The 230686-nt window shown below is 33.3% G+C and carries 201 protein-coding genes, 2 tRNA genes and 1 riboswitch (1 of these 204 cut by a window edge); of the genes, 137 read left to right on the top strand and 66 right to left on the bottom strand.

All coding sequences use genetic code 11. The features are described from left to right. The 9 genes from HNP99_RS03710 to HNP99_RS03670 all read left to right on the top strand — a co-directional run. A protein-coding gene (locus HNP99_RS03710; RefSeq protein ID WP_173851424.1) for a sugar phosphate nucleotidyltransferase crosses the window boundary here: on the top strand, window positions 1–8 show its end. Its footprint begins 1009 nt before the window's first position; 8 of the gene's 1017 nt are visible here — the last part of the coding sequence; its start codon lies off the left edge, out of view; it ends in the stop codon at window positions 6–8. Between the two features lie 65 nt (window positions 9–73). After that, on the top strand, window positions 74–1420 hold the full coding sequence (locus HNP99_RS03705) for a tetratricopeptide repeat protein (RefSeq protein ID WP_173851422.1): 1347 nt from the start codon (window positions 74–76) through the stop codon (window positions 1418–1420). Window positions 1421–1423: 3 nt separating this feature from the next. Then, on the top strand, window positions 1424–2194 hold the full coding sequence (gene lolB1, locus HNP99_RS03700) for a lipoprotein insertase outer membrane protein LolB1 (protein WP_173851420.1): 771 nt from the start codon (window positions 1424–1426) through the stop codon (window positions 2192–2194). Between the two features lie 59 nt (window positions 2195–2253). After that, entirely contained in the window at window positions 2254–3507 is a 1254-nt protein-coding gene (locus HNP99_RS03695; RefSeq protein ID WP_254596817.1) for a murein hydrolase activator EnvC family protein, read from the top strand. 243 nt (window positions 3508–3750) lie between these two features. Continuing rightward, window positions 3751–4206 carry a hypothetical protein gene (locus HNP99_RS03690; RefSeq protein ID WP_173851416.1) on the top strand — a complete coding sequence of 152 codons (456 nt, stop codon included), beginning with the start codon at window positions 3751–3753 and terminating at the stop codon, window positions 4204–4206. A 384-nt stretch (window positions 4207–4590) separates the two neighbouring features. Beyond that, complete coding sequence (locus HNP99_RS03685) at window positions 4591–6648, top strand: ATP-binding protein (protein WP_173851414.1); 2058 nt, start codon at window positions 4591–4593, stop codon at window positions 6646–6648. 159 nt (window positions 6649–6807) lie between these two features. Beyond that, window positions 6808–7218 (top strand): DUF2452 domain-containing protein, encoded by a 411-nt coding sequence (locus HNP99_RS03680; RefSeq protein ID WP_173851412.1) that lies wholly within the window; start codon window positions 6808–6810, stop codon window positions 7216–7218. Window positions 7219–7488: 270 nt separating this feature from the next. After that, window positions 7489–7875, top strand: coding sequence for a (deoxy)nucleoside triphosphate pyrophosphohydrolase (locus HNP99_RS03675; RefSeq protein WP_173851410.1), 387 nt, complete (start codon window positions 7489–7491; stop codon window positions 7873–7875). Next, window positions 7872–11012 (top strand): DUF3427 domain-containing protein, encoded by a 3141-nt coding sequence (locus HNP99_RS03670; protein WP_173851408.1) that lies wholly within the window; start codon window positions 7872–7874, stop codon window positions 11010–11012. The genes HNP99_RS03675 and HNP99_RS03670 overlap by 4 nt, the downstream gene beginning before the upstream one ends. 316 nt (window positions 11013–11328) lie before the next feature. On the opposite strand, the gene HNP99_RS03665 is transcribed toward HNP99_RS03670, so the two are convergent. From HNP99_RS03665 to rseP, 3 genes are all read right to left on the bottom strand, one after another. Then, window positions 11329–11402: transfer RNA gene (locus HNP99_RS03665), tRNA-Asn, on the bottom strand. 399 nt (window positions 11403–11801) lie between these two features. Then, window positions 11802–11875 (bottom strand) — tRNA-Asn (locus HNP99_RS03660). Window positions 11876–12109: 234 nt separating this feature from the next. Next, a complete protein-coding gene (gene rseP, locus HNP99_RS03655) occupies window positions 12110–13453 on the bottom strand; it encodes an RIP metalloprotease RseP (protein ID WP_173851406.1) in 1344 nt (447 codons plus the stop codon). 264 nt (window positions 13454–13717) lie between these two features. On the opposite strand from rseP, the gene HNP99_RS03650 reads away from it, so the two are divergent. From HNP99_RS03650 to hflX, 8 genes are all read left to right on the top strand, one after another. Then, on the top strand, window positions 13718–14785 hold the full coding sequence (locus HNP99_RS03650; protein WP_173851404.1) for an NADH:flavin oxidoreductase/NADH oxidase: 1068 nt from the start codon (window positions 13718–13720) through the stop codon (window positions 14783–14785). Window positions 14786–15476: 691 nt separating this feature from the next. Further along, window positions 15477–16520, top strand: a complete 1044-nt coding sequence (locus tag HNP99_RS03645) for a Gfo/Idh/MocA family oxidoreductase (protein ID WP_173851402.1) — start codon at window positions 15477–15479, stop codon at window positions 16518–16520. 401 nt (window positions 16521–16921) lie between these two features. Next, entirely contained in the window at window positions 16922–18136 is a 1215-nt protein-coding gene (locus HNP99_RS03640) for an MFS transporter (protein ID WP_173851400.1), read from the top strand. 546 nt (window positions 18137–18682) lie between these two features. Then, window positions 18683–21520, top strand: coding sequence for a carboxypeptidase-like regulatory domain-containing protein (locus HNP99_RS03635; protein WP_173851398.1), 2838 nt, complete (start codon window positions 18683–18685; stop codon window positions 21518–21520). 15 nt (window positions 21521–21535) lie between these two features. After that, window positions 21536–22888, top strand: coding sequence for a DUF5689 domain-containing protein (locus HNP99_RS03630; RefSeq protein ID WP_173851396.1), 1353 nt, complete (start codon window positions 21536–21538; stop codon window positions 22886–22888). Between the two features lie 61 nt (window positions 22889–22949). Continuing rightward, window positions 22950–23399, top strand: coding sequence for an FKBP-type peptidyl-prolyl cis-trans isomerase (locus HNP99_RS03625; protein ID WP_173851394.1), 450 nt, complete (start codon window positions 22950–22952; stop codon window positions 23397–23399). 155 nt (window positions 23400–23554) lie between these two features. Beyond that, on the top strand, window positions 23555–24406 hold the full coding sequence (locus HNP99_RS03620) for a hypothetical protein (protein ID WP_254596816.1): 852 nt from the start codon (window positions 23555–23557) through the stop codon (window positions 24404–24406). Window positions 24407–24530: 124 nt separating this feature from the next. After that, entirely contained in the window at window positions 24531–25781 is a 1251-nt protein-coding gene (gene hflX / locus HNP99_RS03615; protein ID WP_173851390.1) for a GTPase HflX, read from the top strand. A 258-nt stretch (window positions 25782–26039) separates the two neighbouring features. Here hflX and HNP99_RS03610 read toward each other — a convergent pair whose 3' ends face one another. After that, on the bottom strand, window positions 26040–26366 hold the full coding sequence (locus tag HNP99_RS03610; RefSeq protein WP_173851388.1) for a winged helix-turn-helix transcriptional regulator: 327 nt from the start codon (window positions 26364–26366) through the stop codon (window positions 26040–26042). Between the two features lie 139 nt (window positions 26367–26505). On the opposite strand from HNP99_RS03610, the gene HNP99_RS17760 reads away from it, so the two are divergent. Next, window positions 26506–26640 carry a hypothetical protein gene (locus tag HNP99_RS17760; protein ID WP_256434521.1) on the top strand — a complete coding sequence of 45 codons (135 nt, stop codon included), beginning with the start codon at window positions 26506–26508 and terminating at the stop codon, window positions 26638–26640. After that, a complete protein-coding gene (locus HNP99_RS03605; protein ID WP_254596815.1) occupies window positions 26637–27500 on the top strand; it encodes a YhdH/YhfP family quinone oxidoreductase in 864 nt (287 codons plus the stop codon). Before HNP99_RS17760 ends, HNP99_RS03605 begins: the two co-directional genes overlap by 4 nt. An 88-nt stretch (window positions 27501–27588) precedes the next feature. Here HNP99_RS03605 and HNP99_RS03600 read toward each other — a convergent pair whose 3' ends face one another. The 6 genes from HNP99_RS03600 to HNP99_RS03575 form a co-directional block, all read right to left on the bottom strand. Beyond that, a complete protein-coding gene (locus HNP99_RS03600) occupies window positions 27589–28437 on the bottom strand; it encodes a DUF3078 domain-containing protein (protein WP_173851386.1) in 849 nt (282 codons plus the stop codon). A gap of 436 nt (window positions 28438–28873) precedes the next feature. After that, the gene (locus HNP99_RS03595) at window positions 28874–29383 is read right to left on the bottom strand and encodes a DUF2480 family protein (protein ID WP_173851384.1); all 510 of its coding nucleotides are present in this window, start codon (window positions 29381–29383) and stop codon (window positions 28874–28876) included. 83 nt (window positions 29384–29466) lie between these two features. Further along, window positions 29467–29790, bottom strand: coding sequence for an SUF system Fe-S cluster assembly protein (locus HNP99_RS03590; protein ID WP_173851382.1), 324 nt, complete (start codon window positions 29788–29790; stop codon window positions 29467–29469). 60 nt (window positions 29791–29850) lie between these two features. After that, the gene (locus tag HNP99_RS03585; protein ID WP_173851380.1) at window positions 29851–30270 is read right to left on the bottom strand and encodes a SufE family protein; all 420 of its coding nucleotides are present in this window, start codon (window positions 30268–30270) and stop codon (window positions 29851–29853) included. Continuing rightward, window positions 30260–30703: a hypothetical protein gene (locus HNP99_RS03580; RefSeq protein ID WP_173851378.1), complete on the bottom strand. Its 444-nt coding sequence runs from the start codon at window positions 30701–30703 to the stop codon at window positions 30260–30262. The genes HNP99_RS03585 and HNP99_RS03580 overlap by 11 nt, the downstream gene beginning before the upstream one ends. 10 nt (window positions 30704–30713) lie before the next feature. Then, the gene (locus HNP99_RS03575) at window positions 30714–31928 is read right to left on the bottom strand and encodes an aminotransferase class V-fold PLP-dependent enzyme (RefSeq protein ID WP_173851376.1); all 1215 of its coding nucleotides are present in this window, start codon (window positions 31926–31928) and stop codon (window positions 30714–30716) included. A 179-nt stretch (window positions 31929–32107) separates the two neighbouring features. Here HNP99_RS03575 and HNP99_RS03570 point away from each other — a divergent pair, with 179 nt between their 5' ends. After that, window positions 32108–33454 (top strand): serine hydrolase domain-containing protein, encoded by a 1347-nt coding sequence (locus HNP99_RS03570; protein ID WP_173851374.1) that lies wholly within the window; start codon window positions 32108–32110, stop codon window positions 33452–33454. Between the two features lie 3 nt (window positions 33455–33457). Beyond that, entirely contained in the window at window positions 33458–34132 is a 675-nt protein-coding gene (locus HNP99_RS03565) for a hypothetical protein (RefSeq protein WP_173851372.1), read from the top strand. A 156-nt stretch (window positions 34133–34288) separates the two neighbouring features. Here the strand turns inward: HNP99_RS03565 and sufD are convergent, their stop codons facing one another. The 5 genes from sufD to HNP99_RS03540 form a co-directional block, all read right to left on the bottom strand. Further along, window positions 34289–35605 (bottom strand): Fe-S cluster assembly protein SufD, encoded by a 1317-nt coding sequence (gene sufD / locus HNP99_RS03560; protein ID WP_173851370.1) that lies wholly within the window; start codon window positions 35603–35605, stop codon window positions 34289–34291. A gap of 80 nt (window positions 35606–35685) precedes the next feature. Continuing rightward, a complete protein-coding gene (gene sufC, locus HNP99_RS03555; protein WP_173851368.1) occupies window positions 35686–36438 on the bottom strand; it encodes a Fe-S cluster assembly ATPase SufC in 753 nt (250 codons plus the stop codon). Between the two features lie 46 nt (window positions 36439–36484). Further along, window positions 36485–36832, bottom strand: coding sequence for a four helix bundle protein (locus tag HNP99_RS03550; protein ID WP_173851366.1), 348 nt, complete (start codon window positions 36830–36832; stop codon window positions 36485–36487). A 35-nt stretch (window positions 36833–36867) separates the two neighbouring features. Beyond that, entirely contained in the window at window positions 36868–38316 is a 1449-nt protein-coding gene (sufB, locus tag HNP99_RS03545) for a Fe-S cluster assembly protein SufB (protein ID WP_173851364.1), read from the bottom strand. A gap of 134 nt (window positions 38317–38450) precedes the next feature. Further along, window positions 38451–38780: a HesB/IscA family protein gene (locus HNP99_RS03540; RefSeq protein WP_173851362.1), complete on the bottom strand. Its 330-nt coding sequence runs from the start codon at window positions 38778–38780 to the stop codon at window positions 38451–38453. A gap of 185 nt (window positions 38781–38965) precedes the next feature. Between HNP99_RS03540 and HNP99_RS03535 the strand changes: the two genes are divergently transcribed. The 7 genes from HNP99_RS03535 to HNP99_RS03505 all read left to right on the top strand — a co-directional run bounded on the left by HNP99_RS03535 (window position 38966) and on the right by HNP99_RS03505 (window position 47436). Beyond that, entirely contained in the window at window positions 38966–39925 is a 960-nt protein-coding gene (locus HNP99_RS03535; RefSeq protein ID WP_173851360.1) for a YjgN family protein, read from the top strand. 3 nt (window positions 39926–39928) lie between these two features. Further along, window positions 39929–40999, top strand: a complete 1071-nt coding sequence (locus HNP99_RS03530) for a M48 family metallopeptidase (RefSeq protein WP_173851358.1) — start codon at window positions 39929–39931, stop codon at window positions 40997–40999. Between the two features lie 149 nt (window positions 41000–41148). Next, on the top strand, window positions 41149–42009 hold the full coding sequence (locus HNP99_RS03525) for an MBL fold metallo-hydrolase (RefSeq protein ID WP_173851356.1): 861 nt from the start codon (window positions 41149–41151) through the stop codon (window positions 42007–42009). 73 nt (window positions 42010–42082) lie between these two features. Next, the gene (locus HNP99_RS03520) at window positions 42083–43708 is read left to right on the top strand and encodes a S8 family peptidase (protein WP_173851354.1); all 1626 of its coding nucleotides are present in this window, start codon (window positions 42083–42085) and stop codon (window positions 43706–43708) included. A 65-nt stretch (window positions 43709–43773) separates the two neighbouring features. Beyond that, window positions 43774–45645, top strand: a complete 1872-nt coding sequence (locus HNP99_RS03515; RefSeq protein WP_173851352.1) for a M1 family metallopeptidase — start codon at window positions 43774–43776, stop codon at window positions 45643–45645. 28 nt (window positions 45646–45673) lie between these two features. Then, window positions 45674–46075: a hypothetical protein gene (locus HNP99_RS03510; protein WP_173851350.1), complete on the top strand. Its 402-nt coding sequence runs from the start codon at window positions 45674–45676 to the stop codon at window positions 46073–46075. A 116-nt stretch (window positions 46076–46191) separates the two neighbouring features. Then, window positions 46192–47436, top strand: coding sequence for a protoporphyrinogen/coproporphyrinogen oxidase (locus HNP99_RS03505; RefSeq protein ID WP_173851348.1), 1245 nt, complete (start codon window positions 46192–46194; stop codon window positions 47434–47436). 121 nt (window positions 47437–47557) lie between these two features. Here HNP99_RS03505 and HNP99_RS03500 read toward each other — a convergent pair whose 3' ends face one another. The 5 genes from HNP99_RS03500 to HNP99_RS03480 form a co-directional block, all read right to left on the bottom strand. Continuing rightward, window positions 47558–48073 (bottom strand): cupin domain-containing protein, encoded by a 516-nt coding sequence (locus HNP99_RS03500; protein WP_254596814.1) that lies wholly within the window; start codon window positions 48071–48073, stop codon window positions 47558–47560. A gap of 12 nt (window positions 48074–48085) precedes the next feature. Further along, the gene (locus HNP99_RS03495) at window positions 48086–49213 is read right to left on the bottom strand and encodes a glycerate kinase (RefSeq protein ID WP_173851346.1); all 1128 of its coding nucleotides are present in this window, start codon (window positions 49211–49213) and stop codon (window positions 48086–48088) included. A gap of 130 nt (window positions 49214–49343) precedes the next feature. Further along, window positions 49344–50966, bottom strand: coding sequence for a sodium:solute symporter family transporter (locus tag HNP99_RS03490; protein WP_173851344.1), 1623 nt, complete (start codon window positions 50964–50966; stop codon window positions 49344–49346). 16 nt (window positions 50967–50982) lie between these two features. After that, window positions 50983–52293, bottom strand: a complete 1311-nt coding sequence (locus HNP99_RS03485) for an amylo-alpha-1,6-glucosidase (RefSeq protein ID WP_173851343.1) — start codon at window positions 52291–52293, stop codon at window positions 50983–50985. A 63-nt stretch (window positions 52294–52356) separates the two neighbouring features. Continuing rightward, a complete protein-coding gene (locus tag HNP99_RS03480) occupies window positions 52357–54948 on the bottom strand; it encodes a TonB-dependent receptor (protein ID WP_173851341.1) in 2592 nt (863 codons plus the stop codon). Between the two features lie 160 nt (window positions 54949–55108). On the opposite strand from HNP99_RS03480, the gene HNP99_RS03475 reads away from it, so the two are divergent. Continuing rightward, window positions 55109–56149, top strand: a complete 1041-nt coding sequence (locus HNP99_RS03475) for a LacI family DNA-binding transcriptional regulator (RefSeq protein ID WP_173851339.1) — start codon at window positions 55109–55111, stop codon at window positions 56147–56149. Between the two features lie 481 nt (window positions 56150–56630). Further along, window positions 56631–56987, top strand: a complete 357-nt coding sequence (locus tag HNP99_RS03470; protein WP_173851337.1) for a hypothetical protein — start codon at window positions 56631–56633, stop codon at window positions 56985–56987. A gap of 106 nt (window positions 56988–57093) precedes the next feature. Here the strand turns inward: HNP99_RS03470 and HNP99_RS03465 are convergent, their stop codons facing one another. Continuing rightward, window positions 57094–58041 carry an L-threonine 3-dehydrogenase gene (locus tag HNP99_RS03465; RefSeq protein WP_173851335.1) on the bottom strand — a complete coding sequence of 316 codons (948 nt, stop codon included), beginning with the start codon at window positions 58039–58041 and terminating at the stop codon, window positions 57094–57096. 225 nt (window positions 58042–58266) lie between these two features. On the opposite strand from HNP99_RS03465, the gene HNP99_RS03460 reads away from it, so the two are divergent. Together HNP99_RS03460 and mfd are read left to right on the top strand one after the other, a co-directional pair. Continuing rightward, window positions 58267–58869, top strand: a complete 603-nt coding sequence (locus HNP99_RS03460) for a hypothetical protein (protein WP_173851333.1) — start codon at window positions 58267–58269, stop codon at window positions 58867–58869. After that, the gene (gene mfd, locus HNP99_RS03455; RefSeq protein ID WP_173851331.1) at window positions 58862–62236 is read left to right on the top strand and encodes a transcription-repair coupling factor; all 3375 of its coding nucleotides are present in this window, start codon (window positions 58862–58864) and stop codon (window positions 62234–62236) included. The genes HNP99_RS03460 and mfd overlap by 8 nt, the downstream gene beginning before the upstream one ends. Window positions 62237–62321: 85 nt before the next feature. Here the strand turns inward: mfd and HNP99_RS03450 are convergent, their stop codons facing one another. From HNP99_RS03450 to HNP99_RS03435, 4 genes are all read right to left on the bottom strand, one after another. Next, window positions 62322–63647 carry a beta propeller repeat protein gene (locus tag HNP99_RS03450; RefSeq protein ID WP_173851329.1) on the bottom strand — a complete coding sequence of 442 codons (1326 nt, stop codon included), beginning with the start codon at window positions 63645–63647 and terminating at the stop codon, window positions 62322–62324. Window positions 63648–63869: 222 nt separating this feature from the next. Next, window positions 63870–64526, bottom strand: coding sequence for an aspartate kinase (locus tag HNP99_RS03445; RefSeq protein WP_173851327.1), 657 nt, complete (start codon window positions 64524–64526; stop codon window positions 63870–63872). 118 nt (window positions 64527–64644) lie between these two features. Next, the gene (locus HNP99_RS03440; protein WP_173851325.1) at window positions 64645–65034 is read right to left on the bottom strand and encodes a YraN family protein; all 390 of its coding nucleotides are present in this window, start codon (window positions 65032–65034) and stop codon (window positions 64645–64647) included. A gap of 18 nt (window positions 65035–65052) precedes the next feature. Next, window positions 65053–66054 carry a S66 peptidase family protein gene (locus HNP99_RS03435; RefSeq protein WP_173851323.1) on the bottom strand — a complete coding sequence of 334 codons (1002 nt, stop codon included), beginning with the start codon at window positions 66052–66054 and terminating at the stop codon, window positions 65053–65055. Between the two features lie 171 nt (window positions 66055–66225). On the opposite strand from HNP99_RS03435, the gene HNP99_RS03430 reads away from it, so the two are divergent. From HNP99_RS03430 to amaB, 3 genes are all read left to right on the top strand, one after another. After that, the gene (locus tag HNP99_RS03430) at window positions 66226–67305 is read left to right on the top strand and encodes an endonuclease/exonuclease/phosphatase family protein (RefSeq protein WP_173851321.1); all 1080 of its coding nucleotides are present in this window, start codon (window positions 66226–66228) and stop codon (window positions 67303–67305) included. 89 nt (window positions 67306–67394) lie between these two features. Then, on the top strand, window positions 67395–67934 hold the full coding sequence (locus HNP99_RS03425) for a 3-hydroxyanthranilate 3,4-dioxygenase (RefSeq protein ID WP_173851319.1): 540 nt from the start codon (window positions 67395–67397) through the stop codon (window positions 67932–67934). A gap of 255 nt (window positions 67935–68189) precedes the next feature. Continuing rightward, entirely contained in the window at window positions 68190–69743 is a 1554-nt protein-coding gene (amaB, locus tag HNP99_RS03420) for an L-piperidine-6-carboxylate dehydrogenase (RefSeq protein ID WP_173851317.1), read from the top strand. A gap of 74 nt (window positions 69744–69817) precedes the next feature. On the opposite strand, the gene HNP99_RS03415 is transcribed toward amaB, so the two are convergent. From HNP99_RS03415 to HNP99_RS03395, 5 genes are all read right to left on the bottom strand, one after another. Beyond that, window positions 69818–70345: a DUF6646 family protein gene (locus HNP99_RS03415; protein WP_173851314.1), complete on the bottom strand. Its 528-nt coding sequence runs from the start codon at window positions 70343–70345 to the stop codon at window positions 69818–69820. Between the two features lie 48 nt (window positions 70346–70393). Beyond that, on the bottom strand, window positions 70394–71119 hold the full coding sequence (locus tag HNP99_RS03410) for a metallophosphoesterase family protein (protein WP_173851312.1): 726 nt from the start codon (window positions 71117–71119) through the stop codon (window positions 70394–70396). 393 nt (window positions 71120–71512) lie between these two features. Beyond that, window positions 71513–72661 carry an ATP-binding protein gene (locus HNP99_RS03405; protein ID WP_173851310.1) on the bottom strand — a complete coding sequence of 383 codons (1149 nt, stop codon included), beginning with the start codon at window positions 72659–72661 and terminating at the stop codon, window positions 71513–71515. A 199-nt stretch (window positions 72662–72860) separates the two neighbouring features. Further along, on the bottom strand, window positions 72861–73613 hold the full coding sequence (locus HNP99_RS03400; RefSeq protein ID WP_173851307.1) for an SDR family oxidoreductase: 753 nt from the start codon (window positions 73611–73613) through the stop codon (window positions 72861–72863). Window positions 73614–73667: 54 nt separating this feature from the next. Next, window positions 73668–74540, bottom strand: a complete 873-nt coding sequence (locus tag HNP99_RS03395; RefSeq protein WP_173851305.1) for an aldo/keto reductase — start codon at window positions 74538–74540, stop codon at window positions 73668–73670. 212 nt (window positions 74541–74752) lie between these two features. Here HNP99_RS03395 and HNP99_RS03390 point away from each other — a divergent pair, with 212 nt between their 5' ends. The 8 genes from HNP99_RS03390 to HNP99_RS03355 all read left to right on the top strand — a co-directional run bounded on the left by HNP99_RS03390 (window position 74753) and on the right by HNP99_RS03355 (window position 83983). Continuing rightward, window positions 74753–75757, top strand: a complete 1005-nt coding sequence (locus HNP99_RS03390) for an AAA family ATPase (protein WP_173851303.1) — start codon at window positions 74753–74755, stop codon at window positions 75755–75757. Between the two features lie 84 nt (window positions 75758–75841). Then, a complete protein-coding gene (locus HNP99_RS03385) occupies window positions 75842–76705 on the top strand; it encodes a DUF58 domain-containing protein (protein WP_173851300.1) in 864 nt (287 codons plus the stop codon). Window positions 76706–76763: 58 nt separating this feature from the next. Next, entirely contained in the window at window positions 76764–78398 is a 1635-nt protein-coding gene (locus HNP99_RS03380; protein ID WP_173851298.1) for a hypothetical protein, read from the top strand. Further along, window positions 78398–79399 carry a vWA domain-containing protein gene (locus HNP99_RS03375; RefSeq protein WP_173851296.1) on the top strand — a complete coding sequence of 334 codons (1002 nt, stop codon included), beginning with the start codon at window positions 78398–78400 and terminating at the stop codon, window positions 79397–79399. The genes HNP99_RS03380 and HNP99_RS03375 overlap by 1 nt, the downstream gene beginning before the upstream one ends. A 74-nt stretch (window positions 79400–79473) precedes the next feature. Beyond that, window positions 79474–80505, top strand: coding sequence for a vWA domain-containing protein (locus tag HNP99_RS03370; protein ID WP_173851813.1), 1032 nt, complete (start codon window positions 79474–79476; stop codon window positions 80503–80505). Window positions 80506–80557: 52 nt separating this feature from the next. Then, window positions 80558–81334, top strand: coding sequence for a tetratricopeptide repeat protein (locus tag HNP99_RS03365; RefSeq protein ID WP_173851294.1), 777 nt, complete (start codon window positions 80558–80560; stop codon window positions 81332–81334). 92 nt (window positions 81335–81426) lie between these two features. Beyond that, window positions 81427–83172 carry a BatD family protein gene (locus tag HNP99_RS03360; protein ID WP_173851292.1) on the top strand — a complete coding sequence of 582 codons (1746 nt, stop codon included), beginning with the start codon at window positions 81427–81429 and terminating at the stop codon, window positions 83170–83172. 67 nt (window positions 83173–83239) lie between these two features. Next, the gene (locus HNP99_RS03355; RefSeq protein ID WP_173851290.1) at window positions 83240–83983 is read left to right on the top strand and encodes a tetratricopeptide repeat protein; all 744 of its coding nucleotides are present in this window, start codon (window positions 83240–83242) and stop codon (window positions 83981–83983) included. Between the two features lie 9 nt (window positions 83984–83992). Here HNP99_RS03355 and HNP99_RS03350 read toward each other — a convergent pair whose 3' ends face one another. Further along, window positions 83993–84556, bottom strand: a complete 564-nt coding sequence (locus HNP99_RS03350; RefSeq protein WP_173851288.1) for a CvpA family protein — start codon at window positions 84554–84556, stop codon at window positions 83993–83995. A 148-nt stretch (window positions 84557–84704) separates the two neighbouring features. Here HNP99_RS03350 and HNP99_RS03345 point away from each other — a divergent pair, with 148 nt between their 5' ends. From HNP99_RS03345 to HNP99_RS03335, 3 genes are all read left to right on the top strand, one after another. Continuing rightward, complete coding sequence (locus tag HNP99_RS03345) at window positions 84705–85061, top strand: hypothetical protein (protein ID WP_173851286.1); 357 nt, start codon at window positions 84705–84707, stop codon at window positions 85059–85061. A gap of 91 nt (window positions 85062–85152) precedes the next feature. Then, the gene (gene pheS, locus HNP99_RS03340) at window positions 85153–86172 is read left to right on the top strand and encodes a phenylalanine--tRNA ligase subunit alpha (RefSeq protein ID WP_173851284.1); all 1020 of its coding nucleotides are present in this window, start codon (window positions 85153–85155) and stop codon (window positions 86170–86172) included. An 86-nt stretch (window positions 86173–86258) separates the two neighbouring features. Then, window positions 86259–86666, top strand: a complete 408-nt coding sequence (locus HNP99_RS03335; RefSeq protein ID WP_173851282.1) for a hypothetical protein — start codon at window positions 86259–86261, stop codon at window positions 86664–86666. Between the two features lie 73 nt (window positions 86667–86739). Here the strand turns inward: HNP99_RS03335 and HNP99_RS03330 are convergent, their stop codons facing one another. The 4 genes from HNP99_RS03330 to HNP99_RS03315 form a co-directional block, all read right to left on the bottom strand. Next, a complete protein-coding gene (locus HNP99_RS03330; protein WP_254596813.1) occupies window positions 86740–87483 on the bottom strand; it encodes a DUF6503 family protein in 744 nt (247 codons plus the stop codon). Window positions 87484–87516: 33 nt separating this feature from the next. Next, the gene (locus HNP99_RS03325; protein WP_173851280.1) at window positions 87517–88512 is read right to left on the bottom strand and encodes an NAD(P)H-dependent glycerol-3-phosphate dehydrogenase; all 996 of its coding nucleotides are present in this window, start codon (window positions 88510–88512) and stop codon (window positions 87517–87519) included. Window positions 88513–88798: 286 nt separating this feature from the next. Continuing rightward, on the bottom strand, window positions 88799–89956 hold the full coding sequence (locus tag HNP99_RS03320; RefSeq protein WP_173851278.1) for an iron-containing alcohol dehydrogenase: 1158 nt from the start codon (window positions 89954–89956) through the stop codon (window positions 88799–88801). Between the two features lie 92 nt (window positions 89957–90048). Then, on the bottom strand, window positions 90049–90819 hold the full coding sequence (locus HNP99_RS03315; RefSeq protein WP_173851276.1) for a type 1 glutamine amidotransferase domain-containing protein: 771 nt from the start codon (window positions 90817–90819) through the stop codon (window positions 90049–90051). A gap of 87 nt (window positions 90820–90906) precedes the next feature. On the opposite strand from HNP99_RS03315, the gene HNP99_RS03310 reads away from it, so the two are divergent. Then, window positions 90907–91803 (top strand): LysR family transcriptional regulator, encoded by an 897-nt coding sequence (locus HNP99_RS03310; RefSeq protein ID WP_173851274.1) that lies wholly within the window; start codon window positions 90907–90909, stop codon window positions 91801–91803. Here the strand turns inward: HNP99_RS03310 and nadD are convergent, their stop codons facing one another. The 6 genes from nadD to HNP99_RS03280 all read right to left on the bottom strand — a co-directional run bounded on the left by nadD (window position 91804) and on the right by HNP99_RS03280 (window position 96113). Continuing rightward, the gene (gene nadD / locus HNP99_RS03305) at window positions 91804–92385 is read right to left on the bottom strand and encodes a nicotinate (nicotinamide) nucleotide adenylyltransferase (RefSeq protein ID WP_173851271.1); all 582 of its coding nucleotides are present in this window, start codon (window positions 92383–92385) and stop codon (window positions 91804–91806) included. An 84-nt stretch (window positions 92386–92469) separates the two neighbouring features. Beyond that, window positions 92470–93042: a guanylate kinase gene (gene gmk / locus HNP99_RS03300; RefSeq protein ID WP_173851269.1), complete on the bottom strand. Its 573-nt coding sequence runs from the start codon at window positions 93040–93042 to the stop codon at window positions 92470–92472. A gap of 1 nt (window position 93043) precedes the next feature. After that, a complete protein-coding gene (locus HNP99_RS03295; protein ID WP_173851267.1) occupies window positions 93044–93904 on the bottom strand; it encodes a hypothetical protein in 861 nt (286 codons plus the stop codon). A gap of 22 nt (window positions 93905–93926) precedes the next feature. After that, window positions 93927–94787 (bottom strand): YicC/YloC family endoribonuclease, encoded by an 861-nt coding sequence (locus HNP99_RS03290; protein ID WP_173851265.1) that lies wholly within the window; start codon window positions 94785–94787, stop codon window positions 93927–93929. Between the two features lie 77 nt (window positions 94788–94864). Continuing rightward, on the bottom strand, window positions 94865–95761 hold the full coding sequence (locus HNP99_RS03285; protein ID WP_173851263.1) for a DMT family transporter: 897 nt from the start codon (window positions 95759–95761) through the stop codon (window positions 94865–94867). Next, window positions 95754–96113, bottom strand: a complete 360-nt coding sequence (locus HNP99_RS03280; RefSeq protein WP_173851261.1) for an arsenate reductase family protein — start codon at window positions 96111–96113, stop codon at window positions 95754–95756. The genes HNP99_RS03285 and HNP99_RS03280 overlap by 8 nt, the downstream gene beginning before the upstream one ends. 72 nt (window positions 96114–96185) lie before the next feature. Here HNP99_RS03280 and HNP99_RS03275 point away from each other — a divergent pair, with 72 nt between their 5' ends. Beyond that, window positions 96186–96641: a DinB family protein gene (locus tag HNP99_RS03275; protein ID WP_173851259.1), complete on the top strand. Its 456-nt coding sequence runs from the start codon at window positions 96186–96188 to the stop codon at window positions 96639–96641. 154 nt (window positions 96642–96795) lie between these two features. Here HNP99_RS03275 and HNP99_RS03270 read toward each other — a convergent pair whose 3' ends face one another. After that, on the bottom strand, window positions 96796–97539 hold the full coding sequence (locus tag HNP99_RS03270; RefSeq protein ID WP_173851257.1) for a DUF3298 and DUF4163 domain-containing protein: 744 nt from the start codon (window positions 97537–97539) through the stop codon (window positions 96796–96798). A 191-nt stretch (window positions 97540–97730) separates the two neighbouring features. Here HNP99_RS03270 and HNP99_RS03265 point away from each other — a divergent pair, with 191 nt between their 5' ends. Then, window positions 97731–98873 (top strand): cystathionine gamma-synthase, encoded by a 1143-nt coding sequence (locus tag HNP99_RS03265; RefSeq protein WP_173851255.1) that lies wholly within the window; start codon window positions 97731–97733, stop codon window positions 98871–98873. Window positions 98874–98926: 53 nt separating this feature from the next. Here the strand turns inward: HNP99_RS03265 and HNP99_RS03260 are convergent, their stop codons facing one another. Continuing rightward, window positions 98927–99727, bottom strand: coding sequence for a THC0290_0291 family protein (locus HNP99_RS03260; RefSeq protein ID WP_173851253.1), 801 nt, complete (start codon window positions 99725–99727; stop codon window positions 98927–98929). A gap of 275 nt (window positions 99728–100002) precedes the next feature. Between HNP99_RS03260 and gdhA the strand changes: the two genes are divergently transcribed. The 14 genes from gdhA (at window position 100003) to HNP99_RS03190 (ending at window position 119820) form a co-directional block, all read left to right on the top strand. Then, entirely contained in the window at window positions 100003–101346 is a 1344-nt protein-coding gene (gene gdhA, locus HNP99_RS03255) for an NADP-specific glutamate dehydrogenase (protein ID WP_173851250.1), read from the top strand. 130 nt (window positions 101347–101476) lie between these two features. Next, window positions 101477–103765 carry a type IX secretion system anionic LPS delivery protein PorZ gene (gene porZ, locus HNP99_RS03250; RefSeq protein ID WP_173851249.1) on the top strand — a complete coding sequence of 763 codons (2289 nt, stop codon included), beginning with the start codon at window positions 101477–101479 and terminating at the stop codon, window positions 103763–103765. Between the two features lie 46 nt (window positions 103766–103811). Next, window positions 103812–104525: a DNA repair protein RecO gene (gene recO, locus HNP99_RS03245; RefSeq protein ID WP_173851246.1), complete on the top strand. Its 714-nt coding sequence runs from the start codon at window positions 103812–103814 to the stop codon at window positions 104523–104525. A 138-nt stretch (window positions 104526–104663) separates the two neighbouring features. Next, window positions 104664–106556 (top strand): outer membrane protein assembly factor BamB family protein, encoded by a 1893-nt coding sequence (locus HNP99_RS03240; RefSeq protein WP_173851244.1) that lies wholly within the window; start codon window positions 104664–104666, stop codon window positions 106554–106556. A 56-nt stretch (window positions 106557–106612) separates the two neighbouring features. Next, complete coding sequence (locus tag HNP99_RS03235) at window positions 106613–108508, top strand: hypothetical protein (RefSeq protein WP_173851242.1); 1896 nt, start codon at window positions 106613–106615, stop codon at window positions 108506–108508. 182 nt (window positions 108509–108690) lie between these two features. Continuing rightward, window positions 108691–110013, top strand: coding sequence for a TolC family protein (locus HNP99_RS03230; RefSeq protein ID WP_173851240.1), 1323 nt, complete (start codon window positions 108691–108693; stop codon window positions 110011–110013). A gap of 4 nt (window positions 110014–110017) precedes the next feature. After that, the gene (locus HNP99_RS03225) at window positions 110018–111226 is read left to right on the top strand and encodes an efflux RND transporter periplasmic adaptor subunit (RefSeq protein ID WP_173851238.1); all 1209 of its coding nucleotides are present in this window, start codon (window positions 110018–110020) and stop codon (window positions 111224–111226) included. A gap of 5 nt (window positions 111227–111231) precedes the next feature. Continuing rightward, the gene (locus HNP99_RS03220) at window positions 111232–111978 is read left to right on the top strand and encodes an ABC transporter ATP-binding protein (RefSeq protein ID WP_217424382.1); all 747 of its coding nucleotides are present in this window, start codon (window positions 111232–111234) and stop codon (window positions 111976–111978) included. Between the two features lies 1 nt (window position 111979). Next, window positions 111980–113200: an ABC transporter permease gene (locus tag HNP99_RS03215; RefSeq protein WP_173851236.1), complete on the top strand. Its 1221-nt coding sequence runs from the start codon at window positions 111980–111982 to the stop codon at window positions 113198–113200. 11 nt (window positions 113201–113211) lie between these two features. Next, the gene (locus HNP99_RS03210) at window positions 113212–114246 is read left to right on the top strand and encodes a sensor histidine kinase (protein WP_254596812.1); all 1035 of its coding nucleotides are present in this window, start codon (window positions 113212–113214) and stop codon (window positions 114244–114246) included. Window positions 114247–114304: 58 nt separating this feature from the next. Continuing rightward, on the top strand, window positions 114305–115030 hold the full coding sequence (locus HNP99_RS03205; RefSeq protein WP_173851233.1) for a LytR/AlgR family response regulator transcription factor: 726 nt from the start codon (window positions 114305–114307) through the stop codon (window positions 115028–115030). A 282-nt stretch (window positions 115031–115312) separates the two neighbouring features. After that, the gene (gene ileS, locus HNP99_RS03200) at window positions 115313–118714 is read left to right on the top strand and encodes an isoleucine--tRNA ligase (RefSeq protein WP_173851231.1); all 3402 of its coding nucleotides are present in this window, start codon (window positions 115313–115315) and stop codon (window positions 118712–118714) included. Window positions 118715–118721: 7 nt separating this feature from the next. Continuing rightward, window positions 118722–119102, top strand: coding sequence for a TraR/DksA family transcriptional regulator (locus HNP99_RS03195; protein WP_173851229.1), 381 nt, complete (start codon window positions 118722–118724; stop codon window positions 119100–119102). A 121-nt stretch (window positions 119103–119223) separates the two neighbouring features. Next, entirely contained in the window at window positions 119224–119820 is a 597-nt protein-coding gene (locus HNP99_RS03190) for a lipoprotein signal peptidase (protein ID WP_173851227.1), read from the top strand. 182 nt (window positions 119821–120002) lie between these two features. Here the strand turns inward: HNP99_RS03190 and HNP99_RS03185 are convergent, their stop codons facing one another. The 3 genes from HNP99_RS03185 to HNP99_RS03175 form a co-directional block, all read right to left on the bottom strand. After that, on the bottom strand, window positions 120003–121145 hold the full coding sequence (locus HNP99_RS03185) for a PKD domain-containing protein (RefSeq protein ID WP_173851225.1): 1143 nt from the start codon (window positions 121143–121145) through the stop codon (window positions 120003–120005). 106 nt (window positions 121146–121251) lie between these two features. Further along, window positions 121252–121455, bottom strand: a riboswitch (cobalamin riboswitch). 34 nt (window positions 121456–121489) lie between these two features. Beyond that, window positions 121490–122059, bottom strand: a complete 570-nt coding sequence (locus HNP99_RS03180; protein WP_173851223.1) for a 5-formyltetrahydrofolate cyclo-ligase — start codon at window positions 122057–122059, stop codon at window positions 121490–121492. Further along, the gene (locus HNP99_RS03175) at window positions 122046–123023 is read right to left on the bottom strand and encodes a succinylglutamate desuccinylase/aspartoacylase family protein (RefSeq protein WP_173851221.1); all 978 of its coding nucleotides are present in this window, start codon (window positions 123021–123023) and stop codon (window positions 122046–122048) included. The genes HNP99_RS03180 and HNP99_RS03175 overlap by 14 nt, the downstream gene beginning before the upstream one ends. 137 nt (window positions 123024–123160) lie before the next feature. Here HNP99_RS03175 and uvrC point away from each other — a divergent pair, with 137 nt between their 5' ends. The 11 genes from uvrC (at window position 123161) to HNP99_RS03120 (ending at window position 139136) form a co-directional block, all read left to right on the top strand. Beyond that, complete coding sequence (uvrC, locus tag HNP99_RS03170; protein WP_173851219.1) at window positions 123161–124957, top strand: excinuclease ABC subunit UvrC; 1797 nt, start codon at window positions 123161–123163, stop codon at window positions 124955–124957. A gap of 56 nt (window positions 124958–125013) precedes the next feature. Then, on the top strand, window positions 125014–127215 hold the full coding sequence (locus tag HNP99_RS03165) for a patatin-like phospholipase family protein (protein WP_173851217.1): 2202 nt from the start codon (window positions 125014–125016) through the stop codon (window positions 127213–127215). A gap of 181 nt (window positions 127216–127396) precedes the next feature. Continuing rightward, complete coding sequence (locus tag HNP99_RS03160) at window positions 127397–128554, top strand: homogentisate 1,2-dioxygenase (RefSeq protein WP_173851215.1); 1158 nt, start codon at window positions 127397–127399, stop codon at window positions 128552–128554. Between the two features lie 251 nt (window positions 128555–128805). Further along, on the top strand, window positions 128806–129966 hold the full coding sequence (hppD, locus tag HNP99_RS03155) for a 4-hydroxyphenylpyruvate dioxygenase (protein WP_173851212.1): 1161 nt from the start codon (window positions 128806–128808) through the stop codon (window positions 129964–129966). Window positions 129967–130256: 290 nt separating this feature from the next. Then, complete coding sequence (locus tag HNP99_RS03150) at window positions 130257–131027, top strand: DUF3108 domain-containing protein (RefSeq protein ID WP_173851210.1); 771 nt, start codon at window positions 130257–130259, stop codon at window positions 131025–131027. Then, the gene (locus tag HNP99_RS03145; protein ID WP_173851208.1) at window positions 131027–131962 is read left to right on the top strand and encodes a tryptophan 2,3-dioxygenase family protein; all 936 of its coding nucleotides are present in this window, start codon (window positions 131027–131029) and stop codon (window positions 131960–131962) included. The genes HNP99_RS03150 and HNP99_RS03145 overlap by 1 nt, the downstream gene beginning before the upstream one ends. Before the next feature lie 27 nt (window positions 131963–131989). Continuing rightward, a complete protein-coding gene (locus HNP99_RS03140; protein WP_173851206.1) occupies window positions 131990–133222 on the top strand; it encodes a peptidoglycan DD-metalloendopeptidase family protein in 1233 nt (410 codons plus the stop codon). Between the two features lie 201 nt (window positions 133223–133423). Continuing rightward, window positions 133424–135067, top strand: coding sequence for a glucose-6-phosphate isomerase (gene pgi, locus HNP99_RS03135; RefSeq protein WP_173851204.1), 1644 nt, complete (start codon window positions 133424–133426; stop codon window positions 135065–135067). A 287-nt stretch (window positions 135068–135354) separates the two neighbouring features. Further along, the gene (locus HNP99_RS03130) at window positions 135355–138033 is read left to right on the top strand and encodes a TonB-dependent receptor (protein ID WP_371810425.1); all 2679 of its coding nucleotides are present in this window, start codon (window positions 135355–135357) and stop codon (window positions 138031–138033) included. 98 nt (window positions 138034–138131) lie between these two features. Beyond that, window positions 138132–138560, top strand: coding sequence for a hypothetical protein (locus HNP99_RS03125; protein WP_173851200.1), 429 nt, complete (start codon window positions 138132–138134; stop codon window positions 138558–138560). 75 nt (window positions 138561–138635) lie between these two features. Continuing rightward, entirely contained in the window at window positions 138636–139136 is a 501-nt protein-coding gene (locus HNP99_RS03120) for a septal ring lytic transglycosylase RlpA family protein (protein WP_173851198.1), read from the top strand. A gap of 2 nt (window positions 139137–139138) precedes the next feature. Here HNP99_RS03120 and HNP99_RS03115 read toward each other — a convergent pair whose 3' ends face one another. After that, a complete protein-coding gene (locus HNP99_RS03115; protein WP_173851195.1) occupies window positions 139139–139606 on the bottom strand; it encodes a CYTH domain-containing protein in 468 nt (155 codons plus the stop codon). 197 nt (window positions 139607–139803) lie between these two features. Between HNP99_RS03115 and dinB the strand changes: the two genes are divergently transcribed. Both dinB and HNP99_RS03105 read left to right on the top strand, forming a co-directional pair. After that, window positions 139804–140886 carry a DNA polymerase IV gene (gene dinB, locus HNP99_RS03110; protein WP_173851193.1) on the top strand — a complete coding sequence of 361 codons (1083 nt, stop codon included), beginning with the start codon at window positions 139804–139806 and terminating at the stop codon, window positions 140884–140886. A 92-nt stretch (window positions 140887–140978) separates the two neighbouring features. Beyond that, complete coding sequence (locus tag HNP99_RS03105) at window positions 140979–141494, top strand: PAS domain-containing protein (RefSeq protein ID WP_173851191.1); 516 nt, start codon at window positions 140979–140981, stop codon at window positions 141492–141494. A 51-nt stretch (window positions 141495–141545) separates the two neighbouring features. On the opposite strand, the gene HNP99_RS03100 is transcribed toward HNP99_RS03105, so the two are convergent. The 6 genes from HNP99_RS03100 to HNP99_RS03075 all read right to left on the bottom strand — a co-directional run bounded on the left by HNP99_RS03100 (window position 141546) and on the right by HNP99_RS03075 (window position 146885). Beyond that, window positions 141546–142319, bottom strand: a complete 774-nt coding sequence (locus HNP99_RS03100; protein ID WP_173851189.1) for a Bax inhibitor-1/YccA family protein — start codon at window positions 142317–142319, stop codon at window positions 141546–141548. 108 nt (window positions 142320–142427) lie between these two features. Then, complete coding sequence (gene pyk / locus HNP99_RS03095) at window positions 142428–143858, bottom strand: pyruvate kinase (RefSeq protein ID WP_173851187.1); 1431 nt, start codon at window positions 143856–143858, stop codon at window positions 142428–142430. A 5-nt stretch (window positions 143859–143863) separates the two neighbouring features. Continuing rightward, window positions 143864–144352, bottom strand: a complete 489-nt coding sequence (locus tag HNP99_RS03090; protein ID WP_173851185.1) for an IPExxxVDY family protein — start codon at window positions 144350–144352, stop codon at window positions 143864–143866. Window positions 144353–144467: 115 nt separating this feature from the next. Next, the gene (rnc, locus tag HNP99_RS03085) at window positions 144468–145208 is read right to left on the bottom strand and encodes a ribonuclease III (protein WP_173851183.1); all 741 of its coding nucleotides are present in this window, start codon (window positions 145206–145208) and stop codon (window positions 144468–144470) included. A gap of 9 nt (window positions 145209–145217) precedes the next feature. Beyond that, a complete protein-coding gene (fabF, locus tag HNP99_RS03080) occupies window positions 145218–146471 on the bottom strand; it encodes a beta-ketoacyl-ACP synthase II (protein ID WP_173851181.1) in 1254 nt (417 codons plus the stop codon). A 177-nt stretch (window positions 146472–146648) separates the two neighbouring features. After that, window positions 146649–146885, bottom strand: coding sequence for an acyl carrier protein (locus tag HNP99_RS03075; RefSeq protein WP_007137004.1), 237 nt, complete (start codon window positions 146883–146885; stop codon window positions 146649–146651). 176 nt (window positions 146886–147061) lie between these two features. On the opposite strand from HNP99_RS03075, the gene purN reads away from it, so the two are divergent. The 4 genes from purN to HNP99_RS03055 all read left to right on the top strand — a co-directional run bounded on the left by purN (window position 147062) and on the right by HNP99_RS03055 (window position 151190). Then, complete coding sequence (purN, locus tag HNP99_RS03070; RefSeq protein ID WP_173851179.1) at window positions 147062–147625, top strand: phosphoribosylglycinamide formyltransferase; 564 nt, start codon at window positions 147062–147064, stop codon at window positions 147623–147625. A 43-nt stretch (window positions 147626–147668) separates the two neighbouring features. Then, entirely contained in the window at window positions 147669–148154 is a 486-nt protein-coding gene (gene rnhA, locus HNP99_RS03065) for a ribonuclease HI (protein ID WP_173851177.1), read from the top strand. A gap of 76 nt (window positions 148155–148230) precedes the next feature. Then, on the top strand, window positions 148231–149154 hold the full coding sequence (locus HNP99_RS03060) for a PfkB family carbohydrate kinase (protein ID WP_173851175.1): 924 nt from the start codon (window positions 148231–148233) through the stop codon (window positions 149152–149154). Between the two features lie 137 nt (window positions 149155–149291). Beyond that, a complete protein-coding gene (locus HNP99_RS03055) occupies window positions 149292–151190 on the top strand; it encodes an amidophosphoribosyltransferase (RefSeq protein ID WP_173851173.1) in 1899 nt (632 codons plus the stop codon). Window positions 151191–151535: 345 nt separating this feature from the next. Here HNP99_RS03055 and HNP99_RS03050 read toward each other — a convergent pair whose 3' ends face one another. Further along, a complete protein-coding gene (locus tag HNP99_RS03050) occupies window positions 151536–152144 on the bottom strand; it encodes a superoxide dismutase (RefSeq protein WP_173851171.1) in 609 nt (202 codons plus the stop codon). 208 nt (window positions 152145–152352) lie between these two features. Further along, the gene (locus tag HNP99_RS03045; protein ID WP_173851169.1) at window positions 152353–153048 is read right to left on the bottom strand and encodes a ComF family protein; all 696 of its coding nucleotides are present in this window, start codon (window positions 153046–153048) and stop codon (window positions 152353–152355) included. 83 nt (window positions 153049–153131) lie between these two features. Between HNP99_RS03045 and HNP99_RS03040 the strand changes: the two genes are divergently transcribed. The 5 genes from HNP99_RS03040 (at window position 153132) to HNP99_RS03020 (ending at window position 159014) form a co-directional block, all read left to right on the top strand. Beyond that, window positions 153132–154673: a glycine--tRNA ligase gene (locus tag HNP99_RS03040; RefSeq protein ID WP_173851167.1), complete on the top strand. Its 1542-nt coding sequence runs from the start codon at window positions 153132–153134 to the stop codon at window positions 154671–154673. A gap of 257 nt (window positions 154674–154930) precedes the next feature. Beyond that, window positions 154931–155737, top strand: a complete 807-nt coding sequence (locus tag HNP99_RS03035) for a LytR/AlgR family response regulator transcription factor (RefSeq protein WP_173851165.1) — start codon at window positions 154931–154933, stop codon at window positions 155735–155737. A 176-nt stretch (window positions 155738–155913) separates the two neighbouring features. Beyond that, complete coding sequence (locus HNP99_RS03030) at window positions 155914–156180, top strand: 3-oxoacyl-ACP reductase (protein WP_173851163.1); 267 nt, start codon at window positions 155914–155916, stop codon at window positions 156178–156180. Window positions 156181–156268: 88 nt separating this feature from the next. Then, entirely contained in the window at window positions 156269–158332 is a 2064-nt protein-coding gene (locus HNP99_RS03025; RefSeq protein WP_173851162.1) for a tetratricopeptide repeat-containing sensor histidine kinase, read from the top strand. Continuing rightward, entirely contained in the window at window positions 158322–159014 is a 693-nt protein-coding gene (locus HNP99_RS03020) for a response regulator (protein WP_173851160.1), read from the top strand. The genes HNP99_RS03025 and HNP99_RS03020 overlap by 11 nt, the downstream gene beginning before the upstream one ends. Window positions 159015–159071: 57 nt before the next feature. Here the strand turns inward: HNP99_RS03020 and thiL are convergent, their stop codons facing one another. Continuing rightward, complete coding sequence (thiL, locus tag HNP99_RS03015) at window positions 159072–160118, bottom strand: thiamine-phosphate kinase (RefSeq protein WP_173838029.1); 1047 nt, start codon at window positions 160116–160118, stop codon at window positions 159072–159074. 163 nt (window positions 160119–160281) lie between these two features. Between thiL and HNP99_RS03010 the strand changes: the two genes are divergently transcribed. The 3 genes from HNP99_RS03010 (at window position 160282) to HNP99_RS03000 (ending at window position 165844) form a co-directional block, all read left to right on the top strand. Continuing rightward, window positions 160282–161166 carry an ABC transporter ATP-binding protein gene (locus HNP99_RS03010; RefSeq protein ID WP_173838028.1) on the top strand — a complete coding sequence of 295 codons (885 nt, stop codon included), beginning with the start codon at window positions 160282–160284 and terminating at the stop codon, window positions 161164–161166. Next, the gene (locus HNP99_RS03005) at window positions 161160–164810 is read left to right on the top strand and encodes an ABC transporter permease/M1 family aminopeptidase (RefSeq protein ID WP_173851158.1); all 3651 of its coding nucleotides are present in this window, start codon (window positions 161160–161162) and stop codon (window positions 164808–164810) included. Before HNP99_RS03010 ends, HNP99_RS03005 begins: the two co-directional genes overlap by 7 nt. Window positions 164811–164914: 104 nt before the next feature. Further along, complete coding sequence (locus tag HNP99_RS03000; protein WP_173851156.1) at window positions 164915–165844, top strand: 1-phosphofructokinase family hexose kinase; 930 nt, start codon at window positions 164915–164917, stop codon at window positions 165842–165844. A 299-nt stretch (window positions 165845–166143) separates the two neighbouring features. On the opposite strand, the gene lepA is transcribed toward HNP99_RS03000, so the two are convergent. Further along, on the bottom strand, window positions 166144–167940 hold the full coding sequence (gene lepA, locus HNP99_RS02995) for a translation elongation factor 4 (protein ID WP_173851154.1): 1797 nt from the start codon (window positions 167938–167940) through the stop codon (window positions 166144–166146). A gap of 305 nt (window positions 167941–168245) precedes the next feature. Here lepA and HNP99_RS02990 point away from each other — a divergent pair, with 305 nt between their 5' ends. Next, complete coding sequence (locus HNP99_RS02990; protein WP_173851151.1) at window positions 168246–168854, top strand: hypothetical protein; 609 nt, start codon at window positions 168246–168248, stop codon at window positions 168852–168854. A 50-nt stretch (window positions 168855–168904) separates the two neighbouring features. Here HNP99_RS02990 and HNP99_RS02985 read toward each other — a convergent pair whose 3' ends face one another. Together HNP99_RS02985 and HNP99_RS02980 are read right to left on the bottom strand one after the other, a co-directional pair. Then, window positions 168905–170146 (bottom strand): NAD(P)/FAD-dependent oxidoreductase, encoded by a 1242-nt coding sequence (locus tag HNP99_RS02985; RefSeq protein ID WP_173851149.1) that lies wholly within the window; start codon window positions 170144–170146, stop codon window positions 168905–168907. 98 nt (window positions 170147–170244) lie between these two features. Then, window positions 170245–171306, bottom strand: coding sequence for a class I SAM-dependent methyltransferase (locus HNP99_RS02980; protein ID WP_173851147.1), 1062 nt, complete (start codon window positions 171304–171306; stop codon window positions 170245–170247). A 207-nt stretch (window positions 171307–171513) separates the two neighbouring features. Between HNP99_RS02980 and flxA the strand changes: the two genes are divergently transcribed. The 33 genes from flxA (at window position 171514) to dusB (ending at window position 204294) form a co-directional block, all read left to right on the top strand. Next, window positions 171514–173034 carry a flexirubin biosynthesis tyrosine ammonia-lyase FlxA gene (gene flxA, locus HNP99_RS02975; RefSeq protein WP_173851145.1) on the top strand — a complete coding sequence of 507 codons (1521 nt, stop codon included), beginning with the start codon at window positions 171514–171516 and terminating at the stop codon, window positions 173032–173034. Between the two features lie 36 nt (window positions 173035–173070). Then, a complete protein-coding gene (locus HNP99_RS02970) occupies window positions 173071–174183 on the top strand; it encodes a WG repeat-containing protein (protein ID WP_173851143.1) in 1113 nt (370 codons plus the stop codon). Window positions 174184–174269: 86 nt separating this feature from the next. Continuing rightward, on the top strand, window positions 174270–175001 hold the full coding sequence (gene flxB / locus HNP99_RS02965; RefSeq protein WP_173851141.1) for a flexirubin biosynthesis SDR family reductase FlxB: 732 nt from the start codon (window positions 174270–174272) through the stop codon (window positions 174999–175001). Between the two features lie 18 nt (window positions 175002–175019). Next, window positions 175020–176255 carry a beta-ketoacyl-[acyl-carrier-protein] synthase family protein gene (locus HNP99_RS02960; RefSeq protein ID WP_173851139.1) on the top strand — a complete coding sequence of 412 codons (1236 nt, stop codon included), beginning with the start codon at window positions 175020–175022 and terminating at the stop codon, window positions 176253–176255. Next, complete coding sequence (locus tag HNP99_RS02955; RefSeq protein WP_173851137.1) at window positions 176248–176499, top strand: acyl carrier protein; 252 nt, start codon at window positions 176248–176250, stop codon at window positions 176497–176499. The genes HNP99_RS02960 and HNP99_RS02955 overlap by 8 nt, the downstream gene beginning before the upstream one ends. 6 nt (window positions 176500–176505) lie before the next feature. Further along, window positions 176506–177393, top strand: a complete 888-nt coding sequence (locus HNP99_RS02950) for an LpxL/LpxP family acyltransferase (RefSeq protein WP_173851135.1) — start codon at window positions 176506–176508, stop codon at window positions 177391–177393. Window positions 177394–177462: 69 nt separating this feature from the next. Then, window positions 177463–179118, top strand: coding sequence for a phytoene desaturase family protein (locus HNP99_RS02945; RefSeq protein ID WP_173851133.1), 1656 nt, complete (start codon window positions 177463–177465; stop codon window positions 179116–179118). Between the two features lie 51 nt (window positions 179119–179169). Beyond that, complete coding sequence (locus HNP99_RS02940) at window positions 179170–180078, top strand: NADPH-dependent FMN reductase family protein (RefSeq protein ID WP_173851131.1); 909 nt, start codon at window positions 179170–179172, stop codon at window positions 180076–180078. A 12-nt stretch (window positions 180079–180090) separates the two neighbouring features. After that, on the top strand, window positions 180091–181224 hold the full coding sequence (gene darB, locus HNP99_RS02935) for a dialkylresorcinol biosynthesis protein DarB (protein WP_173851129.1): 1134 nt from the start codon (window positions 180091–180093) through the stop codon (window positions 181222–181224). Between the two features lie 9 nt (window positions 181225–181233). Continuing rightward, entirely contained in the window at window positions 181234–181668 is a 435-nt protein-coding gene (locus HNP99_RS02930; RefSeq protein WP_173851127.1) for a hotdog family protein, read from the top strand. An 11-nt stretch (window positions 181669–181679) separates the two neighbouring features. After that, window positions 181680–182153, top strand: coding sequence for a hotdog family protein (locus tag HNP99_RS02925; protein ID WP_254596811.1), 474 nt, complete (start codon window positions 181680–181682; stop codon window positions 182151–182153). Window positions 182154–182157: 4 nt separating this feature from the next. Then, window positions 182158–182562: a flexirubin biosynthesis protein DarG gene (gene DarG / locus HNP99_RS02920; RefSeq protein WP_173851125.1), complete on the top strand. Its 405-nt coding sequence runs from the start codon at window positions 182158–182160 to the stop codon at window positions 182560–182562. Next, window positions 182562–183560, top strand: a complete 999-nt coding sequence (gene darH / locus HNP99_RS02915; RefSeq protein WP_173851123.1) for a BtrH-related acyltransferase DarH — start codon at window positions 182562–182564, stop codon at window positions 183558–183560. Before DarG ends, darH begins: the two co-directional genes overlap by 1 nt. A 63-nt stretch (window positions 183561–183623) precedes the next feature. Then, the gene (locus HNP99_RS02910) at window positions 183624–184322 is read left to right on the top strand and encodes an ABC transporter ATP-binding protein (RefSeq protein WP_173851121.1); all 699 of its coding nucleotides are present in this window, start codon (window positions 183624–183626) and stop codon (window positions 184320–184322) included. Then, window positions 184312–185595 carry an ABC transporter permease gene (locus HNP99_RS02905; RefSeq protein ID WP_173851119.1) on the top strand — a complete coding sequence of 428 codons (1284 nt, stop codon included), beginning with the start codon at window positions 184312–184314 and terminating at the stop codon, window positions 185593–185595. Before HNP99_RS02910 ends, HNP99_RS02905 begins: the two co-directional genes overlap by 11 nt. Continuing rightward, the gene (locus HNP99_RS02900) at window positions 185570–186019 is read left to right on the top strand and encodes an acyl-CoA thioesterase (protein ID WP_173851117.1); all 450 of its coding nucleotides are present in this window, start codon (window positions 185570–185572) and stop codon (window positions 186017–186019) included. Before HNP99_RS02905 ends, HNP99_RS02900 begins: the two co-directional genes overlap by 26 nt. 4 nt (window positions 186020–186023) lie before the next feature. Beyond that, a complete protein-coding gene (locus HNP99_RS02895) occupies window positions 186024–187163 on the top strand; it encodes a beta-ketoacyl synthase N-terminal-like domain-containing protein (RefSeq protein ID WP_173851115.1) in 1140 nt (379 codons plus the stop codon). Continuing rightward, the gene (locus tag HNP99_RS02890) at window positions 187163–187777 is read left to right on the top strand and encodes a 3-oxoacyl-ACP synthase (RefSeq protein ID WP_173851113.1); all 615 of its coding nucleotides are present in this window, start codon (window positions 187163–187165) and stop codon (window positions 187775–187777) included. The genes HNP99_RS02895 and HNP99_RS02890 overlap by 1 nt, the downstream gene beginning before the upstream one ends. Window positions 187778–187782: 5 nt before the next feature. Then, the gene (locus HNP99_RS02885) at window positions 187783–188040 is read left to right on the top strand and encodes a phosphopantetheine-binding protein (protein ID WP_173851111.1); all 258 of its coding nucleotides are present in this window, start codon (window positions 187783–187785) and stop codon (window positions 188038–188040) included. A 68-nt stretch (window positions 188041–188108) separates the two neighbouring features. After that, the gene (locus HNP99_RS02880; RefSeq protein ID WP_173851109.1) at window positions 188109–189311 is read left to right on the top strand and encodes a beta-ketoacyl-[acyl-carrier-protein] synthase family protein; all 1203 of its coding nucleotides are present in this window, start codon (window positions 188109–188111) and stop codon (window positions 189309–189311) included. Beyond that, entirely contained in the window at window positions 189308–190372 is a 1065-nt protein-coding gene (locus HNP99_RS02875; protein ID WP_173851107.1) for a beta-ketoacyl synthase chain length factor, read from the top strand. Before HNP99_RS02880 ends, HNP99_RS02875 begins: the two co-directional genes overlap by 4 nt. Before the next feature lie 182 nt (window positions 190373–190554). Next, window positions 190555–191142: a polysaccharide deacetylase family protein gene (locus HNP99_RS02870; protein WP_254596810.1), complete on the top strand. Its 588-nt coding sequence runs from the start codon at window positions 190555–190557 to the stop codon at window positions 191140–191142. Further along, window positions 191132–191767, top strand: a complete 636-nt coding sequence (gene lolA2, locus HNP99_RS02865) for a flexirubin biosynthesis/transport protein LolA2 (protein ID WP_173851102.1) — start codon at window positions 191132–191134, stop codon at window positions 191765–191767. The genes HNP99_RS02870 and lolA2 overlap by 11 nt, the downstream gene beginning before the upstream one ends. After that, complete coding sequence (gene lolB2, locus HNP99_RS02860; protein ID WP_173851100.1) at window positions 191733–192371, top strand: flexirubin biosynthesis protein LolB2; 639 nt, start codon at window positions 191733–191735, stop codon at window positions 192369–192371. The genes lolA2 and lolB2 overlap by 35 nt, the downstream gene beginning before the upstream one ends. Before the next feature lie 9 nt (window positions 192372–192380). Further along, on the top strand, window positions 192381–192980 hold the full coding sequence (locus tag HNP99_RS02855) for a porin family protein (RefSeq protein WP_173851098.1): 600 nt from the start codon (window positions 192381–192383) through the stop codon (window positions 192978–192980). 8 nt (window positions 192981–192988) lie between these two features. Continuing rightward, the gene (locus HNP99_RS02850; RefSeq protein ID WP_173851096.1) at window positions 192989–193360 is read left to right on the top strand and encodes a 3-hydroxyacyl-ACP dehydratase; all 372 of its coding nucleotides are present in this window, start codon (window positions 192989–192991) and stop codon (window positions 193358–193360) included. A 1-nt stretch (window position 193361) separates the two neighbouring features. Continuing rightward, a complete protein-coding gene (locus HNP99_RS02845) occupies window positions 193362–193850 on the top strand; it encodes a hypothetical protein (protein ID WP_173851094.1) in 489 nt (162 codons plus the stop codon). An 11-nt stretch (window positions 193851–193861) separates the two neighbouring features. Then, entirely contained in the window at window positions 193862–195043 is a 1182-nt protein-coding gene (locus tag HNP99_RS02840) for a DUF2062 domain-containing protein (RefSeq protein ID WP_254596809.1), read from the top strand. A 3-nt stretch (window positions 195044–195046) separates the two neighbouring features. Next, a complete protein-coding gene (locus HNP99_RS02835) occupies window positions 195047–198724 on the top strand; it encodes an MMPL family transporter (protein WP_173851092.1) in 3678 nt (1225 codons plus the stop codon). A gap of 6 nt (window positions 198725–198730) precedes the next feature. Further along, a complete protein-coding gene (locus HNP99_RS02830; RefSeq protein ID WP_173851090.1) occupies window positions 198731–200248 on the top strand; it encodes a phytoene desaturase family protein in 1518 nt (505 codons plus the stop codon). Window positions 200249–200257: 9 nt separating this feature from the next. After that, the gene (locus HNP99_RS02825; protein ID WP_173851088.1) at window positions 200258–201928 is read left to right on the top strand and encodes a C45 family autoproteolytic acyltransferase/hydolase; all 1671 of its coding nucleotides are present in this window, start codon (window positions 200258–200260) and stop codon (window positions 201926–201928) included. Then, window positions 201925–203223 (top strand): flexirubin biosynthesis putative acyl-CoA ligase FlxY, encoded by a 1299-nt coding sequence (gene flxY / locus HNP99_RS02820; RefSeq protein ID WP_173851086.1) that lies wholly within the window; start codon window positions 201925–201927, stop codon window positions 203221–203223. The genes HNP99_RS02825 and flxY overlap by 4 nt, the downstream gene beginning before the upstream one ends. 78 nt (window positions 203224–203301) lie before the next feature. After that, complete coding sequence (gene dusB, locus HNP99_RS02815) at window positions 203302–204294, top strand: tRNA dihydrouridine synthase DusB (protein WP_173838023.1); 993 nt, start codon at window positions 203302–203304, stop codon at window positions 204292–204294. A 98-nt stretch (window positions 204295–204392) separates the two neighbouring features. Here dusB and HNP99_RS02810 read toward each other — a convergent pair whose 3' ends face one another. Both HNP99_RS02810 and rbfA read right to left on the bottom strand, forming a co-directional pair. Beyond that, the gene (locus HNP99_RS02810; RefSeq protein WP_173851084.1) at window positions 204393–205592 is read right to left on the bottom strand and encodes an ABC transporter permease; all 1200 of its coding nucleotides are present in this window, start codon (window positions 205590–205592) and stop codon (window positions 204393–204395) included. 1 nt (window position 205593) lies between these two features. After that, the gene (gene rbfA / locus HNP99_RS02805) at window positions 205594–205986 is read right to left on the bottom strand and encodes a 30S ribosome-binding factor RbfA (RefSeq protein ID WP_173838021.1); all 393 of its coding nucleotides are present in this window, start codon (window positions 205984–205986) and stop codon (window positions 205594–205596) included. Window positions 205987–206271: 285 nt separating this feature from the next. Between rbfA and HNP99_RS02800 the strand changes: the two genes are divergently transcribed. The 6 genes from HNP99_RS02800 to HNP99_RS02775 all read left to right on the top strand — a co-directional run bounded on the left by HNP99_RS02800 (window position 206272) and on the right by HNP99_RS02775 (window position 216923). Continuing rightward, complete coding sequence (locus HNP99_RS02800; protein ID WP_173851082.1) at window positions 206272–206787, top strand: hypothetical protein; 516 nt, start codon at window positions 206272–206274, stop codon at window positions 206785–206787. 177 nt (window positions 206788–206964) lie between these two features. Next, window positions 206965–210126 carry a UvrD-helicase domain-containing protein gene (locus HNP99_RS02795; protein WP_173851801.1) on the top strand — a complete coding sequence of 1054 codons (3162 nt, stop codon included), beginning with the start codon at window positions 206965–206967 and terminating at the stop codon, window positions 210124–210126. A 132-nt stretch (window positions 210127–210258) separates the two neighbouring features. Next, the gene (kbl, locus tag HNP99_RS02790; protein WP_173851080.1) at window positions 210259–211452 is read left to right on the top strand and encodes a glycine C-acetyltransferase; all 1194 of its coding nucleotides are present in this window, start codon (window positions 210259–210261) and stop codon (window positions 211450–211452) included. 134 nt (window positions 211453–211586) lie between these two features. Then, window positions 211587–213020: an OmpA family protein gene (locus HNP99_RS02785; protein WP_173851078.1), complete on the top strand. Its 1434-nt coding sequence runs from the start codon at window positions 211587–211589 to the stop codon at window positions 213018–213020. A gap of 63 nt (window positions 213021–213083) precedes the next feature. Continuing rightward, window positions 213084–215849, top strand: coding sequence for a PD-(D/E)XK nuclease family protein (locus HNP99_RS02780; protein WP_173851076.1), 2766 nt, complete (start codon window positions 213084–213086; stop codon window positions 215847–215849). 402 nt (window positions 215850–216251) lie between these two features. Further along, the gene (locus tag HNP99_RS02775; protein WP_173851074.1) at window positions 216252–216923 is read left to right on the top strand and encodes an ATP-binding cassette domain-containing protein; all 672 of its coding nucleotides are present in this window, start codon (window positions 216252–216254) and stop codon (window positions 216921–216923) included. Here HNP99_RS02775 and HNP99_RS02770 read toward each other — a convergent pair. Both HNP99_RS02770 and HNP99_RS02765 read right to left on the bottom strand, forming a co-directional pair. Next, entirely contained in the window at window positions 216920–217702 is a 783-nt protein-coding gene (locus tag HNP99_RS02770; RefSeq protein ID WP_173851072.1) for an alpha/beta fold hydrolase, read from the bottom strand. The genes HNP99_RS02775 and HNP99_RS02770 overlap by 4 nt on opposite strands. Window positions 217703–217966: 264 nt before the next feature. Further along, the gene (locus HNP99_RS02765) at window positions 217967–218767 is read right to left on the bottom strand and encodes a TIGR00266 family protein (RefSeq protein WP_173851070.1); all 801 of its coding nucleotides are present in this window, start codon (window positions 218765–218767) and stop codon (window positions 217967–217969) included. Window positions 218768–219100: 333 nt separating this feature from the next. Between HNP99_RS02765 and HNP99_RS02760 the strand changes: the two genes are divergently transcribed. Both HNP99_RS02760 and HNP99_RS02755 read left to right on the top strand, forming a co-directional pair. Next, complete coding sequence (locus HNP99_RS02760; protein WP_173851068.1) at window positions 219101–219457, top strand: hypothetical protein; 357 nt, start codon at window positions 219101–219103, stop codon at window positions 219455–219457. An 87-nt stretch (window positions 219458–219544) separates the two neighbouring features. Further along, window positions 219545–220072, top strand: coding sequence for a ferritin (locus tag HNP99_RS02755; protein WP_173851066.1), 528 nt, complete (start codon window positions 219545–219547; stop codon window positions 220070–220072). Window positions 220073–220140: 68 nt separating this feature from the next. On the opposite strand, the gene HNP99_RS02750 is transcribed toward HNP99_RS02755, so the two are convergent. The 3 genes from HNP99_RS02750 to aceB all read right to left on the bottom strand — a co-directional run bounded on the left by HNP99_RS02750 (window position 220141) and on the right by aceB (window position 223505). Further along, entirely contained in the window at window positions 220141–220389 is a 249-nt protein-coding gene (locus tag HNP99_RS02750) for a (2Fe-2S) ferredoxin domain-containing protein (RefSeq protein ID WP_173851064.1), read from the bottom strand. Between the two features lie 17 nt (window positions 220390–220406). Then, a complete protein-coding gene (locus HNP99_RS02745) occupies window positions 220407–221699 on the bottom strand; it encodes an aminopeptidase P family protein (protein WP_173851062.1) in 1293 nt (430 codons plus the stop codon). Window positions 221700–221903: 204 nt separating this feature from the next. Continuing rightward, window positions 221904–223505, bottom strand: coding sequence for a malate synthase A (gene aceB, locus HNP99_RS02740; protein WP_173851060.1), 1602 nt, complete (start codon window positions 223503–223505; stop codon window positions 221904–221906). 118 nt (window positions 223506–223623) lie between these two features. Here aceB and HNP99_RS02735 point away from each other — a divergent pair, with 118 nt between their 5' ends. The 7 genes from HNP99_RS02735 (at window position 223624) to HNP99_RS02705 (ending at window position 230625) form a co-directional block, all read left to right on the top strand. Continuing rightward, window positions 223624–225105 (top strand): helix-turn-helix domain-containing protein, encoded by a 1482-nt coding sequence (locus tag HNP99_RS02735; protein WP_173851058.1) that lies wholly within the window; start codon window positions 223624–223626, stop codon window positions 225103–225105. 528 nt (window positions 225106–225633) lie between these two features. After that, window positions 225634–226299: a succinate dehydrogenase cytochrome b subunit gene (locus HNP99_RS02730; RefSeq protein WP_173851056.1), complete on the top strand. Its 666-nt coding sequence runs from the start codon at window positions 225634–225636 to the stop codon at window positions 226297–226299. Between the two features lie 12 nt (window positions 226300–226311). Continuing rightward, window positions 226312–228312, top strand: coding sequence for a fumarate reductase/succinate dehydrogenase flavoprotein subunit (locus HNP99_RS02725; protein ID WP_173851054.1), 2001 nt, complete (start codon window positions 226312–226314; stop codon window positions 228310–228312). Between the two features lie 41 nt (window positions 228313–228353). Next, complete coding sequence (locus tag HNP99_RS02720; protein ID WP_173851052.1) at window positions 228354–228716, top strand: four helix bundle protein; 363 nt, start codon at window positions 228354–228356, stop codon at window positions 228714–228716. Between the two features lie 44 nt (window positions 228717–228760). Beyond that, the gene (locus HNP99_RS02715; RefSeq protein ID WP_173851050.1) at window positions 228761–229507 is read left to right on the top strand and encodes a succinate dehydrogenase/fumarate reductase iron-sulfur subunit; all 747 of its coding nucleotides are present in this window, start codon (window positions 228761–228763) and stop codon (window positions 229505–229507) included. A 394-nt stretch (window positions 229508–229901) separates the two neighbouring features. Then, on the top strand, window positions 229902–230162 hold the full coding sequence (locus HNP99_RS02710; RefSeq protein WP_173851048.1) for a DUF3781 domain-containing protein: 261 nt from the start codon (window positions 229902–229904) through the stop codon (window positions 230160–230162). Window positions 230163–230214: 52 nt separating this feature from the next. Then, window positions 230215–230625, top strand: a complete 411-nt coding sequence (locus HNP99_RS02705; RefSeq protein ID WP_173851046.1) for a hypothetical protein — start codon at window positions 230215–230217, stop codon at window positions 230623–230625. The last annotated feature ends 61 nt before the right edge of the window (window positions 230626–230686 follow it).

The following is a 230686-nucleotide window of genomic DNA, read 5'->3' as shown; positions in this document are numbered from 1 at the left end:
TAGAATAAACAATACCTACACTACAATGCGTAAATTTGCACGCATTGTAGTGTAGGTGTTTTATAAAATAAATATGAAAAATAGAACACTCTTATTGCTGTTTCTTGTTTTGCTAAGCAATTCTAATTTGCTATTGGCACAAATACAACCAGAAGATATCAAACAAGATGTAGATAAATTTCAAGATTATTTTTATGAATCATTAAAACAAAAAGGAATCGAAAATTATGATAAAGCAATCGTTTCCCTAGAGCAATGTTTAAAAATAGAACCCCAGAATGCGACTGTTTTTTTTGAATTAGGAAAAAATTATTTGGCGCTTAAAGAATATAAAAATGCCTATAGCTCGTTTGAACAAGCCACAAAAATTGATGCGACTAACAAATGGTTTTGGGTAGGAATGTATGATGTTGATTATGCTACTAAAAATTATGCTAATGCCATTTTTACGATTAACAAATTAATCACTTTTGATCCAAAATTTAAAGAAGACCTTACGTCACTTTACATGAATACGGCTCAGTTTGATAAGGCATTAGATTTAATCAATGAACTTAATGAAACTACAGGAGCTACGGATAGAAGGGATTTGTATAAAATTCAAATTTTATCGCAGCCCAAATATCAAGGTGCTGAGATTAGTAATCTTGAAGCGCTAATTGCAAAGAACCCAAAAGAAGAAGGGAACTATATTTCGTTAATCTACCTTTATTCGAAGAATAATAATCTGGAAAAAGTTACCCAAACAGTTAATAAACTTGAAAGTGAGATTCCAAGTTCAGAGTGGGCGCATGTTAGCTTATTCAAGAATTATTTAGAAAATAATGAAGGTCAAAAAGCGGTTCAATCCATGAATATTGTTTTGGCGAGTACGCAAATAGATTCTAAAATTAAGCACCGTGTTTTAAATGAGTTCTTACTTTATGTAAATAAAAATCCGCAGTATAGTGCTGATTTAGACAAAGCAATTAATTATTTTGATACAGATCCGGATGTTAATGTGGCTCTGGAAATTGGAAAATTTTACCACAATAAAAAACAATGGGATAAAGCGATAGCTCTTTATGAAAAAGCCATTAAAAAAAGTAAAACAGTAGATCTCGAAACAAATTTACTTTTGCTTCAAGCATATACTGAGGTTAAAAAATTTGATGTAGTGGCTAAGCTTGCTGATGAAATGATATCCGTTTTTCCTGCTCAACCACAGTTTTATTACTTTGAGGGATTGGCGTACAACCAGCTAACACAATTTAAAAAAGCTAAGGACGTTCTAGAATCAGGACAAGATTACTTAGTAGAAGATGTGCCTTTAGAAATAAATTTTAATATTCAGTTAGGCGAAGCTTACAACGGATTGGGCGATATGAAAAAGAAAGAATTTTATTTTTCTAAAGCCAACCAATTATTAAAAAATAATTAAATTATGAAAAAAATAGCCGCTTTAATAGTCCTCGTTTTAATGGTTGCATGTAAGGCAAAGTCAGTTGTTACTGATGCCACTGAACCGGCAACATTCCTAAAAGCAAAAACAATAATTGACAAACATTATAGTAATAAAATAGAGTATACTACTTTATACATTAAATCGAGCGTGCGCTATGCTGATGAAAAACAAACGCAAAATGTAACTGCTGAAATCAGAATTAAAAAAGACGAGCAAATTTTAGTTAGCATTCGTTTTTTAGGAATCACTATGGCCAAAGCTTCTATAACACCTACATCTGTTAGTTATTACGAGAAAATTAAAGGCACTTATTTTGAAGGTGACTTTAGTTCATTAAGTAAATGGTTAGGAACAGATCTTGATTATGGCAAAGTACAAAACATGCTAACTGGCGAAGCATTAGACGATTTGTCTAAAGGGAAATACATTGAATCACTAGTGGAACAATTATACCGTTTAGATGATGCCGAAAAAGGTAATACGAAGAAAACTTTTTATATTGACGCAACTGATTTTAAAGTAAAAAAACAAGAGATCACGCAAACAAAAGAATCTAGAATGATTCAAATTGCTTATGCCGATAATAAGATTTTTAACGAATATGCAATGCCTACAAATGTGGTGATTAACAGTTATCAAAAGGAAGGAAAGGCTGAAATTAGTCTGGATTACAATACTATTTCCTTTAATGAAGAACTTTCTTTTCCATATAGCGTTCCAAATGGTTATAATAGAGTTATAATTAAGTAAATTTGCCAAAATATTTTTTTAAGATGCCAAAATTTTTCCTTAGCCTAATTTGTATATGCATGACTTCGGTTTTGTGGAGTCAATCTACCCAACAAGAAAAGTTGGAACAAAGAAAGGCACAAATTCAAAAAGAGATTCGTGATAACGAAGCGTTATTAAAGTCGGTTAAGTCGAAGGAAAAGTCGGCGATGAATGTTTTTATGATTCAAAAAAATAAAATCCGACTTAAAGAAAACTTAATCAGTACTACCGAAAAGCAAACTAAATTGTTAGCTAACGATATGTATTTGAATCAATTGAAAATAAACAAACTAAATAAAGAACTTGTTGTTTTAAAACAGGATTATGCAAAGATGATTGTGAAATCTTATAAAAGCAGGTCAGAGCAAAGTCGTGCTATGTTTATTTTATCGTCAGAAACTTTTTTACAAGCCTATAAAAGAGCACAATATTTAAAACAATACACTAATTTTAGAAAGGCGCAAGGTGAAGAAATAAATTCAAAATCTACGGATTTAGTGGTTACCAATAAAAAGCTAAACGGCCAGAAAGTAGTTAAACAAAAACTACTAGCTGAGAATGTAAAAGAGCGTGTTGTATTAGAAAAAGAAAAGGTAGAACAAGAAAAATTGGTTAACGAAATCAAGAAAGATAAAAATAGAATCGTTTCTGATATTCGAAAAAAACAAAGAGAATCTAAAACAATAGACAAGCAAATTGATCGCTTAATTAGAGAAGCCATTGCTGAAGCCAATAGAAAAGCAGCATTAGAGAAAGCAAAAGCAAAAGCACTTGCCGAGAAATCAAATGCAACACCTAAAGAAGTTGCTGCTACAGTAGCCAAAGAACCCGTATCATCATCTAGAATTGAATTAACGCCAGAGTCCAAACTCATTGCTGATAATTTTAGAGCTAACCGTGGTCACTTGCCTTGGCCTGTTGAAAAAGGTTTTATATCATTAGGTTATGGAGATCAAGCACATCCTATTTACAATACGCTTGTAATTCACAATAGTGGTGTCGAAATCACAACAAATGATGGCGCAAGTGCACTTGCAGTTTTTGGAGGTGAGGTAGCTAGTGTTATGGTTCTTTCACCGGTGAACAAAGCGGTGATGATACAACATGGAGATTACTTTACAATTTATCAAAATTTGAGCTCCGTATCCGTAAGTAAAGGTGATAAAGTGAGCATAAAGCAAACAATAGGACGTGTTAGAACGAATGGAGACACGGGTAAAACAGTAATTAAATTTCTATTACTTCAAAATACTACATATACAGATCCTAAAGGATGGTTGTCTCCTAAGTAATCTTTTATAATATGTAAAAGCCTCGTTTTATAGCTTTAAAACGAGGCTTTTTTTTGCTGTAGCAAATGGAATTAGTCGTATTTAACACATAAAATTACTACAATATAGTACAAGCTGTTTTTGTCACAACTTACGCCGTCCTAATGCAATAACAGATTATAAATTTACTCTTATTGGCTATTAAGTAATAGGCAGAGATTTTGATAAATCGAAAGAGAATTCAATAACCTAATCAAGCAACAAATGAAAATTAAAGGATGTTTAACATTTATCTTCGGAATATTTGCTATTATTTTGCTGATTTTTGGTTGGTTTTATTATGGAATGATTACAAGTAGAGAACGGAGTACTGAAGATGATGAAAATTGTAAAAATATGAAATTTGTTACTGATAATCCTTTGATCAGAATTGACGACTTTTATGAAAAACATAATGCCGAATTACGAATAATTCTTGTCGATAAAAATGATACGATAGAAAATAGGATAATCAAAAATGAAGGATATGATAACATAATGTTCAATATACCATTTGATAAATTTAAAATAACAAATCAAATTCTTATTTACTCAAAAAATTCAATTCTTTTGGTTTACAAAATGGAATATTATAATGATGGTAAATGGGGAGCAATGGGTTATAATGGAAATGGTGATTGTGAATTTAGTTATAGTACAAAGTTGTTAAAGAAAAATTAATTTAAAAAAAAACCATCTCCCAACATCCGTTATAACTAATGACAAAATCTGTTATAAAATCACGTTCCGCAATAACTTTAGCAGTAGCCGAAAAATATCGGTCACGAACTTTGCCACTGGTTATAGCGTCATGACGTTATATAAAAGTATTGGTAAACGTTACCTAAAGCTGTTTTTTACTTTATAAGTGGCAGCACTAATATGCTCCATTTTATAGTCCAAATACTTTTTTTATCGTTAAAGTGAAGGTTTTATGTTGTAAAACTATTAAATATTGTTTTTTTTAATATATTAATTAGGATAACTATTTAATATTTAAGGTTATATTCGCATTATAATTATTTTATTGTTGGAATGCTATTTCCTACGTAGTAAAAAAAGTGAATGAAAAGAACATTATGGATTATTCTGCTTCTCGTGATACCCCACTTTGCGATTGGTCAGTATATAAAAGCTAAAACCTACAGCGAAGTTACTATTGATGAAGAATTTATAAAGGATACCTTAACGATAGATGCCTATTTGACTAAAGCGGTTCAATATTCTTTTTCTAAAGATAAATACGCGCAATTGTTTTTTAAAAAAGCAATTGAAAAAGCTACTATCTTAGCATCTCAGGAACAAATTGCAAAAGTTTTTTTAGTAAAAGGAATCTATTACTGGAAGAATTATGAATATTTTGAAGCAATAAAAACCTTTAATAAAGCGCTTATTTTTTATGAAAATTCTAAAGACAGTAAGAACTTAAGCAAACTAAATTATTACCTAGCCGAATCGTATTATTATGTTTACTCAGAAGACATTGCTTTTAAATACTTTTTAAGAGCATTAAATTCCTATAGAAAGGACAATAACGATATTGGGGTAGCCTTTTGTTACAACGGTATTGGAACAATCTATGGTAACAAAAATGATAAAGTTGCCTTGGGCTATTTGAATAAAGCCCTGGCGATATTTTTAAAATATAAAAATTATAAAGGGATCTCCTCTTCATACATTAATATAGCAAATGTAACCGCAGACAATAATGAAATTGAAAAAGGAATCGAACTCTACAATAAATCGATTGCTAGTTTAAAATACAAACAAGATGAATACAATCTAGCAATTAATTACAATAACCTAGGCGATTGCTACATTCATTTAAAAGACTACAATAGAGCCCTTTTATTTTTCGAAAAATCCTTAGCTATTTCTGAAAAAATGGATGTAAAAATCCTGCATGCATTAATCTACCTCAATATAGCTGAAGCCAAATTCAAACAAGGGTTTTATAATGAAGCAATTACATTTTCTAATAAAAGCATCAACTATGCTAAAATTCATGGAGACATGGAGATTCAGGCACTAAATGTGCTCGCGCTCTCAAATATTTATGAAAAAACGGGTAAGCATGCTAAAGCCTTGCAATTAAAAAATGAGTATATCGTAATCAATGAGCGCTCTTTTAGGAATATAGATCAAAAAAAAATTCAGTTATTTCAGAGTTTAAACGAACTAGAGAACTCACAGTTTGAAATAAATAAGCTAAAGCTAAAAAACGAAAGCGTGTACTCAAAATTGCAAACTAGGAGGAACATAACCTACCTTTTAATATTTATTACGCTAGTACTAATTTCCTTAATTATATTCTTGTTTTACCAACAAAAAGAAAAGAATAAAATATACGCTTTACTTAAAACAAAGTCGGATCAAATTAATACTTTAAAGGATGATGTTCAAGTACAAAATGATTATTTGAGCGACCTAAATAATACTAAAAATAAACTCTTTAAGATTATTGCACATGATTTAAAAAACCCGTTGAGTTCTATTGAAGCCTTTACTGATATGATGCTTCAAAATGATGATGAATATGATGAGGAAGAGCACGTTATTTTTTTGAATGTTATAAAAGAATCTGCTACTAAAGCATCCGAAATTCTAAATGATGTATTGGTCTGGGCAATTGACCAGGAAAAACCACTAAAAAACAAAAAGCTTTCACTCTATAAATTAATCAATGAGGAATTAAAATTATTGGAAATCCAAGCATTACAAAAAGAGATTTCAATAGAGAATCAAGTTGCCAGTGATTTGAATGTTGTTACTGATAAAAACAAGGTAGCAACAATCATTAGGAATTTAATTTCTAATGCCATTAAATTTTCGTTCGCTAAAGGAGGCATTACGATTCAAGCAGAGGTAGTGGGGAAATTTGTAAAAATTACAGTAAATGATAACGGAATAGGAATTGCTACTGCCGACTTACATAATCTTTTTATAGTTGATTATAAAAAGTCAAAACTAGGAACCAGTCATGAAGAAGGAACCGGATTAGGTTTGGTCCTTTGTAAAGATTTTGTTGAAAAACTAGGTGGTAGAATCACGGTGAGTAGTAAACCAGACCACGGAAGTTCTTTTAGTTTTACCATACCAATCACAAATACAATTCCTGATTAATACCAATTAATGTCGTTTTATAAGATTGCTTTAAGCGCTTTTGCTGTGTGTTTTTTAGTGCCGATTTATGAAATTATTAGTTTGATTTATTTTTTTTGTTTAACTTTGTTTTAATTTAGTTAAACAATAATTCATTTCAATTATTTAAGATACCGTTCCATGCAAGATAAAAAGCCAGATAATGTCGTTTACAGTACTAATGAAGGATACCATGCTAATGTTTTACCCTATGCTACAAATGTAGGCGCACCTGCAATACGCATTGACGACGTGGTATCCTGGAAGAGTAGAGGAATCGAAAATGTAAATAAGGAGCTGGGAAATAAATTCAACGAACTCAAACTACAGTACCAAAAGTTAATGGAAGAATACGAGTGGAACGAATTAGTGTATAGCGCTAAGTTCTCATTTGAGCCCGTAATAGGCGAAATCTACCATTTGTACCGTGATGCTTCAGGCGTTAACTTTCTTTCGCTAATTAGCCCGCTAGAATGGAATAGAGAACACATTGGTACCTTTAAGTTGAACAGCGATAAAAAGTGGGTGGTGCTTGATGGGAATAGGGTGTAGGGTTGTTTTTAAATAAATAGTCATTCATGAAGAAAAAGACAATCAATACTATATGTTTTGATTGTCTTTTTTTTTTCAACAAAGATTTGTATTGATTAATTGGTTATAACTTCCTTTTAAAAGGCATTAGTGTTATCAAATTATATAAATTGAATAACAGCATCATTTTATATCATGAGCAATAGATTACTTTTACAAAACAACTTATCAGTTAAGTTGATTTACCAAAAATGTTGATTTTTGTAGTTCTAGCTTAAAATTATATAAATTATGCTTAAAGTTACCTGTGCTATTATAACTGTGAAAGATAAAATTCTGGTTACTCAAAGAAGTGAAAAGATGAAGTTGCCATTGAAATGGGAATTTCCTGGCGGAAAGATTGAAGGAAACGAAAGTGAAATTGATTGTATAAAAAGAGAAATTAGAGAAGAAATTAATATTGAAATTAAAATTATTCAAAAACTTCCAAATAGTAATTACGATTATGGGAATTTTCAAATAAATCTTATTCCGTTTTTAGCCAATTATGTTTCTGGTAAAATTGTATTATTAGAACATAAGGCATATAAATTAATAGATAAATCAGAACTGTTGAATTTAGATTGGGCAGAAGCAGATATACCGATTGTAGAAGAATTTTTAAAACTTGAATTATGAATCAAGGAATATATGAAGAGTTAGTTACCAAGCTAATAAATAGTAAGATAAACGATTTAGATAAAGATAGTTTTCAAGTTAAAAAGACTTCAATTGATAAAGCAGAGGCAGCTCAAATATTATCGCAACATATAGGTAAAACAATTAAACATGCATTTACTTTAATTAAAGGCGAAGATATATTAGAAACACAAATAGAAATTGCAAACAAGATAATTTTATTTCTAAAAGAGGAATTAAATAAAGAGGAGTTTGCTGATGATTTAATAGAAACAGAAGGTAAAATTCTAAAAGCTGTTTTTACTAAAGTTGATGCTCATTTTACTGATTTAGATTTACATTTAAAAGAAATTACTCCATACACCAGATTAATTCACAGTGAGCTTTTTACTGGAGGAAATTCGGGTACAACTCTTGAAAGTGAGTTAAGAAAGGAGATTTTATCATCAGATAGAATTGATTTGTTAGTTTCTTTTATAAAATGGAAAGGAATTAGAATTCTAGAACGCGAGTTAAGGGAGTTTACTGGTCGTGGCGGAAAATTAAGAGTAATTACAACGACTTACATTGGAGCGACCGACGCTAAAGCTGTTGAGTTTTTAGCTTCTTTAGAAAATACAGAAGTAAAAGTTTCATATAATACGGGCAATGAGAGATTGCATGCAAAAGCTTATTTGTTTCAAAGAAATTCAGAATTTCATACAGCCTATATCGGTTCATCTAATTTTTCTCGTTCCGCATTAACGGATGGTTTAGAATGGAATTTAAAAGTTACAACTAAAGAAGTTGGTCATATTATAGATAAATTTAAAAAAACATTTGAAGCGTATTGGCAAAATATTGACTTTGAATTATATGATAGGAGTATTCACTCAGAGAAATTAGTAGATGCGCTTAAACAAGGTAAATTTTCAAAAGAATATGCGTTTACAACTTCTTTTTTTGATATAAAACCTTTCCCATATCAAAACGAAATACTTGAGATATTAGAAGTTGAAAGAACGATTCATAATAGAAATAGGAATCTTTTAGTTGCGGCTACGGGAACTGGAAAAACCGTAATCTCCGCATTTGATTATAAAAATTTTAGACAAAGTAATAAATCGTCAAAGCTACTTTTTGTTGCTCACAGAAAAGAAATTTTGCAACAAGCAAAAGCTACATTTCAAGGAGTTTTAAAAGATAATAATTTTGGGGATTTATGGGTTGATGGAATTGAACCAAATACTAATGAATACGTTTTTGCATCAGTTCAGACTTTAAATAATAGGCTAAAAAATATAAATCTAACACCTGAATACTATGATTTTATAATTGTTGATGAAGTGCATCATATTTCGGCATCTACTTATAGACCAATTATAGATTATTTTAAACCGAAAGTACTTTTAGGATTGACCGCCACACCTGAGAGAATGGACGGTGAAAATATTTTGGAAGATTTCTGTAATCGTATTGCAGCTGAAATTAGACTACCAGAAGCATTAAATAAAAAACTATTAAGTCCATTTCAGTATTTTGGAATAACGGATAGTATTGATTTAACTAACGTGAAATGGGAGAAAGGAAGATATGTAGCTAGTGAATTGACTAATTTGTACACTAAAAACGATATCCGTGTTGGAGAGATAATTAGTAACCTTGATAAATACACAAATGATATAAATGATGTTCGTGCAATTGGTTTTTGCGTTACAATTGAACATGCAATTTTTATGACTGAAAAATTCAATTTAGCAGGTCTAAGAGCAGAAAGTCTATCATCTAGAAACTCCGGTGATCGAGATAGCATTAGGAGTCGATTTAAGAATAAAGAGTTCAACTACTTATTTGTTGTTGATATTTTTAATGAAGGAGTAGATATTCCTGAAATTGATACGGTTTTATTTCTGAGACCAACTGAAAGTTTAACGGTTTTTCTTCAACAATTGGGTCGAGGTTTACGCCTGTCGGAAGGAAAAGATTGTTTAACAGTCTTAGATTTTGTTGGTAATTCAAGACCTGAATATGATTTTGAAAGTAAATTTAGAGCACTGATAGGGAAAACAACTACTTCAGTTCAAAAAGAAATTGAAGATGATTTTCCTCATTTGCCTTTAGGCTGTTCAATAGTTTTAGAGAAAAAGACGAAAGAAACTATTCTTGAGAACATAAAAAAGGCGACATCTTTAAATGTAAATCAGCTAATAACCAAAATTGTAAATTTCCAACATCAAACTAATTTACCTTTAACATTAAATAATTTCATAACGTTAAACCATATTTCAATTGAAGCTATTTACAAAAAAGATAGTTGGTCAAGATTGTGTCAAAGAGCTGGAGTAATTGAAGATTTTGAAAACATAAATGAAAAGCAAATATATTCAGCAATTAGTAATAAATGGTTATCTACCAATTCTACGAGTTATTTCAATTTCATTTTAAAGATTGCAAAACAAGATTTTAATATCAGTATTAATGATTTCAATGAAAATCAAAAAACCATGTTGTTGATGTTGCATTATGATGTATGGCAAAGAGCTGGAGGTTTTGATTCTTTAGAAAAAAGTATAAATCAAATAGGGAAAAATCAAATTCTGGTTAACGAAATAATTGAAGTTCTAGAGATATTAATTGATAAAGTTGGGTTTAAAGAAGTAGAGATTCAGTTACCATACAATCAGCCTTTGAAGTTACACGCTAGGTATACTAGGGATCAAATTTTAGTGGCGTTCGGATTAAGTACATTCGATAAAAAATCTTCAAATAGAGAAGGAGCAGCTGAGAATAAAAAATTAAATACAGAAATACTCTTTATTAATTTAATTAAATCTGAAGAGAATTTCTCGCCTACGACTATGTATGATGATTATGCAATCAGTGAAACTTTATTTCATTGGCAATCTCACAATGCTTATGGGCCGGAGACAACCAAAGGGATGTCCTATATAAATCATATAGATATAAATAAAAAAATTTTACTGTTTGTTAGAGAGAAGGCAAATGATGAAAACGGAAACACGATGGGTTATGTATTCATTGGTGAAGGAATCTTTAAAGAGACAGAAGGTTCTAAACCTATGAGTATTAAATGGGAATTGAGCGAACCAATGCCAAATTACCTGTGGAAAGAATCTGCTAAAATGTCTGTTGGTTAATACTTTTGCGATTAGTTAAGTGGGTGATTTTATTGAGTAGATGATTCCCCTAGCCCTGACTGCAACAAAACTCCTAAAGCAAGGGCTATTAATAAGAATGGAATGAAAGGCAGCAAGTAGCTCCTGGAAATAAAAGAAGAGTAAAGTTGCTGTATGTTTTTATATGAAAGTATGTAAAACAAAAAAGACTTTACATTGCTGTAAAGTCTTTTTAAAAGCTCCTCCCGATAGCTATCGGGGCTTGTTATATTATCAATATTATTTATCAATTAAAAACAAAAAAGACTTTACATTGCTGTAAAGTCTTTTTAAAAAGCTCCCTCTCTTGGGCTCGAACCAAGGACCCTCTGATTAACAGTCAGATGCTCTAACCAACTGAGCTAAGAAGGAAACTGTATGTGTTATTGTAGATGAAATTAGATTTCAATCTAAATCTCTAACTGATTTTGTTATCAGTAATTGAGAGGTGCAAAGATACTATTAAATTTGATATTTGCAAGCGCTGCTATGATGAGTATGCTAAGATTTGCGCGGTAAAAGCAGTGTTTAATAGCTTTTTTAGACTTAAAGTAATGGTTATGAAATAGATATTGCAGCAATAAAAAATTTAACTAACAATAATTTTTTTTGAATTTAATGCAAAAAAAGCTTGACATTGCTGTCAGGTTTTTAAAAAGCTCCCTCTCTTGTCCCGCCAGCGATTGGGGCAAGAAAGGATCCTATTTTATATATTATTATTTATCAATTAAAAACAAAAAAGCCTGACATTGCTGTCAGGCTTTTAAAAAGCTCCCTCTCTTGGGCTCGAACCAAGGACCCTCTGATTAACAGTCAGATGCTCTAACCAACTGAGCTAAGAAGGAAACTGTATATTTTACTGTTTCTTATAATGTTTTTCATCATTTCTGATGTTCTAACCTTCCGATAGCTATCGGAAGAGCTAAGAAGGAAACTGTATATTTTACTGTTTCTTTTATAAAGAACGTTTTAACCTTTTTTAATGCTTTATTTTGAAATGTTTTTCAGTTGTAAAGCGGTGCAAAGATAGGTCTAAATTTGATATCTGCAAGTAAAAAATACTATTTTTTTATTTTTTTTTATCGGCCTACAATGGCTTTGTAAATGTCGTTTCCGTTAGCAAATAATAACAATGTTATAAGTAAAACAAAACCAACCATTTGTGCATTCTCTAGGAATTTATCTGATGGTTTTTTACCTGAAATTATTTCATATAATAAAAACATTACATGTCCTCCATCAAGTGCAGGGATAGGTAATAAGTTCATTACCCCAAGCATGATTGATAAAATTGCCGTAATTCTCCAAAAAGTTTCCCAGCTCCAAGTTTCAGGAAAAATATCAAAAATAGCCTTGAAACCACCTACTTGTTTATAGGCACCTGTACTTGGGCTAAAAATCATTTTTAATTGTTTTCCGTAACCTATTAATTGGTCCTTACCTCTTGTGATCCCAAATGGTATTGCTTCTAAGAAACTATATTCAGTGGTACTTACTTTATAATATCCTAGTTTCTCTAGTGATTCTATGCTAAGGCCACCACGATTTACCCCTACAGTTCCTTCTTTCGAAACTTGTAATGTAATATTTTCAGTTTTTTGATTACGTAATACTGTTGCAGGAATTGTTTTTCCTTTATTACTTTCTAAAATTACTTTAGCTTGATCAAAATATCTTGTATTTTGCCCATTCAAAGAGGTAATTAAATCCTTTGGTTTTAAATTTGTATTAGGAGATTTATCATCAATAGCACCTATTACAAAAGGAGTACGAGTAGCAATCAAAGAACTTTTTTCATATTTAGACAACTGATCTACTAAATCAATTGGCATGTTAATTTCTTGTTTGATTCCGTTTCTTTCAATCAATACTTTTTTAGCCATGATAATTTTCATGGTAATATCATTGTCAAATTTCAAGATTGGTTTTCCATCAGCAGCAAGAATTTTGTCTCCTGTTTTGAAACCCGCTTTAATCATTGCAGGATTTTCAATAAGCATACCGTCTTTAAAATCAGCACTAGCTACATAAGTATCACCATAAGCAAATGCCATCCCAATATATATAATGAACGCTAATACAAAGTTAACCGTTACACCACCTAACATAATAATTAAACGTTGGTAAGCTGGCTTAGATCTAAATTCCCATGGTTGTGGAGGCAAAGCCATTTGCTCCTTGTCCATGCTCTCATCAATCATTCCTGAGATTTTTACATAACCACCCAGAGGCAACCACCCGATACCATATTCCGTTTCACCAATTTTCTTTTTTATAAGGGAATATTTAACGTCAAAAAATAAATAGAATTTTTCGACTCTGGTTTTAAATAACTTAGCAGGAATAAAATGTCCTAATTCGTGAAGTATAATAAGTAATGATAAGCTCAATAAAAATTGAGAAAGCTTGATAAATAGATCCATTTTTAAATTTTAATTCTTTTTATAACTCACAAAAGTAAGGTTTTCTATTTGTTTATTTTGCAATAATTGTTCCATAAGACTTTAAATGTTTGTTAATTAATAGAAAACCAGTTTCAAGTTTCGGCTAGGTCTACTAACTTTACTTTTTGAGCGGTTTTAAAAACAGTAATTTAAATTTTCTTGTTTTGAAAGAGAATCTTGATTCCCATTTTTTATAACACTACAAAATTGCACGATTAAAACTTTATAAAAACACACATTATTATGGCATCACAATTATTCACACCCATCAAAATAAAAGACATTACTTTCAAAAACCGAATTGCTATTGCGCCAATGTGCCAATATTCGGCTACAGACGGTTTTGCAACTAACTGGCACTTGGTTCACTTAGGAAGTCGCGCCATAGGAGGTGCCGCATTAATTATACAAGAAGCAACAACCGTTGCTCCCGAAGGCCGAATCTCTCCAGGTGATTTAGGAATATGGAGCGATGCACATATAGAAAAATTTAGCGAAATTAACGCATTTATCGAAAGTCAAAATTCGGTTCCTGGAATTCAATTAGCACACGCAGGTCGTAAAGCGAGTGTGTCTACACCTTGGGAAGGCAATAAAAAGTTAGACGCCACTCAAGGTGGATGGGAAACCGTTGCGCCATCTACAATTGGTTACCACGATAACGAGCCAGCTCCTGTTGCTTTAGACAAAAAACGGATTGAAAAAGTTGTAACCGACTTTAAACTTGCCACCAAAAGAGCAGTTGAAGCGGGGTATAAAGTAATGGAAGTGCACGCCGCACACGGATATTTATTACACCAGTTTTTGTCGCCTTTATCAAATGTGAGAACAGATGAATATGGAGGGAATTTTGAAAACCGAATCCGTCTTACGCTTGAGGTTGTTGCTGCAGTACAATCAGAATGGCCTGAAAACCTACCTTTGTTTGTGAGAATATCAGCGACTGACTGGGCCGAAGGAGGCTGGAATGCCGAAGAGTCTGTAAAACTTTCTAGAATCTTAAAAGAAAAAGGTGTGGATCTAATGGATGTTTCTTCAGGAGCTTTGGTTTCATACCAAAAAATTCCTGTAGCGCCCAACTACCAAGTACCTTTTGCAGAACAAATTAAAAAAGAAGCGGGAATCCTAACAGGAGCAGTAGGTCTAATCACCGAAGCCCACCAAGCCGAAGAAATCGTATCCTCAGGAAAAGCAGATTTGGTATTATTTGCCAGAGAATCATTAAGAGATCCTAATCTAGCATTGACTTTCGCTCACGATTTAGATGCCGAAATCACATGGCCTAAACAATATGAAAGAGCTAAGAAATAAGGCGTTTTATGGTCAGGTTGAGCGGACTCGAAACCATTTTTAAGTAGGACATTAATAGAGTATCTCGATTCAGCTCGATTTGACAAACATAAAGTGCTTTGCTTTTTTAAATTTAGAGTTGTTTCAAATGATGTTGTCAAGTTGAGCGGAGTCGAAACCATTTTTGATTAGGACATTAATAGAGTATCTCGACTCCGCTTGATATGACAAACTTAAAGAGTACTTTACTTTTAAATTAATAGTTGGCTCAAATTATGTTGTCAGGTTGAGCGGAGTCGAAACTATTTTTGATTAGGATATTAATAAGGTATCTCGACTCCGCTCGATATGACAAACGTAGAGTACTTTGCTTTTTAAATTAAGAGTTGGCTCAAATGATGTAGTCAAGTTGAGCGGAATCGAAACCATTTTTGATTAGGATATTAATAAGGTATCTCGACTCCGCTCGATTTGACAAACGTAGAGTGCTTTGCTTTTAAATTAAGAGTTGGCTCAAATGATGTTGTCAGGTTGAGCGGAGTCGAAACCATTTTTGATTAGGAAATTACTAGAGTATCTCGACTCCGCTCGATATGACAAACGTAGAGAGTACTTTGCTTTTTAAATTAAGAATTGGTTAAAATGATGTTGTCAGGTTGAGCGGAGTTGAAACCATTTTATGTTCAATGTCAATTACAATCTAATACAAAACATGAAAAAAATAAAAACAGCCCTACTATCTTACGGAATGTCTGGAAAAGTATTCCATGCACCATTCCTCAAACTTCACGAAGGATTTGATCTGGTAGGCTCTTGGGAGCGCAGTAAAAAATTAATTCAAAATGATCATCCAGAAGTAACAAGTTTTCCAACCATAGAATCAATTCTAGAAAATGATACTATAGAACTCATAGTCGTAAATACACCCGTAGCAACACATTATCAATATGCCAAAAAAGCATTGCAAGCAGGAAAACACATTATAGTCGAGAAAGCATTTACTACAACCGTAGCAGAGGCCGAAGAATTATCGGCTTTAGCCAAAGAAAAAAAACTAAAACTCGCTGTCTTCCAAAACAGAAGATGGGATAGTGATTTTAAAACAGTTCAGAAAATAGTAAATGACGGCTTACTTGGGGAATTGGTAGAAGCCGAATTCCATTTTGACCGTTACAATCCTAATTTAAGTTTAAAGCAACACAAAGAAACGGTAAATGAAGGTGCTGGAATCTTGAAAGATTTAGGGCCGCATTTAATTGATCAAGCACTTTATTTATTTGGTTTTCCTCAACGTGTTTTTGCGGATATAAGACTGACTCGAAAGCATACACAAGTTGATGATTACATAGATGTTTTGCTGTATTATAAAGAATTTAGAGTCCGCTTAAAGGCAGGTTTTTTTGTCCGCGAAGCAAATCCAGCCTACGTTCTTCACGGAAAAAAAGGCTCTTTCTTAAAACCGCGAGGCGATGTACAAGAAGACGATTTAAAATCAGGTAAAAAACCCAACTTAGATTATTGGGGAACTGAATCACAAACTAATCAAGGAGTATTACACACTGAGGTGGATGGAAAAGTAATTCGTGAAAAAGTTCCAACACTACAAGGAAACTATTACGACTTTTTTGATGGGGTTTACAATGCGATCAGGAATGACGCTCCAGAGCCAGTAACTGCTCAAGAAGGAACCCAAGTCATGCAAATTATTGAAGCAGCAATCAAGAGCAGTGCACAACAACAAATTATCACGCTATAAAATTAGTTTATTTCACTGTCAGGTTGAGCGGAGTCGAAACCTTTTTCAAGGCTAGCACATTTCAGATCTAACATTCATCGCCACAAATTAAAGAATTTAGAAGGATTAATCTGTGAGAGTTTTTAAATCTGTGGTCAAAAAACATTTTGCGCTTTACGGTCAGGTTGAGCGTAGTCGAACCCCTTTTTTTTAAACCCAACGCTAATAAAATAATCTCGACTCCGCTCAATTTGACAAAACAGACACCAAATTTTAAGAATCTAAAGTCAAAAGCCTACTTTTTAAAATTAAATTTATAAACAATAACGATGTAATTAATTGTAGCACTGCTATTAACAAAACATAACGCAATCCTTTTTTGTATTTTTGCCAATTGAATTAGTAAAAAAAAGAAAAACGATTTGATAGATTTAAATTTTATATACCGCTTCAAAACCGAAGGAAAGCTTAAAAAATCATACAAGAAAGCTAAAACCTCTTACTTAAGGAGAATTCGCTGGGCAGTTTCTGCATTTTATTTTGGGATGGGTTTGTGTTTTGCCACTTGGGCCAGTAGAATTCCTGACATCAAAGTAGCCTTGCATTTAAGTGACGCTGACTTAGGAACCATTCTTTTTGCGCTTCCCGTTGGTCAGTTAATAATGATGCCTTTTTCAGGAAAATTAGTAACTCGTTTTGGGAGCCACCGCATAGGAGTATTTTCACTTTTAATGTATGCTTTTAGCCTTACTAATATTGGACTCGCTACAAACGCATGGCAACTTGGTTTTGGGTTATTTCTATTTGGATTATTTGGAAACATGAACAACATCGCCATCAACACCCAAGGCGTTTACACCGAAAAATTATACAAAAAAACAATCATGGCTTCCTTTCACGGTATGTGGAGTTTTGCGGGATTCACCGGAGCATTAATCGGTTTAGGAATGCTCGCGTTCAATTTTTCGCCATACCACCATTTTCTAATTGTGGGATTTGTTGTAATGACGCTAATTGCTTTCAATTATAAATTTTTAATCAAAGCAAAAGAAAGACCTAAAACAGTCGAAAGCAATAAATTATTTATAAAACCTGATAGCGCCTTAATTTGGCTTGGGGTGATTGGTTTTGGTTGCATGGCCAGTGAAGGAATCATGTTTGACTGGAGCGGACTCTACTTTAAGGATGTCGTAAAAGCACCAGGTTCTTTAATCATTTTAGGATATACTTCCTTTATGGTTATGATGGCCAGCGGTCGTTTTTTAGGAGATGGATTGATTCAGCGTTTTGGAAGAAAAAAAGTCATTCAAACCAGCGGTATCATGATTTCTACAGGGCTCTTTACCGCCGTTATTTTTCCGTATTTAGTGCCTTCAATGCTCGGTTTTATGCTAGTAGGTCTTGGTGTTTCAACAATTGTCCCTACCTTATATAGTCTGGCAGGTAAAAACACCACCGTTCCTCCTGGAGAAGCTTTGACTATAGTTTCAAGTGTGAGTTTCCTAGGATTCTTGATGGGACCCCCCGTAATTGGGTACATTGCTGAAGCCTTTGGTTTGCGATTTTCATTTGCTTTTATAGGCCTTTTCGGAATCCTGATTGCATTAATGGTTTCTCGAATAAAAGCCATCCAGTAGTTTTTTTAGGAATACAACGTCATTTTTTCATAATAAAATCAGTCCCGCTGTACACAGTATCTTTATTGCCAAACCCTGGCAATAAAGGATACCTGTTTCCATCGGGATTATTGATGTCGTTTAGTGCATACAATTAAATTCTCTCGACAGCAACCGCAGTGCACCCACGCTCTTTTTTATTAAACCAAAATTACAGTGCTTACTTTAAAATTTTAAAGTAAATCAGCGGCTATTAATTATCTTTTTTTATTATTTTAGAATAAAATTCTTATCAAAATATTGAATTACATAATATTTTACTTATATTACGCACTGAAAATCAATAATTTAGTCTTTTCTAGTCCGTTTATAAATACCACTTTCCATAAGCGCACAACGGTTTTGCAATCCCCAAATTTGCTGTAAATCCGTTCTCATTTAAAAACATTATCTGTTTTTATCAAGTCACAGCTTTGCCCTATTCCTACTACTTTATTTATAGGCTATTTGCCGTGCAACTCCTAAATTTTTAGGATAAAACCGCGTAATTTTAAATTAGAATCCTTTATGAAAGAAAACTTGATCAGACTATTTTTTATTTTTCAAATGGGGTTTTTATGGGCGCAAAACCCAACTGGAGTTTCCGGAAAAGTATTGGATGCTAAAACACAACAACCGTTGCAGTATGTGGTTGTAACTATTCAAAACACTAACGAAATGCAATTAACTACTGTAACTGGAACGTTTAATTTTGAAACCATTCCAGTAGGCGAACATTTATTGCTTTTTCATAATCAAGGTTATAAAGACGCCTTGTTTCCAGTGTCAATTATTGAGAATCAAATGGTAAACTTAGGCAGTGTTATTTTAGAAGATGATGATATTACCCATTTACAAACAACTGTAATTAGACTTTTTGATACCGATTTAAGTGAAGACAATAGTGGGTCTGAAAGTATATCAGGAATGTTGCAATCTTCCAAAGATGTTTTTCAGCAAGCTGCCGCTTTTAATTGGGGACAAGCGCGTTTTAAAATGCGCGGACTCAATACAGAACAAGCTATAATTATGCTCAATGGTATACCAATGAATAAACTCTATGACGGCCGACCGCAATGGAGCAATTGGGGTGGACTAAATGACGCCACCCGTAATCAAGAATTCACAATAGGAACAGCGCCTTCAGATTATAGTTTTGGTGGGGTATTAGGAACGCAACACATGAATACCCGTGCTTCAACTTATAGGGCAGGTACTAGAATTACTTTATCAGCAACCAATACAAATTATAACTGGCGCGCTATGGCAACACATGCTTCCGGAATGAATAGTAGCGGTTGGGCGTATGTAATTTCTGCTGGAAAAAGATTTACTAATGAAGGACATTTTGAAGGAACAACTTATGACGCTAGTTCTTTACTAATAGGTGTCGAAAAGAAAATAAATGAACAGCATTCAATAAACTTCACAGGAATGTATACGCCTAATAAAAGAGGTAAGAATTCACCTAATTCTGCTGAGGTTATTGGCTTGACTAGCGAAAAATACAATGCCTATTGGGGATATCAAAACGGTAAAAGACGAAATTCAAGAGTCAAGACAATCAAAGAGCCTATTTTTATGTTAAATCATTATTTTAAAATTAATGATCATTCTAATGTTAATACCAGTGTCATGTACCAATTTGGACAAATAGGCAATAGTAAAATAGATTATCAAAATGCAAATAGTCCTGACCCTACCTATTTTAGAAAACTACCTAGTTATTTTAGCGCTTTGTACGCTAAAGACAACGGTGAATATTCAGGAGATTTTACTCCAGATTTTGAAAATGCTGAGAAAAGTAAAACCGCTTTTTTAGCTAATCCGCAAATTGATTGGGAGGCGTTATACCGTGCAAATCAAACAGCTGTTTTAGATAATAATGGAACAATTACAGCCTACGAACCAGCTAGAAGTCATTATGTTTTGTACGAAGACCGTACTGATGATAAGTTATTTGTTGCTAATTCAGTTTTTAATACTCAGGTAAATGAAAATCTATCCATACAAGTGGGAGCGACTTTTAGAAAATTAAAATCGCACAACTATCAAAAATTGTTAGACTTATTAGGCGGAACTTATTTTGAAGATATCGATGGTTTTTACAAAGGGAAACAAGCACAAGCCGACTTAAATAATCCCAACAGACAAGTTAAAGTAGGGGATGAGTATGGATACAACTACAATTTTGACGCAACAACATTAGATGCTTTTACGCAGTTTAAATTTTCTTACGATAAAATCGATTTTTACTTAGCACAAACTTTCTCAAGCACCAATTATCAAAGGGAGGGTTTGTATAAAAACGGAATCTATGAAAGCATTTCTTTTGGCAAAAGCCAAAAGATAAATTTCGAAAATTTTGGTTTCAAAGGTGGACTGACTTATAAATTTTCGGGTAAGCAACTGTTAAATTTTAATGCCGCACATCTTACTAAAGCGCCAACTTTAAGAAATACTTTTCCTAATTCACGATTAAATAATTCCACCCTTGACGGACTCAATAGTGAGACTGTAAACAGTTTAGATTTAAACTATATATTTAGAGCACCTAAGTTTAAAGCGCGTTTTTCAGCTTATTATATCGCGATGAAAGATGCTACAAAAACCTCTTTTTTTTATGCTGAAGGAATTTTTGACAATGGAGCGGGAAATACCAATACAAATGCTTTTGTTAGCCAGACACTTACTGATATTGATACAAAAAATATAGGTGTAGAGTTGAGTTTTGAACACCAACTCACTACAACAATCAAGGTGACTTTAGCAGCAGCGTATGGAAAAAATAGTTATGATAATAATCCTAATTTAACGGTAAGCAATGATGCTTTGGCAACGGTAGAAAACACAAAGCCTTCATTTGATTTTGGCAAGGCATTATTAAAAAATTACAGACAGCCAGGAATGCCACAACAAGCTTATAGTTTTGGACTAGAATATCGAGACCCAAAATATTGGTGGGTTGCCACAAATGTTAACTTCTTGACGGATGCTTACATCGATTTTTCATCCATTACTAGAACCAATAGTTTTAATATAAATCCAGCAAGCGGATTCCCCTTTCCCGAAGCCACAGCTGCAAGAGCCGGTGAGTTATTAAAACAAGAACGTTTTCCAGATTTATTCTTGCTAAACATAATAGGAGGAAAATCGTGGAGAATAAAAAGAAAATATATTGGTTTATTTATTAGTATCAATAATGTTTTAGATCTAAAATATAAAACAGGAGGTTATGAGCAAGCTAGAAATGGAAACTTTAGGCAATTAGACCAAGATGTTGCTAGCGGTACCCCTTCTTTTGGAAGTAAATATTACTATGGATATGGAAGAACATTTTTTCTAAACCTATCTTTTAATTTATAAATAAAAACACTTATTATGAAGTTACAATGGAGTAATTATTTTTGTTTAATGGTATTGTGTACTGTTTTTTTTAGTTGTGTAAATGATGAGGTTGGGATCCCCAATCTAGAATGTGATCAAGCCAGCTTAACGCCAAATAAAACCGTGGTTGAAATACATGATGTGACAAATCACATTGTAAGTCAGTATAAATATGATGATATTATTGAGGCATATGTTGTGTCTAGCGATGAATACGGGAATTTCTTTAAAGCGATTTCTTTTCAAACTTTGGCAACAGCCACAACAAAAGCAATAGGTTTTAGCGTTCCGGTAGATGTAAGTAATACTTATGTTGATTACCGTTTGGGTAATAAAGTATATATCAAACTTAAGGATCAATTTACAGATATAAAGTATGGTAGCCTTAGAATAGGAACTATTTATGTAAGTAGTTTTAATATAGGTGGCGTTGGGCGTTTGTCACAAAATGATTATCAAAATGTATTGCTTGCCTCATGTACAAATTTAACAGATGATCAATTAGTCACGCCAATGACAATTGCTGAAGCTCAGGATGATAAAAAGTTAAATACTTTAGTAGAGTTTGATGCCGTACAGTTTAAAGAAGATGCTATTGGGCGCACTTATTATGAAGAGGCAAATGATATTGGAGGTGCTACAAACTGGAGTTTACTGGATGATGAAGGCAATCAAATTATTTTTAGAACGAGTAGTTATGCACGATTTTCAGCAAACTTAGTTCCTGGTGGTAGTGGGAAAGTTCGTGGTGTTTTGACAAAATTTGGAGATTATTTTCAGTTAGTAGCTCGGTCAGAGAACGATGTGAAAATGGAAGGAGAAAGAGCGGTTCCTTTTTTTATCGAAAACTTCCAATCGGTTACCGATAAAGCAAATTTAAGTTTACCTGGGTGGGCAAATATAGTAGAAGAGGGGAAACTTTTTTGGAGGTCAGGCGTACTCGCCGGAAATGGATATGCTGAATTTGCTATCAGCGGAACCAAAGTTAACTCGAATATTGCTTGGTTAATTTCTCCTAAAATTGATATGGATTTGCAAGAAAATGAAATACTAACTTTTAGAACTGCGCAAGAAGAACTGGATGTAGATTCACCATTAAATGCACTAGAAGTTTACATCGCCACAAATTTTGACGGACTCAATGTTGATAAAGCAAATTGGGTTAAACTAGACGTTAAAATGCCTAGCCAAGCCACACCCGACAGTCAGTTTATAGGATCTGGAAAAATTGACTTATCCAGTTACCAAGGAAAAATAAATATTGCTTTTAAATACATAGGTTCAGGAAAAAACTTAGCTTTAGATGGAACATTTCAATTAGATGATGTTCAAATTTTTAGCAAGTAATGTTTTAGCAATATGAAAATCAGTTTGATTATATTTGCGCTATTCTAAAAATTGAAATACTATGAAATATGCTTTATTTGCTGTTATTCTAACACTTTTTATCTCTTGTGAAAAAGATAAAGATGTGGATTATGTAGCTAAAAACGAACAAGAAATTACAGATTATATTGCTAAAAACAATTTGAATGCTAAAAAAACTGCCAGTGGTTTGTATTATGTAATCAATGAGGCAGGAACAGGTGCACAACCTACAGCAACGTCTAATGTAACGGTTGCTTATAAAGGGGCATTTACTGACGGATCTGTTTTTGATGAAAGTAAACCAGAAGGAATAAGTTTTGGTTTAAATCAAGTGATAAAAGGCTGGACAGAAGGAATTCCTTATTTTAGAGAAGGTGGAAGTGGTATTCTTTTAATACCATCACACTTAGGGTATGGGGGTAGTGATTCTGGTCCCATTCCAGGAGGATCGGTACTTATATTTGATGTAAAACTGATTTCAGTAAATTAATAAAAAGGGACTTCGTTTAATGCGATAGTCCCTTTTTACTTTTAGAACTAACAATGCAATAACTTATATTTAATAGCGAAAGGAGTAGGGTTCTTATTTGATTTTTGTATTTTGCAGTCCCAAATCTTTATGAATACCACATGAAAACCTACTTTATGGCCCTGCTAATAGCGGCCCAGCTTTGCTTTGTGCAAACTCAAGCACAAGAAAATGCCGTTGCATTAAAACGAATCAATATTGTTAAAACAAATTTCCGAAATTTAAAAGATGGCGAAATTGTAAACAAAACAATTGTATTCAAAGACGGAAAAATTCTTTCGATTAAAACCTCAGATGTTATTCAGGGCTTTTTTTATAATACAAACGGCTTACTTGATATGACCGTAAAAGAACGCGAAGGAAGTAATTGGAAAGAAGTTACTAATTACACTTATGATAACACAAATCGACTAACAAAATTTAGTAAAAAATACGATGAAAACGGCGAGAATGTTACTAAAACAGTAACTTTTAAGTACGAAGGAGCAAGAATTAAAGCCGATACTAAAAAGAGTAATACCCATCAAAATTTTGTTGAAGACAATGAATATATTGTTGAAAACGGAATCGTTGTTAGACGAACTTCTAGAGATTATAACCAGCAAATTATCAGTAAAAAAGAATATGGTTATTACAAAGAGAATTTATCGAGAGACAAAGGACTTGTAGGTGACAAAACAATTATTTACTATAGTTATGATGATAAAAATTCGGTTAAGTCTTTAATGGCTAAAAATACCTTTGGTGAGAATTATAAAGTAATCGTTCCGTTGATTTCTTTTTATGAAGAGGAATTTGAATTGCAATCAATATCTGACCATAATGAATTGAATTCTAAAGCAACATCAACAAACTATGTAGGTAAATCCGCAACATTTAAATATAACGCTAACAATTATCCTATTTCACAAGCGCTTATTGAAGAAAACGGAATAGTAAAAACTAAAACCACTTATTTATACGAGTAACGCTACTTTATATACATCGTTTTTGTTAAAAAAAACCTTAATATTTCTTTATAATAGTTTAAAAAGCACTAGTAGTTACCCATTGTAGCGTACAAATGATTAAATTTGTAACTTATACAAAGATATGTTAGAAAAAGAAGTATTAAATTTCGAAAAAACAGCCATTGTTGGTATTGTAACTCAAAATCAAAGTGAAGAGAAACTTAAAGAGTATCTTGACGAGCTAGAGTTTTTAACATTTACAGCTGGCGGAGAAGTGGTGAAGCGTTTTTCACAAAAAATGGAACGCCCTAACCCTAAAACTTTTATGGGTACTGGAAAAATAGAAGAAATTCATGCGTATGTAAAGGAAAACGGAATCTCAACATTGATTTTTGATGATGAACTTACCCCTTCGCAACAAAAGAATATCTCAAAAATAATAGTAGAATGTAAAATTCTAGATAGAACACACCTTATCCTGGACATTTTTGCACAACGTGCCGAGACTTCCTATGCAAGAACGCAGGTCGAGCTAGCACAATGTATTTATATGTTACCTAGATTATCCGGACTTTGGACACACCTTGAGCGTCAAAAAGGAGGAATTGGAATGCGTGGACCCGGAGAAACAGAGATTGAAACCGATAGACGTATTGTACGTGATAGAATTGCTTTATTGAAAGATAAAATCAAGGCAATTGACAAGCAAATGGGTACACAACGCGGTAATCGTGGTTCTATGGTACGTGTTGCTTTGGTTGGTTATACCAATGTTGGTAAGTCAACTTTGATGAATGCCGTGGGAAAAAGCGATGTGTTTGTAGAGAACAAATTGTTTGCAACATTAGATACAACAGTTCGAAAAGTGGTGATCAAAAACCTACCTTTCTTATTGTCAGACACCGTAGGATTTATTCGTAAACTGCCTACGATGCTAGTTGATTCTTTCAAAAGTACGCTAGATGAGGTGCGCGAAGCAGATTTGTTATTGCACGTAGTTGATATTTCGCACCCAGAATTCGAAGATCATATTGCATCGGTAAATCAAACCTTATTAGATATCAAAGCCAATGATAAGCCAGTAATTATGGTTTTCAATAAAATTGATGCTTACAAACATTTGACTATTGACGACGATGATTTAATGACCGAAAAAACGCCAAGACACTACACTCTTGAAGAATGGAAGTCTACTTGGATGGGTCGTGTAGGTGAAGAGAATGCGTTGTTCATCTCGGCCACCAATAAAGAGAATTTTGAAGAATTCAGAGAACGCGTTTACGAAGCCGTAAGACACATTCACATCACGCGCTTCCCGTACAACAAGTTTTTATATCCTGATTACAAAGATGCCATCGAAAAAGAAGTAGATGATGACAATGAAGAAGAATAGCGATAAGTAATTATTATTAAAGCACATTGTCAGTTCTAGAGGAGTCGAGAACCACACATAATACAATCTAATCCCTTTTGAATTTCAAGAGGGATTTTTTTTGGGCATGCCCCAACTTCCACTGCGTTACAGCTGGGTCGGGCTGTACGTTGCAATCTTTTATTCCGCTACGCTGCATAAAAGGATTTCCACTGCCATCCCTCATGCGAGTGGAAAACCAACACTTTTTTAAATACGAGGATATAAAAACATAAATAATTAATGTGCTGGATTTTCAATAAGCTTCTCAAAAAGCAATCCACCTTTGTACATGCCTTTTAAAACAGGGTGAATGTCTTTTCCTAATTGTGTCAAACTGTATTCAACTCGAAGAGGAACTTCTGGAAAAACAGTGCGAATGATTAAACTATCACTTTCCAACTCCTTAAGTTGTTTGGACATCATGCGCTCATTTATATCGGGCATCAGTTTTACCAGTTCGCCATACCTTTTATCTCCTTGAAATAGATATAAAATTATTGTGCCTTTTCTTTTTCCTTTAATTGAATTTATGAAAGTATCTATAGGACAATAACTTTTTTTCATTTTTTTTGGGTTTAAAAAGGCTGTAGAAACGCAAATCAGAACAAAATGTTCGTAGGTGCATACTTTGTATGCTGTTGTTTGCGACTGTTTTTTAATCGAACTTTGTTATAAAAGTAATACAATCATTTAAAAAACAACTATGAATTCAATAGCAACATATAAAGCATTTAGAGTAGAAGAGCAAGAAGAAAAGTTTGTTTCAATAATAAAAGAAATGCCTTTTGAGCCTCTTGGCCAAGACGAATTATTGTCAAAGTACACTATAACTCCTTGAATTACAAAGACGCTTTGTCGGCAAGCGGAAATAAAGGAGTCACAAGAAATTATCCGCATATGCCAGGAATTGATGTAGTGGGTGTAATTGTGACTTCAAATTCTGCCAAGTTCAAAGTAGATGAAAAGGTAATTGTAACGAGTTATGACCTTGGAATGAATACCAATGGAGGTTTTGCCGAATATATAAAAGTACCAGCAGATTGGGCTGTCCAATTGCCCGAAAACTTATCAATGAAAGAGGCTATGATTATTGGTACAGCTGGATTAACGGCTGGAATGTCTGTTTACAGACTGAGTGAAATGGTTAAACCTGCTGATGGAACTATTGTCGTTTCGGGTGCAAGTGGTGGTGTAGGTTCATTAAGCATTGCGATTTTGAAAAAGCTAGGATATCAAGTTGCTGCAATAACCGGCAAGGAATCAGAAACTGATTATTTAAAAAGGCTGGGCGCAGATTCGATTATTGCACGAAAAGATTTTGAAGAATTAGACAAGAAACCACTTTTAAAACCTTCTTTTGCTGGAGCAATAGACACAGTAGGAGGAGTTATACTTGAAAACATTATAAAATCGGTTCTTCCAATGGGAGTGATTACCTGCTGCGGAAATGTCGCTTCTCCAAAACTAGATCTTACTGTTTTCCCTTTTATTCTAAGAGGGATTGCACTTATAGGCATCGATTCTCAAAATTACCCAATGTCATATAGAGAGCAGGTGTGGAATAAATTAGCAAAGGAATGGAAAACGGATGCTTTCGCAGCAACTTGTAATGAAGTTACATTGAATGAATTAAATGAAAAAATAAAATTAATGCTCGAAGGTAAATTAAAAGGTAGGACAGTAGTAAAAATACAGTAGTAAATTCTACCAAGGTTAGTCCGAGGCAAATAAAAAAATCCCTTTTGAATACTTTTCAAAAGGGATTTTTGATATAATATAGTTTGACTTAGAAACCGTAGTTTACACCAATTCCAAAAAGTTCTTTTACTTGAACACCTTTTATGGAGTTATCATCATAAATAGCCTGTAGAGCAACATTTGCCGAAAGGTATTTGTTGATTTTCATCACGACATTCATTTGGTAATCAACATCAACATTTTGAGGATTGTCTAAATAATTAGAATATAAGTTTAATCTGTTTTCAACAGAAACATTACTCATAACAACAAACTTATAATAAGCTGATATGCTTGCTCCAAATTCAAATCGAGAATTATCACCTTGTAAAACTCCAAATGAAGGTCCGAATTCAGTAAAATGGCTGTGAACAAAAATTGCTTTTGCAGCAGCTGGAGCAAAGTTAACACTTAAATTATCACTTTTTTTCCATAACATACCTGGACCTACTTGGAAGTAAGCAGGTGAGAAAAAGTGTGAAATACGCACATTGTCTTTGTCTAAACCAGTATCCAGTTGACTCTTGAAATTGAAATAAGCGGAGTAATACCAGTTTCCTGACGCTTTTTTACCCCAAAGTGAATTCAACTCAATTCGGTCATCTGTTTTTGCTGTTTGATCATCTCCTTTTATTTTACTTAAACCATAAGCAAGTATGAATTTGTTATCCCAAACAACATCATCTTTTTTATAGTTAAAATCATAGTTTATTCCGAAATTCCCAGCCACATTAGATGTACCACCACCAAGCCATTGTTTATTGTATGATGATTGATTGAATAATAAGGAGATGTTTCCTTTTTTAGTCCAAAGTTTTGTAGAATCTTTTACAACTTCCTGCGCATTTACAGTTGTTAATGCAAAAATAAATAGGAATGTAAGTAGTAATTTTTTCATAAATATTGTTTTAAAAAGACAAAGGTAATTAAAATAATGAGAATACGTAATAGTATAATCTTCTGAATTTAAGTTGTTTGTGTTTTTTTTGTATCTTATTTCTATTTCTTTATTTTGTTAAATTTATAGAAAAAATATGTTATTTTTATACCTCTTTTGCTTTTTTGTATAATACTGATAATTAGTAGTGTATCTTGTTAAATAACGGTTTTTATTGATTTAGTTTTACACTTTTGATACAATTAAAAATAGCTATAAAAAGTTTATTTTTTAGAGTTAGAAACTGGCAATTATTTTTTTAGATGAACTGCGAATATTCTCGACTAGATGCATTAAAATATTTTATTCACGTTGTTAATAAACTAAATAACGCAAATTTGGCGAAAAAAGTATTGCTCTCTCTTCGCCAAATTTGCGTTATAAATTGGTAACTATTTTATTTTTTAGCCGTTTTATATAAAGGCACTGCTGAACATGCTTCGCCATACATAATGCTTCTTGCAAATGGTTGCAAGTTTTGTGCAGCTAAAACATAAGCACGCATAGGAACGGGTTTTTTAGAACAACCTTTAATAATAACGGGTTTGTCTTGGTAAACAGTATAATCTATCTTGGCAAGAATTTCCTCGTATAAGGCAGCGTCTAAATCTTCAAGGATACCGTTTACAATTTTTTTTGCAAAGGGCGCTACTTGAATCGTTACGAGTATTGAAGCCCAAGCTGGAACAATAGCATCTGTACTGCAATTAATTGCTACATAATGGTCTTTGTATTGTGTCCAATCATGATTTTTAAGGTGTTCTCTAAAATCTTTTTCTTTCAATAAGAACCCCTCTAATAACCATTGCGAAATATCAATTTGTGTTCGTATACCTTTTGGATAATAATCCTCAAGATCAAAAACCTCAAGAACACTACTCGCTACTTTATTTATTATTTCTTCCATCTGTTTTTGTTTAAGGTTTAAGGTTTAAGGTTGCTAGTTTGATTTTGTCACAATCAATTTGAAACCTTAAACTTGAAACTCTTTTACAACATTCCTAGTTCTAGTTTTGCTTCTTCACTCATTAAATCTTTACTCCATGGTGGGTCAAATGTAATTTCTACTTCAGCATCTTTTACGTGTTCAATAGATCTTACTTTGTCTTCAACTTCTTTTGGCAAACTCTCAGCAACTGGGCAGTTAGGAGAAGTAAGTGTCATTAATATTTTTACTTCGTAATCAGTATTTACCATTACGTCATAGATTAATCCTAATTCATATATATCAACTGGAATTTCAGGATCGTAAATTGTTTTTAATTTTTTTACAATTGCTTCTCCTAATTCATTTGTATCTATCTCTTGTTCCATTTTTATTCTTTTATTTATTATTTCTGTTGTTGAGCCATAAAGGTTCACTTAAACTATTTGTTATTTTTTAGCATTAAATGCTAAAGCATACATTTTAATGTTTTTTATCATGGAAACTAATCCATTTGCGCGAGTTGGAGATAAATGTTCCTTAAGTCCTATTTCATCAATAAAATTCATATCGGCTGCAATGATGTCTTCAGCTTTTTGATTTGAAAATACCCGAATCAAAATCGCGATGATTCCTTTAGTTAATATTGCATCGCTATCAGCTGTAAAAACAACCATGCCGTCGTTTTGCTCACCTTGTAGCCACACTTTAGACTGACACCCTTTGATTAAATTTTCTTCTGATTTGAACTCTTCTTTTATTAATGGCAAGTTTTTTCCAAGGTCAATGATGTATTCATAACGTTGCATCCAATCATCAAACATGGAAAATTCATCTACTATTTCTTCTTGTATGTCTTTAATCTTCATTGTCTTGTTTTACAAATGAGTTTATTTTATTTACTAACGTCTTTATTTCATAAGGAGGAAAACCATGATCAAAGCTAGGGGCTTCATAAGCAGTTCCTTTATAGGTAATTGTCAATTTGGCTATAGCCGCACCATCATAAAAACGCTTTTCTGTTGGTGATTTTAAATCTTTAATTTCATCCAAATTCACTTCTTGAAAGATGGCGATTAGTTCTTTCCAATCTGCATCAGTTATTTTTGTTGGAACTATTTTATCATTTCCACTACGCTCTTTAGAAACAGAAACCATTTGTTTCTCAATAGTTACTTTTTGATAATATCCTCTTGTATTAGCAACATACTCGATTACAGCAGTATTGATATCTTGATTTTTATTGTTATCGCAACCTTTTCCAAGGAATAATGTCAAGAATAGTAAAGAAAATAGTTTCATATTGATAGTTTTAAGATAGCATCATTTGTGCTTTTTTCAAGGCTGCAACCATAGCATCAATTTCCTCTGTTGTGTTATAAAAAGAAAAGGAAGCACGGATTGTTCCTGGAATATTAAAATAATTCATAATTGGTTGCGCACAGTGGTGACCTGTTCTAACCGCTATTCCTAATTTGTCAATTATCGTACCAATGTCATATGGATGAATTCCTTCAATATTAAACGAAATCACTGATGTTTTTTCGGCTGCGGTTCCTATAATTCGTAAACCTTCAATTTCTAGCAAACGCTTAGTACCGTATTCTAATAATTTAAGTTCTTGATCTTGAATATTTTCAAAACCTACACTGTTCATGTAATCTATTGCCGTTCCTAATACAATACCGCCTGCAATATTAGGCGTTCCCGCTTCAAATTTATGAGGTAGTTCAGCATAAGTAGTTTTTTCGAAAGTGACTTCTTTAATCATTTCGCCACCACCTTGATAAGGAGGTAATTTGTTTAACCAAGCTTCTTTTCCGTATAAAATACCTGTTCCCGTAGGACCACACATTTTATGTCCTGAAAAAACATAGAAATCACAATCTAGTGCTTGCACATCAGGTTTAATATGAGGCACCGCTTGTGCGCCATCAATTAAAATAGCAGCACCCACTTCATGTGCTTTGTCAATCATATATTTTATAGGATTAACCGTCCCTAAAGCATTCGAAATGTGATTAACAGTGACGATTTTAGTTTTATCTGACAATAATTTGTCATATTCTGCTATTATCAATTCGCCTTTCTCATTCATCGGAATCACTTTTAAGACCGCTCCAGTTTTCTCACATAACATTTGCCAAGGCACTATGTTACTGTGATGTTCTAATGCTGATACTAAAACTTCGTCACCAGTTTTTAAGATAGAAGCAAATCCATTTGCGATTAAATTAATACCAAAAGTGGTTCCTGAAGTAAAAAGTACTTCGTGCGAAAATTGGGCATTGATATGATTTTGCACTTTACCCCGCGAGATTTCATAAGCATCAGTAGCTAACTGACTCAAAGTATGTACTCCGCGATGGATGTTAGCATTTATTTCTTGATAATATTTTGATATAGCATCAATAACCACTTGTGGCTTTTGAGAGGTTGCTCCGTTATCGAAATATACTAATGGTTTTCCGTTTACTTTTTCAGAAAGAATAGGGAAATCGGCTCTTATTTTTTGAATGTCTAGCATAATTATTTAGAAAAATTCTACATACAAAAGTACTAAATATAAACCACTATGAAATTACGATATCCAAGTTTTTAATAGATTCTTAACTATGGTTTAGTATCAAAACAGTTATAAAGTTAAATGCAACTTTATTTATGTACCTTAAATGTTTTTAATAAATTGCATTAAAATAACTCCTTATGAAAAAATTCTTAAAGCTTGTTGGTATTGCCTTACTTATAGGTGTTTTTTATATCGGCTTCACGACCTATCCTAAACTGGATTTAATCTCGGGCTTTTCAGCCAAAAGTATAGCGTCTGGACATTTTATTGATGGCCGTTCACAGGAAATGATCGAAAAAGGAGACAACGATATCAAGCTGATTGATTTAGCTAAAAACAAAATAAATGAAGCTGGTAAGTTTGCAACGGCATCTGTTTATGGGTTGAAAGAACGTAAAGCCATTTATCGTGAGGGTTTAGGAGCTACGTTGATTGACGAGGGTTTTGATAGTAGTACCCCTTATGAAATTCCTAAACGAAATAAATCTAGAAATAATTTGGCATTTCCTTATGGGGATAAGGAGCAAAAAGACACGGTTTTTTCGAATGTGGATTATGCTAAATTAAATTCGGCTGTGACCAATGCTTTTGACACCGAAGGAAATGTCGCTAAGCGCACAAGATCCTTACTAGTTATTTATAAAGACAAAATTATCGCTGAGAAATACGATACAGGTTTTAATAAGGAAAGTAAAATTCTAGGTTGGTCAATGACTAAAAGTATTACCGCGACTGTATTTGGGATTCTACAGCATCAAGGAAAATATACTATTAATGCACCAGCTCCTATCCCAGAATGGAAAAATGACGATCGTAAGATTATCACAACGAGTGATTTGCTACACATGAATTCAGGCTTGGCATGGGAGGAAGATTATACAGCTATTAGCGATGCGACAAAAATGTTGTTTCTATCACGCAATATGGGTCGCATTCAGTTAGAAAAGAAAGTTGCCTACAAACCTAATACCCATTGGAACTATTCCTCAGGAACGACTAATTTACTGTCTTATATTTTGAGAAATCAATTTAAGACGCATCAAGAATATTTAGATTTTTGGTATTCGGCGTTGATTGATAAAATTGGAATGAAATCGATGGTTGTAGAAACGGACATGGCAGGAAATTTCATTGGCTCGTCTTATGCATGGGCAACCACGCGCGACTGGGGGAAATTTGGTTTACTGTATTTACACGAAGGAAACTGGAATGGCGACCAATTATTCGATAAAAGCTGGGCCAAATATGTAGCGACACCTACCAATGGATCCAAAGGTGATTATGGGGCACATTTCTGGCTAAATGCTGGAGGAAGATATCCTGATGCACCTAAGGATTTATACTCTGCCAATGGTTTTCAAGGACAAAAGGTATTTATCATTCCGTCACAGGATTTGGTGATTGTACGAATGGGTTTAACCGAAGATGCTAAGTTTGACGTCAACGGTATGCTGAAAGGGATTTTGGGGAGTTTTAAGAAGTAAATTATGATAAACGAAAATTATCCATTGATGGAGGCTTTGAAGAAGTATAAAGCAAATTTTAATGTATTGCTGTTTATTTGTTTACCAACTAACACTAATTTTGGTAATTTAAATCTAATTTGGATGCAAATTGTTGTTAGAATCGAAAATTGCAATAGTGAAATTATAAATATTTATGATGATTTTTATAATTCGAAAAAGGAATTAGTGTTAAGCGGAACAGTCGATTTAAGTCTTGATATAGGTTATAAAGAAATAATGAAAATTGAACAGCTTTTTTATTGGTTAAGAAAGACGTCGGATGAATTAATATCTTTGATTTTCATATTGAGTTATTTTAAAGAAAATACTAGATATCCGCTGAAGATTAAAGTGAGTTCAATTGGCGAGTTTCTTAATAAGGAAAAATGTTTTGATGGGGAATTTGATAAGTTTAAAAGTATTTTACTAACATTGAATGAAATTTCTAATGGATATAAACATTCCTTCATTAATGCTCAGCTTAATTCTTATCGTGGTTCTGCATATCCAGTTGCTTTTGCATATTTAATGAAGTACAATGATTCAAAAAATTCTCCAGAATTTAGTTCGATTGATTTGAAAGTATTTTTAAAGGAGTATGATGATTTTTTAAAATTTACTAAAAAGTATATTGAGCTAATGTGTGTGAATGAATAATATTTTTTAGCCCAGATAGCAGTGAAAATCCTTTTGGGAAGGCGTTTTTTAGCCTTGCCAAAAGATTGTAACGGATAGCTGGAAATAGCTCCAAAAAAAATTAACCCTTTCTAAGTTAAAACTCGGAAAGGGTTAATTATTTTAGGTCTTTGATTATTACAAATCAAATCCAATTTTCACACCTAATTTACTTGCAATAAGTTTCGTGATGCGTTGTTTCAATTCTGGTATTTTAATGCTTTCGATTACTTTGTTTGTAAAGGCATACATCAACAATGCTTTAGCTTCTTTTTGAGGGATTCCGCGTTGTTGCATGTAGAACATTGCTGTTTCATCAAGTTGGCCAATTGTACAACCGTGCGAACATTTTACGTCATCAGCAAAAATTTCTAATTGCGGTTTGGCATTAATCGTTGCTTTGTCGCTTAATAGAATGTTATTGCTTTTTTGGAAGGCATTTGTTTTTTGCGCTTCTCTCTCAACATATATTTTTCCGTTAAAAACACCCGTTGATTTATCAGAGAAAATCCCTTTGTAATCTTGGTGACTTTCGCAGTTAGGCGTAGCATGTTGCACTAGTGTGTAATGGTCTACGTGTTGCTTTTCGCCAATAATTGTGATTCCGTTCAAGTAGCTTACAATATGCTCTCCAAAGTGGTAGAAGTTCAAATTGTTTCTAGTTAGGTTTCCACCAAAACTAAATGTATTTACCGCTACACTGCTGTCTTGTTGTTGCGACACATACGTATTGTCAACTAAATTAGCAGTATCGTTATCGTTTTGAATTTTGTAAAAATCTACGATTGCGTGTTTTTCGGCAAAGATTTCAGTTACTGAGTTTGTCAATACTGGATTTTCGCTTAAACTTTGGTGACGCTCAATAATTTGTACTTGCGCATTTTCATGTACAATAATCAAATTACGTGGTTGTACCATTAAAGCAGCTTCGTTTCCTGTAGAGAAATACATGATTTCGATAGGCTTGTCTGCAACTTTACTTTTTGGGATATTGATATAAGCACCTTCGTTTGCAAAAGCAGTATTTAAAGAGGTTAAACTCTCGTCTTTGTTTGCAATTTTATTGAAGTAAGTATCGATAACCGATTTGTATTTTGGCTTTGTAAGGGCAGATGCCATCAAACAAACGTCAATAGCTTCGTGCGTAGTTTCAGATAGGTGGGAACTAAATACACCATCAATAAATACCACTTTGTACGTATCAACTTCATGTAGAAAATACTTCTTAACATCCGAGTATTGGATGTTACTTTCTGTTTTAGGAAATACGGTAAAGTCATTTTTTAAAATGGCATTTAACGATGTGTATTTCCACGCTTCTTCTTTTTTGGTTGGGAAACCTTTATTTTCAAAGTTTTTTAAGGCTGCTGTACGAACATCATGAAGTTCAGAGTGAACATCGATGCGCTCTTCAAAAGCCATAAAAGACGAGATTAATTTTTCTTTCAATTCCATTGTTTTTTCTTGTTTAAAGTTTAAGGTTTAAGGTTTAAAGTTGTTAGTAGGAACTTTAAACTTTAGACTTTAAACAAATTTTATGCTTCTTGTTCTTGTTTAATCCAGTCGTATCCTTTTTCTTCTAGCTCGTGTGCTAATTCAGGTCCACCTGATTTTACAATTTTACCATCGTATAATACGTGTACAAAATCTGGAATGATATAATCTAGTAAACGTTGGTAATGCGTGATTACTAACACTGCATTTTTATCGCTTTTCAATTTGTTTACACCGTTTGCAACAATACGTAAAGCATCAATATCTAGTCCTGAATCTGTTTCATCAAGGATTGCGATTTTTGGCTCTAGCATTGCCATTTGGAAAATTTCGTTACGTTTTTTCTCTCCACCAGAGAATCCTTCGTTAAGAGAACGAGACAAAAACTTGCGGTCGATTTCTAATAATTCAGATTTTTCACGAATCAATTTCAACATTTCGTTTGCAGGCATTTCGTCTTGCCCTTTCGCCTTACGAGTTTCGTTGATTGCTGTTCTCATGAAGTTAGTAACTGATACTCCAGGGATTTCAACAGGATATTGAAAAGAAAGGAAAACGCCTTTATGTGCTCTTTCTTCAGGAGCTAATTCAGAAAGGTCTTCACCATCTAAGAATATCTCACCATCAGTAACATCATAATTTTCGTTTCCAGCCACTATAGCTGATAAAGTACTTTTTCCTGCACCGTTAGGTCCCATAATCGCGTGCACTTCTCCCGCTTTTATTTCAAGATTAATTCCTTTTAATATTTCTTTGTCGCCTATTGAAGCGTGTAAATTTTTAATTGATAACATAATTAATTTGGAAATTAGATAATTTGGAAATTTGGAAAATCCAAGTTTATTTTTGTTTAGATGTAATTATTATTTTGTTTACTACTCGTGAAATTGCATTCACTTGGTCTAGTAATTGATCTACATTTGGATAGTCTTTTGAATATTTACATAACTCTAACCAGTAGATTGTCTCTTCTATTTCTTTAGCCGAAATTTTAAATTTGTGTATAAAATCTGCTTTACTTTCTGCATTTTGAGCCTCTCGAATATTTGCACCAATGGAAGTTCTGGATTTTAGTAATTGATTTGCAATTACAAATTTTCTGTTTTCCTGTAAAGTATCACAATAGCTTATAATTTCTAATGCAAACTTAAATGTCAGGGTAACAATTATATTTTCCTTATTCTCCATCTTCAAATTTTCAAATTAACTCATTTGCAAATTTTCTAACCTACAGAACCCTCTAAAGATATTTCCAATAGTTTTTGTGCTTCAACAGCAAACTCCATTGGTAATTTATTTAAAACTTCTTTACTAAAACCGTTTACGATAAGAGCAATTGCTTTTTCAGTTGGAATTCCACGTTGGTTGCAATAGAAAACTTGGTCTTCACCAATTTTACTAGTTGTAGCTTCGTGTTCAATCTTAGCTGAAGGGTTTTTGCTTTCGATATAAGGAAAAGTATGAGCACCACAGTTATTACCCATTAACAACGAATCACATTGTGAAAAGTTACGAGCATTTTCTGCATTTGGCGAGATACGTACCAGACCTCTATAGCTATTTTGTGATCTACCTGCCGAGATTCCTTTTGAAATAATAGTCGATTTAGTATTTTTACCTAAATGGATCATTTTAGTTCCAGTATCTGCTTGTTGGAAATTATTAGTAACCGCGATCGAATAAAATTCACCTACTGAGTTGTCTCCTTTTAAGATAACCGAAGGATATTTCCACGTAACTGCAGATCCTGTTTCAACTTGTGTCCAAGAAATTTTTGCGTTGTTTTCACAAATTCCTCTCTTAGTTACAAAATTGAAAACACCACCTTTTCCTTCTTTATTACCTGGGTACCAGTTTTGTACTGTCGAATATTTAATTTCGGCATCTTCAAGTGCGATTAATTCCACAACTGCAGCGTGCAATTGATTTTCATCACGGCTTGGTGCAGTACATCCTTCAAGGTAACTTACATAACTTCCTGTATCTGCAACAAGTAACGTTCTTTCAAACTGTCCTGTTCCTGCTTGATTGATACGGAAATAAGTAGATAATTCCATTGGGCAACGTACGCCTTTAGGGATATAACAGAAAGAGCCATCAGAGAAAACAGCTGAATTTAATGCAGCATAAAAGTTGTCTTTTTGAGGGACAACAGTTCCTAGGTATTTACGAACTAATTCTGGGTGCTCTTTAATAGCTTCAGAAATACTCATGAATATGATTCCTTTTTCTCCTAATGTTTTCTTGAATGTTGTAGCTACCGAAACCGAGTCAACTACGATATCCATGGCTACATTATTCATCATTTTTTGCTCGTCAACAGAGATTCCTAACTTTTTATACATTTCTAAAAGCTCAGGATCTACATCGTCTAATGTTTTATTAGGATCCACTGCTTTTGGTGCTGAATAGTAAGATATCGCTTGAAAATCAGGCTTTTCATAGTGAACATTTGCCCATTCTGGTTCAATCATCGTTTCCCATGCGCGAAATGCTTCAATACGCCAGTCAGTCATCCATTGTGGCTCGCCTTTTTTGTGTGAAATAGCACGAACTATATCTTCATTTAAACCAATAGGAAACGTTTCCGATTCTAGCTCAGTGTAAAATCCGTATTCGTATTCTTTGTTTTCGAGTTCGATTTTTAAATCGTCTTCAGTGTATTTGCTCATTCTTATTTATAGATTTAAAGGTCTAGCAACTCATAAAATGAAAGACTAACCTTTATTATAATAATCTTGTATAATTGTAATCTTCTTATAAAAAGCACTCAAATCTTGCGACATGAGTGCATTTGATTATCTGGTTATAAAGAGAAACTCTCTCCACATCCGCAAGTTCTCGTTGCGTTAGGGTTGTTAAAAACAAATCCTTTTCCGTTAATTCCGCCAGAAAATTCTAAAATTGTTCCGGCTAAATATAGGAAAGACTTTTTCTCAACAGCGATTGTTATGTCGTTGTCTATGAAAATCTTATCTTCTTCGTTTTTGGTTTTGTCAAATTTCAAATCATAAGACAAACCAGAACATCCACCACTTTTCACACCTACTCTTACATAGTCTGTAGCAGCGTCAAAACCGTCCTCTGTCATCAAATCGACGATTTTCTTTTTGGCAGTATCAGAAACCTTTATCATTGTTATATTGATTTTGTCTAAATTAACCACAAAGATACTATATAAAAACCTTTTTCCATAATTGATAACATTTTTATAACTAATAGCAAAATAGAAAATACTTATTATAACCGTTTCGATTAAATAACATATATTTAACGATTTTTAACTTACAAATAATTAACTAACATTAACTTTAACCATTTATGGAAGATTTTTTACCTAAAAAAATGACTTACAATTTAGATTTTAAAGGAAAAGGAGGCGACTTTTTCGGAATTGTAATTATCAACTGGCTTTTAACGATTGTTACTCTTGGTATTTACTACCCTTGGGCGAAAGCCAAAACACTGCAATTTATTTTTGGACAAACTACGCTAAACGAAGATTCTTTTGCTTTTCACGGAACTGGAAAAGAAATGTTCAAAGGATTTATTAAGGCAATTGGATTATTTTTCTGTTTGGCTTTAATTATGGGAGTTTTATTTTATCTACAAATGCCAATACTAGGGGGAGTATTTTTCTATTTAGGAATTATCGCTATTTTGCCTGTAGCTATTCATGGCTCTTATCGTTATAGGATGTCTAGAACTTCCTGGAGAGGGATCCGTTTTGGATATAGAGGCGATAGAAAAGAATTTACGTTGCTTTTCTTTAAATGGATTTTCTTCACTATAATCACATTTGGAATTTATGGTTCTTGGCTAAAAATAAATCTTCGTAACTACGTATTGAGTAATGTTCGTTTTGGAGATGCTGAGTTAAATTATGATGGAGATGGAAGAGATTATTTTTTCCTTAATTTTAAAGGTTATTTTTTAAGCGTAATCACACTTGGAATTTATATGTTTTGGTGGCAAAAAGATGTTTTTAATTATTATATCGACAATCTATCTCTTTATAAGGACGATAAGAAAATTACCTTTACGTCTACTGCAACAGGTGGTGATTTTGTAGGATTGGTTGTGATTAATTTATTAATAATCATTTTTACTCTAGGATTTGGGTATGCATGGGTAGTTACACGTACAATCAAATTTATCTTTGATCATATCAAGTTAGAGGGAAATATTGACTTAGATACTTTGCAACAAACTGAAGCTAATTTTAAAGATGCTACAGGTGATGATATTAGTGATTTCTTAGATATTGATTTTATAGTATAAGTTATGAATCATCAAGCCGAAGCAATTTTATACGATGGAAAATCATCTGTCCCTCAAAATATCACCATTTTTTTGAACAAACACAAACACAGTTTTACATTTGAAACTGCTACAGTTTATAAAAACGAATGGTTTATTAAAGAGGTGGTTTTTGAAACTCTTGATACTGGTTTGCAAATGCAGCATCAAGGTGATGATGCTATAGAAATTATAAAAATTGCGGATGCTGCTTTTATCAATCATATTAAGCTTTTTAGAAAAGAAAATGGTCACGAGAACTGGTACGAGCATTTAATCAATTTGGGTATTAAAATGCACATGGTTTTAGCGCTTTTAATTTTTGTACTAATTGGTCTAACTTATGTATATGTTATTCCGTGGTTTGGAGAGAAGTCAGTAGCTATAATTCCTGAGAGTTATGATGACAAATTAGGTAGTAGTTTTGTAGAGCAGAGTTTGCTTTTTTCAGAGGTAGATTCGGCTAAGACAAAATCCCTTAATGCTTTCGCAAAAGAGTTGCAGCTTAACAATACAAAACCACTGAATTTTATCTATGTCAATGAAGATGTAGTTAACGCATTTGCTCTGCCCAATGGTACTATTGTTGTCTACTCAGGTATAGTAGATAAAATGAAAGATTATGATGAGCTTGTTGCGCTTTTGGGTCATGAATCAGCACATGTCAATAACAGGCATGCCATGAAAATGTTGTGTCGCAACTTATCTGGATATATTTTTATATCGGCTATTTTAGGAGATGCAAATGGAGTGATGGCAATCATTGGTGACAATGTTAATAGCTTACAGTCGCTTTCTTTTTCTCGAAAATTTGAAGAAGAAGCAGATGTGGAAGGTTTGAAAATTGTAATTAATAATCATGTGAACCCAAAAGGGATGTCCACACTTTTTAGCCGATTAAAATCTAAAGAAGGTTTATCTATTCCCGCCTTTTTAAGCTCACACCCTGTTACTGATGAGCGTATTCAATACATAGAGAAATTAAACAGAAACAAAGATTATAAAATACAAGAAAATGAAAAACTAACTACATTATTTCAAGAATTAAAGAAATAATAGGTTGCTTTTTTTAGTTTTAGCCACAGTTAGTCGTTATAAAAAACGGGTAGATGTGGCTTTTTTAGTTTTAGATAAAAGTTAAAATGAGTGAGCATTTCACTAGAATCGGTTATATTTGATTATTAATGTCTCTAAAAAAACAAACAATGAAATTATATCCTATCGAAACCGGAAATTTTAAATTAGACGGAGGAGCAATGTTTGGCGTGGTGCCAAAAACGATTTGGAATCGTACCAATCCTGCTGATGCTAATAACTTAATTGATATTGCTGCTCGTTGCTTACTAATCGAAGATGGAAACAGACTAATCTTGATTGACACCGGAATGGGAGACAAGCAATCTGAAAAATTCTTTGGATATTATTCTCTTTGGGGTTCGCATTCTATGGATAAATCATTAGCAAAACATGGCTTTAGTCGTGATGATGTGACCGATGTTTTTATGACACACCTGCATTTTGACCACTGCGGTGGAAGTGCAAAATGGAATAAAGATAAAACAGGATACGAAGTAGCTTTTAAAAATGCTAAATTTTGGTCGAATGAAAGTCACTGGGAATGGGCGACAAAACCTAATCCTAGAGAGAAGGCTTCTTTTTTATCAGAGAATATTTTACCCATGCAAGAGAGCGGACAATTGAATTTTATAAAGAGACCTGATGGTGATTTTCTTGATAAGTCAGAATTAGATTTTGGAATCTTTTTTGTCGATGGTCACACCGAAAAACAAATGATTCCACACATTCAATACAAGGACAAAACAATCGTTTTTTGTGCTGATTTATTGGCTACAGCCGGACATATTCCTATTCCTTATGTAATGGGATACGATACAAGACCACTGTTGACAATGCCTGAGAAAACAAAATTTTTAGATACTGCGGCGACTAATAATTACTATTTATTTTTAGAACATGATGCTCATAACGAAATCATAACTGTGCAGCACACCGAAAAAGGGGTGCGATTAAAGGATGTGTACACTTGCGAACAAATCTTAACTTAGTGTTAATCCTTCCGTTTTTTGTAACAAAATCCATTATTTTAGACCAATATATTAAACTCATTAAATTTTACACATGAATACTATTAAACCTATTTGTATTTCTGCCTTTGCCGTTTTGGTTTTGGCAGGATGCGGAGCTCAAAAACAAGTTTCAAGTTTTACCTCTTTAATACCTATAACTGCGCCTCTAAATGTAAAAAAAGTAGCTGCAATTAAAGAAGCGGATTTACAACGCTGGAGTCATTTAGACATTATAAACGACACTATTCCAGGAATGAGTGTAGATAGAGCTTACGCAGAATTATTAAAAGATAAAAAAGGAGTTCCTGTTATTGTGGGAATTGTAGATTCAGGTGTAGACATCGAGCATGAAGATTTAAAAGATGTGTTGTGGACTAATACTAAAGAAATCGCTGGAAACGGAATCGATGATGACAAAAACGGTTACGTTGATGATATTCATGGTTGGAATTTCCTTGGAGACATCACAAAAGAAAACTTAGAATACGAGCGAATTATTAAAAATAAAGACCTTGTTGATGAAGTAACTTATCAAGCTGCAAAAAAACTGAATGATGATAAAATTGCTGAAGCTAAAGTGGGTAAAGCAAGGTATGACGAAATGCTTGCATCAATAACTAAGGCTGATGAAATAATAGTTAAAGAATTAGGAAAGCCTGTTTATACTGCTGAAGAGTTAAAAGCAATAGAATCTAAAGATGCTGCTGTAATGGAAAGCAAAGTGACTATGTTAAGAGCTTTTTCATTTGGGCTTCCTGTTGCTGATTTAAAAAAAGCAGTTGAAGGAGAACTTACTGGAATGACAGCGTTACTCAGTGGAGATAATTTAAAACAAGATTATAGAAAAGTTTTAGGGGACAATCCAGATGATATGACGGATGTAAAATATGGTAACAATAATGTAATGGGTCCAGATAAAGAAGAAATTCTTCATGGTACTCACGTTGCAGGTATCGTTGCTCAAGTTAGAGGTAACAACCTTGGAGGTGACGGAATCGCAAATAATGTTCAAATTTTAACTGTTCGTGCCGTTCCTGATGGTGATGAATACGATAAAGACATTGCGTTAGGTATTCGTTATGCTGTAGATAACGGAGCTAAAGTAATTAATGGAAGTTTTGGAAAAAGCTTTTCTCCTCACAAACAATGGGTATACGACGCAATTAAATACGCTGAGAAAAAAGATGTATTGATTGTTCATGCCGCTGGTAATGACGGGAAAGATATTGATAGTTATGATAATTTCCCTAACGATTCTGATGACAAGAAAACAGAATTTGCTGATAACATGATTACTATTGGAGCATTAAACTTTGAGTATGGTGATAAAGTAGTAGCTCGTTTCTCAAACTTTGGAAAAACAAATGTAGATGTATTTGCTCCTGGAGTAAAAATATATGCAACAACACCTAACAACACCTACAAGTATTTACAAGGTACATCAATGGCTTCGCCTAACGTGGCTGGAGTTGCAGCGATTATTCGTTCGTATTACCCTAAGCTTACAGCTTCACAAGTTAAACATATTTTAATGGACTCGGGTGTTGCAATTGCTACTGATGTTGTCGTGGGTGGAAACCCAAAAGACAGCCGTTCATTTACAACATTATCACAATCAGGTAAAATTGTAAATGCTTACAACGCTATTTTAATGGCAGACAAGATGTCTAAAAAATAATAATCAAGAGTATTAATCAAATGGAAGGGCAGCAACTGTCCTTCCATTTTTTATTTTATATAAAGATGAAAAAGTTTCTTTTAATTTCCATCCTTACTTTTAGTATTGGAGCAGTATCAGCCCAAAGTTCAACATATTGGCAGCAGCATGTTGATTATAAAATGGAGGTAACAATGGATGTGAAAAACAACCAATACAAAGGGAAGCAAGAATTAATTTACACTAATAATTCTTCGGATACGTTAACCAAAGTGTATTATCATTTGTTCAACAATGCTTTTCAACCGGGCAGCGAAATGGATGCTAGATTACACAGCATCAAAGATCCTGACGGAAGAATGGTGACTAAAACTAAGGTAGACGGTCAAGATGTAAAAGTGAGCCGTATTGAAAGTTTGAAGTCTGATGAAATAGGGTATTTAAAAATCACTAATTTCAAACAAGATGGTACTGATGCTGTTGCAAAAACTGTAGGAACTATTCTTGAAGTTACTTTAGCTAGCCCAATGTTACCCAACACAAAATCAACTTTTACTTTAGATTTTGACGGACAAGTTCCAGTACAAATTCGTCGTTCTGGACGAAATAATTCTGAAGGTGTTGCATTATCAATGGCACAATGGTATCCAAAGTTAGCCGAATTTGATTTTGAAGGTTGGCATACTGATCCTTACATCGCAAGAGAATTTCATGGTGTTTGGGGAGATTTTGATGTAACCATCAATATTGATGCAGCCTACACTTTGGGTGGATCAGGGTATTTACAAAATCAAAACGAAGTAGGGCACGGATATGAAGATGCTGGCGTTGTCATAAAATCGCCAAAAAAAGGAAAAACATTAAGTTGGCATTTTGTAGCTCCGATGGTTCATGATTTTACTTGGGCTGCTGATAAAGACTATATTCACGATGTTGTACAAGGACCTAATGATGTGGCATTACACTTTTTGTACAAAAACAATCCTAAAACAGCCGAAAATTGGAAAAAACTAGAGCCAATGATGGTGAAAGTAATGGATTTTTATAATAAAAACATTGGAAATTATCCATACAAACAATACTCTTTTATTCAAGGTGGTGATGGCGGAATGGAATATGCAATGTGCACATTAATGTTAGGTAACGGAACACTTGAAGGAATTTACGGCACAGCAACACATGAGCTGGGACACGCGTGGTTCCAACATGTTTTAGCTTCAAACGAATCAAAACATCCTTGGATGGATGAAGGTTTTACAACTTACATTGGAGATTTAGCGACAAACGAATTATCTGATAAAAAAGTAGTGAATCCTTTTGAAGGGAATTATAGAGCATACTATTATTTAGTTAATTCGGGTAAGGAACAACCACAAAGTACGCATGGTGATCGTTATGATGAAAACAGGCCGTACAGTATTTCATCTTACGTAAAAGGAAGCATCTTTCTATCGCAATTGCGTTATGTTATTGGCGATGATAAATTAGCGGAAACCATCAAAAGATACTACCACGATTTTAAATTTAAACACCCTACGCCTAATGATATCAAGAGAAGTGCAGAACGCGTTTCGGGAGCAAATTTAGATTGGTATTTAATGGATTGGACTGAGACGACAAACACGATTGATTATGCCATCAAAGCAGTTACCGAAAATGGAGATCAAACCACAGTAAGTCTAGAAAGAATAGGTAGAATGCCAATGCCTATTGATTTGTTAGTAGAGTACACTGACGGAACTTCTGAAAGTTTTTATGTGCCCTTACGCATGATGAATTATGAAAAAGCAAATCCTAATCCATCCGTAAAAAGAACCGTATTAAATGACTGGACTTGGGCTGCCTCTAACTATGATTTTACAATTGCTAAGACAAAAGTTACAATCAAGAAAATCACCATCGACCCTAGCGGATTAATGGCTGATGTGAAGCAAGAGAATAATGTTTACAAACAATAAGGAATTACACAATATTTAATTCGGGTTTATGAATATTAATTATAATGAAGTTGATAAAACGATTGAGATTAAAGATGGGTTAAAAAGTCATCTTTTTCTAATGAAATTATTGATGATTGTTACGTTAACTAATTCGGTTCTAAATTTGTACGATCTAAATACTGAAAATTTTGGTTTTGTTACCATTTTGTTGTTGGTTTTAGGAATTGTCTCAATTATTTTCCTATATCAATTTATTGTTAAGAGATCAGGTTCAGAGAAAATACCTATCGATCAAATTAAAGGATTGAATGAACGGGTTTTTTCAGGTAGAAAAAAATATTTTATCACACTGAAAAACGGAAAAACACGTGATTTATTAGCAGTAAAATCAGAATCAGACCGGAAACAATTGGATAAAATGTTCAAGAAAAACGGGATTCTAGTTTAAAAGTAATAAGGTCGTAAACAATATGTTTGCGACCTTTTTTTATGATACAAAATCAAGGCATTGCAATCTACAAGAGGAAACACTAAATTTGTAATAAACGATTTTAGAAAAACATTATGAAACCAACTATAACTATTATTGGAGCAGGAATATCAGGACTTTCTGCAGCATTACATTTACATCGTCAAGGTTTTGCTATAAAAATTATAGAAGCCAGCGACAGAGTAGGTGGAAGAATCAAGACGGATGTAATTGCTGGTTTTAGATTAGATCGTGGTTTTCAAGTGTTGCTGACTGCTTATCCAGAAGCAAAAAAACTGCTTGATTATGATGCCTTGCGACTTAAAACTTTTTTACCAGGAGCAACCGTATTGTATGACGGGGGACAATTTGAAATTGCCGATCCATTTAGAAGACCGGCTGCTTTGTTAGCAACTGCTTTTGCTCCCGTAGGTTCGCTCAAAGACAAGTTCAATACTTTTATTTTAAAGAATAAATTAATTGGGAAATCAATCGAAGGAATCTTTTTGCAGGAGCAAAAGTCAAGTTTAGCACAATTGAAAGACTATGGTTTTAGCACCAAGATGATTAATCGATTTTTCAAACCTTTTTTCTCAGGTATTTTTCTCGAAAATAATTTGTCAACCTCAAATAGGATGTTTGATTTTGTGATGAAAATGTTTTCCGAAGGTGATGCCGCAGTTCCTGAATTAGGTATGGAAGAAATTCCAAAACAATTAGCTAGTCAATTGCCCGAAGGTTGTTTTGTATTTAATACGAAAGTGATTGATATAAAAGAGAATACTATTTACACAAGCTCAGGTGCTGAAATACAATCAGACATTATTATTATTGCTACCGAAGCTACTGAGTTGATTTCAAAATTTAAAAGCAGTGTAGAAACCAAACACCATTCGGTTACCAATGTCTATTTTCAGGCAAACAAGGCACCTTCGGACAAAGCAGTTGTTATTTTGAATGCTTCAGAAAAGGAAAAAATAGTTGCTAATTTAACCGTTATGACCAATGTAAGTAAAGCGTATGCTCCCGCTGGAAAAGTCTTGATTTCGGTTTCTTGCAATGGTATTCTGGACTATACTGATCAAGAGTTGGTACAAAAAATTAAAAGCGAATTGCAACCGTGGTTCGGAAACCAAGTGGAAGATTGGTCACATCTCAAAACTTATAAAGTAAATTATGCCTTGCCTAATCTAACTGTTCTCAAAGATGATTTGACAATTGACGATATGAAAATCAACGATAATTTATACTGTTGTGGAGATCATTTATTGAATGGTTCGATAAATGCAGCTATGAAATCAGGACGTTTGGTGGCTAATTTGATCATTGGGGAATACTAAATAAAATAAAATGTTTTGGAGTGAGATTCTGAATTAGACTTTGCATTGAAATAATCAACCAATAAAACTCGCTATATTGATAATATCAAGGAAGTAATTATTCGACTAACCAACACCTGAATTACCTCCCAAAATCATCTTGCAGTCTAATAATATCCTCTTCATCTGAGGGGTTATTTGGGTCAGTATGTTGCCATATCTCTGCTACAACTCCCCAAGAATCTAGTCCAATTAATCGATGTCTTTCTCCTTTATCCATTTGTATAAATGCACCTGAACTAAGCTCTTTAATCTCGCCTTCTTCATCAGTCAAGCTTGTTTTTACTCCTGCTTTTCCTCCAATGATTTTCCAAATTTCAGATCTTCTAAAATGATATTGCCAAGACAATCTTTTATTTGGCGCTACTACTAATATTTTTGGACTCAGTTTATTGGTGATTTGTATTTCTGACATTTCAAGATTCGGAAAAAATAATTTTGCAAAAGCACTCGCTTGATCTTCTTCTATTACAAAAAATCCTCCCCAAGGCCTTGTCATGTCTTGTTGAACAATCGTGAAATTTTCTGATTTTATAATGGCAGCAACCTTTTCAAAGATTGCGTTTTTATCCATAGTACCGTCTAAGTTGAAATTCATTTTAGTTGTATTTTAAATTTTAGTATGCTCTTTTATTAGTCGATATCCTAATGCAGTTAAGTGTGTCGCGGCATTTTGCATGGCATCCTCCGTGGTCACTCCCGTTTCCATAATAGAATGAATACTGCTAGGATGTAGATTTTCTTGGATAAGTTTTTCATCTTTTACAATTCCTGATATAATTGAAAAGGGAATTTTATTTTTAATTGCTCGTTCGCTAATTCCTTTGATTACTTTGCCTTCAATTGTTTGTTTGTCAACAGAACCTTCTCCCGTAATAATTAAGTCGATCGTGTCTTTTAATAGCGCATCAAAACCGGTTTGTTCCATTACAAAATCAATTCCGGATTTTATTTTGGCATCCAAAAAACAAACTGCTCCTGCGCCTAAACCACCAGCAGCTCCTGCACCTTCAATTGTTGCAACTGATTTGTTGAGGTGTTTTAGAACTTGATCGCTAAAATGTTGAAGTCCCCTATCTAATAATTGAATCTCTTCTTCTGATGCACCTTTTTGACTCCCGTAAACATAAGCAGCACCATTTTTTCCGAACAATGGGTTTTTGACATCACATACTACGGTGCAGTTGATTTCTTTTGGATCAAATAATAAATGACTGTTCGCAATTGTATCAATATGCAATAGCTCCTTGCCAATTGGATTTATGAGTTCTTTTTTTGAATTATAAAGCTGATAACCCAAAGCGGCTGCCATCCCTATTCCTGCGTCATTTGTTGCGCTTCCGCCAATGAATAATACGATGTTTTTATATCCTTTTTGAATGGCATCAAGGATGAGTTGTCCTGTGCCATAAGTAGAAGTGTAGTAGCAGTTTTTTTCATTTTCTTCTAATAGCTGTAGTCCGGAAGCATTTGCCATTTCAATATAAGCAGTCTTTGCAGATACTTTATAAGTAGCTTGAATTTTCTTAAACAAAGGATTCATTACCAATACGGAAATGGTTTCTAGTTTGAAATAATTCTGCAATATATCTAAGGTTCCTTCACCACCGTCAGCAAGCGGATGTTTTAAGGTTTCAATTAACGGATTCGCTTTTTTAATCCCGTCTTCAATGGCGTTACAAACTTCCATGGCAGACAAAGAACCTTTGAATTTATCTGGTGCGATTAAAACTCTCATTTTGTAATTTTTTAATTCGTGTATGTAGCAGCAACTGAGATTAAAAAAAGCAGCACAATTCGTTTCCTCCTCATGCCGCCACATTAACCAACTTAATGCTTTATATTGATTGAATTACTTTAATCTCAATCTATTTTATCGATGACAAAATATCAGGTAGTGCAAATGATAAAGCAAGAATTGCAATGAAGAATGCAACTAATATTAAAATATCTTTAGTGAATATGTCTTCTTTACGTACAGTAAATATAATATTTGTATCCGCGTTTTTTTCTGTTTTGTAGATGGCACTTGTTACCAAAGCCAAAAAGAAAGTGATAACAAAACCAGTCAGGTTAAACCAAATCCAGAAAATATCATCAAAAAAGTATTTGATTGTAACGTTGATCAAAACACCTCCAACGATTCCCACATTCATTCCAATGTAATTGACTCTTTTTACTAAAATAGCAATAATAAAAGTAGCCAAAATAGGTCCGTAAAATTGTGACGAAATCATATTAATCAATTCGATCACTGTACCTCCATTATTCCCAAAAAGATAGGCAGAAGCAATACAAACAAAGCCCCAAAACACAATAGCTATTTTAGAGAATTTCATGTATTTAACTTGACTAAGTTTTTTCTTACCTCTGTTAAAAAGATCTTCTACCGTTACCGCTCCTAGAGAATGAATCGTAGCACTCACTGAGGACATGGCAGCTGATAAAATCCCAACAATCAAAATCCCAATCAAACCATGTGGTAAATATTTCATGATAAACACCGGCAACATTAAATCTGGTTTGATTCCGTTTTTTAAGAACTCCTCTGGGTAATGCTTTTGCGTAACCGCAGCAATTTCGCTCATGAAATCAGGTGTTAAATGTACTAATGCCCCAATGATTAATCCCATGATACAATAAGTCAACACCACTGGAAAACGCAATAATCCATTAGTCAGTAATATTTTCTTTGACGAATTTTCATCCTTTGCAGATATTAATCGTTGTGCCTGAGTTTGGTCTGTTCCATAATAAGACATGTATAAAAACAAACCTCCTAGAACCATTGGCAAAAGCCCATAAGTTCCTCCATCAAATCCTAGATTAGGAATGTCAATAACTTGCAATCTTTCACTATCAAAACCTGTGAAATTTGGGTTTGCTTTTAATAAATCCCACCCAAAATAAATACAAATAAGCAATCCGCCAAAAAGGATTACCATTTGAATGGCATCACCCCAAACGACTGCTTTCATACCACCCATATAAGAATAGACGATTGTAATAATAGTAATTAAAATAATGGTATAATGAAAACTAATATTCAATACCGATTGCAAAATAATGGCAATGGTATACACTCCTACACCTGTTGATAAAGACCTACTTATTTGAAAAACGACACTTAGGATAATACGAGTAGAGGTAGAGAATCGTCTTTCGACAAATTCATAAATACTCACAATATTAGCACGGTAAAGTGGTGGAAGAATGATCAATATGATACCAATCATGGCCAATGGCACAGCCAACTCAAAGGTCAACCATTTCATTCCGCCTCCTTGCGCTAAACCAACAAACGCTGGAGCAGAAATAAAACTAATTGCTGAAAGCTGTGTTGCCATTGCTGATAAACTCAACGGAAACCATCCCATGCTTTTTCCTCCAAGGAAATAATCCTTGGCATCTTTGTTTTCTTTGAATAAAAACCCTAATCCTAAAAAAGCAATTAAGTAAACAATAATAACAGTGTAGTCTAGCCAGTTCATAATGATTGTTTTTTAATTAATTATTCAACATGTCCAAAAACAAGGCAGCGCTCCAAGAGAAATTTCCGCCTCCGTATCCTTTTGCTCCTTCTACATATTCTGATTTTCTAGCATCAAAATATTCATAGAAGCCTACTTTTGTTAGTATTTCGATACTATCCGCTTTTACTCTAGCGGCAATTTCATCATAGCCGTAATCCTTTAAACCATTATATAAAATCCAGTTTAAGTTAATCCAAACAGGTCCTCTCCAATATTTTTTTGGATTGAAACGCTCACTTGTTGGGTCGAATGAAGCACATAAGTACATATCGTCACCACCAAATTTAGTCATCATCGTATTAATTATTGTCGCCGCTTGTTCCTTACTTGGAATTCCCGCAAACAAAGGCGAAAATGACGACGAACTCACAAAACGGATCGGTTTTTCGTTTCTTAAATCATAATGAATATAAGCACCTAATTCATCATCGTATAGTTTCTCATTAAAAGCACGAATACTTTTTTCTTGCCATTTTTTAAGTTGTGCAACTTTATCCTCGTTACCGCCTATTAATTGGTACAAGTTAATCAATGAATCATTTGATTTAATCAACATCGAATTAAACAAAGGATCTTGAACTAAAAACGGAGATAGCTCAGCTATTTTTGCATCATCATAATTATGTTCTTTTGCAATTTCGATAATGTGCAAATAATGATCGTATTCTCTTTTTGAAGGTCTTTGTGATGCATCAACATGAGTAGTATCTCTACGTTCAAAAGTATATTCTGGTGGGTTCATAGTCAGCCAAATGTCATCCCATATAGGAGAGTTATCTGTTCCTGATTCCCAGTTGTGGTAGATGTACACTAAACCTTCGTTTTGAGGATCTCTTTTGGTATAAAAATAATGATGATTGTCGTAAACTTTATCAATATTTTCTTTGATGAAGCTCAATACATCTGCTTTGTCTGTCCCAATTTCATACATTTTTTCTAATGTAAAACCTAAAACGGGTGGCTGTGTCATTCCTGTCGAAGGGTATGCGTCATTGGACTCAGGATGTAATTTTGATAAATGAAAATCACGTCCTGGAAAATAACTATCTGTTTCAACATGAAAAACAATATGCGGAATAAATCCGTTTCCCCATTGTGCATTCAAGAGTGTTTGCATTTCCTTTTTGGCTTTTTCCATATCATAATGCGCAAAACCAATGGCTATAAAACCAGAATCCCATTTCCACTGGAAAGGATATAACCCTTTGCAAGGAATTGAATATCCTTTTTCTTGAAAATTATCGGTTAAAATGTTTTTGGCCTCTTTAATTAAATCCTTATCCATGCTATTATATATTTTGAAAAAGAGATCTTGATTATTTTTATCAAGATCTCTTAAGGTTTTTATTTAAAAATTAAATGTAAAGTTTACTAATGCTGTTCTAGGAATAATAGGTCTTCCTACAAAGAATTGCTCGTCTGTTTGGTTATCACCTAATCTTGGAGAGCCTTCAGTAATTCCAGCAGAATTAAATAAGTTGAACGATTGAGCTCCTATTCTAAGTGTTTCATTATCCTTGCCAATGCTGAACGTATAACCAACACTTAAATCAACAATTCCGAAACCATCAAGTTTAACCGTATTTGCGTCATTTGTAAATTTATCTCCAGCATAGTTGAAGTCAAAATTTGCATCAAAGTTTGATTTGTCATAAGACAATCCTAGTTTTGTCATTACATTAGGTTGTCTAGCTAATTTGTTCCCTACAAAAGTTGGGTTGTTTTCAGACTTAGTTAATTCATGCTTTTGGTATGTAAACGTTCCGTTGAATGCAAAACCGTCTATAAATTTCCAATTCCAAGTAGTTTCAATACCATATGATCTTGTATCTTGCAAGTCCACTTTTTCAATAAATCCTCCAGCGCCATCATTTAAAAATGCAATATTTCTTCTATCTGATAGATTAAGAGAGAAAAGCGCTGCAGTTCCAGAAAAATTTCCTTTACCATATTTGACTCCTGCTTCACCTTGAATGATATTCTCTGGAGAATAAGTTGAATGACCTCCAGCAGCATTTATTTTTACTGAACGCAGTTCTGGGAAGAAATAGCCTTTAGAAAAGTTACCATACACGCTTGTGCTAGTATTTATTTTGTATAAAGCTGCCAATGAAATTGCGTAGGCATCTGTAGAAACATTTGCAGTTTCATAAGCTCCAGTTCCCCATTTTATAGTAGCAATTTTAGAGTTGCCTGCGAAAGTGCTCATTGCAAAATCAGCTGTTTTTTCATTTGCAATGGTACCCGAAGCAGTTTCATGTCTGATACCAATATCAAAATTCCATTTGTCTAATTTGATTTGATCTGTTAAGAAGAAAGCCAATTTATTACTTGTAACATTCTTGTTAGAATATCCAGCTCCTCTATTAGTTACGCCATCTACAGTATAACCAGAAAGGTTAACTAAACCTGGGCGATTGCTATACTCACTTAAATAAGCTGTCGTTATATTCATATCTCCTGCAGATGCTCTTGACATAAATGCTCCTGCAGTTAAAGTATGTACTCCCATTTTATTGATCAATTTAATTTCAGAAACTAATTCATCTAATGGACGTACTCTGTCTAATATTCTGTTTTCGAATAAAAGGGCATCTGCTGGCAATGACGCTCCGTTTAAAGTTGTAAAATCACCAGTCGTTAATCCTCTAGCATTTAAATATTCTTGCTGTGTTTCAACTACTTTAGGTCCAGTTAATCCGCTACCATCAAGAAATAAGTTAAATTGGTGTTTATAATTAGATTTTCTAATTTTAGCATCAATAGAGAAATTATCTGAAAAGTCATGAACAAAATTGGTCATAAAATACCCTCCTTTTGTGGCAACACCATCTTTTATATTAGTTTTGAAAATGCCATCAGGAGTTGCGTAAGAGATATTTGAAGCTGCAGCAGTTTGTAAAGTCAAGATTTCATTACCATCATTACCAATAGGTCTTTCTCTACTTCCTCCTTGTAACGGGTAAGGCAAAAAGAACTGTACTTTATCATCTATTACTTGTCCGGAAAATGTAATTGTACTTTTTTCAGTTACTTTTTTTATGTTTCCACGAATTTGATACCCTTCTGTTGGTAAGCCAGTTTTAATAGGTCCTTCATCATAACGATAAAATCCTGTTAACGCATAGAATAAGTTAGAATCTTTTCCTCCTAATTGACCACTTGTTAAGAAATCTGCTTTATATCTAGAGTTAGTTCCAACTTCTGTTTTTAAAATGTTCTTTGGTGTTACTGAACCTGTTTCGCTTGTATAGTTAATAATACCTGCTACAGAGCCTGCACCATAAAGTACTGATGAACCACCTCGAATAAATTCTAGACTTTTCATTCCAATATCTGTTCTAAAATAAACATCATGAGCAGATGAATTCAGTCCAAAAGTTGATAATACAGGCATTCCATCAATTTGGATTGGGTTAAACTGAAATTGTCCTCCAGAAGGTAAACCTCTAACAAATACATTAGAACCTACCTCACCACCTCCGTTTTCTGTAGTAATACCAGGTACACTTCTTAAGATGTTTGCTTGACTACTCGTATTTAATTTTGTTAAATCTTTAGCACTAAAAGAAGTAACTGAGACTGGTGTTTCTTTTTGTGAACGTTTAACTGAAGTTCCTGTTAAAACTACTTCGTCTAATGTTTCGATGCTTTCTTTTAAAATAAAATCTACTGTCACATCTCCATTAAAATTAACCGTTTTAGTTTGGCCAAAATACCCAATGTAGGCTATTTTTATTTTTTGCTCACCTGTTAATTTAGAAGGGAATGAATAATTTCCTTCCATATCTGTCGTTGTTCCTTCTAAAGCGCCCACGACCAATACATTGGCCATAGGGATAGGATTGTTTTTTTCATCCTTTACCGTTCCTTTAACGGTTGTTTGAGAGTAGGAAACTGTTCCTATTATCAACAAGAATATTTTTAGATATTTCTTCATTTTGGTTAGAATTAAATTAATTTTGGTTTGATATTTAGGCTAAGTTATATCACATTCAATGTTTTAGATACTGAAAATTCATTAAAAACTAATGCAAACGTTTGCGGAAACGTTTGCGATTAAATTAAAATTAGTACTTTTACTATTATATCCGTAAAAAATGCGCAAAAAAAATATTGTTACTCTAAAAAAAATGGCTTTTGAATTAGGATTATCTATTTCAACGGTTTCTCGTGCACTAAATGACCATGTTGATATCAGCAATGAGACAAAAGAGAAGGTAAAAGCGCACGCAATCAAAGTTAAGTATGCTCCCAACTTGTTTGCGAAAGGTTTTCGATCCCATAAATCAAATATAATTGGTGTTATTATTCCTAACATCGAGCATCAATTCACGGCAACACTCTTAAAAGGAATTATTTATAATGCTGACTTAAATGGGTACAAGGTTATTATATGTGAATCCTTTAATAATGAACAAAAACAAGCGGAACTGCTAGAAACGATGGTGCAATTTGGCGTTGACGGAGTTCTATTGTCCTTAGTAAAAAAAAATACTGATGTTGATGATATTTTGCAGATGATGCAGCATATTCCGTTAATATTATTTGATAGAGTATCGGCAAAAGTACCTTGTACGCAAATTGTTATTGATGACGAAGAAGCCGCCTTTAAAGCGGTGGACCATTTAATTAATATTGGTAAAAAAAGAATTGCCATTATTAAGGAAACCGAAAGTTCTATTCTGTCCGAAAAGCGATTTGCAGGATATCTGAAGGCTTTAAAAAAGCATCAAATAGAACTAGATGAAAGTTTAATTATGAGTTGCGACAGTGTCACTATCGAAGAAGGTAAAAAACTTGCGAAAGTGTTAGTAGGGTTACAGCACAAGCCCGACGGAATATTTGCTATCACTGATGAAGCGGGAATAGGTGCGATGCAAGTATTAAAGAAAAACAAAATAAAAATCCCAGAGGACATTGCAGTTGTGGGATTTAGTAATTCGGTTTATTCCACAATAATAAGTCCTAAGCTGACAACGATCGATCAACCTGGAAATAGGATTGGAGAAGTAGCTATCAAATATTTAATAGATGAAATAAATAGCGATACCGTTATCAACTACAAAACAATTGAAATAAAAACAAACCTTATCGTTCGTGGATCTACTTTTAAATCTCCTAAACGAAAATTAAAATAAAAAAGTAGTAAGGTAATGTGGTTAAAAGTCGCATTTTTTAAAAAAGGAATCCCTACAAATAAAACAAAGCTATAAGATTGTTTTATTTGTATCTTTTGTTGTATTTTTAAATAAAAAATGTCCACTAAATATAAAGCAAAAATAACAGATCATGCTTATTTTATAACTAAAGGATTAATATCGTTCTGCTAGAAATTATGCAGCTTTAGACAATGACTTCGACGTTGTAGTACTGGATTTGTTTTAGATTTTTGATGAACTGTGTGGACACGGAATGTAATTCCGCGCTATCGTTTGTGTGACATATCCGCGCTATCGGGTTAGCTAATGATAGTTTTTATAATGGACCATCAAACTGCAAATAATCAAGAAAAGAATATTTTTTATTTTAATAGTATGTATTTCATTTTCCATATTTGGGCAATCTAGAAATAGCGATTTTTTCAACTTTTATAAAGGCGGAAGTAAGTATAAGAAACCCGTGAAATATGTACTTTTTGATAGTTCTACGGGAGATGTTAAAAAGGAAGTTGATAATAAAACTTATTTTTATATGGGAGGAGAAACATTTATTTTTGATTCTAGAATCGATAAATTAGATTCCTGTATTACTGATCAAACAAAATTCACAATAAGTAAATCAAAGGACTTACAAGAAAAAGCATATCAGTTTTATAAGGAAAAAAAGCAAATAGAGGAAAGGAAAATGAAGTTAAAAAATCCAATACTGTATCCGGTAACTGATTTTAGTGCATACTTTAAAATTTATGTATTAGAAAAAACTAATAAAAATACGCTGCTAAAGCATGAAGTTTATTGGATATATTCTACTTTTTAAGAGAGAAAAATAGTACTATGTTTTGTCATAGTTAATTAAAAAACAATTTTTTAGGAATCCCTAAAAATAAATGCCGCAAAACCTAAATTTTGCGGCATTTTGTATTTTAAATACTTTTACTCAAATTCTCTAGCATATCTTTAGTCATCGATTCGAGATCAAATTGATGTTTCCATCCCCAGTCTGCTCGAGCGTTACTGTCATCGATGCTTGCAGGCCAGCTGTCAGCAATTTTTTGACGAAAGTCTGGCTCATAAGTAATTGTAAAGTCAGGTATGTGTTTTTTAATTTCTGCAGCGATTTCTGTCGGTGTAAAACTCATTGCAGCCAGATTGTATGACGAGTGAATTTTGATTTCTTCAATTGGTGCTTCCATAATTTTTATCGTTGCAGCAATAGCATCATCCATGTACATCATAGGCATTTTAGTCTCTGATGATAAGAAACACTCATACGTTTTATCGGCCAAAGCCTTGTGATAAATATCTACCGCATAATCTGTAGTCCCACCACCAGGAGGAGATGACCAGCTAATTAAGCCAGGATAACGGATGCTTCTTACATCCACGCCAAAGATATTATGGTAGTATTCGCACCATCTTTCTCCTGCTTGTTTGCTAATTCCGTAAACGGTAGACGGTTCCATGATGGTATATTGTTGGGTATTTTCTTTAGGTGTAGTAGGGCCAAAAACAGCAATACTTGACGGCCAGAATATTTTTTTTATTTTTCCGGCTTTCGCCAAATTTAAAACGTGAAACAGCGAATTCATATTCAAATCCCATGCAAAAGCAGGATTCTTCTCAGCAGTTGCCGAAAGTAGCGCCGCCATTAAGTAGACATCAGTAATTTGATGAACTTCTACTAAATGTTCGATTTGATTAAAATCTAAAGCATTTATTACTTCAAACGGACCTGAATTAACCACGTCAATATTTAATTTACGAATGTCAGATGCAATCACATTTTCGGTTCCGTGTATTTCCCTGAGCGAGCGAGTTAATTCGGTTCCTATTTGTCCGCATGCCCCAATAATTAATATTTTTGTACTCATAATAAATAGAATTTAAAAAGCAAAGGTAACGTTTTCGTAAATAATTCATAAGAGTGATTAACGGTTTATTAATAGTTAATTCAAAGCCTTAAAAGGAGTGTTTAATAATTATTATTTTGGCATTTATGCTAATAAAAATGTACCAAATACAAATGAATGGTAATTTGAATTTTCAAATCTTTATTTATAAATTACTTTGTAACTTTGTAGTTCAATGTGATCTCTATGAAATTTAAAATAATATATACTTTTTTACTGCTCGTTTTATTTGCTTCCTGCAAAGATGATAGCCAAAAAAGGCTTGCTGAGAATGAAAAAGAATTAAAAAAGAAAGAACTGCTGTTCTCAAATATCAATAAAGGATGGGTTTTTTACGATACACCTATCAATAAAACTGCTGAGGAAAGTGTAGGAGATTGGACAGAATTACGTAGTTTACTAAATGAACTAAGTCTAAAGCCTAAGAAAACTATTGGCGCTTTTCAGCAAAAAGCTGCGGCACTATCTAAAAAAGCAATTGCCCTAAATGTCAATATACCCGAGCAATTCAACCAGCCACAAATTAAGAGTCGCATTGCAACTTTGATTACAAAAATTAGGTTATTGGATTTATACATTCATTTAGATAATATTGCTGATGATAAAGTAGTCAAAGTAATCCCTGAAATAAACAATGAGTTGGCTTCTTTGCAGAGACAAATGGATAAAATTGTGGTAAAAAGCAAAATTCCAGTTGAAGAAGGCGAATCAGAATTAAAGAAAATGATGGATGTGTCACGCGCAATTCCTAATGATCCAATAGATCCAAATTTACCTAGAGTTGAGTAAAAAAGTTTTATATAATACCTACGATAAATCGCCAAAAACGTTGCAAATTGCAGCGCAGTTAAATGAAAATACTGGCGTAAAAATGCACCTTAGCGGTTTGTTAGGGTCCGCAACTTCATATGTAATACACGCTTTATTTACTAAAGCCGAAAATCCTTTTCTAATTGTTTTAAACAATAAGGAGGAAGCCGCTTATTATTTGAACGATTTAGAGCAAATGATAGGCGATAAAGATGTATTGTTTTATCCCGGTTCTTACCGCCGTCCGTACCAAATTGAAGATACGGACAATGCCAATGTTTTATTGCGTGCTGAGGTGCTTAATCGCATTAATTCTCGTAAAAAACCTGCAGTAATTGTTACTTATCCTGAAGCACTTTTTGAAAAAGTAGTTACCCGCAAAGATTTAGAGAAAAATACGCTTAAGGTCGCTACAGGCGATAAGATTTCGATTGATTTTATCAATGAAGTGTTATTCGAATATGAATTTAAAAGAGTCGATTTTATCACTGAACCTGGAGAGTTTTCTGTTCGTGGAGGAATTGTGGATGTGTTTTCATTTTCGAATGATAATCCGTACCGAATAGAGTTTTTTGGTAACGAAGTAGATAGTATTCGAAGTTTTGATGTAGCGACACAGTTGTCGATCCAAATTCAGAAAAAAATCACGATTATTCCTAATGTAGAAAATAAAGTTTTTCAAGAAAATAGAGAAAGTTTCTTGGATTATATCTCTGAGAAAACAGTTCTTTTTATCCAAAACACTGAGGATTTATTAGGACAATTAGACAAACATTTTGCTAAAGCCGAAGAAGCTTTTGAAAAATTATCTAAAGAGATCAAACACGCATCCCCAGAACAGCTTTTTCTTAACCAGCCTGCTTTTATAAAGCGAGCCGTAGATTTTTCGGTGGTTGAATTTGGCTCGAAAGCGATTTTTAGAACTACAAAAAAATTCGAATATCATATTCAGCCGCAACCGTCTTTCAATAAACAATTTGACTTGTTATTGAATAATTTGAATGAAAATCACTTTAATGGTTTTAATAATTATTTGTTCTGTTCGAATGAAGCTCAGGCCAAAAGATTTCATGATATTTTTGAAACTTTAGACGAAGCTAATTCTGAAAATATACGAAAACAATATCATACCGTTGTAATGCCTTTGTATCAAGGATTTATTGATTCAGAAAGTCAAATTACTTGTTACACGGATCACCAAATTTTTGAGCGTTACCATAAATTCAATATTAAAAACGGGTATTCTAAGAAACAGAATATCACTTTAAAGGAATTAACAACTTTGTCAGTGGGGGATTATGTGACGCATATTGACCACGGAATTGGTCGTTTTGGAGGTTTACAGAAAATAGATGTTGAAGGTAAAACTCAAGAAACTATTAAACTTGTTTATGCTGATAATGATATTGTGTATGTGAGTATTCACTCGCTACATAAAATTTCTAAATACACTGGTAAAGACGGCACACCACCCAAGATTTATAAATTAGGCTCAGCTGCTTGGAAAACTTTAAAACAAAAAACCAAAGCTAGAGTTAAGAATGTGGCATTCAATTTAATTCAGCTTTACGCCAAAAGACGATTGGATAAAGGCTTTCAATTTGCGCCAGATAGTTATTTACAAAACGAGTTGGAAAGTTCGTTTATCTACGAAGATACCCCTGATCAAACCAAGTCTACCGCTGAGGTAAAAGCGGATATGGAAAGTGATCGTCCAATGGATCGATTGGTTTGTGGAGATGTAGGTTTTGGAAAAACTGAGGTGGCTATTCGTGCTGCTTTTAAAGCGGTAGATAACAGTAAACAAGTGGCCATTTTAGTACCAACTACAATTTTAGCATACCAACATTATAGAACTTTTACAGAACGTTTAAAAGACATGCCAGTTTCTATTGGGTATTTAAACCGTTTTAGAACTGCCAAACAAAAAGCAGAAACACTTAAATTATTAGCCGAAGGAAAATTAGATATCGTTATTGGGACGCATCAATTGGTAAACAAAAATGTCGTTTTTAAAGATTTAGGTTTGCTAATTGTAGATGAGGAACAAAAATTTGGTGTCAACGTAAAAGACAAATTAAAAACAATAGCTGCTAATGTGGATACGTTGACGTTAACAGCAACACCTATACCAAGAACGTTGCAGTTTTCCTTAATGGCAGCGCGCGATTTGTCAGTAATTACAACTCCGCCACCCAACCGTTATCCTATTGAGACCAATGTGGTAGGTTTTAGTGAAGAGATGATTCGGGATGCTATTTCGTATGAAATTCAGCGTAACGGACAAGTTTTCTTTATCAATAACAGAATAGAAAACATCAAGGAAGTAGCAGGAATGATTCAGCGATTGGTGCCAAATGCAAGAGTGGGAATTGGCCACGGCCAAATGGAAGGTAAAAAGTTAGAAGAATTGATGTTGGCTTTCATGAACGGAGAATTTGATGTTCTGGTAGCGACAACAATCATCGAAAGTGGGCTAGATGTTCCTAATGCGAATACCATTTTTATCAATAACGCCAATAATTTTGGATTGTCTGATTTGCATCAAATGCGTGGACGTGTAGGGCGTAGCAATAAAAAAGCATTTTGTTATTTCATTTGTCCACCGTACTCTGCAATGACTGATGATGCTAGAAAACGTATTCAAGCGTTAGAACAATTTAGCGAACTAGGAAGCGGTTTTAATATTGCCATGAAGGATTTAGAGATTCGTGGTGCAGGAGATTTATTAGGTGGTGAACAGTCTGGTTTTATTAACGAGATTGGATTTGATACCTATCAAAAAATTCTAAATGAAGCCATTGAAGAATTAAAAGAAAATGAGTTCAAGGATTTATATCCTACAGAGAATGATATTGAGACCAAGGAATATGTAAAAGACCTTCAAATTGATACTGACTTTGAGCTATTATTTTCAGATGAGTACATTAATAATATTAGTGAGCGATTGAACTTGTATAATGAGTTAGGATCGATTAAAAACGAAGAAGATTTAAAAGCGTTCCAAGTAAAATTGATTGATAGATTTGGAGCTATGCCGCCACGAGCGATTGCTTTAATGAATAGCATTCGAATAAAATGGATTGCTAGCCGTGTTGGGATTGAAAAGTTAGTGATGAAACAAGGTAAGATGATTTGCTATTTTGTATCTGATCAACAATCAGCTTATTATCAATCAAAACGTTTTAGAGCAGTGTTAGAGTTTGTGCAAAAACACACTGATATTTGTAAAATGAAAGAAAAACAAACTCCAAATGGTCTTCGTTTGCTATTGACTTTTGAGAATGTAAAATCAACTCGAAGAGCGCTAGAGTTGATGGAAATGTTAAGAGGAAATCAAGATTAATATAGTTTCAATATATAATTAAAAAAAGGGGTACAGTTTTTAGACTACACCCCTTTTTTTAATTACTTACATTAACAAGAAAAAATTATTCTAATTTTAAATATAACAATCCTTTTTTTCCGGAAATTATTATTTTATTTTTTGAAAATGATATGTCATTAATTACTGCGCCTAGTGGAAGTTCTAATTCTAAATTCCAAGTCACACCCGCATCTGCAGTAACAAATAATTTGTTTTCCGATTGTATGTACCATGTAGTGGTAGATCTTAAAAAAATAGCTTCAGCATTATTTTTAATAACTTTCCAGGTCTTTAATTGGTCATTTGATTCAACGAGTTTTTTGTCTATTACATTGATGGAATAAATTTTGTTTATATCAAAAAATTTAAAATTAGAGGAGATATTGATTTCTCTATTGGAAATAGTATCCTTTACAGCCCAGTCACTATATCCAGTTTCCGATTCCATTACCACATTTTTTACCACATTGGTTCCATATGTTTTTGTGTCATATATGAGCCCTAATTGATAGTATTTATTATCAGAAACAGATTTACTGAAGCTTGTAGCACTATACCTAACGTTAGTAGAATTAAGATTGGTCCTTGTGGCCCATGTTGGCGGATTATTTTTTATCACTGTTTGCCCATTGTTGGCTGTGTAAATTTGGCTTCCTATCAAAGTGTATACAATTGAACTGTTAGCATCTAGATTGGCAATTCTTAGGCCGTTAATTTCAGGACTAAATGCACGTTCAATAACTATGTCATTTTGATTTTCAAAACCATTATTGGTATAAAAAGCAGCAATGGAGTTCGTCCGAACACCGATTTTTTCGTTAAACATTTTGAAAGCACCGTAACTTCCTGCGTTAGAAATTAGTGTCTCTTTATACCCAGAATTCGATGGAAGTATTTTTTTACATTGACCGTTAAATGTATTTGCTGCAGGATTATCATCTACAAAGGAGAAAAAGGTTTTACTGTCGTCAAATAAAGACGAATTAATAACATCGCGATCGCCAAAAATTTCTAGTTTATTCCACCCCTTTGACAAGGTGTAGAAATTAATTATCTGGCTACTTACCTGATTTATTTGAATTTTTAAGGTATTGTTACCAGTTTTTTGATTTTCAGGAAGTATTATTTGAATGAATGTATTTAAAAGTTGCTTTGGCGCTACTTCAATATCATTAATAAAAATTTTAGTAGGAAAGTCTTTATTTGCAAAATTTGTTCCTCCAATCTCTAGAGTTTCTCCAGCGTACAAAAAGTCTGAGGTTAATGAGGTTATTGTAATAGGGGATAATTTTATTTGAGGCTCTTGATCGTCCTTTATTGGATCTTCGGTTGAACAGGAAATAAATAATCCAACTACTACCAATAAACTCAGAAATACTGTTTTTTTCATAAGATAAAAATGTTGTTAATTTTTGGCAAAGTAACAATATTTTATAATAACAATGAAGGAATGAGTGAATTAACCATTTTAAATGGTTGTTTTAATTTGAGCAAATAAGTAATCAAATATAATCCAAACTTTATTCACCTATTGCAGTAAGAATTATTTACTTAATAACAGTTATAAATTTGATTTCTTATTTTCTTTCTATGGAAAAAAACAATAAATATCTTAATTCTTCAAATCTTTAATTACTTTAAAAGCCACATCTACTTGTTGTTCACTAACTAAAATAGTAAATTCATTTGATGTAGAAATCACCTCATTAATGATAATCCCTTCCCAAGCTAAACGCTGAAAAATAAAATAGTAAATTCCTGGAACAGCAATATTTTCTTTTGGTAGTTTTACGGTAATCGAAGCAAGGTTCTCAAGTCTTTGTATTAATTTTTCGCTTACAAAATGTTTGTCTACTAATTCTTCAACACTATTACTAATTACAATATTGATTTCGTTCACTCCTCTTGATGACGTATAAAAAACATCAGGAAGTGCATTAATATCTGAAATTAAGTCGGCTTGTTTATTTAAAACAGTTTCTGATACTGCAAATGTATAGTCTGTCAATGCAGAACGAACCGTGATTTCACCAATGTTTTTGATAACCTTATTTATTTTATGATTTAGTCGAAAATCAAGTTCTTCGGTTAATCGTTTTAACGACATTACAATTGCACCTTGTTTGACCTCTTTACCAAATTCACTTTCTAATTCAGACATGATATTCCTAGAAAGCGAAGTCAAATTAATAATTCCTAATGATAAAGCGTTTAGTAAAAAGGGCTTTGTTTTAATATAATTTTCTACAATTGAAGAAACAGTTTTCATAATCGATAAGGTGTTTTAAATTTAGTTGCTGTAGTTAACTTAGTTCAAGTTGTGTTAAAAACTGCTGCAAATATAAATAAAAAACATTTTGTTACAAATATAACATTAATAAAAAACACTAAAAGTGATAAAAAGCATCTATAAGGTGCTCAATTACAAAAGATTTGTCTTCTTTTTGTGCTGACTGTGATTTTTTAGGCTCGTTATTTATGGCTATAATGTCAAAGCGAACTTCGATATCAAGATTTTTTTTGTTGACATAAGCATCGACGGCTTTTACTAGAAGTTGTATTTTTTTTGGACTTACAAAATCCTGCGGAAGTCCAAACGCGATTGAAGAACGCGTTTTGACTTCTACTATGGCAAGTATATTTTCTTTTTTGGCAATAATGTCAATTTCAGCTTTTTGAAAAGTCCAATTTGTATCTAGAATTTCATAGCCTTCTTTTTGTAAAAAAGCGACAGCCATTTCTTCTCCTAATTTCCCTAGATCATTGTGTGCTGCCATTGTAATTGTGTTATTTAATTACTCAAAATTCACGGTGCTGGTTTTGTCAGTAACTTCCATCGTAACGGTGCTTCCTAATATAAGTGCTCGATTGTCTCTAATATGTCCAGCAGGAAAGTTATAAATTACTGGTATGTTATATCTTTTAGTAACGTCTTCAATAATAGCGACAGCATCTTTTCCCCAAGGGATATCATTATCTTTCATTTTGGTCATAGAACCTACAATAATTCCTTTAACGCTTTCTAAACAACCATTTCGTTTTAGATTCATCATCATTCGATCAATATGGTAGAGATATTCGTCTAAATCTTCCATAAATAAGATCTTGTCTTTACAGTCAATTGCTGATGGTGAACCTAATAGGCTATATAAAATAGATAAATTACCGCCTACGATTTCTCCTGTAGCTGTACCCATTCTATTCATTTTGTCTGACGGAATGCTGTAGCTTAATTTTTCTCCAAATAAAGACAATCGCAAACTTTCAATAGCATCCGGAGTTGCTCTAGGTACTGTGATAGGCATAACGGCGTGAATAGATTTGTAGCCCATAGTGTTTAAATGATTGTGCAATACAGTAATATCACTAAAACCAACCACCCATTTAGGATGCTGTTTGAACTTAGTGAAATCTAATAGATCAACCATTCTTACTGTACCATAGCCACCTTTAACACACCATATTGCCTTAATATTAGGATTGTCTAATTGGTTTTGGAAATCGGCTGCTCTTTGTTCATCAGTACCTGCTAATTGGTTGTTGTCTAAACCTATTGTTGTCCCTATAACTACTTCTAGACCCCAACTATGTGCTAAATCAATAGCAGGTTGTAAATTATTATCAAGGCTTTTTCTGGCAGTTGCAAGTAGTGCTATAGTATCTCCTTTTTGTAAAGTAGGTGGTGTTATCATGTAATTTTGAGCTTGGCTGGTGAAAGATTGTAAAATAAAAAATAAAAATAGGAATTTAAAGAATTCAAAATTACTATTTAACGACCAAATTTTTTTGCTATGCATTTTTTTGTTTTTCTTGAAAATGATTTAATAATGTCGCTTTTAAGTACACATTCAAACAAAGATAGGAATTACGAAACAAATAGAAAGCCAAAGTAAAAAGCAAGTTTTTTAATTAAAGTAGGTTAAATCTAACTAGTATTTGTAAATTGTAAGCCCTTCTAAATGTTGTATATGAGATTTTTACGTTTTTTCATGTTGTTTTCATTGCTTTTTTTTGTTTCTAAATTGTTAGGTCAGCAAAAAAGTTATTCCATTCATACCGTAGCCTTTTATAACCTCGAAAACCTTTTTGATACCATTAATAATCCCGCTATAAATGATGATGAGTGGACTCCTGCAGGTAGTAGACACTGGAATTCTAGCAAATACCATAAAAAACTTAAAAATTTAAGTAGGGTAATGCTTGAAATAGGTTCTTTAGATAATAAAAATGCGCCTACACTTATAGGATGCTGCGAAATTGAAAATCGTGGCGTTCTCGAGGATTTGCTTAAAGAACCAAATTTAATTGATGTTGACTATGGTGTTATCCATTTTGACTCTCCTGATAAACGCGGAATAGACGTAGCGCTTTTGTATCAAAAAAAATATTTCCGACCTACGAGTTACGCTAATATTCCACTTTATGTATATAAAAAAGATCCAGCTACGATAAAAGATAAAGCAGCAGCGGATAGTACATATTCGAATCGGGTGTTTACTCGTGATCAACTTTTAATTACTGGATTTCTAGAGGGCGAAGAAATTAACATAATTGTCAATCATTGGCCTTCGCGCTCTGGTGGTGAAAAAAAATCGAGTCCGTTTAGAGAGGCAGCAGGTGCTTTAAATCGTAAAATAATCGATTCATTGCAAAGAATAAATCCGTTTGCAAAGGTAATTACTATGGGGGATTTAAATGACGGACCTACAAATAAGAGTGTAAAGAAAGCAGTAGGTGCTAAAGGTAAAAAGAGTGCGGTAAACCAAGCCGGAATCTACAACCCTTTCGAAACTATGGCAAAAAGAGGGCTTGGAACAATTGCATATCGTGATTCTTGGGATATTTTTGACCAAATCATGATTTCGAAAGCATTTATAGATAATGATTTTTCTAATTATCAATATTGGAAGGCAGGAATTTATAACAAGCCATTCTTGATTCAAAATTCAGGAAGATACAAAGGTTATCCAAAAAGAAATTCTAATAGCGAAGTAGGGTTTAGCGACCACTTTCCAGTTTATATTTATCTCATTAAAGAAATACATTAAATGTAAAACGTAAAGACTTTGAGGATTTCTTAACGCTTGTAGCGCCTAGTTTTTGCTATCTTAGCAATCAATAACTCAATACTGAAAATATGGCAATAGCAAAACCCTTCAATCTTACAAAATGGATTGATGAAAATAGGCACTTATTAAAACCGCCAGTAGGAAATAAAAATTTATACCATGACTCTGGAGATTATATCGTTATGATTGTCGCAGGTCCAAACGCTCGTAAAGACTATCACTACAACGAAACCGAAGAGTTGTTTTATCAACTAGAAGGTTCTATAAAAGTCATTATTCAAGAAGATGGTGAGCGCAAAGTAATGGAACTAAATGCTGGTGATATGTACTTGCATCCAGCAAATATTCCGCATTCTCCAGTACGTTCAGAGGGTTCCATAGGTTTGGTAATTGAGCGCAAACGCGTAGGTAAAGGATTTACTGATGGCTTGCTATGGCATTGCGACAATTGCAATCACAAACTCTATGAAGTTAAATTTGAACTGCACGATATAGAAAAGGATTTCTTGCCTCATTTTGAGCATTTTTACAATTCTGAAGAATTAAGAACGTGCGATAATTGTGGTGCCGTTATGGAAGCTGATCCCCGATTCATAGATAAGAAATAATTGCTTCAATTGTCTATACTCATCATCTATTATTATTTTACCGTTTAAAGAAAGTTATAAATGACATGCTATTTCTAGGGCATCAGAGCAAGGTTGAAAACCAATATAGAGCTCATTTGCTATAAATATCAGCTGTTTTAGCTCTAATATAATTTCTCATTTAGGGTTCATAATTTTAAAGTAGTTTTTTGTTTAGTACACCTTTAAACAATATCTTTACATAAAAATATAACAATTTAAACCAAAAAAGTTACAATGATAACAATAGCAAATCAATTTGGAATGAAAGAAGCTTTAACTCAATTGGGTATAAAGGAAATAAATGAAGGAACTTCAACAGGATTAAATAATTTTTCAAATGGAGCAATCTTAGAAAGTTTTTCGCCTGTAGATGGTCAATTGATAGCGAAAGTTAAAACCTCTACCGCTGCAGATTATGAAAAAGTAATGGAGTCAGCAACTGTGGCTTTCAAAACTTTCAGATTAATGCCAGCGCCACAACGTGGAGAAATTGTACGTCAGTTTGGAGAGAAATTGCGTGAAAAGAAAGAAGCATTAGGTAAACTAGTTTCTTATGAAATGGGTAAGTCATTACAAGAAGGTTATGGTGAAGTACAGGAAATGATTGATATCTGTGATTTTGCAGTAGGTCTTTCTCGTCAATTACACGGTTTAACAATGCACTCTGAGCGTCCGCAACATAGAATGTATGAGCAGTACCACCCTCTTGGAGTTGTTGGAATTATCTCAGCGTTTAATTTTCCAGTAGCAGTTTGGGCTTGGAACACTGCATTAGCATGGATTGCTGGTGATGTTTGCGTTTGGAAACCATCAGAGAAAACACCACTATGTGGAATTGCTTGTCAAAACATAATTGCTGAGGTAATAAAAGAAAATAACCTTCCAGAAGGAATTTCTTGTTTAATAAACGGAGATTACAAGGTAGGAGAGATGATGACTAATGACAAACGCGTACCTTTAATTTCAGCAACGGGTTCTACTCGAATGGGGAAAATCGTTGCGCAAACAGTAGCAGGTCGTTTGGGAAGATCATTATTGGAGTTAGGAGGGAACAATGCAATCATCGTTACACCAGATGCTGATATTAAAATGACGGTTATTGGTGCTGTTTTTGGTGCGGTAGGAACTGCTGGTCAAAGATGTACTTCTACGCGTCGCTTAATTATTCATGAAAGTATTTATGATACGGTAAAAGATGCTGTTGTGGCTGCTTACAAGCAATTGAGCATTGGGAATCCATTAGACGAAAACAATCACGTAGGGCCGCTGATCGATACGCATGCTGTAGAAATGTACAATAGAGCGTTAACTAAAGTAGTAGAGCAAGGTGGTAAAATTCTTGTTGAAGGTGGTGTTCTTTCTGGAGAAGGCTATGAAAGTGGGTGTTATGTGAAACCTGCAATTGCAGAAGCTGATAATTCATTTGAAATCGTACAACATGAAACGTTTGCTCCAGTATTGTATTTATTAAAATATTCTGGAACAGTAGAAAATGCACTTGATGTTCAAAACGGAGTAGCGCAAGGATTGTCATCTGCGATTATGACAAACAACTTGAGAGAAGCAGAGCATTTCTTATCTGTAGCTGGATCTGATTGCGGAATTGCAAATGTAAACATCGGAACTTCAGGTGCTGAAATTGGTGGTGCTTTTGGAGGAGAAAAAGAAACCGGTGGAGGTAGAGAATCAGGTTCTGATGCTTGGAAGGTATACATGCGTCGTCAAACCAATACAATCAATTACGGAACCTCATTGCCATTAGCGCAAGGAATAAAGTTTGATTTGTAATCAAAATATAAGATAACAAAAAAGGCAATTTGAATTTTCAAATTGCCTTTTTTTATTTATAAAAACGACTTCTTTTAAAGATTGAAAGAAGCACCAATATTAACAGTAAATTGATTGTTTAAGTTGCGTCCAATATCTGTACTGTTTACGTCATATTTAGCAATTGGAACTCCGGCTTCTCCAAATAACCCAAAACCATCAGTAAAGAAATAACGGAAACCTAAATGTGCTCCAAAATTTTTCAAACCTAAGTCTAAACCAGGGTAAACATCCATTTTAGGATCTAATTGCAATACACTTCCTAGGTTAGCATTAAAACGTGCTTTAATATCTATACGATTTCCAAATGATGGAGTAGAAGAGTAAGCAGTTCCACTAATTGGATCTACATATTTAGCATCATCAACAGATAATAAATAATTTGTAGTAAGTCCTAATGACATGTTTTCTCCAATACCATAATCATAAGATAAAAAAACACCTGTTCCGCCATTTTGAATATTGAAACCAACTTGACCTTTGATATCTCCTTTTCCGTCAAACGCTTGTGCGTTAATAAATCCTGCGCTACATAACAATAGTAACGTGATTAGCTTTTTCATAATTGTTTCTTTTTAGTAAGAATAAGGGCAAAAATAATCTTTTAAATTTTAATTTCTCCCTTTTTCGTCAAAATACAAATTGTTTAAAGGTTCACTTTGCCAAAACTCCTTTGTGTCAATATCTAAAATAGTAAGCGGTCCCTTGAAAGCAGCTCCGGTATCAATATTCCATACGCAAGCTTTTTGGACTGGTTCTGTTGCACCAATTCGTGTGACGGGAGTATGACCAATGTAGACTTCGTCGTATAAAGTAAAACGTTTTGGATATAATAAATCATTAGGTTTGATGCTGGTGTCTAAAGCAAGCGCAGTTTCCCATAAAGTTCTATCCCAATAAAATGATTTAGGATAAAATTCATATTTCACACCATTCATATTGGTAAATCCGGCATGAACAAAAAGGCGGTTTTTTTCATCTAAATAGTAATCCTCTAATGACAATAAAAAAGCTACATGCAATTGTTTTGTAATAGTGTCTACTTTTTCATAGGCAGTTACTGTAGCTTCACCACCATGTTTGTACCACATGAGGTTGTCTTTGTTGTCTTTCAACCAATGCAGTAATAATTCGTCGTGGTTGCCGCGAATAAAAATGCAATTATTAGTCGTTTTTAACTGAATCAAATAATCAAGGACTTGTGGAGATTGGCTCCAGCCATCTACATAATCTCCCAAAAAAATTAAAGTATCGTCTTTTGTAACTTTGGCTCTTTCCATAATTTGGTGAAGTGCACGTAAGCCTCCGTGTATATCACCTATAACTAATGTTCTCATTTTGTGTGTGGTCAATCGGGATTATAAAAACAGTAAGATTGTTGTTTTTCCAATCTATAAAATTAAGGAAAAGAGTTGGGACGGGCTGATTTTTTAGTAATTTTTTTATTTAAAACGCATTTAATATAAAATGAGGTTTATCATTTTACTTCAATAATGTAAATTTTCTCAATTGTTACTGAGTTTAAATAATGGCTTACGTATAAGTCTATTTAGAATAAAGCAGTTTTTTCTCACTCTGAAATATCACTATTTTTAGTGATTGTTTATTACATTAATTTTAATTATTTTTACAGAAATATATAAATTTTAAGAAAATGAATACACTCATCGCCTTATCTCTTTTGATTATCAGAATGATATGTAGTTTTTTAAATGATATTGTTTCTTTTTTCAATCTTCATTTTTAGTATTATATTTCATTTTTCTCAAAACTCGTAGTGCCTCTTTAAATAGAGCATACACGGCTGTGTGCGGTTTTAAAAGCTGTTTGGCATTAATTAATTTATCTTTAGCTTCTTCAAATCCGTTGAGGTAACAAATCATAAATGTTGAGGGTAGGTTTTCTAAATCTCGATACTCTCTTTCCGTCAGTTCCATTCCTTTTTCTAACTTTTTCAGTAATGCTATATTCGCATTGTAAATATGAAAAAGCATTTTTTTATTGAATTTAGGCGGTTCAAATAACATTTCACTCTCTATTTTATAATACCCATTCTCATAAAAATAAATTGTTTGTTTTTCTAAAGGGTAGTAACTTGTTTTGTCATTAAGTCCAAGTGGTACAAATTCTGTAATAGTAAACGAGTTTTCGTCAAAGTCTATGGTGACCACATCTTGAGCCGAATAGAATAATTTTACTTGTTCATTGATTAACTCAATATCAACTCTGGATAGATACGTTTTGTGATGCACTCTCTTAGGAATTCCGGCCCAGCAAATAATAAACAATTCTTTAAAAACATGGTATTTTGGTGCCATGTCTTTATGCCGGAAATTGATAAAATCAAAAACACCGTCAAGTGTATATTTGATATTATTTCGCGCATTATTCTCAATATCTGTTACAGTGGTTGTATTTTGATTATTCCTCTCTACTTTTTCAGTAGTTGGTGTTGTATTGCTCCCAATTCGAATAAAGACACTATTGACTGGAATAGTATGAATCCCTTTTTTGAAAAATGAAGTGTTCTTTTTGGGTTTTATAGTTACCAATCCCACCACTTTATGTTTTGGTAAATTAGGAAAAGGAACATTTTCGTACTGAATCTTTGGTGGGTTTTCAAGATAGGCATTCACGAGGTTTTGAATACGGCTATCATCAAAAAAATCATCTCCCACAATTTCGTTGTCTTGATCCTCAACACCTACAACTATATACGAGTTATTAGCAGGATTCGAATTAGATAAGGCACAAATATGTTTTAAGAATTTGGCCTTACCTTCCCGAGTATGTAAGTTCAATTGACGCTTTTTATCATAAAAACTGTTCTCATCATTGTGAGCAAGTAAATTCTTGATTAAAAGGCGTTTGTTAATCATTTAGAGATATTTATTACTATTTTTAAATATAAAAATAGTCAAAACAGGATATTAAAAGCCATAAAATTTATAATTTTTTACCACATCTTAAAATAATTCTCAGCGGTAAATATTTGGGAATCGGTGTAATTCGTGTTGGCTTTTATTTTGCAAAAGCAGTATATTTTACACCTCTTACCTATCCCTTTATTAATATAAACTATTCCCTTTTTACAATTGTTGATGAGGCTTGGGCAGTGCTCATAACCACCAAGTCAGCAATATTAACATGATAGGGTCTTGAAACTACAAAGTGAATTATATCAGCGATATCTTCAGGTTGTAACGGAGAGAAACCTTTGTAGACTTTTTCGGCTTTCTCAGTGTCCCCTTTAAAACGCACTTCACTAAATTCTGTTTCGACCATTCCGGGATGAATTGCTCCTACTCTAATAGAAAACGGGTTCAAATCCATGCGCATACCTTGGCTTAATGCATCAACGGCATGTTTTGTAGCGCAATACACATTTCCGTTTGGATATACTTCTTTGGCAGCAGTAGAACCAATGTTAATAATATGGCCTGATTTACGTTCTTTCATTTGCGGAATGATCGCTTTTGATACATATAACAAACCTTTTACATTAATATCGATCATGGCATCCCAATCATCAGTGTCTCCATCTTGAATAGGATCTAAACCATGCGCATTTCCAGCATTATTAATCAAGATATCAATGGTAGAAAAAGCTTCGGGTAATGAATCTATAGCTTCATAAACGGCTTTTTTATCACGTACGTCAAACTGCAAGCTGTGTACTTCGGTAATTGCAGATAATTCTTTATGCAACGCCTCTAAGCGCTCTTTTCTTCGTCCGCAAAGGATAATTTTATAGTTGTTTTGGGCTAGAATTTTAGCAGTAGCTTTTCCTATTCCGCTAGTTGCTCCAGTTATAAAAGCTGTTTTTGTCATTTTATTTATTTTTTATTTCGAAAAAGATATTTTTTTGAATCGAAAGACAATTTGTTAAGGAACTTCATTTCCCATGCTTTCGCTCCAAATAGCAAACCAGTCTTCTTTATCTAATTTTAAGGCTACTGCTTTGTGTAAAGATTGTATACGCGCTACATTTACAGTTCCAGCAATAGGAATCACTTTTGCGGGGTGTTGTAAAACCCAAGATAATAAAAGCGTGTCTGAGCCTAAATGGTATTTTGAAACTAGTGTTGCTAATAATTTTTTTAAACGACGTGTTTGCGGAATATCTTCTCTAAATACTGATCCTAATGGATTCCACGACATGGGACGTATGTTGTTTATTTGCATATAATCAAGACTTCCATCAACCATAGGCTCATAATTAGTAGCAGAAAACTGCACTTGATTATAACTTACAGTTGTTTTTTGTCGAATTAAATCTGTTTGAGAAGTAGTGAAATTAGAAAGTCCAAAATCCTTTATTTTACCCTCAGATTTTAATTGTTCTACGGCTTCAGCTATTTCTTCAGCTTGCATTAACGGACTTGGCCTATGCAGTAAAAAAACATCCAAATAATCTGTTTTTAAATTGCTTAAAGACTGCTCTACAGATTTGATTATGTGTGCTTTAGAATAGTCGTAATGTTTGACCTTGTTATTCCTGTTTTCGGCAATCATTTGGATGCCACATTTTGAGATAAGTTGGATTTTTTCTCTCGATATTTTGCTCGAATGAAACGCTTTTCCAAAGTCGGCCTCAGTGGTATAAGACCCATAAATATCGGCGTGATCAAAAGTGGTTATTTTGTTTTCAAAACAAATATGGATCATGTTTTCCATCTCCTTTTGGTTGAGGTTTTTATCCCACACACCCCAATTCATTGTCCCAGCAATAATGGGAGATAATGTTGATTTAGTCATGTTTTTTATTTTTTATTTGGGTTGGATTTTTTACATTTCCAAACTATATTTTTCAAAGTTCTTAAAAATATAAAAATAGTATCATAATTGAAGCTTAAAATTAGGTTATTGTTAGAAGTTTTAACCATTCTTTAACATCTTTCCTCTAAAAAAAAATTCAATTTGCACTACCAAATGTGAGGCATTAAAATTAAGGCATTAAAAATAATAATATGGAAGAGAATACATCGACTTTAGACATTAGAGCAATCAATGAAAAAATAGAAAGAGAAAGTGCATTTATAGATTTACTTTCCATGGAAATGAACAAAGTGATTGTAGGACAAAAGCACATGGTAGAACGTTTGCTTATTGGACTATTAGGTCAAGGGCATATTTTATTAGAAGGAGTTCCAGGATTAGCCAAAACGTTAGCGATCAATACGCTTTCTCAAGCAATTCATGGATCTTTTAGCCGTATCCAGTTCACACCGGATTTATTACCTGCAGATGTTGTAGGTACTATGATTTACAATATTAAGGCAAATGAGTTCTCTATTAAAAAAGGGCCCATTTTTGCTAATTTTGTTCTTGCTGATGAAATTAACCGTGCGCCAGCTAAAGTGCAATCAGCATTATTAGAGGCCATGCAAGAAAAGCAAGTAACCATTGGAGATACTACTTTTAAGTTAGAAAGACCTTTCTTAGTATTAGCTACTCAAAATCCAATTGAGCAAGAAGGAACGTACCAGTTACCTGAAGCTCAAGTCGATCGTTTTATGCTAAAAACAGTTATTGATTATCCAAAAATGGATGAAGAGCGTTTAGTAATTCGTCAAAACTTAAAAGGAAGTTATGAAAAAGTAAATCAAGTAGTTTCTGTGGAGCAAATTTTACGTGCGCAAGAAGCAGTTCGTGAAGTTTACATGGATGAAAAAATAGAGAAATACATACTAGATATTATTTTTGCAACACGTTACCCAGAGAAATACAAATTAGCAGAGTTAAAACCATTAATTAGTTTTGGGTCTTCACCTCGTGGAAGTATCAATCTAGCTACGGCTGCAAAATGCTATGCATTTATCAAGCGTCGTGGGTATGTTATTCCTGAGGATGTACGTGCTGTTGTTCACGATGTATTGCGTCACAGAATAGGAATTACTTATGAAGCTGAAGCAGAAAATATTACTTCAGTAGACATTATTAATAAAATTGTAAACGAAGTAGAGGTACCTTAAAATTTGTTTAAGGTTTAAGGTTTCAAGTTGCTGTTGCAAAATGTGAAACCTTAAACTTTTTTAAACTTTAAACAAATTAAATAAATGGACACAAAAGATCTTTTAAAAAAAGTACGCAAAATAGAAATAAAAACCCGAAGATTGAGTGATCACATCTTCTCGGGTGAATACCACACCTCTTTCAAAGGACGCGGTATGACCTTTAGCGAAGTGCGCCAATATCAATATGGCGATGATATTCGTAATATTGATTGGAATGTTACCGCACGATACAATGAGGCTCACGTAAAAGTTTTTGAAGAAGAGCGCGAGTTAACTATGATGTTAATGGTGGATATTTCTGGTTCTGAAAGTTTTGGTTCTAAAAACCAATTTAAAAAAGATATTGTAACTGAGATTGCAGCAACAATGGCTTTTTCGGCTACGCAGAATAACGATAAAATAGGATTGATATTATTCTCTAACCAAATTGAATTGTACATTCCACCAAAAAAAGGCCGCTCTCATGTTTTGCGAATCATTAGAGAATTAATCGAATTTGAACCAAAAAGCCGTAAAACAGATTTGGCGCAAGCCTTAAAGTTTTTATCAAGCACTCAAAAAAAGAAAGCCATTGTATTTATGATTTCTGATTTTATGTGTGAAGGGTACGAGCAAACGTTGAAGATAGCCGCAAAAAAACACGACATTACTGGAATACGCGTATATGATATTAGAGAACAAAGTATGCCAAATATTGGTATGGTTCCTATGCTAGATGCTGAAACAGGTGAAGTAGCAGTTATCGATACCGGCTCAAAAACCGTTAGGTTCAATTATGAAAAACATTACAACGACAAACTAGTGTATTTTAAAGAAACCTTTAGTAAATCAGGTTCTGGAGTTGTAAATACAAGAGTCGACGAAAGTTATGTAACGAAGTTATTAGGTTATTTTAAATCAAGATAAAGGCCTTTCCCCCAAATCCTCATGTGTGAGGAATTGAAAAACAAATGTTTCAAATAACATGAAAAGATATATATACCTACTTTTAATTTTGCTTTCATCTACTGTTTTTGCCCAACAAAAACGCGTAGTGACTGCGATAGATACCACTAGAAATAAAATTGGAGCTGAATTTAAGCTTACAGTTAAAACCGATGTGGATACGTTATCCAAAGTTGTTTTTCCAAAATTAAAAAACATTGGTGCGCTTGAAGTTATTAAATCATATCCTATTGATACGGTTAGAAATAATGATCGTTATGAGTTAATCAAGAAATACGGACTTACTCAATTTGATTCAGGTAGGTATGCTATTCCTAGCATCAAAATTTTAATTAACAACAAACCGTATTATACAGATTCTCTTAAAGTTGAGGTTGCAAATGTGCAAGTGGATACGTTGAAGCAAAAAATGTATGACATTAAGGAAATTACTGCAGCTGAAGCTCCGTTGGGAAATTGGTGGAAATACTTATTAGTCATTGCGCTGCTTATAGGAGTTGGTGCCTTAGTATATTGGTTTGTTAAAAAACAACAAAAGAAAAAAATTGAGGAAGAGGTGTTTAAAACGCCTATTGAAAAAGCGACTAGCCTGTTAAATAATTTAGAGCAAAAAGAACTTTGGCAAAAAGGAGAAGTAAAATCATACTACAGTGAATTAACGGATATTGCTAGAAATTATATTGAAGAGGCAATTGAAATTCCTGCTATGGAAAGCACAACAGCCGAATTGATTCACGGACTTAGAGCAGCATCTGTTAAGAAGAAAATGACGCTTACTCCAGAAACAATAGAGAATCTAGAGCGTGTTTTAAAACAAGCAGATTTAGTAAAATTCGCAAAATCAAAACCTTTAGATTTTGAAATTACCGAAGATAAAAATAAAATACAGCGTGTTATATTAACACTTGATAATGCAATTCCAGTTGTTATTGAAATTGAAGAAGATGCTATATTGAATGAAGCACAAAAGCAAAAGCAAATTGAAATTCAACTAAAGAAAAAAAGGAATAGACGCCTTGGTATTGCTATTGCTTCGGTATTGTTTATAGTATTTGCTACAGCTATTTATTTTATTGCAACCAGAGGTTTTGATTATGTAAAAGACAATGTTTTAGGTAATCCAACAAAAGAATTATTAGAAGGCGAGTGGGTAAAAAGTGAATACGGTAACCCTGGTGTGATTATTGAAACGCCAAAAGTGCTTAAAAGAGTTGATTTAAAGAAGTCGTTGCCTAAAAACGGATTGGCATTAATTAAAGAAATGAACTCATTTGCTTATGGTAATGTTTTAGATAATTTCTATATAATGGTTTCTACTTACAAATACAAGCAAGACTCAACATCAGTAGACTTAAAAAAATCGATGGAAGTTACTTTGCAAGCTCTTGAGTCACAGGGAGCTCTAAATATGGTTGTAAAACAAGAAGATTTTGAAACTCCAGAAGGGGTAAGTGGTCTAAAAGGATACGGAACATTTTCAAGAATAAACGAAGCAACAAATAGTAGCGAGAAATTGTATTATGAATTATTATTGTTTGGTCAAGATGGCGGATTACAACAAATTATGATTTTTCATGAAGAAGGTGATGCTTATGCAAATCAAATTTCGGATCGAGTATTGAGCGCTGTCGAATTAAAAAAAGTAACTAAATAATGGGTAAAATAACTTTTTTAAATCCTGAATTTTTCTGGTTGTTTCTTCTAATTCCGTTAGCAATTTTTTGGCTAATTTATACTAGAAATGAACAAACAGCGACTTTAAAAATAAGTTCAATTCAAGGATTCAAAGCAACTGGTTCTTTCTGGGTAAAAATGCGTCCGTATTTGAGCGCTTTTCGTTTATTGGCGTTAAGCTCTTTAATAGTGGCATTAGCAAGACCTAGAACTGTTGATGTGAGTAATAAAACAAAAACTACAAAAGGAATTGATATTGTTATGGCAGTCGATGTTTCAGGGAGTATGTTAGCCAAAGATTTAAAGCCTAATAGAATGGAAGCTTTAAAAAGAGTAGCGGCAGATTTTGTTGAGGAACGTCCTAATGACCGTATTGGTTTAGTGGTTTATGCCTCGGAGGCGTATACTAAAACGCCAGTAACGAGTGATAAAGCGGTAGTACTTGAAACAATTAAAAGCATAAAATACGATAATGTTCTTCAAGATGGAACGGGTATAGGAATGGGATTGGCTACAGCAGTAAACCGATTAAAAGACAGTAAAGCGAAGAGTAAAGTAATTATCCTTTTGACTGATGGTGTGAATAATGCAGGTTTTATTGAGCCAGAAACGGCGGCAGACATTGCTAGGCAATATAAAATTAAAGTGTACACAATAGGAATAGGAACAAATGGTATGGCAGAGTTTCCTTATGCTATAGGTCCTAATGGTGATTTTTTATTCCAAAGAATGAAAGTGGAAATCGATGAGCGTTTGCTAAAAAGTATCGCCAAGAAAACCGATGGAAAATATTTTAGAGCCACAAGCAATAGTAAGTTAGCTGAAATATATGGCGAAATCAATAAATTAGAAACAACTGAAATTGAGGAATTGAAATTTTATGACTATGATGAAAAATTCAGGCCCTTCGTGATTTTGGCAGGTTTGTTATTATTAATCGAAATAGGTTTAAGAAATACAGTGTACAAAAGTTTTATATAATGTTTTAAAAATGAAGCTCACAAAGGGAAGGTAGTTGTAAAAACTAAAACTGACTTTTGGAATTTAAAGAAAATATGGAATTAGACGAAACAAAATATTTATACTTACTTTTTATACTGCCAATTGTGGTAGTGTTATTCTTTTTCAACATGTATTGGAAAAGAAAAAAGCAACGTGAGTTTGGTGATTTAGATTTAATAAAAAAATTAAGTCCTGAAAGTTCTGTATTCAAGCCAGTCTTGAAGTTAGTTGTTATTGTATTGGCATTAATTGGATTAATTTTTGGTTTGGTAAACCCAAAAATTGGCACAAAAATGGAAACGGTAAAACGCGAAGGAATTGATATTGTTTTTGCAATGGACGTTTCTAAAAGTATGCTTGCCGAAGATATTGCGCCAAGTAGGTTAGAGAAAAGTAAGCAAATTGTTTCGCAAATTATCAATCAATTAGGTAACGATCGTATTGGTATTGTAGCTTACGCCGGTAGTGCTTTTCCAGTTTTACCTATTACTAGTGATTATAGTGTTGCTAAGATGTTTTTACAAAGCATGAGTCCTGATATGGTTTCTTCACAAGGAACTTCGCTGGATGAAGCAATTAAGTTATCAGCAACTTATTTTGATGATAAAAGCAAAACGAGCAAGTTGCTTATTTTGATTTCTGATGGGGAAGACCACTCAGAAGGAGCTCAAGCTGCCGCAGAAGAAGCGAACAAACAAGGAATGCGCATTATTACAATAGGTCTAGGTACCGAAAAAGGAGGTACAATTCCTTTAAAAGTGAATGGTAAAATACAAGGATACCAGCGAGATAATAACGATGAGGTGGTCGTTACTAAATTGAATCGCGCAAGTCTTGAGGCTATTGCCAAAGCAACAAAGGGCGGTTATATAGATGGTAAAAACACTAAAGACGTATTAGAATATATAAAAAACACATTAAATACAATTCAGAAAACCGAGTTTGAAGCAACACAAATGGCTGACTTTCAATCGCAATTTCAGTGGTTTTTAGGGTTTGCTTTTGTACTACTATTTGCAGATCTGTTTTTCTTAGAAAGAAAAACGGCATGGGTTAAAAAGATGAACCTATTTAATGACAAGTAGCCCATTAAGATGGTAATTGAATTCTTTTTTTTGATGAACAGAATAAATGAAAATGAAAAATAATATAAAATATACAACCGTTTTTGCATTGTTCCTTTTTTGGGGATGTAATGCTTTATATGCACAAGAAAAAAACTATGTTTTACCGGAAGCAAATGAAGAGTATACCGCTAAAAACTTTGTAGATGCCGAAGCTAATTATAGAATTTCTAATTCAAAGTTTACCAATAAAACGGCATCTGCCTATAATTTAGGAAATGCAATCTACAGACAAAATCAAGCTTCAGAAGCTAAGTTTGCTTATGCAAATGCTTTAACTACAGCAAAAACAGCAACTCAAAAACACAAAGCATTTCATAATATTGGGAATGTTTTCATGAAGGAAAAAAATTATACTGAGGCTGTAGAAGCATATAAAAATGCTTTAAGAAACGACCCTACAGATGATGAAACAAGGTATAATTATGCTTTGGCTAAAAAAATGCTAAAAGAAAATCCTCCTAAAGACGATAAAAAGGACGACAAGAAAGATAAAGACAAGAAAGACAAAGACAAGGATAAGAAAAACGATAAAAAGGACGACAAGAAAGATAAGGATAAAAAAGACGGCGATAAAGACAAAGATAAAAAGGACGACCAAGGCGATAAGGATAAAAAAGATGGTAAGAATGATGATAAAGGAGAGCCAAAACCTGAACCAGGAGGAATGTCACAGCAACGTTTAAAAAACTTGTTGAACGCAGTTAATAATGAAGAAAAGAAAGTTCAGGATAAAGTGAATGCTAGTAAAGTAAAAGGCAAAGCAACAAAGACAGAGAAAGATTGGTAAGATTTAATTGGCTATTTGTGGATTTGTTTTTATCGAAAGAAACAAAGACCTACTCAGAATCAGATTCGCGAATAAATGAATAAACATTAATAATGAAGAAGTTTTTATTTTTAATACTATTAAGCTTTCAAGGACTTTTAGCCCAAGTACAATTTGAGGCAAAAGTGAGTAAAACAACATTAGGTCTTAATGAAAGACTTCGTATTGATTTCTCTATGAATATTGATGGAGATAACTTTAATGAACCTTCTTTTGAGGGGTTTAGAGTTATTGCGGGTCCTAGTCAACAAGTAAGTCAGTCGTGGGTTAATGGTAGAAGTTCCTTCGAGAAAATTTACTCTTATTATTTACTCCCTACTCAAAAAGGGAATTTGACAATTAAACCAGCAACGATTGAGTATAACGGTCAGGTTTACAAAACCAATTCGGTTAAAATTACGGTAACAAATGCTGTAGAACAACCTAAAGATCCTAATGATACTAGTGTTTCAGCAGACGATAATTTGTATTTAATTGCAGAGATATCTAAAACCAATCCGTATGTAAATGAACCTATTACGGTGGTTTATAAATTGTATTTTGCTAACATTGGAATCTCTAATTTTAGAGAATTAAATAAACCAAAATACAATGATTTTTGGAGTCAGAATATTGAAATAAAACAATTAGCAGCGGTTGATGCCATTTTTAAAGGGCAAAATTACCGTTATGTTGTACTTAAAAAAGTAGTGTTATATCCTCAAAAATCGGGAAAATTAGCCATTGAACCTTTGTCTCTTGATGTAGATGTACAATTGCCTACTAATAGACGAGATGTTTTTGGAAGGATGTTGCTTGCAGATGGGAATAAAAAAGTTTCGGCTGGTGCTAAAACAATAAATGTGCGTGCGCTGCCTGAAAAAGGAAAACCAGATGATTTTACTGGTGCAGTGGGTACGTTTGATTTTAAAGTAACGCCGTCTAAAACTAGTTTGAAAAATGGTGAAAGCCTTGATTTATTAGTAAGCGTTACTGGAAAAGGGAATATGAAATTATTCAGTCTACCTAAACCAGTTGTTCCTAATGCACTTGAAATGTACGATCCAGTACATGACGAGAATGTCAATACATCACTAGCTGGAATGTCAGGAAAAATGTCTGACAGTTATACTATTGTACCGCAATACAAAGGAAATTATCCTGTAAAACCTATTCGTTTCTCTTATTTTGATTTGGGATCAGGAACATATAAAACAGTTGTATCTCCTGAGATTATGATTAATGTTTTAAACGGTCCAACTGATACACGTGCAGCAGATAGCTTAAGTGCTAACGCAGGCAAAAATGATGTCAGTATTGAACAGTTTAAATACATTAAATTAAAAACCGAATTAAAACCAACTAACAGTGACGATTTCTTTGGTTCTAAATTGTACTTACTACTACTCTTATTATCCTTTTTATTAATACCAATAATTGTATTAGCAAAAAACAAGAAAGACACTCTTGATGGTGATGTTGTTGGCAATAGAATACGCAGAAACAATAAATTAGCTAAGAAGTATTTGTCTCAAGCTAAAAAACAAATCAACAATAAAGAACCATTTTATGTTGCTCTTGAAAAAGCAATGCATAATTTCTTGAAAGCCAAGTTGCATATTGAGACATCAGAGATGAGTAAAGACAATATCAAGGCTATATTGTTAGCTAAAAATGCAAATTCCGAAACAGTTAATGATTTTATTGCGCTTACTGAAAATTGTGAAATCGCACGATATGCTCCGGCATCAAGTGCAACCATTCAAAAAGATTATGACAAGGCAGTAGCGATAATTTCTGAATTAGAGAAAGAGCTATAAGCACAGTGAATTACAAGATTGATAAGCAAGATGTATTTTTTGCGTAAGCAGTTTATAAATAAAGACAATGAAAAATATTTTATATCTATTCTTATTTTTTACCCAAGTTTTCTTTGCTCAAAATAGCTTTGAAAGTGCAAACGAATTGTATAAAAACGGTAAATATGAAGAGGCAGTTACTGCTTATAATGCTATTTTAGGTACTAAATTACAATCGGCTGAGTTGTATTATAATTTAGGAAACTGCTATTATAAACTAAATAAAGTAGCTCCTGCGATTTATAATTATGAGAAAGCATTGGTTCTAAAACCAAACGATACACAAACTTTAAATAATTTACGCTTTGCGCAAAAAAGAACCGTTGATGAAATCAAAGTAATTCCTAAAGTAGGATTTGCTAAGTTACTTAGGGATTTTACCGCAACTTATAACTACAATACTTGGGGTTATATTTCGGTGGGGTTAGCAGTGTTGTTTTTATTGGGTTTTATTGGGTATTATTTTTCACAACAAAGCACCATAAAAAGAGTGTTTTTCTTTACTATGTTTATTGTTATTATTTTGCTTATTATTAGTATTTTGGCTGCTATTTTTGAGATGGATCAGTTTAAAAATGATCGACCGGCAATAGTTTTTGCTGAAATGGTTGATGTTAAAAAAGAACCTCAAAATGCTAGTAAAACCGTTGTTGTCTTACATGAAGGAGCTAAGTTATATGTAGAAGAAACAGTGAACAACTGGAAAAGAGTTGAACTCACAGATGGAACCGTAGGTTGGATAGAAAAAAGCGCAATTAGAGAAGTGAAATAACTTTAAGCCTTACTTTTCTTGTTTTACTTCATTGTTTTTGGGAACTGATTCGTTTTCTGCTTCGGTTGTGTGTTTGTCTTTAAAATCAATGTACCATTTTTCTAAAGAAGGATAAACAAAGCGCGACGTTTTTTGGATAGGGTTATAAAACATAGAATTATTTAAAGTTTCGGCTTTGATGAGCATGTTATTAATATTTACTTTTTCGAATAAATTAAATAATACGCTTAAAAGCAATACCGTTTTTAAAACGCTAAATACAGCACCTGCAAGTTTGTTTATCCAACCCAAGAAGGCGAAATCCATGATCCCTGTGAATAGCTTTGCTAAAAGGTGAATGCATACCACTACGGCTATGAAAGTTAGTCCAAAAGCAATGATCTCGATGTATTTAGGTGACCATGAAACATGCTTTACTAACATTTCCTTGATCATGTATGAAAATTTTATAGCTAAATAAATTCCAACAATCAAAGACAATAACGAGGCCAGTTCTATAAAAAGTCCGTTTTTAAGCCCTTTATATAAAGCAAAAATCAGTAAAGCGCCCAAAACAATATCTAAAAAACCCATAGTTGTGCATTAGTAAGATGAACAACAAATATAAAATAAATCAAACATCCATTGTCAATTTTCAAGTCGTTATCTTTGCAAAAATTAAATAGCTGTTTTTTTTGAATTAGGATACTTAAAAAAGGGAGCGGTTACAATCAATATTATAATGTCAAGAGATATACAACTTAAAGAGCGCTGGGAACAGCTTGTCGATATACTTTCTAATCAATTTTCGCAAGGAGAAGACTTAGACTTAGATGCTATTATTTATTTAATAGGAGTTCAAGAACTAGGAAAAGTACACCAAGAATATAAAAAAGATGAAAAATTAAACCTGATGCATATTGCTATTTGCAGGTTATTAGAGCCTTATGGTTTCTATGAATTTGAATTTTTTGATGAAGATGGTTGGCCTCATTACAAAGTAAAAGAGGAATTGCCACCATTAAGAGCCGGTGAACAATCGGTGTTAATGAAGGAAGCAATCGTGAATTATTTTATAGAAAGAGAAGTGATCCAATAATGTGTCGCAATTTTAGCGCGTAAACTTTTCACTTTACACTTTAAACCTGAAACAAATTTTGTAAATTTGCCCTCTCAATTACTGGACGAAAATGATAGATAAGATAAAAGAATATATTGGCGAAGCACAAGCTTTTTCAACACAAGACAAAGCAGAATTAGAAACATTTAGAATTAAATTTTTAGGAAGTAAAGGACTTCTTAAAGATTTTTTTGCTGAGTTTAAAAACGTACCAAACGATCAAAAAAAAGAATTTGGTCAAGTAATCAATTTACTTAAATCATCTGCCGAAGAAAAAGTGAAAGCTATTCAAGAAGCATTAGAGAGTAAAGAAGAAACTAAAGGTATTTATGGTGATTTAACTCGCTCTGCTGAGCCGGTAATCATTGGGTCTCGTCATCCTATTTCTATTGTAAAAAACCAAATTATAGATATCTTTTCAAACATTGGTTTCAATGTTTCTGAAGGTCCAGAAATCGAAGATGACTGGCATAATTTTACGGCATTAAATTTGCCAGAGTACCACCCAGCAAGAGACATGCAGGACACGTTTTTTATTCAAACAAATCCTGATATTTTATTGCGTACCCACACATCATCTGTTCAAGTGCGTTACATGGAAGAGAACAAGCCACCTATTCGTACTATTTCTCCAGGACGTGTTTTTCGTAACGAAGCAATTTCTTCACGTTCACATTGTATTTTTCACCAGGTTGAAGGACTGTATATTGACAAAGATGTATCGTTTGCTGATTTAAAACAAACACTTTTATATTTTACAAAAGAGATGTTTGGGAAGTCTAAAATTCGTTTAAGACCTTCTTATTTCCCCTTTACTGAGCCTAGTGCTGAGATTGATATTTACTGGGGTTTAAAGACAGAAACGGATTATAGGATTACTAAAGGAACTGGTTGGTTAGAGATTGGTGGATGTGGAATGGTAGATCCAAATGTTTTGAAAAACTGCGGTATCAATCCAGAAGAATTCAATGGTTTTGCCTTTGGGATGGGAGTGGAGCGTATTGCAATGTTGCTTTATCAAATAGGTGATATTCGTATGTTTTATGAAAATGACGTACGTTTCTTAGAGCAATTTAAAGCTTCAATTTAGTCCAAGGTTGAAATGTTAAAAGTTGAAACAGCTATTTTAGTAATGATTGACTTTGAGATTTTAAAACTTAGACTTAAGACTAATTTATGAAAAAAGATATTATAATTCCTGAAGTAGAAAATGTTTTCCTAGCGGCCGTTCAAGAATGGAGCGACGATTTTATGGAAAAGGTTTGGTATGCTTATTTAGTTAATGATAGTGATTTCCTTATCGAAAGCGTTATGGTTGTGTCTAAAGCTTTTGGGACAATTGACGACGAAATGAAAAAAACATCGCTATTGCGCCACGCTTTTGTTGAGGTTCCAGCTGTTTCAGTGGTTAAAATCGAAATGATTGAGAAAAGTGTATTGGTACTCAATAATGAATTTTCAGTGTCTTATTTCATAGGGAATAAGATGTATGATAAGAAGTTTATTTTTAATGCAAATGCTATGAATGAGCAAGAACTTGAAGAAGTGCCTATTCTATTTGTAGATGGTCTCATTGTAAGATAACAGTAAAAATACAAGCACAAAAAAAGCAGCAATCTTAAATAAGGTTGCTGCTTTTTTGTTGTTAAGCGCTATGTTAGCTTTTTGATAATATATCAGTGGCTAGGTATTTGTCGTCTTGATTTAAATACCAAGCTCTTGCTTTTGGGATTTTAATTCCGGATAATTCCTCTTCGCCACTTAATAAAATATATTCTCCATCATTCTTTGTTTGATCATGGTAAAACTGATATACTTTTAGAGCATAGGTCTTTGGGTCAAAATAAAAGTACCAAGCGTCTTTTCCTACACCTTCCTCATACTTTACCGCTAATACTAAGTACTCTTGGCCCATGAAGACCTTTCGTTCAACTACGGGGTTTATAATTGTCCCAGCGTCTTTTAGTTTCATTGGTAAACCATATAAATAGGTATAATAGTTTTGCATGAATCGCGCTCTAGTTTCTGTTAAGTTAAAAGTTTTTACATCTTCTTCAGTAAAGTCACTTTTGCCATCTAGGCTAAAATTCACAACTTCATTATCAATAATGTATGTTACTACTTTGTCATTTTTTGTGACGCTAAGTTTGAAATATTGTTTTGGTAAATCAATACTTACTTTGCTTAGACGTTCAGAATCATCTGGCATTTTCATGGCTATAGAAAGCGTGCCCTTAAAATCATTGTAATGATGATTAGGGTCGTGATAATTGATCGCTTTGTCTAATAATTGTTCTCCAGTTATTTCTTGTGCGGATGCTTTAAAGAAAACTAAAAAACAAAGTACAAACAAGCTTTTAATTAAAGCTGAAAAATGTAAATTAGTGTTGTAATTCGCCATGTTTTAAAGTGTTTTTAAGAAATAGAGATAAGCTTAATCTAATTTATCAGTTAATTTACTAAAAACGGCTTTAGCATCTTTATGTTCATATAGTATTTCATATACAGCATCAATAATAGGTGTTTTGGCTCCATAACCTTGATTTAGTTTATAAGCACTTTTAGTAGCGTAATATCCTTCAGAAACCATGCTCATTTCCATCATGGCACTTTTTACGGTATATCCCTTACCAATCATGTTACCAAAAGTTCTATTTCTAGAAAACATAGAATATCCAGTAACGAGTAAGTCTCCTAAATAAGCCGAATCATTAATATTTCGTTTCATTTTATGGACTTTCTTGATGAATTTTTTCATCTCTCTAATTGCGTTACTCATTAGTACCGCTTGAAAGTTATCACCGTAACCTAAACCATGTGCAATACCAGCGGCTATTGCATAAATATTTTTAAGCATAGCGGCATATTCAGTACCAATAATATCATCAGTGATTTTAGTTTTGATGAAATCTCCTGCAAGATTATCAGCTACGATTTTAGCTTTCTCAGCATCACCACAAGCAATCGTTAAATACGATAAGCGTTCCAGTGCCACCTCTTCGGCATGACAAGGGCCAGTAACAACACCTATGTTGTAATAAGGGATGTCGTATGTAAAATGAAAATGTTCTCCCACAATCATACTCGTTTCAGGAACAATTCCTTTTATGGCAGAGAAAATTACTTTGTCTTTTAGAGAGACGTTCATTTTTTCTAATTCGGCACCTACAAACGCTGATGGAATAGCAAATATGATGTAATCAGCATTAGTAATTGCTTCATTAATATCGCTAGTAAGTTTTAGTTTGTTTGTATCAAATTCTACAGCACTTAAATAATTAGGATTGTGCTTGTATTTTTTTATGTGTTCAATTGCAGTTTCATTACGCATGTACCAGTAAACCTCTGGTAGATTTACACATAACATTTTTGTAATTGCAGTTGCCCAGCTACCTCCGCCAATAACTGCAAATTTTAAATTTTTGGCCATTTTTTTATTAAATTTAGTCAAAAGTACTTAAAAAATGGGTGAATTTTAGAATAAAAAAAGCCTGAAAATCTGTGATGATTCTAAAGTTCTATTCTTGGAATTAAAAATAAATCGTATTTTTTAATAATTATATAAAATAATTTTACTTTTTTAACGTTATTGTGTAATATTAATCTATTTTTTAGTAAATATGAGAATTGAGTTAGTTAGTAGGTGTTATTAAAAAGGCGTCCTCAATAAATTAAGAACGCCTTTTAATCTCACCGTATTATCGTGGTATTTTATACTAGTAACTCATTTCGACAATAGCTTTCACTTTGTCTAAAGTAATGTTTTGTTTTTCTCCAAGACCTTTCCAACCTCTTTCATCAAAACGTTTTACAATGAAGTCTGCAGTTTTATCATAATCTTTGGTATAATCAGAAAGTTTAGTGTCCATTCCCATTTTGTGGAAAAATGCTACTGTTTTATTAATGGCTTCTTTTGCAATTTCGTCTTCTGTTCCTTCTAGATTGAAGATACGTTTTCCGTATTGTGCTAGTTTTGCTTTTTTAGTTTCGAACATTACAGTATATAAACTTGGAGCAATTACAGCAAGAGTTCTTGCGTGATCAATTCCGTACATTGCTGTTAATTCATGGCCTATCATGTGTGTTGCCCAGTCACTTGGAACTCCTTTTTGGATTAATCCATTAAGTGCCATAGTACAAGACCACATAAAGTTTGATGCCAATTCATAGTTTGCTGGATCTTCAACAACTTTAGGACCTACCTCGATAAGTGTATGCAAAATTCCTTCGGCAATTCTATCTTGTAAATGTCCTTCATGAGGGTACGTTAGGTATTGTTCCATAACGTGCGTGTAAGCATCAACAACACCGTTTTGTAATTGTCTCTTAGGTAAAGATTGAATTACTGTAGGATCTGTTATTGAGAATTTTGGAAACAATGCCGAACCACCAAAAGCTAATTTCTCTTTAGTCGATTCGATGGTTACTACTGCTCCGGAGTTCATTTCGCTTCCCGTTGCAGGCAAAGTTAATACTGTTCCAAACGGAATAGCATTTTCTTTAATTAAGATACGCTTTTGCAAAATCTCAATTGGATCCCCTTTATAGTTTACTGCACCTGAAATGAATTTTACACCATCAATTACAGATCCACCACCTACTGCAAGAATAAAATCTATTTTTTGTTCTTTAACAATAGCAACCGCTTTCATCAAAGTTTCAAAATGTGGATTTGCCTCAATTCCTGAAAACTCTACTATTTCGTGTCCTTTAAGATTGTTGATTACTTGCTCGTGTATTCCGTTTTTAAAGATACTTCCACCACCGTAAGCTAATAATATTTTAGCTCCTTTTGGTACAAGTTCTCCTAATTTTTCTATTTGTCCTTTTCCAAAAACTAAATTGGTAGGATTATATAATTCGAAGTTTAACATAATGTTCTATTTTTTATAATTTTAAAAGGCTCTCATTACCTTCGATTTCTATTATAGAATCGTTGTAATTAAGAGCCTTTAAAAAGTGTTAATTATTTTTTAGCATTCAATTGCGCTAACAATTTTTCTGCTACTAATTTAGATGAAGCTGGATTTTGTCCAGTAATCAATAAACCATCTTCTACTGCGTATGGATTCCAGTCTGCTCCTTTAGAATAAGTTGCACCATTAGCTTGTAAAGCATCTTCTAATAAAAACGGAACAACATCAGTTAATCCAACTGCAGCTTCTTCCGTATTTGAAAATCCAGTTACTTTTTTACCTTTCACTAAAAATTCTCCGTTTACTTTTACATTTTTCAACACTGCTGGTGAGTGACATACAAAAGCTACTGGTTTATTATTAGTATAAAACGAAGTAATTAATTTACTAGAATCTTCACTTGATGCTAAATCCCATAATGGTCCGTGACCTCCTGGATAAAATACGGCATCATAATCAGATTCTTTTACATCCGTTAATTTGTGAGTTTTACTCAATTTAGCTTGTAATGCTGTGTCTTTATCAAAACGTTTTGTGTCTTCTGTTGCAAATGATGCATCAGCACTTTTTGGATCAATTGGAGGTTGTCCTCCTAGTGGAGTTGCAATATCAATTACAACACCTTTATCTGCTAACTCATAATAGGGTGCTGCAAATTCTTCAACCCAAAATCCTGTTTTTTCTCCTGTGTTCCCTAAATCTGAATGGCTAGTTAGAACGAATAATACTTTTTTCATCTTAGTTTTTTTTGTTTTTTGTGCAGTTGCTGTAAAACAACCTACTGTTAATACTATTAATGCAAATAATGCGACTTTTTTCATTTTGTTATTTTGTTTGTACAAATTTACGACTATTATGCTATCAGTAAAAATAATTTAAATTATGTTTGTGATAAATATATTTATATCATGGTTAATCTAGAATGGTACAGAACGTTTAAATCGGTGTATAAAAATGGTAATTTTTCGCTAGCCGCCAAAGAGTTGTTTATAAGCCAACCCGCAGTAAGTCAACAAATAGCCATGTTGGAGGCGCACGTAGGCTATAAATTATTTAATCGAAAATCAAAAGGAGTGGATCCTACTGAGTACGCTAAATTACTCAATAACTTGATTATAGAAGCACTTGACCGATTAGAAAATGTAGAAAATGGCTTTAGAGCCAAAGCGTTTAATGCGAATAGGTTAATCACTGTTGGTATATCAAAACATTTCTTTAACAGCCTTGGTAATTCATTGATTGGAAAGTTTGATTACATTGACTTTAGTTTTCATGAAGATCAAGACCTCTTTGAACTAGTGGATACTAAAAAAGTTGATTTTGCCATAACCACACAGCAATACGACACTTTTGATACGGTACTATCTAAAGTAGGTCAAATAAAACAAGTCATCGTAGGTTCTGCCGCAATTGATGCTTCTGAAGTAAAGGCAAAAATTAAAAAAGAAGATTTCGTAGCAGTCGAATATTGGTTAAACGAACAAAAGTGGTACAGTCATGATGCTCGAATTCCGCATGTAAAAGTGTTTTGGTTACATGTTTTTGATAAAAAACGACCTACAATAATCCCGAATTATATTATCCCATCAGAGTTTGAGATGTTGTCGGCAATGGAAAAAAACAATGGTATAGCAGTAAGTTGGGATTGTAATGTAAAGTCTTTTATAGCAGACAAAAAATTACAGTTAGTATGGAATAGCAACAAGATGCCTTGTACTGATGTGTTTTTACTATCAGGAAAAAACGATCAATTTAATACTGCTTTCCAAGTAATTGAAGCAGAGTTAAAGCATATTTTGCAGTAACTATTTCCTGTAAAAATTATTGTGATCGATGTATTCCCAAACTTTATTAGGTAAAAGCGGTTGGATATTTTTACCTTCCTTTATATTGTTTCGAATGAAAGTAGAAGATATTTCAACGATAGGTGCATCGATTATGTGAATTCTAGGATGATCTTTAAGTTCTAAATTTTCAGCTTCAGATGATATTCTTGGATAAACATAGATGTCATGATTTTGCAAAATCACCTCATAGTTTTTCCATTTGTGCAAGGATTTCAAATTATCTTCCCCCATAATCAAAGAAAAGTCATGTGAAGGAAATTTTTCTTCTAGATGAACCAAAGTATTCACCGTGTAATTAGGTTGTGAAAGCTTAAACTCAATATCTGAAGGTTTGATTTTAGCATAATTTTCGGTAGCTAGATGAACCATGTGCAATCTATGAAAATCGTCCAGTAAAGTACTTTTCTTTTTATGCGGATTGTGTGGTGTAACTACCATCCAAACTTGATCCAAATCAGAATGTTCTGCCATGTGATTGGCAATGATTAAATGGCCAACATGAATGGGGTTAAAAGTCCCGAAATATAGTCCTATTTTCATCTTTCTAATTTAAAGATTGAAAAATTCAAGAATTGAAAAATTGTAGTAAAACTATAATTGTTCAATTCTTCAATCTTTTAATTATTATTTGCTTACAAAATCCTTCACTAATTCAACAGCCTCTTCTAAAGCGACCTCCAAATCGTAATTCTTAATAACTACATCAAATTGTGGTGCTGTTGCTAGTTCTACAGAAGCTTTTGCAATACGCATGTTGATTTTGTCTTCACTTTCCGTAGAGCGTTTTTTAAGTCTGATTTTAAGTTCATCTATGCTTGGTGGTTTTACAAAAACAGCAAGTGTTTCTTCAGGGAATTTTGATTTTATTCTTAATCCTCCAGCGACATCAATATCAAAAATTACATTTTTGCCTGTAGCCCAAATGCGTTCAATTTCTGTTTTTAAAGTTCCGTAAAAGTTATCGCGATATACTTCTTCCCACTCAACAAAATCTTCATTTTTAATATGGGTTTTAAAATCATCAAGCGACATAAAATGGTAATCTGTACCATTTACCTCTTCGCCACGAGCTTCGCGTGTTGCAGCCGAGATCGAAAACTCTAAATTTAAATGTTCTTGTTCTAATAAATGTCTAACAATGGTAGTTTTTCCAGATCCTGATGGTGCCGAAAAAACAATTAATTTCCCTTTTTTCATTTTATTTTTCTTTAATAAAAGAAATTGACTTGGTGTCAACTATGATTTGTTTTACAATATTTTTATCTCCACTAGAACTAGTGGTTTTAAACCTTAATTTACTTTTTTCGGCAGACGCTAATTTCTGCGAATATATGGAGCCACGACAATCGTTTAAAATTAATTCGTCCTTGTAATTTAAATTATTCTGAGCATCAAAACTTAAAATAATATAGCCAGAATCTGTTGCTGCTCCACACATTCCTTGGATATTTGGATTGCCACCAATTTTGTATTTTAAAAGCACTTTTGTCTCCAGTTTGGTTTTAGTACTATTGACAATTTCTAAATGATCATAAGCTATAGAAAAACTAGCTAAATCGATAGTTGTTTTGTTATCTAATTTCAAGAAAGCTAAATCTTTTACAATCGGATTATCTGTAAAATCGAATACTTTAAGCTTCAATTCTTTGGTTTTACTAAACCATTTAGTACTTTCAGGTTCGTGATAAATAGCAAGCTTTTCGTCAAAATCGGTAATCGATTTTATATAATCAATTTTAGTCCAAACGTTTTTTTCTGGGACATTAAAAGTCACTATTTGGTCTTCTAGAGTTTTGTTTTTTAAAGAGTAAAGAGTAAGTCCTTCTAAGAAATTATAAATACCAACAATTGGTATGTTTTTTTTATATTGGTTGTAATAATACCAACCTTTTACAGAGTACACTCCTTGATGATCATCAGAAAAAGAGGAAAGTTTTAAATAAATGGTAATATCATATTTGCCATCAATGGAACCGTGAAAAATTTTACTTTTGGTTCTAAATTGTTCCAAGTTGATTTTATACTCTTGAGAAAAAGCATTGAAAGTAATTAATAACAAAAAAAATATTTTTTTCCACATTTTAAAGTACATTCAAAACCTGTTCCTTAATTTTCTCCAATTCGTCTTTCATTTGAACGACTAATTTTTGCATCTGAGCATGGTTTGATTTGGATCCCATTGTGTTTATCTCACGACCCATTTCTTGGGTAATAAAACCTAGTTTTCTACCATTAGCTTCCGTTCCGTTGATGGTCTCAAGAAAATAGTCCAAGTGATTGGTCAAGCGTACTTTTTCTTCGGTAATATCTAATTTTTCTAGGTAGTAAATCAATTCTTGCTCAAAACGGTTTGCATCTACATTTACTTTTAATTCATCAATTGCAGTTTGTAAACGGTCTTTTATTGCTTGTACGCGTTCAGGATCCAGTGCTAGAGCTTCGGTCATGTACTGGCGAATGTTACCTATGCGCAACTGAAATTCTTTTTCAAGTGAGGCTCCTTCGTCTTTTCTAAAAGTCAAGATATTTTGAACCGCTTCTTCAATAACCGTTTGGATTTCGATCCAGTCATTTTCGTCAATTTCATCGCGCTCAATTTTTAATGCATCTGGCATTCTAATGGCCATTTTCATTAATTCAGTTTCATCAGCAGCGGCATAAATTTCTTTAAGCTGGCCCATGTATGCTTTTACTATTGGTGCATTAACCTTTGTGGTAGTTTGTTCAGCGGTGCTTTCGATAAAAATAGAAAAATCTACTTTTCCTCTTTCTAGTCTAGAGGCTAATTGCGTTCTTAAACCCAATTCCATTTCGCGGTATAAAGAGGGCATTCTTACGTTTAAGTCTAAACCTTTGCTGTTTAGCGATTTTACTTCAACAGTAATTTTTTTATTGGGTAAGTGTAAAGACGCTTTACCAAAACCGGTCATTGATTGTATCATATAGTTGTATAAAGAGGTCAAAGATAATGAAAAGGTGCTAAACCTACAAAACGAGGGTTTTTAAGCAAATATTGATTTTATGAAGTGGGTTTAAGAGCTGGTTTTTGTGTAACCATATAAACACCAATAAATATTAATAGCGCCGAGGCTATTTTAGTAAAAGACAATTCGTCTTTGCCTAAGCTGATCGCAAAAACAGTAGCGAAAAAAGGTTGTAAATAAATAAAAACAGCTACCGTGGTAGGTTTTAATTCTTTCATAGTGAGTAGGTTGAGTAAATAGGTTAGGAAAGTCGATATTACAACGACAAAACCTATTTTCCAACTAATATCTAGCGGAAGCGCAGTCCAATTTAAAGCTTCAATTTGGCTCCAGCCAAAAGGTAAAACCATTAATAAGCCAAATAAATAGATCCATTTTACAAAAGTAAAAGCATTGTATTTATCCATTAATTTTTTTACAATGATTAAATAAAAACCATAGGATATAGCGTTAACAAGCACCAGTAAGTTACCTAAAGTGGCATTTGAGCTGCTGCCAATTGCTTTGCCATATAATATGAGTGAGCCAGTTCCTAGAAGTCCTAATAGTATTCCAGTCACCATTCTTTTACGCATGCGCTCTTTCATGATTATCGCTGACAAAATCAACACAATCATAGGTGTTGTCACCATTATCACAGCTGCTGATATGGGCGAGGTAAGACTCAATCCTTTAAAAAAGGTAAGCATGTTGAACGCTACGCCAAAAAATGCTGCCGCAACAATACGGGGAAAATCACTAGAATCTATTTTTTCTTTTGGCATAAACAACCACGCCATCCAGAACAGCAATGTGGAGCCACCTACGCGCAATAAAATAAAGCCATAAGCATCAACGTAAGCAGGCATGACATCTTTAGCAATGGTAAATGTAAGTCCGTAAATTATTGAAACAAGCGTAGCGCCAAAAAGTGCAATTGTCCTTTTAGACATTATTTAATGCTTTCATTACCTGAAGCATGTTTTGTTGCGTCCCACCCACATATACGTTGCTGTCAATAACAAAAACAGGACGGTTTAAAAACGTATAATGTTCTAAGATGTATTTCTTATAATCGTCCTCAGTCAACGATTGATCCTTTAGATTCATGGATTTATAGAGCTGTGCTTTTTTACTAAATAAGGCTTCGTAGCTTCCTGATGATTGGTACATTTCGTCCAATTCTTCTTCAGTAAGAGGTGTTTGTTTGATGTCTCTAAAAACAAGATTATTGTCTTTAGGCAATGTTTTTATAATTTTTCGGCAGGTATCACAAGAGGCGATATAATATATTTTATTCGACATAGTTTTTAAATCTTTGTGCAAAGAAAATAATTTGAAACTGAAAATGATTATTTTTAGCAAAAAAAACATAAAATGAATACAACACTTGCTATTACAAGAACAAATAGAAACATCCTCAAGCAAATTTTAGCCAAATATACGCTACAACAACTCAACGAAATTCCGGCGGGTTACAGCAATAATTTGATTTGGAATATCGCCCACGTGGTAGTAACCCAGCAACTATTGGTTTACAAACTTTCGGGCTTGCCAATGTTAGTTTCAGATGAAATGGTAGAGAAGTATAAAAAAGGCAGTAAACCAGAGCATAATGCAACCCAAGAAGAAGTCGATTTAGTTCTAGGATTGTTGTTAAGTACAATCGATCAAACCGAAATTGATATTGCACATAACAGTTTTACCAATTTTGTCGAGTACCCAACATCAACAGGTTTTGTCTTAAAAAATGTGCAAGATGCTATGGCTTTCAATGATTTTCATGAAGGAATTCACCTTGGGATTATCATGACTATTCGCAAGTTTATTTAAGCCGTTTTTAGGAGCTAATCCTGCTATTCGTTACAACCACATTCATAAAACCTCCATTTTTTAAAGCCTAGAAGGAGCTTCCGCTGGTCGCTCTTCTAGACTAAAAAAATGGAGGTTTTATTTCATGAGGGTTTTCACTGCTATCAGGGCTAGGTTAGTGGATTATTAGGAAATTTTTTAATTCTTCGTAAGGAATTAATAATTCTTTTGGCCCATCGGCATAAGCGGCAATTTCATAACGGTTGTAATATAATAGCAATCCTTTATCAGTATAAAAAATGTTTATTGGTAACTGAAATTGATCTCCTTCAAACATAAACTTAGTTGCATTAATACTATGGTTTTCGGGAATTTTATATTTACTTCTAAATTTCTTTTCGGCGAAAGCCTTAAAAGCATTTGAGTCTTTAAATAATTGGTTGTTCGTAATTGCTTTACCCGTTTTTGGGTCAAATAATAAAGAGCGTAATCCTTGATAACCATGGGCGCCACCGGTATACGCATAATGGTTGATTTCAATATTCAAAACACTATCTGTTTGGTATTTTATACTTCCTTCAATTTTTGCCTCCCAGCCAAATTCATCTTTTGGGAATTCGGTTTTTAATTTTTCATATGAACCTATAAAATCACTTACTAAACTATCATAATCCTTTGAAGTATAAGGTTTTTCGCCAAAATAGATGATCTCTTTTAGTACAGAAAAAACTTTTTTATTAATGCTATCACTAACAACGGCATCACCTTTAGCAATAGGGATGCTAATATTAATCTCGGGACAGCTATCTTCACACATTAATCTTGATTTTTTAGTATAGGATTGGTTTTCAAAGGTCAATTTCTTTTGACAACCTGCCAGTAGTAAAAATAAACTCAGTAAATATAAGGTACGTTTCATTTGGTAATAGGTGTTAATTATATACAAAGGTATAGGGTTCTGGTTCATTAAGAGTAAATTAAAAGGTAAATTTGTAAAGCTATTAATCTCACTCTTTTAAAGCAATATAGTTGATTTTAAGCAAGTATTATCGAAAAATAGACTTAAAAATCAGGAATTTATAGCAAATTAAAAAATAAAATCATTCCAGCATGAAATTCAATACTAAAACAATTCACGGCGGACAGCATAACGATCCTTCAACCGGAGCGGTGATGCCGCCAGTTTTTCAAACGTCTACATTTGCACAAACAAGCCCAGGTAAACCTGTAGGCGATTATGGCTATAGTAGGTCTGCAAATCCCACACGGTCTGCTTTGGAAGAAGCTTTAGCAAGTATAGAAAACGGTGCGAAAGGATTGGCTTTTTCTTCAGGATTAGCCGCCACAGACTGTTTAATGCGCTCTTTTAAAGCGGGTGATGAAATCATCACTATGGATGATTTGTATGGCGGAACCTATAGAATGTTTACGCAAATATATAAGGACTCAGGAATTAAGTTTCATTATGTGGATATGAATAATCTAGATAATGTTACCGCGGTAATTAATGAAAACACTAAAATGATTTGGGTAGAAACGCCTACTAATCCCTTAATGAAATTAGCTGATATTGCTGCAATTGCAAAAATCACTACCGCAAACAATATTATGCTTGCGGTAGATAATACTTTTGGCACACCTTATTTACAAAACCCAATAGATTTAGGTGCTGATGTAGTAATGCATTCAGCAACAAAATACCTCGCGGGACATTCGGATGTGGTGGCTGGAGCTTTAATAGCTAAAACGGCGGAGCTAGGAAAACAGTTGCACTTTCAGCAATTTGCTACGGGGGCAACCTTAGGGCCTATGGATAGCTTTTTGGTGTTAAGAGGAATAAAAACATTGCATTTAAGAATGCAAAGACATTGTGAAAACGGAGAAAAAGTAGCCAGTTTTTTAAACAACCATCCAAAGGTAAAAACAGTGTATTACCCAGGATTAGTAACGCACCCTTTTCATGAAATTGCTAAAAAGCAGATGAGTGGTTTTGGTGGCATGGTTTCTTTTGATTTTGTATCAGGAATAAAACAAGATTCTATTACGTTTCTTGAAAAATTAAAATTATTTACTTTGGCTGAATCATTAGGAGGAGTAGAGTCATTAGCAAATCATCCCGCTTTAATGACCCATGCCTCTATTCCTGAAGAGAAACGTTTAGAAGTGGGGATTACAAATCACTTGGTTCGATTAAGTGTAGGGATTGAGGATATTGAGGATTTACTTGAGGATTTAAAACAAGCATTAGCATAATCATAAAGCATAAAAAAGTCCCAATTCAATTGGGACTTTTTATTTTAAAATATTTAATTGTCTAGATAATAGATGTAACCTACGTTAAGCCATACTAACCAGTCATTTGTTTTGTTTTCGGTGTATATTTTTCTATTTGGATTAAGACCGTCAATCCAATCTGTATCAAAATATTGAAATCTTAAATCAATCATTAAATCGGCCATGGGGGTTAGTTTGTATCGTGTTCCAAGGCTGGACACTAATGATAGTGTGGTTCCTTTTTCGGTAGAGAAACCATAATTGCGTCCTGCAGATGGTGTTAAGTATTTAGGGTAAGTTGCTGCTACAGTTCCTAATCTTCCAAGGGTTGAGCCTGCTTCAGTTTTATAGCCACTTACTTGACCTCCAAAACTGATGAAAGGCCCAAAACTACCAGTCTCTCTCTCAAAAGCGTGAATGTTTTTAAAATTGTATTCTAATTGCATTCCGAAATTTATAAGTTGGGTAGTACCAAACATTCCTTTTAGTTGTTGTACGGGAAGAGAATTTGGATCACCCTCAACATATTTACCTTTGTGTTCTAAATTAGATTTACTATAAGATATTTCTGTCCTTACTTTAAAATGTTCTTTAAAGTAAGTGTCTTCACTAAATGTTCTTTGTATGTAGGAGAAGTTTAAAAAGTGTACAATCCCGATTCCAAAACCTGAATTTGAGAAGTTATTTCCAATATTATCCCTTTGACCATAATCAGATCGCAACTCAACTGGACCAGCAATAACGCCAATCTCATGGGCAATACCCTGCTGTGCATTTGAGTTATTTGAGAGACCAAATAATAAAAATAGGATAAAAGGAATCTGTTTGAACATATTTGGAGGTTTTCAAGATGGGACAAATATATAAAAAACATCAATTAAGATTAGAAATAAAAATAAAAAATAAGTAATTAAAAGCTGAAATGCTTAAGAAAAACTCAACGATTATTAACAAAGAGTACTTAGCTAAGCTGCGTTTTTAAAGAAAGGTTGAAAAAAAAATAATTCGTCTAGAATTAACAAAATAATAAAATAAAATTATTTTTATATAACGTATCTTTGTGCACACTAACGAAAACGTTTTCTTAAACGTTAATAATCTAATAATCATGTCACAAAGTATATCTACTTTTATTGAAGCGGTTACAAAAAAGAACCCAAACGAGCCGGAATTTTTACAGGCAGTTTTAGAAGTTGCTGAAACAGTAATTCCATTTATCGAAGAAAATAAGAAATACCAAAACAAAATGCTTTTAGAGCGTATGGTCGAGTCAGATCGTATTATCATGTTTAGAGTAGCTTGGATTGATGACAAAGGACAAACTCAAGTAAATAGAGGATACCGTATTCAAATGAATTCGGCTATTGGACCATATAAAGGAGGTTTACGTTTTCACCCATCGGTGAACTTAAGTATCTTGAAATTTTTAGCTTTCGAACAAACATTTAAAAATAGCTTAACTACATTACCAATGGGTGGTGGTAAAGGTGGAGCTGATTTTGATCCAAAGGGAAAGTCAGATAATGAAGTAATGCGTTTTTGTCAAAGCTTCATGACTGAATTATCTAAACATATTGGTGCTAACACTGACGTTCCTGCAGGGGATATTGGAGTAGGAGGAAGAGAAGTTGGATACATGTTTGGTCAATATAAAAGATTAAGAAACGAATTTACTGGTGTTTTAACTGGAAAAGGAATTTCTTTTGGAGGTTCATTAATCAGACCTGAAGCTACAGGATACGGAGCTGTTTATTTTGCTCAAAGTATGCTTGAAACTAAAGGAAATAGCTTTGCTGGTAAAACAGTTGTTGTTTCTGGATCAGGAAATGTTGCGCAATACGCTACAGAAAAAGCAACTCAATTAGGTGGTAAAGTAGTTACTATGTCTGACTCTGCTGGATATATCTACGATGCTGACGGAATTGATGCTGAGAAATTAGCTTTTGTAATGGAGCTTAAAAATGAATTAAGAGGAAGAATCAGTGAGTATGTTGCAAAATATCCAAATGCAAAATATGTTGATGGTGCACGTCCTTGGGAAGTAAAATGTGATATCGCATTGCCTTGTGCAACTCAAAATGAGTTAAACGAAGCTGAAGCTAAAGCACTTGTTGCTAATGGTTGTATTTGTGTAGCTGAAGGAGCTAACATGCCTACAACGCCAGAAGCTGTTTTAGTTTTCCAAAAAGCTAAATTATTGTTTGCTCCAGGAAAAGCATCTAATGCTGGTGGAGTAGCGACATCAGGTCTTGAAATGTCTCAAAACTCTTTGAGACTAAGCTGGTCATCTGAAGAAGTTGATGAAAAATTAAAAGGAATTATGCTTGCTATTCATGCTTCATGTGTACAATATGGTAAGGATGCATCAGGATATGTTGACTACGTAAAAGGAGCTAATATTGCTGGATTCGTTAAAGTAGCTGATGCTATGTTAGCGCAAGGAGTGGTTTAATCTTCTTTTTTTAATTATATAAAAATGCCTTCAACCTTATTTTGGTTAGAAGGCATTTTTTTTATCGAAATAGAAAAAATCCGTTTCCGTTCTTTATGTTATCTTTGTGAATCTAATTAGTACTGATAAAATGACAAAAAGAATTCTTGGCTTTCTATTTATTCTAAGCATGCACCCAGCGTTTTCTCAAAACAATTTGTCATGGCAAGGCTATTTTTCGTATAACGAAATTAAAGATGTTACTGCTTCTGCAACTACTGTTTATGCCGCTTCTGAGAACGCGTTGTTTAATGTCAACACCCTAAGTAACCAGATCAAAACTACAACTACTCTAGACGGTCTTTCAGGCCAAACAATTAGCGCGGTATATTATAGCACAATTTTAAATAAAAGAATTGTAGGTTATGAGAACGGTTTGTTGATTGTAATTAATGAAGCTGACAATAGTATTCTAAAAGTGGTAGATATAATTAATAAACAACTACCCGCTAACCTAAAAAGAATTAATAATTTCATGGAATATGACGGAATCATCTATGTTTCCTGTGATTTTGGAATTGTTCAATTTAATTTAAAAACAATGCTCTTTGGTGACACCTACTTTATAGGAGATAACGGAGCTCAAATACAAGTTAAGCAAACTACAATTAATGGTGCTTTTATTTATGCGGCTACCAGCATGGGTATAAAAAGAGCTACATTAATTAATGAAAACCTTAATGATTATAAGCAATGGTCACAAATTGCGGTTGATAATTGGTCAGATATTAGTTCTTTTGGTACAGAATTAATTGCAATAAATACTTCGGGGTATGTGTACAAATACAATCCAGCTTCAAATACTTTTTTGGGATTTGTTCCGCTCAATCAATCGGTGCTTGATTTATATGCTGCAGCTGATTATTTGGTAATAACCACAGCCACTACTGTACATATTTATAACAAACAATTGGTTTTAATTCGTCAAATACAAAACAATACCGTACCTGATATTACTCCTGTTTTTACATCAGCAGCAACCATTGGAGAGGTTATTTATATAGGAACAAAAGAAAATGGATTGTTAAAAACAAATGTAACAGCAGGTGCTGGATATGAGAATTTGACACCGATGGGTCCGCTACGAAATAATGTTTTTGCGATACAAAGCGGATCAGATTTTTTCTGGGCTGTTTATGGAGATTATTCGGTGGATTATAATCCGTATCCTTTGGATGATTTTGGTATTAGTAAATACAGTACTTCGGGTTGGTTGAATATTCCGTTTAGCGAAGTGCTTGGAGCAAAATCGATTAGTAGGGTTACTATTAATCCAAATAATGAAAATGAAGTTTACCTGAGCTCCTTTTATTCGGGTTTGTTGAAAATTGAAAATGATGCACCCACTGTTTTGTACAATCAAAAAAATAGTGGTTTAGAAACATTAACATTTGTAGGGCCTGATTATATTGATGTTCGTATAAATGGTGCTGCATTTGATAAATCAGGAACTTTAAGGGTAACCAATAGCCGAATAAAAAATGGAATAAAAGCTCTCAGTAAAAGCGGGCAGTGGCAAAGTTATGGTATGGATGCAATCCTAGATGTTAGTGAGGATAATAGTTTTGGAACCATAGCAATCGATAGAAATAATACAAAGTGGATGGCAACTAATAAAAATGGAGTCATAGGGTTTAATGAAAAAGGGACTGTCTTTAAGAAAATTACTTTTGGTCCAGATGCGGGTAATTTACCTGTTGCAGATGTAAGAGCAGTTGCGGTAGATACTAAAAACCAACTTTGGATAGGAACCACAAAAGGGTTGCGAGTTTTATCAAATATTGGTCGTTTTCAAACAGATAATCAATTAACTACTAGTGCTATAATTATTGTTGATGATAATTTACCTCAAGAATTGTTATACGAGCAATATATTACTGATATTGCTGTTGATGGTGCTAATAATAAATGGATAGGAACTGCAGACTCTGGGATATTCATGGTATCTGCTAACGGACAAGAAACAAAATATCATTTTACGATAGATAACTCGCCGTTGCCTAGTAATGCAATTAAAGATATTGATATTAATGGTACCTCTGGAGAAGTATTTATTGCTACTGATAAAGGATTGATTTCGTTCAAAGGATTAGCAACAAAAGCAAATGATGACTTAAGTAATGCGTATGTTTATCCTAATCCAGTGCGACCAGGATATACTGGAACAGTAAAAATTGCGGGTCTAATAGATAAGGCAAATGTTAAAATTACAGATGTTACAGGTAATTTGGTTTATGAAACAACTGCTGAGGGCGGTACGATTGAATGGGATACCACAGCTTTTGGAAAATATAAAGTAGCATCAGGAGTTTATATGATTTTTATAGCTGCAGAAGACGGAGTTGAGACTAAAGTTAAAAAAGTAATGATAATCAGGTAGTTTAAAAAAGTTATTTTTAAATTCTACAATCTTATAAATTCTAATTGTGCAAGTAAAAACTAAGGCCATTGTTATTTCCTCTTTAAAATACCAGGAAAAAAGTCTGATAGTGAAATGCTTTACGCAGTCGCATGGCTTGAAGTCTTATTTTGTTCGGGATGCTTTCTCCGGAAGGAAATCAAATCAAAAAATAGCTTACTTTCAGCCGCTTTCGATCCTAGAAATTGAAGCGATTCATAAAAACAAAGGCACTTTAGAAAATTTTAAAGAAATAAAAATTAGTACGCCTTTTCAAAGCATTCATTCGGATATTTATAAAAGTACGATGGTGATGTTTATTTCTGAAGTTTTGTACCATTCGATACACGAAGAAGAAAAAAACGAATCACTTTTCTCTTTTTTAGAAGCAGCATTATCGTGGTTAGATCATCACGATGAAATTGCTAATTTTCATTTAATTTTATTACTCGAAATCACCAAATACTTGGGCTTTTATCCAGATGTAGATGATATTGACATGCCTTTTTTTGAAATGAACGAAGGTGTTTTTACGCCATTACATGCCATAAGTTCTTTAACGGCTCATGAAACAAGTTTATTTAAGAAATTAATAGGCTTGCGTTTTGATAATCATGATAAAATATTTCACGTAATCGAAAGGCAAATTGTACTCAAAATTTTAATAGATTATTACAGTTACCACCTTGATGGTTTCAAAAGACCAAAATCATTAGAGGTATTGAAAGAAGTTTTTTCTTAAAATTAACTTAAAAAAATTTTAATTTTAGTTATCTTTGGCCGTTGGTATTTGTGAGGAAATAAATATTTTTTTGAAAGGATTAAAACATTTGCAATACTAAGCATGCCCTAAATTACATATTATTTTAAAAATTTATTTATGAAGAAAATTACACTTTCAATTCTGTTAGTATTATTAGTTAGTTTTTCGGGTTTTGCCCAGAGAACCTATGATGAAATAATTACTACAGAGTCTAATGTACAAGATTTAGTTCAAAACGAAATAACAGGTGTTATTGTTTTTAAAGAAGGCGGAACTATTAAAGGTGTTGATCCTGAGTCCAAAAAAATAATCTGGACTTTAACGAGTGAAGATTTTGGAAAAACGAGCGCAGCAGATATTTTAGCAGATCCGGATTTTGGAAAACTATTTAAAGAAAAGAGTGATTTAACAAGTGTGGCTGGAAGTCCTTATGTTGAAGCTTATATCAATTCTAAGTTTTTGATTATAAACACTGATACAGGAAAAGTTGCTTACAATTCTTCTAAAGAATCTTTTTGGGTAACACAATCTGATTTTCTTCCTGAAACAGATGAGTATTTACTTACGCTAAAAAGTGGTGGTAATATGGCTATTGCTTTGATTGACATGAAAACTGGAGATCTAAAATGGAATACAGTTGTTGATGAAGCAAAATCACTATTTAGTTTTTCTTTAAAAGAATCAGCTAATACAAATATTGCTCGTGTAAACGGATCAATTATCTATTACTTATTGTACGGAAAATTATATTCTTTCGAAAAAGAATCTGGAAAATTAAACTGGAAAGCTGATGAAGAATATTCAAAGTTTTTCCTTACTCAAAATGATAAAAATATTGTTGTTGTAAATAGTAAAGGAGTTTTTTCTAATAAACAATATTTAAATGTACTGAGCACTGAAACCGGTAAAAGTATCTGGAAAGAGTCTATCAAAACTAAAAGAGTGGTATACCTAGAAGACTGGGGAACAAAATTATTGATTGCTCATTACGGAGGTTTCAACTTTTTTGACCTAAAAACGGGAGAGAAAATATGGAAAAAGGATGCTAGAGGAGATGGCTTGAAAAGAGTTATTCCTATTGAGCAAGACTTTTTATATGTAGCTGAAAATGAAATGATGTTAATTGACAAAGATGGTCAAAAACTTTGGAAAAAATTTATTGAAATCGCTGATGATAAAGAAGATCCTATTTATTACTTAGGAAGAGTAGGAGAAAAAGTAATGTACCTTACAGGAACTTACGGGAACATGGTAGATTATAAAACTGGAGTTAAATTATGGAAACGTAATATTAAGTTTAATGATAAAAGACCTGTTTTACCTACGTATGATGAGGCTACAAACGCTTACTTAGTATACAACGATGAGGAACTTTATAAATTTGATCCAAGCATTGATGATAAACCAGAGCCATTTGCTAAAGTAAATGTAAAAAATGAGAAAGATTTAAACAGTATCGAAAATTACCCTTGGGGAGTTGCAATATCTGGTCCAGTTGAGGTTATGGGAATCGCGTTAGACGGAACTGTAAAATACCATAATGTCTACAAACAACCGGGTGAAACAGGTAGAAGATTGCTAAAAGGAGCGTCACTTGTAGGTAGCTACGCTATGGGAGGTGCATCAGCAGTAAATGGTTTTGCGGGTCAAGAAGTAGACTTAGTATTTAGAGATGATCAAGGAAATATAGTAGGTACTGCACATAAAGATGCTGACAAGAAACTTTTAAGAAAGTCTAATAATCAAGCTGCTGCTTCGGCTGCTTTAGGTGTTCTAGCAACTAAGTTTAACTCTCGTTTCAATGCGATGAAACAAAACAGAGATTACTCTTATATTTTTGCCAAAGAAGAAACTGGTGAAAAAGTTTTAATTAAAGTTAGAAAAGCAGATGGTGTTGAGGTAGATAAAATTATCTTTAAAAACAACAAGCCTATCTATGAAATAGATCCTGCGACACAAAACATTTTTTATGTGTTAGATAATTCTATTCAAATTTTCAATAAGAAATAATTAACCAAAACCAATATAGCCATCAAAATTCATTTTTTGATGGCTTTTTTTTTACTATGAAGAAAACTTTACTATTCTTATTCTTTTTTGGACTTTCACTAGTACAAGCCCAAGAAAAAGTAAATTTCAAGAAAAAGAAATTTTATGTTCCAGCAATTACCTATGCTGAATATCCTTGCTTAGATAATGTTTTGACGCAAACTACCATTTATCAAGTGGATAGTGAGTTAAGAGCCGAAGAGATAAAATTTAAAAAGATGTTTTTTAATATCGACGGATACATAAAACAACCCGAAGGAAAACTAAAAATATACGTATCTATCCCTTTGCCCCAGTACAGCCGTACGCAAGCGGATAGTACCTATGACAAAGAGAATAAACAATGGAAATACAGTGTGTATTCTAAATATCAAGTTAAGATTAATGTTCAGGTAAAATGCATTGATAAGATAGTCTTTTCACAAGATTTTGACAATTCTGAAATTGATCGAATTAGCGGAACGTATCAAAAAGGACAGCTTGCTAAAACTATTGAAGACACTGATCGCAGAATTAGAGAAAATGATGTCAATGAAAATTTTGGTATAGAGAAAGTTTTAGAAGCGTCTATGTATCGCATACAAAATCTGTTGAATTATAAATTGAGCTACGGCACAACAGAGACTAAGGAGAAGTTTGAGTTTTTAACGTCAAAAGAACATTCTGAATACGGTAAAATGCTCAGTTTTGAAAATGAAATAACGAGTCAGCTTGAAAAGATAACGGTAGAAAAAGGATTTGATTCTAAATTGCTAACGCCTCACTTGGTATACCTTGAAAGTTTAGTGCAAAAGTATCCAGAGTCAGAAGAAAACTCCGATATTAGATTCATTATAACTAATAATTTAGCGTATGCTTATTTACTTTTAGAAAATAAAGAAAAGGCAATTTATTATGCTGATTTATTAATTAAAAACGGCCAACAAACCTCTAGAGGAACTGATATTATTGACCGAGTAAATAAAGCTAATTTTGTTGCCAATACTGTTAGAACGCATACCAATCGTTTTGTTGAATTGAAAAAATTAGGATTTAAAATTCAAGAAGAAAAGGAAGATGCTAGAATAGCCTTTTTTGAAAAAATAGAAAGACAAGAGGTTGATTGGGAACAAGAAAAAATAAATAGAACAAAATATTTAAGATTGATTACTGATCGAAGAAATAACATTCTTGATTCTATTGCTTTTCAAAATAATCCAGAGTTATTGGACAAGATTATTTCTGGTTTAGGAGGTAGCGAAGCAATTAAAAACATTCAGAAAATTCATTTACTATCTAAATTAAATTTTGAAGAAAGCAATGTGCCGCAATCAGAAGAGAAATGGGCAACACCTACAAATTATTTACTTCGAAAAAAAATGCCTGACAATTATTACGAAATAATAAATGGACCAGAAGCTTGGAGCTATCAAGATAGAAGTGTAGGAGAAAAATGGGTGAAGTTAACTAATTCTGATTATTGGGAAATTAGTAATAATCTAGATCCAATTAACTTGCTTACCTCGTTCAGGTTTGATCTTTGGAACAAGTTAGAGTTGTTACCTGATGAAACTTCAGATGGGCGACTTTGCTACCATTTGAGTTACACTGAAAAAACGGTTAACGCTAAAAACAGAGTAATCCCAAAAACTGAGTACCACTATTTTATCGATAAAGAAAAATTCAATATTGTGTCTTCAGAGAAAACAGAATTTGAAGAGGGACAAAGAAATTCTTACGAACGTAAGGTATACCAAGATTACAAAGGGATTTCTAATTTAAACAATGGTCAAATTCCACATAAAATTTTATATGAATTTGAAGATTACTACGGAGATACTTTCTATCAAGAAGACCGATCTAAAATAGAAGTGAATCCTGTTTTTTCGAATAGAATTTTTATTAAAGAAGTGTATGCCGGTGGTTTTAGGTAGTACATCTCAAGAAATATAGAATAAAATGCCTCTAGTAGCAACACGCTATCTAGAGGCATTTTTAGTTTAAGTCCATTTTCCCATCTATAAAATACCCCTTTCTAACCCTAAAAAAACCTTCTCCATCTATTCTGGTTTGTTAGGAGAGCTATTCTAATGAAATTTGGTAAAAATTCTATCAAATGAAAATATATATAGTCATCGGGTTTCTATTTTGCTCCCTCTTTTCTTATTCACAAGAAGTGAAAGCAGAAAAGTTGTGGACATTAGAAGAATGTATCGCTTATGTTAAAGAGAAAAGCATTACCGTAAAATCAGTCGCTCTAACACTAGAATCGGCACAAGTGAATTATGAGAAATCAAAGTCCATGCGTTTGCCTAATTTAATGGGGAGCGTTTCGCAAAATTTCTCTAGTGGTAACACTGTAGATCCTATTACGAGTAGTTATGTATCGCAACAAATAAATTCTACTAGTCCTATTTTGACATCATCTGTAACCTTGTTTCAAGGAAATCAGTTGAACAATCAAATTAAACAAAATGAGTTATTAGTACAACAAAACTCCTTGTATGTTGAGGAGGCCAAAAACAATGTAGCATTAAGCATTACAGAGTCTTATTTGCAAGCTCTATACAATAAAGAGGGAATACGTATTGCTGAAAATAATTTGACTTCGTCAGAGAAAGAAGTAGTGCGATCTAAAGCGCGATTGGATGCCGGTAGTATCGCCATGAAAGATTATACGGATGCAGTCTCACAAGCAGCAACCAATAAATACATCTTAGTAAGTGCAAAAAACAACTACGCACAGCAATTGATTGTTTTGAAGCAATTATTAGAATTGACGCCTGAGGATAATTTCGAAATCGCTGATTTTGAAACTCAAAATAGCCTGCTGAGTGCAATTCCTAATAAATTGGAGGTTTATAATCAGGCTATTAATAATTTACCAGAAATTAAAGCTGCTACTGTAAGTAAAGCAGTTTCAGAAAAAGGTTTGGATATTGCCAAAGGAGCTTATCTACCTACGCTTTCATTGTCAGGAAGTTTGGGGTCTGGTTATACTAGTATTCAAGACGCCAACTTTACAGATCAAATGAATTTGAATTTTAATCAAAGAGTAGGCTTGTCTTTATCGATTCCTATTTTTAATCGAAATCAAACTAAAGGACAAGTTGAATTGGCAAAGATTAATATTGAAAAAGCCGATATCGAGTCACAAACCGTTCGAAAAGAACTTTACGCAAAAATCGAAACGTCTTGGCAAAATGCTACAGCTTCTGTAGAACAATTAGAGGCCTCAAAAATGGCAACTGATGCTGCGAGCGAATCGTATAAATTGGCTCAAAAAAGATATGAGTTAAACGATTTGAGCACAACAGATTTAATTGTGAGTCAGAACATGTTTACCAATGCGCAGCAAAATTACATTCAGGCTAAGTACTTGAACATACTATACTTTCAATTATTACAATTTTATCAAGGGAACGAAATTAAACTATAAAATCATGAAGAAAAATATCATTATAAAAGCATCTATTGCAATCGCAGTTTTGGCAATTGCGTATTTCGGGTTTACCTTTTTTTCGGGATCAGAAATCGCAGCAATAAAAGCAGAAACTATCAAGGCTAAAACAGCTAATGTAATTACAACTGTTACAGCAACTGGAACTTTGCAACCTATTACTGAAGTGAGTGTGGGTACACAGGTTTCTGGAGTAGTTCAAAAAATTTATGTGGATTACAATAGCGTGGTAAAGCAGGGACAATTGTTAGCTGAGCTAGATAAAACCACATTAAATTCGGCAGTTGTTCTGGCACAAGCTGCCTACGATGGTGCCGCAAATGAGCAACGCTATATGCAAACTGTTTACAGTCGTCAAAAAACATTATACGACAGTAGTGTAATCAGTAAATCTGATTTTGATCAAGCCTTATATCAGTTAAATAACGCAAAAAGTATTGTTTCGCAAAGAGCATCAGATTTGGCGAAAGCCAAAACCAACTTGAGTTATGCCAATATTTATTCACCAATAGACGGCGTGGTTTTATCAAGAGCGGTAGAAGAAGGGCAAACAGTAGCAGCATCTTTAAGTACGCCAACATTGTTTACAATTGCGGAAGATTTGAGCGAAATGCAAGTAGAAGCAAACGTAGATGAAGCCGATATAGGTCAGGTAAAACAAGGACAACGAGTTTCATTTACTGTAGATGCATATCAAGGCGAGGAATTTGCTGGTGTGATTACGCAAGTGAGGCTGAACCCAACAACAACTTCAAATGTAGTTACTTATACCGTAGTTATAAAAGCGGCTAACGAAGATTTGAAATTGAAACCCGGTTTAACGGCTACGATTACCATTTATACATTAGAATTAAAAGATGTGTTAACGCTGGAAGCAAAAGGAGTGAATTTTGAACCAGACATGAAAGTTTTGAACAACTATCAAAAAGCGAATGGATTGTCATCGGTTGATGTGGTTGCTAAATCAGGATCTGAGTCAGGAACAGCTACTATATGGGTAATGACAAGCAAAGGAATTACATCCAAAACTATAAAAACAGGAACTAGTGATGGTATAAATGTTGAAATTATTAGCGGATTGTCAGCGGGTGAAGAAGTGGTTTATAATTTAAAAGCGTTGACAAAAACCGAAGTAAAATCGGAACGTGGAGACAATGAGAGTCCGTTCATGACTAAACGTGGAAAAAAATAAGAATTATGTCAAAAACAATCATTAAAATAGAAGATTTGAAACGCTCTTTTACCATGGGTGAAGAGACGGTTCATGCTTTAAAAGGAATTTCGTTCAGTATTCAAGAAGGGGAATTTGTAACCATTATGGGAACGAGTGGGTCTGGAAAAAGTACGCTCCTGAATGTTTTGGGATGTTTAGATCAACCCAATTCTGGTTTGTATCAAATAGATGGTGTTTCGATAAAAGAATTGACTAAAAACGAGTTGGCTCGAATTAGAAACGAGAAAATTGGTTTTATTTTTCAATCTTATAATTTATTAGCTAGAACTACCGCAATAGAAAACGTGGAGTTGCCTTTGCTATATAGTACTAAAAAGCTATCGCCAGAGGAAATTCATGATAAGGCTTTAAAAGCATTGGAGCAAGTCAATCTATCAGCAAGACTTGATCATACGCCTTCGCAGCTTTCAGGTGGGCAACAACAAAGAGTGGCGATTGCAAGATCTCTTGTAAATGAGCCGGTAGTGATTCTTGCTGATGAAGCTACAGGAAATCTAGATACGAGAACTTCATACGAAATCATGGCTTTGTTTCAAGAGTTGAACAAGCAAGGAAAAACCATTCTGTTTGTAACCCACGAGCCAGATATTGCCACATTTACAGGCAGAACTATCGTGTTGAAAGACGGGCATATCATCCAAGATTACATTAACAACAATGTTCAATCGGCAGCCGAAGCACTTTTAGCTTTGCCAATAGAAGAAGTCTAATATGAGAACGCAAAATTTATTAAAAATATCCTGGAAAGCAATTGTGCTTAACAAGATGCGCACCTTTCTTACCATGCTAGGAATTATCATTGGGGTAGCCTCTGTAATTGCCATGCTGGCCATTGGGGAAGGATCGAAAGAAAGTATTAAAACTCAAATTTCGAGTATGGGTTCTAATATGATTACTATAAAACCTGGTAGTGATGTGCGTGGTGGCGTAAGTCAAGGAAGTAGCGCCATGGAAACCTTGACCTTAAACGACTATGAAGCCATTAAGAAGGAAACCACCTTGCTAACCTCTTTTTCGCCATTGGTAAATAGTGGAGGTCAATCCATTTATGGAGCGAATAACTGGCCAACTTCAGTTTATGGAGTGGCGCCAGATTATTTGAAAATTAAAATATGGGATGTAGCCGAAGGAAGTAACTTTACGGAAAAAGAAGTAAGTTCGGCAGCAAAAGTGGCAGTTATTGGGCAAACAGTTGCTGAAAATTTATTTAAAGAAGGTGTAAGTCCTATTGGTAAAATGATCCGTTTTAATAGTATTCCGCTTAAAATTATTGGAGTTCTAGAAAGTAAAGGGGAAAGTACTGGTGGTCAAGACCAAGATGATGTTATCCTTACGCCTTACACAACAGTACAAAAAAGAATTTTGGCAATCACACATTTGCAATCCATCGTGGTTTCGTCTATAAGTGAGGAAGATGCGCCAAATGCAGTACTTGAAATTAATGCTTTATTGAGAAAAAATCATAATTTAACGACAAATCAAGTAGACGATTTTTATGTTATTTCAATGGAAGAAATGATCAAAACATTTAGTTCTACCAGTGAGATGCTTACGGTTTTGTTAGTAGCAATTGCGAGTATTTCATTATTAGTGGGTGGCATTGGGATTATGAACATTATGTATGTTTCGGTAAAAGAGCGTACAAGAGAAATAGGTTTGCGTATGGCAGTAGGTGGTCAAGGCTCTGATATTTTGATGCAATTTCTTATTGAGGCCATGTTAATCAGTATTACTGGTGGTATAATTGGTGTATCTTTGGGTCTAGGAACGACTTTATTTATAGAGAAGGTGTTACACTGGCCTACTTCTGTAACGAGTTCTTCGATTGTAATTTCGTTTGTAGTTTGTGCCATAACCGGAATATTCTTTGGATGGTATCCTGCTAAAAAAGCATCAAGTTTAGATCCTATAACAGCACTTCGTTACGAATAAAAATAGAATAAATGAATTTTATAAAGAGTAAATCTGGCATCGTTTTTTTTCATGTAATGGTTTGGCTACTATTGTTTAGTCTCCCGTATCTGTTGTCTTCAGGGCAAAGTCAGGAACTTCGTAATTTAGCCTTGCATTCATGGATACCGCTGGCATTTTATGCGCTGCTTTTCTATCTCAATTATTTTGTTTTGGTTGACCGCTTTCTTTTTCATAAAAAGCTTTGGGTTTATATTATTATCAGTATTGGGTTAATTCTGTTTTTTGTGGGATTGAATAAGTTATTTCGCTATTATTTTTTTTCGGATTTTATTGCTAGTAAAGTGCTGGATAGTGGTAAGCCCCCTAGAAACTTCTTTTTGTACATAGATATTATCTCTTTTTCGGTACCTATTATTTTTTCCCTAGCATTAAAAACCATTCAAAGATGGGTCAAAACAGAAGCGGAGCGCGTGGAAGCAGCCAACATAAAATTACAGTCTGAATTGCAGCATTTAAAGTACCAGTTGCAACCACATTTTTTCTTTAATTCGCTCAATAATATTTACTCACTGGTCGATATTTCTCCTGATATGGCCAAGCAAACTATTCATAGTCTAGGGAAATTAATGCGTTATTTATTGTATGAAACTAATAATGAAAAGGTAAGTTTGAAGAACGAAATTACTTTCATGACCAATTATATTGAGTTGATGAAGTTGCGATTGAATGACAATACTACGGTACACTACTCTTTTCCAGATTTGAAAACCGACATACAAATTGCACCGTTACTGTTTATTTCTTTAATCGAAAATGCCTTCAAACATGGAGTTTCTGGGGATAAAGCTTCTGCTGTAGTTTTCGAAATGAAAATTGAAGACAAGCAATTGACATTTTACTCAAAAAATCAAAACTTCCCTAAAACAGATAGTGATAAAAGTGGTTCGGGTATCGGACTTGATAATGTAGAAAAACGACTTTCTTTACTGTATCCAGATCAGTTTTCTTTTATTGAAAAGGTTGAAGAAGGTGTTTTTTCAGTTTGTTTGAAAATCGAAGTATAAATTGGTTTGTTTGGAAAACTTTAAATTTGGAACAATAGCATAAAAAAATTAAATAAAAATGGCGGAGAAAATATCATGTTTGATTGTAGATGACGAACCAATGGCGTTAAACTTAGTGGAAAGCTACGTTTTGAAAACACCTTTTTTAAATTTAGTTAAAAAGTGTCATAGCGGTATTCAGGCGTTGTCGTATTTAGATGAAGAAAAAGTCGATTTGATTTTTTTAGATATCCAAATGCCTGATTTAACGGGTTTGCAACTAGCCAAAGTACTTCCTAAGTCAACAAGAATAATTTTTACCACTGCTTTTGATCAATATGCCATTGAAGGTTTCAAAGCCGAAGCCCTAGATTATTTGCTAAAACCATTCGATTATTCGGAGTTTTTAATGGCTGCTACCAAGGCCAAAGAATGGTTTGAATTGGTTAAAAACCAAGAGAAAAAAGCACCAGAAACACAAGATTTTCTTTTCGTGAAATCAGAATACAAGCAGATAAAAATAAACTTAAAAGACGTTTTATATTTTGAAAGTTTAAAAGATTACGTTAAAATTTGGCTTAAAGCCGAAACTAAACCCATTCTCACTTTAATGAGTTTGAAAACCCTTGAGGAAGAACTGTCATCCGATCAATTTATGCGTGTGCATCGTTCTTTTATCGTTTCATTAAATAACATCGATACTATTGAGCGCAGTCAAATTCTAATCAATAAGCAACGCATTACAGTTTCGGACCAATATAAAAACCAATTTTTAGCATTTGTTTCTAATAACTCATTAGATTGATGTTTTAGAATTGTAAATCAATAAATAAGTGTAACTCATTCCTTGTTTGTTTAAGCATAAAAGAAATTTTTTTAATAAAAACAAAAAGGGTTTTTATTAAAGCGCTCCATAGTAGCCGTTTATTTATCATAACGGCTACGATAATCCATTGTTGCAGAGGAGCGATATGCTCAATTAGATTCTTCAAAACAATATCAGCTCTGTAAGCAAATTTTGCCTTTTGTCTTTTGCCTTTTTACTATAAATGACTACTTTCGCACTTCGATTAAAGAAAAGGATAAAATGAGCACAAAATTTACTGAATACAAAGGACTTGACTTGCCAACAGTAGCATCAGAAGTACTTGATTTCTGGAAGAAAGAAAACATCTTTGAGAAAAGTGTAACGACCCGTGAGGGTAATGAACCATTCGTATTTTTTGAAGGACCACCTTCAGCAAATGGTTTGCCGGGTATTCACCACGTAATGGCACGTGCGATCAAAGATATTTTTTGCAGATATAAAACTCAAAAAGGGTACCAAGTTAAGCGTAAAGCAGGTTGGGATACCCATGGTTTACCTGTGGAATTAGGTACTGAGAAAGAACTCGGAATCACAAAAGAAGATATTGGCACAAAGATTTCCATCGAAGAATATAACGAAGCTTGTAAGAAAACAGTAATGCGTTATACTGACGTATGGAATGATCTTACCGAAAAAATGGGATATTGGGTAGATATGGAAGATCCATATATCACTTACAAACCCAAATATATGGAAACCGTTTGGTGGCTTTTGAAACAAATCTATAGCAAAGATTTGATGTACAAAGGCTACACTATTCAACCATATTCTCCAAAAGCAGGAACTGGATTATCTTCTCACGAGGTGAATCAACCAGGAAGTTACCGTGATGTTACGGATACAACCGTTGTGGCGCAATTCAAAGTAATCAATGAAACTTTACCTGCTGCTTGGCAAGGATTAGGAGAGATCTTAATCTTGGCTTGGACCACTACTCCATGGACCTTACCGTCAAATACAGCGCTTACAGTTGGACCAAAAATTGATTATGTAGTTGTAAAAACATTCAATCAATATACTTTCTTACCTACAAATGTAGTTCTGGCTAAAAACTTAGTTGGAAAACAATTTGGCAAAGGTTTCTTTGCTAGCGAAGAAGCTGCAGATTTTGATAATTACAAAGGAGGAGACAAGAAAATCCCATTCCAAGTTATTGCTGAGGCAAAAGGGGCAGACTTAGTCGGAATCAAATACGAGCAATTAATGCCGTTGGTATTGCCGTATCAAAACGCTGAAAATGCTTTTAGAGTAATTTCGGGTGATTTCGTTACAACAGAAGATGGAACAGGAATTGTACATACGTCACCAACATTTGGTGCTGATGATGCAAAAGTAGCCAAAGAAGCTACTCCAGAAGTACCACCAATGTTAGTTTTGGATGCAGATGGTACTCCGGTACCATTAGTAAACTTACAAGGAAAATTCATCGAAGGATTAGGTGATTATTCAGGTAAGTATGTTAAGAACGAATATTATGACGATGGTGAGGCTCCAGAACGTTCCTTAGACGTAGAAATTGCTATTCAGTTAAAAGAAGAAAACAAAGCATTCAAAGTAGAGAAATACGTTCACAGTTACCCGCATTGTTGGAGAACAGACAAGCCTATCTTATACTATCCGCTAGATTCTTGGTTTATAAAAATCACAGAAGTTAGAGACAGAATGTTCGAATTGAACGAAACGATTAACTGGAAGCCAAAATCGACTGGAGAAGGCCGTTTTGGGAACTGGATTAAAAATGCTAATGACTGGAATTTATCTCGCTCTAGGTTCTGGGGGATTCCATTACCAATTTGGAGAACAGAAGACAAACAAGAAGAAATTCTAATAGGTTCTGTTGAAGAATTATACAATGAAATAGAAAAATCGATCGCTGCTGGTGTTCAAAAAGAAAATCCTTTTAAAGGTTTCGAAATTGGAAATATGGACGAAAGCAATTATGATTTAATCGATTTACATAAAAATGTAGTAGATGAAATCACTTTACTTTCTCCATCTGGAAAACCAATGACGCGTGAAGCTGATTTAATTGATGTATGGTTTGATTCTGGTTCAATGCCTTATGCACAATGGCATTACCCTTTTGAAAACAAAGATAAAATAGATCAAAACAATGACTTCCCAGCTGATTTTATTGCAGAAGGAGTAGATCAAACACGTGGATGGTTTTATACCTTACACGCGATTGCTACTTTAGTTTTTGATAAAGTTGCTTATAAAAATGTGGTTTCTAATGGTTTAGTACTAGACAAAAACGGACAAAAAATGTCTAAACGTTTAGGGAATGCTGCAGATCCATTTGAAACATTAAATGAATACGGTCCTGATGCCACAAGATGGTACATGATCTCTAATGCAAATCCTTGGGACAACTTAAAGTTTGACTTAGAGGGAATTGCTGAGGTGCGTCGTAAATTCTTTGGAACATTATACAATACGTATTCTTTCTTTAGTTTGTATGCAAACATTGATGGATTCAAATATGAAGAAGCGGAGATTCCGGTAAACGAAAGACCAGAAATTGATCAATGGATCATCTCAGCGTTGAATACGTTAGTGAAAGATGTTGATGGTTTTTATGCAGATTACGAGCCTACAAAAGCAGCACGTGCTATCTCTGATTTCGTTCAAGAAAACTTAAGCAATTGGTACGTTCGTTTGTGTCGTCGTCGTTTTTGGAAAGGGGAATATGCACAAGATAAAATTGCTGCATACCAAACTTTGTATACCTGTTTGTTAACCGTAAGTAAGTTAAGTGCACCCATTGCACCGTTCTTCATGGACAAACTTTACAGAGACTTAACGCAAGCAACACAGTCTGAAAAGTTCGATAGTGTACATTTGGCAGAGTTTCCAAAATACGTTGAAAACTTTGTTAATAAATCGTTAGAGAGTAAAATGCAAAAAGCGCAAACCATTTCTTCACTAGTGTTATCACTACGTAAAAAGGAAATGATTAAAGTGCGTCAGCCATTACAAAAGGTAATGATACCAGTTCTTGACGAGAACCAAAGAGCTGAAATAGAGGCGGTTTCTGACCTAATAAAAGCAGAGGTTAATGTTAAAGAAATCTTACTTCTAGACGATGCGTCAGGGGTTTTAGTAAAGCAAATAAAACCTAATTTTAAAGCTTTAGGCCCTCGTTTCGGTAAAGATATGGGCTTGATAGCTAAGCAGATACAAGGTTTTTCTGCAGATCAAATTAACGAGATAGAGGCAAAGGGTACTATTGAAACTGTAATTGCAGGAAATAGTATAACTTTAACTTTGGAAGATGTAGAGATTACATCCCAAGATATAGAGGGCTGGTTGGTTGCAAATTCAAACGGAATCACCGTTGCACTTGACATTGTAATCTCTCCTGAATTGAAAAAAGAAGGGATAGCAAGAGAATTAGTGAATAGAATTCAGAATCTTAGAAAGGATTCCGGATTTGAAGTAACAGATAAAATAAAAGTCTACTTACAAAATAACGCGACGCTAGAAGAAGCAGTTCAAGTAAATGCAGACTATATAAAATCAGAAACACTGACTGAGGAATTAATTTTTACAGCAGCGTTACCTGAAGGAATTGAAATAGAATTTGATGACATAATAACCAAGATAACAATAACTAAATAACAAACCCATGGTAGACGAAGCAACACGATACTCTGACGCCGACTTAGCAGAGTTCAAGGATATAATTCTAAAGAAAATTGACAAGGCTCAAGTAGATTTAGATTTGATAAAAAGTGCTTACATGAATGACTTGAATAATGGGACTGATGATACCTCTCCTACATTCAAAGCATTTGAAGAAGGAAGCGAAAGCATGTCTAAAGAAGCCAATTCACAATTAGCAATACGTCAAGAGAAGTTTATAAGAGACTTGAAAAATGCATTATTCCGTGTAGAAAATAAAACATACGGTTTATGCAAAGTAACTGGTAAGCTAATCAGTAAAGAAAGATTAAAAATTGTTCCTCATGCAACGATGAGTATAGAAGCTAAAAACCTGCAACGATAAGAAATTTAAAATTGCAGCATTAAAATAATCCCAGATACCAACAAATAGTTATAAAATTATTGGTATTTGGGATTTATTTTTTTAGAATTTACCTATTTTTGCGCCAATTAAAATTCTCACAATGTCATTACGAAAAGCGTATCTACTTATCTTCATCATATTAATCATTGATCAAGTCTCTAAAATATTTGTAAAAACTAATTTTATATTAGGTGAAGAAGTTCAAGTTTTTGACTGGTTTAAAATCCTGTTTATAGAAAACGAAGGAATGGCTTGGGGAACCGAAATTCCAGGAACATACGGTAAACTTTTTCTAACATTATTTAGATTAGCTGCCGTAGGCGGTATAGGTTATTGGTTGTGGGATTCTATTGAAAGAAAACACAGTTCTAATTATCTCGTTGTTGCTATCGCTTTGATACTTGCGGGAGCTTTTGGGAACATCATTGATTCTGTTTTTTACGGTGTTATTTTTGACGACAGTCACCAGCAATTAGCAACCCTATTTACAGATCAACCTTACGGAAAGTATTTTCATGGTAAAGTAGTTGACATGTTTTATTTCCCTTTTTGGCACGGAAATTTGCCTAGCTGGTTGCCGTTTTGGGGAGGAAGAGACTTTACTTTTTTCAACGCAATTTTCAACGTTGCTGATATGGCAATATGTGTTGGAGTAGGAATATTAATATTTTTCAATAAAAAAGCATTCAATAAATAAGATATTGCGGTTGTTTATAGGAGCAATTTCCTGCTGTACACTATATCTCTTGTGGCAAACACTGCCACAACAGGATGCCGTTTCCATCAGGGCTAGCGTTTCCGTTTTTCAACAACTATTATATACAAAAGGCAGTGACTATTAATCACTGCCTTTTGTATATATTTAAAAATAGTACCTTTTTATTTTACCATAGAAAGATCTGAAGCGCCTTTTACTTCTGTAGATAACTCACCTAGCCAACCTGCATTGTATTGTGCACCAGTGTAAACTTTTACAAAATCGATACCTTTTAATTTAACTGATTTAGATTGAATGTTTACAGCCCAGTCAATCTCCATGGCATTTCCTCCATAAGTGCTGTATTCAGCGTCATAATTATCAACATATCCCCATTCTAAGGCATCAATCGTAACGTAGCTGCCTGGATTTACAATAGGGAAAACGCGCGTTCCTTTAAATGTAACTTCTTTTTTCTCAGCAATAAATAACGGAAAGTAGTTTTGTTTGTGGTAAGTGTTTACAGTAACATTATCTGCACTTCCTTTGTTGTCTGTCCATAAAACATTAGCATATTCCTCTGGATTTACATAGGTAGTTTCATAATTAAGAATTGTTCGCTCTTTAAAATAATTACTTCCTGCTAGTTCGTACCAAGTATCATCGGCAAGGCCATTTCCATTTTCGTCAAAGGAAACTTGTACAATTCCAGGTTCAGAGAGTCCTTTAAATGCATTTCCATAAACCACAAAATCTTTTTGATCTACACGATTTTCAATTGTATGATCAAAACTAAAAATTACATAACCTCCCCACGCACCTAATGAAAGCGTGTTTGTCTTGTTTCCAATTATTTTTTCGGCATATTCTGGAGTTCCAAAACCAGCATTTATAAACTGTCCTGGCGCCGGTTTGTATTCCATTATTTTAGTAATGAATTCAGTACTTGTTTCCGTTTTTGGACGAAAATATAAAGCATAAGGATCTATCAATTTAATTTGATAACTGCGCTCAATAGTATTGCTTGCTGTTACTTTAAATTTAAGTGTGAAATTTTCAGCTATTTGAGGTACATAATTTAAACTTTGAGTTGTCGCGATTGATTCGTCATTTTTTGACCATTCAAAACTTGCACCCTCAGGTAAGTTTAGAATTTCAGGAGTGATTTTTAAAGTGTCTCCTATTATTAGTTCATAAACACCTTGATACTCTACTTCGGCAAATTGAATTGGTGTAATTGTAGGATCATCAGTGTTAGTACATGATGTGAGCAGCGTGAAGCCACAAAAAAGCAGAAAAATGTAATTGGTTAGTTTGTTTTGCATTTGAATTGTATTAAAATTAATAATTGTGATTAACTTAATTACAAAACAATAAGGAATAAAATATAGGAATAGAAAATCTACCCCAAAGCTATAACTCCCGAAAGCTTTGTTGTTGTGCTTCTTGGCAGGTCTTCTGACTCATTCCACTTTTTAAACCTTCCCATCAAAAAATCTGACAGTGGTAATTTTAAAAAGCATGTCCTGTTTAACAGGAAGAACTTACAGCAGCGGGAACTGTTCAGGATTTACACCTGATTCCCTTTTAATGTATCTACTTGAAATAAATACAACCAAAATGCGGGGCAATATTAGTGATTTTATATTAAATAAAAGTGATGGCCACTTTAAAATCGATAAGTGGTTTCTGGAGTGATGCAATAATCGAGTTGTACATCGCCTTCAAAAATATCCGAAATTATTGTTTCGGCTTCAAAGAAGGATAATCCTATTTTAATTACTTCAGGTTTGCATTCGGCTAAAAATTTATCATAAAACCCTTTGCCATATCCTACTCTATTTCCTTTTTTATCAAATGCTAAAAGCGGAATAAAAACCACGTCTATTTTTTTTGAAGGCACTTCGATTCCGTCTACGGGTTCTGGAATGTTATAGGCATTCTTCTTAATTCGGGTATTATCTGTAAGTAAAAAATGAGTCATTATTCGGGTCTCAAAGTCGGCTTTTGAAACAATAATTTCTTTGTCTTTTCCGGAAAGTAAGTGTAGAATCAACTCAGTATCCACTTCTTTATGTTCTACTATAGGAAGGAAAACATGAAAATAAATTTTATCCCAAATAGGAAGCGTCAGTAACTTATTGGCGATAGCCAAACTATTCTCTTCAATTTCAATTTCGGAAAGATTTTGTCGAAGATTTTTGTATTTCTTTCGGAGTTCTGTTTTAGTGTTTGGCATTTATAAGCGTCTTTGAAATATGATAAACAGCATCACCTTGATAAACAATAGGTGCTTGGTTTGCATTGATAATATACCCGTCATTTGGGGCTTTTATTTTACGCTCAAATTTCCCAAAAGGATCAGTAATAGTAGCTAGAACGGTTCCTTTGGTAACAAATGCACCTACATAACCATTGTCATGTAATAATCCAGAGCATTTAGCACGAATCCATGCTGATTTTTCTATATATATTGTTTTCTTGTTTTGATCTTCATTAAAGTGTTTTGAGTCTAACATATCAAGATGTTGCAGGATTCTTTTGGCACCTTCAACACCGGCATCAGCAACAGGATAATTAATGTCAAGTGATTTTCCGCCTTCAAAAAGCAGCATTTTTACATTTAGTTTTTGACTAGCATTTCTAAAAGTTCCACCAATGTTTTTTGAATATAAAGTAAAAGGGGCATTAAAAGCATCGGCTAAATCTTTAAGATCTTCATTATTAGGAGCAAGTCTTATTTGAGGGGCATTAAATCTACTCGCGCCACCCGCATGAAAATCGACTGCATAATCAACAACAGGCATAATTTCAGTAAGAAGGTGAAAGGCAAAACGACTAGCGAGTGACCCTTTTTTACTTCCAGGAAAAACCCTATTTAAATCCCTACCATCTGGAAATTGACGCGACATATTTACAAAACCAAACATATTTATTACTGGAATACAAATAGTTGTACCTCGTTTTGGTTTATTGATTTTTTTAGAAACTAGCTGACGAACAATTTCAACACCATTTATTTCGTCACCATGAATTCCAGCAGAAAAAAGAACTGTAGGGCCGTCAATTTTAGAACGCTGTACAATTATTGGAATCTTAAGTTTTGTAGCGTTATGGAGTTTTGCGATTTCCATGTTAATGGTTTTGCTTTGTCCTGGCAAAATAGTTTCTCCTAGGATGGTAATGGTTTTTGCGTTTTTCATATTGAATTAAAAGCTAAAAATAGAAATAATTATTTTGAATTCGTAAATTTGAAAATAAATAAGCAGAGGTTTGTAAAATTAACACCCTCAAATAGGAAAGTTGCAGTAAACGGCATCTTTTTTGAAATAAAAACACAATGGATAAACCAACTCTCCAGCTCCAGATACAAACTCTACCAGATAGTCCTGGCGTTTATCAATATTATGATAAAGAAGGGAAAATTTTATATGTGGGTAAAGCAAAAAATCTAAAAAAACGAGTTGCTTCGTATTTTAATAAAATTCACGATACGGCCAAAACAAACGTATTGGTTAAGAAAATAGTAACAATAAAGCACATTGTAGTTCCTACAGAAACTGATGCGCTTTTATTAGAAAATAACCTGATAAAAACATTGCAACCGCGTTACAATGTTTTACTACGTGATGATAAAAGTTACCCTTGGATTTGCATCAAGAAAGAGCCTTTCTCTCGCATTTTTGCCACTAGAAGGATGATTAAGGATGGCTCTGAATATTTTGGCCCGTATACTAGTTTTAAAACAGTTAACACTATTTTAGAATTGATAAAAGAATTGTACCCTTTACGAACATGTAATTATGATTTAAGCCAATCGAATATTGATAGCGGTAAATTTAAAGTTTGTTTAGAGTATCATATTGGCAATTGTAAAGGGCCTTGTGAAGGGTATGAAAGTTTAGAAAATTATCAAAAACAAGTAGATGCTATTCGGGAAATACTAAAAGGGAATTTCAAGGAAAGCATGAAGGATTTTAAACGGGTAATGATTGAACTTGCTCAAGACATGCACTTTGAAGAAGCACAAAAAATAAAAGAAAAAATAGAAGTACTTGAGAATTATCAATCGCGTTCTACGATTGTGAACCCAAAAATCACTAACATAGACGTTTTCTCAATCATATCAGACGAAGCGGCAGGTTTTGTAAACTTTTTACAAATTTCGCATGGTGCTATTATTCGCTCGCACACCATGGAAATTAAGAAAAAACTGGAAGAAACTGATGAAGAATTATTAGAACTAGCCATAATAGAGCTAAGGGAGCGCTTTCAGTTATTGTCTAAAGAAATTATTGTGCCTTTTAAAGTAGATTTGGGCGAACAAATAAAAGTGACAGTACCGCAACTTGGGGATAAAAAACAAATTTTAGACTTATCGATTCGCAATGCAAAATTTTACCGCATTGAGCAATTAAAGCAATTACAAATCGTTGACCCTGATAGGCATACTAACAGGATCATGGCGCAAATGCAAAAAGACTTGCGATTACCTGTTGAACCAAGGCATATTGAGTGTTTTGACAATTCTAATATTCAGGGTACAAATCCTGTTGCTGCTTGTGTGGTTTTTAAAGATGGAAAGCCCAGTAAAAAAGATTACCGTCATTTTAATATAAAAACAGTCGAAGGACCAGATGATTTTGCCTCTATGACAGAGGTAGTTTATAGGAGGTACAAAAGGTTACTTGATGAAAATGAACCGTTGCCTAACTTAATTATTATTGATGGAGGTAAAGGGCAATTATCAGCAGCGTTAAAGAGTTTAGATGATTTAGAGTTGCGTGGAAAAATTGCAATAATCGGAATTGCAAAAAGACTAGAGGAGTTATTTTATCCTGGGGACTCAGTACCTTTATATTTAGATAAAAAATCAGAAACTTTAAAAGTGATTCAGCAATTGCGAAATGAGGCACATCGTTTTGGGATTACACATCATCGCGATAAACGGAGTAAAGCGGCATTAAATTCTTCAATAGAATCAATTCCCGGAATAGGCGAGAAGACTATGCTAACACTGATTCAGCATTTTAAAAGTGTAAAAAGATTAAAATTAGCCACAGAAAAAGATATTACTGCGGTAATAGGTGTGTCTAAAGCAAAAAAAATTGTCGACTTTTACAAAACTATAACCTAATAATCGTTTGGAAGCGAATTGTTAAAGGAATAAATCCCTAAAAATAATAATTATTTATGAAGCAGTATAAACTTTTAATATTCACGCTTTTCTTTTGTTTGAGTGTATTTTCGCAAGAGCAAAACCGACCTAAAATAGGGTTAGTGCTTAGCGGAGGAGGAGCCAAAGGATTTGCGCATATAGGTGTTTTAAAAGTTTTAGAAGATGCAGGAATTAAGATTGATTATATAGGAGGAACCAGTATGGGAGCAGTCATAGGGGGGTTGTATGCTTCAGGTTATACCGCTTCACAGATTGATTCTGTTTTTCAAAAAACTAATTTTGATGAGTTAATAAATGATTTTGTACCTAGGTCTTCAAAGAATTTCTACGAAAAAAGAAATGATGAATTATATGCCTTAGTATTGCCTTTTACTAAGTTTAGAGTGGGCATTCCAGAGGCCCTTTCTAAAGGAATGTACAATTTTAACTTAATTAGTAAATTAACTCGTAATGTAAGGCATGTTAGGGATTTCAATAAATTACCAATTCCTTTTTTATGTATTGGTACTGATATAGAAACTGGAAAACAAGTCATATTGGATAGCGGTAACTTGCCGCAAGCTATAATTGCTAGTGCGGCGTTTCCGTCGTTATTTTCACCTGTAGAGGTCGACGGTAAATTACTGGTTGATGGAGGTGTTACTAATAATTATCCTATTGATGAAGTTAGAAAATTAGGTGCTGATATTATTATAGGTGTTGATGTTCAAGATGATTTGTTAACTAGAAAATCTTTAAAAGATGCAACACGTATTCTAGTTCAAATAACCAACCTGCATTCCATTGAAAAAATGAAAGAGAATGTAGCTCAAACAGATATTTATATTAAGCCAGATATTAAGGACTACGGCGTTATCTCTTTTGATAAAGGAAATGAAATTATCAAAAAGGGAGAAAATGCTACGTTTGCAGTGTATGATAAAATTCAACAACTAGCTGAAGGACAAACAGCTTATGTGAAACCAAAAATGATTATCAATAAAGATAGTTTAGAAATAAAGGATATAAATATCAATCATTTAGATGATTTTACAAGAGATTATGTACTTGGAAAATTACGTTTTAAACCCAACACTAAAATTAGTTATGAACAGTTAGAGCGTGGGATAAACAATATCAATGCTACACAAAACTTTAGTGTTATCAATTACTCTTTAGATGCTAACAATGGTGATGATAATTTGAGTTTGCAATTAAAAGAGAATCAAACAAAATCTTTTCTGAAATTTGGTTTGCATTATGACGGCTTGTTTAAAAGTGGTATTTTAATTAATCTAACTCGTAAAAAGACATTTTTTAAAAATGATATTGCTTCTTTAGATGTTGTTTTAGGAGATAACTTCAGGTACAATTTTGATTATTATATTGAGAATGGCTATAATTTAAGTTTTGGGTTCAAGTCAACTTTAAATCAATTTAACCGTAATGTAGTGAGCCAGTTAGGTGGTTTAGACCTTGCAGATGTAAGCGTAAATAATATTAATGTTGATTTTTTAGACGTTACCAGTCAATTTTATTTTCAATCTTTATTTGTTCAAAAATTTTTAATAGGTGGAGGGTTAGAGTATAAATACCTCAAAATAAATTCAGAAACGGTAACTGCAACTGCGCCTGTAATTGATAAAAGTAGTTATGCAAGTGTTTTTGGATACATGAAATACGATTCTTTTGATGATAAAGACTTTCCTACTAGAGGATGGTTTTTCTCAGGAGATATAAAGTCGTTTTTATTATCATCAGATTATACAAAATCTTTTGAGCCTTTTAGTATTGCAAAAGCAGAATTTGGATTAGCAGCAACTTTATTTAAAAAAGCCACTATAAAGTTTCAAACAGAAGCTGGTTTTTCTTTTGGAGATCAAAGCGTACCGTTTTTTAATTTTATTTTAGGTGGTTATGGATATAAAACATTTAATAATTTTAGACATTTTTACGGTTACGATTTTTTAAGTATTGCTGGAGATAGTTACATAAAAACTACAGGTACGGTTGATTATCAAATATTTAAAAACAACCATGTTAATTTTACGGCTAATTTTGCTAATTTAGGAAATAGAATATTCGACTCTGTAGACTGGATTTCGATACCTAAATATTCGGGTTATGCTGTAGGTTATGGATTAGAAACGGTTATTGGCCCCATAGAAATTAAGCACTCTTGGTCTCCCGAAAATTCAAAAGGATACACTTGGTTTAGTGTAGGATTTATGTTTTAAATTTAATTTATTTCAATAATAATTCCGATATTTGTTATAATGAAAACAAAATGGGCAGGTTTGTTAACGTATCTTCAATTCCTTATCAAGAGAAATCCTGAATAGGGTACTCTTTTTTGATTTAGAATAGCAAATTTCAAAGCCTTCTAGCTTTATTTAGTTACACTTTAAACAAAAAAACATGCCATTATATCATAAATTAGGGACTTTTCCTCAAAAAAGACACACGCAATTTGTAAAACCAGATGGAGGTTTTTACTACGAACAGTTATTTGGTGCCGAAGGGTTTCATGGTCACGCCTCTTTATCTTACCATGTTCATAGGCCAACACAGATTAAAGAAATACTTAAATCGTATTCAGTAGAACCAAAAATTGCCATTGGTAAAAACATAAAATCATTGCTTCTTAAAGGTTTTGAATTGAAACCAGCCGATGATTTCTTAGAAAGTCGCAAACCCATGTTAGTCAATAAAGACTGTACAATAGGACTTGCCGCACCCCGAAAATCACTTACAGAATATTTCTATAAAAATGCCGATGCCGATGAAATGATTTTCATCCATAAAGGGAAAGGAAAATTACGCACTATGTTAGGGAATATCCCTTTTGAGTACGGAGATTATCTGATTATTCCTCGCGGAATCATATACCAAATTCAATTTGATACCGAAGATAATCGCTTGTTCTACGTCGAGTCGTTTGCGCCTTTTTATACTCCAAAACGTTATAAAAACGAATCTGGACAACATTTAGAACATTCTCCTTTTTGCGAACGTGATTTTATCTTGCCAAGCGAGCTAGAAACACACGACGAAAAAGGCGACTTTTTAATCAAAATCAAAAAAGAAGGCATGATGCACGAAGTGGTTTATGCCACGCATCCTTTTGATGTAATAGGTTGGGACGGATACAATTTTCCATACGGATTTAGTATTCACAATTTCGAACCAATAACTGGGCGTGTACACCAACCGCCACCGGTGCATCAAACATTTGAAACCGCTACATTTGTTGTTTGTTCCTTCGTGCCAAGGTTGTATGATTACCACCCAAAATCAGTTCCGGCACCTTACAATCACAGTAATATCGACAGTGATGAAGTATTGTATTATGTTGATGGCGATTTTATGAGCCGCAACAATATCGAGCAAGGACACATCACCTTGCACCCAAAAGGGATTCCGCACGGTCCAGCACCAGGAGCAATGGAACGCAGTATTGGGCATAAAGGCACAGAAGAGTTGGCAGTTATGGTCGATACGTTCCGTCCGTTGATGGTTACCGAGGAAGCAATGGGACTTGATGACGGTCAGTACTATAAATCTTGGGTAGAGTAAGTAGTATTTGCTTGCAATAAAATAACCACATTATAATTTTCATTTTGATTAGTTTTATAGGTAGGAGCAATTTCCTGCTGTTCGCTAAATCTTTATGTTTTTAAAGAAAAAACATAAAGGATACCGCTACCATCAGGGCTAGGATTAAGTGCAATTAACACACAAATTTTAAATTAGAAAAAATCAGTAAAAATCAATTTTATCCGCTTCATTCGCGTTTCAAAATTAGATTTCGCATAAAAATAAACACAATGGCAAAAGAAGTAAAATCAGTAGAATACGGATTAGAGAAAATATTTGAAGGAGCACAAGATTTCCTTCCGTTATTAGGAACTGATTATGTAGAATTCTATGTAGGAAACGCAAAACAATCCGCTCATTATTATAAAACAGCTTTCGGTTACCAATCATTGGCGTATGCCGGACTAGAAACAGGAGTAAGAGATAGAACGTCTTATGTTTTAAAACAAGACAAAATACGTATTGTATTAACGACGCCTTTAACACAAGACTCACCTATTCATGAGCATTTAAGAAAACACGGTGACGGAGTAAAAGTAGCTGCTCTTTGGGTTGAAGATGCAACTAGCGCTTACGAAGAAACTATGAAACGTGGCGCACGTTCATTTATGGAGCCAACTGTAGAAAAAGATGAGCATGGAGAAGTAGTGCGTTCTGGAATTTACACTTATGGAGAAACAGTTCATATATTCGTTGAGCGTAAAAACTACAACGGTGTTTTCTTGCCAGGCTATAAAGAATGGAAATCAGATTATAACCCAACACCAACAGGTTTAAAGTACATTGACCACATGGTAGGAAATGTAGGTTGGAACGAAATGAACACATGGGTGAAGTTCTATGAAGAGGTGATGGGATTTGTAAACTTCCTTTCTTTTGATGACAAACAAATCAATACAGAATATTCTGCTTTGATGAGTAAAGTAATGTCAAACGGAAATGGTAGGATTAAATTTCCAATCAATGAACCAGCCGAAGGAAAGAAAAAATCACAAATCGAAGAGTACTTAGATTTCTATGGAGGTCCAGGAATACAACATATAGCAATAGCTACTGATGATATTATTAAAACAGTAAGTGAATTAAAAGCAAGAGGAGTTGAGTTTTTATCAGCGCCACCACATACTTATTATCAGGCAATTCCAGAACGTTTGGGAGAGCACATGAAAATGATGAAAGAAGATTTAGGTGAAATAGAAAAGTTAGCCATCATGGTAGATGCCGATGAAGAAGGGTATTTATTGCAAATTTTTACTAAACCAGTACAAGATAGACCCACCTTGTTTTTTGAAATTATTCAAAGAATGGGAGCCAAAGGTTTTGGAGCGGGAAATTTTAAAGCACTTTTTGAATCAATCGAGAGAGAACAAGAATTACGAGGAACTTTGTAAAAACGTCTTTTTTTTGCATTATGTGAAAAAATAACTATTCAAACAGTTCGAATTTTATCAATGATTTGTTAAACTTTTTTTTTAGTTTTCATATCTAGTTTTGTTAACTACCTTTGCACTCGCAAAATGGAAGGGGTGGTTTCCTTCCGATTTGATATAAATTTCATAATTTATAGTTTTTTGGTTAGTTAATAGCATAAAAACTCAGTCATTATTTGACTGAGTTTTTTTGTTTTAATATATTTGGAACAAAATTTGCAACTTACTACAATAAATAGAAAAAGTAAATTATGAAAAAAATAATCCTATTCTTCTTATTGGTACTAACAGTAAGTTTTGATAACCGCAACCAAGACGCCTACGATGTAGGAGAATGGTTTAAATTTCGTATCCACTACGGATTAGTTAATGCAGGCTACGCCACACTTGAGGTCAAAGATGCTACAATAAATAACAAAAAAGTATTTCATGTTGTGGGTAAAGGGTACACAACTGGTATGTCTCGTTTTTTCTTTAAAGTAGATGATTTATATGAAAGCTATATTGACAAAGAAACCGGAAGTCCGTATCGATTTGTTAGAAAAATTGACGAAGGTGGCTACAAAAAAAATCAAGAAGGCTTTTTTAATCAATCATCAAATAGAATTCTCGTAAAAGATTATAAAAACAATAATGAGAAAACGTTTGTAATTCCTAGAAACACACAAGATATTTTATCGGCATTTTATTATTTAAGAAACTATCCAGGGATCGAAAAGATCAATACAGGGGAGTCTATTGCTATAGATATGTTCTTTGATGATGAAACAACAAAATTTAAGTTAAAGTTTGTAGGTCGTGAAAATATTACGACTAAATTTGGCGTTGTCTCTTCAATGATTTTTAAACCCCTTGTGCAATCAGGCCGTGTATTTAAAGAGCAAGAAAGTTTGACAGTGTGGATTTCAGATGATGATAATAGACTGCCTATTAGAATAAAAGCAGACCTAGCAATTGGCTCGCTAAAAGCAGACTTAGATGGTTATAAAGGATTAAACAATACGTTTAAAATAAAAAAATAATGAGCATTAATGAAAATAGAGAAGCTATTTTAAAAGAAATAGAGCTTAAATACGATGCTATAAATCAAAAAACCGATACGCATCTTGAAGGTTTGTTGTGGGCAAAACCAATTAATTACTGGGACTACATTCAAACTGATGCGTTACTGAGCTTACAAACACAAAGAACTACGCTTCCTGATGAAATGGTTTTCATCATGTACCATCAAGTAAATGAATTGATTTTCAAGATGATTCTATGGGAAATGCAGCAAATATGTCATAGTGACAATATAAATACTGGTTTTTTTACCGAAAGGATTATGCGTGTAAGTCGCTATTTTGACATGCTCACCACGTCTTTTAGTATTATGGAAGAAGGTATGGAAGTGGAGCAATATATGAAATTTAGAACGACGTTAACTCCTGCAAGTGGGTTTCAAAGTGCACAATACCGTTTAATAGAATTCACATCAACTGATTTGATTAATCTAATTGATAATCGCTTCAGAGGTAAAATTGATAGAAATACACCTTACGAAAATGCTTTTGAGCACTTATATTGGCAGGCGGCAGGAAAAGACTATACAACTGGTAAAAAATCATTTTTATTAGAGGAATTTGAGCGCAAGTACAAAGACGTGTTTTTAAAACACATGGAACAATACAATTCTATAAATATTTGGCAAAAATTCAAACAACTTCCTGAATTAGACCAAAAAAATCCTGACCTTGTAAAAGCAATGCGTCATTTTGACCATACAGTGAATATTACTTGGGTAATGCAGCATCTTAATGTAGCTATAAAGTATATTGATCACAGCGGAAAAGGAGATGGAGAAGCTACTGGTGGTAGTGATTGGAAAAAGTATATGCATCCAAAATACCAACGAAGAATCTTTTTTCCAGAATTGTGGAGTGAGGAAGAGTTGGCAAATTGGGGTCTTGAAAAATAAGTTGAATTAGAAAAAAACACACATAGTTTGAAGCAAGTATTAATAATTATCATGGTATTGACAACAATACTATCTTGTAATAAATCCGAAGATAAATCTGAAAATAAATTGCCAATTAAAAAGGTGAAAGCAGTTGCGGAGAATTCTGATTTTGGCTTTAATTTTTCTGATTATAATGTAGTACAAGACACGGTAAGAAAAGGGGATACTTTTGGTACAATTATAAACAAGCAAAACATTGGTGACAGGAAAGTGTATGAAATTGTTGAAAGTGTAAAAGATACTTTTGATGTTCGCATTATTAGGCCTAATAAGGCTTATACTATGTTGCGATCTAAGGATAAGAAAAACAAATTAGAGGTTTTTGTGTACCAACCAGATGCTTTAAGTTATTATATTTTTGATTTACGTGATTCAGTTATTGTAGCACATAAAAAAACGAGACCTATTACTATTAGAAGACGTACAATAGGAGGTGTTTTAAAAGGCTCTTTGTCTGAAACTTTAGGAAATGCAGGAGTAGAAGCTGCTTTAGCTAATAGAATAACTAAGATTTATTCGTGGTCAATTGATTTCTTTAAATTAAAAAAAGGCGATCGCTACGGAATTACTTTTACCGAAAGGTTTATTAACGATTCTATTTATGATGGAGTTGACGAACTAGAAGCTTCGTTCTTTGAATACAAGGGGAAGTTTGTTTATGCTTTTCCTTTTGCTCAAAATGAATCTACTGGCAAAGTTGAATATTATGATGAAGAAGGGAAAACGTTAAAAAACTTTTTTCTAAAAACGCCTATTAAATTTAGTAGAATTACTTCCCGTTTTACAATGAATAGATTTCACCCCGTACAACACCGCTGGAAAGCACATAAAGGAACAGATTATGCAGCTCCAACAGGGACGCCTATAACAACTACTGCTTCAGGAGTAGTTGAACAAGCAGGTTATACTGCGGGTAATGGTAATTTTGTCAAAGTCAAACACAACGGAACTTATTCTACGCAATATTTACACATGTCAAAAATATTAGTTAGACGAGGTCAGCATGTTAATCAAGGAGATGTAATAGGAAGAGTAGGGAGTACTGGCTTAGCAACGGGTCCTCATGTTTGTTACCGTTTCTGGAAAAATGGAGTTCAAGTTGATGCTTTAAAGTTAAATTTGCCAAGTGGAGAACCTATGGAAGGAACTAATAAAGCCCGTTTTTTAAAGAAAATAACACCACTAAAATTAGAATTAGACAGTATTGCTAATTTGTAAATAAAATTTTTAGATTAAACTTGTTTTATAGATATAAAATTTAATATGAGGCTCCAAGTTGTCAATTTGATAATTTGGAGCTTTATTTTTATCGAAAGTAACGCTGCGAAGAATGTTGATTTTCGTATTTGTTTGAAAGGGTTTATTAGTTAAAACATATTTCAGTATTTTTACAACCATTAAACACTTGAACTAAAAAAAATGGCTTTACAAACAATTAACCCAACAACAACTCCGTCTTGGAGCAAACTTCAGCAGCATTTTGAAGTTATGCAAAATGTTTCTATGCAAGAAATGTTTAAAGAGGACGCTGCGAGAACAACAAAATTCAATATAAAATGGAATGATTTTTTACTTGATTACTCTAAGAACAGAATAAATCAAGAGACTATTTCGTTACTTTTAGATTTGGCAAACGAAATGGGATTGAAAAATGCTATCACGGATTATTTTGATGGAGAGATTATAAATCAAACCGAAAATAGAGCAGTACTACATACTGCTTTACGAGCAAAAGAAAATGCGGTAGTAAATGTAAATGGAGAGAATGTTATTCCAGAAGTTTATGCTGTAAAAGATAAAATAAAAGAATTTTGCCATGAAGTTATATCGGGTGATAGAAAGGGTTATACAAGCAAGGCTTTCACTGATGTTGTTAATATTGGTATTGGAGGTTCTGATTTAGGCCCTGCTATGGCAGTTGAGGCTTTACAGTATTATAAGAACCACTTAAACGTGCATTTTGTTTCAAATATTGATGGGGATCATGTAAATGAAATTATAAAGAAATTAAATCCCGAGACTACACTTTTTGTTATTGTTTCTAAAACATTTACAACTCAAGAAACGCTAACAAATTCTGAAACTATAAAAAAATGGTTTTTAAATAGTGCTATACAAAAAGATATTGCCCAACATTTTGTTGCAGTTTCAACTAATATTGAAAAAGTAACACAATTCGGAATCAATCCTGACAATGTTTTTCCAATGTGGGATTGGGTAGGCGGACGTTTCTCGTTGTGGAGTGCTGTGGGTTTAACAATTAGTCTTGCAGTAGGTTTTGACAATTTTGAGGAGTTGTTAAATGGGGCAAATGAAATGGACGATCACTTCAAAACAGCTGATTTTGATAAAAATATCCCAGTCGTCTTAGCTTTATTAAGTGTTTGGTACAATAACTTCTTTGGAGCCGAAAGTGAAGCGCTAATTCCCTACACACAGTATTTACAAAAATTGGCGCCTTATTTACAGCAAGGCACAATGGAGAGTAACGGCAAGAGTGTAGGGAGAGATGGTAAGGTAGTAAATTATGAGACCGGTACGATTATTTGGGGAGAGCCAGGTACAAATGCGCAACATGCCTTTTTTCAATTGATTCATCAAGGAACTAAATTAATTCCTTCTGATTTTATAGGTTATGTAAAACCTTTATATGGAGACCAGGACCATCATAATAAATTAATGTCAAACTTTTTTGCGCAAACCGAAGCATTGATGCAAGGAAAGTCTAAAGAAAAAGTCCAAGCTGAATTTGACAAACAAGGGTTAAAAGCATCAAAAGCAGCATTTTTATTACCTTTTAAAGTATTTGAAGGCAATAAGCCTACTAATACGTTATTGATTGAGCAGCTAACCCCTAAGACATTAGGATCGTTAATTGCTTTATATGAACATAAGATTTTTGTTCAAGGAATAATCTGGAATATCTTTAGTTTTGATCAATGGGGAGTAGAATTAGGTAAACAGTTGGCTAGCTCTATATTAAGCGAAATTGAAACTGGAAAAATAGCCAATCATGATAGTTCAACTTCCTTTTTATTGAACTATTATTTAGATAAAAAATAAAATTCTGTTTAATTTTATATAAAAAAACCTGATTTTTAATAAAAAGTCAGGTTTTTTTTAGCTTTTACAGTTGTGACTTTTTCAGGGAATTGTTTGCTGAATTAGCAGGTTTTAGGCCTTGTGTATCAGAGTTTATAAGGTATTTTTATAAGAATAGCTTCTTTGCTGAATTTAATCAAAATACCACTATGTGAAAAAAAATAATTTTTCTTAACGTTGTCTTAACTTTTTACGGAAAATAAGTTATAATTTTGCCAAAAATAATAAACTAAACAAAAATGAAAACAATGAAAAATTGGTTATTCTCTGGATTTATGTTTTTAATAGCAGTTTCTGCTTTTTCTCAAGGGAAAGTTACAGGAACCGTTACTGATGGACAAGGTTCTTTACCTGGTGCAAATGTTGCTATGAAAGGATCTAAAGTTGGAGTTTCAGCAGATTTCGACGGTAAATTTTCAATTAATTCTACAACAGGTACAGGAGAATTAGTTATTTCTTTTATAGGTTACGAAAATAAAATTATAAAATTTTCTGTAGCAGATGGTGGAACGGTAAATTTAGGATTTATTGTTTTGAAATCAAACTCTAATGAGTTAAGCGAGATTATCGTTAAAAGTAGTGTTGTCGATGTAGCTAAGGATAGAAAAACTCCTGTAGCTGTTTCTACTATTAAAGCTTCAGAAATTCAAGAGAAATTAGGTTCTCAAGAGTTTCCTGAGATTTTAGCTAATACGCCTTCTGTATACGCTACTAAATCTGGTGGAGGTTTTGGTGATTCAAGAATTAATATTCGTGGTTTTGATCAAAATAATATTGCAGTGATGATTAATGGTGTTCCTGTTAATGATATGGAAAACAATTCTGTTTATTGGTCAAACTGGGCAGGTCTATCTGATGTTACTTCTGCAATGCAAGTACAAAGAGGTTTAGGTTCATCTAAATTAGCGATTTCTTCTGTAGGGGGAACAATCAACGTTATTACAAGAACTTCTGATATGAAAGAAGGTGGTTCTATAGGTATAACGTCAGGTAATGATGCTTATTTGAAAGTTCAAGGGGCTTACAATACGGGAGTTATGGCTAATGGTTTGTCTGCATCTATATTGTTGAGTTCTACTACTGGAGATGGTTATATTGATGGAACAAAATTTGAAGGTAAGAATTATTTTATAGCATTTGGTTATAAAGCAAATGAAAAACATGATTTTCAGTTTACCTTTACAGGCGCTCCTCAATGGCATAATCAAAGATCTTCATACTTAAAGATTTCAGACTATAGTAAGTATAGTGCAGATGGAGGACTTGATACTAAGTATAACTCTGATTGGGGTTATAAAGGAGGTAAGGAGTATTCATATTCAAGAAATTTTTACAGTAAACCAGTTGCTTCGATTAACTGGGATTATAAAATAAATGATATAACAAAGTTATCTACAGTTCTTTATGGTTCATGGGGACGTGGAGGAGGAACAGGTGCCCTTGGAAAAAGCCCTTATTCTACAACAAGAACGGCTGATGGGTTATTACAGTTTGATGAATTGGTTAAGTACAATACAGGTCAAGTAAATACTTTAGGAGCTACTTCATTGACTCCTACTGGTGGTCAATATATTGCGAATAGTAAAGATGGATATGTTAGAAGAGCTTCTATTAATTCTCACAACTGGTATGGGGCTGTAATTAATTTAAATAATAAATTATCTGAAACATTAACTCTTGATCTAGGAATTGACGCAAGAACTTATACTGGTTTTCATTTTAGAAATATAAGTGATTTATTGGGAGCTGATGGATATTTGGATAATTCAGATATTAATAACCCTAATAGAACATTGAACAAAACCTATGATTCTTCTGCTAGTTTAAACCCTTTTAGCAATGTAAAAGATCAAGAGAAAATTGTTTATAATAATAATGGTAAAGTAACTTGGTTAGGTGTTTTTACACAACTTGAATACTCTAAAGATAATATATCTGCATTCTTACAAGGTGCGGTTTCACAACAAGGGTTTAAAAAAGAAGATCCTTTTACTTATTTAACTACTGATCCTTTATATGCAACAGATTATAAAAATATCATTGGTGGAAATATTAAAGGTGGTCTGAATTACAATATTGATGACAAAAACAATGTATTTGTAAATTCAGGATTTTACTCAAAACAACCTAACTTTAGTTCAGTTTATAGAAATAATAAATCAATTGTCGCTGATAATTTAGTTAATGAAAAAGTTGTAGGTTTAGAAGCAGGTTATGGTTTTCGTACATCAAAATTTAATGCTACATTAAATGTTTATTATACATCTTGGAAAGATAGATTTCAAAGATTATCTGATCCTGATTTTACAAATAACAGATATGGTTACTATGAAGCTAACGGTGTGAATGAGGTTCATACAGGTGTTGAGCTTGAAATGACGGCTAAGCCATTACCTAAATTGAGTTTTACTGCAATGATTTCTGTAGGTAACTGGAAGTATAATGGTAATGCTAAATTTGACAGATTTGATAGCAATAATGCTAAATTTGAGTCTGGGGAATTATTCTTAGATGATGTTAAAGTAGGTGATGCTGCTCAAACTACTGCTAGTTTAGGTGCTAAATATGAAATTTTTGAAGGATTTAGTATTGATGCAAATTATAGAATTGCAAATGAATTATTTGCTTCAATTGATCCTGCTACTTACTTAACAGCTGATAATCAAGGGACTTTAGAATTACCTTCTTACGGTTTAATGGATGCTGGTTTATCTTATAAATTACCATTAGGTAGTAAAAATAAAAATTCTATTAATTTTAGATTTAATATGAATAACGTTTTAAATGAAACATACATAGCAGAATCTAAAACTAATATTTTTGTTACTGATGCAACTACTCCAACTTATGATGGTATTGCTACCGATAATAAAGTTTGGTTTGGTTTTGGAAGAACTTGGAACTTTAGTGTTCGTTACAACTTCTAATCAAATAATAAAATTTATAAAAACCCTCATTTCATTCGAAATGGGGGTTTTTTTTATCCCTTTTTTACTTATATTTGTTTTTAAAAAATAGTTTATTTATGTACGATTTTATTCAAAAATTTCACTCAGGTTGGGCTTATTTAGCTCTTTTATTATTAGTAATTGCAGTAGCTAATTCACTTATAGGGCATTTCTCTAAAAAGGAATTTACAGCAACTGATAGAAAAATTGCGTTATTTGGTCTTATAGGAACGCACACACAATTGCTAGTTGGTTTAATTCTATACTTTGTGTCGCCTCTAGGTTTTGCTTCTTTAGGAAATATGTCAGATAAAGCGATACGTTTAACTTCGCTTGAGCATCCTTTAATTAATATTATTGCTATTGCTTTAATAACTATCGGTTGGTCAAAACATAAAGAATTGTTGACAAGCGAATCAAAATTTAAAACATTTGCCATTTTTTACACCTTAGGTTTACTTCTTATCTTGAGTAGAATACCTTGGAATTTGTGGTTTAAAAACTAAAAAAAAAGTCCTCTTTGCAGGACTTTTTTTATCTAGGTATGGTTTTTGTAAAATACAGATTGAAATAAAAATAATATGAAAAAATTTATTACACCATTTTTTTTAATTGCTATAATTGGTTTTGCTGCCAGCCAAAGCGCTATAGCAGAAAGGGTTAAGACTACGTTACAAAAAACGACTATTCAAAAAGATACACTTAAAAAAAGTAAAAATGTAGTAGCTGTTCAACCAGAAGCGGCAAAAGATACCATCGCTGAAAAATACGGTAAGTTAAGCCCCTATAAAACCAATGCACATGCGTCCTATTACGCAGATAAATTTCATGGTAGAAAAACAGCGAGTGGTGCACTATTTAATATGCATAAATATACAGCAGCACATAAAAAATTCCCTTTTGGAACCATGTTAAAAGTTACCAATCAGGTTAATGGAAAATCGGTTATTGTCGAAGTTAATGATCGTGGTCCTTTTGTAAGGTCTAGAGAAATTGACCTTTCTAAAAAAGCCTTTATGGAGATTGCTAAAAATAAAGGAATTGGTGTGATGACTGTAACAATTGAAGTTTTTTCAAAGTAATATTACCAATTTATAAAAGAGTTTTTACTTAAATAAGCATTGTAATAACGGCTGTCCCGAGTAACTTCTTGACCTAACCATAATGGCTTTTCAAAAATTTCTGTTTCTGATTTTAGCTCAATCTCAGCCATTATTAAGCCTTCGTTTTCACCATAGAATTCGTCAACTTCATAAGTGTGTTCGCCTACCTTTACTTCATAACGGGTTTTATCAATAATGCCTTTTTCGCAAAGTAATAAAAGGCTTTCTGCTTCATTAATTAGGATTTCTTTTTCCCATTCAAATCGTGACATTCCACTTTCGCTTGATGCGCCTTTAATGGTCAAGAAAGCTTTGTTTCCTTTAATTCTAACCCTAACGGTTCTTTCAGGAACAGCGCTTAAGTAGCCTTGTTTTATACGGTTTTTAGAAAAAGCCTCTTCTTTGAAGGCGTTTGATGTAACCAAAAATTTGCGTTCTATTTCAATCATTTTATCTGTTTTTTTTAAGGAGCTATTCCAGCTGTCCGCTGTATCTTTTTATCTTGCACTTATTTTAAAAACATGGAATAAGTGCAAGATAAAAAGGATGCCGCTTCCATCTGGGCTAAAAAGCGTATCCAAATATATTAAATTTATTTAACAGCAATGGCGTTTCATTTTATATAAAATGGCTATAAATTTGTAAAATGATAGCTAGCATTCCTAACCGAAAAATTATTCATATAGACATGGACGCATTTTATGCCTCTGTGGAGCAAATGGACAACCCTGCGTTAAAGGGAAAGCCTATTGCAGTTGGAGGTTCAGAAAATCGAGGGGTAGTTGCAGCCGCAAGCTATGAAGCTAGAAAGTTTGGAGTTCGCAGTGCTATAAGTGGTGTTATGGCTAAAAAAAATTGTCCTAACCTTATTTTTGTCTCTCCTAGATTTGAACGCTATAAAGAGATTTCTAAGCAAATTCATAAAATATTTAAAGATTATACAGATCTCGTAGAGCCTTTGTCCCTTGATGAAGCCTATCTTGATGTGACCCACAATAAAAAGGGTGCAACCAGTGCAAGTTTATTAGCAGAGGAGATTAGATTGCGAATTTTTAATGAAGTTGGTTTAACTGCATCTGCAGGGATTTCGATTAATAAATTTGTTGCTAAAATTGCCAGCGACTATAACAAACCTAACGGACAAAAAACGGTTAATCCAGACGAAGTAATTGCTTTTTTAGAAAATTTACCTATTCGTAAATTTTATGGAGTAGGAAAAGTAACTACCGAAAAAATGTACCAATTGGGTATTTTTACGGGATTAGAATTAAAAAGTAAATCAGTTGATTTTTTAGAAAAACATTTTGGAAAATCGGGAGTGTTTTATTACAATGTGGTGCGCGGAATTCACAATAGTGGAGTCAAACCGAATAGAATTTCTAAGTCTGTTGCTGCCGAAAATACTTTTGATACCAATTTGTCTTCAGAGATTTTTATGTTAGAGCAGTTAGATAAAATCGCGACTACTTTAGAGAGGCGATTAAAGAGGAGCAATGTCTCGGGTAAAACAATTACACTTAAAATAAAATATAGCGATTTTACTCAGCAAACCAGGAGTAAAACGTTACCCTATTATATTTCTGACAAAGGATTGATTCTAGAGTCGGTTAAGGAGTTGTTGTACCAAGAACGTATGAAAGATTCAGTTAGATTATTAGGGATCTCCATGAGTAATTTAAATACAGAAGTTAAAAAAGCCGTTTTTGTGCAATTAAAATTTTCCTTTTAGGCTAAAAAAAACACGTTCAACAATAGTTAAATGCAAAATTTCTAGTCTTTTTGTTTTATATTAAATTTATATTTGAATAAAAATAGACGATCATGATTAATTTTCAAGACTATGATAATGGGGTTGCTAAGTTTAATGAAGCCCTTAAAATAAATTCTAATCCAGTGTTTTCATGGGATTTTTATAGTGATGCATTCATGCAATTGAAAAGCAGGAATGTGGATACTAAAAAAATTAAAGAATTGGCGCTAGCATCTAAATGGGTAAATGTTCATTGGGATATAAAAAACGCCCTTTCTGAGGAAGTAATTGTAGTTACTGACGCAAGTCTAACCATTGTTTTTGCATCCCAGAATATCGCTAAAATGAACGGATATAAATCCGAAGAAGTTGTTGGTAAGAGCCCTAGGATGTTTCAAGGTGCTGCGACTTGTCAGGAAACTTCAAATGAAATAAAAAAGGCTATTAAAAATGGTGTTCCTTTTGAGAAAAAGGTTGTGAATTATAAGAAAAACGGAGATGTTTACTACTGTTTGATTAAAGGTTTTCCTGTATTTAACAAAAAAGGGAATCTATCGCACTTTATCGCTTTTGAGCAAGCAGCATAAAAAAAAGCTTTTCGTTATGAAAAGCCTTTTTTTTATAATTTATAATGTGATTTAATCTTTACTAGCAAGTTTAGAGAATAATCTTAAAAACTCGATGTACAGCCATACTAGCGTTACCATTAGTCCCATAGCGCCAAACCATTCCATGTATTTTGGCATTTTTTGCTGTACTCCTTTTTCTATTCGATCAAAATCTAAGAATAAGTTCAAAGCTGCAATTACAATTACAAAAACACTTATACCAATACTCATCCATGAGTTTCCGTAGTGTACTGGTTGGTATCCTGTGAACATAGAAAATAACCACGTAATAAGGTAATAAGTAGCTATGGCAAGTGTTGCAGCAACAACAACCGATTTAAATTGTTCTGTTACTTTTACGATTTTGAATTTATATAATCCTAAACAAACAGCAAAGGTTACAAATGTTGCTCCTACAGCTTGAGTTACAATTCCAGGGAATTTAATTTCAAATATAGCCGAAATCCCTCCAATAAAAAGTCCTTCGAATAAGGCATATCCAGGTGCTAAGTAACCCGAATATTGTGGTTTGAAAGCAGCGGCTATAACTAAAATTAATCCAATAACTGCCCCAGCGATAGCGGGAACCATAGCGTTCATTCCGTTAAAAGCCATCCACCATACCACCATTGCTGATGCTATAAGTAATAAGAATAATAAAAAAGTTTTATTGATTGTTCCTGACAAAGTCATTTCTTGGTTATAATCAATAATTTTAGCTTGATGCATATCATCTCTTCTAGTAGCTGTAGTAGCTGAGAAAGATTTGTTGTTCAAAAAAGGGTTTTTTGACTTGAAATTCATTTTAATAATAGTTTTATTTTATCAAAGATAATTTAAAAATAAGTACAAAAAAACCGTCTTGTTTAATTTTTAACAAGACGGTTATTATTTTTATAGAAACAGAATTTGTTATTCTATTTCAGAAACTCTCATGGTGTTTACCATTCCTTTTTCTTTTATAGGCATTGCAGCTAAATTGATTAAGAAATCTCCTTTAGATACATATCCTTTTTCTTTTGCAATTTCATTAACATCAGTTACGGTGTCATCAGTACTTACCGTTTTGTCATAGTAGTATGACTTAACTCCCCATAATAAACTTAGTTGAGTTACAATTCTTTTATTTGATGTAAATACTAAAATATGTGCAGAAGGTCTCCAAGCCGAAATTTGGAAAGCTGTATACCCACTATTTGTCAAAGTACAAATTGCTTTTGCTTTAATAGCATCGGCCATAATTGCTGCGTGACGACAAATTGTTTTTGTGATGAAACGATTTGTTTTAATTTGTGGTGTATTTTGTGGCACTTGAATAAGTGGAGAATCTTCTACTGCTTGAATGATTTGTGTCATTTTTTGGATTACTTGAACAGGATAGTTTCCTGCGGCAGTTTCTCCAGAAAGCATTACAGCATCTGCACCATCCATTACTGAGTTGGCAACGTCATTAACTTCAGCTCTTGTAGGAGTCAAACTAGTGATCATTGTTTCCATCATTTGTGTAGCGACAATTACTGGAATACGCGCCATTTTAGCCTTACGGATCAAGTCTTTTTGAACTAAAGGTACTTCGTGAGCAGGAAGTTCAACTCCTAAATCTCCACGTGCAACCATAAGTCCGTCACAATAAGCAACAATCTTATCCATGTTTTCTAATGCTTCGGGCATTTCGATTTTGGCAATGATTGGGATTTTTACGTCAGAGTGCTCGTTGATTAAATCTTGTAAGTCTTTTAAATCTTGTGGTGTTTTTACAAAAGAAAGTGCAATCCAGTCTACTTTTTGGCCAATTGCGAAAATGGCATCAGCAATATCTTTTTCTGTCAAAGCAGGAAGAGATATTTTAGTATTCGGTAGGTTAACCCCTTTTTTAGATTTTAATTCACCCCCTTGAATTACTCTTGCAACTACTTCTGTTTTTTTGTCAGTAGAAACAATTTCGAAAATAAGTTTTCCGTCATCTAATAAAATTCTTTCTCCTGGATTTACATCATTAGGAAAGTTTTTATATTTCATGAAAACTTTTTCGGCTGTACCAATCACTTCTTCAGCTGTAGTAAATGTGATTAAATTACCGTCATTTACGATAACTCCCTCGTTCATTATTCCTACACGCAGTTTAGGACCTTGTAAGTCTCCTAGGATTGCTGTAGTATAGCCAAATTCATCATTTAAAGATCTAATGATGTTGATTTTTTCTTTAACACCTTCGTAATCTGCATGAGAAAAGTTAATTCTAAATACATTTACTCCTGCGTCAATCATATCTTTTATAATCTCTCTTGTGCTACATGCAGGTCCAAGTGTGGCTACAATTTTGGTTTTTTTGTTTGGAATCATTTGTCTTAAAAAATTAAATTGTTTTTTGATTTTATTTGATTAGTATCTACTGCATACACTGTTGATACATTATCTATGGAATTTAATAGAGTCTTAATTTCGGACACATTTATAGTGTCATCTGTGTTTTCTATTTTTAAAAAATAATCTGCTTTTTTAAATTCTGGAAGTAAGAAAACTTTTGTAGAAATCTCCATTGCAACATTCGAAAACAAATCGTCTGAATTAGCTGCTTTTTGCTGAAGAACTTCGTTTTTATTTTGAATTAAATTCCAAGATATGGTGTTCTCCGAATCAAAATGATAAAATCGGGTGAAATTAGTTTCCCCTTCTTTTATATTTATCTGAACCTCCTCTTTGCTTTTTGCTAAGTTTATAGGAAGTTTTTGATTGATAAAATAAGCCAGTCGATAATCCTCTAATGAAGTATGTATAGCGATTAAAAAATAATCTACTTCATCAAATTCGCCAAGATCCAGTTTGTGAATAGCCATTTACATTAAAAATAATGTTGTAAATATACTATTTCTATTGAAGTTAAAGAGTAGAAAAATGTAATGATTTCGTTAATTTATGAACGAAAACGTTGTAGTTTTGATGAATATGATATTATTTCTTGTCCATTTTTTCTTGAAATGCAAAATAAGCGCGTTGTGATGCTTTTTCTTCAGCCTTCTTTTTTGATGTTGCTCGGGCTTTTGCAATCACTTTATCATCGATACTTAGTTTAACACCAAAAAGGCGTTGGCCATCAATGGCATTGTCTTCAAAAATATCATAATGGAATATTTTTTTCTCTTTTTGGCACCATTCGATAACTAAACTTTTATAGCTAATTACCTTGCCTTCTAATCTCGAAATATCTACGTACGGGACAATAACTCTTTTTTGGATGAATTTCTCGCAGTATGGATATCCCTTGTCTTGATAAATTGCACCAATTAAGGATTCAAAAATATTACCATGAATATTTTCGCCAAAATGTTGAACGGGTACTTTGCTTTCGATAAATTGAATTAATTTTAAGTCTTTCCCTAATTCGTTTAAATGCTCACGACTTACAATTTTTGAACGCATTTTAGTCAAGTAACCTTCATCTCCATGAGGTGCTTCAGTAAATAAATAAGCGGCAATTACGGAGCTTAACATTGCATCGCCTAAAAATTCAAGGCGTTCGTAATTAATTGGGTTTCCCTCAGAGTTCAAGCGATTTGATGACCGATGCGTAAATGCTTTCTTATAGTTTTCTAAGTTATGTGGGGCAAAACCTAATATTTTTTCGATAGCATCAAAAAAAATCCCGTCTTCTAGAGAACGGGATTTAGAAAATATTTTTTTAAATATACTCATAATGGCTTATTACAAGTCTAATTTTTTAACTAATACGCAAGCATTGTGTCCACCAAATCCAAAGGTGTTACTCATAACAATGTTCATTTCTCTTTTTTGAGCTACATTAAATGTAAAGTTCAACTTAGGGTCAATGTTTTCGTCATCAGTAAAATGATTGATTGTAGGAGGTACAATTCCGTATTTCATAGAAAGTATCGAAGAGATTGTTTCTATTGCTCCGGCAGCACCTAATAAATGTCCAGTCATTGATTTTGTTGAATTCAAGTTCATGCTATAAGCATGTTCTCCAAATACGTGTTCGATTGCTTTTGATTCGGCTAGATCACCTAAAGGAGTTGAAGTACCGTGCATGTTTAATCCATCAACATCTGTTGGTTTTAAACCAGCATCTCTCAAACAGTTTAACATTACATTTTTAGCACCTAAACCTTCTGGATGAGGAGCAGTGATGTGATGTGCGTCTGCAGACATTCCTCCACCGCCAATTTCACAGTATATTTTAGCACCACGCGCTACAGCATGTTCGTACTCTTCAAGAATTAATGCACCAGCACCTTCTCCTAGAACAAAACCATCACGGTCTTTATCCATAGGTCTTGAAGCTGTTTTTGGGTCATCATTTCTAGTTGATAAAGCATGCATAGCATTAAAGCCACCCATTCCTGCAATAGTTACCGCAGCCTCAGATCCTCCCGTTACCATAACGTCAGCATGTCCTAAACGGATATAGTTGAACGCGTCTATGATAGCGTTAGTAGATGATGCACAAGCAGAAACTGTTGCAAAGTTAGGTCCTCTAAAACCATATTTTATTGAAATATGACCACAAGCAATGTCTGAGATCATTTTTGGGATAAAAAACGGATTGAATTTTGGAGTACCGTCACCAGCAGCAAAATTCAACATTTCTATTTGAAAAGTTTCTAAACCACCAATTCCTGATCCCCAGATTACTCCAGCTCTATCTTTATCTAATTTTTCAAAATTAAAACCAGCATCGTTTACAGCTTCTTCTGACGAGACCATTGCGTATTGTGCATAACGGTCCATCTTTCTAGCTTCTTTTCTATCTAAGAAATCCTCGGCATTAAAGTTTTTTAATTCGCAGGCAAACTGAGTTTTAAATTTTGAAGCGTCAAAATAAGTTATTGGTGCCGCTCCACTCACTCCATTAATTAGGCTGTTCCAATACTCTTGAATGTTATTTCCTATAGGAGTAAGAGCACCTAAACCTGTCACTACAACTCGTCTTAATACCATAACTATGTGTTTTTATCTTTAAACAAATAATACCCACGCTTTCTTTACTGTATTGTTACAAAAGAGCCGTGGGCATTATCTTATAAATATTCTTTTGATTGAATATCAATCTCAATTTTCTTTTAGAAAAATAATAATAACACCCATATACCATTTGGCATACGGGTGTTTCATTTATTATTTTTTAGCTTCCTCGATATAAGAGATTGCTTGACCTACAGTAGCGATGTTTTCTGCTTGATCGTCTGGAATTTGAATGTCAAATTCTTTTTCGAATTCCATAATAAGCTCAACAGTGTCTAATGAGTCAGCTCCTAAATCATTAGTGAAGCTTGCTTCTGTTACAACTTCGTTTTCGTCAACACCTAATTTGTCTACGATAATCGCTTTTACTCTTGATGCAATGTCTGACATAATCTTTAATTTTAGAATTTAATTTGTTGGCAAAAATAAAAAACTTTATTTTAAAACAACGAATAAGTTGATAAATGTATCAACTAAATTAAAAAAAAGATTTGAACAAAGGCTTCTCAATGTTATTTATTTTGGATTTTTATTCCTTTTTTTGCGTAACTTTAAATTCCTTAATCATGAAAAAAATTCTGATTTTTGCTTCTGGATCGGGCTCTAATGCTGAAAATATTATAAAGTATTTCGAAAATAAAGAAATTGCAACAGTGATTAGTGTTTTTACAAACAATCCAAATGCAACGGTAATTGAAAAGGCAAAAAATCTAGGAGTATCTTCATATATTTTTAATAAAAGCGAATTAATTGAAGGTAAAGTATTACAATACGTAAATAAACTCCAACCAGATTTAATTGTTTTAGCGGGATTTTTGCTTAAATTCCCTGATGATATTATTGCTGCTTATCCTAACAAGGTTATAAATATCCACCCTGCTTTACTGCCTAAATATGGCGGAAAAGGAATGTATGGAATGAATGTTCATCAAGCAGTGGTGGAAAATAAAGAGCTTGAAACTGGAATTACCATTCATTTTGTCAATGAACATTATGATGAAGGCGGAATCCTATTTCAAACAAATGTTTCACTTAATGAAGAGGATACAGCAACAACTGTTGCGGGAAAAATTCATGTTTTAGAACAAAAATATTTTCCTGAAGTTATTGAAAATCTCTTAAAGCAATAAAAGAGACTACCTAGATAGATGGTTATCAAATTTAATATTAAAAATGGATTACGAAGTACATATATATACAGATGGAGCAGCTAAGGGGAATCCTGGAAGAGGTGGCTACGGCGTGGTGATGGAAACCGTAATGATGGGCAAGACATATAGAAAAGAATTTTATGAAGGTTTTAGGTTAACTACTAATAACCGTATGGAATTACTGGCTGTAGTGGTAGGTTTAGAAAAACTAAAAAACCCTAATACAAAAGTATTGGTGGTTAGTGATTCTAAATATGTTATTGATTCAGTGGTTAAGAAATGGGTTTTTGGTTGGGAGAAAAAGAAATTCGTTGACCGAAAAAATGCTGATCTATGGAAAAGGTTGTTAGTTATTTATAGAAAACACCAAGTAGACTTTAAATGGGTAAAAGGACATAATAGCCATCCGCAAAATGAACGTTGTGATGAACTTGCCGTTATGGCTTCAACGCAAAAACAACTTTCTATAGATGCTTTTTATGAAAATCTTGAAGGAGAATTATTGTGATAACTTTGCGAGTTTGAATCTTTGCAACTATGAAAGTTATAAACTATCTTTGCGCCTTAATTCGAAACTCATATAAATGAACAAATTATTGATTGTTGGAACTGTTGCTTTTGACGCAATTGAGACTCCTTTTGGGAAAACAGATAAAATTTTAGGTGGAGCAGGGACATACATCGGTTTGTCGGCTTCTTTTTTTAACTTACAATCTGCGATCGTATCAGTAGTTGGTGACGATTTTCCACAAGAATATTTAGATTTATTGACAGATAGAAATATTGATATTTCTGGTCTTGAAGTTGTTAAAGGTGGTAAAACATTCTTTTGGAGTGGGCGCTACCATAATGACTTGAACTCTAGAGACACACTTGATACACAGTTAAATGTTTTAGCTGATTTTCAACCTAAGGTTCCTGAAAACTATAAAAATGCTGATGTGGTGATGTTAGGAAACTTACATCCGTTAGTGCAAAGTAGTGTTTTAGACCAAATGGCAACACGACCAAAATTAGTTGTTTTAGATACAATGAACTTTTGGATGGACTGCGCTTTACCAGAATTACTTGATGTAATAAAACGTGTAGACGTAATTACTATTAATGATGAAGAGGCAAGGCAACTTTCAGGAGAATATTCTCTTGTTAAGGCTGCAGCCAAAATTCAAACAATGGGTCCTAAATATGTTGTGATTAAAAAAGGAGAGCATGGTGCATTATTGTTCCATGATCAAGATGTTTTCTTTGCACCAGCGTTACCATTAGAAGAGGTCTTTGATCCAACAGGAGCAGGGGATACTTTTGCAGGTGGTTTTGCAGGATTTATTACGCAAAGCGAAAACATATCATTTGAGAATATGAAAAACGCCATTATCTACGGCTCAAATTTAGCTTCCTTTTGTGTAGAGAAATTTGGAACAGAAAGAATGGTCGCTTTAGAAAAAGAAGAAGTGGTATCGCGCTTAAAGCAATTTAAGTCATTGACACAATTTGATATAGAATTATAATGCCTTAAAGCCTCGGAGACGGGGCTTTTTTGATTGCTTATTTGTCGGTATCATTATTGATTGAATTACAATAAGATTATTACAGATAGTTATATTTTAAGAACAACAACAACAACAACACAACTAAAAATAACACAATGAGCGACGCTTTAAAACACGAGTGTGGTATAGCCTTGGTTAGACTACTTAAACCGCTTGAATTTTACAAAGAGAAATACGGTTCAGCTTTTTACGGAATACAAAAAATGTATCTCCTTATGGAAAAGCAACATAACCGCGGACAAGATGGTGCTGGTTTTGCAAGTATTAAATTAGATGTAGAGCCTGGTGAACGTTATATTAGCCGCGTGCGATCGAATCATGCACAACCTATTCAAGATGTTTTTGCTCAAATTAACGATAGGGTTAATGAGGAAATGAAATTACATCCTGAGTACGCTGATGATGTTGCGATGCAAAAAGCAAAAATTCCTTATGTAGGAGAATTGTTTTTAGGTCACGTACGTTATGGAACCTTTGGGAAAAATAGTATTGAGAGTGTTCATCCATTTTTACGTCAAAATAATTGGATGCACCGTAATTTGATTCTTGCAGGAAACTTTAATATGACAAATGTTAAAGAGCTTTTTAATAGTTTGATCGAATTAGGACAGCACCCCAAAGAAATGGCTGATACTGTTACTGTGATGGAAAAGATTGGTCATTTTCTTGATGACGAAGTCACTGACTTATATCAAGAATGTAAAAACAACGGACTTTCTAAAAGAGAGGCTTCTCCTGTAATTGCAGAGAAACTTGATGTGGCTAAAATTTTGGCTAGAGCCTCAAAAAATTTAGATGGTGGATATGCTATGGCTGGTTTATTAGGTCATGGTGATGCTTTTGTTTTTAGAGATCCAGCTGGAATACGTCCTGCTTATTTTTATCAAGATGATGAAGTGGTTGTTGTAGCTTCAGAAAGACCGGTTATTCAAACTGTTTTTAATGTTGATTTTGATAAAGTTCAAGAAATTGAGCCAGGAAACGCATTAATTATAAAAAAGAATGGTACGGTATCTATGCAAGAGATTCTAACTCCTACAGTTAAAAAAGCATGTTCGTTTGAACGAATTTACTTTTCTAGAGGAAGCGATGCAGAAATTTATCAAGAAAGAAAAAATCTAGGAAGATTGATTTTGCCAGCAGTTTTAAAAGCAATCGATCAAGATACTGACAATACTGTTTTTTCATACATTCCGAATACTGCCGAAACTTCTTTTTACGGTTTAGTTGAAGCGGCACAAGATTTTCTAAATCAAAGAAAGAATAATTTTATTCTAAAAAATAGAGATACGCTAACTGCCGAAAGTTTACAAGAATTGCTTTCAGTTAAAATACGTACTGAAAAAGTAGCAATTAAAGATGCAAAATTAAGAACCTTTATTACTGAAGATAGTAGTCGTGATGATTTAGTTGCCCATGTTTATGATGTTACTTACGGCGTAATTAAGCCAACAGATAATTTAGTAATCATTGATGACAGTATTGTTAGAGGAACGACTCTAAAAATGAGTATCATTAAAATGATGGACCGTTTAAATCCAAAAAGAATTGTTGTGGTTTCCTCAGCACCACAAATTAGATTTCCTGATTGCTACGGAATCGATATGGCTAAATTAGAAGGCTTAGTTGCTTTTAGAGCGGCATTAGAATTATTGAAAGAGAGAAATCTTTACCATATTGTTGCTGAAGTGTATGCTAAGTGTAAAGCACAAGAGAATTTTATAGATACAGAGGTAGTAAATTATGTTACAGATATTTATGCGCCGTTTGAGCCGCAAGAAGTATCAGATAAAATTGCTGAAATGTTAAGCTCTCCTGAAATTAAAGCCGAGGTTAAAATTATTTTTCAAACAGTTGAAGATTTACATATAGCTTGTCCTAAAAATTTAGGAGATTGGTATTTCACGGGTGACTATCCTACTCCAGGAGGAAACCGTGTTGTTAATCGTGCTTTTATGAATTTTTATGAAGGTAAAGACGCTAGAGCATACTAAAAAATGCCACGAATAGGGCGTTTGTCGGTTTTATGGGTTATTCATCTTAAATGTTTGGTGACATTAACCTTCTACTGTAAATTTACTGAACCATAAAATTAGTAGGTTAAGTTTATGGTAGATTTGGGGCAAAAAGGGTGGAAGAAATTCCACCTTTTTTATTGGAATAAATTCAACGAAAAAGAAAATAAATTTAAGACGAGTGAGCTAATTAGTTTGTTCGTCTTTTTTATTGGGGTAAAGTTTTTGCGCAATAATAGAAAGTAGATATAGTGTAAAAAAAATAGACAAACAACTTTTCAGTTATCTGTCTATTTTCTATGTTATTTTTTATTTTAAAAAATACTATTTCTCAGATGCAAATCTTCTTGAAACTTCAGTCCAGTTAATTACATTGAAGAAAGCTTCAATATAGTCTGGTCTTCTGTTTTGGTAATGCAAGTAGTAAGCGTGTTCCCAAACATCCATTCCTAAGATTGGAGTTCCTCCACAACCAATACCTGGCATTAATGGATTGTCTTGATTTGGTGTTCCACAAACATCAAGTTTTCCACCTTTATGAACACATAACCAAGCCCATCCTGAACCAAATTGTGTTGCTCCTGCTTTGCTGAATTTTGCTTTGAATTCATCAAAACTCCCAAAATCACTTTCAATTGCTGCAAGTAAATCACCAGTAGGTAGACCGCCACCATCAGGAGACATTACGGTCCAAAAAAGGTTATGATTGTAAAAACCACCACCGTTGTTACGTACAGCTGCATTTTTTAAATCAAGGTTAATTAAGATATTTTCAATTGTCTTTCCTTCCATATCTGTACCAGCAATGGCAGCATTTAGGTTGGTAGTATAAGCGTTGTGATGTTTTGTATAATGAATTTCCATTGTACGTGCATCAATATTTGGTTCTAATGCGTCATACGCATAAGGTAACTGAGGTAATTCAAATGCCATAATATGTTTGTTTAAATATTTATAAAATTTTATTCAAATTTAAACATTTAACTTTGGAAACGGAAATTCTAGATTGTTATAATTTCATTAAATTAATCGTTTGTTGTAATAATAAGGTCATTTTATGCTTGTAAATTTTAATTATTTTATAATTTTCACAAAAGTCTCGTTTTAATTTTATGAGCATTTAAAAGATTTGCATTATCTTTTATGACTCGGCCATAGCCATACAAACGATACTGATTTTTGCTCCAGGAATTTTCAATAATGCTTTAGAGCAGGCTTCTAGAGTTGCGCCGGTAGTTATTACATCGTCAATTAATAAAAAGTGTTTGTTGTGATCTTTTTCGGTGAATATGACGTCAAATGTAGACCCAATCCCTTCGGATCTTCCTAATAAGTTTTTCTTTGATTGTGTTTTGGCGTAAACTTTCCGGATTAATATCGTGCTTGTGTATGTTAAATTTAATCTTTTTGCTAAAGCGAAACCAAAAGTAGTGACTTGGTTGTAACCACGTTCATTAAATTTCCTTTTGTGAAGTGGGACCGGTATAATGCAATCTACAGATTTTAGTTTTGGGATTGTCGCTAAATCTTCGGCGTACCAATTTCCGAGTAATTCCCCAATATCTTCATGACCTCTATATTTTAAATTATGAATCATCTCTTGAACGATTCCTTTTTTATGAAAATAAACAAATGCCGAAGCGTGTATTACATCAACTCTACCATAAAATTTATTAAAAGCTTCGTTTTGAGGATTCAAATGATGGTTTGTCAACGGAATATTATGGCGGCATAAAGTGCAAATTATTTTTTCATTAGATGTTAAAATAACATTACAGCCGCCACATGTTTCAGGGAAGAAGAGATTAATTACGCTTTTGAATAGCTGATTTACCATTTTATTTATAAAAATATGAAAATCAATGCTTCAATCTTACATAAATTCCTTTTTTTTAAGTTCTCTTTTTATATTTTTGCAGTATGGCAAAACAAGAAGATATATTTAAGAATGTAATTTCGCATGCAAAAGAGTACGGTTTTATTTTTCCGTCAAGCGAAATTTACGATGGTTTGAGTGCAGTTTATGATTATGCACAAAACGGAGTAGAGTTAAAAAAGAACATACGTGAATATTGGTGGAAATCAATGGTTCAGATGAATGAAAATATTGTAGGACTTGATGCATCGATATTAATGCACCCTACAACTTGGAAAGCATCAGGCCACGTAGATGCATTTAACGACCCATTAATTGATAATAAAGATTCAAAAAGAAGATATAGAGCTGATGTTTTAATTGAAGATTATGCTGAAAAGCTAAATATCAAAGCAATTAAAGAAGTCGAAAAAGCAAGAGTTCGTTTTGGAGATGCTTTTGATGAAGCTGAATTTGTTTCAACAAATACTAGGGTTGTAGAGTATAAAGCAAGAGAAAGAGAAATTTTAGAGCGTTTAGGACGTTCTTTAGGAAACGAAGATCTTGAAGATGTAAAAGCATTAATCGAAGAGTTAGAAATTGCTTGTCCAGAAACAGGTTCTCGTAATTGGACTGAAGTTCGTCAATTTAATTTGATGTTTGGTACAAAATTAGGAGCATCTGCAGATACTGCTATGGATTTATACTTACGTCCAGAAACAGCGCAAGGTATTTTTGTAAATTTCTTGAATGTACAAAAATCAGGAAGAATGAAAGTTCCTTTTGGTATTGCACAAACAGGTAAAGCATTTAGAAATGAAATTGTTGCAAGACAGTTTATCTTTCGTATGCGTGAATTTGAACAAATGGAAATGCAATTTTTTGTACGTCCAGGCGATGAGATGATCCACTACGAATTCTGGAAAGAAACAAGATTAAAATGGCATTTATCATTAGGGCTAGGTAAGGAAAATTACCGTTACCATGACCATGAGAAATTAGCTCATTATGCTAATGCAGCTGCAGATATTGAATTTAATTTTCCGTTTGGATTTAAAGAACTAGAAGGAATTCATTCTCGTACCGACTTTGATTTAAAAGCACACGAAAAATTCTCTGGAAGAAAATTACAATATTTTGACGCTGAATTAAATAAAAACTACGTTCCTTATGTTGTAGAAACTTCAGTAGGTCTTGACAGAATGTTTTTAGCTGTTTTTGCAACTTCTTTAAAAGAAGAAACTTTAGAGGATGGTTCAACAAGAACAGTATTAAAATTGCCTTCAGTTTTAGCACCAACAAAAGCGGCTGTTTTACCATTAGTTAAAAAAGACGGTTTGCCGGAAATTGCACATAAAATCATTGAAGATTTAAAGTGGGATTTCAGTGTTACTTATGATGAAAAAGATGCAGTAGGTCGACGTTATAGAAGACAAGATGCATTAGGAACACCGTTTTGTATTACAGTAGATCATCAAACTATCGAAGATCAAACAGTGACGATTCGTCATAGAGATACTATGAAACAAGATCGCGTTAAAATATCAGAATTAAATGCTATTATCGAAAATGAAGTAGCTATGAAAAACTGGTTAAAAAGAATGTAATTACTATAGATTAACATATTAAAAAAAGGCTTTCCTGTAGAGGAAAGCCTTTTTTTATGCCCAATAGGCAAAAAGCTTCCTCTCAATTTTAAAAGAAAAGCGCTTTTAATCGTGTATATTTGTGTTTTAACGAGTTAAATTGATATTTTAGAAACTGTAAAAAGTAAAAAAGTAAATTTAATTTTGATTACAACCTCAAGGAGTAACTTTACCTAGAAAGTTATTTTTAAATTGAAAAGACAATTATAAAAATATAAATGAGCTACTCATATATAATTATCGACGATGATCAACAAAATGTTTTGGAGACTCAGGCAGTAGCTGATGGGTTTTCAGAGTTTGTTTTTGTAGCATCAGCAAATAATTATAAAATGGGTTTAAATTTAATTTTAGAACACAAACCAGATTTTGTTTTTCTCGAAATTGATCCAAAAAACATTAAAAGCAAATTATCATTATTATTGATTAATGAACTTCATAGGTATTTAAAAAAAGTTCCAGAAATAATTGTTACTACTAGAAAGAAAAAACTAGCTTTTGAAGCCATCAAATATCAAGTCACAGATTATTTATTGAAGCCTTTAGTAAAAAGTGATTTGGTTAAATTAATTTTAAAATTAAATAAAAGTAGAGAACAAGAGTTAGGGATGTCTTTAAATGATCAATTAACTCCACAGGCCATTTTGTTACAAGATAAAATTACTCCTACACAACAAGCGCTTATCTTGTGTATCAAATCTTATGGAGACTACAGGTATATCGATACAAAGGATATTACCTACCTCAAAGCTGATAATAACTCAACGGATATACATTTAAACACAGGAGAAATGATAACGGCATTCAAAACATTGAAGCATTTTGAGTCGACATTGTATTACCCATTTGTGAGGATTCACAATAGTTATATTGTAAACAGCAGTTATATATCTAGAATTCATACAGGAAATGCTATCTGTCATATAAAAAATGCAGCTACAAAACTTCCTTTTTCTAAAACATACAAATCAAATATTGATCTTATAATTAGTAAAATTTCAAGCAACAATTACCTTGAAATCTAAAATGTATGCAGTTACCATAATTTGGTAGCTGTTTACTATCAGACTACTACAGTTTACCATATACGCTTAATTTTGCGTTGAAAAGGAGGGATGTCGTTATAATTTTACATCAGGAAATCGCTGATAAAGCTGTTCTAAAAAAGTAAAATTTAACAACAACATAAAAATCCCAAATCATGAAAAAATTAATCTCAACAATCGGTTTATTCTCTTTAGTAGTAACAATGAGTTCATTTACAACTCCAGGTAATGGTGGTGAAAATATTATTGGCGGAAACTCAGTTGGCGGTAATGTTAAAGTAGATGATATTATAGGAGGAAATTCAGTTGGTGGTAACGTAAAAGTAGATGATATAATTGGAGGAAATTCAGTTGGAGGAAATGTAAAGGTAGATGATATAATTGGAGGAAATTCAGTTGGAGGAAATGTGAAAGTCGACTAAATAAAAATTAAATAAATAAAAAAGGCCATCAATTATTTGATGGCCTTTTTTATGTTGGTGGTTTTATTTTACTATTTTTGGTAAAACGATGCGCAAATTGAAAGTTACTTATTTATTATTGGTTGTTTTTTTTATTTTTATGAGTTGCTCTCAGAAAAATGAAAGTCAGAAAGTTTTAACATCTTCGGAAGATAGTTTATCTGTTTATTTTTCTTTAGCCAATGATTTTTCTTTAACCGTAGAAAAGCGCTTGTCATATACTCAGAAAGCCTATAATGTAATTGCAGAAAAAGATAATGATTCACTTTATAGAGTAAATTTATTTAAAGTCGCAAACCGTTATTATAATATAAATGATTGGCAGAGATTTAGTAAAACAGTTCATTTAGTTTTGGATAAAGCTGAATTAGTAAGCGATACTTCTAATATTACAAAAGCCTATACTTATTTGGGTGATTATTATCAATCACAGTCAGTATTAGATAGTTCATTTCTATTTTATTATAAAGCTGAAAAAATATATTTTAAATTAGGAGACAATTATAATTTAGGTAAAACATTAATTAATAAAGCAAATTTACAATTTAAAGCTGGAGATTTCTTTGGTTCAGAGAAATCAGTATATAACGTATTACGTTTTATTAAAAAGGATAAGAAATCAAATAATACTCTATATGATGCTTATAATTTGTTAGGTGTTATATATGGCGAATTAGGTGAATACGAGAATGCACTTACGTACCATAAAAAGGCATTGCTAATAAGTGATGATGAAATTATTCCTAAAGTATTTCAATCTAAAGCCACTTCCTATAATAATATTGGCTTTTTGTATTTAAGCGAAAAAAAACAGAGTTTAGCTAAAATCTATTTTCAAGATGGACTAAAACAATCAAATTTAAAAGGCCAAAAACCTGCACTATATGCGATGTTATTAGATAACTTGGCGTATGCTAAATTTATGTCTAATGATACCATTGAACTTCCGAAACTTTTTTTTGAGGCACTCAAAATAAGAGATAGTTTAAAGTTAAGTTCAGGTATATTTATAAATAAAATACATTTATCTGAATATTATGCTTCCGTCCATGACACTGCTACGTCAATTAAATTTGCAAAAGAAGCATATTCTTTGACTAAGACAACTAATGTACGCAGAGATATTCTTGTTGCGCTTAAACAGCTTTCTGTTGTTAACCCTACAAATGCTTCAATTTATTCAAAAGAATATATTAGGAATAATGAACAACTTCAAAAGGCAGAAAGAAAAATAGGTGATAAGTTCACTCGTATTGAATATGAAACCGATCAAATAAAAGATAAGAACTCAGATTTAGAAACTCAAAACAGAAATTTAGTTTATATTTTTAGTTTTGTAATTTTATTGGGTATTTTTTTGTATATTATTAAAGCTCAAAAAGCAAAAAATAAAGAGTTAGTATACATTCAACAACAACAAAAAACAAACGAGGAGATTTATAACCTAATGATCTCGCAACAAAGTACCATTGAAGTAAATAGGGTAAAGGAAAGAAAACGTTTAGCACAGGAATTACATGACGGCGTCTTAGGAAAAATGTTTGGAATCAGGATGAATTTAGATGGCTTGAATAGGTTTAAAGATGAATTGGCAATGGACCAAAGAGACAACTACATAGTTGAGCTTAAAAATGTTGAACAAGATATTCGGGAAATTTCACATGATTTGAGTAAAGAAAAATCAGGATTAATTAATAACTTCGTAGCAATTGTTGAAGATTTATTTGAAGAACAACGCAAAACTTTTAAAAGTAAACTGATATCTAATATTGACTCAGATATTAAATGGGAGCTAATTGTCAATTCAATAAAAATCAATTTATATCGGATCATTCAAGAATCATTACAAAATATTAATAAGTATGCTTATGCAGATACGATTATAATAGAATTAAAAAAGCAAGATAAAACGCTTCTATTAATAATTAGTGATGATGGTATCGGTTTTGACACCAAATTAAAAAGAAAAGGCATAGGTTTGCAAAATATTATCTCTAGAACGAAAGATTGTAACGGAACTTTTGATATTGAGTCTAAAAAAAATAGTGGGACAACGATAACAATTACAGTTCCATTAGAACAAAAAATAAATACCAGCAATAATGACAAGTAACTCTGTTGTAACAAATAGCATTAAGAATAATATCTTAATTGTTGATGACCATCCTTTTATAATTCAAGGATATAAAAATGCAATTACAAGATATCATCCTGATAATTATGAGTTTATAATTGATGAAGCTAAAGACTGCGAGTCGGCTTATCACATTATAACAAATGCGAGTACACCAGATTTTGATATTGCATTTTTAGATATAAGCATGCCAACTTATGAAGAAAAAGGTTTGTATTCAGGTGAGGATTTAGCAAGGCTAATTTTAGAAAAGATGCCTAATTGCAAGATTATTTTACTTACAATGTTTACAGAGTTCCTCAAGATACAAACAATCATTGATGGTATAAATCCACATGGATTAGTAATTAAAAATGACCTAACGTTTAATGAGTTGCTTTTTGCTTTTGATAAAGTAATCAATAACGAACGTTATTATAGTAATTCGGTTCTTAAAATGTTAGAATCCCAAGAACATAGAATTGAGATTGATATATTTGATAAACAAATTTTATTTCATTTATCAAAAGGAACAAAATCAAAAGACATGATGCAGTATATTCCTATTTCGTCTAATGCTATTGCTGTTCGAAAGTTAAACCTAAAAAAAATATTAGGTTTACCAGAAGGTACTGATATAGAGTTAGTTCGTGAAGCAAGAAGTAAAGGGTTACTTTTTTAAGTACATTTTTATTTATATAAAAAGAGGCATCATTTTTAAATGATGCCTCTTTTTTTGTTATTCGCTTAATGCGTTCCATCCTCTAGCTTTAAGAGGAATGCGGGTGTTAGCTCGAGTAACTAAGTGTATTCCCTCACTTTCTTGAACCATGTGCCCAATAATAGAAAAATTAGGATTTGCTTTTATTTTTTCGAAATCTTCCATTGCAATTGTAAACAGTAACTCATAGTCTTCACCGCCATTTATTGCAACAGTGGTGCTGTCAATATCAAATTCTTCACACACGCTTATTAATTGTGGGTCTAAGGGTAATTTATCTTCATAAAGATTACAACCTACCTTTGATTGCTTGCACAAGTGCATGATTTCAGATGAAAGACCGTCAGAGATGTCAATCATGGATGTTGGCTTTATTTCTAAGGCATGCAATAAAGTACGTACATCTTTACGAGCTTCAGGTTTTAATTGGCGTTCAATTAAGTAGGTATACAAATCTAAGTCGGGCTGCGAATTTGGATTCACTTGAAACACTTGTTTCTCTCTTTCTAGAACTTGTAATCCCATATAAGCGGCACCTATATCTCCTGTAACTACTAATAAATCAGAACTTTTTGCTCCATTTCTATAAACGATTTCGTCTTCGTCTGCTTCACCTATTGCAGTGATACTTATAATTAATCCTTTTTGAGATGAGGTAGTATCTCCTCCTATCACATCTACTTTATATTCTGCGGCAGCGTGAGCAATTCCTTCAAATAATTCATCTAAAGCCTCTAGTGGAAAACGGTTTGACACCGCAACAGACACTGTTATTTGCGTTGCCTTTGCATTCATTGCACAAATATCAGAGATGTTAACTACTACAGCTTTATATCCTAAATGCTTTAAGGGCATGTAAGCCAAATCAAAGTGTACTCCTTCTATCAATAAATCAGTAGAAACGACTACTTTTTTTTCTTTAAAATCCAAAACAGCTGCATCATCTCCTATACCTTTTAACGTAGAACTTTGATTTACCTCAAAGTTTTTAGTAAGATGATCTATCAGTCCAAATTCTCCTAATTGTGCAATACTAGTGCGTTGTGGGTTTTTATCTTCAATCATTATTTTTAATTTAAAAAGCAAAGGTACAAAGATAATTAGATAGTGATTTTTCAGGGAGCATCTATTTGATTTTTTGTAAGAATATTTTCGACTACTTGTTAATATTATTGTAACAATTGCAGTTGTTTACCTACTAATGTATAAACCATTTAAATTATTCACAATGAACCTGAAAATAACTAACCTTAGTAAGACCTATAAAAACGGTGTAAAAGCACTTGATAATTTGAATTTAGAAATTGGAACTGGAATGTTTGGTTTACTTGGGCCTAACGGTGCTGGTAAGTCATCATTGATGCGAACAATTGCTACGTTACAAAAACCAGATTCGGGTACGATTGAATTTGATGGTAGTAATGTCTTAGAAGATCAAATGTCGCTAAGAAAAGTTTTGGGCTATTTGCCGCAAGAATTCGGAGTCTATCCTAACATGTCTGCTGAGAGCTTACTAGATTATTTTGCTCAGTTAAAAGGGATTTCGAGTAAAAAAGAAAGGCAAGAGATCATCAAGCAAGTCCTAGAGGTGACCAATTTGTATGAAGTTCGAATGAAATTTGTAAACGGCTATTCTGGAGGAATGAAACAACGTTTTGGAATCGCCCAATTGCTGTTGAACAACCCAAAATTAATTATAGTTGACGAACCTACTTCTGGTTTAGATCCAGCAGAAAGACATCGTTTTTTGAATGTGTTACGCGAGATAGGGACAAATCATACTGTGATCTTTTCGACGCACATTGTTGATGATGTGAAAGAGCTTTGTAATGAGGTTGCCATTTTAAATGGAGGGAAAATTCTAACTAAGGGGACACCTACAGCAGTTATTGCGGCACTTGAGGGCACAATATGGACTAAGGTTATTGATAGAGATAGCTTAGAGGAAAATGAGAAAAAATTTAATGTTATCTCGTCTAATTACAATCAAGATAATACCTTAAATATTAGAGTGCAAAGTATTGGGCAACCTGACGAACAATTTGTTACGGCTGCTCCGCAATTAGAAGATGTATATTTTGTAGCACTTAAAAAAGATACTGTATTATGTTAGGAACTATATTTACTTTTGAAGTAAAAAGGTGGCTTAAAAATCCGTCGTTTTACATTTATACAGCGTTATTTTTTATTTTCTCATTATTGATGGCTGCTGCTGCACTAGGTATTTTTGACGGTTTTACAGTAACGACCTCATCTAATACTCTTGTCAACTCGCCCATAGCATTAAATGGTTTAATAAACGGGCTATCTACCTTTACCTATTTCTTAGTACCTACCATTATTGGAGCTTCTATCTACAGGGATTTTAAATATAATATGCACACTATTCTCTTTTCCTATCCTTTTACTAAAATGGATTATTTACTAGGGAAGTTCTTGAGTTCATTTTTTATAGTAATCTTAATTGTAGCGGGTATTGGCGTTGCCACGTATCTCGCAAGTTTTTTACCAGGTACTAATCAAAGTTTGTTAGGACCATACAGTATCGTAGCCTACTTACAAATCTACTGCATCTTTGTTATTCCGAATCTATTTTTTTACGGGGTTATCGTTTTTGCGATCGTTACCATTACTAGAAATATATCTGTAGGATTTATTGCAGTGATTGTAATGTTGTTTTTAGACGCTATTATAGGGAGTTTTACTAATGATACAGACAATCGTTATTTAGCTGGAATTCTAAATCCTTCTGGTAGTGAGGCTCTTTCCTATTATACGCAATACTGGACCGCTTCAGAGAAAAATGTAAATTTACTGCCTTTTGATAGTGTGATTATATACAATAGGTTGTTGTGGTTAGGAGTTTCAATCATCATATTTATTTTATTATATCGCTATTTTTCATTTACACAAACGGCATTAACTTTTGGAAAAAGTAGAAAGGAAGAACGCGTTACTAAAAATAATTTTGGAGGTATCACTAGAATAAAACTTCCTAATACTACTTTTAATTATTCGACAAAAAATAATCTAAAAACAGCTTGGAATCTTTCGAACATCGACTTTATTTTTATCGTTAAAAATTGGGTTTTCATTAGTATTGTAATTGTAGGGCTCGTTTTTATATTGTTAACGTCACTGACTTCTGGAGTTATTTTTGGAACAAGTACCTATCCTACAACTTGGCAAATGCTTGAGATACCAGGAAGCACTTTTGGTTTGTTTATTAATTTACTAACATTTTTATTTGCTGGTATACTTACGCATCATGGTGCTACCACTAGAATGAATCATTTAGTAGATGTAACGCCTACACCTAACTGGGTATTTTTAGTCTCTAAGTTTCTAGCAGTAGTAAAAATGCAAATCGTTTTACTAGCAGTAATTCTAATAGCTGGTGTAGCAATTCAAACATATCATGGTTATTATAATTTCGAAATAGGCCATTATCTTTATGAATTATATGTTATAAAATTGGTCAATTTTATAATCTGGGCTTTCTTAGCATTTTTTATACAAACACTTTTTAAAAACTACTTACTAGGATTTTTTGTATTGCTAATTTTAACAATAGGATTGGCTTATTTACCAACTCTTGGTGTAGAGCAGGGTGTTTTTAGATTCAATAGTGATGGTGGGTTTCAATATTCTGATATGAATGGATATGGAAGTAGCCTGCCGCTTTATTTCCTATATAAAGGGTATTGGTTTATGTTAGGGTTGGCTTTGTTCGGGTTTACATTATTATTCTGGACGAGAGGAATGGGGCAAAAAGCTTCGGCAAGATTAAAAGATGCTAAAGAACGTTTTCATGGGGCAAAAGCACTTTTAATCCGTTTGTCTTTAATTGGGTTCTTAGCATTGGGTGCGACTTTTTATTATCAAAATAATGTTTTACACCAGTATGACTCTAACTTAGATAATGAGAAATCACAAGCGACTTGGGAAAAGAAATACAAGAAATATCAAAATTATGCACAACCGCGTATTACCGCAATCAATGTTGATGTGGCTTTATATCCTGATAAAAGAGATTTTGTTGCAAGCGGAACCTACATTTTAAAGAATAAAAGCAAGCAAGCTATCGACTCTATATTTATCGACTATAATGAGTATAAAACTAAAATCAAGTTTGCGGTTGCAACTAAATTAGTGTCAAAGGATAGTGTGTTTAATTTCAATATTTATAAATTAGATCAGCCACTTTATGTAGGGGATTCTATTGTAATGAATTTCGAAATTAAAAATGAAGCAAACACTGTTTTTAGATCGAATTCTCCTGTGATTGCTAATGGAACTTTCATTAACAACGGCATTTTTCCGTCAATAGGCTATAATGATCAAGGTGAATTGACAGATGATGAAGTTAGAAAAACCTATGGTTTAAAGCCAAAGGATCGTATGGCTAGTCCTACTGATTCTATTGCAAGAATGAATACGTACATTAGTAACGATGCTGATTGGGTAAGATTTGAAACAACAGTTAGTACGGCGGGAGATCAAACTGCTATTGCTCCAGGCTACTTGCAAAAGCAATGGAAAAAAGACGGAAGAAACTATTTTCATTATAAAATGGACCAAAAAATGCTGAACTTCTACGCATATAATTCAGCTAAGTATAAGGTCAAAAAAGACAAGTGGAACGATGTTGCTATCGAAATCTACTATCAGGAAGGGCATGAATATAATTTAGATCGAATGATTGCTGGAGTTAAAAAATCATTGGCATATTATACCGCAAATTTTAGTCCGTATCAGCACAAACAGGTTCGAATAATCGAATATCCTAAAACTGGTGGAGAATTTGCGCAATCTTTTGCAAACACGATTCCTTTTTCAGAAGCGATAGGTTTCATAGCATCTGTAGATGACGAAGATCAAGAAGCGGTAGATTATCCTTTTGCGATAACATCACATGAAGTTGCTCATCAATGGTGGGCACATCAAGTAATAGGGGCAAATGTACAGGGAGCCACAATGTTATCTGAAAGCTTATCAGAATATAGTTCGCTTAAAGTTTTAGAGCACCAATATGGTAAATCTCAAATGCGTAAATTCCTTAAGGTCGCCCTTGATAAGTACTTACAAGGAAGAACAAGAGAACGCAAAAAAGAGCAACCACTTATGTATAATGAAAACCAGCAATACATACATTATAACAAAGGTTCGCTAGTTTTTTATGCGCTAAGCGACTTTATTGGAGAGAAAAACTTAAACAATGTTTTAAAGGATTACATAAAGAAAGTTGGTTTTCAAGACGCTCCCTATACCAATAGTATTGAGCTAGTGACTATGTTAAAAGCGGCGACTCCAGATTCTTTACAATATACAATCAAGGATATGTTTGAAACTATCACTTTGTATGATAATAACATTAGTAACGTTACGAGTAAAAAATTGAAAAATGGGAAGTACCAAGTAGATATTCAGTTTAATGTGGCTAAATACCGTTCAAATGATCAAGGAACTCGAATCTATAAAGACGCTAATGGTAAGACTATATCGTATAAGAAAAAAGGTGACGAGATAGGTCTTAGTTCATTGCCTTTAAATGATTTTATCGAAATAGGAATCTTTAAACAAGACGAGGTTAAAGATAAAAAGGTTGAAAAACAGCTGCATCTTAAAAAATACAGAATCAATAAAATTGACAATAAACTTTCTATTATAGTTGATGAAAAACCTACAGAGGTTGGAGTGGATCCCTTTAATAAATTGATTGACACCAATTCTGATGATAATCGTAGAAAACTTTAATTTGTTTTAATTTCAAAAGGCGAAGGGATATTCTCTTCGCCTTTTTTATTTTAAAAGCCTTTTATTAATTTTGAAATTAGGTGGCGTAACATTAAATTTATAACATGAAACATTATAAAATTACAACTGTAACAGTAAATCCGGCTTTAGATAAAAGCACGCATTTGCGCGGCTTAGTGCCAGAACAAAAGATAAGATGCGATGCCCCACGTTATGATGCAGGTGGCGGAGGAATAAATGTTTCTAAAGCGATTGCGCGTTTAAACGGGGAGTCTCTTGCATTGTTTACAGCAGGAGGACCTACGGGCGAAATGATGAAAGAATTGCTTATTAAAGAAGCCATAAACATCGACCCAATCCCTGTGCAAAACTGGACACGTGAGAGTTTTGTAGCGGTAGATGATAATACGAATTCCCAATATCGTTTTGGTTTTCCGGGTGCTGCCTTAAGCGAAAGTGAAAAGGAAACGATACTCGAAAAAATAGCAGCCTTGTCTACAGATTTTTTAGTACTAAGTGGTAGTTTAAATGACGGGCTATCGACAGATTTTTACAAACAAATTGCCGAGCACGCTAAGAATTCAAATATAAAAGTGATTGTAGATACCTCAGGGGAATCCCTGAAAAAGGTGTTAGAAACGAGCGTTTATTTAATAAAACCAAATGTAGGAGAACTAGCTAAATTAGTAGGTGTAGACCGCCTAGAAATGGAAGAGGTAAACCAAGCAGCCAAAAAGATTATTGCGCAAGGAAGCGCAGAAATTATAGTTGTTTCTCTTGGTCCACAAGGTGCTGCGCTAGTAACAAAAGATTCGTATGATTATGTTCCAGCTCCTCATGTAGCTAAAAAAAGTACTGTGGGCGCAGGAGATAGTATGGTAGGCGGAATGGTGTGGGCGCTTTCGCAAAATAAAAGCTTGCAGGAAGTATTGCGTTGGGGAGTAGCCTGCGGATCTGCAGCAACAATGAATGAGGGAACGCAGTTGTTTAAAGTAGAAGATGCAAACCGATTGTTTGAATGGTTATCCCCCTAGCCCCCAAAGGGGGAAGTGTTACTTACTCTGCGATAGTATAAGTAGTAAATTTGTCATGCTTTGAATTTTCTGAAAGATGGAACGATTTCGTAAATACCTAAAGCAACGAACATTACTTCAAAGTTAAGAGAAAACCAACTTTCTATGTTTGTCAAATAATTTTTTCCTTTTTGAATGGACTGTAAAAATCCAATGCAGTCATCTTATTGCGCTTTCAAAAAAATAAACAAAAAAACCCTGACAAAACTACATTGTCAGGGTTCTCAATATTGTAGTTCCCCCTTTGGGGGTTAGGGGGATTAGTCGTTCAATTTCAAAACAGCCATAAACGCTTCTTGAGGAATCTCTACGTTACCTACAAGTCTCATACGCTTTTTACCTTTCTTTTGTTTTTCTAGTAACTTACGTTTTCTAGAGATATCTCCACCATAACATTTGGCAGTAACGTCTTTACGTAAGGCTTTAATAGTTTCACGTGAAATCACTTTCACCCCAATCGCCGCTTGAATTGGAATGTCAAATTGTTGTCTCGGAATCAACTCTCTCAACTTCTCACACATTTTTTTACCAATAGAGTAAGCGTTGTCAGTATGCATCAATGACGATAAAGCATCCACAATAGTAGCATTCAATAAAATATCTACTTTTACCAAGCTAGACGTTCTCATTCCAATTGGCGTATAATCAAAAGAGGCATATCCTTTAGAAACCGTTTTCAAACGATCGTAAAAGTCAAATACAATCTCCGCAAGAGGCATGTCAAATGTCAACTCAACTCTTTCAGTTGTCAGATACGTTTGATTGGTAATCAAACCACGTTTTTCGATACACAAACTCATTACATTACCAACATAGTCAGACTTCGTAATGATAGTCGCTTTGATAAACGGCTCTTCTACATGGTCTAAACGCGAAGGCTCTGGTAAGTCAGATGGATTGTTTACCACAAGTGGAGTCTCTGGATCTTTTTTGGTGTAAGCCAAATAAGAAACGTTGGGAACCGTAGTAATCACCGTCATGTTAAACTCACGTTCTAGACGCTCCTGAATAATCTCCATATGCAGCATTCCTAAGAATCCACAACGGAAACCAAATCCTAAAGCAGCCGAACTTTCTGGTAAAAATACAAGTGACGCATCGTTCAACTGTAGTTTTTCCATAGAGTTTCTCAACTCTTCATAATCCTCCGTGTCTACTGGGTAGATTCCTGCAAAAACCATTGGTTTTACATCCTCAAAACCAGTAATTATATTTGTAGTCGGATTTTTAGCATCCGTCAATGTATCACCTACTTTTACTTCTTTCGCCTCTTTAATACCAGATATTAAATACCCAACATCACCAGCTGAAATCACTTGCTTTGGAACTTGATTCAACTTCAACGTACCAATTTCGTCAGCAAAATATTCATTTCCAGTAGCCATGAATTTAATCTTCTGACCTTTTTTAATTTGTCCGTTTTTCACACGGAAAATTACTTCAATACCTCGAAACGGATTGTAGTGTGAGTCAAAAATCAAAGCTTGTAATGGCTCATCAATATTTCCTGATGGTGGCGGAATTTTTTCAATAATCGCAGCCAAAATATTTTCTACACCAAAACCTGTTTTTCCTGAAGCATGAATAATATCCTCTAATTTACATCCTAGCAAATCAATAATATCATCACTCACCTCTTCAGGATTGGCTGATGGTAAGTCTACTTTATTTAAAACCGGAATAATTTCCAAGTCGTTTTCTAAAGCAAGATATAAATTTGAAATCGTTTGTGCTTGAATACTTTGAGCAGCATCTACAATCAATAACGCTCCTTCGCAGGCTGCAATTGATCTCGAAACCTCATACGAAAAATCCACGTGTCCCGGAGTATCAATCAAGTTCAGGATATATTCCTCTCCTTTATAAGTATATTCCATCTGGATCGCATGACTCTTAATCGTGATTCCACGTTCTCTTTCAAGGTCCATGTTATCTAGCAATTGCGCTTTTTCTTGACGTGCCGTTACAGTTTGTGTAGCACCAAGTAAACGGTCAGCAAGTGTGCTTTTACCGTGATCAATATGTGCAATAATGCAAAAATTACGTATTTTTTTCATTTTGTTTAAGTATCATTTTTTTTTGGCTTGCCTTGAATTTATTTCAGGGCGTGACCACAAGGGTCGGGCTATTCGTTACAAGTCCTCGTGAAGTTCCGCTACCGCTGCACTTTACTGTGGGCTTTCCTCTTCTATCCCTCACGCACTTTAGCAAATAGCGCATATTAATCTGCAAATATAATTCAAAGATAATCAGTGTCAAAGTAGTTATAAGATATAATCAATAATACCTCTTTTTTTAAACATAAATTATATACTTTTGGACTGTAAGTTTTTTTACACAAAACAATAAAAAACATATCTAAATGAAAAAATCACTATTACTATTACTACTCGTTTCAACGGTAATTACAGCTCAAAAAATGAAAGTTGTTAAAGGAGATTATGCTGCTTTAAAAGATCAAAAAGAATTCAATGTTGAGTTTACTTATGAAAACTTAAAATTGATGAAGGATAATTTAACAAATGATCAATACGTGTCAGAAAGAGTTGCGGATCTAAATGGAAAAAATAACGGAGTAGGTGATGCTTGGAAAACAAAATGGTATTCTAGTAGAGAATTATCATTTGAGCCTAAGTTTCTAGAATTAGTTAATATAGTTCTTTCTAAAAAAGGTAAAGAAATTGTTTTCAAGAAGGATTTAAACCAAGCTAAATACACATTAATTGTTGATGCAAAATGGATTTATCCAGGTTATAATGTTGTCATGGTAAAGAAAGGTGCTAAAGTTTCTACAATACTTAGATTTGTTGAAACAGCAAATAAAAGCAATGTTGTATTAGAAATTAGTAGTGATGAAGCTCCAGGAGATATTTTTGGTGGATCATTCAGTAACGAAGATCGTATAAGCGAAGGATATGCTAAAACAGGAAAATCACTAGCTGGTTTATTGTTAAAAAAAGCTTTTAAATAAGAGGCGCTTTTAAATAAAAAAGAGGCTGACCGTTAAGTCAGCCTCTTTTTTTATGCTTTTTTATTGTTATTAATTACATAAGCCATGTTTTTAATAACATTATCATGTTTTTTTACAAAAGGATTGGTCTCATCCCAAACATAACCCGCTAATACTGCGCATATTTTACTTTTTACATCGTGATTTTCAGCTGTATGAAAAAATAATGTTTGTAAGTTTCCAGTGTACCATTCTTTTACATAAGTGGTAAAAACACCAATTCCCCTTTTCATATACCCAGCATATTCTTCTTCCCAATCTACAGCAATACCTTGCGATTCTTTTATATAAAGTTTTGCAGCTAGTATTCCTGACTCGGTTGCAAATGCAACTCCAGATGAGAAAACAGGATCTAAAAACTCAGAGCTATTTCCAGTTAAAGCAAATCCATCTCCATACATTTTCTTTACAGAGCGAGAATAGTTCTCTAACTTTATAGGATTGAATAGGAAATCAACGCCACTAAATCGTTTCACATAATGGTCAGATAAAGCAATAGCGTTTTTTAAAGCTTCAGCATTGTCTTTGTTTTCCGAAAGAGAATTGATGAAATCAGTAGGTCCAACTACTCCAAGACTTGTATTTCCATTCGAAAAAGGAATTACCCATAACCAAACTTGAGTTTCTAAAATATCAAATGAAATTAAAGTTCCCTCTTCGCCTTCAGGTCTGTTTACATCTTTTACATGTGTAAATATCGATGAGTGAGGATCTAATTTTGACGGAGTGTCTAAGTCTAATAAACGAGGTAATACACGTCCATATCCACTAGAATCTATAATGAAATTAGCATGAATTTCTTTTAAAGTCCCCGTTTTGTCTTTTACAACAGTAATGGATTTTTTACCAATAAAGGATACAGAAACAACTTCGGATTCAAACTCTAAATCAATTCCTTTTTTTATTATTGCCTGAGCCATAGTATTGTCAAAATCAGCTCTAGGCACTTGCCAAGTCCAATCCCAACCTTTGGTAAATTTTTTACTAAAGTCAAACACACACACTTCTTCACCTCTTATGAATCGTGCTCCTGTTTTCTTCTCAAAACCCATTTTGTCAAGATCCTCTAGTAACCCAGCTTCTTCAAAATGATCCATTACCCTTGGAATAAGACTTTCGCCAACAACTATTCGAGGGAATACTGTTTTTTCAACAACTTTTATTTTTACTCCATTCTTATGAAGATAAGACGCCGAGACACATCCTGATGGTCCAGCTCCTATTATTAAAACATCTACGAACTCTTGTAGCATTTATATTTAGTTTTGCTTAATTTTAAACAAACTTAAAAAATTTATTTAAACTTAAAATGATTTATATTGTAGTAATTTTAATTAATATAATTGAGGGATTATTTTTTCTTACACTTAATCAAAGTATGGCTCATACCTATGATTTCATGAATCTCATCTACCACAAATCCTGCTTTTTCAATTACATTTAAGATGTCTTGAGAGTGAAACATCTGACTGTTTCCATTTGCTACAGCTGTAAAATATAAAGAGGTAGCATGCAAACTATAAGTAGAAGCTTGAAATTTTTGTAAATCCCAGAAAGTTTCTAAAATATAAAAACTAGCATCATCAGTCATTGCGTCATAAGCTCTTCTAAAAAGACCGTAGATTTCTTCAAGAGAAAAACAATCAATAAATTGACTCATCCATATAATGTCATTCCCTTTTGGAAAAGGAATTGAATTGTCTAGTAAGTTAGTGTCAATTGCTTTAATTCTTTTTTCGAATCCTGCTTCAGCAATATTTTTACGTGCTACATTGGCTTGACCAGGTAAATCTAAAATAGTAATTTCTACATTAGTGTTATATTGAGCACATTGCATGGAGAATTTACCTGTATTTCCACCAACATCTAAAAATTTCTTTGGATTATTACCAAATAAAATAGGCATAATTTCTGGAAATGTATAATCTGAATAAAAGTGATCAAAGTCAAACCAGCTTTTTTTAATTTTTTCTGGAAGCTCAGATAGTCCTATGTAAACAGTATCCCAATCTCCTAATTCTTTTAAGCCTTCTGGTTTTCCATTTACGATAGACTCTTCAAGGTGGTTAATGGCTAAGTAATTTACATCTTGAGTGAAATCCATGTTTATATTGGTCATTTTGTCTCTCAATATAAAATATCCTGTTTTTGTCAAGATGAATTCGTTGTCTTTTAAATAAACCATCTCTAAGCTTAAACCTGCTTCTAAAAGTACTTTTACACCATAAATAGATAATTTTAATGCATTTGCAATTGTCTCAATACTCGCTTTGTTGTTGTCAAATAGATATTCTAATATTCCTAAATTTCTAAGAGACTTTGCTGCTTGAAACATAATTGGTGCAAAAGCAATTTTTTGTGCATCTAGATTTGCTTGAACAACATTTTTTTTGTCAGATCCAAAATCCTTCATTTGTAGTTTTATATTTATAAATTGGTAATAATATTGTAGTTATTTTCGCAGGTTATGCTTGTAGGTAAATTACAGAGTAAAATATTTTTAAGTTTTTTTTTCTTAACTATATTATGCTACATTTGCTGCGGTCAAATTAACCACATTAAATTCTAATTAAAAATTAATTTTTAATTTATTTAGTTAAAAAAGTAACAAAGAAGTTGAATGAATACAATAAATGAATATTTAAGTTTAAAAGAGTTTGAAGCTGTAATCTTTAATAACGATAAGATTGCTATAAGCGAACTAGTTTTAAAAAGAGTAAACGAAAGTTTTGACTTTTTGAAAGAATTTTCAGGAAATAAAATTATTTACGGGGTAAATACAGGTTTTGGACCCATGGCTCAATACCGTATTAAAGATGAAGATCGTATCCAGTTACAATATAACTTGATTAGAAGTCATGCTTCTGGTACAGGGAAACCATTAAGCCCTGTTTTTGTAAAATCGGCTATTTTAGCAAGGTTAAATACGCTTTCTTTAGGTAATTCAGGTGTTCATCCTTCTTTAGTTAAATTAATGGTTGAGTTAATTAACAAAGACATTACACCACTTATTTTTGAGCACGGAGGTGTTGGAGCAAGTGGAGATTTAGTGCAATTAGCTCATTTAGCGTTGGTATTAATTGGCGAAGGAGAAGTGTTCTATAAAGGAGAAAGAAGAGCTACTAAAGAAGTTTTTGAGATAGAAAAATTAGTTCCTATTCAAGTTGAAATTAGAGAAGGTTTGGCGTTAATGAACGGGACTTCTGTAATGACAGGAATAGGTGTTGTAAATGTGCACCATGCTAATAAATTATTAGACTGGTCATTAAAGTTTTCCTGCGCTATTAATGAAATAGTTCAGACATACGATGATCATTTTTCGGCGGAATTAAACAATACTAAACGTCATAAAGGACAGCAAGAAGTGGCGTCTAGAATGAGACAAAACCTTGCTGATAGTTCACTTATTAGAAAAAGGGAAGATCATTTATACTCTGGTGAAAACACCGAAGATATTTTTAAAGAAAAAGTACAAGAGTACTATTCATTACGTTGTGTTCCTCAAATATTAGGGCCAATCTTAGAAACAATTGATAATGTAGCTTCAATTCTTGAAGATGAATTTAATTCAGCAAATGATAATCCTATTATTGATGTAAAAAACAAGCATGTTTATCATGGAGGTAATTTTCATGGTGATTACATTTCATTAGAAATGGATAAGCTTAAAATTGTAATTACTAAATTAACAATGCTAGCTGAAAGACAGTTGAATTATTTATTGAATTCTAAAATTAACGAAATCCTTCCTCCTTTTGTAAATTTAGGAACTTTAGGATTTAATTTTGGAATGCAAGGAGTGCAGTTTACGGCAACTTCTACTACTGCCGAAAGTCAAATGTTATCTAACCCAATGTATGTTCATAGTATCCCTAACAACAATGACAATCAAGATATTGTAAGTATGGGGACAAATGCAGCTGTAATAACTGCAAAAGTTATTGAGAATGCTTTTGAAGTTTTAGCAATCGAATTGATTACCATTGTTCAAGCAATAGATTATTTAGAGCAAAATGATAAAATTTCATCTGTAACTAGAAAAATTTACGATGATGTTCGCAAAATCATTCCTAAGTTTAAAGAGGATCAAGTGATGTATCCTTTTGTGCAAAAAGTAAAAGATTATCTTATTAATAATTAGTGTTTCAAAGTTAGTTTTAATTAAAATTATAGTGTTATGAAAAAAGTTATAGTGTTGTTATTGTTAGTGATGCAATTTTCGTATGCTCAAGAGCTAGCATTGGTTAGAAAGGATGGTGTTTTTGGTTATATTTCTAAAGACGGTGCATTTGCAATTCAGCCAAAATTTAAAACTGCTAAGAATTTTTCAGAAGGTTTAGCTGCTGCTGAAAATAATAAAAAATGGGGTTTCATTAATAAAAAAGGAGAGTGGGCTATTCCTGCAGATTATGATAATGTAAAATATTTTTCGAGCGGTGTATGTGTCGTTTTAAAAGATAAAAAATGGTTTTACATTAATAAAAAAGGAGAGGCTTTAGTGGCGCCAGCATCAGACAAGGTTTATGATTTTGAAAATGGTGTGGCTTTTATTAAACAAGGAAAAAAAGTAGGTTTAATCAATAATAAAATGGAGATTGTTCTACCAGCAAAATACGATGTTATCAAATCATTTGAAAACGGATATGCTAGGGTAAGAAATAATGACCGTTGGGGAATTATTGATAATGCAGGAAAAGTTGTTGTTGAAATAATTTATGATGAAGTAGGTAACTATTATAAAAATACTACTTGGGTTAAAAATGGTAGCGTTTTTGGATTAGTTACAAATAATAAATTTACCGTAATTGATGGTGTAGATAAAATTTGGGATTTTTTGGTTCAAGATGTTACCTATGCTAGGAAAAATGATAAAATAGGTTTTATTGATCTAAAAGGAAACTGGATTATTGAACCTAAATTTGATAAAGCGAAAGCATTTTCTAAAAACTTAGCTCCTGTTCTAATAGGTAAAAAATGGGGATACATCAATATGAAGGGAAGTCTTGTAATTGAATCTGTTTATAATGATGCCGAAGTCTTTGGCGCAGATGGATTAGCTCCAGTAAAAGAAGATAATTGGGGATTTATCAATGAAAAAGGAAAGTTAGTAATACCAACACAATATGGTATTTCTGCAGGCGGTATTTTTTCTTTGTTTAAAGATGATGAAAAAGGATTCATAAATGGTTTAGCAAGGGTTAAAAATGAAGATAAATGGGGTTTTTTAAAACTAGATGGTTCCGTTTTAGGAGGTCAATGGTTTGAAAATGCAGAGCCTTTTAATAATTAATTAAAGAATTCTTTTTTTTAAGACTGTACTGTATTAAGTAGCTGCGAGTCAATAAATTTTAGAACTGAAAATATAAAAGTTTAAGTATGAAATGTGTATTAGTAACTGGAGGATCAAGGGGGATAGGAAGTGCTATTTGTAAAAAATTAGCAATGGATTCTAACTATCACATCCTAATCAATTATCAATCAAATAAAGAAGCTGCCGAAAAAACACTTGATGAAGTGGTTCAAAACGGCGGTACTGGAGAAATTATCTCTTTTAATGTTGCTGATTTTGAAGAGGTAAAAACGGCTTTAACACAGTGGCAGGAAGCAAATCCAGAAGCAATTGTTGAGGCAATTGTTAATAATGCTGGAATTACAAAAGACGGCTTGTTTATGTGGATGAGTCCTGAGGATTGGTCTAACGTAGTAAATACAAGTTTGAACGGGTTTTTTAATGTGACTAATTTTTTTATACAAAAAATGTTGCGTAATAAATACGGACGTATTGTAAATATCGTTTCTTTATCAGGAGTAAAAGGTACAGCAGGCCAAACAAATTATTCTGCTGCAAAAGGAGCAGTTGTTGCCGCTACAAAAGCATTAGCTCAAGAAGTTGCAAAAAGAAACATTACTGTAAATGCTGTGGCTCCAGGTTTTATTAGAACTGATATGACGAGTCAACTAGATGAAAAAGAATTAGTGAAATTAATCCCAGTGAACCGTTTTGGAGAAGCAGAAGAAGTAGCTGATTTAGTAAGCTTCTTAGTTTCTAAAAAATCAAGTTATATTACAGGAGAGATTATTAATATAAACGGTGGTATCTATTCATAAACAATTACTTTAAAGAAGATGAATAAAAGAGTGGTAATAACAGGTATGGGAATTTATTCTTGTATAGGTACATCGTTAGATGAAGTTAAAGATTCTTTATATAATGGAAAGTCAGGTATTACAATTGATCCTGAAAGAAAGGAGTTTGGCTTTAGATCCGCTCTAACAGGAATGGTTCCTAAACCAGACTTGAAAAATTTACTTTCTAGAAGACAAAGAATAAGTCTTGGTGAAGAAACAGAGTATGCTTACATGGCAACAATTGAAGCATTGAAAAATGCGAATATTGACGATGCTTTTTTTGATACAAATGAAGTGGGTATCATGTATGGTAATGACAGTGTTTCTAAAGCAATTATTGAAGCTACAGATATTATTCGTGAAAAAAAAGATACCGCGTTAATTGGTTCAGGTGCTATTTTTAAATCTATGAATTCAACGGTAACGATGAATCTTTCTACGATTTTTAAATTACGAGGAATTAATCTTACTATTAGTGCTGCTTGTGCAAGTGGATCTCATTCTATTGGACTTGCTTATTTTCTTATTAAAAGTGGTTTTCAAGAAATGATTATTTGTGGAGGTGCTCAAGAAATCAACAAATACGCCATGAGCAGTTTTGACGGTTTAGGTGTTTTTTCTCCTAGAGAGAATGAGCCTACAAAAGCGTCAAGGCCTTTTGATGTTAATCGTGATGGATTAATTCCTAGTGGTGGTGGTGCAACGCTAATATTAGAATCGTATGAATCTGCTATTAAAAGAGGAGCTACAATTATTGCTGAGGTTACGGGTTATGGTTTTTCGTCTAATGGAGGACATATTTCTACGCCAAATGTTGAAGGGCCATCAATTGCAATGCAAAGAGCCTTAGATGAAGCGGGTATAAAACCTTCAGATATTGATTATATAAATGCACATGCTACTTCAACTCCAGTAGGAGATACGAATGAGGCTAAAGCTATTTTTGAAGTTTTTGGAAAAAGCAATCCTTATGTAAGTTCCACAAAATCAATGACTGGGCATGAATGTTGGATGGCTGGAGCTAGCGAGGTAATATATTCTATTTTAATGATGCAGAATGATTTTATCGCTCCAAATATTAATCTAGAAAACCCAGATGAGGATGCTGCAAAATTAAATTTAGTTAAATCGACAATAAACGAAAAAATTGATATATTTTTGTCGAATTCCTTCGGTTTTGGAGGTACGAATTCAGCATTAGTAGTAAAAAAGTATAAAAAAGAAGATGAATAAAGAAGAGATAATCGAAAAGATAAACGGATTTTTAGTTGATGAATTCGAAGTTGATGCAGATGCAATTGAACCTGAAGCTAATTTGAAAGATACTTTAGGATTAGACAGTTTAGATTATGTTGATTTAGTTGTTTCAATCGAATCAAATTTTGGAGTAAAATTAGTCGAAATTGACTTTGTAGGAATCGCTTCTTTTCAAAGTTTTTATGACTTAATTGAGAACAAGTTAAATGTTAAAGCATAATATATAATGAGTCAATGGGATGGCAAATCTAAGGGAACGGTTATAGGATATAAAATTTTCGTTTTCTTAATCAAGAAAGTGGGAATCAAGTCGGCCTATTTTATTCTTTATTTTGTGGCGTCCTATTACTTTCTTTTTCTTAAAAAAAGTAATGCTTCCATTTTTTATTATTTTCATAAAAGACTTGGTTATTCCTATTTTAAATCTAAAAAAATGGTTTTCAAAAGTTATTATACTTTTGGTCAAACCATTATTGACAAGATAGCCATTTCAGCTGGCATGAAAGATAAGTTTACCTACGAGCATGATGGAGGCGAAAAAATAATAAAACTGCTAAAAGAAAAAAAAGGGGGTGTTCTTATAAGTGCACATATTGGTAATTTTGAAATTGCCGAACACTTTTTTGGAGAAATTGATGTTGATCTTCAAATCAACCTCGTTACCACAGACTTAGAGCATTCCGAAATTAAAAATTACCTTGAAAGTATTGCTCAAAAACCTAAGATAAAATTCATTATAATAGGAGAAGACATGTCTCATGTTTTTGAGATAAATGCAGCTTTAGCCCGTAATGAATTAGTTTGTTTTACTGGTGATAGGTATTTTGAAGGAGTAAAATCTATGTCAGAAGAACTATTAGGAGAAAATGCTAATTTTCCTGCTGGGCCATTTCTTATTGCGTCCAGATTAAAAGTTCCTGTCGTTTTTGTATATGTAATGAAAGAACCTAATTTGCACTATCATCTTTATACGCGAGAAGCAATAGTAAAACACCGCGATGAAAAAGGACTACTAAAAGCGTATACCGAAAGTGTAGAGTCTATGGTGAAAATATATCCTTTGCAATGGTTTAATTATTTCGATTTTTGGAAACAAACTCACAATCAAAAATAAAAACAATACAATAATTCAATAGATAATTCCATTGATTTTGTATTTACAAAAAAAAACGTCAAAGTAAAGATGGAAGAATTTGATACTATAATTATTGGATCTGGTGTTGCTGGTTTAGCTACGGCTATTTGTTTAGCGCGTGCAGGTCAAAAGGTGTTGGTTTTAGAACAACATTATGTACCTGGAGGTTGGAGTCATAGTTTTACTTTAAATGGACAACGTTTTAGTCCAGGAGTTCATTATGTAGGATTGATTGATGAAAACCAATCGACTAATGAATTGTATCGAGGTTTAGGAATTGCTAATGACATGGTCTTTTTTAGGATGAATAAAAAAGGATATGAGCACGGTATTATAGGAGAAGAGACTTTTAGTTTTCCTGCCGGAATTGATAACTTAACTAAGGTGCTTGTTGACCGTTTTCCAAAAGAAGAAAAAAATATTATAGAATACCTAACTCTTGTTCAAAGAGTGAATAGAGAACTTCAATTAATACCAAAATTAAAAGGCTTTTGGCAAAATATTACGGTTCCTTTTAGAACCAAACATTTTGGTAAGTTCTCCTTATTTCCATTAAAAAGAGTTATAGGTTGGCATATAAAAGACCCTTTATTAAAGGCAGTTTTAAATGTGCAGTGTGGTGATCATGGGCTTTCGCCAAAAAGAGCTTGTTTTCCTGTACATTGTTCTGTTATGAACCATTATTTTGATGGTGGTTTTTATCCAATGGGTGGTGGTGGTGGTATTGTGAAAGCAATGACCAATGGCGTTAAAAAATTTGGAGGAGAGGTTCGCGTAAAGCAAAATGTGGAGAAAATCATTGTAGAAAATAATAAAGCAATTGGAATTCAGCTGGAAGGTGGGAAAACGATCTATGCTAAAAATATCGTTTCTAATGCTGATCCTTCAATTACATATTTAAAATTAATTGGAGAGAATCATTTAAGCAAAGGCTTGATCAAGAAACTTCAAAAAACAAAATACTCTGTTACCTCATTGATTTTATTTTTAACATTAGATATGGATGTCACTCAATTCGGAATTGATTCGGGTAATATCTGGATGATGAAAGACGAGAATGACGATGCTAATTTTGAGGATTTAATGAACAATGATATTACTGAGGGAGAGCTGTTTCCTGCAGTATTTATTAGCTGTACTACCATTAAGGATCCTGTAAGTTTCAATGGGAGATATCATAATTTTGAAGTGGTAACCTATGTTAATTACGATAATTTAAAAGATTTTAACGGTTTAGATGATTATCATAATGCTGAATATACGGCTTTTAAAGAAAAAGTAGTCAAGAAGCTCATGAACAATATAGAGAAAATTATTCCTGGAGCAAAACAAAATATTGTTCAGGCAGAATTAGGTACGCCAAAAACCAATGAATTTTATATTAATTCTACAAAAGGAAATGTTTATGGTACTGAAAAAACATTGAATCAAGTAGGACCTTTTTCATATAAAAATAAATCAGAGATAGACAATCTATTTCTTTGCGGTGCTAGTACACTTTCTCATGGAGTGGGAGGAGCAACGCATTCAGGACTAGCGGCTGCAGCCAAAATTTTAGGTTGTACATCCGAAGATTTGATTATTGAAGATGCAAGCCAAAAATTACGGATTTATGATGCTGAAGATCAGTCTACATGGCCAGATTGGGTTCATGTAAAAAGATCAGATAAAAAGAGAACTTTTAAGGAAGTGAAAATCAATTAGTATAAATTGTAATTTTATGTTAAATTCGCATTTTATAAAGCAACCCCAAAAATGAAAAACGTCCTCATTATATATTATTCTCAATCGGGACAATTGAAATCTATAGCGAAAAATATTGCCAAACCGCTTTTGAACACAGAGGATATAAACGTTACATTTTACGAAATTGAATTAGAAAAACCCTTTCCTTTCCCTTGGAATAATGAGGCCTTTTTTGATGTTTTTCCAGAATCTTTTTTGCAAATACCAACTCAATTAAAACCAGTTCCATCTGAAATTTTGAAGCAAAAATTTGATTTAATTTTGTTACATTATCAAGTGTGGTATTTGTCACCATCAATTCCTATAAATTCATTTTTAAAAAGTGAGCATGCTAAAATAATTTTGAAAGATACTCCAGTAGTAACTATCAATGGCTCTAGGAATATGTGGATAATGGCTCAAGAAAAAATTAAAGTTTTATTAAAAAATAATAATGCACAATTAAAAGGGAATATTGGTCTAGTAGATAGAGTAGGAAATCTAATTAGTGTGATTACAATTGTAGAATGGATGTTTTCGGGAGTAAAAAAGAAATATTTAGGCTTTTTTCCTTTACCAGGTGTTTCTGAAAAAGACATCGAGGAGTCATCAAAATTTGGAGATATACTACTTTCAAGTTTACAAGAAGATAAGTTGGAATTTTTACAAGATAAGTTAGTTGCTAATGATGCGGTGAGGATTAGTTCTTATTTAGTGACTGTGGATAAAACTGCTAATAAAATTTTTGATAAATGGTCTAATTTTATCTTTAAGAAAGAAAGAGAATCAAGAAAATTTTGGTTAAAATTATTTAAAGTTTATTTGTTGCTAGCAATTTGGTTAATCTCTCCAATAGTGTATATATTACATGTTCTTAGCTACCCATTTAAAATAAAAAAAATAAAAAAAGAAATCCAGTATTACCAAGGGATTAAATAAAATAAGATCATCATGTTTGAAGTATATATTACAAAGGCGGGAAAATATTTACCTAATAAAGCGGTTCTCAATGATGAGATGGAAGGCTTTTTAGGACTTATTAATCAAGCTACCTCAAAAGCAAGACGCATTATCTTGCGTAACAATAAAATCTCAAGTAGATATTACGCTGTGGATAGCGAAGGAAAAAGTACACATACTAATGCCGAGCTAACTAAGAATGCTATTCAAGAATTATTTGACGAAAACTTTACAGCAAATGATGTTGAAGTAATTTCTTGTGGTACCTCTACTCCAGACATATTTTTACCTTCTCATGCAGCAATGGTTCACGGATTATTAAAAAACAAAAGTGTTGAGCTTAATTCATCAACTGGTGTTTGTTGTGCGGGAATGAATTCGTTAAAGTTTGGTTTTCTTTCGATAAAATCTGGAAGTACTAAAAACGCAGTTTGTACAGGGTCCGAAAGAGTTTCTACCTGGATGATGGCAGAGAAATTTGAACAAGAAGCGGTGAATTTGAAAAACTTAGAAGAGCAACCTATAATTGCATTTAAGAAAGATTTTCTACGTTGGATGTTATCTGATGGAGCAGGAGCTTTTTTATTAGAAGACAAACCTAGAGGAGACATTTCTTTAAAGATTGAATGGATGGAAGCTTACTCCTACGCACACGAATTAGAAACGTGTATGTATGCAGGTGGTGAAAAGCAAGAAGATGGTTCAATTAAAGCATGGAGTGATTATAATCCTGATGAATGGTTGAAGCAATCGATATTTTCTATTAAGCAAGATGTGAAATTATTAGATGCACATATATTAGAGAAAGGTGCACAAAGTATGGCAGAAGCTTTAGCGAAAAATAATATTTTAGCAGATCAAATTGACTATTTTTTACCACATGTTTCTTCTCATTATTTTGTAGAGGGATTGCATAAATCCTTGGCAGAAAGAGGGATGGATATTCCTATGGATAAATGGTTTATGAATTTAGCACGTGTTGGAAATGTAGGTTCAGCGTCAATTTATTTGGCTGTTGAAGAACTGATGAATTCAGGGAAATTAAAAAAAGGAGATAAAGTACTTTTATCTGTTCCTGAGAGCGGTCGTTTTTCTTATGCTTATGCCTATTTAACTGTTTGTTAAAAAAAAGATATGGATACAAATAAAGCACTATTCGACAAAGATTTTGTAGAGAATTTACTTCCACAAAAATTTCCATTTGTAATGGTTGATAAAATGTTTTCTTTCACAGAAACATCGATAGTTTCTGGTTTTAAAATTCAAGAAAACGCTGTTTTTTTTAATAACGGATACTTTGTAGAATCAGGTTTGATAGAACACATGGCGCAATCTGTAGCTTTGCATACAGGTTACCAGTTTTTTTTGAAACAAGAACCAGCCCCAACAGGTTATATTGGGTCTATTAAAGATGTTGTGATAAAACAACTCCCAAAATTAAATGATGAAATTAAAACTACAGTTACTATTCTTCAAGAATTTGGAGGAATAACGCTAGTAGATGTCGTTACAGAATTGAATGGTGTTGAGATCGCAAAAGGACAAATGAAAACAGTTTTAGCAAAGTAATTCTAAATATTTTGACAGAGAAAAAAGTTAATTTAGTAGATATAAAAAGGTTTTTACCTCACCGTGCTCCAATGTTAATGGTTGATTTAATTATCGAAATGGATCATGAAAAAGTAGAGACTATTTTTGAAATTAAAGAAGATAATATTTTTATCAGTAATAATTTTTTTATAGAATCGGGTTTAATTGAAAACATGGCGCAAACTTGTTCTTCAATTATTGCTAAAGATTTTTTTATAGACGAAAATAATCAAGCTAAAGATGATGTTGATGTGGTAGGATTTATTAGTGCTATAAAAACATTAAAAATATACGCGCTTCCACAAGCAGGAAGCACAATCAATACAAAAGCGGTTTTGGTTTCAAAATTTATTACAGAGGCATATAGCTTATGTACCATGAGTTGCCAGACTTTTAACAATGGAGAATTGCTTTTAGAAGGAGAAATTAATCTTTTTATTCAAGATAAAAATCCAAAGCATTAAGTGCATGAAAAAAAACGAAGTACCACAAGATAAAGGCAATCTTTCAAATATTAACATGAAAGAATTGGTTTATGCAACAGATGAAAAAGGCAATTACACGACTGCTTTGAGTACGGGTTGGGAACCTAAAACAATTGCGCTTTCTAATTCTATTGAAGAAATAAGTGAGCGTATTGCTATTGCAAAAGAGCTAGTAGATAAAAATGAAGCAAGTCCTATTTACTATTTAATGGAGGTAAATAGAATGGACATTGCCATTTTAGCTAGTTATGTAGGAATGTGGCAATGGCGTGTAAAAAGACATTTTAAACCCAGTAATTTTAATAAATTAAACGATAAAATTTTGCAAAAATATGCAGCTACTTTTAATGTAACTGTAAATGAATTAAAAAATTTTAAAACTCAGTAATGGAAACTAACTTTACACACCACCAATCTGCTCATTGTGAAAACGGAGTGGCTTCTAATTTATTAAAACATAACGGATTAAATATTAGCGAACCAATGGTTTTCGGAATTGGTTCTGGTTTGTTTTTTGTTTATCTACCTTTTATAAAAGTAAATTATGCACCTGCGATAAGTTATAGACCTTTGCCGGGCTTAATATTTAATAGACTAGCAAAACGTTTAGGTATAAAAATTAAAAGACAAAAATTTTCAAACGAAGCCAGTGCTACCAAAGCATTGGATGAAAAACTAAAAAAAAATATACCTTCAGGATTACAAGTTGGAGTTTATAATCTAACTTATTTTCCTGACGAATATAGATTTCATTTTAATGCACACAATTTAGTTGTGTATGGTAAAACAGATACTGATTATCTAATTAGTGACCCAGTAATGGAGCATGTCACTACTTTAACACATCAAGAATTAAATAAAGTACGTTTTGCTAAAGGCGCTTTTGCTCCTAAAGGACAAATGTATTATCCTATCGAAATTCCTAAGAATGTCGATTTTAAAAGTGCTATTATCAAAGGGATTAAAACGACCTGTCGAGATATGCTTGCTCCAGTGCCTATTGTTGGTGTGAAGGGTATTCGTTTTGTTGCAAAGCAAATAAGAAAATGGCCTATAAAGAATGGTACTAAAAAAGCCAATCATTATTTAGCACAAATGGTGCGAATGCAAGAAGAAATAGGAACAGGCGGAGGTGGTTTTAGATTCATCTACGCTGCTTTTTTAGAAGAAGCTTCAGGGATTTTAGAAAATAACGAATTGAAAATCCTTTCGAAAGAAATGACTGTGATAGGTGATTTATGGCGCGATTTTGCTGTAGAAGCATCAAGAGTCTATAAAAACAGAAGTACAAAGGCGGATGTTTACAACACCATTGCTGACCAACTGTTGTATATTGCCGATCAAGAAGAAGCCTTTTTTAAGAAATTAAAAAAAGCAATAAGCTAAAGAATTATTTTGCAAGAAATTATACAAATATCACAACTTTCAAAAAAGTACAAAAATGCAGAAATGTATTCTTTGAACGATTTTACGCTTTCTATAAAAGAAGGCCAAATTTTTGGGTTACTAGGGCCAAATGGCGCTGGTAAAACCACTCTTATTTCTATGCTTTGCGGTTTAGTAAAACCTACTTCAGGAAGTTTTACAATTGCTAAAATGACCTATGCTGAAAACGCAAATGAAATTAAAAAAATTATAGGAGTTGTTCCTCAAGAATACGCACTTTATCCTACATTGACCGCTCGAGAAAATTTAATTTATTTTGGGAGTATGTATGGTTTAAAAGGGGATGAATTAAAAGAGAAAGTGGTAGAGAGTCTTGATTTTTTAGGATTATTGAAGTTTGCTGATAAACGGATTGAAACCTTTTCGGGAGGAATGAAACGCCGAATAAATCTTATTGCGGGTATTTTGCACAGTCCAAAAGTATTGTTCTTAGATGAGCCAACGGTAGGGGTTGATGTTCAATCAAAAAATGCCATTATTGACTATTTAAAAAAATTAAATCAAAACGGTACCACTATAATTTATACTTCGCATCACTTAGCCGAAGCACAAGATTTGTGTACAGACATTGCAATTTTAGATCAAGGGAAAATTTATGCTCAAGGCACACCTACTGATTTGATACATGCTACTGCAAATGCCAAAAACCTAGAGGATGTTTTTATTGCATTAACCGGAAATGAATTGAGAGATGATATATAAATTATACCAATCGGTTTGCAAAGAATTTCTGTTATTAAAACGAGATTTAGGTGGAGTAGTGATACTCTTCTTGATGCCTCTTGTTTTAATTGTTATGGTAACATTAATTCAAGACAGTACCCTCAAAAAATTTAGCAATACAAAAATTCCTATCCTATTAGTCGATAATGACAAAGGAAATGTATCACATACCGTATTTGAGAATTTACAAAAAAGTGATGTTTTTACTGTTGTTACTCAAATTGATTCTAAACCATTAACGGAGGCAGTAGCCAAAGAAGCTGTTTTTAAAGGAGATTATCAGTTGGCCATTATTATTCCGTCTCGTTTGAGTTTAGATTTACAAGCGAAGATTGATCAAAATGTAGAAAATATAGTAAGCAGTTTAGGCTTTGCAGATAGTACAGCAGTTGCAAAACCAAAAGCTATTGTAAATGAAAAAGAAGTAAAACTATATTTTGATCCCGCTACGCAACTTAGTTTCAAGAATGCGGTCATGAGCTCGATCGATAAAATGATTTCTCAAATTGAGACCCATTCTATATACACTGCTTTTCAGGAGCAGTTAGGAGAGGGTAGCGCTAGTTTTGAACAAAAGAGTTTTATTACCTTCAAAGAAATTGTTCCAAGAGTCAATGACAAAGAGATTGTTCCAAATTCAGTACAACACAACGTTCCGGCTTGGACACTTTTTGCTATATTTTTCATCGTAATTCCGTTATCCATAAATATTGTTAAAGAGAAAACACAAGGAACTTTTATCCGTTTGCGAACCAATCCGGTTTCTAATGCTATTGTTTTGGCAGGAAAAACAATAACGTATCTGATCATTTGTATGATTCAGTTTTACATGATGTTAGCCGTTGCTGTATTCTTGTTTCCTCATATTGGATTACCTTCACTTAATATTGAAGGGAATTTGTTTATGATGACCATCGTAGCTTTATTTTCTGGATTTGCGGCTATTGGTTTCGGAATTTTATTAGGAACTGTAGCCAAAACCCAAGAACAATCGGCTCCTTTTGGTGCTACAGCAACTATTATTTTAGCAGCAATTGGTGGAGTTTGGGTTCCTGTTTTTGCCATGCCAAAAGTGATGCAAATAGTAGCAAAATCGTCTCCTATGAATTGGGGATTAAATGCTTTTTATGATGTATTGTTGCGCAACGCAGATTTCATCGATATTTTACCAGAAATAAGTTTATTATTTTTGTTTTTCATAATTACTATAACCATAGCATTATTGTATGATAAAAAGAAAAGATCAGTATAACGAAGCCACGGCTTTAACGGTAAGTCACGATATTAGAGTCCGTTTTAACGAAACCGATCCACTCGGAATTGTTTGGCATGGCTATTATATCACTTATTTTGAAGATGGGCGTGAGGCATTTGGTCGCAAACATGGGATTTCATATCTCGATGTATTTGATAGTGGGTACACTACACCTATAGTAAAATCAACTTGTGAGCACAAATTGTCACTGCGTTATGGTGATGTAGGCCGAATAGAAACAACTATTGTAGACACTCCAGCAGCAAAAATGATTTACAGATACACTATTTTTGATGCCGAAAATAAAATTTCATGCGTAGGAGAAACAGTTCAGGTTTTTCTGGACAGTAAAGGAGAATTAATGTTGACTAATCCGCCATTTTATGAAGAATGGAAGCGAAAAGTAGGACTATTAAAATAAAAAAATGTTGAAAGAAGTATACATTACCGAAACGAATTGCATCACACCTATTGGGTTTGATGTGGCTACTAATATAAAAAATATTAGTGAAGGGATTTCTGGTATTCAGTTGCAGCAAGATTCTGAAATGATGAAAGCACCTTTTTATGCTTCAAAAATTAATGAGGATGAATTAAGTTTGGCTTTCGCCGAAATTTCAAAAGAGACGCATTTTTCGAGATTAGAAAAAATGATGATTTTAGCATTGGATCCCATTGTTAAAAACGCAAAACTAGATTTGAATAAGAAGCATGCTTTTATACTGTCTACGACAAAAGGGAATGTTACGGCTTTAAAAAACGCTAATGAAACGGGTATAGAAAATGCCTATTTACATCAACTAGCAAAAAAGATTGCTGACCATTTTGGTTTTGTAACCGAACCTATAGTGGTTTCAAATGCTTGTGTTTCGGGAGTTTTGGCAGTTTCTATCGCAAAAAGATTGATTCAGAGTGAGCTATATGATGCTATATTTGTAGTTGCGGGCGATGAAATATCCGAATTTATTTTATCAGGATTCAATTCATTTCAAGCCATGAGTGATTTACCCTGTAAACCGTATTCTAATAATAGAACGGGAGTAACACTTGGCGAAGCTACAGCAGCAGTTTTAGTTACATCAGACAGTAAAAATGCAAAAGTAAAAATTATTGGTGACGGTTCTATCAATGATGCAAACCACATATCTGGACCTTCTAGAACAGGCGAAGGGCTTTTTAGAAGTATAGAAAGTGCTTTATTAGAAGCGAATATAAAAACCGAACAAATAGATTATATTTCGGCTCATGGTACCGCAACGCCGTTTAATGATGAAATGGAAGCCATTGCGTTGAATAGGTTAGGTTTAGAAAACACTCCTGTAAATAGTTTAAAGGGCTATTATGGACATACCTTGGGTGCTTCTGGATTATTGGAAACAGTGATCGGAATCCAATCTGTTTTAGAAAATAAATTATTTGCCACATTAGGATTTGATGCATTAGGAGTGAGTCAAGCAATTAATGTTATTACAGAAAATGAAACTAAAAATAGTCGTTATTTCTTAAAAACAGCTTCGGGTTTTGGAGGTTGTAATACGGCAGTTTTATTCGAAAAAGTGAACTAATGACAGAAAATAATACTTATATACAGTCTTTTTGTACTATTGAAAATAACCAAATCACTTTGAACGGTGAAGTTATTTTTCAAAAAGAGAAAAGCTCTTTTTCAGAATTTTCAAAAAGTGCTTACCAAAATTTAGATATTGATTATTCAAAGTTTTTCAAAATGGATAACTTGAGTAAACTCGCTTTTTTGGGGGCTGAATTGTTGTTGAAAAACCAAGAAAATAGTAAAGAGGAGAACGATACTGCTTTAGTTTTTGCTAATAAATCCTCGAGTTTAGATACGGATACAAAATATCAGAATTCAATTTCAGACAAGGATAGTTATTATCCAAGTCCAGCAGTTTTTGTTTATACGTTGCCTAATATTTGTTTAGGTGAAATTAGTATCAGACATCAATTAAAAAGCGAAAATTCTTTCTTTATATTTGCTGACTTTAATAGTGAATTCATGTTGAATTATGCAAAAATTCTATTGGATACAAAAAAAGCAAAAAACGTACTTTGTGGCTGGGTCGAATGTTTTAACGAAGAGTACAAAGCGTTCCTATATTTAGTAGGAACAGAAGGAGATTACGAACATAATGAACAAACAATAAAAAAACTATATAATTAAATTACATGGAAGCATTAAAACAAGAATTAAAAAGTAAAATCATTGAAGTTTTAAATTTAGAAGATATTAACCTAGAGGACATTAATGATAACGATCCTTTATTTGGAGACGGATTAGGATTAGATTCTATTGATGCATTAGAGCTTATCGTAATGTTAGATAAAGATTATGGTATTAAATTAGTTGATCCAAAAGAAGGGAAAAATATTTTTCAATCTATTGAAACAATGGGAGCTTATATTACAGCTAATAGAACAAAGTAATTTTTTGCTGAATTAAAGTTTTAAAAACGGTGAATTTCGATTTTTAAAATTTTAGTAATTAAAAATCAATGAATAAAGGAGTTGCCATAACAGGAATGGGTATTGTTTCTTCAATCGGGAATTCGGTTGAGGATAACTTTGTTTCGTTATTGAATAACAAAGTAGCCATTACGACTATCGAAAATATTTCGACGGTGCATGCTGCAGTGATTAAAGTTGGAGAAATAAAAAAAACGAATCAGCAATTAGTAGAACAACTTCAGTTGTCTGCTGATAATAATTTTTCGAGAACGGCGATGTTGGGTGCAATAGCAGCCAAACAAGCGGTTCAAGATGCTGGAATTACTTCAATTAATGAATACAAAACCGGTTTAATTTCGGCAACAAGCGTTGGCGGAATGGACATGACCGAAAGACATTATTATGATTATTTTGACAATGAAGAACTTGTAAAATACATCAAATGTCATGATGGTGGTGATGTATCTCAAAAAATCGCAGACGAACTAGGTTTGAAAGGAACAGTAACTACCATTAGTACGGCTTGTTCATCTGCAGCTAATGCAATTATGCTTGGTGCTCGAATGATAAAATCAGGAAAACTAGATCGTGTAATTGTTGGCGGGACTGATGCTTTGGCTAAATTTACTATTAATGGATTCAAAACTTTAATGATTTTGTCAGATGGTTATAATATGCCATTTGATAATGATCGAAAAGGGTTGAATCTAGGTGAAGCAGCAGCTTTTTTGGTTCTTGAATCAGATGAAGTGGTGAAAAAGCAAAATAAAAAAGTATTAGCAAGAGTTTCTGGTTACGGCAATGCAAATGATGCCTTTCATCAAACCGCTTCTTCAGAGAACGGTGACGGAGCACTATTAGCTATGGAAAAAGCATTTCAATTAGCAGGTTTACAACCCGAAGATATTGATTATATCAATGTACACGGTACCGCAACTCCCAATAATGATTTGTCTGAAGGCAGAGCAATCGTAAGGTTGTTTGGTGAGGATAAGGTGCCTGATTTTAGTTCAACAAAACCATTTACTGGACATACTTTGGCGGCAGCCGCGGCAATTGAAGCGGTTTATAGTGTATTAGCAATTCAGAATAATGTGGTTTTTGCTAATTTGAATTTTAAAACTCCTATGAGTGAATTCAATTTGATTCCACAAACTACATTGAAATATAAAAATGTGAATCATGTATTGTCTAATTCCTTTGGATTTGGAGGAAATTGCTCAACCCTTATATTTTCTAAAAACGAATGAAAAAGACATATATAAATGGAATAGGTTGTATCTCGGCTCAAAAAACGTTTGATACTGTTTTTTTAGAAGAAGCTGTATTAGAGGAGAACAGTATTGTATTACCTTTAAAAAAACCAGTTTACAAAGATTTTATTCCTCCAGTCGCTATTAGAAGGATGGCGAAAGGAGTTAAAAACAGCATGGTAGCCTCTGCACTAGCCTTAAGAGAAGCACAAGTAGAAAATATTGATGCCATCATTACCGGAACCGGTATGGGATGTATCGAAGATTCTGAGAAGTTTTTAACCGCAATTTTAAATAACAAAGAAGAATTTTTAACACCTACCTCTTTCATCCAATCTACCCACAATACTGTTGGAGGACAAGTGGCTTTAGGCTTACAATGCAAAGCTTACAATGTTACTTATGTAAATGGATCAGTTTCATTTGAGTCGGCTTTATTAGACGCAAAAATGAAAATTGATGAGGAAGAAGCAGTTGCAGTTTTGTTAGGAGGGATTGATGAAATTTCAGACTATACTACTTCATTATTCAAATTAGCAGGTTTTATAAAAAAAGAAAACGAAGGTCCTTATCCAGTGTTGAATTCAACTTCAAAAGGAGTTGTGTATGGTGAAGGAGCTACCTTTTTTGTGTTAGAAGATAAAAAAAGAGCGCAAACCTATGCTGAAGTCCTAGATGTTGAGCTGTTTAATAAACTAGACATTGATGAAGTAGAGGAAAAAATGATAGCTTTTTTGAAATCGAATGCATTAGAAATAACGGATGTTGACGCAATAATTTTAGGGTATAACGGAGATGTTGAATATGATACATTTTATAAAAATCTATCTGAAAACACATTTGTAAATACACCACAAGTATATTATAAACAACTAAGTGGCGAATACAATACAGCATCTGCCTTTGGATTATTTGTGGGGGCGAAGATTGTCAAATATCAAAACATTCCTAGTATTATTTCGGTAAATAAAATGGAGAAGTCAGCGTACAAAAACATTTTATTGTACAATCAATACAGAGGAATTGATCATAGTTTTACGTTAATTTCAAGATGTTAAAACACCAACTAACAGCTATTGTCTTTATATCGATTTTACTTTTACTAAAAATTATAAGTTTTTTTATAGTAATTGAAATTTCGTATTTTATACTTGTAGCTGCTCTTTGGTTAGCGGTAGTTTTGTGGGGATCCTCATTTATTTCGTCTAATTATCATGTCAAAAGTTATTGCAGTAACCCATTGGAAACAGAGAAAAAAATTGCAATTACATTTGATGATGGTCCTAATCCAAACACTTTATTGATTCTTGAAGTTTTAAAAAAGCACAATGTAAAAGCGGCTTTTTTTTGTATTGGAAAAAATATAGAAAAATACCCTGAAATTTTTGAACAAGTTATTTCCGAAAATCATATTGTTGCCAATCATTCTTATGGACACAGCTCTTTGTTTGATTTTTTTAGAAAAAGCCAAGTTATTGATGAGTTAAATAAAACGGATGCGATAATAGCAAAAGTATTGGGCAAGAAACCTTTGTTTTTTAGACCACCTTACGGAGTGACTACTCCATCGATACGTAGAGCACTTGAGGTAACCAAACACAAGTTAATTGGTTGGAATGTTCGTTCTTTGGATGGAATTATAAAAAACGAAAAAATTATTTTTAATCGAATTATAAAAAGAGTAAAACCGGGAGCAATAATACTAATGCACGACACGACATTTGAGTCCGTTAGTGTTTTGGAACAGTTGTTGTTATTCTTGGAGAAAAATAATTACAAAGTGGTTGCAATTGATCAACTGTTGAATTTAAAAGCTTATGAAAATTAAAACTTATTTGATACTATTAACGGTCCTTTTCTTTAATGTTACTGCTTTTGCACAGGAACAAAAAATGAACGGAAGCGAAATAGCGGCCTTCAAATTATCAGTTAATGGAGTTTCTAAAAAAATAAAAACACTAAGCACCGATTTTGTGCAATACAAGCACATGGATTTTTTGGCTAAAGACATTGAAACCTCTGGAAAAATGTTTTTCAAAGATCCAGGATTATTATCTTGGCAATATAAAAAACCATACAATTATACTATTGTTTTTAAAAACGGAAAGATTTTAATCAATGACGAGGGCAAAAAAAGCAGTGTAGATATTGGTAATAGTAAGGTTTTTGGAAAAATCAATAAGCTTATTATAGGTAGTGTAAGTGGAGATATGTTTGATGACAAGGAATTTGTGATCTCTTATTTTAAAACTAGAGAAAATAATGTGACCAAGTTTATTCCTAAAGACAAGACATTGTTAAAATATATTAAGCAAATCGAATTAACGTTTAGTAAAGACGACGCCACAGTTGTTCAAGTGAAACTATTGGAATCAGCTGAAGATTATACTCGTATTGTGATGAAAAATAAAACAATAAATGCAAAAATCGACGACTCTTTTTTTATTAATTAGTTTTACGCTTCTAGTTCTTTTAAATTCTTGCGGATCTAATCCAGTAAGACAAATGAATGAAAAAGCAGTAGATACTAAAGTTTATAATGCGCCCTATTTTTCTAATACCGCAATGGATTATGTTTATAAAGCAAACATAGCTGTATATGGAAATGAATTGAGCGGTATATTTATTGTAAAAAAGTTAAATGAGACTACACACAGAGTTGTTTTTACAACCGAGTTTGGAAATAAATTAATGGATTTCGAAATTTCAGATTCTGATTTTAAAGTGAATTCAATTGTTAAAGAATTAGATCGTAAGATCCTTATAAATACATTAAAAAAAGATTTTAGAATACTATTAAAAAAGACTTATGCTGTCGATAAACAGTTTGAGGACGATCAAAATATAATTTATGAGTCAAAAATGGGGAGGAGTTATAATTACCTCTATTTGTCAAAAACCGGTGGCGGACTTTTAAAAATTGTTCATGCTTCTAAAAGAAAAGAAAAAATAATTGTCTATTGTACTTCTGAAAACAATATTTTTGCCGAAAAGATTGTTATTCAGCACCAAAACATAAAATTAAGAATTGAATTGAATTATTTTAATAACCAATAAACCAAAACCATGAAAAATAGAATTTTATTTGCTTTTTTTGCTTTTTTCGTATTGCTACAGGTTCAAGCACAAGCTATTTTTAGACCAGGAGTAAAAGGAGGAGTTAATTTCTCGCACTTCACTCAAACAGATAATTCAAACGAAAAATTTTCAGCTAAGCAAGATTTTTATGTTGGGATATTTGGAGCTTTAAGAGCAACAAAAGTATATACATTGCAACCGGAACTAACCTATACCAGACAAGGTGCGAAACGCGAATATATAGATGGTTTTGATGGATTGAAAAAAAATGAAACTCTTGATGTTTCCTATTTATCTTTGGCTGTAGCCAATAAGTTTGTTTTTAACAAAGTGAATTTTCAATTAGGAACTACATTTGATGTTAAAATAAACGATGCTAAAAAATATATTGGAGAGTCTAACTATAGAGACAACTCATTTAGCTCGATAGATTTAGGCTTTTTTGCTGGAATTGGGTTTGATATCACAAAGAATTTTGGAATTGAAGGAAGAGTTAAAAAAGGAATTATACCAGTAAGTGATTGGGATGATAGTTACACAAATGTGGTTTTTCAAGTAGGCGCTGCTTATACTTTTGATTTAAAATAAAAAAAAAGATGCTATTAAAAGATTTTTATAAAATAACTTCGTTAGAAAAAAAGGATGCGCAACAGTATTCTATTGTTATTTTGATTAATGAAAAACATGAGGTTTTCAAAGGACATTTTCCAGGAAATCCTATCATGCCAGGAGTGTGTATGATGCAAATAATTAAAGAATTAACAGAGCAAATTACTGAAAGTAGCTTGATTATGGAAAGCCTTTCTAATGTGAAATTTATGGCTCTTATTAATCCAGAGGTATTGCAAGAGTTGCATTTGGTACTGGATGTTATAACGATGGATGATGACAAAATTAAAGTAAAAAACACGACCTATTTTGGTGAAACAGTGGCTTTGAAATTAGTTAGTGTCTATAAAAAAATATAGTATGAAATTTATAATTCCACTATTTTGTTTGTTCTTTTTGGGTAGCCCGTCTATTTCAGAAGTTAGAAAAATGTATGCAACGGCTTCAAATTCTAAAACAGAATCAGCAGATTTATTGCTGAAACTGTCTGATGTTGAAATTGGTGATAGTAATAGTGTGTTAGTTGCTTATAAAGGTGGTACACTGGCTTTAAAAGGTAAGTTTTCTTCTAAAATAAAAGATAAAAAATCCAATCTTCTAGCAGGAGCAAAATATATTGAGGCTGCGGTTAAAACGAGTCCAAATAATGTAGAGATCAGATTCATTCGCTTAAGCGTTCAAGAAAACCTGCCTTCATTTATTAGTTATAGAAAGAACATTAAAGAAGATAAGGCTTTTATTATATCTAACTTTAAGACGTTAACAGGGGAATCGAAAGAATATATTAAAAACTTCATTCTACAATCTAAAAGTTTTTCTGATTCAGACCAACAATCAGTTAATAAATAATAAAAATTAGAATGGCAACTATTGCATCTGTGAGTGATACTACGTATCCATTGAATTTTTGCGTTATTATTCCAACCTACAATAATGACAAAACACTTAAGCGTGTAATTGATGCTGTTTTAGAGCATACATCACATGTGATAATTGTAAATGATGGTTCGACAGATAAAACCAAACAAATATTACAAGAGTACACTCATTTAATACAAATCCATCATGAGGCCAATTCTGGTAAAGGAATTGCGCTGCGTAACGGTTTTAAGAAAGCTGTTGAACTTCACTATGTCCATGCTATTACAATAGATTCGGATGGGCAGCACTTTGCTTGTGATATTCCCAAATTCCTTTCAGTCATAGAAAAAGAAGGGGATGCGTTATTGATTGGAAGTAGAAACATGCTGCAAGAAGGTGTTCCAAAGAAGAGTAGTTTTGGGAATAATTTTTCAAATTTTTGGTTTCAATTTGAAACTGGAATAAAGCTAGAGGATACTCAGTCTGGTTTTAGATTATACCCTTTACAGAAAATCCCAAAAAAATATTTCACCAATAAGTTTGAGTTAGAAATCGAAATCATCGTTCGATCTGCATGGAAAGGTGTTGTTGTTAAAAACATACCTATTCAGGTTTTATATGACCCAAAAGAACGTGTGTCTCACTTTAGACCCTTTCAGGATTTCACCAGAATCAGTATTTTGAATACGGTGTTAGTTATAATAGCATTGGCGTATATTAAACCTCGTGATTTTTTTAGAGGAGTAAAAAAAAAAGGGTTAAGTAAATTTTTTATTGATGATATTCTAGAAAATGATGACTCTAATCTAAAGAAAGCTAGCTCAATAGCTCTTGGAGTTTTCATAGGGATTGCTCCATTTTGGGGGTTTCAAACGGTTTTAGTATTGTTCTTGGCCGTTGTTTTGCGTTTAAACAAAGTTATTTCATTTGCGTTTTCGAATATTAGTTTTCCTCCTTTTATTCCACTGATTATTTATGGGTCGTTACAGCTTGGTGGTCTTTTTATAAACAATGCTGATCCTTTATTTTTAGATTATTCTATTACTTTTGAAAAAATAAAAAATAATATTTCACAATATATCGTTGGAAGCTTTATTTTAGCAACAATTTCAGCAATCGTTTTCGGACTAATAGGTTATTTAGTATTGACCTTTATCAGTACTTTTAAAAATAAAGAATAAATAATGCAGCAGTTTTTTTTTGAATTACATCAATTTGTTTTAAGAAGGAAATTTTTTTCTTTCTCATTAATTATTTCGGTGTTTTTGTTTTTTATTTTTTTTGCATCCAAAGTTGCTTTCAGTGAGGACATCACTAGGTTGATTCCAACAAATGACGATTCGAATATTACTGCAAAAGTTTTAAATCAACTTAATTTTTCGGATAAAATTTCAATTATAATTTCCGTTGAAAAAGAGGGGTCGCCAGATGATTTGTCTGAATATGCCAATATATTTCTAGATAGTTTAAACGAAAAATCAAAACCTTATATTGGTAAAATACAAGGAAAAATTGACGAAGAAAACATTCAGGCTACTTTTGATTTTGTCTATGATAATTTACCGCTTTTTTTAGATCAAAATGACTATAAGACCATTACAAATAAAATACAAAACGATAGTGTAGCGGCCATTTTAGCTAATGATTATAAGTCGTTGATTTCTCCTACCGGAATTGTAACGAGAGATTTTATACTTAAAGATCCGCTTGGAGTTTCGTTTATAGCTTTAAAAAAATTACAACAACTTAGTGTAGGAGATGATTTTGAGTTGCACAATGGTTTTATAATTACTAAAGACAAGAAAAACTTACTTCTATTTGTAACGCCAAAGTTGGCAGCCAATGAAACAGATACGAATACCGTTTTTATCAATCAGCTAAGCAACATAAAAGACAATTTGAACGAGAAGTTTAAAGGTAAGGTACGTATGAGTTATTTTGGCGCAACTCCTGTGGCTGTAGCTAATGCAACTCAAATAAAAGCAGATGTCAAGAATACTTCTATTTTTGCTGCCGTAACCTTGATTCTAATTCTTATCTTCTTTTATAGAAGTTTATGGACGCCCATAATTATTTTTATACCTTCCCTATTTGGTGCTTTTTTTGCTTTAGGAGTACTGTATTTTACAAGGGGAACAATATCTGCAATTTCACTCGGAATTAGCTCTATTTTACTAGGGGAAACCACCGATTATTCTATTTACGTATTAACGCATCTTCGAAATAATAAAAATGTAAAACTATTATACAAAGACATTACTAAACCATTGCTATTGTGCGGGATCACAACAGCAGTTTCTTTTTTATGTTTGTTTTTTGTTAAGTCTGAAGCATTAAAAGATTTAGGTCTTTTTGCTGCTTTAAGTGTTATTTCGACTTCAGTATTTTCATTGGTTCTAATTCCGTTATTGTATAAGGCTAAAAAAGAGGTTGGAACCCAAAAAGAAAATTTCATTGATAAATTAGGAAGGTATTCGTATCATAAAAATAAATTCTTACTAGGTTCTGTTTTTATCTTTCTTATTGCTTGTCTTTTCACGTATTCGAATGTGACTTTCAATAATGATCTTTCGGCACTTAATTACATGTCACAAGACTTAAAGCATGCCGAAGAGAAATTAGAAAATATTGCTGACATTTCTTCGAAATCAATTTACCTAGCTACTTATGGAGATAGTCAAGAAAAAGTTTTGGCGAATAATAAAGTGTTATTCGATTCTTTATCAAAAGAAAAAAATACTTCTGGAATACTGAATTTTAGTTCTATTGGTGGTGTAGTTTTTTCTAAAGAAGAACAACAGAAAAAGATTAATGATTGGAATGTTTTCTGGGATAATTCTAAAAAAACAGTGTTAAAAGAACGCATAATTGCGAATGGAAATACAATTGGTTTTAGAGAAAATTCATTTGATGGATTTTACGAAATGCTAAATAAAGATTTTCAAGTAGTTTCGATTGCGGATTATGAAAGTGTCAAATCGTTATTTCTGGATGAATTTATAGGCGAAAAAGACGGTTTTCATACTATTTCTACACTAGTAAAAGTACCAGTAGAAAAGAGAGATGCTTTTGTAGCCAAAATTAAAAAGCAACCTAACCTGATTGTAATTGATAGGCAACAAACAAATGAAACATTCCTAGGTAATTTAAAGAAGAACTTTGAAAGTCTCGTGAATTACTCTTTTATCGCTATTTTTATTATATTATTTCTTTCCTTTAAAAGAATTGAGTTGGTCTTAGTTAGCATTATTCCAATACTTGCTAGTTGGTTAATTACTACAGGAATGATGGGGATGTTTGGACTACAGTTCAATATAATCAATATAATTGTATGTACTTTGATTTTTGGGATTGGTGTTGATTATAGTATTTTCATGACTTCGGCATTGCAAAAAGAACATACGTATGGCATAAAAGTATTGCCTACTTATAAAGCCTCAATTATTTTATCGGTGGCTACTACTATTTTGGGTATAGGCGTTTTAGTTTTTGCGAAGCACCCTGCCTTAAAATCGATTTCGATAATTTCAATCATTGGGATTTTCTCTGCATTGGTAATTACGTTTACATTACAGCCTTTAGTTTTTAATTTCATTGTTACAGATAGAGTTAAAAAAGGGCAAAGTCCTTACGAAATAAAAAGATTGTTACATTCCATATTGTCATTTATATACTATGGTTTAGGTGGGTTTGTATTGTCAATTATAGGTGTTGTTTTGATGAAAATTTTGCCTTTTAGTCGAAAGTCAAAACTAAGATCATTTCATTATGTAATGTCAAAATTCATGCAGTCAGTATTATTTTCTTATCCTGCTGTTCGAAGAAAAATCAGCAATATTTCTAACGAAAATTTTGATAAACCAGCAGTGATAATAGCAAACCACATGTCCTTTTTAGATATTTTAGCCGTAGGAATGTTAAGTCCAAAGATTATTTTTTTAGTTAGTGATTGGGTATATAATTCACCGTTTTTTGGAAAAGGGGTGAGGCTAGCAGGTTTTTATCCTGTTTCAAGCGGTATCGATAATGGTATCGAACATTTGAGAGAGAAAGTCGATCAAGGGTTTTCATTAATGGTCTTTCCAGAGGGAACACGTTCTACAGATAATTTAATTAAAAGGTTTCATAAAGGAGCTTTTTATTTGGCTGAGGAATTCAAATTAGATATTGTTCCAGTGGTTATTCATGGATATTCAGAAATTGCTCCCAAAGGCGACTTTATACTAAATGGTGGTCCAACAACCGTTAAAATTTTAGATAGAATAAAGGCTGACGATAAAACTTTTGGTAACGATTATGCCGAAAGAACTAAAAAAATAAGTACTTATTTTAAATCTCAATATACCGATTTGCGTCACGAATTAGAAGACCCAAATTACTTTAAAAAACGAATAATTGACAGTTTTGATTATAAGGAGTTAAAGATTATTCAAGCTGTAAAGGCAGACTTTAATCAGAATTTAGAAAGCTATTTTCAAATTAATTCTTACCTTGGTTCGAAAGCGAAAGTTTTGCACGTAGCAAATGATTACGGGCAGTTAGATGTATTATTGGTGTTGCAAGAGCCTTTAAGAAAATTAGAAACCTTTATCGCAGATCAAGATAAAAGAAACGTTGCAAAAACGAATTATATAGTTCATAAGCGAATTATAAATTATTTGGATACTATCGATGAACTTGAAGGAAGATACTATGATACTGTTTTAATTTCTGAGGGAAATAGTACGGTACAACTTGAAAAATTAGTCAAATTGACTCAAAAGATAATTTTAATAAACAATCACCCTCTCAAAGAGACCTTACTGAATTTAGGATTTACGGTTACAGATGAAACAGAGAAAGTGATAGTTTTAAAGAGATAAAATACATTGAAAAAAGAATACGATGTTGTCATAATTGGTAGTGGACTAGGAGGTTTGGTCTCGGCTATTATTTTGGCAAAAGAAGGCTATAGCGTTTGTGTACTTGAAAAGAACAATCAGTTTGGAGGAAATCTACAAACCTTTGTGCGCGACAAGACTATTTTTGACACCGGAATCCATTACATAGGTGGTTTGAGTGAAGGGCAAAATCTATACAGGTATTTTAAATACTTGGGAATTATGGACGATTTGAATCTAAAAAAAATGGACGAAGATGGTTTTGATGTCATTTCGTTTGAAGATGATGTTGTCGAATATCCGCATGCGCAAGGGTATGACAATTTCACCAATCAATTAGGGAAATATTTTCCAGATGAAATTGAAAATATTGAAAACTACTGCAAAAAAATTATAGAAACTTGCGATACTTTTCCGCTTTATAATCTAAAGTTTGAGGGAGAATACGATAGCAATATACTTTCTTTAAATGCCAAAAAAGAAATCGACGAAGCTACTGATAATTCAAAACTAAGAGCGGTTCTAGCGGGTACAAATTTCTTGTATGCCGGTATTGCTGAAAAATCACCTTTTTACGTGCATGCATTATCTGTTAACTCCTATATTCAAAGCTCTTGGCGTTGTATCAATGGAGGGAGTCAAATCACTAAACAGTTGATTAAGCAACTCAAAATTAACGGAGGTGAAGTTTATAAGTATAAAGAAGCCATCAAGTTTGAAGTAGAAGACAACAAGGTGACATCGGTTAAAATGAAAGACGGAACCGAGGTTTTTGGTACTCATTTTATATCCAATGTTGATCCAAAAGCTACTTTAAAAATGGCGGGGATAGATAAGTTCAGAAAAGCGTATTACAACCGTATTCAAAGTTTGGAAGGTGGGATTTCGGCATTTAGCTTGTATTTGGTCTTTAAACCCGAATCGTTTAAGTATTTGAACCATAATTACTACCATTTTAAGGATAGTAACGAAGTTTGGACAGCGCATGATTATACCGAGGAAACTTGGCCAAAAGCCTTTATGGCTTCCATGAATGCTTCTAAAAAAATGGATCAATGGGCTGATGGAATGACTTTTATTACCTACATGAAGTTTGATGATTTAAAACCATGGGTAGAAACAGTAAATACCACAGCCGAAAAAGAAGATCGTGGAGAAAGTTATGAAGAGTTCAAAAACCGTAAGGCTGAGCGATTTCTACAAGAAATAGAATTAAAATTCCCAGGAATTAGAGATTGTATAAAATCAGTTCATACATCATCACCACTATCATACAGGGATTACATTGGTGGACATAACGGAAACATGTATGGGTACGAAAAGGATTCTAATAATCCGATGAAGACCTTTATTGCCTCAAAAACCAAGTTGGATAATTTGTATCTAACAGGGCAAAGCATCAATATGCACGGAGTTCTAGGAGTTACGATTGGTGCAGTGGTAAGCTGTTCTGAAATCATTGGAAAAGAATATTTGGTTAACAAAATAAATGAAGCTACACTTTAAAAAAGCATTATGTATAAACCGTACGGACTTTTAATAACCATTAGTTTCTGTTTGTTGTTTCTATCTTGTGGAACTTACAAATCGATGCACCATCAACCAGAAATTAGTAGTTACAACAATACCGTTCCAGTCGTAAAAAAATATGCTGATACTGTTTTTACATCAAAGAATAATTTTTTTATAAAAAACAAACAAAACCTTTGGGAGCTTTATGTCGAAGGCGATCCATTACAAAGAGGATTAATGATTGGGGCTTTATCGGATAGTTTATTGAAAAAGCAAGAGACTGTTTTCTTTACGAAAATTAAAGATTTACTACCATCAAAATTCAAACAGAAAGTACTTAGGAACTTTTTGAAGTGGTACAATAGAAAATTATATTTGAATGTTCCAGAAGAATACCAAACGGAGATCTATGGAATTTCAAAATACAGTTCTCCAGATTTTGATGCGATAGCACCACCGTATTTAAGGAGTTTATACTTGCACGGTGCACATGATATTGGTCACGCATTGCAAGATTTGGCGTTGGTAGGTTGCTCGTCTTTTGCTGCTTGGGGCGATAAATCAGCAGATGGAAGCTTAATTTTAGGTCGCAATTTTGATTTCTACGCAGGAGATGATTTTGCTAAGAATAAAGTAATTGCTTTTATAAAACCAGACAAAGGAATTCCATTTATGATGGTGACTTGGCCCGGGATGATTGGTGCTGTTTCAGGAATGAATAATGAAGGAATAACGGTCACTATAAATGCAGGTAAATCTAAAATTCCGTTGATTGCCAAAACTCCGATTTCGATATTGACTAGAGAGATTTTACAATATGCTAAAAATATTGACGAAGCCATTGCGATTGCTAAGAAAAGAAAGGTTTTTGTATCTGAATCCATTATGGTTGGGAGCGCTTTTGATAATAAAGCAGTCTTGATAGAGGTTTCTCCCGATAATTTTGGAGTTTATGATGTCGGTAATAGTAATGAGTTAGTTTGTACCAATCATTTTCAGAGTGATGCTTTGAAGAATAATTCAGGAAATCAAAACCAGATTAAGGAAAGTCATTCTAAGTACAGATACGATAGGTTGGTACAGTTATTAGATCAAAACGACAAAATAACTCCCGAAAAAGCAGTTGCCATTCTTCGTAATAAAGAGGGATTGAATAATTTACCTTTAGGTTACGGAAATGAAAAGGCGCTAAATCAATTGTTGGCGCATCACGGCATTGTTTTTAAACCACAACAGCGTTTGGTTTGGGTGTCTTCCAATCCGTATCAGCTTGGGGAATTTGTATGCTACGATTTGAATAAAATATTTAAAAACAGTGGTAAGAATGATTCAATTGTTTCATTGGAACAAGAAAGTTTAAATTTTCCAAAAGATCCATTCTTGGAAACCAAAGAGTATAAGAACTACGAACTTTTCAGGAAAGAAGATAGAAAGGCGGATAGTTTATTAGAAGATAAGAAAAGTTTTTCGATGGATTTCTCCAAAAACTATCAAGCTTTAAATCCAGATTACTGGGAAGTATATTATAAAGTAGGTTTGGATTTTTATCGAAAGAAAGAATACCAATTAGCCAAAGAACAATTTGAAATGGCACTTACCAAAGAAATTACAACACTTCCTGAAAAAGAGAAAGTAACTCAATATTTAAAAAAATCAATAAAAAAATCAAAATGATTCCAAAAATCGAAACTGCTCCATTGGCAGAGATCAAAGCTTTTCAGGAACAAAAATTAAGTGAATTGCTAACCTATGTGAATGAAAATTCACCTTTTTACAAAGCGCTTTTTGAAACAAATAATATTGATATTTCAACCATTAAGACTTTAGAAGATTTGCAGACGTTACCTGTGATTTCTAAAGAAAGTTTGCAAAAACATAACGATGATTTTTTATGCGTTCCCGCAAATCAAATCATAGATTACGCTACAACATCAGGTACATTAGGTGATCCTGTTACTTTTGGGTTAACCGACAAAGATTTAGATAGATTAGCTTATAATGAAGCCATTTCTTTTGCATGTGCGGGAATAAAAGAAGGCGATATTGTGCAATTAATGACTACTATGGACAGGCGTTTCATGGCTGGATTAGCTTATTTTTTGGGACTTAGAAAGTTAAAAGCAGGTGTGATTAGAGTGGGGGCTGGTATTCCAGAATTACAATGGGATTCTATTTTAAAATACAAACCTACTTACTTGATTACGGTTCCCTCGTTTTTATTAAAGCTAATAGAATATGCCGAAAAAAATAATATTGATTACAATAATTCAGGTATAAAGGGTGCAGTTTGCATTGGAGAATCGCTTCGCAATCAGGATTTTTCGATGAATACTTTATCAACAAAAATTACAGATAAATGGGATATTAAGTTGTATTCAACCTATGCTTCAACCGAAATGAGTACTGCTTTTACAGAGTGCGAACATGCTAATGGAGGACACCATCATCCTGAATTGATTATTGTTGAGGTTTTAGACGAAAATAATAAATCAGTTGGTGATGGCGAGTCAGGTGAGTTGACTTTTACCACTTTAGGACTCGAAGCCATGCCATTAATCCGATTTAAAACGGGTGATATCGTAAAACTACACCACGAACCCTGCCACTGTGGTAGAAATACGTTGCGTGTTGGACCAGTTATTGGTAGAAAGCAACAAATGATCAAGTACAAAGGAACAACTTTGTATCCGCCAGCGATGAACGATGTTTTGAATGATTTTCCATTAATCGAAAGTTATATTATCGAAATTTCAACCAATGACTTAGGTACTGACGAAATTGTGATTAAAATTGCGGTTAAGGAACAATCTGATGCTTTTTTGCAGCAGCTAAAAGATCACTTTAGAGCCAAATTACGTGTGAGTCCAAAAATCGAATTCACTACTAAAGAAATTTTGAATCCATTGATTTATAATCCGATGAGTAGGAAACCAATTCACTTTTTTGATACCAGAAAAAGCACTTTTTAAACAACCAAATTGTTTTCAATCCATTACAGATAGCATCTTTTGGGTTAAATGTTGTAATTTTGCACCAAAATTCAGAAGATGATTAAGATTGGCAACATAGAATTACCAGATTTCCCTTTACTCCTTGCACCTATGGAAGATGTGAGCGATCCACCTTTTCGTAGGTTGTGTAAAATGCATGGTGCCGATATGATGTACTCTGAGTTTATTTCTTCAGAAGGATTGATTCGTGACGCCATCAAAAGCCGAATGAAATTAGATATTTTTGATTATGAACGCCCTGTTGGAATTCAAATTTTTGGTGGAGACGAAGAAGCAATGGCACTTTCATCTAAAATTGTTTCTACTGTAAACCCTGATATTATTGATATTAACTTTGGTTGCCCTGTAAAAAAAGTAGTTTGTAAAGGTGCTGGAGCTGGAGTCTTAAAAGATGTTGATTTGATGATTCGCTTAACACAAGCGGTGATCGATAGTACCCATTTACCAGTTACGGTAAAAACGAGGTTGGGGTGGGATGATAGTTCGATTAATATTGATGAAGTTGCTGAGCGCTTGCAAGACATAGGGGTTGCTGCTTTGAGCATACACGCAAGAACACGTGCCCAAATGTACAAAGGACATTCAGACTGGTCGCACATTGCACGTGTTAAAAACAACCCTAGAATCACCATGCCAATTTTTGGTAATGGAGACATCGATAGTCCTGAAAAAGCATTACAATATAAAAACGAATACGGTATCGACGGTATCATGATTGGTCGTGCTGCAATAGGTTATCCATGGATTTTTAACGAAATCAAGCATTTCTTTGAAACAGGAGAGCATTTAGCTAAGCCTACAGTCGTGGATAGAGTAGAAGCTGTTCGTAATCACTTAACATGGGCAATGGAATGGAAAGGAGAACGATTAGGAATTGTAGAAACCCGTCCGCATTACACTAATTATTTTAAAGGTATTCATTCTTTTAAACCATTTAAGCAACAATTAGTTACTCAGGATAACCCACAAGAATTATTTGCTATTTTAAATAATATCGAGCAAGCTTATGCTGGTTATGAAGTAGTTTAAACAGTTTATCAAGAAGATTTAAAATGCAAATTCCATTAATTATCACAGTTCAAATTGTGAAAATTAGTGGAATTTATTTTTTTAGAATGCTTAGAATTTTACTCTAATAATTTTTTACTCACGCGACTACTTGCAATTAGCGAAGCAATAAATCCAAGAGTAATAATGGTACCTAAGACGATTAATACATTCTCGATCGAGAAAATTACTGGATAAGCCAGTGTAGGAGTAATCATAATCAATCCATAATGCTGTTGCAATAAGACAATGATTATTCCGAGAAATAAACCTATAAGCCCACCAAAAACACTTAATAAGGTACCTTGAAGTAAAAATATCTTACGTAAATCTTTGATTTCAGTACCTAGATTAAAAAGCGTTTTTAGATTCCCTTTTTTGTCTAGAATCATCATAATCAAAGCGCCAATCAAGTTAAAAAGCGCCACTACAATCACCAAAGTAAAAATTAAATACACAGCGATATTCTCTGTATTCAACATTTTATAAAGCGACTCGTTAAGTTGCGCTCTATTTTTTACCGTGATTTTATTTTTAAAAATGGCATTCAGTTTGGCGATAATCGCATTTTCATTGGCGCCAGCCTTCTCTTTTATCTCAATTCCCGATATCTGATTGGCTTTATATGCTAATAATTCTTGTGCCAAACCTAAGTCGGCAAAAACATATTTGGAATCCAGATCTTCGCTAATAGCGTAAATCCCCACAGGATAAACCACACTTTTATTAAAAGCTTGTTCGGCGTTTTCAATCGTTCCTTTTCCAGGTTTTGGAACCATCACTTCGAGCTGATTATTAAAGTCCAATAATCCCAGCGAAAATTTTTGTGCAATCCCATAACCCACAACCACTTGGTAGGTGTCTTTTTCAAGCCACTGCCCATTGTAGAGTGTTTTTTTAATGTCATTTACTTTATCAAACTGCGAGTCAACACCTTTTAAGTAGGTGACTACTTGCTTGTCATTAAAAACAAACAAAACGCGTTCTTCGATGATTTTTGAATAAGAAGCTAGACCGTCAATTTTCTTGATTTCGGCCTCTTGTTCGGGCGAAATAAAGAATGATTTCCCCAGTGTGCTGCTTATTTTAATGTCGGGATCGATATCATTAGTAAACGAAAGACTAAAAACTTTTAACCCACTAAAAACCGACAAAACCACAAACAAAGCCATCGCGCCAACAATGATTCCCATGCTCGCAATGCGATTAATAATGTTTATGGCACTGTTTTTACTATTACTTCTTATGTAACGTTTGGCTATGTAAAGAGGGAAATTCAAATTATATCAACTTGCGTTTTTCTAATAGGTCTCTGTTTTCAATAGGATTATCTCTATTTGACAAAGCAGTATTTATTTTTTCAATATAATCTAAAGAGTCATCAATAAAGAAAACCAAATTAGGTACTTTTCTTAATTGCAAACGCACTCTTTGTGACAAATCATGCTTAATTGTTTTAGCATTCGACTTCACAGCTTCCAGAATTTCAGCAGCCTTGTCTTGAGGAAATACACTTAAATACACCGTTGCCACAGACAAATCTGTAGTCACACTAACTTTAGATACCGAAATAATTAAATTAGATACGCCATTTTTTCTCACTTCACCTTGCAGGATATCAACCAAATCTTTTTGGATCACCCCACCTATTTTTTTCTGTCTATTTGTTTCCATAGTGCAAAAATACTACTTTTAAACATTAAACAAACAATTTTTAAAAGCAACCTATTCTTTAAGCTGTTTTTTAGGAGCTTTTTCCTGCTGTACATTCTATCTTTCCTGCCGAAACCCGGCAGCAAAGGATGCCGTTTCCATCAGGGCTAGGGACTTTTTTAAACAAGAAAATTATGTTTTGTTAAGAAACCAAAAAAACATTCTATGAATAAATTGTTGATTTTTCTATCATTATTTTTTTTACGTTGCACACCAACGGATAGCGGGATTAAATCTATAGAAATCATGTCTTATCTATACACTTTACCTATGTATACTTTTGGATTACAAATAAAGCCATTATTGTACGCGAAAATTGACGAATCTGGTGATGTTCAAATGGAAAAGGATAATGGGAAACTCGTTTATTATGCTTTTAACATAGAAGAAGACTACCTAAATAATATTGAAAATGACACAAAAAATACTTCCGTAGATCGGTATCAAAAAAATCCAGATTCTGTAAAATTGTGTATATGCGATTATCCAATAATTAGAGTAGAAATTGATTATAAAAATGGTAAAACATTGTCTTTTAATTTTGATGAAAATGATCCTTCAGAGAAATTTAAATCATCGAGATCTTTATTCAAGGAATTAATGAGAAAAAGTAAAAGTCATGATAATAGAATAAAGAAAATTAAAAGTATAATTGACGAAAGAAAAGAGTTTGTAAATTTCACAATGAATAAAGATACATTAGAATTACCTTTACCTGTGAGGCCGAATAAAAAGGTTGATATAAAATTTACCAAACCATAATTTCAATATTTATATTTAAAATTAGGTTCGCTTTCAAGAAAGAATAATGAAAAGCATTTCTATAAAAAAAAGCTATTCAGACACAAAACCACCATGGAAAATATCAGCAATTCAGAAGACAATATAAATCCAGTTTCGACTCCCTCCCCTTCGGGTAGTCCTAAAAAGTCGGGAGGGGTGGGGAGACCTTCTTTCTCCATATACGATGCCTCTGCGGGTTCTGGAAAAACCTATGCGCTAGTCAAAGAATATTTAAAAATTATTCTAACCGCACATAAAAATGACGCGTACAGAAATATTCTTGCTATTACGTTTACCAACAAAGCGGTCCACGAAATGAAAAGCCGCATCGTAGGGAGTTTGTCTGAATTTGCTAAGGACGAACCTTCTCAAAAGGCAGCTGAGTTAATGCAGGATTTATCCGCAGATACGGGACTTTCGATAATAGAAATAAAAGTGAAGTCGCAGCAAATCATCAAGCATATTATTCACAATTATGCGGCTTTTGATATTTCGACTATTGATAAATTTACGCATAAAGTAATTCGTGCTTTTGCGCATGACTTAAATTTACCTATGACTTTTGAAGTCACATTAGATACCGAAAATTTATTAATTGAAGCTGTTGATGCCATTATTGCTCAAGCAGGGGAAGATGAAACGCTCACCAAATTGCTGATTGATTTCACGATGGAAAAAACCGATGATGATAAGTCTTGGGATATTTCGCGTGAAATTCTAGATACGGGACGATTGGTTTTGAACGAAAACCACCGATCTGAAATTACGCATTTTCAGGATAAATCCATTGCTGATTTTGTCGAGATTAAGAAGAAACTAATAACAAGTTGTAAAGTCTTAGAAAAAGACAACGCCGAATTTGCTCAGGCTGCTTTAACGCTAATTGAAAATAACGGCATCGATTTAAAATCGTTTTCTAGAGGTACGTTTCCCAATCACTTGATTAGCATTCGAGACGAAAAATTCAATCCAAAAAATAAAACCTTTCACGAGTTTGAGGACATTGCCATTAACAAAACGGCAAAAGACCGCGCGCTAATTGAGAATCTAATCCCGGAATTAATCCAAATCCTAGCTACAATTTATAAAAATTTCGAGAAAAGAGATTTCTATAAAGCCTTTCTTAAAAACATTACGCCACTTTCTTTATTGAATACGGTGAGTAATGAATTGGCTAAAATTCAGGAAGAACAAAATGTGCTTTCGATAACCGAATTCAATTCGCTAATTCATCGCGAAATTCAAAATCAACCCGCTCCTTTTATATATGAACGATTAGGGGAGCGTTACCGCCATTTTTTTATAGACGAATTTCAAGATACTTCAGAGATGCAGTGGCAGAATTTAATTCCGTTGATTGATAATGCGCTTTCGGGTCAGGATGACTTTGGCGAAAAAGGAACGTTGATGATTGTAGGAGATCCTAAACAATCAATTTATCGCTGGCGTGGAGGAAAAGCAGAGCAGTTTATTGCGTTGAGTAAAGACAATAATCCGTTCAATAATCCAGATAAAAGACTCGAGCATTTGGATAAAAACTACCGTTCGTATTCGCAAGTGATCGATTTTAATAACGAGTTTTTCAAAATGCTTTCAGGCGAGTTTGAGCATCCTGATTACAAAGATTTATATGAAAATCACAGCCATCAAAAAACGAATAGTAAAACCGGTGGTTATGTAAATATTTCTTTTATTCCAGAGGTAGAAACCACTGATGACGATGACGAAGCGCTGGATAAAACAGCGTTATTTGTTTTGGCGACTTTAAATACGATTCAGAAAGTCCTTCGAGAAGGTTTTGAATACAAAGACATTGTTGTTTTAACCCGCAAACGTAGTCAAGGTGTTGCGATTGCCAATTATTTAACCGAGCAAAATATTCCGCTTTTATCATCAGAAACACTGATGATCCAGAATGCAACCGAGGTACGCTTAATCATTCACTTATTAAAATACCTTAAAAATAACGCCGACCTAGAGGCGAAAGCTTATTTTTTGCATTATATCGCAGAGCACGTTCAGGACAAATTAGAAGTTCACGACTTCATTGCTCAGGGAATGGAGCATAAAAACGAACTAGAGTTTGAGAACTGGCTTACTAGTTTTGATATTAGGCTTTCGTTTCAAAATATTCGAAAGAAATCATTGTATGAAGCGGTGGAGGTAGTTATTTCAAAATTTTTATCGCCAGAGCTCGCCAAAGGCGGCGGAGCGTATGTGCAATATTTTCTCGACATCGTTCTTGAACGCGACGTTCGCAACCAAGCTGGAATTGCCGATTTCTTAAACTTCTGGGATAAAAATGCAGAGAAATTTAGTATTCCGTCACCAGAGGGGAATAATGCCGTGCGTATTATGACCATTCATAAGTCAAAAGGATTGGAATTCCCAGTTGTTATTATGCCGTTTGCCGAGGAAGATTACAGTAGAAAACCGAAAGATAAATTGTGGCTCGATACTGAGGAAGCCGATTTTGATCTACCTAAGGTGCTTATTGATAATAGTAGCGCTGTTGAGGGTTTTGGTGAAAAAGCCAAAGCAGTATTTGATTTAAAGAAGCAAGAGGAATTACTGGATAATATCAATGTTTTGTACGTAGCTTTAACCCGTGCAGAGGAACAATTGTATGTTATTTCGAATATGAATTTAACAAGCAAGGGTGAGGTAAAGCCAAATAATATGTCCACTTTCTTTATCAATTACTTAGATAGTAAAGACGGTTTTGATCCAGAGAAATTTGAGTATGCATTTGGTAGTCCAGTAAAATTATCCGCAGCATCAAAGCATGTCGATACTTCAAAAAAGATTGAAGTTGTTGCGGAAACTTTAAACCCAAAAAACATAAAAATCGCCCAGCGCGAAGCATTGATGTGGGGAACCCACCAGCAGGAGTCTATTGAGTATGGGAATCTGGTTCACGAGATTCTATCTTTGGTGAAAACCAAAGAAGATGTAACATTAGCTGTTGATAAAGCAATCGAAAACGGTCTAATCAATTTTGGGCAAAAAGAACTGGTTCATCAAACGATTGTAGATATTGTAAACCATCCGGAATTAGCAGTATGTTTTGCATCTGGAAATACAGTTTTAAATGAACAAACGATCATTCAAAAAGAAGGGAACACCATCAAGCCAGATCGAATGGTTATAAACCAAGCTAAGGAAGTGTATCTTTTAGATTATAAAACGGGAGCTCACAATGCTAAATATCAAAAGCAATTAGAAGGTTACGAGCAGGCGATTGAACTAATGGGTTATAAAGTCGTAAAAAAAGCGCTGATTTACATCGGAAAAGGAATCGATGTAGTAAATTTGTAACGTATAAATGAATTATTCGTAAAAGTGGGTTCACGTTATTGTTGGTCTACTATAAGGTCGAATAGAAATTATACTGCAGTTATTATTATAACGCTAAACAAATAAAACTTTAAACAAAATACACCATAAATTATGTACGGAAAAATAAAAGAACATTTGCAAAACGAATTGCAAACAATAGAAGACAACGGGATATTCAAGAAAGAAAGAATCATCACTTCACCTCAAGATGCTGAAATTACGATTTCAACAGGAGAAACAGTTTTGAATTTTTGTGCTAACAACTACTTAGGGTTGTCATCACATCCAGAAGTAATTCAGGCAGCTAAAGACGCTATGGATACGCACGGTTTCGGAATGTCTTCTGTGCGATTTATTTGTGGGACGCAGGATATTCATAAAACATTAGAAAGAAAAATTTCTGAATTCTACGGAACAGAAGATACTATCCTTTATGCAGCAGCTTTTGATGCAAACGGTGGCGTATTCGAACCATTATTAGGTGAAGGAGACGCAATAATTTCAGATAGTTTGAACCATGCCTCTATTATTGACGGGGTGCGCTTGTGTAAAGCGTCGCGTTATCGTTATGAAAATAGTAATATGGAAGACTTAGAGCAACAATTGATCAAAGCAAATGAAGCAGGAAGTCGTTTCAAGATTATTGTAACTGACGGTGTTTTCTCTATGGATGGTGTAGTAGCGCCTCTTGATAAAATTTGTGATCTAGCAGATAAATACGATGCTATGGTGATGGTTGATGAATGTCACGCAGCTGGTTTTATTGGAGCAACAGGAAAAGGAACGCTAGAAGCAAAAGGAGTAATGGGGAGAGTAGATATAATTACTGGAACCTTAGGAAAAGCTTTAGGTGGTGCCATGGGAGGATATACTACAGCAAAAAAAGAAATAATCGAATTATTGCGTCAGCGATCAAGACCATATTTATTCTCTAATTCATTAGCACCAGCAATTGTGGGTGCGTCTATAAAAGTGTTTGAGTTATTAGAAAAAGACACGACCTTAAGAGATCAATTAGAGTGGAATACAAACTATTTCAAGGCTGGTATGAAAAAAGCTGGTTTTGATATTGTTGATGGAGATTCGGCTATTGTTCCTGTTATGTTGTACGATGCTAAGTTATCACAAACTATGGCAGATGAATTATTGAAAAAAGGAATCTATGTAATTGGGTTTTTCTTTCCAGTTGTACCTAAGGATAAGGCTAGAATTAGAGTTCAATTATCAGCTGCTCACACAAAGGAGCATTTAGATAAAGCCATTTCAGCATTTATTGAAGTAGGTCATTCTCTGAATGTTGTATAATTATAACTCAAGTTTATAGAATTACCACTTTAATGCCACAAAATTAGTTTTTTTTAACATTAGATTTTGTAATTAGTAATTAAGGCGTTACTTTTGTATGTAATTAACTAAAATTGTAATTAAAAATAATAAGTATGAAACATCTTAACAAAGTTTTAGTTGCTGCTATGATGGTTATGGGATTAAATTCTCAAGCACAAGACAGTAACAACCCATGGGCTATCTCATTTGGAGCCAATGCTGTAGACACTAGAGCTAGTGCTACTGGAGGTAATGGATGGTTAGATCAACATTTCTCTCAGCCATTTGCTGCTAAAGATAATTGGAACGTTTTGCCTTCTGTATCATATATTAGTGTATCTAAGTATCTTGGAGATAATTTCTCTTTTGGATTACAAGGATCTGTTAATAAAATTGATAAATATGTAAAATTTGATCCTACAGCTTTAGGGCACGATGCTCGCGGAAATGTAGTTTCTAATCCTGGTGACTTAATGTACTACGGTATTGACGCAAGCGTTAAATACAGTTTTATGACTTTAATTAACTCTAAAGTTATCGATCCTTCACTACATGTTGGTGGTGGTTATACTTTCTTCGGAGATAGTAGCTACGGAACACTTAACCCAGGTGCTGGATTAACTTTTTGGTTTACTGAAAATGTAGGTTTAGCTCTTGAGACATCTTACAAAAAATCTTTTGGTGATAGAGAAGATGTTTCTGGGACTCCAGATGCTCCATCTCATTTCCAACATACTGCTGGTATTATCTTCAAATTTGGAGGAAAAGATACTGACGGAGATGGAATCTACGATAAAGACGATGCTTGTCCAGACGTTGCAGGTTTGAAAGAATTTAACGGATGTCCTGATACTGATGGAGATGGAATTGCTGATAAAGATGATTCTTGTCCAGAAATTGCTGGTCCTAAAGAATTTAATGGTTGTCCTGATACTGATGGAGACGGAATTGCTGATAAAGATGATGCTTGTCCAGAAGTTGCTGGTCCTAAATCATTAAACGGATGTCCTGATACTGATGGAGATGGTGTAGCTGACAAAAATGACAAATGTCCTAACGTTGCAGGTCCTAAAGAAAATGGTGGATGTCCATGGCCAGATACTGATGGAGATGGAGTTTTAGACAAAGATGATAAATGTCCTACTGTTAAAGGAACTGTTGCTAACTCTGGTTGTCCAGAAGTTACTGCTGAAGTTATCAAACAATTAAATGACTACGGTAAAACGATTTTGTTTGATTCTGGAAAAGCTTCTTTTAAAGAACAAACTTTTGCAGTATTACAATCAATCACTGATATCTTAAAAGAGTATCCAAATTCAAACTTTATGATTGAAGGGCATACTGATAGTGATGGAAGTAATGCATTAAACCAAACTTTATCTGAAAACAGAGCTTCTGCTGTAAGAAACTATTTAGTTGAGAAAGGTATTAATACTGATAGATTGAAATCTACTGGTTTTGGTGAAACTAAACCAATTTCTTCTAATAAAACAGCTAAAGGAAAAGCTGAAAACAGAAGAGTTGAAGTTTCTTTGATCAAAGACTAATTTCATTCAAAATATTTTAGAAAACGCCTCGATTTATCGGGGCGTTTTTTTTATTTTTATGAAATGATAAATTCTTCTTTTTTAGATAAAATTGCACAAGTTTTAATTCAAGATTACTCCGATAAATTATCGGATACTATTGTAGTCTTACCCAATAAGAGAGCTAAGATATTCTTAATCGAAGCCTTAAAAAAACAAGTGAGTGCTAATATACTTTCTCCGGAAATTATTAGTATTGAGGATTTTATTCAAGATATTGCAGCTATACGCACTATTGACCCTATAGAGTTATTGTTTGAATTCTATGAAGTATATTTGTCGGTCACTGAAAAATCCAGTCAACAATCGTTTGAGTTATTTGCCAATTGGGCAAAAATGCTTTTACAAGATTTTAATGAGATTGATCGCTATTTATTAGATCCAACCCATGTTTTGTCTTACCTAAAAGACATTGAGGATATCAAAAAATGGGGAATAGAAGTGGAGAATAAAACACAACTACTCGAAAACTACATTGATTTCTGGAAATTACTACCTAATTACTATCAAGCGCTTTATGCGCACCTTCTTAAAAAGGGGATCGGATACCAAGGACTAATTTACCGTCAGGCAGTTGACAATCTCATTCCTTTTTCAAAAACAATTACAGATAAAAAATATGTATTTGCAGGCTTTAATGCCTTAAATGCTTCCGAAGAAAAAATAATTCAACATCTTATTGCTTCGAACCAAGCCAAAATATACTGGGATGCAGATCAAACCTTTTTAAATGATCCGTATCATGACGCAGGGCTTTTTTTAAGACGATTTAAAGTGAACTGGAAACATTATAAATCCAACCCTTTTGAATGGATTGTAAATGATTTTGCTGAAACAAAAAATATTCAAGTTATTGGTACACCCAAAACTATTGGGCAAGCCAAAATTACAGGAACTATAATAGAAAAAATCATCAATGAAAACCCAACAGCTTCGCTGGATAAAGTTGCCGTTGTTCTAGGTGAGGAAAATGTGTTGGTACCGCTATTGTATTCATTGCCATCAACCGTAGGCGCTTTGAATATTACAATGGGTTATTCGAGCAAGAACAATCCTGCACAAATATTGATTGCCAAACTATTCAAAATGCATACTAACGCTTTGTCTCGAAATGCAAAAAGTTATGTGTTGTATTATAAAGATGTTTTGGATATTTTGACGCATCCATTAGTGGAACCCTACGCCAAAACTACTGGATTGGTCAATACAATCAATCAAAATAATTATACTTTTATTACGCATCACAAGGTAATGGAGCTGAATCCAGAACCCACAGAATTATTCTCGTTGTTATTTACCAAATGGGACAATGGTTCCATGGCTGTTTTGCAAATGATTTCTAATTTATTGTTAACGATCAAGAGTAATTTGAGTAATGATAATGAGGAAGAGAAAATAACTAAAGCATTTGTTTTTGCTATTTTTAAAGTCATCAATAAGCTGATTAATTATTATTCACAACACACGCATATTGATAAAATTGACACACTACACGCCATATACAAACAAGTGATTGACCTGGCCGAAGTTTCTTTTGAAGGAGAACCACTTAATGGTTTGCAAATAATGGGTGTTTTAGAAAGTCGCGTCCTTGATTTTGATACGGTTATTGTAACGTCAATGAATGAAGGGAAGTTTCCAGCGGGAAAATCGCAGAATTCCTTTATTCCTTATGACGTGAAACGCGAGTTAGGATTGCCCACTTTTAAGGAAAAAGATGCGATTTATACTTATCACTTTTACCATTTATTGCAGCGCGCCAAAAATATTTATTTGCTTTATAATACTGAGAGTGACGGACTAGATGCTGGTGAGAAAAGCAGGTTTATTACGCAGCTTGAAGTGGAAAAACAACCCAATCACAATTTATCGCATGAGATTTATAATGCCGTATTACCCGAAACGGCTTATAAACCTATGATTATTGAAAAATCAGATAGTGCGATGGTACGCTTGAAAGAGATTGCTGCAGCTGGTTTTTCGCCTTCGGCATTGACAAGTTATATTCGGAATCCAATTCAGTTTTATTTTCAAAAGATACTGCGCATTCGTGAAGTCGAAGAAGTCGAAGAAAATATTGCTTTGAATACCTTGGGAACCATTATTCACGAAACTTTAAAAGCGTTGTATGATCCATTTGTCGGCAAGTTTATTTCAGAGGCTGATATTGAAAACTGCTTTAAATTAATAGATGTTGAGGTACTCAAACAATTTAAGGTGGTTTATAAAGAAGGAGAGATTAATAAAGGAAGAAATCTACTTGCTTTTGAGGTGGCTAAACGTAATGTTTTTAATTTCTTAAAAGTAGAATTAGAAAGTATAAAAAGTGGCGATGCAATCAAGATTATTGCTTTAGAAGAAACTTTTCAAAGAACGTTAACGCATCCTAATTTACCATTTCCAGTGCTGATTAAAGGTAATGTGGATCGAATTGAAGAGCGCAACGGCAATATTAGAATTGTAGATTACAAAACAGGAAAGGTAGAAAAAGCGAGTGTAATACTTAAAACTTGGAAAGGATTGACGGAGGATATTAAAAACGATAAAATTATTCAGGTTCTAGCGTATGCTTTTATGTATGAAAAATTAGCCAACTCAAAACCCATTGAAGCGGGAATTATTTCATTCAAAAATTTAAAATCTGGATTTTTACCTTTTAATTTTAAAGAAGAAAAAGAAAGCGAATTCATTGTAAACGAAACGATAATGAGTAATTACCTAGAGCAAATTGTTTTGTTGCTGCAAGAGATTTTAGATAAAAACATTCCGTTTGAAGAAAAAGTAGTTTAGTTTTTAACGGCTAATTGTGCAAAATAAGTTTGACAGCTGTGCAAGGTTTTAATTAACATGGTTTTAGTGTTTTAATTGTGAGAATTTATTTTCTTTACATAAAATAATAAACATCAAAAAAGCGCTTAACATATTCGAATTCTTTAAAAGCACCTTAGTTATTAATTTAGCTTTTTGCGTGTTACCTGTTCTTTTTTTAGGTTTTTTTGCTTTTAAGTACACGTTCTTAACGGTGGGTTTTGGTATAAGTTTATTAACCAAAGAAATTAAAGCTAAAAACGAATATTTATTTTACTACAATAACAACATTTCTAAAATTGAGTTGTGGTTGTATGCTTGGTGTTTCAATTTTGTGGCACTTGTTTTTATAAGTCTTCTATTTAATTTCATCAGCAAACTATTTTGAAAAAACACATACTAGAAATCGATAGTGTACAGAAAAGTTTTGATAATAAATCGATTCTTTCAGATGTGTATATAAAGTGTGAAACAAATGATATAATAGGTTTGTTGGGTCGCAATGGTTCAGGGAAGTCGACTTTGTTGAAAATTATTTTTGGTATTGAAAAAGCCGATTTCAAATTTGTGCGAGTTGATAATGTCGTAAAAAGTAAAACTAGTGAATTGTTTCAAGAAATAAGTTATTTGTCCCAGGATAATTTTATACCAAATCAGTTATCGGTTGCTAAAGCTATTTCGTTGTCATTAGGCAATAATAAAATCGAAGCGTTTTATGAAGACGAATCCATCCAAGCTATACGAACAAAAAAAATCAGTCATTTATCAGGAGGAGAATTACGGTATCTTGAAATCAAGTTGGTTTTGTGTAACGCTTCTAAATTTGTGCTTTTAGACGAGCCTTACAATGGGCTTTCTCCAATAGCAGTTGAGAAAGTCAATCTGTTATTACAACGGCATGCAAAACAAAAAGGAATTATAATTACCGATCATAATTATGAAATCGTAATTGCGATTGCAACTAAGTTAATACTAATGAAAGAAGGGAAAGCGCACCATTTAACCACTAAAAAGGAATTGATTGAAATGGGCTATTTGAGAGAAGGAGCTCTTTAAATTTTCTTGAAAAAGTCTAATAAAATGGTAGTTAGTGCCTCTTGATTTTCGATATATGACATGTGTCCGTCAGGAAAAGTAACCAATTCAACATTTGTATTTATAATTTGTTTTTTTGTTTCTTGATAATTTAAAACAGGATCTTTTTCGCCAAGAATAAGCATTTTTGGATACGTTGTCTGGTGAAGTAAAACTTCGCGGTCCACTCTTATTTTCATTCCTTCCAGAGAAGCAACAATGGCTTGTAGGGGCGTTTTTAAAGCTGCAGTTTTTACATTTTCAATTTCGGTACGCAATCTTTCTCGGTTGTTTTCACTGAATAAATTACCAATAGCCAAGCTTACAAAACCAACATAGCTTTGCTTAACTGCTTTGATCGCGCGATCTCGATTGATTTTGCGTTCTTCACTATCTGCGTTTGCGGTAGAATTTAATAAAACAAGACCTTTTATAAAATCAGGATACAACTCCGCGAAAGCTAGCGCTACATAACCGCCCATAGAATGTCCAATAAAAATAGCTTTCCGAATGCGTAATTCAGATAAAACCGCATGAACAGCATCAGCATTGTCCTCCATACTGTGTACATAGCCCAAACATTCGGTTGCACCATGGCCTAACAAATCGATGGTTATGACTCTGTATTTTTTTGTAAAAGGAACGATATAGGAATCCCACATTTGTTGATTTTCAAGAAAACCATGTAGTAGCACAATTGCCGTTCCTTTGCCAGTATCAGTATAGGCAATACTTGTGTTTTTAAATTGTGTAGTGTTCAAATCCAAATTTTAGAGTACAAAAGTAGCACTATTTATTTTTTTAGGAGCATAGGCTCGCCGTATATTTCATGATTTGTCCCGCTTTCCGCTCTATCTTTTATCCCGATAAGTATCGGGATAAAAGGATGCCGCTGCAATCGTGGCTAGACCTCAAATTTATTAATTTCTATCAACTTTTTTTAAAAATAAAAAACGACCTCCAATTCTGAAAGCCGTTTGTAGATGCTGAGCCTGATTCTTAAAATCTTTCAGGATTATTAAATATTAAAAACGATTATCTCCGTCTAATAAATTCCCTAATCCACCTAATAAACTGCCTTCGCCACGGCTTTCTCCACCCGCTTTGGGTGCTGATGCGATGATTCTATCGGCAAGGCGACTGAATGGTAAAGATTGTACATAAACGGTTCCAGGACCACGAAGCGTGGCGTAGAACAATCCTTCGCCTCCAAAAATGGAGTTTTTGATTCCGCCAATGAACTCGATATCATAATCAACATCTTTAGTGAAACCGATGATGCAACCCGTATCTACTTTTAAAATCTCTCCAGCTTTTAATTCTTTTTTAGCCATAGTTCCTCCAGAATGTACAAATGCCATTCCGTCTCCTTCAATTTTTTGCATGATGAAACCTTCACCACCAAAAAGACCACGGCCTAATTTTTTAGAAAATTCGATTCCAACAGCAACGCCTTTTGCGGCGCATAAAAAAGAGCTTTTTTGACAGATGAATTTCCCTTGGAATTGGGTTAAGTCAATAGGAAGGATTTTTCCAGGATAAGGAGAAGCAAACGATACTTTTCTTTTACTGTGATGCTGATTGATAAAGGCAGTCATGAACATACTTTCGCCTGTTAAGACTCTTTTACCAGCGCTTAGTAGTTTATCAAAAATTCCAGATTGTTGTTTTGATCCATCTCCAAAAATGGTTTCCATCTGGATGTTATTGTCCATCATCATGAAACTTCCTGCTTCAGCAATTACAATTTCTTGTGGATCTAATTCGATTTCGACGTATTGCATTTCTTCCCCAAAAATTTCGTAATCTATTTCGTGTGCTTGCATGATTTTTGTTTTTTGATTGAACTAGTTAGTTGATGTTTAAGGCTAAATGTTACATTAATTTTCGCATTTGATTTTGAATCCAACTTATGAAAAGCATTTGTTGTTGGTAGCCCTGATGGAAGTGGCATCCTCTTGTAAAGCGATAGCGGTACAAGAGATATAACGTACAGCAGGACGAGTCGTAATTGTAAAAAGGAGTCGATGTGCTCCAAAAAAGAATACCCGAAAAATCAAAAATAGTTAAAAAACGTTCTTATTTAAAATTAGTCTTAATTATAATTGATGTTTTGGTTTTATTTATTTAAATTTGCTGCGTTATAAAATTTTAATGTAATGTCAGAGTTTAATCAATTGAAGAATAACGTATTATTTGAAACGGCAAACGGTTATAGCTATCAATGCGACCTAACAAATAGTATCGTCATTCACTTTGTAGGTACTACTTCTAGCTACAAGGTGCGTGATTTTTTAATTTTTCAGAGAAAGGTGAATAGTGTCTTGATTTTGGAGATGCTTTATGATCTGTCTGATCAATCAGATGCGCAGTTGATTGAAACTACTAAAAGAAATTTTTCTCGAAATCTTACCATTTGTGAAATAGTTCAACTCAGAGAATTATTAAATGGAACCAAATTCACACTTAATTTGTATTCGATGCTTAATTCGGTTTTAAGCGTAGAAGTAGCCTAATCTATTAATTTAGAATAAATACAAAGAGAATTGTAGGTTCTCTTCTTGGATAATTTTTTTGTAATTTTACTTTTAAAGAAGGAAATTATGAAAGATTTATTGAGAACAAACTCGTCTTTGCAAGAAGGTATAGAAACGATATTAAATTTACAGTCTAAGATAGAAAGTGACGCTTCTAATAAATATTTGGCCATGGCTTCCTGGTTGGATAGAAATGGATTTGCGAACACAGCGGATTATATGTACAAACAATCTGAGGAAGAAAGAGCACATTTCCTTAAGATTTTTAAGTACATTACGGAAGCTGGTGGTATTGCGATTACACCTACTGTTGCTGAAGTGCAACAAGAATTTGCTTCATTTAAATCAGTATTTGAAATTGCTCTTGACAATGAAATTGCGGTTACAAATGCAATCAATAAGGTAATTGCAAAGTGTAGATTGGAGAATGATTATGCTACAGAAGAGTTTATGATGTGGTATGTTGTTGAGCAACGTGAAGAAGAAAAACATGCAAGAAGAGCGCTAGAGCTTTTTGAATTAATTGACGAAGACAGTGCCACTGGAAAGTTTGAACTTGATGTTCAAATTGCAAAAATAGGTTCGGTTGAATAAATAAATTCAAGACGATAATAAAAATGCCCTTACTGTTTCAAAGCAGTAAGGGCATTTTTTTTGTACCGTTATTTCTCAATTAATTTTTTGCACATTTCAACATCTGCTTTTTCTAACCAAACATTTTCTGGCTGATAATAGACTATTGGAGCACTTTTACAACGATCAGAACATTCCATTTTAAAGATTTCAATCTTTTCTGTAGTGTCATTTTCTTTGTTAATCTGCTTGATGTATTTTTTGATTTCCTTGTGTTTGCCACATTTGCTTCCGTTACACATGAAAATGGCTCTGTTGGGAAATGTTATCTTACTCATAATGATACAATTTTATATTAAGACTGCATCAGACTTTCAATCTCGTCTACTTCAATTGGGATATTGCGCATTAAGTTAGAAGGTTCTCCTTTTTCTTGGATCACAACATCGTCTTCAAGACGGATTCCAAAACCTTCAGCAGGAATGTAAATTCCAGGCTCAACTGTAAAAACCATATTGGCTTGCATTGGCTCTATTAGTAATCCGTAATCGTGTGTGTCTAGACCCATGTGGTGTGATGTTCCGTGCATGAAGTATTTTTTGTACGCTGGCCATTCTGGATTTTCGTTTTGCACATCGGCTTTATCGATTAATCCTAGACCTAGCAACTCTGATGTCATTAGTTTACCTACTTCAATATGGTATTGTTTCCATAAAGTTCCAGGAACAAGCATTTTTGTAGCTTCATTTTTCACTTTCAAAACCGCATTGTAAACTGCTTTTTGTCGGTCAGAGAATTTACCAGAAACAGGAATTGTACGCGTCATATCACTAGAATAATTAGCATATTCAGCACCTACATCCATTAAAATTAAATCACCCGCTTTGCATTGTTGGTTGTTTTCAATATAATGCAACACATTAGCGCTGTTTCCTGAACCAATGATAGGAGTGTAAGCGAAACCCTTAGAACGGTTACGAATGAATTCGTGAATAAATTCAGCTTCGATTTCGTATTCCATTACATTAGGTTTTACGAAAGAAAGAATTCTTCTAAACCCTTTTTCGGTAATGTTACAAGCTTGCTGAATCAAGTCAATCTCTTCACTTTCTTTGATCGAGCGAATGCGTTGTAAGATAGGGTTGCTTTTTGCGACAGCGTGTGCTGGGTATTTTTCTTTCCATTTTTTTACAAAACGAGCCTCACGAGTTTCTGTTTCCACAGCTGCACGATAATGTTCGTTGGTATTAATGTACATGGTGTCAGCATAGGTCATCATCTCGTTCAGGATTTTATCAAAATCCTGTAACCAATGCACATTTTTTATTCCAGTTACTGCCAGAGCACGTTCTTTAGTTAGTTTTTCACCTTCCCAAACAGCAATGTGATCGTTCGTTTCTTTTAAAAACAAAATCTCTCTTTGCTCTTCATAAGGAGCATCAGGAAAAAGTAAAAGGATACTTTCTTCTTGATCAACGCCAGATAGATAAAAAATATCGCGGTGTTGTTCAAACGGCATGCTGCTATCAGCACTTATAGGATAAATATCATTAGAGTTGAAAATGGCAACGCTTTTAGGCTTCATTTCAGCCATGAATTTGGCGCGATTTTTTATAAATAAGTTACGCTCAATTTGATGGTATTTCATAGTAATGTAGTTTTTACTTTTGTTTACTCAAAAATACTAAGATTAAATTGTTTCTAATGACGAATTGCATAATTTTATATAAAAAACAATAAAAAGCGCATTGGCTTAAAAGAATCTTTCAAACCAGTGCGCAATTGAATTAGTAAAGGTAGTATTGTTTTAACGGTTGTTTTTGAGTTTTTATTTGATTATTCTCTTTAGAACTTAAAGGTATTTGTATCCTGGTATGGTTAAGAATTCAATAAATTTTGGATTTACAACCAGTACATCTAGCAATTGTTCGGCTAGTTTGTATTCGCCATCTTGATGGTTGTCTTCTCCAACTAATTTTTTTATTTTTTCATATTCTTCCATAGCTAAACGGTGGTAGTAACTGTTAGTTAATTTTTTATTATTATCCAATGTAACTCCGTTTTGCAACCACTGCCATAATTGCGATCTCGAAATTTCTGCTGTAGCGGCATCTTCCATTAGATGATGAATTGCAGCAGCTCCTTGTCCATGAAGCCATGAGGCAATATATAAAATAGAAACATTAATATTTTTACGAACGCCTTCTTCAGTAATGGTTCCTTTGGGTACTTCAAGTAAGTCGCTTTCGGAAATGTTTAGATCGGCTCTTTTAATATGAATCTGATTCTTGGTTGGCATTTCTCTATCGAAAACTTTCATGGCAAGCGGAATCAAGTCAGGATGTGCGACCCAAGTTCCGTCATGGCCGTTGCGTACTTCTCTTTCCTTGTCAGCAATGACTTTATTAAAGGCAATTGTGTTAGCTTCGAGATTATTTTTTATCGGAATCTGCGCTGCCATTCCACCTATTGCGTGAATATTTCTTTTGTGGCAACGCTGAATAACCAATTGCGAATACGCATTCATAAAAGGGGATGTCATGCTTACTTGGTCTCTATTTGGAACTATAAAAGCGGGATTATTTCTGAATTTTTTGATGTAAGAAAAAATATAATCCCAACGGCCGCAGTTCAATCCTACGATATGTTCTTTAAGTTCAAAAATAATTTCGTCTAATTGAAAACTCGCAGTAATCGTTTCGACTAAAACGGTCACTTTTATCGTGCCTCTTTGCATACCAAGATAATCCTCGGTATAGTCAATTACTTCATTCCACCAGCGTGCTTCTAGGTAATGTTCTAATTTTGGAATATAAAAATAAGGCGCAGTTCCGTTTTTTAATAATTCTTTAAAATTATGAAAAGCATATAATCCAAAATCAACTAGTGATCCTGAAGTTTCTTGATCTTCAACTAAAATATGTTTTTCTTGTAAATGCAAACCTCTTGGACGAACCAGTAAAACAGCAGTCTTATTATTGAGTTGGTATCTTTTGTTTTTTGCTTTATCCTCAAGAATAATGGTTTTGTTAACTGCATCCATTAAGTTTTGTTGGCCTTGCATTACATTGATCCAGGTAGGCGCAGTGCTGTCTTCAAAATCAGCCATAAAAGTTCTAGCGCCACTATTCAAGGCATTTATCACCATTTTTCTATCAACGGGCCCTGTGATTTCTACTCTACGATCAAGCAAGTCATCAGGTGTGGGAGCGGCTAACCACTCATTGTCACGAATGTTTTTAGTTTCTGGAGGGAAAGTAGGTAAACTACCAGCATCAAATAATAGTTGCTGTTTTTTGCGTTCTTCAAGCAATGCAATTCTTTTTTTATTAAAACGATCGTGTAAGGAGGTAAGAAACGCTATTGCGTCTTCGGTAAGTATTTCTGAGAATGTTTGATTGCAATCTGTTTTAATTTGCAGTGTTTTTTCGATTGTAGTTGTTGTTTGTGTCATGGTTAAGGTGTTTTGCACGACAATGTTACGAAAAGTTTTTAATTCAACAAGCGAACGTACGCTAAAATTATAGAAAACTTTTTATTAGTCAGTTTAATTTTTAGCGTATCTTTGAAGTATGAATATGGAAAAGGATTATATCAAGTTAATTTTTGGGCTTAAGCTCAAGCAAGCGCGTACTAATAAGGCGTTGTCTTTATTTGGCTTAGCCAAAATCACAGAATTATCAAAATCGTATTTGAACGAAATCGAAAAGGGAAAGAAATATCCTAAGACCGATAAGATTATTCTTTTGGCTGAAAAGTTAGAGGTTTCATACGATCATATGGTGTCTTTAAAATTAGATAACAATCTTGCGCCTATTGGTGAAATTTTGAAATCGGGAATTTTAAAAGAGATTCCGCTTGATATTTTCGGGATTCAAGAAAATGATTTAATTGATATTATTGCCAATGCGCCGGCAAAAGTAAATGCGTTTATAAGTACGATTATTGAAATTGCGCAGCATTATAATTTAAGTAGAGAGAGCTTTTTCTTGGCGGCATTGCGATCGTATCAAGAAGCGCAAAATAATTACTTTGATGATTTAGAACAAAAGGTTTTGGATTTCTCCAAAGCGTTCCATATTAATATGAATGAGAAAATTTCGTTAGACGAATTAACGGCAGTTTTGAAAGAAGAATATGGGTACACTATTCAAGAACTCATTTTCTCAGAGCAGGAAGAGTTAGGGGATTTACGTTCCATATTTGTACCTCAAAGTAAAACATTGTTGTTGTCATTAGAGATTGATCAGCAGCAAAAAGCGTTTATTTTGGCTAAAGAAATCGCTTATAATTATTTGAAGATAAAGGATCGTTTGTTTACATTTAGTTGGATAAAATTTGATAATTTTGATCAGGTTTTAAATAATTTCTATGCCTCTTATTTTGCTGGAGCTTTGTTGATTCCGAGGAAAAAATTGATTGGCGAGTTGAATGTTTTTCTTTCAAAAAGCCACCCAACTGCAGAGGAGATGATAGCGTTGATGAATCAATTTAATGTGTCGCCAGAATCATTTTACCAACGATTAACCAACATTCTTCCAAAGGATTTTCAGTTAAAAAATTTATTTTTCTTGCGTTTATCACACAAGATAGGAACGGATACGTACCAGATAAAAAAAGAGCTTCATATTACCAATCAACAAGAGCCGCACGCTAATGAAATGAATGAGCACTATTGTCGCAGGTGGGTTTGTATACGAACAATTGAAGCTGCAATTGCGGAGAAAAAGGAGCATTATTTTAGTGCTCAAATGTCCCGTTATGATAATAGTAATAATGAGTATTTAGTGTTTTCATCAGCGACTCAAGATCCGTTTAGAAAAAATTATTTAAGAAGTATTTCTGTAGGTATTTTGATGAGTGCTGCAATGAAAAAGAAATTTAAATTTATTGGTAACGGAACCATTAAAAAAGTATTAGTTGGGGTTACTTGTGAAACCTGTGCAGTTAAAGATTGTCTTGAACGCGCATCACCGCCAATTCATTTAGAGAAAAAAAAGCGTAACGAAAATACAGATTTAATTGTGCAACAATACATGGCGAAATTTAGTTAATTAATTTACTGCTTTAAGTTTAAAACCTCGGTTGTGATAATTTACAACCGAGGTTTTTTTTGTTACATAATCGCCTATTTTGAGTCTTTATGTCTGGCTTTCGCCAAAGTTTAAAGGGGTCACTTTTGATAGTGCTCAAATAAGTTAGTGTTATTTCTCACTTTTATTACAAGAAACAGTTTTGAAAAAGTGAGGGCACTCGGTAGTGATAAAAAACTTCAAAGCGAATGTGAATATTTGTTTTTGCCGAATTTTTAGAAAATGACAATAAAAATTAATAGATTGTTAATTAGAGGTATAATATTAAGACAATTATTTAGTGATTTAAAGTTGGGTGTTTTATGTTTTCTTAAGGTTTTGTTTAACTAACTTTAAGTAGTTTAGCGTTTTAAATGTTGGTATTTAAGAGATTGTTATTTTTTTGGCTAAAACACTTTAAAATCATTATAAATAACAGCGAAAAGGTTGTAGTTCAACTCTATTTGCTTTATTTTTGTAATATTTTTTAAAACAAATTATTCAAATCTTATGGCAAAATCTGCATTATTGAAGTCGTCAATAGCTAAAAAAGTTGCTATGGCGCTTTCAGGACTTTTTCTGATGTTGTTTCTAGCACAGCACTTTTTCATTAATATGACTTCGGTGTTTAGTCCGGACACGTTCAATTCAATTTCTCATTTTATGGGGAACAATCCTTTGGTTCAATTTGTAATTCAACCAATTTTAATCGTAGGGGTGATTTTTCACTTTATTATGGGTTTTGTTTTAGATTTTAAAAATAGAAGCGCGAGGCCTATTGCTTATGCAAAGAACAATGGCGCTGCAAACTCTTCTTGGGCATCTAGAAACATGATCATTACAGGATCAGTTATCTTAGCTTTTTTAGGTTTACATTTTTATGACTTCTGGTTTCCAGAGATGGTTTATAAATATGTAGAGGGAAGTCCATTAGACGCTACAAGGTATTTTCATGAATTAGCGGAGAAGTTTGAAAGCCCAGTTCGTACAGCATTGTATTGTATTTCATTTGTATTGTTATCATTACACTTGAAACACGGTTTCAGTTCTTCTTTTCAATCGGTTGGTTTCAATAATAAATACTCTAAAGGGTTGAAAAATTTTGGACTAGCGTTCGCTTTCATCATTCCTTTCGGATTTATTTTTATTGCATTATTTCATCATTTCAATCATTAATATTAAATTATAATGGCATTAGACTCAAAAATTCCAAATGGTCCAATTTCGGATAAATGGACAGATTATAAAGATCATATTAATTTAGTGAACCCTGCTAACAAACGTAATTTAGATATTATCGTTGTTGGAACAGGATTAGCTGGAGGTTCAGCTGCTGCAACATTAGCAGAATTAGGATATAACGTAAAAGCTTTTTGTTTTCAAGATTCACCTCGTCGTGCGCACTCTATTGCAGCACAAGGAGGAATCAACGCAGCAAAAAATTATCAAGGAGATGGAGATTCTGTTTTTAGATTATTTTACGATACTGTAAAAGGAGGAGATTACCGCGCTCGTGAAGCAAACGTACATCGTCTTGCAGAAGTTTCTACAAGTATTATTGACCAGTGTGTGGCTCAAGGAGTTCCATTGGCACGTGAATATGGTGGATTATTAGACAACCGTTCTTTTGGTGGAGCATTAGTTTCTAGAACATTTTATGCTAGGGGACAAACAGGGCAACAATTATTATTGGGAGCTTACTCTGCAATGAACCGTCAAATAGGTCGTGGAAAAATAAAAATGCACAACCGTCACGAGATGCTAGATTTAGTAATCGTAAACGGAAAAGCAAGAGGGATTATCGCGCGTAACTTGATTACTGGTGAAATTGAAAGACATTCGGCTCACGCAGTAGTTATTGCTTCTGGTGGATACGGAAACGTTTTTTTCTTGTCAACAAATGCAATGGGTTCTAACGCTACTGCAGCTTGGAAAATCCATAAAAAAGGAGCGTATTTCGCAAATCCTTGTTACACACAAATTCACCCAACATGTATCCCAGTTTCTGGAGATCACCAATCAAAATTAACGTTGATGTCGGAATCTTTACGTAATGATGGACGTATCTGGGTTCCTGCAAAAATCGAAGATGCTGTAGCAATTCGTGAAGGAAAGAAAAAAGCAATTGATTTATCAGAAGCAGAAAGAGATTATTACTTAGAAAGAAGATACCCTGCATTTGGTAACTTAGTTCCTAGAGATGTAGCTTCTCGTGCTGCTAAAGAAAGATGTGATGCTGGTTTTGGAGTAAATAAAACAGGTGAAGCAGTTTACCTTGATTTTGCTGCAGCAATACAACGTTACGGAAAAGAGCAAGCCTTTTTAAAAGGGGTTGATGCTAATGATAAAGAAGCAGTAACTAAATTAGGAACTGAAGTTGTAAAAAATAAATACGGGAATTTATTCCAAATGTATTATAAAATTGTAGATGAGGATCCTTATACTTCACCTATGATGATTTACCCAGCGGTTCACTACACAATGGGTGGAACATGGGTTGATTATAACTTGATGACTACCATTCCAGGATGTTTCTCTATTGGAGAATCAAACTTCTCTGATCACGGAGCAAATAGATTGGGAGCTTCTGCATTAATGCAAGGTTTAGCTGATGGTTATTTTGTATTGCCATACACAATTGGTGATTACTTATCTCCAGATATCAAAATGGGACCTATCTCTACTGACACACCAGAATTTGAAGCTGCAGAGAACGGAGTGAAAAGTCAAATCGATAAATTCATGAACAACAATGGAACACATTCTGTTGACTATTTCCACAGGAAATTAGGGAAAATTATGTGGGACAAAGTAGGTATGGCTCGTAATGCGCAAGGATTGAACGAAGCAATTACTGAAATTGCTGCTTTACGTGAAGAGTTTTACAAAGACGTAAAAGTACCTGGAACAGATAAAGGATTCAACCAAGAATTAGAAAAAGCGAATCGTGTTGCTGATTTCCTTGAACTAGGAGAGTTGTTCGCTAAAGATGCATTGCACCGTAATGAATCTTGTGGTGGTCACTTTAGAGAGGAATACCAAACTCCAGATGGAGAAGCACAACGTGATGATGTTAACTTCGCTTATGTTGCTGCTTGGGAATACAAAGGAAAACCAAGTGACGCTGTTTTACATAAAGAAGAGTTGGTATTTGATGCCGTTAAACTAGTTCAAAGAAATTACAAGTAAAAAGTATAGAGTAAAAAGCCAATAGCCAATAGTAAAAGATAATGAGCGATATTAAAACATATAAGGATTTATTAATTTGGCAAAAAGGCATCTTACTTGTAAAAGTTGTTTACAATAATTTAGAAGGTTTTCCCAAAGACGAGGTTTTTGGTTTAACAAGTCAAATAAAAAGATCAGCTGTTTCAATTCCTTCAAATATTGCCGAAGGATGGGGTAGAAGTTCAACTTTAAGTTATATTCATTTTTTGAAAATTGCGAGAGGTTCTTTATTTGAATTAGAAACACAATTAATTATTGCAAATGAGTTGAGTTTTATAAGTGAATTAAAATTTAACGAGCTAACACAAATTATCACTGAAGAAAGTAAAATGTTAAACGCCTTTATAAAGTCATTGAGCAAGTAATATAACTTTTGCCTTTTGCCTTTTGGCTAATAAACTAAAATACAATGAAACTTACATTAAAAATATGGCGTCAAAAAAACGCCCAAGATAAAGGAGCAATGGTTGATTATCAAATCGACGGAATTGAGCCAGATATGTCTTTCCTTGAAATGCTTGACGTTTTCAATGAAGATTTAATGAGCAAAGGTGGTGAGCCAGTTGCATTTGATCACGATTGTCGCGAAGGAATTTGCGGAATGTGTTCTTTGTACATCAACGGTGAAGCGCATGGACCAGATAGAGGTGTAACCACTTGTCAATTGCACATGCGTATGTTCAAGGATGGTGACACGATTACAATCGAGCCTTTCCGTGCAGCAGCGTTCCCTGTAGTAAAAGATTTAGTAGTAAACCGTAGTGCTTTTGATAGAATCCAACATGCAGGAGGATTTATATCAGTAAATACTTCAGGAAATACAATCGATGCAAATACAATTCCTATCAACAAGAAAGATGCTGATGAAGCATTTGATGCTGCAACCTGTATTGGTTGTGGAGCTTGTGTAGCAACTTGTAAAAACTCATCGGCAATGTTATTCGTAGCGGCCAAAGTTTCTCAATATGCTTTGTTACCTCAAGGTAAAATTGAAGCGACAGATCGTGTATTAAACATGGTACACCAGATGGATGCTGAAGGTTTTGGTAACTGTACTAACACTGGAGCATGTGAAGTAGAATGTCCTAAAGGAATTTCTTTAGAGAACATCGCTCGCATGAACAGGGAGTACCTATCAGCAAGCATGAAAGGATAATATTTCAGATATTCTTTGTCAGTTCGAGCGCAGTCGAGAACACGCATAGAATCCATATTATAAAAAACGCATTCATTAATTTGGATGCGTTTTTTGTTTTTGGGGTGCCCTCCGCAAAAGCTCCGGTCGGGCTATGCGTTTCAAGTCCTCGCACCTCCTTCGTCGGGCTGTGGGCTTTCCACTGCTATCCCTCACCCGAAGAAAATAGTTTAAAATTCGTATGTCAATTCAAGTGGAATCGAGAACTAATAAACTCTCGAAATTCATGTTTTTATTCTGCTGTCAATTCGAGCGGAGTCGAGAATATTTAGAGTACTAGTCATTTTAACATAAAAGTACATGAAATCATTTGTGGCGCATTATTTGTTATATTTGAAAGTTCAAGAAACGAAAAATGAATACAATAAAAACCGAAATTCTAGACAAGCTTTGTTACACAGATCTCGTTTACCAAAGAATAAACAAAAAATTGAAAACTAATTTTTCAAACGATCATATAGAATCAATGTTAGCTGCTATTTTAAAAGAAACCGAACTCAATTGTTTTAAAAAAACAGGTAAGAATTTCTATGTTTCAAACGAAATTAACAACATTAGAATTACCATCAATTCATATACCTTTCGAGTGATAACCGTTGATCGAATTGTTAAATAGATATGAAATTTTTGTTATTTTCATCGTTAGATTAAATTTTAAAGCAGAGTAAATGAAAAAAAGATATAGCCTGAATTTTGAAACTAACAATGAGTCAAATGAGTTTTTACGATGCCTTTGGTCCAGATTAAGAAGCAATTATGGTAATGCTACATGGCTCCTCAATCCAATCAAATTGCCTAAAAAAAATTATGTGAATATTGGAAATATTGATTTAGGCGAAATATCACATTCAAATGCATCTACAAATGTTAGTTGTACATATTCTAAAAAAGGTTGTCTAAAAAGTATAACTTTTAATAATTCAAAATTAATTGATAAAGAAAAATTTGAATCATTGTTGGATAAATCAATCAATGAAGCTAAAAAATACGATAGCTTTAAATTTACTTTTAATTATATCACAACCTTAGATAATTTTATAATTTTTCACTACTATCCGAAAGTTTTGAATAAAATCTAAAAAACCTTTGGTAGGTTCTGATTTTGTTTGTTTTATTGTTTTTTACTGAGAAAATAAGTCA

It is taken from the genome of Flavobacterium gelidicaeli (assembly GCF_013294005.1).
Lineage (GTDB): Bacteria > Bacteroidota > Bacteroidia > Flavobacteriales > Flavobacteriaceae > Flavobacterium.
The sequence above is the reverse complement of the archived record's forward strand: the minus strand, read 5'-3'. Positions and strand labels throughout refer to the sequence as shown.

What these genes read in the sequence shown, in the direction of transcription:
- HNP99_RS03705 (WP_173851422.1), top strand. Translation starts at nt 74, where the DNA reads ATGAAAAATAGAACACTCTTATTGCTGTTTCTTGTTTTGCTAAGCAAT.
- lolB1 (WP_173851420.1), top strand. Translation starts at nt 1,424, where the DNA reads ATGAAAAAAATAGCCGCTTTAATAGTCCTCGTTTTAATGGTTGCATGT.
- HNP99_RS03695 (WP_254596817.1), top strand. Translation starts at nt 2,254, where the DNA reads ATGACTTCGGTTTTGTGGAGTCAATCTACCCAACAAGAAAAGTTGGAA.
- HNP99_RS03690 (WP_173851416.1), top strand. Translation starts at nt 3,751, where the DNA reads ATGAAAATTAAAGGATGTTTAACATTTATCTTCGGAATATTTGCTATT.
- HNP99_RS03685 (WP_173851414.1), top strand. Translation starts at nt 4,591, where the DNA reads ATGAAAAGAACATTATGGATTATTCTGCTTCTCGTGATACCCCACTTT.
- HNP99_RS03680 (WP_173851412.1), top strand. Translation starts at nt 6,808, where the DNA reads ATGCAAGATAAAAAGCCAGATAATGTCGTTTACAGTACTAATGAAGGA.
- HNP99_RS03675 (WP_173851410.1), top strand. Translation starts at nt 7,489, where the DNA reads ATGCTTAAAGTTACCTGTGCTATTATAACTGTGAAAGATAAAATTCTG.
- HNP99_RS03670 (WP_173851408.1), top strand. Translation starts at nt 7,872, where the DNA reads ATGAATCAAGGAATATATGAAGAGTTAGTTACCAAGCTAATAAATAGT.
- rseP (WP_173851406.1), bottom strand. Translation starts at nt 13,453, where the DNA reads ATGGATCTATTTATCAAGCTTTCTCAATTTTTATTGAGCTTATCATTA.
- HNP99_RS03650 (WP_173851404.1), top strand. Translation starts at nt 13,718, where the DNA reads ATGGCATCACAATTATTCACACCCATCAAAATAAAAGACATTACTTTC.
- HNP99_RS03645 (WP_173851402.1), top strand. Translation starts at nt 15,477, where the DNA reads ATGAAAAAAATAAAAACAGCCCTACTATCTTACGGAATGTCTGGAAAA.
- HNP99_RS03635 (WP_173851398.1), top strand. Translation starts at nt 18,683, where the DNA reads ATGAAAGAAAACTTGATCAGACTATTTTTTATTTTTCAAATGGGGTTT.
- HNP99_RS03630 (WP_173851396.1), top strand. Translation starts at nt 21,536, where the DNA reads ATGAAGTTACAATGGAGTAATTATTTTTGTTTAATGGTATTGTGTACT.
- HNP99_RS03625 (WP_173851394.1), top strand. Translation starts at nt 22,950, where the DNA reads ATGAAATATGCTTTATTTGCTGTTATTCTAACACTTTTTATCTCTTGT.
- HNP99_RS03620 (WP_254596816.1), top strand. Translation starts at nt 23,555, where the DNA reads ATGGCCCTGCTAATAGCGGCCCAGCTTTGCTTTGTGCAAACTCAAGCA.
- hflX (WP_173851390.1), top strand. Translation starts at nt 24,531, where the DNA reads ATGTTAGAAAAAGAAGTATTAAATTTCGAAAAAACAGCCATTGTTGGT.
- HNP99_RS03610 (WP_173851388.1), bottom strand. Translation starts at nt 26,366, where the DNA reads ATGAAAAAAAGTTATTGTCCTATAGATACTTTCATAAATTCAATTAAA.
- HNP99_RS17760 (WP_256434521.1), top strand. Translation starts at nt 26,506, where the DNA reads ATGAATTCAATAGCAACATATAAAGCATTTAGAGTAGAAGAGCAAGAA.
- HNP99_RS03600 (WP_173851386.1), bottom strand. Translation starts at nt 28,437, where the DNA reads ATGAAAAAATTACTACTTACATTCCTATTTATTTTTGCATTAACAACT.
- HNP99_RS03595 (WP_173851384.1), bottom strand. Translation starts at nt 29,383, where the DNA reads ATGGAAGAAATAATAAATAAAGTAGCGAGTAGTGTTCTTGAGGTTTTT.
- HNP99_RS03590 (WP_173851382.1), bottom strand. Translation starts at nt 29,790, where the DNA reads ATGGAACAAGAGATAGATACAAATGAATTAGGAGAAGCAATTGTAAAA.
- HNP99_RS03585 (WP_173851380.1), bottom strand. Translation starts at nt 30,270, where the DNA reads ATGAAGATTAAAGACATACAAGAAGAAATAGTAGATGAATTTTCCATG.
- HNP99_RS03580 (WP_173851378.1), bottom strand. Translation starts at nt 30,703, where the DNA reads ATGAAACTATTTTCTTTACTATTCTTGACATTATTCCTTGGAAAAGGT.
- HNP99_RS03575 (WP_173851376.1), bottom strand. Translation starts at nt 31,928, where the DNA reads ATGCTAGACATTCAAAAAATAAGAGCCGATTTCCCTATTCTTTCTGAA.
- HNP99_RS03570 (WP_173851374.1), top strand. Translation starts at nt 32,108, where the DNA reads ATGAAAAAATTCTTAAAGCTTGTTGGTATTGCCTTACTTATAGGTGTT.
- HNP99_RS03565 (WP_173851372.1), top strand. Translation starts at nt 33,458, where the DNA reads ATGATAAACGAAAATTATCCATTGATGGAGGCTTTGAAGAAGTATAAA.
- sufD (WP_173851370.1), bottom strand. Translation starts at nt 35,605, where the DNA reads ATGGAATTGAAAGAAAAATTAATCTCGTCTTTTATGGCTTTTGAAGAG.
- sufC (WP_173851368.1), bottom strand. Translation starts at nt 36,438, where the DNA reads ATGTTATCAATTAAAAATTTACACGCTTCAATAGGCGACAAAGAAATA.
- HNP99_RS03550 (WP_173851366.1), bottom strand. Translation starts at nt 36,832, where the DNA reads ATGGAGAATAAGGAAAATATAATTGTTACCCTGACATTTAAGTTTGCA.
- sufB (WP_173851364.1), bottom strand. Translation starts at nt 38,316, where the DNA reads ATGAGCAAATACACTGAAGACGATTTAAAAATCGAACTCGAAAACAAA.
- HNP99_RS03540 (WP_173851362.1), bottom strand. Translation starts at nt 38,780, where the DNA reads ATGATAAAGGTTTCTGATACTGCCAAAAAGAAAATCGTCGATTTGATG.
- HNP99_RS03535 (WP_173851360.1), top strand. Translation starts at nt 38,966, where the DNA reads ATGGAAGATTTTTTACCTAAAAAAATGACTTACAATTTAGATTTTAAA.
- HNP99_RS03530 (WP_173851358.1), top strand. Translation starts at nt 39,929, where the DNA reads ATGAATCATCAAGCCGAAGCAATTTTATACGATGGAAAATCATCTGTC.
- HNP99_RS03525 (WP_173851356.1), top strand. Translation starts at nt 41,149, where the DNA reads ATGAAATTATATCCTATCGAAACCGGAAATTTTAAATTAGACGGAGGA.
- HNP99_RS03520 (WP_173851354.1), top strand. Translation starts at nt 42,083, where the DNA reads ATGAATACTATTAAACCTATTTGTATTTCTGCCTTTGCCGTTTTGGTT.
- HNP99_RS03515 (WP_173851352.1), top strand. Translation starts at nt 43,774, where the DNA reads ATGAAAAAGTTTCTTTTAATTTCCATCCTTACTTTTAGTATTGGAGCA.
- HNP99_RS03510 (WP_173851350.1), top strand. Translation starts at nt 45,674, where the DNA reads ATGAATATTAATTATAATGAAGTTGATAAAACGATTGAGATTAAAGAT.
- HNP99_RS03505 (WP_173851348.1), top strand. Translation starts at nt 46,192, where the DNA reads ATGAAACCAACTATAACTATTATTGGAGCAGGAATATCAGGACTTTCT.
- HNP99_RS03500 (WP_254596814.1), bottom strand. Translation starts at nt 48,073, where the DNA reads ATGAATTTCAACTTAGACGGTACTATGGATAAAAACGCAATCTTTGAA.
- HNP99_RS03495 (WP_173851346.1), bottom strand. Translation starts at nt 49,213, where the DNA reads ATGAGAGTTTTAATCGCACCAGATAAATTCAAAGGTTCTTTGTCTGCC.
- HNP99_RS03490 (WP_173851344.1), bottom strand. Translation starts at nt 50,966, where the DNA reads ATGAACTGGCTAGACTACACTGTTATTATTGTTTACTTAATTGCTTTT.
- HNP99_RS03485 (WP_173851343.1), bottom strand. Translation starts at nt 52,293, where the DNA reads ATGGATAAGGATTTAATTAAAGAGGCCAAAAACATTTTAACCGATAAT.
- HNP99_RS03480 (WP_173851341.1), bottom strand. Translation starts at nt 54,948, where the DNA reads ATGAAGAAATATCTAAAAATATTCTTGTTGATAATAGGAACAGTTTCC.
- HNP99_RS03475 (WP_173851339.1), top strand. Translation starts at nt 55,109, where the DNA reads ATGCGCAAAAAAAATATTGTTACTCTAAAAAAAATGGCTTTTGAATTA.
- HNP99_RS03465 (WP_173851335.1), bottom strand. Translation starts at nt 58,041, where the DNA reads ATGAGTACAAAAATATTAATTATTGGGGCATGCGGACAAATAGGAACC.
- HNP99_RS03460 (WP_173851333.1), top strand. Translation starts at nt 58,267, where the DNA reads ATGAAATTTAAAATAATATATACTTTTTTACTGCTCGTTTTATTTGCT.
- HNP99_RS03450 (WP_173851329.1), bottom strand. Translation starts at nt 63,647, where the DNA reads ATGAAAAAAACAGTATTTCTGAGTTTATTGGTAGTAGTTGGATTATTT.
- HNP99_RS03445 (WP_173851327.1), bottom strand. Translation starts at nt 64,526, where the DNA reads ATGAAAACTGTTTCTTCAATTGTAGAAAATTATATTAAAACAAAGCCC.
- HNP99_RS03440 (WP_173851325.1), bottom strand. Translation starts at nt 65,034, where the DNA reads ATGGCAGCACACAATGATCTAGGGAAATTAGGAGAAGAAATGGCTGTC.
- HNP99_RS03435 (WP_173851323.1), bottom strand. Translation starts at nt 66,054, where the DNA reads ATGCATAGCAAAAAAATTTGGTCGTTAAATAGTAATTTTGAATTCTTT.
- HNP99_RS03430 (WP_173851321.1), top strand. Translation starts at nt 66,226, where the DNA reads ATGAGATTTTTACGTTTTTTCATGTTGTTTTCATTGCTTTTTTTTGTT.
- HNP99_RS03425 (WP_173851319.1), top strand. Translation starts at nt 67,395, where the DNA reads ATGGCAATAGCAAAACCCTTCAATCTTACAAAATGGATTGATGAAAAT.
- amaB (WP_173851317.1), top strand. Translation starts at nt 68,190, where the DNA reads ATGATAACAATAGCAAATCAATTTGGAATGAAAGAAGCTTTAACTCAA.
- HNP99_RS03415 (WP_173851314.1), bottom strand. Translation starts at nt 70,345, where the DNA reads ATGAAAAAGCTAATCACGTTACTATTGTTATGTAGCGCAGGATTTATT.
- HNP99_RS03410 (WP_173851312.1), bottom strand. Translation starts at nt 71,119, where the DNA reads ATGAGAACATTAGTTATAGGTGATATACACGGAGGCTTACGTGCACTT.
- HNP99_RS03405 (WP_173851310.1), bottom strand. Translation starts at nt 72,661, where the DNA reads ATGATTAACAAACGCCTTTTAATCAAGAATTTACTTGCTCACAATGAT.
- HNP99_RS03400 (WP_173851307.1), bottom strand. Translation starts at nt 73,613, where the DNA reads ATGACAAAAACAGCTTTTATAACTGGAGCAACTAGCGGAATAGGAAAA.
- HNP99_RS03395 (WP_173851305.1), bottom strand. Translation starts at nt 74,540, where the DNA reads ATGACTAAATCAACATTATCTCCCATTATTGCTGGGACAATGAATTGG.
- HNP99_RS03390 (WP_173851303.1), top strand. Translation starts at nt 74,753, where the DNA reads ATGGAAGAGAATACATCGACTTTAGACATTAGAGCAATCAATGAAAAA.
- HNP99_RS03385 (WP_173851300.1), top strand. Translation starts at nt 75,842, where the DNA reads ATGGACACAAAAGATCTTTTAAAAAAAGTACGCAAAATAGAAATAAAA.
- HNP99_RS03380 (WP_173851298.1), top strand. Translation starts at nt 76,764, where the DNA reads ATGAAAAGATATATATACCTACTTTTAATTTTGCTTTCATCTACTGTT.
- HNP99_RS03375 (WP_173851296.1), top strand. Translation starts at nt 78,398, where the DNA reads ATGGGTAAAATAACTTTTTTAAATCCTGAATTTTTCTGGTTGTTTCTT.
- HNP99_RS03370 (WP_173851813.1), top strand. Translation starts at nt 79,474, where the DNA reads ATGGAATTAGACGAAACAAAATATTTATACTTACTTTTTATACTGCCA.
- HNP99_RS03365 (WP_173851294.1), top strand. Translation starts at nt 80,558, where the DNA reads ATGAAAAATAATATAAAATATACAACCGTTTTTGCATTGTTCCTTTTT.
- HNP99_RS03360 (WP_173851292.1), top strand. Translation starts at nt 81,427, where the DNA reads ATGAAGAAGTTTTTATTTTTAATACTATTAAGCTTTCAAGGACTTTTA.
- HNP99_RS03355 (WP_173851290.1), top strand. Translation starts at nt 83,240, where the DNA reads ATGAAAAATATTTTATATCTATTCTTATTTTTTACCCAAGTTTTCTTT.
- HNP99_RS03350 (WP_173851288.1), bottom strand. Translation starts at nt 84,556, where the DNA reads ATGGGTTTTTTAGATATTGTTTTGGGCGCTTTACTGATTTTTGCTTTA.
- HNP99_RS03345 (WP_173851286.1), top strand. Translation starts at nt 84,705, where the DNA reads ATGTCAAGAGATATACAACTTAAAGAGCGCTGGGAACAGCTTGTCGAT.
- pheS (WP_173851284.1), top strand. Translation starts at nt 85,153, where the DNA reads ATGATAGATAAGATAAAAGAATATATTGGCGAAGCACAAGCTTTTTCA.
- HNP99_RS03335 (WP_173851282.1), top strand. Translation starts at nt 86,259, where the DNA reads ATGAAAAAAGATATTATAATTCCTGAAGTAGAAAATGTTTTCCTAGCG.
- HNP99_RS03330 (WP_254596813.1), bottom strand. Translation starts at nt 87,483, where the DNA reads ATGGCGAATTACAACACTAATTTACATTTTTCAGCTTTAATTAAAAGC.
- HNP99_RS03325 (WP_173851280.1), bottom strand. Translation starts at nt 88,512, where the DNA reads ATGGCCAAAAATTTAAAATTTGCAGTTATTGGCGGAGGTAGCTGGGCA.
- HNP99_RS03320 (WP_173851278.1), bottom strand. Translation starts at nt 89,956, where the DNA reads ATGTTAAACTTCGAATTATATAATCCTACCAATTTAGTTTTTGGAAAA.
- HNP99_RS03315 (WP_173851276.1), bottom strand. Translation starts at nt 90,819, where the DNA reads ATGAAAAAAGTCGCATTATTTGCATTAATAGTATTAACAGTAGGTTGT.
- HNP99_RS03310 (WP_173851274.1), top strand. Translation starts at nt 90,907, where the DNA reads ATGGTTAATCTAGAATGGTACAGAACGTTTAAATCGGTGTATAAAAAT.
- nadD (WP_173851271.1), bottom strand. Translation starts at nt 92,385, where the DNA reads ATGAAAATAGGACTATATTTCGGGACTTTTAACCCCATTCATGTTGGC.
- gmk (WP_173851269.1), bottom strand. Translation starts at nt 93,042, where the DNA reads ATGAAAAAAGGGAAATTAATTGTTTTTTCGGCACCATCAGGATCTGGA.
- HNP99_RS03290 (WP_173851265.1), bottom strand. Translation starts at nt 94,787, where the DNA reads ATGATACAATCAATGACCGGTTTTGGTAAAGCGTCTTTACACTTACCC.
- HNP99_RS03285 (WP_173851263.1), bottom strand. Translation starts at nt 95,761, where the DNA reads ATGTCTAAAAGGACAATTGCACTTTTTGGCGCTACGCTTGTTTCAATA.
- HNP99_RS03280 (WP_173851261.1), bottom strand. Translation starts at nt 96,113, where the DNA reads ATGTCGAATAAAATATATTATATCGCCTCTTGTGATACCTGCCGAAAA.
- HNP99_RS03275 (WP_173851259.1), top strand. Translation starts at nt 96,186, where the DNA reads ATGAATACAACACTTGCTATTACAAGAACAAATAGAAACATCCTCAAG.
- HNP99_RS03270 (WP_173851257.1), bottom strand. Translation starts at nt 97,539, where the DNA reads ATGAAACGTACCTTATATTTACTGAGTTTATTTTTACTACTGGCAGGT.
- HNP99_RS03265 (WP_173851255.1), top strand. Translation starts at nt 97,731, where the DNA reads ATGAAATTCAATACTAAAACAATTCACGGCGGACAGCATAACGATCCT.
- HNP99_RS03260 (WP_173851253.1), bottom strand. Translation starts at nt 99,727, where the DNA reads ATGTTCAAACAGATTCCTTTTATCCTATTTTTATTATTTGGTCTCTCA.
- gdhA (WP_173851250.1), top strand. Translation starts at nt 100,003, where the DNA reads ATGTCACAAAGTATATCTACTTTTATTGAAGCGGTTACAAAAAAGAAC.
- porZ (WP_173851249.1), top strand. Translation starts at nt 101,477, where the DNA reads ATGACAAAAAGAATTCTTGGCTTTCTATTTATTCTAAGCATGCACCCA.
- HNP99_RS03240 (WP_173851244.1), top strand. Translation starts at nt 104,664, where the DNA reads ATGAAGAAAATTACACTTTCAATTCTGTTAGTATTATTAGTTAGTTTT.
- HNP99_RS03235 (WP_173851242.1), top strand. Translation starts at nt 106,613, where the DNA reads ATGAAGAAAACTTTACTATTCTTATTCTTTTTTGGACTTTCACTAGTA.
- HNP99_RS03230 (WP_173851240.1), top strand. Translation starts at nt 108,691, where the DNA reads ATGAAAATATATATAGTCATCGGGTTTCTATTTTGCTCCCTCTTTTCT.
- HNP99_RS03225 (WP_173851238.1), top strand. Translation starts at nt 110,018, where the DNA reads ATGAAGAAAAATATCATTATAAAAGCATCTATTGCAATCGCAGTTTTG.
- HNP99_RS03220 (WP_217424382.1), top strand. Translation starts at nt 111,232, where the DNA reads ATGTCAAAAACAATCATTAAAATAGAAGATTTGAAACGCTCTTTTACC.
- HNP99_RS03215 (WP_173851236.1), top strand. Translation starts at nt 111,980, where the DNA reads ATGAGAACGCAAAATTTATTAAAAATATCCTGGAAAGCAATTGTGCTT.
- HNP99_RS03210 (WP_254596812.1), top strand. Translation starts at nt 113,212, where the DNA reads ATGAATTTTATAAAGAGTAAATCTGGCATCGTTTTTTTTCATGTAATG.
- HNP99_RS03205 (WP_173851233.1), top strand. Translation starts at nt 114,305, where the DNA reads ATGGCGGAGAAAATATCATGTTTGATTGTAGATGACGAACCAATGGCG.
- ileS (WP_173851231.1), top strand. Translation starts at nt 115,313, where the DNA reads ATGAGCACAAAATTTACTGAATACAAAGGACTTGACTTGCCAACAGTA.
- HNP99_RS03195 (WP_173851229.1), top strand. Translation starts at nt 118,722, where the DNA reads ATGGTAGACGAAGCAACACGATACTCTGACGCCGACTTAGCAGAGTTC.
- HNP99_RS03190 (WP_173851227.1), top strand. Translation starts at nt 119,224, where the DNA reads ATGTCATTACGAAAAGCGTATCTACTTATCTTCATCATATTAATCATT.
- HNP99_RS03185 (WP_173851225.1), bottom strand. Translation starts at nt 121,145, where the DNA reads ATGCAAAACAAACTAACCAATTACATTTTTCTGCTTTTTTGTGGCTTC.
- HNP99_RS03180 (WP_173851223.1), bottom strand. Translation starts at nt 122,059, where the DNA reads ATGCCAAACACTAAAACAGAACTCCGAAAGAAATACAAAAATCTTCGA.
- HNP99_RS03175 (WP_173851221.1), bottom strand. Translation starts at nt 123,023, where the DNA reads ATGAAAAACGCAAAAACCATTACCATCCTAGGAGAAACTATTTTGCCA.
- uvrC (WP_173851219.1), top strand. Translation starts at nt 123,161, where the DNA reads ATGGATAAACCAACTCTCCAGCTCCAGATACAAACTCTACCAGATAGT.
- HNP99_RS03165 (WP_173851217.1), top strand. Translation starts at nt 125,014, where the DNA reads ATGAAGCAGTATAAACTTTTAATATTCACGCTTTTCTTTTGTTTGAGT.
- HNP99_RS03160 (WP_173851215.1), top strand. Translation starts at nt 127,397, where the DNA reads ATGCCATTATATCATAAATTAGGGACTTTTCCTCAAAAAAGACACACG.
- hppD (WP_173851212.1), top strand. Translation starts at nt 128,806, where the DNA reads ATGGCAAAAGAAGTAAAATCAGTAGAATACGGATTAGAGAAAATATTT.
- HNP99_RS03150 (WP_173851210.1), top strand. Translation starts at nt 130,257, where the DNA reads ATGAAAAAAATAATCCTATTCTTCTTATTGGTACTAACAGTAAGTTTT.
- HNP99_RS03145 (WP_173851208.1), top strand. Translation starts at nt 131,027, where the DNA reads ATGAGCATTAATGAAAATAGAGAAGCTATTTTAAAAGAAATAGAGCTT.
- pgi (WP_173851204.1), top strand. Translation starts at nt 133,424, where the DNA reads ATGGCTTTACAAACAATTAACCCAACAACAACTCCGTCTTGGAGCAAA.
- HNP99_RS03130 (WP_371810425.1), top strand. Translation starts at nt 135,355, where the DNA reads ATGAAAAATTGGTTATTCTCTGGATTTATGTTTTTAATAGCAGTTTCT.
- HNP99_RS03125 (WP_173851200.1), top strand. Translation starts at nt 138,132, where the DNA reads ATGTACGATTTTATTCAAAAATTTCACTCAGGTTGGGCTTATTTAGCT.
- HNP99_RS03120 (WP_173851198.1), top strand. Translation starts at nt 138,636, where the DNA reads ATGAAAAAATTTATTACACCATTTTTTTTAATTGCTATAATTGGTTTT.
- HNP99_RS03115 (WP_173851195.1), bottom strand. Translation starts at nt 139,606, where the DNA reads ATGATTGAAATAGAACGCAAATTTTTGGTTACATCAAACGCCTTCAAA.
- dinB (WP_173851193.1), top strand. Translation starts at nt 139,804, where the DNA reads ATGATAGCTAGCATTCCTAACCGAAAAATTATTCATATAGACATGGAC.
- HNP99_RS03105 (WP_173851191.1), top strand. Translation starts at nt 140,979, where the DNA reads ATGATTAATTTTCAAGACTATGATAATGGGGTTGCTAAGTTTAATGAA.
- HNP99_RS03100 (WP_173851189.1), bottom strand. Translation starts at nt 142,319, where the DNA reads ATGAATTTCAAGTCAAAAAACCCTTTTTTGAACAACAAATCTTTCTCA.
- pyk (WP_173851187.1), bottom strand. Translation starts at nt 143,858, where the DNA reads ATGATTCCAAACAAAAAAACCAAAATTGTAGCCACACTTGGACCTGCA.
- HNP99_RS03090 (WP_173851185.1), bottom strand. Translation starts at nt 144,352, where the DNA reads ATGGCTATTCACAAACTGGATCTTGGCGAATTTGATGAAGTAGATTAT.
- rnc (WP_173851183.1), bottom strand. Translation starts at nt 145,208, where the DNA reads ATGAGTATATTTAAAAAAATATTTTCTAAATCCCGTTCTCTAGAAGAC.
- fabF (WP_173851181.1), bottom strand. Translation starts at nt 146,471, where the DNA reads ATGGTATTAAGACGAGTTGTAGTGACAGGTTTAGGTGCTCTTACTCCT.
- HNP99_RS03075 (WP_007137004.1), bottom strand. Translation starts at nt 146,885, where the DNA reads ATGTCAGACATTGCATCAAGAGTAAAAGCGATTATCGTAGACAAATTA.
- purN (WP_173851179.1), top strand. Translation starts at nt 147,062, where the DNA reads ATGAAAAAAATTCTGATTTTTGCTTCTGGATCGGGCTCTAATGCTGAA.
- rnhA (WP_173851177.1), top strand. Translation starts at nt 147,669, where the DNA reads ATGGATTACGAAGTACATATATATACAGATGGAGCAGCTAAGGGGAAT.
- HNP99_RS03060 (WP_173851175.1), top strand. Translation starts at nt 148,231, where the DNA reads ATGAACAAATTATTGATTGTTGGAACTGTTGCTTTTGACGCAATTGAG.
- HNP99_RS03055 (WP_173851173.1), top strand. Translation starts at nt 149,292, where the DNA reads ATGAGCGACGCTTTAAAACACGAGTGTGGTATAGCCTTGGTTAGACTA.
- HNP99_RS03050 (WP_173851171.1), bottom strand. Translation starts at nt 152,144, where the DNA reads ATGGCATTTGAATTACCTCAGTTACCTTATGCGTATGACGCATTAGAA.
- HNP99_RS03045 (WP_173851169.1), bottom strand. Translation starts at nt 153,048, where the DNA reads ATGGTAAATCAGCTATTCAAAAGCGTAATTAATCTCTTCTTCCCTGAA.
- HNP99_RS03040 (WP_173851167.1), top strand. Translation starts at nt 153,132, where the DNA reads ATGGCAAAACAAGAAGATATATTTAAGAATGTAATTTCGCATGCAAAA.
- HNP99_RS03035 (WP_173851165.1), top strand. Translation starts at nt 154,931, where the DNA reads ATGAGCTACTCATATATAATTATCGACGATGATCAACAAAATGTTTTG.
- HNP99_RS03030 (WP_173851163.1), top strand. Translation starts at nt 155,914, where the DNA reads ATGAAAAAATTAATCTCAACAATCGGTTTATTCTCTTTAGTAGTAACA.
- HNP99_RS03025 (WP_173851162.1), top strand. Translation starts at nt 156,269, where the DNA reads ATGCGCAAATTGAAAGTTACTTATTTATTATTGGTTGTTTTTTTTATT.
- HNP99_RS03020 (WP_173851160.1), top strand. Translation starts at nt 158,322, where the DNA reads ATGACAAGTAACTCTGTTGTAACAAATAGCATTAAGAATAATATCTTA.
- thiL (WP_173838029.1), bottom strand. Translation starts at nt 160,118, where the DNA reads ATGATTGAAGATAAAAACCCACAACGCACTAGTATTGCACAATTAGGA.
- HNP99_RS03010 (WP_173838028.1), top strand. Translation starts at nt 160,282, where the DNA reads ATGAACCTGAAAATAACTAACCTTAGTAAGACCTATAAAAACGGTGTA.
- HNP99_RS03005 (WP_173851158.1), top strand. Translation starts at nt 161,160, where the DNA reads ATGTTAGGAACTATATTTACTTTTGAAGTAAAAAGGTGGCTTAAAAAT.
- HNP99_RS03000 (WP_173851156.1), top strand. Translation starts at nt 164,915, where the DNA reads ATGAAACATTATAAAATTACAACTGTAACAGTAAATCCGGCTTTAGAT.
- lepA (WP_173851154.1), bottom strand. Translation starts at nt 167,940, where the DNA reads ATGAAAAAAATACGTAATTTTTGCATTATTGCACATATTGATCACGGT.
- HNP99_RS02990 (WP_173851151.1), top strand. Translation starts at nt 168,246, where the DNA reads ATGAAAAAATCACTATTACTATTACTACTCGTTTCAACGGTAATTACA.
- HNP99_RS02985 (WP_173851149.1), bottom strand. Translation starts at nt 170,146, where the DNA reads ATGCTACAAGAGTTCGTAGATGTTTTAATAATAGGAGCTGGACCATCA.
- HNP99_RS02980 (WP_173851147.1), bottom strand. Translation starts at nt 171,306, where the DNA reads ATGAAGGATTTTGGATCTGACAAAAAAAATGTTGTTCAAGCAAATCTA.
- flxA (WP_173851145.1), top strand. Translation starts at nt 171,514, where the DNA reads ATGAATACAATAAATGAATATTTAAGTTTAAAAGAGTTTGAAGCTGTA.
- HNP99_RS02970 (WP_173851143.1), top strand. Translation starts at nt 173,071, where the DNA reads ATGAAAAAAGTTATAGTGTTGTTATTGTTAGTGATGCAATTTTCGTAT.
- flxB (WP_173851141.1), top strand. Translation starts at nt 174,270, where the DNA reads ATGAAATGTGTATTAGTAACTGGAGGATCAAGGGGGATAGGAAGTGCT.
- HNP99_RS02960 (WP_173851139.1), top strand. Translation starts at nt 175,020, where the DNA reads ATGAATAAAAGAGTGGTAATAACAGGTATGGGAATTTATTCTTGTATA.
- HNP99_RS02955 (WP_173851137.1), top strand. Translation starts at nt 176,248, where the DNA reads ATGAATAAAGAAGAGATAATCGAAAAGATAAACGGATTTTTAGTTGAT.
- HNP99_RS02950 (WP_173851135.1), top strand. Translation starts at nt 176,506, where the DNA reads ATGAGTCAATGGGATGGCAAATCTAAGGGAACGGTTATAGGATATAAA.
- HNP99_RS02945 (WP_173851133.1), top strand. Translation starts at nt 177,463, where the DNA reads ATGGAAGAATTTGATACTATAATTATTGGATCTGGTGTTGCTGGTTTA.
- HNP99_RS02940 (WP_173851131.1), top strand. Translation starts at nt 179,170, where the DNA reads ATGAAAAACGTCCTCATTATATATTATTCTCAATCGGGACAATTGAAA.
- darB (WP_173851129.1), top strand. Translation starts at nt 180,091, where the DNA reads ATGTTTGAAGTATATATTACAAAGGCGGGAAAATATTTACCTAATAAA.
- HNP99_RS02930 (WP_173851127.1), top strand. Translation starts at nt 181,234, where the DNA reads ATGGATACAAATAAAGCACTATTCGACAAAGATTTTGTAGAGAATTTA.
- DarG (WP_173851125.1), top strand. Translation starts at nt 182,158, where the DNA reads ATGAAAAAAAACGAAGTACCACAAGATAAAGGCAATCTTTCAAATATT.
- darH (WP_173851123.1), top strand. Translation starts at nt 182,562, where the DNA reads ATGGAAACTAACTTTACACACCACCAATCTGCTCATTGTGAAAACGGA.
- HNP99_RS02910 (WP_173851121.1), top strand. Translation starts at nt 183,624, where the DNA reads ATGTATTCTTTGAACGATTTTACGCTTTCTATAAAAGAAGGCCAAATT.
- HNP99_RS02905 (WP_173851119.1), top strand. Translation starts at nt 184,312, where the DNA reads ATGATATATAAATTATACCAATCGGTTTGCAAAGAATTTCTGTTATTA.
- HNP99_RS02900 (WP_173851117.1), top strand. Translation starts at nt 185,570, where the DNA reads ATGATAAAAAGAAAAGATCAGTATAACGAAGCCACGGCTTTAACGGTA.
- HNP99_RS02895 (WP_173851115.1), top strand. Translation starts at nt 186,024, where the DNA reads ATGTTGAAAGAAGTATACATTACCGAAACGAATTGCATCACACCTATT.
- HNP99_RS02890 (WP_173851113.1), top strand. Translation starts at nt 187,163, where the DNA reads ATGACAGAAAATAATACTTATATACAGTCTTTTTGTACTATTGAAAAT.
- HNP99_RS02885 (WP_173851111.1), top strand. Translation starts at nt 187,783, where the DNA reads ATGGAAGCATTAAAACAAGAATTAAAAAGTAAAATCATTGAAGTTTTA.
- HNP99_RS02880 (WP_173851109.1), top strand. Translation starts at nt 188,109, where the DNA reads ATGAATAAAGGAGTTGCCATAACAGGAATGGGTATTGTTTCTTCAATC.
- HNP99_RS02875 (WP_173851107.1), top strand. Translation starts at nt 189,308, where the DNA reads ATGAAAAAGACATATATAAATGGAATAGGTTGTATCTCGGCTCAAAAA.
- lolA2 (WP_173851102.1), top strand. Translation starts at nt 191,132, where the DNA reads ATGAAAATTAAAACTTATTTGATACTATTAACGGTCCTTTTCTTTAAT.
- lolB2 (WP_173851100.1), top strand. Translation starts at nt 191,733, where the DNA reads ATGCAAAAATCGACGACTCTTTTTTTATTAATTAGTTTTACGCTTCTA.
- HNP99_RS02855 (WP_173851098.1), top strand. Translation starts at nt 192,381, where the DNA reads ATGAAAAATAGAATTTTATTTGCTTTTTTTGCTTTTTTCGTATTGCTA.
- HNP99_RS02850 (WP_173851096.1), top strand. Translation starts at nt 192,989, where the DNA reads ATGCTATTAAAAGATTTTTATAAAATAACTTCGTTAGAAAAAAAGGAT.
- HNP99_RS02845 (WP_173851094.1), top strand. Translation starts at nt 193,362, where the DNA reads ATGAAATTTATAATTCCACTATTTTGTTTGTTCTTTTTGGGTAGCCCG.
- HNP99_RS02840 (WP_254596809.1), top strand. Translation starts at nt 193,862, where the DNA reads ATGGCAACTATTGCATCTGTGAGTGATACTACGTATCCATTGAATTTT.
- HNP99_RS02835 (WP_173851092.1), top strand. Translation starts at nt 195,047, where the DNA reads ATGCAGCAGTTTTTTTTTGAATTACATCAATTTGTTTTAAGAAGGAAA.
- HNP99_RS02825 (WP_173851088.1), top strand. Translation starts at nt 200,258, where the DNA reads ATGTATAAACCGTACGGACTTTTAATAACCATTAGTTTCTGTTTGTTG.
- flxY (WP_173851086.1), top strand. Translation starts at nt 201,925, where the DNA reads ATGATTCCAAAAATCGAAACTGCTCCATTGGCAGAGATCAAAGCTTTT.
- dusB (WP_173838023.1), top strand. Translation starts at nt 203,302, where the DNA reads ATGATTAAGATTGGCAACATAGAATTACCAGATTTCCCTTTACTCCTT.
- rbfA (WP_173838021.1), bottom strand. Translation starts at nt 205,986, where the DNA reads ATGGAAACAAATAGACAGAAAAAAATAGGTGGGGTGATCCAAAAAGAT.
- HNP99_RS02800 (WP_173851082.1), top strand. Translation starts at nt 206,272, where the DNA reads ATGTCTTATCTATACACTTTACCTATGTATACTTTTGGATTACAAATA.
- kbl (WP_173851080.1), top strand. Translation starts at nt 210,259, where the DNA reads ATGTACGGAAAAATAAAAGAACATTTGCAAAACGAATTGCAAACAATA.
- HNP99_RS02785 (WP_173851078.1), top strand. Translation starts at nt 211,587, where the DNA reads ATGAAACATCTTAACAAAGTTTTAGTTGCTGCTATGATGGTTATGGGA.
- HNP99_RS02780 (WP_173851076.1), top strand. Translation starts at nt 213,084, where the DNA reads ATGATAAATTCTTCTTTTTTAGATAAAATTGCACAAGTTTTAATTCAA.
- HNP99_RS02765 (WP_173851070.1), bottom strand. Translation starts at nt 218,767, where the DNA reads ATGCAAGCACACGAAATAGATTACGAAATTTTTGGGGAAGAAATGCAA.
- HNP99_RS02760 (WP_173851068.1), top strand. Translation starts at nt 219,101, where the DNA reads ATGTCAGAGTTTAATCAATTGAAGAATAACGTATTATTTGAAACGGCA.
- HNP99_RS02755 (WP_173851066.1), top strand. Translation starts at nt 219,545, where the DNA reads ATGAAAGATTTATTGAGAACAAACTCGTCTTTGCAAGAAGGTATAGAA.
- HNP99_RS02750 (WP_173851064.1), bottom strand. Translation starts at nt 220,389, where the DNA reads ATGAGTAAGATAACATTTCCCAACAGAGCCATTTTCATGTGTAACGGA.
- HNP99_RS02745 (WP_173851062.1), bottom strand. Translation starts at nt 221,699, where the DNA reads ATGAAATACCATCAAATTGAGCGTAACTTATTTATAAAAAATCGCGCC.
- aceB (WP_173851060.1), bottom strand. Translation starts at nt 223,505, where the DNA reads ATGACACAAACAACAACTACAATCGAAAAAACACTGCAAATTAAAACA.
- HNP99_RS02735 (WP_173851058.1), top strand. Translation starts at nt 223,624, where the DNA reads ATGAATATGGAAAAGGATTATATCAAGTTAATTTTTGGGCTTAAGCTC.
- HNP99_RS02730 (WP_173851056.1), top strand. Translation starts at nt 225,634, where the DNA reads ATGGCAAAATCTGCATTATTGAAGTCGTCAATAGCTAAAAAAGTTGCT.
- HNP99_RS02725 (WP_173851054.1), top strand. Translation starts at nt 226,312, where the DNA reads ATGGCATTAGACTCAAAAATTCCAAATGGTCCAATTTCGGATAAATGG.
- HNP99_RS02720 (WP_173851052.1), top strand. Translation starts at nt 228,354, where the DNA reads ATGAGCGATATTAAAACATATAAGGATTTATTAATTTGGCAAAAAGGC.
- HNP99_RS02715 (WP_173851050.1), top strand. Translation starts at nt 228,761, where the DNA reads ATGAAACTTACATTAAAAATATGGCGTCAAAAAAACGCCCAAGATAAA.
- HNP99_RS02710 (WP_173851048.1), top strand. Translation starts at nt 229,902, where the DNA reads ATGAATACAATAAAAACCGAAATTCTAGACAAGCTTTGTTACACAGAT.
- HNP99_RS02705 (WP_173851046.1), top strand. Translation starts at nt 230,215, where the DNA reads ATGAAAAAAAGATATAGCCTGAATTTTGAAACTAACAATGAGTCAAAT.